Origin of the sequence: Mesorhizobium sp. M1163 (genome assembly GCF_040318415.1) — a bacterium.
GTDB lineage: Bacteria > Pseudomonadota > Alphaproteobacteria > Rhizobiales > Rhizobiaceae > Mesorhizobium.
The window spans coordinates 109,219-298,232 of the sequence record NZ_JAMYMF010000004.1 but is presented as its reverse complement, the minus strand read 5'-3'; the positions used below and the strand labels follow the sequence as shown (position 1 = coordinate 298,232).

The 189,014-nt window shown below is 62.7% G+C and carries 168 protein-coding genes and 2 tRNA genes; 85 read left to right on the top strand and 85 right to left on the bottom strand.

Features of this window, described 5'->3' with window-relative positions; genetic code table 11:
- Positions 1-745, bottom strand: a 745-nt coding sequence (locus NKH43_RS06525; protein WP_352857103.1) for an ROK family transcriptional regulator, incomplete at its 3' end; no start/stop codon positions are given.
- A gap of 233 nt (positions 746-978) precedes the next feature.
- Here NKH43_RS06525 and NKH43_RS06520 point away from each other — a divergent pair.
- From NKH43_RS06520 to NKH43_RS06480, 9 genes are all read left to right on the top strand, one after another.
- Positions 979-2,244 (top strand): ABC transporter substrate-binding protein, encoded by a 1,266-nt coding sequence (locus NKH43_RS06520; protein WP_352857101.1) that lies wholly within the window; start codon positions 979-981, stop codon positions 2,242-2,244.
- Between the two features lie 57 nt (positions 2,245-2,301).
- The gene (locus tag NKH43_RS06515; RefSeq protein ID WP_352857099.1) at positions 2,302-3,240 is read left to right on the top strand and encodes a carbohydrate ABC transporter permease; all 939 of its coding nucleotides are present in this window, start codon (positions 2,302-2,304) and stop codon (positions 3,238-3,240) included.
- On the top strand, positions 3,233-4,165 hold the full coding sequence (locus tag NKH43_RS06510) for a carbohydrate ABC transporter permease (RefSeq protein WP_023720289.1): 933 nt from the start codon (positions 3,233-3,235) through the stop codon (positions 4,163-4,165). Before NKH43_RS06515 ends, NKH43_RS06510 begins: the two co-directional genes overlap by 8 nt.
- Before the next feature lie 10 nt (positions 4,166-4,175).
- Positions 4,176-5,273, top strand: coding sequence for an ABC transporter ATP-binding protein (locus NKH43_RS06505; RefSeq protein WP_023720288.1), 1,098 nt, complete (start codon positions 4,176-4,178; stop codon positions 5,271-5,273).
- Positions 5,274-5,277: 4 nt separating this feature from the next.
- Positions 5,278-6,051 (top strand): SDR family NAD(P)-dependent oxidoreductase, encoded by a 774-nt coding sequence (locus NKH43_RS06500; RefSeq protein ID WP_023720287.1) that lies wholly within the window; start codon positions 5,278-5,280, stop codon positions 6,049-6,051.
- Between the two features lie 37 nt (positions 6,052-6,088).
- Complete coding sequence (locus tag NKH43_RS06495; protein WP_023720286.1) at positions 6,089-7,090, top strand: sugar phosphate isomerase/epimerase family protein; 1,002 nt, start codon at positions 6,089-6,091, stop codon at positions 7,088-7,090.
- Entirely contained in the window at positions 7,087-7,899 is an 813-nt protein-coding gene (locus NKH43_RS06490) for an SDR family NAD(P)-dependent oxidoreductase (protein WP_352857097.1), read from the top strand. Before NKH43_RS06495 ends, NKH43_RS06490 begins: the two co-directional genes overlap by 4 nt.
- A gap of 223 nt (positions 7,900-8,122) precedes the next feature.
- Positions 8,123-9,367 (top strand): flavin-containing monooxygenase, encoded by a 1,245-nt coding sequence (locus NKH43_RS06485; RefSeq protein ID WP_352857095.1) that lies wholly within the window; start codon positions 8,123-8,125, stop codon positions 9,365-9,367.
- Positions 9,339-9,830, top strand: coding sequence for a substrate-binding domain-containing protein (locus NKH43_RS06480; RefSeq protein WP_198030514.1), 492 nt, complete (start codon positions 9,339-9,341; stop codon positions 9,828-9,830). Before NKH43_RS06485 ends, NKH43_RS06480 begins: the two co-directional genes overlap by 29 nt.
- Before the next feature lie 12 nt (positions 9,831-9,842).
- Here the strand turns inward: NKH43_RS06480 and NKH43_RS06475 are convergent, their stop codons facing one another.
- Positions 9,843-10,283, bottom strand: a complete 441-nt coding sequence (locus NKH43_RS06475) for a DUF2267 domain-containing protein (RefSeq protein WP_023720283.1) — start codon at positions 10,281-10,283, stop codon at positions 9,843-9,845.
- 513 nt (positions 10,284-10,796) lie between these two features.
- Here NKH43_RS06475 and NKH43_RS06470 point away from each other — a divergent pair.
- Positions 10,797-11,168 carry a VOC family protein gene (locus NKH43_RS06470; protein ID WP_352494756.1) on the top strand — a complete coding sequence of 124 codons (372 nt, stop codon included), beginning with the start codon at positions 10,797-10,799 and terminating at the stop codon, positions 11,166-11,168.
- A 76-nt stretch (positions 11,169-11,244) separates the two neighbouring features.
- Here NKH43_RS06470 and NKH43_RS06465 read toward each other — a convergent pair whose 3' ends face one another.
- From NKH43_RS06465 to NKH43_RS06445, 5 genes are all read right to left on the bottom strand, one after another.
- On the bottom strand, positions 11,245-12,441 hold the full coding sequence (locus tag NKH43_RS06465; RefSeq protein ID WP_023720279.1) for a glycoside hydrolase family 172 protein: 1,197 nt from the start codon (positions 12,439-12,441) through the stop codon (positions 11,245-11,247).
- 24 nt (positions 12,442-12,465) lie between these two features.
- A complete protein-coding gene (locus NKH43_RS06460) occupies positions 12,466-13,308 on the bottom strand; it encodes a carbohydrate ABC transporter permease (protein ID WP_023720278.1) in 843 nt (280 codons plus the stop codon).
- Entirely contained in the window at positions 13,301-14,227 is a 927-nt protein-coding gene (locus NKH43_RS06455; RefSeq protein ID WP_352494755.1) for a carbohydrate ABC transporter permease, read from the bottom strand. Before NKH43_RS06455 ends, NKH43_RS06460 begins: the two co-directional genes overlap by 8 nt.
- A 28-nt stretch (positions 14,228-14,255) precedes the next feature.
- The gene (locus tag NKH43_RS06450; protein ID WP_352494754.1) at positions 14,256-15,590 is read right to left on the bottom strand and encodes an ABC transporter substrate-binding protein; all 1,335 of its coding nucleotides are present in this window, start codon (positions 15,588-15,590) and stop codon (positions 14,256-14,258) included.
- A gap of 71 nt (positions 15,591-15,661) precedes the next feature.
- Complete coding sequence (locus NKH43_RS06445) at positions 15,662-16,666, bottom strand: LacI family DNA-binding transcriptional regulator (RefSeq protein ID WP_352494753.1); 1,005 nt, start codon at positions 16,664-16,666, stop codon at positions 15,662-15,664.
- Between the two features lie 781 nt (positions 16,667-17,447).
- Between NKH43_RS06445 and NKH43_RS06440 the strand changes: the two genes are divergently transcribed.
- The gene (locus tag NKH43_RS06440) at positions 17,448-17,906 is read left to right on the top strand and encodes a hypothetical protein (RefSeq protein ID WP_352494752.1); all 459 of its coding nucleotides are present in this window, start codon (positions 17,448-17,450) and stop codon (positions 17,904-17,906) included.
- Positions 17,907-17,945: 39 nt separating this feature from the next.
- On the opposite strand, the gene NKH43_RS06435 is transcribed toward NKH43_RS06440, so the two are convergent.
- From NKH43_RS06435 to NKH43_RS06425, 3 genes are all read right to left on the bottom strand, one after another.
- A complete protein-coding gene (locus tag NKH43_RS06435; protein WP_352482007.1) occupies positions 17,946-18,620 on the bottom strand; it encodes a LuxR C-terminal-related transcriptional regulator in 675 nt (224 codons plus the stop codon).
- Positions 18,617-20,059 (bottom strand): sensor histidine kinase, encoded by a 1,443-nt coding sequence (locus NKH43_RS06430; protein WP_051409700.1) that lies wholly within the window; start codon positions 20,057-20,059, stop codon positions 18,617-18,619. Before NKH43_RS06430 ends, NKH43_RS06435 begins: the two co-directional genes overlap by 4 nt.
- A 147-nt stretch (positions 20,060-20,206) precedes the next feature.
- Positions 20,207-21,724, bottom strand: a complete 1,518-nt coding sequence (locus NKH43_RS06425) for a S10 family peptidase (protein WP_023720271.1) — start codon at positions 21,722-21,724, stop codon at positions 20,207-20,209.
- 273 nt (positions 21,725-21,997) lie between these two features.
- Between NKH43_RS06425 and NKH43_RS06420 the strand changes: the two genes are divergently transcribed.
- Positions 21,998-22,501, top strand: coding sequence for a hypothetical protein (locus tag NKH43_RS06420; protein WP_023720270.1), 504 nt, complete (start codon positions 21,998-22,000; stop codon positions 22,499-22,501).
- A gap of 92 nt (positions 22,502-22,593) precedes the next feature.
- On the opposite strand, the gene NKH43_RS06415 is transcribed toward NKH43_RS06420, so the two are convergent.
- Positions 22,594-23,928: a four-carbon acid sugar kinase family protein gene (locus tag NKH43_RS06415; protein ID WP_352857091.1), complete on the bottom strand. Its 1,335-nt coding sequence runs from the start codon at positions 23,926-23,928 to the stop codon at positions 22,594-22,596.
- A gap of 4 nt (positions 23,929-23,932) precedes the next feature.
- The gene (gene oiaX / locus NKH43_RS06410) at positions 23,933-25,207 is read right to left on the bottom strand and encodes a 3-oxo-isoapionate-4-phosphate decarboxylase OiaX (RefSeq protein WP_352857089.1); all 1,275 of its coding nucleotides are present in this window, start codon (positions 25,205-25,207) and stop codon (positions 23,933-23,935) included.
- Between the two features lie 183 nt (positions 25,208-25,390).
- On the opposite strand from oiaX, the gene NKH43_RS06405 reads away from it, so the two are divergent.
- Together NKH43_RS06405 and NKH43_RS06400 are read left to right on the top strand one after the other, a co-directional pair.
- Positions 25,391-26,104: a transcriptional regulator NanR gene (locus NKH43_RS06405; protein WP_352857087.1), complete on the top strand. Its 714-nt coding sequence runs from the start codon at positions 25,391-25,393 to the stop codon at positions 26,102-26,104.
- Positions 26,105-26,416: 312 nt separating this feature from the next.
- Positions 26,417-27,385, top strand: a complete 969-nt coding sequence (locus tag NKH43_RS06400) for a GlxA family transcriptional regulator (protein ID WP_352857085.1) — start codon at positions 26,417-26,419, stop codon at positions 27,383-27,385.
- A 78-nt stretch (positions 27,386-27,463) separates the two neighbouring features.
- Here NKH43_RS06400 and apnL read toward each other — a convergent pair whose 3' ends face one another.
- The 7 genes from apnL to NKH43_RS06365 form a co-directional block, all read right to left on the bottom strand.
- Positions 27,464-29,371: a D-apionate lactonase gene (apnL, locus tag NKH43_RS06395; protein WP_352857083.1), complete on the bottom strand. Its 1,908-nt coding sequence runs from the start codon at positions 29,369-29,371 to the stop codon at positions 27,464-27,466.
- On the bottom strand, positions 29,368-30,402 hold the full coding sequence (locus NKH43_RS06390; protein WP_352857081.1) for a Gfo/Idh/MocA family protein: 1,035 nt from the start codon (positions 30,400-30,402) through the stop codon (positions 29,368-29,370). The genes apnL and NKH43_RS06390 overlap by 4 nt, the downstream gene beginning before the upstream one ends.
- A gap of 1 nt (position 30,403) precedes the next feature.
- Positions 30,404-31,468, bottom strand: coding sequence for an ABC transporter permease (locus NKH43_RS06385; protein ID WP_023720264.1), 1,065 nt, complete (start codon positions 31,466-31,468; stop codon positions 30,404-30,406).
- A complete protein-coding gene (locus NKH43_RS06380) occupies positions 31,465-33,009 on the bottom strand; it encodes a sugar ABC transporter ATP-binding protein (RefSeq protein ID WP_023720263.1) in 1,545 nt (514 codons plus the stop codon). Before NKH43_RS06380 ends, NKH43_RS06385 begins: the two co-directional genes overlap by 4 nt.
- Positions 33,006-33,659: a DUF2291 family protein gene (locus NKH43_RS06375; protein WP_023720262.1), complete on the bottom strand. Its 654-nt coding sequence runs from the start codon at positions 33,657-33,659 to the stop codon at positions 33,006-33,008. The genes NKH43_RS06380 and NKH43_RS06375 overlap by 4 nt, the downstream gene beginning before the upstream one ends.
- A 113-nt stretch (positions 33,660-33,772) precedes the next feature.
- Positions 33,773-34,714 (bottom strand): D-ribose ABC transporter substrate-binding protein, encoded by a 942-nt coding sequence (locus NKH43_RS06370; protein ID WP_023675475.1) that lies wholly within the window; start codon positions 34,712-34,714, stop codon positions 33,773-33,775.
- Between the two features lie 266 nt (positions 34,715-34,980).
- Positions 34,981-35,808: a phosphogluconate dehydrogenase C-terminal domain-containing protein gene (locus NKH43_RS06365; RefSeq protein ID WP_023720261.1), complete on the bottom strand. Its 828-nt coding sequence runs from the start codon at positions 35,806-35,808 to the stop codon at positions 34,981-34,983.
- Between the two features lie 363 nt (positions 35,809-36,171).
- Between NKH43_RS06365 and NKH43_RS06360 the strand changes: the two genes are divergently transcribed.
- The 3 genes from NKH43_RS06360 (at position 36,172) to NKH43_RS06350 (ending at position 38,674) form a co-directional block, all read left to right on the top strand.
- Positions 36,172-36,846: a DUF2161 domain-containing phosphodiesterase gene (locus NKH43_RS06360; protein ID WP_023720260.1), complete on the top strand. Its 675-nt coding sequence runs from the start codon at positions 36,172-36,174 to the stop codon at positions 36,844-36,846.
- 145 nt (positions 36,847-36,991) lie between these two features.
- A complete protein-coding gene (locus NKH43_RS06355) occupies positions 36,992-37,417 on the top strand; it encodes a hypothetical protein (protein WP_352857079.1) in 426 nt (141 codons plus the stop codon).
- Between the two features lie 66 nt (positions 37,418-37,483).
- Positions 37,484-38,674, top strand: a complete 1,191-nt coding sequence (locus NKH43_RS06350) for an NADH-quinone oxidoreductase subunit D (RefSeq protein WP_023720257.1) — start codon at positions 37,484-37,486, stop codon at positions 38,672-38,674.
- A 351-nt stretch (positions 38,675-39,025) separates the two neighbouring features.
- Here the strand turns inward: NKH43_RS06350 and NKH43_RS06345 are convergent, their stop codons facing one another.
- Positions 39,026-39,457, bottom strand: coding sequence for a hypothetical protein (locus tag NKH43_RS06345; protein WP_023720256.1), 432 nt, complete (start codon positions 39,455-39,457; stop codon positions 39,026-39,028).
- 272 nt (positions 39,458-39,729) lie between these two features.
- On the opposite strand from NKH43_RS06345, the gene NKH43_RS06340 reads away from it, so the two are divergent.
- From NKH43_RS06340 to NKH43_RS06330, 3 genes are all read left to right on the top strand, one after another.
- A complete protein-coding gene (locus tag NKH43_RS06340; protein ID WP_352857077.1) occupies positions 39,730-40,905 on the top strand; it encodes an HlyD family secretion protein in 1,176 nt (391 codons plus the stop codon).
- The gene (locus NKH43_RS06335; RefSeq protein WP_352857075.1) at positions 40,902-42,515 is read left to right on the top strand and encodes a DHA2 family efflux MFS transporter permease subunit; all 1,614 of its coding nucleotides are present in this window, start codon (positions 40,902-40,904) and stop codon (positions 42,513-42,515) included. The genes NKH43_RS06340 and NKH43_RS06335 overlap by 4 nt, the downstream gene beginning before the upstream one ends.
- A gap of 91 nt (positions 42,516-42,606) precedes the next feature.
- Positions 42,607-42,786, top strand: a complete 180-nt coding sequence (locus NKH43_RS06330; RefSeq protein ID WP_084642803.1) for a hypothetical protein — start codon at positions 42,607-42,609, stop codon at positions 42,784-42,786.
- A gap of 48 nt (positions 42,787-42,834) precedes the next feature.
- Here the strand turns inward: NKH43_RS06330 and NKH43_RS06325 are convergent, their stop codons facing one another.
- Both NKH43_RS06325 and NKH43_RS06320 read right to left on the bottom strand, forming a co-directional pair.
- Positions 42,835-43,587: a metallophosphoesterase family protein gene (locus tag NKH43_RS06325; protein WP_352857073.1), complete on the bottom strand. Its 753-nt coding sequence runs from the start codon at positions 43,585-43,587 to the stop codon at positions 42,835-42,837.
- The gene (locus NKH43_RS06320) at positions 43,580-44,392 is read right to left on the bottom strand and encodes a nucleotidyltransferase family protein (RefSeq protein ID WP_023720252.1); all 813 of its coding nucleotides are present in this window, start codon (positions 44,390-44,392) and stop codon (positions 43,580-43,582) included. The genes NKH43_RS06325 and NKH43_RS06320 overlap by 8 nt, the downstream gene beginning before the upstream one ends.
- Positions 44,393-45,101: 709 nt before the next feature.
- Between NKH43_RS06320 and NKH43_RS06315 the strand changes: the two genes are divergently transcribed.
- Positions 45,102-45,965 (top strand): hypothetical protein, encoded by an 864-nt coding sequence (locus NKH43_RS06315; protein ID WP_352857071.1) that lies wholly within the window; start codon positions 45,102-45,104, stop codon positions 45,963-45,965.
- Between the two features lie 59 nt (positions 45,966-46,024).
- On the opposite strand, the gene amaB is transcribed toward NKH43_RS06315, so the two are convergent.
- The 15 genes from amaB to NKH43_RS06240 form a co-directional block, all read right to left on the bottom strand.
- The gene (gene amaB / locus NKH43_RS06310) at positions 46,025-47,536 is read right to left on the bottom strand and encodes an L-piperidine-6-carboxylate dehydrogenase (RefSeq protein WP_023720251.1); all 1,512 of its coding nucleotides are present in this window, start codon (positions 47,534-47,536) and stop codon (positions 46,025-46,027) included.
- A 183-nt stretch (positions 47,537-47,719) separates the two neighbouring features.
- Positions 47,720-48,982, bottom strand: coding sequence for an RNA polymerase sigma factor (locus tag NKH43_RS06305; protein WP_352481990.1), 1,263 nt, complete (start codon positions 48,980-48,982; stop codon positions 47,720-47,722).
- On the bottom strand, positions 48,979-49,353 hold the full coding sequence (locus NKH43_RS06300; RefSeq protein WP_023720249.1) for a YciI family protein: 375 nt from the start codon (positions 49,351-49,353) through the stop codon (positions 48,979-48,981). Before NKH43_RS06300 ends, NKH43_RS06305 begins: the two co-directional genes overlap by 4 nt.
- An 86-nt stretch (positions 49,354-49,439) precedes the next feature.
- Positions 49,440-50,558 (bottom strand): DNA topoisomerase IB, encoded by a 1,119-nt coding sequence (locus tag NKH43_RS06295; RefSeq protein ID WP_023720248.1) that lies wholly within the window; start codon positions 50,556-50,558, stop codon positions 49,440-49,442.
- 109 nt (positions 50,559-50,667) lie between these two features.
- Positions 50,668-51,552 (bottom strand): transglutaminase family protein, encoded by an 885-nt coding sequence (locus NKH43_RS06290; RefSeq protein ID WP_352857069.1) that lies wholly within the window; start codon positions 51,550-51,552, stop codon positions 50,668-50,670.
- A gap of 7 nt (positions 51,553-51,559) precedes the next feature.
- Entirely contained in the window at positions 51,560-53,971 is a 2,412-nt protein-coding gene (locus NKH43_RS06285; RefSeq protein WP_352857067.1) for a circularly permuted type 2 ATP-grasp protein, read from the bottom strand.
- A gap of 6 nt (positions 53,972-53,977) precedes the next feature.
- A complete protein-coding gene (locus NKH43_RS06280; RefSeq protein WP_352857065.1) occupies positions 53,978-57,349 on the bottom strand; it encodes a transglutaminase family protein in 3,372 nt (1,123 codons plus the stop codon).
- A 448-nt stretch (positions 57,350-57,797) separates the two neighbouring features.
- Positions 57,798-58,988 carry an acyl-CoA dehydrogenase gene (locus NKH43_RS06275; protein ID WP_352454106.1) on the bottom strand — a complete coding sequence of 397 codons (1,191 nt, stop codon included), beginning with the start codon at positions 58,986-58,988 and terminating at the stop codon, positions 57,798-57,800.
- 241 nt (positions 58,989-59,229) lie between these two features.
- The gene (locus NKH43_RS06270) at positions 59,230-61,542 is read right to left on the bottom strand and encodes a Tex family protein (RefSeq protein WP_352857063.1); all 2,313 of its coding nucleotides are present in this window, start codon (positions 61,540-61,542) and stop codon (positions 59,230-59,232) included.
- 120 nt (positions 61,543-61,662) lie between these two features.
- Positions 61,663-62,844 carry a serine hydrolase domain-containing protein gene (locus NKH43_RS06265; protein ID WP_352857061.1) on the bottom strand — a complete coding sequence of 394 codons (1,182 nt, stop codon included), beginning with the start codon at positions 62,842-62,844 and terminating at the stop codon, positions 61,663-61,665.
- A gap of 107 nt (positions 62,845-62,951) precedes the next feature.
- Positions 62,952-63,986, bottom strand: coding sequence for an ABC transporter substrate-binding protein (locus NKH43_RS06260; protein WP_352857059.1), 1,035 nt, complete (start codon positions 63,984-63,986; stop codon positions 62,952-62,954).
- A 22-nt stretch (positions 63,987-64,008) separates the two neighbouring features.
- A complete protein-coding gene (locus NKH43_RS06255; protein WP_352857057.1) occupies positions 64,009-64,809 on the bottom strand; it encodes an ABC transporter permease in 801 nt (266 codons plus the stop codon).
- Positions 64,802-65,722: an ABC transporter permease gene (locus tag NKH43_RS06250; protein ID WP_352857055.1), complete on the bottom strand. Its 921-nt coding sequence runs from the start codon at positions 65,720-65,722 to the stop codon at positions 64,802-64,804. Before NKH43_RS06250 ends, NKH43_RS06255 begins: the two co-directional genes overlap by 8 nt.
- A complete protein-coding gene (locus tag NKH43_RS06245; RefSeq protein ID WP_352857053.1) occupies positions 65,722-66,816 on the bottom strand; it encodes an ABC transporter ATP-binding protein in 1,095 nt (364 codons plus the stop codon). Before NKH43_RS06245 ends, NKH43_RS06250 begins: the two co-directional genes overlap by 1 nt.
- 140 nt (positions 66,817-66,956) lie before the next feature.
- Positions 66,957-68,624, bottom strand: coding sequence for an amidohydrolase (locus NKH43_RS06240; RefSeq protein ID WP_352857051.1), 1,668 nt, complete (start codon positions 68,622-68,624; stop codon positions 66,957-66,959).
- Between the two features lie 141 nt (positions 68,625-68,765).
- Here NKH43_RS06240 and NKH43_RS06235 point away from each other — a divergent pair, with 141 nt between their 5' ends.
- Positions 68,766-69,797 carry a histone deacetylase family protein gene (locus tag NKH43_RS06235; protein ID WP_352857049.1) on the top strand — a complete coding sequence of 344 codons (1,032 nt, stop codon included), beginning with the start codon at positions 68,766-68,768 and terminating at the stop codon, positions 69,795-69,797.
- Positions 69,798-69,818: 21 nt separating this feature from the next.
- Here the strand turns inward: NKH43_RS06235 and NKH43_RS06230 are convergent, their stop codons facing one another.
- Positions 69,819-71,006: a TMEM43 family protein gene (locus NKH43_RS06230; protein WP_352857047.1), complete on the bottom strand. Its 1,188-nt coding sequence runs from the start codon at positions 71,004-71,006 to the stop codon at positions 69,819-69,821.
- Between the two features lie 526 nt (positions 71,007-71,532).
- Here NKH43_RS06230 and flaF point away from each other — a divergent pair.
- The 4 genes from flaF (at position 71,533) to NKH43_RS06210 (ending at position 75,405) form a co-directional block, all read left to right on the top strand.
- The gene (flaF, locus tag NKH43_RS06225; RefSeq protein WP_352857045.1) at positions 71,533-71,868 is read left to right on the top strand and encodes a flagellar biosynthesis regulator FlaF; all 336 of its coding nucleotides are present in this window, start codon (positions 71,533-71,535) and stop codon (positions 71,866-71,868) included.
- Positions 71,869-72,040: 172 nt separating this feature from the next.
- The gene (locus NKH43_RS06220) at positions 72,041-73,684 is read left to right on the top strand and encodes an MFS transporter (RefSeq protein ID WP_023720230.1); all 1,644 of its coding nucleotides are present in this window, start codon (positions 72,041-72,043) and stop codon (positions 73,682-73,684) included.
- A 309-nt stretch (positions 73,685-73,993) separates the two neighbouring features.
- Positions 73,994-74,827, top strand: a complete 834-nt coding sequence (locus NKH43_RS06215) for a bis-aminopropyl spermidine synthase family protein (RefSeq protein WP_352857043.1) — start codon at positions 73,994-73,996, stop codon at positions 74,825-74,827.
- A complete protein-coding gene (locus tag NKH43_RS06210; RefSeq protein ID WP_352857041.1) occupies positions 74,824-75,405 on the top strand; it encodes a hypothetical protein in 582 nt (193 codons plus the stop codon). The genes NKH43_RS06215 and NKH43_RS06210 overlap by 4 nt, the downstream gene beginning before the upstream one ends.
- On the opposite strand, the gene NKH43_RS06205 is transcribed toward NKH43_RS06210, so the two are convergent.
- From NKH43_RS06205 to NKH43_RS06195, 3 genes are read right to left on the bottom strand one after another with little or no spacing between them, the layout of a single operon-like run.
- A complete protein-coding gene (locus NKH43_RS06205; RefSeq protein ID WP_352857039.1) occupies positions 75,388-76,053 on the bottom strand; it encodes a hypothetical protein in 666 nt (221 codons plus the stop codon). The two genes, NKH43_RS06210 and NKH43_RS06205, sit on opposite strands and share 18 nt — an antisense overlap.
- The gene (locus NKH43_RS06200; protein ID WP_352857037.1) at positions 76,046-77,038 is read right to left on the bottom strand and encodes a M48 family metalloprotease; all 993 of its coding nucleotides are present in this window, start codon (positions 77,036-77,038) and stop codon (positions 76,046-76,048) included. The genes NKH43_RS06205 and NKH43_RS06200 overlap by 8 nt, the downstream gene beginning before the upstream one ends.
- Before the next feature lie 49 nt (positions 77,039-77,087).
- Positions 77,088-77,882 carry a hypothetical protein gene (locus tag NKH43_RS06195; protein ID WP_352857035.1) on the bottom strand — a complete coding sequence of 265 codons (795 nt, stop codon included), beginning with the start codon at positions 77,880-77,882 and terminating at the stop codon, positions 77,088-77,090.
- 32 nt (positions 77,883-77,914) lie between these two features.
- Here NKH43_RS06195 and NKH43_RS06190 point away from each other — a divergent pair, with 32 nt between their 5' ends.
- From NKH43_RS06190 to NKH43_RS06170, 5 genes are all read left to right on the top strand, one after another.
- Positions 77,915-78,505, top strand: coding sequence for a division/cell wall cluster transcriptional repressor MraZ (locus NKH43_RS06190; RefSeq protein WP_352857034.1), 591 nt, complete (start codon positions 77,915-77,917; stop codon positions 78,503-78,505).
- Positions 78,506-78,938: 433 nt separating this feature from the next.
- Positions 78,939-79,799 (top strand): FAD binding domain-containing protein, encoded by an 861-nt coding sequence (locus NKH43_RS06185; RefSeq protein ID WP_352857032.1) that lies wholly within the window; start codon positions 78,939-78,941, stop codon positions 79,797-79,799.
- A complete protein-coding gene (locus NKH43_RS06180; RefSeq protein WP_023720228.1) occupies positions 79,799-80,275 on the top strand; it encodes a (2Fe-2S)-binding protein in 477 nt (158 codons plus the stop codon). The genes NKH43_RS06185 and NKH43_RS06180 overlap by 1 nt, the downstream gene beginning before the upstream one ends.
- Before the next feature lie 2 nt (positions 80,276-80,277).
- Entirely contained in the window at positions 80,278-82,542 is a 2,265-nt protein-coding gene (locus NKH43_RS06175) for a xanthine dehydrogenase family protein molybdopterin-binding subunit (RefSeq protein WP_352857030.1), read from the top strand.
- Positions 82,542-82,787 (top strand): MoaD/ThiS family protein, encoded by a 246-nt coding sequence (locus NKH43_RS06170; protein ID WP_023675441.1) that lies wholly within the window; start codon positions 82,542-82,544, stop codon positions 82,785-82,787. The genes NKH43_RS06175 and NKH43_RS06170 overlap by 1 nt, the downstream gene beginning before the upstream one ends.
- Positions 82,788-83,061: 274 nt before the next feature.
- On the opposite strand, the gene NKH43_RS06165 is transcribed toward NKH43_RS06170, so the two are convergent.
- A complete protein-coding gene (locus NKH43_RS06165) occupies positions 83,062-83,955 on the bottom strand; it encodes a LysR family transcriptional regulator (protein ID WP_023720226.1) in 894 nt (297 codons plus the stop codon).
- Positions 83,956-84,104: 149 nt separating this feature from the next.
- On the opposite strand from NKH43_RS06165, the gene NKH43_RS06160 reads away from it, so the two are divergent.
- From NKH43_RS06160 to NKH43_RS06125, 8 genes are all read left to right on the top strand, one after another.
- A complete protein-coding gene (locus NKH43_RS06160) occupies positions 84,105-85,295 on the top strand; it encodes an MFS transporter (RefSeq protein ID WP_352481976.1) in 1,191 nt (396 codons plus the stop codon).
- Complete coding sequence (locus NKH43_RS06155; protein WP_352857028.1) at positions 85,292-85,762, top strand: cyclophilin-like fold protein; 471 nt, start codon at positions 85,292-85,294, stop codon at positions 85,760-85,762. Before NKH43_RS06160 ends, NKH43_RS06155 begins: the two co-directional genes overlap by 4 nt.
- A 19-nt stretch (positions 85,763-85,781) precedes the next feature.
- Positions 85,782-86,177 carry a (R)-mandelonitrile lyase gene (locus tag NKH43_RS06150; RefSeq protein WP_352857026.1) on the top strand — a complete coding sequence of 132 codons (396 nt, stop codon included), beginning with the start codon at positions 85,782-85,784 and terminating at the stop codon, positions 86,175-86,177.
- A 25-nt stretch (positions 86,178-86,202) separates the two neighbouring features.
- Positions 86,203-87,219: a zinc-dependent alcohol dehydrogenase family protein gene (locus NKH43_RS06145; RefSeq protein ID WP_352494728.1), complete on the top strand. Its 1,017-nt coding sequence runs from the start codon at positions 86,203-86,205 to the stop codon at positions 87,217-87,219.
- A 55-nt stretch (positions 87,220-87,274) separates the two neighbouring features.
- The gene (locus NKH43_RS06140; protein WP_352857024.1) at positions 87,275-87,703 is read left to right on the top strand and encodes a lipocalin-like domain-containing protein; all 429 of its coding nucleotides are present in this window, start codon (positions 87,275-87,277) and stop codon (positions 87,701-87,703) included.
- A gap of 40 nt (positions 87,704-87,743) precedes the next feature.
- Positions 87,744-88,925: an arabinose transporter gene (locus NKH43_RS06135; protein ID WP_352857022.1), complete on the top strand. Its 1,182-nt coding sequence runs from the start codon at positions 87,744-87,746 to the stop codon at positions 88,923-88,925.
- Positions 88,926-88,931: 6 nt separating this feature from the next.
- Positions 88,932-89,291 (top strand): GNAT family N-acetyltransferase, encoded by a 360-nt coding sequence (locus NKH43_RS06130; RefSeq protein WP_352857109.1) that lies wholly within the window; start codon positions 88,932-88,934, stop codon positions 89,289-89,291.
- 200 nt (positions 89,292-89,491) lie between these two features.
- Positions 89,492-90,055, top strand: coding sequence for a GNAT family N-acetyltransferase (locus tag NKH43_RS06125; RefSeq protein WP_352857020.1), 564 nt, complete (start codon positions 89,492-89,494; stop codon positions 90,053-90,055).
- An 88-nt stretch (positions 90,056-90,143) separates the two neighbouring features.
- Here the strand turns inward: NKH43_RS06125 and NKH43_RS06120 are convergent, their stop codons facing one another.
- Both NKH43_RS06120 and NKH43_RS06115 read right to left on the bottom strand, forming a co-directional pair.
- Positions 90,144-90,542: a GFA family protein gene (locus NKH43_RS06120; RefSeq protein WP_352857018.1), complete on the bottom strand. Its 399-nt coding sequence runs from the start codon at positions 90,540-90,542 to the stop codon at positions 90,144-90,146.
- Between the two features lie 225 nt (positions 90,543-90,767).
- Positions 90,768-91,220, bottom strand: a complete 453-nt coding sequence (locus NKH43_RS06115) for an Lrp/AsnC family transcriptional regulator (protein WP_023720217.1) — start codon at positions 91,218-91,220, stop codon at positions 90,768-90,770.
- 118 nt (positions 91,221-91,338) lie between these two features.
- Here NKH43_RS06115 and NKH43_RS06110 point away from each other — a divergent pair, with 118 nt between their 5' ends.
- Positions 91,339-92,349, top strand: a complete 1,011-nt coding sequence (locus NKH43_RS06110; protein ID WP_352857107.1) for a nucleoside recognition domain-containing protein — start codon at positions 91,339-91,341, stop codon at positions 92,347-92,349.
- Between the two features lie 38 nt (positions 92,350-92,387).
- On the opposite strand, the gene NKH43_RS06105 is transcribed toward NKH43_RS06110, so the two are convergent.
- Both NKH43_RS06105 and NKH43_RS06100 read right to left on the bottom strand, forming a co-directional pair.
- Positions 92,388-93,500 (bottom strand): TauD/TfdA family dioxygenase, encoded by a 1,113-nt coding sequence (locus NKH43_RS06105; RefSeq protein WP_023720215.1) that lies wholly within the window; start codon positions 93,498-93,500, stop codon positions 92,388-92,390.
- 256 nt (positions 93,501-93,756) lie between these two features.
- Positions 93,757-95,538 (bottom strand): chloride channel protein, encoded by a 1,782-nt coding sequence (locus tag NKH43_RS06100; protein WP_352494726.1) that lies wholly within the window; start codon positions 95,536-95,538, stop codon positions 93,757-93,759.
- A gap of 260 nt (positions 95,539-95,798) precedes the next feature.
- Between NKH43_RS06100 and NKH43_RS06095 the strand changes: the two genes are divergently transcribed.
- Positions 95,799-96,083 carry an SCP2 sterol-binding domain-containing protein gene (locus NKH43_RS06095; protein WP_023720213.1) on the top strand — a complete coding sequence of 95 codons (285 nt, stop codon included), beginning with the start codon at positions 95,799-95,801 and terminating at the stop codon, positions 96,081-96,083.
- Positions 96,084-96,134: 51 nt separating this feature from the next.
- Here NKH43_RS06095 and NKH43_RS06090 read toward each other — a convergent pair whose 3' ends face one another.
- Both NKH43_RS06090 and odc2 read right to left on the bottom strand, forming a co-directional pair.
- A complete protein-coding gene (locus NKH43_RS06090; RefSeq protein WP_352857016.1) occupies positions 96,135-96,737 on the bottom strand; it encodes a GNAT family N-acetyltransferase in 603 nt (200 codons plus the stop codon).
- Positions 96,738-96,831: 94 nt separating this feature from the next.
- Positions 96,832-97,965, bottom strand: a complete 1,134-nt coding sequence (odc2, locus tag NKH43_RS06085) for an ornithine/lysine decarboxylase (protein ID WP_352857014.1) — start codon at positions 97,963-97,965, stop codon at positions 96,832-96,834.
- A gap of 564 nt (positions 97,966-98,529) precedes the next feature.
- On the opposite strand from odc2, the gene NKH43_RS06080 reads away from it, so the two are divergent.
- The 4 genes from NKH43_RS06080 (at position 98,530) to NKH43_RS06065 (ending at position 102,536) form a co-directional block, all read left to right on the top strand.
- Positions 98,530-99,729: an amidase gene (locus tag NKH43_RS06080; protein WP_352857012.1), complete on the top strand. Its 1,200-nt coding sequence runs from the start codon at positions 98,530-98,532 to the stop codon at positions 99,727-99,729.
- Position 99,730: 1 nt separating this feature from the next.
- Positions 99,731-100,630 carry a LysR family transcriptional regulator gene (locus NKH43_RS06075; RefSeq protein WP_023720210.1) on the top strand — a complete coding sequence of 300 codons (900 nt, stop codon included), beginning with the start codon at positions 99,731-99,733 and terminating at the stop codon, positions 100,628-100,630.
- Between the two features lie 86 nt (positions 100,631-100,716).
- Positions 100,717-101,385 carry a DUF1007 family protein gene (locus NKH43_RS06070; protein WP_352494723.1) on the top strand — a complete coding sequence of 223 codons (669 nt, stop codon included), beginning with the start codon at positions 100,717-100,719 and terminating at the stop codon, positions 101,383-101,385.
- A complete protein-coding gene (locus NKH43_RS06065; RefSeq protein WP_352482093.1) occupies positions 101,382-102,536 on the top strand; it encodes a nickel/cobalt transporter in 1,155 nt (384 codons plus the stop codon). The genes NKH43_RS06070 and NKH43_RS06065 overlap by 4 nt, the downstream gene beginning before the upstream one ends.
- A 25-nt stretch (positions 102,537-102,561) precedes the next feature.
- On the opposite strand, the gene denD is transcribed toward NKH43_RS06065, so the two are convergent.
- From denD to NKH43_RS06045, 4 genes are all read right to left on the bottom strand, one after another.
- Entirely contained in the window at positions 102,562-103,539 is a 978-nt protein-coding gene (denD, locus tag NKH43_RS06060; RefSeq protein ID WP_352590598.1) for a D-erythronate dehydrogenase, read from the bottom strand.
- Position 103,540: 1 nt separating this feature from the next.
- A complete protein-coding gene (locus NKH43_RS06055) occupies positions 103,541-103,747 on the bottom strand; it encodes a hypothetical protein (protein WP_031194351.1) in 207 nt (68 codons plus the stop codon).
- A gap of 62 nt (positions 103,748-103,809) precedes the next feature.
- Entirely contained in the window at positions 103,810-104,793 is a 984-nt protein-coding gene (locus NKH43_RS06050; protein WP_352857010.1) for a cation diffusion facilitator family transporter, read from the bottom strand.
- 13 nt (positions 104,794-104,806) lie between these two features.
- The gene (locus tag NKH43_RS06045; RefSeq protein WP_023720204.1) at positions 104,807-105,493 is read right to left on the bottom strand and encodes a GNAT family N-acetyltransferase; all 687 of its coding nucleotides are present in this window, start codon (positions 105,491-105,493) and stop codon (positions 104,807-104,809) included.
- An 83-nt stretch (positions 105,494-105,576) separates the two neighbouring features.
- On the opposite strand from NKH43_RS06045, the gene NKH43_RS06040 reads away from it, so the two are divergent.
- Together NKH43_RS06040 and NKH43_RS06035 are read left to right on the top strand one after the other, a co-directional pair.
- Positions 105,577-106,761, top strand: a complete 1,185-nt coding sequence (locus tag NKH43_RS06040; RefSeq protein ID WP_023720203.1) for a pyridoxal phosphate-dependent aminotransferase — start codon at positions 105,577-105,579, stop codon at positions 106,759-106,761.
- A gap of 28 nt (positions 106,762-106,789) precedes the next feature.
- On the top strand, positions 106,790-107,170 hold the full coding sequence (locus NKH43_RS06035; protein WP_352857008.1) for a YciI family protein: 381 nt from the start codon (positions 106,790-106,792) through the stop codon (positions 107,168-107,170).
- 102 nt (positions 107,171-107,272) lie between these two features.
- On the opposite strand, the gene NKH43_RS06030 is transcribed toward NKH43_RS06035, so the two are convergent.
- Both NKH43_RS06030 and NKH43_RS06025 read right to left on the bottom strand, forming a co-directional pair.
- Positions 107,273-108,028 carry an SDR family oxidoreductase gene (locus tag NKH43_RS06030; RefSeq protein ID WP_352857006.1) on the bottom strand — a complete coding sequence of 252 codons (756 nt, stop codon included), beginning with the start codon at positions 108,026-108,028 and terminating at the stop codon, positions 107,273-107,275.
- A gap of 224 nt (positions 108,029-108,252) precedes the next feature.
- A complete protein-coding gene (locus NKH43_RS06025; protein WP_352857004.1) occupies positions 108,253-108,999 on the bottom strand; it encodes a tellurite resistance TerB family protein in 747 nt (248 codons plus the stop codon).
- A gap of 277 nt (positions 109,000-109,276) precedes the next feature.
- Here NKH43_RS06025 and NKH43_RS06020 point away from each other — a divergent pair, with 277 nt between their 5' ends.
- On the top strand, positions 109,277-109,636 hold the full coding sequence (locus NKH43_RS06020; protein WP_023720199.1) for a YybH family protein: 360 nt from the start codon (positions 109,277-109,279) through the stop codon (positions 109,634-109,636).
- Between the two features lie 22 nt (positions 109,637-109,658).
- Here NKH43_RS06020 and trhO read toward each other — a convergent pair whose 3' ends face one another.
- On the bottom strand, positions 109,659-110,579 hold the full coding sequence (gene trhO, locus NKH43_RS06015; RefSeq protein ID WP_352857002.1) for an oxygen-dependent tRNA uridine(34) hydroxylase TrhO: 921 nt from the start codon (positions 110,577-110,579) through the stop codon (positions 109,659-109,661).
- A gap of 169 nt (positions 110,580-110,748) precedes the next feature.
- Between trhO and NKH43_RS06010 the strand changes: the two genes are divergently transcribed.
- Positions 110,749-111,387, top strand: coding sequence for a 2-dehydro-3-deoxy-phosphogluconate aldolase (locus tag NKH43_RS06010; protein WP_352857000.1), 639 nt, complete (start codon positions 110,749-110,751; stop codon positions 111,385-111,387).
- Between the two features lie 59 nt (positions 111,388-111,446).
- Here the strand turns inward: NKH43_RS06010 and NKH43_RS06005 are convergent.
- The 3 genes from NKH43_RS06005 to NKH43_RS05995 all read right to left on the bottom strand — a co-directional run bounded on the left by NKH43_RS06005 (position 111,447) and on the right by NKH43_RS05995 (position 115,414).
- A tRNA-Gln gene (locus NKH43_RS06005) sits at positions 111,447-111,520 on the bottom strand.
- Between the two features lie 106 nt (positions 111,521-111,626).
- Positions 111,627-113,492, bottom strand: a complete 1,866-nt coding sequence (gene mepK / locus NKH43_RS06000) for a peptidoglycan L,D-endopeptidase MepK (RefSeq protein ID WP_352856999.1) — start codon at positions 113,490-113,492, stop codon at positions 111,627-111,629.
- Positions 113,493-113,851: 359 nt separating this feature from the next.
- Positions 113,852-115,414: a sigma-54-dependent transcriptional regulator gene (locus tag NKH43_RS05995; RefSeq protein ID WP_352856997.1), complete on the bottom strand. Its 1,563-nt coding sequence runs from the start codon at positions 115,412-115,414 to the stop codon at positions 113,852-113,854.
- A 152-nt stretch (positions 115,415-115,566) separates the two neighbouring features.
- Here NKH43_RS05995 and NKH43_RS05990 point away from each other — a divergent pair, with 152 nt between their 5' ends.
- The 6 genes from NKH43_RS05990 to NKH43_RS05965 all read left to right on the top strand — a co-directional run bounded on the left by NKH43_RS05990 (position 115,567) and on the right by NKH43_RS05965 (position 121,764).
- Positions 115,567-117,402, top strand: coding sequence for a M3 family oligoendopeptidase (locus tag NKH43_RS05990; protein ID WP_352481949.1), 1,836 nt, complete (start codon positions 115,567-115,569; stop codon positions 117,400-117,402).
- A gap of 391 nt (positions 117,403-117,793) precedes the next feature.
- On the top strand, positions 117,794-118,603 hold the full coding sequence (locus tag NKH43_RS05985; RefSeq protein ID WP_352481948.1) for a helix-hairpin-helix domain-containing protein: 810 nt from the start codon (positions 117,794-117,796) through the stop codon (positions 118,601-118,603).
- A gap of 158 nt (positions 118,604-118,761) precedes the next feature.
- Positions 118,762-119,913 carry an aminodeoxychorismate synthase component I gene (locus NKH43_RS05980; protein WP_031194349.1) on the top strand — a complete coding sequence of 384 codons (1,152 nt, stop codon included), beginning with the start codon at positions 118,762-118,764 and terminating at the stop codon, positions 119,911-119,913.
- Positions 119,862-120,524, top strand: coding sequence for an aminotransferase class IV family protein (locus NKH43_RS05975; protein ID WP_352494712.1), 663 nt, complete (start codon positions 119,862-119,864; stop codon positions 120,522-120,524). Before NKH43_RS05980 ends, NKH43_RS05975 begins: the two co-directional genes overlap by 52 nt.
- A 17-nt stretch (positions 120,525-120,541) precedes the next feature.
- Positions 120,542-120,829 carry a YciI family protein gene (locus tag NKH43_RS05970; RefSeq protein WP_023720190.1) on the top strand — a complete coding sequence of 96 codons (288 nt, stop codon included), beginning with the start codon at positions 120,542-120,544 and terminating at the stop codon, positions 120,827-120,829.
- The gene (locus tag NKH43_RS05965; RefSeq protein ID WP_352481946.1) at positions 120,826-121,764 is read left to right on the top strand and encodes a heme-dependent oxidative N-demethylase family protein; all 939 of its coding nucleotides are present in this window, start codon (positions 120,826-120,828) and stop codon (positions 121,762-121,764) included. Before NKH43_RS05970 ends, NKH43_RS05965 begins: the two co-directional genes overlap by 4 nt.
- A gap of 98 nt (positions 121,765-121,862) precedes the next feature.
- On the opposite strand, the gene NKH43_RS05960 is transcribed toward NKH43_RS05965, so the two are convergent.
- Positions 121,863-122,306 (bottom strand): DUF6640 family protein, encoded by a 444-nt coding sequence (locus NKH43_RS05960; RefSeq protein ID WP_352481944.1) that lies wholly within the window; start codon positions 122,304-122,306, stop codon positions 121,863-121,865.
- Between the two features lie 15 nt (positions 122,307-122,321).
- The gene (locus NKH43_RS05955) at positions 122,322-122,648 is read right to left on the bottom strand and encodes a MoaF-related domain-containing protein (RefSeq protein ID WP_156948115.1); all 327 of its coding nucleotides are present in this window, start codon (positions 122,646-122,648) and stop codon (positions 122,322-122,324) included.
- A 195-nt stretch (positions 122,649-122,843) separates the two neighbouring features.
- On the opposite strand from NKH43_RS05955, the gene NKH43_RS05950 reads away from it, so the two are divergent.
- From NKH43_RS05950 to NKH43_RS05915, 8 genes are all read left to right on the top strand, one after another.
- On the top strand, positions 122,844-123,893 hold the full coding sequence (locus tag NKH43_RS05950; protein ID WP_352494711.1) for a LacI family DNA-binding transcriptional regulator: 1,050 nt from the start codon (positions 122,844-122,846) through the stop codon (positions 123,891-123,893).
- Between the two features lie 158 nt (positions 123,894-124,051).
- A complete protein-coding gene (locus tag NKH43_RS05945; protein WP_352481941.1) occupies positions 124,052-125,290 on the top strand; it encodes a hypothetical protein in 1,239 nt (412 codons plus the stop codon).
- Between the two features lie 122 nt (positions 125,291-125,412).
- Positions 125,413-126,858 (top strand): homospermidine synthase, encoded by a 1,446-nt coding sequence (locus tag NKH43_RS05940; protein ID WP_352856993.1) that lies wholly within the window; start codon positions 125,413-125,415, stop codon positions 126,856-126,858.
- A gap of 186 nt (positions 126,859-127,044) precedes the next feature.
- Positions 127,045-127,419: an outer membrane lipoprotein Omp10 gene (omp10, locus tag NKH43_RS05935; protein ID WP_023675394.1), complete on the top strand. Its 375-nt coding sequence runs from the start codon at positions 127,045-127,047 to the stop codon at positions 127,417-127,419.
- Between the two features lie 303 nt (positions 127,420-127,722).
- On the top strand, positions 127,723-129,858 hold the full coding sequence (locus NKH43_RS05930) for a 5'-nucleotidase C-terminal domain-containing protein (RefSeq protein WP_352856991.1): 2,136 nt from the start codon (positions 127,723-127,725) through the stop codon (positions 129,856-129,858).
- A 151-nt stretch (positions 129,859-130,009) separates the two neighbouring features.
- A complete protein-coding gene (hemH, locus tag NKH43_RS05925; RefSeq protein WP_352856990.1) occupies positions 130,010-131,074 on the top strand; it encodes a ferrochelatase in 1,065 nt (354 codons plus the stop codon).
- 129 nt (positions 131,075-131,203) lie between these two features.
- The gene (locus NKH43_RS05920) at positions 131,204-132,151 is read left to right on the top strand and encodes an SPFH domain-containing protein (protein WP_023719098.1); all 948 of its coding nucleotides are present in this window, start codon (positions 131,204-131,206) and stop codon (positions 132,149-132,151) included.
- A gap of 4 nt (positions 132,152-132,155) precedes the next feature.
- Positions 132,156-132,620: an NfeD family protein gene (locus NKH43_RS05915; RefSeq protein ID WP_352856988.1), complete on the top strand. Its 465-nt coding sequence runs from the start codon at positions 132,156-132,158 to the stop codon at positions 132,618-132,620.
- A 7-nt stretch (positions 132,621-132,627) separates the two neighbouring features.
- Here NKH43_RS05915 and NKH43_RS05910 read toward each other — a convergent pair whose 3' ends face one another.
- Positions 132,628-133,629 carry a KpsF/GutQ family sugar-phosphate isomerase gene (locus tag NKH43_RS05910; RefSeq protein ID WP_352857105.1) on the bottom strand — a complete coding sequence of 334 codons (1,002 nt, stop codon included), beginning with the start codon at positions 133,627-133,629 and terminating at the stop codon, positions 132,628-132,630.
- Between the two features lie 149 nt (positions 133,630-133,778).
- Here NKH43_RS05910 and NKH43_RS05905 point away from each other — a divergent pair, with 149 nt between their 5' ends.
- Positions 133,779-135,530 (top strand): outer membrane beta-barrel protein, encoded by a 1,752-nt coding sequence (locus NKH43_RS05905; RefSeq protein WP_352856986.1) that lies wholly within the window; start codon positions 133,779-133,781, stop codon positions 135,528-135,530.
- A 129-nt stretch (positions 135,531-135,659) separates the two neighbouring features.
- On the opposite strand, the gene galU is transcribed toward NKH43_RS05905, so the two are convergent.
- Positions 135,660-136,565 (bottom strand): UTP--glucose-1-phosphate uridylyltransferase GalU, encoded by a 906-nt coding sequence (galU, locus tag NKH43_RS05900; RefSeq protein WP_023719094.1) that lies wholly within the window; start codon positions 136,563-136,565, stop codon positions 135,660-135,662.
- Positions 136,566-136,772: 207 nt separating this feature from the next.
- On the opposite strand from galU, the gene NKH43_RS05895 reads away from it, so the two are divergent.
- Together NKH43_RS05895 and NKH43_RS05890 are read left to right on the top strand one after the other, a co-directional pair.
- Entirely contained in the window at positions 136,773-137,999 is a 1,227-nt protein-coding gene (locus NKH43_RS05895; protein ID WP_023719093.1) for a lytic murein transglycosylase, read from the top strand.
- A gap of 26 nt (positions 138,000-138,025) precedes the next feature.
- Positions 138,026-139,276, top strand: coding sequence for an SGNH/GDSL hydrolase family protein (locus NKH43_RS05890; RefSeq protein WP_352494705.1), 1,251 nt, complete (start codon positions 138,026-138,028; stop codon positions 139,274-139,276).
- A gap of 36 nt (positions 139,277-139,312) precedes the next feature.
- Here NKH43_RS05890 and NKH43_RS05885 read toward each other — a convergent pair whose 3' ends face one another.
- Positions 139,313-140,767, bottom strand: coding sequence for a glutamate synthase subunit beta (locus tag NKH43_RS05885; protein WP_352465855.1), 1,455 nt, complete (start codon positions 140,765-140,767; stop codon positions 139,313-139,315).
- Positions 140,768-140,910: 143 nt separating this feature from the next.
- On the bottom strand, positions 140,911-145,641 hold the full coding sequence (gene gltB / locus NKH43_RS05880; protein ID WP_352494704.1) for a glutamate synthase large subunit: 4,731 nt from the start codon (positions 145,639-145,641) through the stop codon (positions 140,911-140,913).
- Positions 145,642-146,117: 476 nt separating this feature from the next.
- Between gltB and NKH43_RS05875 the strand changes: the two genes are divergently transcribed.
- Positions 146,118-147,170 carry a threonine aldolase family protein gene (locus NKH43_RS05875; RefSeq protein ID WP_352790804.1) on the top strand — a complete coding sequence of 351 codons (1,053 nt, stop codon included), beginning with the start codon at positions 146,118-146,120 and terminating at the stop codon, positions 147,168-147,170.
- 93 nt (positions 147,171-147,263) lie between these two features.
- On the opposite strand, the gene NKH43_RS05870 is transcribed toward NKH43_RS05875, so the two are convergent.
- Entirely contained in the window at positions 147,264-147,728 is a 465-nt protein-coding gene (locus NKH43_RS05870) for an Hsp20 family protein (protein WP_352494702.1), read from the bottom strand.
- Between the two features lie 476 nt (positions 147,729-148,204).
- Here NKH43_RS05870 and NKH43_RS05865 point away from each other — a divergent pair, with 476 nt between their 5' ends.
- Positions 148,205-149,179: an alpha/beta fold hydrolase gene (locus NKH43_RS05865; RefSeq protein ID WP_352856983.1), complete on the top strand. Its 975-nt coding sequence runs from the start codon at positions 148,205-148,207 to the stop codon at positions 149,177-149,179.
- 144 nt (positions 149,180-149,323) lie between these two features.
- Complete coding sequence (locus tag NKH43_RS05860) at positions 149,324-149,782, top strand: styrene oxide isomerase (protein WP_352815566.1); 459 nt, start codon at positions 149,324-149,326, stop codon at positions 149,780-149,782.
- 151 nt (positions 149,783-149,933) lie between these two features.
- On the opposite strand, the gene hisN is transcribed toward NKH43_RS05860, so the two are convergent.
- Both hisN and NKH43_RS05850 read right to left on the bottom strand, forming a co-directional pair.
- Positions 149,934-150,707 carry a histidinol-phosphatase gene (gene hisN, locus NKH43_RS05855; RefSeq protein ID WP_352856981.1) on the bottom strand — a complete coding sequence of 258 codons (774 nt, stop codon included), beginning with the start codon at positions 150,705-150,707 and terminating at the stop codon, positions 149,934-149,936.
- Positions 150,708-151,064: 357 nt separating this feature from the next.
- Positions 151,065-152,006 (bottom strand): N-formylglutamate amidohydrolase, encoded by a 942-nt coding sequence (locus NKH43_RS05850; RefSeq protein WP_352481931.1) that lies wholly within the window; start codon positions 152,004-152,006, stop codon positions 151,065-151,067.
- A 153-nt stretch (positions 152,007-152,159) separates the two neighbouring features.
- Here NKH43_RS05850 and cpdR point away from each other — a divergent pair, with 153 nt between their 5' ends.
- On the top strand, positions 152,160-152,522 hold the full coding sequence (gene cpdR, locus NKH43_RS05845) for a cell cycle two-component system response regulator CpdR (RefSeq protein ID WP_006199474.1): 363 nt from the start codon (positions 152,160-152,162) through the stop codon (positions 152,520-152,522).
- A gap of 104 nt (positions 152,523-152,626) precedes the next feature.
- Positions 152,627-152,701: transfer RNA gene (locus NKH43_RS05840), tRNA-Val, on the top strand.
- Between the two features lie 92 nt (positions 152,702-152,793).
- Here the strand turns inward: NKH43_RS05840 and fcl are convergent.
- Both fcl and NKH43_RS05830 read right to left on the bottom strand, forming a co-directional pair.
- A complete protein-coding gene (fcl, locus tag NKH43_RS05835; RefSeq protein WP_352481930.1) occupies positions 152,794-153,756 on the bottom strand; it encodes a GDP-L-fucose synthase in 963 nt (320 codons plus the stop codon).
- A gap of 162 nt (positions 153,757-153,918) precedes the next feature.
- Positions 153,919-155,073, bottom strand: coding sequence for a dihydrodipicolinate synthase family protein (locus NKH43_RS05830; RefSeq protein ID WP_023719064.1), 1,155 nt, complete (start codon positions 155,071-155,073; stop codon positions 153,919-153,921).
- Positions 155,074-155,316: 243 nt separating this feature from the next.
- Here NKH43_RS05830 and NKH43_RS05825 point away from each other — a divergent pair, with 243 nt between their 5' ends.
- The 13 genes from NKH43_RS05825 (at position 155,317) to NKH43_RS05765 (ending at position 170,014) form a co-directional block, all read left to right on the top strand.
- Entirely contained in the window at positions 155,317-156,372 is a 1,056-nt protein-coding gene (locus NKH43_RS05825; protein ID WP_352481928.1) for a LacI family DNA-binding transcriptional regulator, read from the top strand.
- A complete protein-coding gene (locus tag NKH43_RS05820; protein WP_352856979.1) occupies positions 156,369-157,385 on the top strand; it encodes a Gfo/Idh/MocA family protein in 1,017 nt (338 codons plus the stop codon). Before NKH43_RS05825 ends, NKH43_RS05820 begins: the two co-directional genes overlap by 4 nt.
- A complete protein-coding gene (locus NKH43_RS05815) occupies positions 157,382-158,983 on the top strand; it encodes an acyl CoA:acetate/3-ketoacid CoA transferase (protein WP_352856977.1) in 1,602 nt (533 codons plus the stop codon). The genes NKH43_RS05820 and NKH43_RS05815 overlap by 4 nt, the downstream gene beginning before the upstream one ends.
- Positions 158,976-159,752 carry an enoyl-CoA hydratase/isomerase family protein gene (locus NKH43_RS05810; protein ID WP_352856975.1) on the top strand — a complete coding sequence of 259 codons (777 nt, stop codon included), beginning with the start codon at positions 158,976-158,978 and terminating at the stop codon, positions 159,750-159,752. Before NKH43_RS05815 ends, NKH43_RS05810 begins: the two co-directional genes overlap by 8 nt.
- A 15-nt stretch (positions 159,753-159,767) precedes the next feature.
- Positions 159,768-161,279, top strand: coding sequence for an aldehyde dehydrogenase family protein (locus NKH43_RS05805; protein WP_352856974.1), 1,512 nt, complete (start codon positions 159,768-159,770; stop codon positions 161,277-161,279).
- A gap of 59 nt (positions 161,280-161,338) precedes the next feature.
- Positions 161,339-162,592, top strand: coding sequence for an ABC transporter substrate-binding protein (locus NKH43_RS05800; RefSeq protein WP_031194023.1), 1,254 nt, complete (start codon positions 161,339-161,341; stop codon positions 162,590-162,592).
- A gap of 143 nt (positions 162,593-162,735) precedes the next feature.
- On the top strand, positions 162,736-163,695 hold the full coding sequence (locus tag NKH43_RS05795; RefSeq protein ID WP_023675368.1) for a carbohydrate ABC transporter permease: 960 nt from the start codon (positions 162,736-162,738) through the stop codon (positions 163,693-163,695).
- Positions 163,692-164,636, top strand: coding sequence for a carbohydrate ABC transporter permease (locus tag NKH43_RS05790; RefSeq protein ID WP_023675367.1), 945 nt, complete (start codon positions 163,692-163,694; stop codon positions 164,634-164,636). The genes NKH43_RS05795 and NKH43_RS05790 overlap by 4 nt, the downstream gene beginning before the upstream one ends.
- 4 nt (positions 164,637-164,640) lie before the next feature.
- Positions 164,641-165,756 carry an ABC transporter ATP-binding protein gene (locus NKH43_RS05785; RefSeq protein ID WP_352856972.1) on the top strand — a complete coding sequence of 372 codons (1,116 nt, stop codon included), beginning with the start codon at positions 164,641-164,643 and terminating at the stop codon, positions 165,754-165,756.
- Positions 165,757-165,761: 5 nt separating this feature from the next.
- The gene (locus NKH43_RS05780) at positions 165,762-167,276 is read left to right on the top strand and encodes a GMC oxidoreductase (RefSeq protein ID WP_352856970.1); all 1,515 of its coding nucleotides are present in this window, start codon (positions 165,762-165,764) and stop codon (positions 167,274-167,276) included.
- Complete coding sequence (locus NKH43_RS05775) at positions 167,273-168,034, top strand: 3-ketoacyl-ACP reductase (protein ID WP_352856968.1); 762 nt, start codon at positions 167,273-167,275, stop codon at positions 168,032-168,034. Before NKH43_RS05780 ends, NKH43_RS05775 begins: the two co-directional genes overlap by 4 nt.
- A 29-nt stretch (positions 168,035-168,063) precedes the next feature.
- Positions 168,064-169,692, top strand: a complete 1,629-nt coding sequence (locus NKH43_RS05770) for a GMC family oxidoreductase (RefSeq protein ID WP_352856966.1) — start codon at positions 168,064-168,066, stop codon at positions 169,690-169,692.
- A gap of 10 nt (positions 169,693-169,702) precedes the next feature.
- The gene (locus NKH43_RS05765) at positions 169,703-170,014 is read left to right on the top strand and encodes a Dabb family protein (protein ID WP_352856964.1); all 312 of its coding nucleotides are present in this window, start codon (positions 169,703-169,705) and stop codon (positions 170,012-170,014) included.
- On the opposite strand, the gene NKH43_RS05760 is transcribed toward NKH43_RS05765, so the two are convergent.
- From NKH43_RS05760 to NKH43_RS05685, 16 genes are all read right to left on the bottom strand, one after another.
- Positions 170,015-170,860 carry an EamA family transporter gene (locus NKH43_RS05760; protein WP_352856962.1) on the bottom strand — a complete coding sequence of 282 codons (846 nt, stop codon included), beginning with the start codon at positions 170,858-170,860 and terminating at the stop codon, positions 170,015-170,017. It abuts the gene before it with no gap.
- 7 nt (positions 170,861-170,867) lie between these two features.
- Positions 170,868-171,782, bottom strand: a complete 915-nt coding sequence (locus NKH43_RS05755) for an endonuclease/exonuclease/phosphatase family protein (protein WP_352856960.1) — start codon at positions 171,780-171,782, stop codon at positions 170,868-170,870.
- An 89-nt stretch (positions 171,783-171,871) separates the two neighbouring features.
- Complete coding sequence (locus NKH43_RS05750; RefSeq protein WP_352845555.1) at positions 171,872-173,422, bottom strand: cation:proton antiporter; 1,551 nt, start codon at positions 173,420-173,422, stop codon at positions 171,872-171,874.
- A gap of 68 nt (positions 173,423-173,490) precedes the next feature.
- Positions 173,491-174,663 (bottom strand): glycosyltransferase family 4 protein, encoded by a 1,173-nt coding sequence (locus NKH43_RS05745; protein WP_352856958.1) that lies wholly within the window; start codon positions 174,661-174,663, stop codon positions 173,491-173,493.
- Positions 174,664-174,680: 17 nt separating this feature from the next.
- Positions 174,681-175,961: an NAD-dependent epimerase/dehydratase family protein gene (locus NKH43_RS05740; protein WP_352856956.1), complete on the bottom strand. Its 1,281-nt coding sequence runs from the start codon at positions 175,959-175,961 to the stop codon at positions 174,681-174,683.
- Complete coding sequence (locus NKH43_RS05735; RefSeq protein WP_352856954.1) at positions 175,951-176,337, bottom strand: class I SAM-dependent methyltransferase; 387 nt, start codon at positions 176,335-176,337, stop codon at positions 175,951-175,953. The genes NKH43_RS05740 and NKH43_RS05735 overlap by 11 nt, the downstream gene beginning before the upstream one ends.
- A gap of 342 nt (positions 176,338-176,679) precedes the next feature.
- Positions 176,680-177,744 carry an ABC transporter ATP-binding protein gene (locus tag NKH43_RS05730; protein ID WP_352856952.1) on the bottom strand — a complete coding sequence of 355 codons (1,065 nt, stop codon included), beginning with the start codon at positions 177,742-177,744 and terminating at the stop codon, positions 176,680-176,682.
- 22 nt (positions 177,745-177,766) lie between these two features.
- Positions 177,767-178,558 (bottom strand): ABC transporter permease, encoded by a 792-nt coding sequence (locus NKH43_RS05725; RefSeq protein ID WP_352845548.1) that lies wholly within the window; start codon positions 178,556-178,558, stop codon positions 177,767-177,769.
- On the bottom strand, positions 178,555-179,469 hold the full coding sequence (locus NKH43_RS05720; RefSeq protein ID WP_352845547.1) for an ABC transporter permease: 915 nt from the start codon (positions 179,467-179,469) through the stop codon (positions 178,555-178,557). The genes NKH43_RS05725 and NKH43_RS05720 overlap by 4 nt, the downstream gene beginning before the upstream one ends.
- Before the next feature lie 64 nt (positions 179,470-179,533).
- Positions 179,534-180,640, bottom strand: coding sequence for an ABC transporter substrate-binding protein (locus NKH43_RS05715; RefSeq protein WP_352856950.1), 1,107 nt, complete (start codon positions 180,638-180,640; stop codon positions 179,534-179,536).
- A 240-nt stretch (positions 180,641-180,880) separates the two neighbouring features.
- Entirely contained in the window at positions 180,881-182,053 is a 1,173-nt protein-coding gene (locus tag NKH43_RS05710; protein WP_352856948.1) for an iron-containing alcohol dehydrogenase, read from the bottom strand.
- A gap of 38 nt (positions 182,054-182,091) precedes the next feature.
- Entirely contained in the window at positions 182,092-182,583 is a 492-nt protein-coding gene (locus NKH43_RS05705) for a DUF2569 domain-containing protein (RefSeq protein WP_352856946.1), read from the bottom strand.
- A 42-nt stretch (positions 182,584-182,625) separates the two neighbouring features.
- A complete protein-coding gene (locus tag NKH43_RS05700) occupies positions 182,626-184,014 on the bottom strand; it encodes an aldehyde dehydrogenase family protein (RefSeq protein ID WP_352856945.1) in 1,389 nt (462 codons plus the stop codon).
- A gap of 137 nt (positions 184,015-184,151) precedes the next feature.
- Positions 184,152-185,522 carry a glutamine synthetase family protein gene (locus tag NKH43_RS05695; RefSeq protein WP_352815552.1) on the bottom strand — a complete coding sequence of 457 codons (1,371 nt, stop codon included), beginning with the start codon at positions 185,520-185,522 and terminating at the stop codon, positions 184,152-184,154.
- An 84-nt stretch (positions 185,523-185,606) separates the two neighbouring features.
- Positions 185,607-187,175, bottom strand: a complete 1,569-nt coding sequence (locus NKH43_RS05690; protein WP_352484627.1) for an amino acid permease — start codon at positions 187,173-187,175, stop codon at positions 185,607-185,609.
- A 22-nt stretch (positions 187,176-187,197) separates the two neighbouring features.
- The gene (locus NKH43_RS05685) at positions 187,198-188,022 is read right to left on the bottom strand and encodes an N-formylglutamate amidohydrolase (RefSeq protein WP_352484629.1); all 825 of its coding nucleotides are present in this window, start codon (positions 188,020-188,022) and stop codon (positions 187,198-187,200) included.
- A gap of 145 nt (positions 188,023-188,167) precedes the next feature.
- Here NKH43_RS05685 and NKH43_RS05680 point away from each other — a divergent pair, with 145 nt between their 5' ends.
- Positions 188,168-188,995: a MurR/RpiR family transcriptional regulator gene (locus tag NKH43_RS05680; RefSeq protein WP_023719035.1), complete on the top strand. Its 828-nt coding sequence runs from the start codon at positions 188,168-188,170 to the stop codon at positions 188,993-188,995.
- Positions 188,996-189,014 lie beyond the last annotated feature (19 nt).

Below are 189,014 nucleotides of genomic sequence, written 5' to 3'. Positions count from 1 at the left end.
CGAGCGGCCGGGCAAAGCTGGCATAGAGCTCCAGGCATCCGCGATTGCCGCACCGGCAAAGGTCACCGCCGGGATCGATGCTGATATGCCCGAATTCGCCGGCGCCGCCGGCGATGCCGCTTACCAGCCGGCCATGCTGGACAATGGCCCCGCCGACCCCCAGATCGACCTTGAACAGCACGAAATCGTCCTGGCCTACGGCAGCCCCCCACATCAGCTCCGCAATGGCCGAGCAGTTGCTCTCATTGTCGGCGAAGATCGGCTGTTCGAGGACCGGCCCGAACACATCGCGGATGTTGACCCCGGCCCAGGTCGGAACGATACTCGCGCGCAGCACCACTCCTTCGCGGCTGACTGGGCCCGAGACGGAGACCCCAACCCCCAGGAGCCCCGCCATCGGCAGACCGTTCTCTTCATAGCATCGGGCAATTACTGACTTGGCGAGCTGGGCCGCCTGCTGCGGCTGGTAGTCCAGTCCCATGGGGATAGTTTGTTCGACAATGAAAGAATGCGAGACGTCGGCGACGACGCATCGCATTTCGTCGAGGCCCAGATGGATGCCGACGCAGGTGCCCGCAGCGGGATTGAGCGTCAATGCCGTGGCAGGCCTGCCAATACCCCTGGCCGCGTCATGATGGGCCGAGGATTCGATCACCATCCCCGATTTTCTCAAGCCATTGAGCGCGGTTGAAACCGTCGACCGCGCCAAACCGGTAATGCGGGTAATTTGCGATGCAGAAAGCACGCCGCGCTCACGCAGGCATCGGACGATCAGGCTCTCCGGCGACGCGGACGGCCTGTCGATCAGCCAATTTCTAAGCGAAGGTTTGTTCATGATGAGCACAAAGGACGTTGACTGATAGCCCAAATATGTCATCTTGGAAAGAACGGAGATTACTGCATCTCACCGGCCACGATCTCAAATCGCGGACCACAAGCGGTCGATACGAACCGTGCATCACATATGGGAGTGAAACGATGAAATATCTGAGGACGGCCTTTGCGGCCGCTACCGCCTTCACCTTGCTTACCGGAACAGCACTCGCGGAGCCCAAGACCAACCTCTTGCACCAATGGGCGACCGGATCGGACGCCCAGGCTATCGCCAAGCTCGGCGAGATGTTTACCGCCAAGGGCGGCGCCTGGCAGCAGACCTCGATCGCAGGCCATACAGCCAACACATTGGCCAAACTGCGTGCCGATGTGATCGCCGGCAACGCACCTCCCGCTGTGCAGCTCAAAGGCCCCGAGATCGCCGAATGGAACGAGACGGGCATGACAGCCAATCTCGACGACCTGGCGAAGGCGGAAAATTGGGAGAAGGTCGTCGCTCCCGAATTGCTGCCGGTGATGAAGCCGACCGGGAATTGGGTGGCGGCGCCGATGAACATCCACCGCATCAACTGGCTGTGGGCATCGCCGAAGGTCATGAAGGACGCGGGCGTCACCGAGATGCCGAAGACATGGGCGGAATTCAACGCCGCCTGCGACAAGATCGTGGCCAGCGGCAAGATCTGCATTTCGCACTCGACCGCCGACTGGACCGACTCGACGGTTTTCGAAGTTGTCGTGTACGGTCAGGACCTCGATCTCTACAAGAAAGCTTTCGTCGAGGGCGACGTCGATGCCATGCGCAGCGACGGCATGGTCAAGGCCTTCGAGCAGTTCCGCACCATGACCTCGAAGTACATGGACCCCGGCATGAATGGGCGTGACTGGGATACCATGTCGCACCTGGTCGGCCGCGGCGAGGCCGCCTTCCATATCATGGGCGACTGGACGATCGGCCTGCTGACGGCTGGCGGCTTCAAGGAGGGCACTGACTATGTCTGCGCCCAGGCACCGACCGATTGGGGCAAGCCTGGCTTCATCCTGAATTCAGACTCAGTCGTGTTCTTCAAGCAGAAGGACCCGGACTATATCGAGGGGCAGAAGCTGCTTGCCAGCATCATCCTGTCGCCCGAGTTCCAGACCATTTTCAATCAGACAAAAGGATCCATCCCGGCCCGCCTCGACGTCGATCTTTCGAACGGCTTCAATCCCTGCCAGCAACTCTCGCAAAAGGATCTGCAAGCCTCGATCTCCGCCGGCACGCTCGTGCGTTCGATGGCGCACAACATGACTGTGCCGCAAAAGGTCCGCGGCGCGATCATGGACAGCATCACCGAGTTTGTAGCAACGCCGGACATGAGTGCGCAGGACGCGGCCAATGCGATGGCGGATGCGGCCGAAGCGCAGAAGTGACGCTGCCGATGATGGCCGGGGGCGAAGCGCCCGGCCAGACCTCGCCGGAGCAGCCCGATGTCCACCCATGACCTGATTGTACCGGCCGCAGCCGCCACGACCCGTCCGTGGCGCGAGCGCCTTGGCACGATGGCGCCCATTCTGGTGCTGGCGCCGTCGATAGCGGCGAGCTTCGTCTATGTTTTCGTCTTCACGCTCTGGACGCTCTACATCTCGCTGTCCAATTCGTCGCTGTTGCCGACCTATGGGTTCGTCGGCCTCGACAATTACGCTTCGCTCTGGGCAAACCGGCGCTGGAACATCGCCTATACGAATCTCTTCCTGTTCAGCGGCTTCTATATCGTTGGCTCGATGGCGGTTGGCCTGCTGCTCGCGATCGCGATCGACCAGCGCGTCCGCGGCGAGGCGGTTTGGCGCACTATCTTCCTCTATCCGTTGGCGGTGTCCTTCATCGTCACCGGTACGGTGTGGAGCTGGCTCTATAACCCTGTCGACGGTATCCAGGCCTTCGTTCGCGGGCTTGGCTGGACCGACTTCAGCTTCGCCCTGACGGCCAACCGCAACACGGCGATCTATGCGGTGATCATCACCGGTATCTGGCAGTCGTCCGGCTTCGCGATGGCACTTTTCCTGGCCGGTCTGCGGTCGGTCGATCCGGATCTCGTCAAAGCCGCGCAAATCGACGGCGCGTCGGTTTTCCGGACCTATCGCAGGGTCATCCTGCCCACCATCGCCCCGATATTCCTGGCGGTGGCGGTCATTCAGATACAATTCGCCATCAAGACCTTCGACCTGGTGGCGGCGTTGACGCGGGGTGGGCCAGGCGTGTCCACCACCTTCCCCGCCATCTATGTCTACGACCTGATGTTCCAGCGCGGGCAAATCGGCGAGGGTGCCGCCGCGGCGATGATGATGCTCGCGGCAGTCGCGGTGGTGCTGGTGCCGTACTCGTTGTGGATCGTCTGGCGCCGGCGGGCGGAGGGCCGCAATGGCTGAAATTGCCCCCAATGCCAGCTTTGACCCGGCCCGCCCCAATCCGACCGGCTTTGATCCGGAAGCTGCCGCAGCCACGCGCCGGCATTTCTGGAGCCGCTTCCTTGTTTATGCCGTGCTGGCGCTTTTCGCGATGGTCTATCTCGTGCCGTTGCTGGTGGTGATCTTCAACTCATTGCGCGAGCAGTCGGAGATTGCCCGCAACGGCCTCATCTCCGTACCTCGCAGCTTCCGGTTCGATGCGTGGGCGCAGGCCTGGGGATCCTACTGTGTCAGCGGTACCTGCGAGGGCATGAAGCGCAATTTCTTCAACTCGCTGGCGATGACGATCCCCGCCACAATCATCTCAACCATTCTCGGCGCCATGAACGGCTACATCCTCTCCAAATGGCGCTTCAGGGGTTCCGAACTGATCTTCAATCTGATGCTGCTCGGCGTATTCATGCCCGGCCAGATTTCGCTGATGCCGTGGGCGTTCCTGCTCGGCAAGCTCGGCCTGACCAATTCCACATATGGGCTGGTGTTGATCCACGTCGTCCAGGGCATCTCGTTCACCACCCTGTTCTGCCGCAATTTCTACGTCAGCATACCGGACGACCTTATCAAGGCGGCGCGCATTGACGGCGCCGGCTTCTGGCGAATCTTCCGCAAGATCATCCTGCCCCTGTCGCCGCCCATTCTGATTGTCACCGTCATCTGGCAGTTCACCGGCATCTGGAACGAGTATCTGTTCGGCGTCGTCTTCACGTCGGGCCAGCAGCAGCCGATTACGGCGGCGTTGGTCGCGCTCACGGCCGGCGGCACGACTGCACGTGCTTACGATGTGATGAGCGCAGCCGTGCTGATCGGCGCGTTGCCACCGCTGCTGATCTATCTGTTCGGTGGCAAATACTTCGTGCGCGGCCTCACGCAGGGCGCCATCAAATGAGGCGTCGCCCATGTCCGCGTTGATGATCCGCAACCTTCACAAGAGCTACGGCTCGCTCGAGATTCTTTCCGGCATCAATCTCGAGGCTAAGACCGGAGAATTCGTCGCGCTTGTCGGTCCGTCGGGTTGCGGCAAGTCAACCTTGCTCGCCATGATTGCCGGCCTGGAAACCGTCACGTCGGGAGAGATTTGGATCGGCGACCGGCTGGTGAACTCGGTGCAACCCAAGGACCGCGACATTGCGATGGTGTTCCAGTCATACGCCCTCTATCCCACGATGACGGTGCGCCAGAACATCACCTTCGGCATGGAAAGCCGCGGCGTGCCCAAAGCGGTGCAAGCGGAAGCTGTCCAGCGCGTTGCCGCACTCCTGCAGATCGAACAGCTGCTTAAACGCAAGCCTGGCCAGCTCTCGGGCGGCCAGCGGCAGCGCGTTGCGATGGGGCGTGCCCTCGTCCGCGACCCGAAGCTGTTTTTGTTCGACGAGCCCCTGTCCAATCTCGACGCCAAGCTGCGCGTCGACATGCGTACCGAAATCAAGAAGCTCCACCATCGCGTCGGCAAGACCACGGTGTATGTCACCCACGATCAGGTCGAGGCGATGACGCTTGCATCCCGCATTGCGGTGATGAACCAGGGCTCGGTACAGCAGTTCGACACGCCGAAGCGGATCTACGACCGGCCGACAAACATGTTCGTTGCCGGTTTCATGGGATCGCCGGCGATGAATTTCATCCCGGCGCGGCTTACCGGCTCGACCAGCATCTCGGTACGCGCCGCTGACGGCAGCGACGCCAGCCTTGCCCTTGCTGCGCCGATGCCCGCCGGTGCGCCAAAGGACGTCGTGCTCGGTATCCGGCCGGAACACATCTACCGTTTCACGACCGACCTGAAGTCGCGCAAACCTGCTGTGGCGTCCATGCAGGCGCCGGTCGAGCTGGTCGAGCCGACCGGGGCCGAGACGCTTGCCGTGCTCAGGCTGGGTGACCTGGAGATCACCGGCCGCTTCGAGCCGGACGACGCTCCCGTCATGGGCGAGACGATAACGCTGGGCATCGATATGTCGCGCGCCTGCCTGTTCGATCCAACAACCAAGGCGCTTCTGTAATTTGATGTCCGTACAATTCGCAACCTATCCGAGCTTGGCCGATCGGGTCGTGCTGATCTCCGGCGGCGCCTCCGGCATCGGCGCCGATATGGTCCGCGCCTTCGCCTCGAATGGCGCCCGGGTAGCCTTTCTCGATGTGCAGGACGAACCAGCGGAGGCGTTGCTGCGCGAGCTCGGCGGTGCCGCCGGGCGGGCTCCCTTATATCTCCATTGCGACGTGACCGACGTCGATGCGTTAAAGGCGTCGGTAGAAGGCGTGCGCGCGCGGCTTGGTCCGGTCGCCGTCCTGGTGAATAACGCTGCCAATGATCAGCGCCATCCCATCGACGCAGTGACGGCCGAATATTGGGACCGCAGCTTCGACATCAATCTCCGGCATCACTTCTTCGCCGCTCAAGCTGTGCATCCGCATATGCAGGAACTCGGCTTCGGCTCGATCATAAACTTCTCCTCCATTGCCTGGCGTTTCGGAGCGGACCAGATGGTGGCCTACGCCACCGCCAAAGGGGCTGTGGTGGCGCTGACGCGTGCGTTGGCGCGGTCGTTCGGACCCGACAACATCCGCGTCAATGCAGTCGAACCCGGCGCCGTCATGACCGAGCGGCAGCGCGAGCTGTGGTTCAAGACGCAGGAGGCAGTCGACCAGACGGTGCAGCGGCAATTGATCCGTCGCGTCCTCCTGGGCGAGGAGATTGCACGGACCGTGCTCTTCCTGGCAGCGGATGACAGCCGCATGATCACGAAGCAGTCCATCACCGTCGATGCCGGCCTGCGCTAGTGACCCCTCTCCGCCCTCCATTGGAACCGCCAAGCTGATGCTTCGTCTCGGCCTCAACCCCTACGGACTGACCTACTATCTCGGACTGCAGGGCCGTGGCACGCCGCGGCACAATCCGGACGGCGTGGGACTGGAAGGCTTCATCGCGCTGGCGCAGGAACTGGGCGCACGCACGCTCGAGATCTACGAACCCTGGTTGACCGACTTGCCGGATGCCGAAATCGTCGCGCTGCGCAAGCGTATGAGTGCGCTCGATATTGTCCCCGTGGTGAGCGGCGGGCTGCTGGTGGCAGGTCCGCTGGACAACGCATTTCGGGCTGCGCGCCTGCTCGAGGCGACGACGATCCGTATCGCACTGACGCCTGTCCTGTGCGGCGACCGCAACGCCTGGGGCCGGAAATGGAGTGAGTTCAATACGACGATCCGCGCTGCGTTGACAGATTGGGGACCGCGTGCGGCGGCCGAGGGCCGGGTACTCGGCATCGAGAACCATCAGGACTTCGGCAGCGACGAACTGGTCGCGTTCTGCGAGCTCGGCGGACCGGGCGTCGGCATCACCTACGACACCGGCAACACTTTTCCTGTCGGCGAGGCGCCGCTTGCCTTCACGCAGCGGATCGCACCCTATGTCCGCCACGTTCACCTCAAGGACTATCGCGTGCAGTTCACGGATGAGGGCTACCGTCTGGTCCGCTGCGCGATCGGCGACGGCGCCGTGCCTTTTGGCGAACTGGCAGCCATCCTTGGCGAGCACCACGACACGCTGACGGCGGTGCTCGAACCGGGCGCGCTGGAGGCCCGTCACGTTCGCTGTCTCACGGACGACTGGTGGAACGGATATGCGCCGAAGACCGCACGCGAGTTCGCGGCCTGCCTGAGTGCTGCGCGCGCGAACCGTCTTGCGGACGACGCCGACTACCGCACGCCATGGGAGCGCGACAATGACGGCGCGCTCGTTTCGTATGAGCTCGACATGATCCGCCGCAGCGCCGCCAATATGAAGAAGTTCGGTTTCATTGCAATGGAGAGATCAGCATGACCACCCGAGACCTCAGCGGCCTGACCGTCTTCGTCACCGGCTCGGGACGCGGCCTCGGCCGCGTGATGGCCGACCGCTTGGCCGAACTTGGCGCAAACGTCGCGGTCCACGACCTCGATTGGGCCCGGCCATCTCAATATGGTGAATTCGCGGACCTCGGCGACTCTGCCCGGGGCTTGGAGAAGCATGGGACACGGGTGACCGCGGTCACCGGCAATATAGGCGACAAGCAAGCTGTCGCCGAAATGAAGAGGAAGATCGAGGCGGACCTCGGCGACGTGCACATTCTGGTCAACTGCGCCGGCGGCGACATCGGCGCCAAGGGCGTAAAGCCCAGTCCCAACAACGCACTCGACATCGACTACGACGACATCAAGGTTCTAACCGAGAACAATCTCATCGGCACGATGTTGGTTTGCCAGGCGTTCGTTCCGCCGATGGTCAAGCGGGGCTCGGGCTCGGTGATCAACATCGCCTCGGCGGCAGCGCATATCGGCTGCTCACCCGAGGTGGTCTACTCAACGCTTAAGGCGGCCGTCGTCCATTATACGCGCTGCCTCGCCAAGGAATTGATCGACGATGGCGTACGCGTCAATGCGGTAAGCCCTGGCGCCACCAAGACGGCACGGTTCCAGGCGAGTCGCGTGGTCGATCCGCAGCGCATGGATTCGAGCAAGAAATCGCTGAACCGGTATGCGGAGCCTGAAGAGATCGCCGAAGCGGTGGCCTTCCTCGCCGGTCCGCGCGCGCGCTTCATCAACGGGCAGGTAATCCGTGTCGATGGCGGTTTCACAATCTTTCCAGGTTAAGCCGCAACCATTGCCGGTTTCGGATGAGTATTTGATCGTGCCGTGACCCGATAAAACTGTTATCGTGCCCTCGCGTCGGGGGCGAAACCATGCAGATCGAGGGAATGGGTTCGGGCAGCATCGGCCGCTGTTTGGCGGTTGTCCGTTGGCAGAGGCGTTACGCTGATGGCGCCAGTGCCGCCTCACAGCGCTGCAACGGCGCTAGCCTCCGGATCCGCGGCAAATGACGGATAATGCCAACGTCCTTGATGCAGTAGTAGTCGGGGCCGGCTGGGCCGGTCTGGGCGTCAGCTATTCGCTGGCTCGGCAAGGCTTGCGCCATGCCGTATTGGAGCGCGGCCGCATCGGAGAGACCTGGCGCACCCAGCGGTGGGATTCCTTCCGGATGAATACGCCCAACGTGCAGACCGTCATGCCCGGCGACTGCTATGACGGTTCGGATCCGTTCGGTGCCCTGACGCGCAACCAGTTCGTCGCCCTGCTTGAGGATTTCGCCAGGCGAAACGAATTGCCGGTCGAACCGGACACTGTGGTGACCGAGCTCGCCGGCGGGCACGAGAATGGCGGCTATCGGCTGATCACCTCGCGCGGAACACTTTTGGCACGCAACGTGGTGATCGCCAGCGGCAACTTGAATTGTCCGGTGCGCCCAGTTTGGGCCGCTGCGTTGCCGCCGGGCCTGCGCCAGATCGATGCTTCTGATTATCGCAGCGCCGCTGATCTCCCGGCTGGAGCGGTGCTGGTGGTCGGAAGCGGCCAGTCCGGTGCCCAGATCGCGGAAGAACTGGCGGAAGCAGGCCGAACAGTCTTCCTTGCCACCAGCCGGGTCGGGCGGCTCTCGCGGCACTACAGAGGTCGCGACATCATGCTCTGGCTCGTCGAAAGCGGATTTCTCGACGTGCGTCGAGACGAGATCATTCGACTTGCGCGGCGCATTCCACCTCGTGGTCTGCTTGGGGTAGAACACACGATAAGCCTGCAAGGGCTCGGCGCCCAAGGTGTCGTGCTGCTGGGGCGGTTCGCAGGCGTCGAAGATGACGGCCGTCTGTCATTCGCCGACGATCTCGAAGAGCATGTTCGTTTTGCGGATGAGGCCTCCGCCAACGTCAAACGCTATATCGACGAATACATCAGCCGCTCCGGAATCGATGCCCCCGTTTCGGAACCCGACCCAGCGGAGACTGTCGCAGCGCAGCTGCCGAATCCGGCTGTCCGTTCTCTTGATGCTGCCGAGTCCGGCATCACGACCGTGGTGTGGTGCACCGGATTCAAGGGCGATTTCAGTTGGGTGAGGCTTTCCGGTCTGCTCGACCCGGAAGGACAGCCTGTTCACGAGGATGGCGTGGCCGCCCTGCCAGGCATCTACTTCGCCGGGTTGGATTTCGCCTCCACGCGCAAATCAGGCATAATATTGGCGATTGCCGAGGAGGCCCATCGCCTTGCGGAACACATCGTGCGGCGTTCGTGACGACCTGGACACCGTCGGCAGGTTTCTAAACCCCCAAGCGGTGAACGGAAGCCGTCACGCCGCCTATCACAGCTTCCTGCAAGCACGCGGCCTTCCGCTGCGAGATGACCTTGTGATCGGCGGTGCAGAGGCGCGCAAGGCTGCGTTTGCCAATGTCACGGCGCTGGCCGCCCGCATGGACCGGCCGACCGCGCTTTTCGTCGAATCCGATCTTGCCGCCGTGACCGCCCTGCACGCATTCGAGGAGGCCGGGCTCTCCGTGCCGGGCGACATAGCGGTCATCGGGTGTGGCAATATCGACGAGGGCGAATTCAGTCATACGGCATTGACGACGATCGGTCCTGAAACGGCCCACTACGACCATTTTGCCGATCATCTGATCTCATTGATTTCGGCAACACCGGGCGCAATACCTACCCTTTTCAGCGTTTCGTGGCAGTTGGTCCGTCGCACGTCCGCATGAGCAGGATCGCCGCTATTTGACGCCTACGCTTTCAGGCCAGAGCGCCTGGATTTCCTTTGGCAGCGCATCTCGCACCTTTGCCGACTGGCCAAGGTCGATATGCCGTGCAAGCACGCGAAATACCGAGCGTACTGCATCCTCGGGATCGACAGGACGGGTCGATTTCAATTCATCGGCGATGTGTTGCAGGAACTCCTCGAGCGAGCGTGTCTTGTCGGGCATGTCGGCGGGCCGATAGCGATCATAGTAGGCGCCGCGCACGAGCAGCGGCAGTTCGGCTCCCAATTTGGCCGCCAGTCCGATCTGTAGCCTGTCCCGCAGGGTTCGCAGAACGGCGCCCAATGTGTGCCAGGCGACGTGGCGATCTGGACCAAGATCCGCCATGATCTCGTCGAGCCAGATGTTTGTTAGTTGCAGCGTTTTGTCAAAAACGTCCAAGCCGGTTGTGCTCATCGTCGCCTCCTCGAAAGGTTCTGCGGGCGAAACGGCGACCGGAGACAATTGTTTCGTGGTCCTGTGAAAATAGCCTGGCAAAGCGATGGAAGCCGGTTTAGGTCGGAGAGCCTCTTTGCGTCAGGTCTGCTCTTGGCGCTTCGGCTTCGCTGCCGACGAGCTTCGCCAGCTTCGGTGAGCGCCGTCTCGAGGCGCGCAGCTCTTCGAACGTCAACGGCGCGCGCAACCTTCCCATGGTCGTATCCGGCCATCTGCGTTCCGATCATGAAAGCCGTCTCTGCTGATCCGAAATGCGTCTTTGTCCCCCTAACTGGGCTTGCGCTCATCGGTTCCGAACGCCTCGCCGTCTAGGCCGGCAATGAGACCAGTCCTCACGTTGCCCGAACCGGATATCTCTTGCCGGACATCTCTTGACTGAATGAGCGGCCCGCGCCGACAATGGCATTGGGAAGATGGCGGATGTCGTCCACGGTGTTCGGCACCACTTGCCGATCAAGCTGCGAAAGGCCTGTCATGGATTGGAAGCTGGAACTGGTCCCGGTCCCCGTATCGGATGTCGATAGAGCAATCGCCTTTTATGTCGGCAAGGTCGGCTTTCATCTCGATCACGACCACACCGTAAGCGACGAGATACGTTTCGTGCAATTGACGCCGCCCGGTTCGGCCTGTTCGATTGCCATGGGCAAGGGCCTCGTCGACAGCCCCCCGGGATCCATAAGAGGCCTGCAACTGGTCGTGCCCGATATTGATGAGGCACACCGGCACCTGGCAGCTCAAGGTATCGTGGTCAGCGATATCAAGGATTTTCCCTGGGGCAGATTTGTCTTCTTTGAGGATCCCGACGGCAACACCTGGTCTGTCCAGCAACTTCCACCTCGCAGCTGAGGCGGCGCGCTACGGCAGGGTCGCGCCCCGACGCAGATAGCGCGGGATGCACGCTTCAACTCGAACGCATCCCGGCCTAACGCCTCTTCTCGTCGAAGGCGGCGTTCCAATTGTGATAAGGCGCGCGAAAGGTGGGGATGCGGTTCTCGACATCGGCAAGCTCTTCGAACGGCTTGTGCGGTTCCGCCTGATACCAGAAAGCGACCGACGAGATGTCGTCAGAGCGGCGATTGGCGTGACCGTGCTCGATGGTCACCCGGATGCGTTTGTGAAAGATGACCGGGTCTTCTATGTGCCAGCGATAGAGCGTAACCGGCTCGGTCCAGTTCGGCCCGCCGGCGGCGATGATGCCGTGATAGGACGCACTGTAGTCCTGTGTCGGGCACCATGCCGTATTGAAATAATCTTCCGTGCCGGTGCCGTGCAGCGTCGGCGGCCATGCGTCGTTGGCGCCGGGGCTGGTCTCGCCACGATCGCCGACCAGTTCGGCCTTCGGGCCGATACGCGGATCGGGCTTGCGCACCGCATCCGGCACGGAAATGCCCGGCTCGCCATCGACGAAGATCATGTCGTCGCCCTCGCCATACCAGTCCCATAGAGGGGAACGGCGCCGCGAATAGACCGAATAGAGCAGGCCGACATAGTGGCCGTGACCCTCCGCCTCCAGGATGGTGTAGTTGCCGTTCCCGTCGGTATTTTCCCCGCCAAACAGGACCTGCTCGTTGGCCAGCCCCGTCTCGTCGATGCCATCGGGTCGCTGCTGCCTGTATTGGGCGTGGAAGCGGCCCAGGCCTTCCTCGAGTTCCTCATGCAGTTCGAGATCGACATAGTAATAGAAAAGCAGGTCGTCCTCAGCTTCATTGGTGACGGTGAAGCGCATATGGCTGGCAAACGGCATCGGAAAATAGCAGTTGAAGGCCTTGCCATCCTCTGGACTTGCCTGCACCGGCAGGCTGGCAAAATTGCGGGTGCGGGCATGGCCCATGCCGAAGAAATCGCCGATCGGTGTTTCGATGCTCGGATGTTCTTCACCATCCCAATAGGCGCGCAATACGATCTTGCGCAGGAAGTCCTCGCTCTTGCAGGCGAGCGTCGCCCAGATATGCGTGATGATGCCGGCACCATAATGCTCGGCAATCACCAGCGTCTGGCCAGGTTCAATATGCAGCCGGTCGTCATTGCCGCCGGTGCGGTCGTAGCTTGAGAACCGGCGGGTTTTGGCATCGCGCAATTTGGCGAGCCCGCGAAGCGGCGACAGGCCGGCATTATCCATGTGTTTCTCCTCTTGCTTCAGCGGTTATTTCAGGCCGCTTGTCTTGATGGATTCCATGATCTGGCGCTGGAAGATCACGAAGAGGACCAGCATCGGCACGGCGACGATGGTCGAGGCGGCCATGACATAATTCCAGGCGGCGGCGTACTGGCTCTTGAAGTTTGCGATGGCAACCTGCACCACCCAGAGGTTGAGGTCCGATGTGATCGTCAACGGCCACAGGAAAGCGTTCCAGTTGGCGAGAAAGAACAGGATCGCCAACGCCGACAGGATCGGCCGGCTGAGCGGCAGGATGATGCTCCAATAGATGCGCCAATAGCTGGCGCCATCCATGATCGCCGCTTCTTCCAGCTCCCTCGGCAGCGACAGGTAGTATTGCCTGAGCAGGAAGATGCCGAATGCGTTGAAGATCGCCGGAATGATCAGCCCGGCATAGCTGTCCAGCATGTGCAGCGTCCGCGTCAAAATGAACAGCGGCACGATGATCACCGGTAGCGACACCAGGAACGTCGAGAACATGGCGAGGAACAGGATGTCGCGGCCCGGAAAACGCAGCCGTGCGAGCGAATAGCCGGCCATCGAATGGAAGAACAGCGCAGCGACGGTCACCGTCGCCGACACGAAGAACGAGTTGAAAAGGTAGCGCAGGAACGGCACCTCGGTCAGCACATAGAGGAAATTGCCGAGCGTCGGCTGTTCCGGAATGAGGCTCGGCGTGAAGACGTCGCTCGCCGGCTTGAGCGAGATGACCAGCATCCAGACAAGCGGGAACACCGTCATCAGGCCAAGCGCCGCGGTCGCCAGCATCCAGGCAAGCCTCGCCGCTCGTATCTGCGAACGCGTGGAAGGAGTTCGGCTGTCAGTCATGCTCGAAACGTCCGCCGCGCGTCAGCAGGAAGAAGAACACCGTGACCAGCATCAGCGCCAGCACCAGCAGCGATGCCATTGCCGATGCATAGCCGAAGGCGCCGAACTGGAACGCCTGCTTGTAGATGTAGATGATCAGCACCGAGGTCGAATTGACGGGCCCGCCCTTGGTCATCACATAGATCAGGTCGAAGACCTGGCCGCCGGCGACAGCCGCGACCAGCGAGACCAGGAGGACGAAGAAGCTGGTCGGTTTGAGCAAGGGCAAGGTAATGTACCAGAAGCTTGTCACCGGCCCGGCGCCGTCGATCTTTGCGGCCTCGTAATACTCTGCCGGGATGTCCTGGAGCCCGCCGAGGAAGATCAGCATGTAAAAGCCCATCAGGAACCAGACGCTGACCAGCACCAGCGTGAACAGCGCCAGATTTGGATCGCCGAGCAGCGAAATTCCGCTGAGGCCGACGAGCGGCGCCAGCCGGCTGACGATGCCGACCTTCTCGACCAGCATGAGTTGCCAGACGAGCGCCACGACGACCAGGCTGACCATCTGCGGCGCAAAGAACATCGAGCGCATGACCGCGTTGAAGCGGTTGGTCTTCTGCACCAGAAGCGCCAGCCCCAGCCCGGCGGCGTAGAGCGCCGGCACCAGCATGACGGCATAGGCCACGGTCACCTTCACCGACGACCAGAACAGCGGATCGCTCCACATGCGCCGATAATTGCCGAGCCCGACGAATCTATAGCCGCCGAAGCCGTTGACCTCGAAAAACCCGACGGCGAGCGACAGCAGCATCGGCACGCCGACGAACACCAGCAGTCCGAGCGCATCGGGCAGGACGAACAGCCATGCGGCGTAGCGTTCCCTTTGCTTGGCGGTAAGGCAGCGAGCGGATTTGGCGCCCGCGGCCGGCGATTTCATCTCGTCTGCGTGCATGCTGGAAGGGGACCTAAAGGATCGGCGCGCCGGAATAGGAAGCGAGGAACGCGTCGAGTTGCTGACTGGCTGCCGTCGCGGCCTGCTGGGCATCGACCCCGCCAAGCTGTGCCGACTGGATGGCATCCGAGATGATCTTGTAGGCTTCAGGCGGAACCCGCGGTTCGGCACGCGTTCCCGGGTGGATTTCCTTGGCGAAGGTGCCGAACTTACCCGTGCTGAAGACATCGGCGCCGGCCTTCAGTGCGCTGTTGCGCGGCGGCATGTCGCTTTTGGCGACCGTGCACCAGTTGACGACCCGGTCGATCGATCCCTGATCCATCGAGGCCAGCGCCCAGGCGCAGAACTGGGCGGAAGCATCCGGGTTCTTGCCCCCGGCATTGGCGACGAAGGCCCAGCCACCGCCGACGGTGACATATTTGCCATTGGCAGGTGTCGGCAATTTGAAGATGCCGTAGGGCACGTCCTTGGCGTTGTTGTCCATCGCCGAAATGCCCCAGATGCCGCAGTTCTGCATGGCGCACAGCCCTGCCCCGAGATTGGCGACGATGTCGAAGCCGCCGCCGACCACCTGACGCGGCGCCACACCGGTATTGATAGCATCCTGCCAGAGTTTAAGCGCCTGGACCGTGGCCGCCGAATCGAAGGCGCTCTTGCCGTCCTTACCCTGGAATTCGCCGCCGCCCTGCCACAGAAACGGATACCAGGTGAAGTTCTGGTAATAGCCAGGCGTCGTTTCGAACAGCACGCCATAACGGTTGGGCGTCGTCAGCTTCTTGGCAACCGCCAACAACTCGTCCCAGGTCTTCGGCACGTCGTTTTCGTTGAGCTTTGCTTCCTCGAACGCTTTGACCGAATAATAGAAGGCCATCGGCTCGACCTCCATCGGCACGCCGTAGATCTTGCCGTCGACCATGCGGTTGGCGATGACGCTTTCCGGGAAATCGGCTTTGGCGGCATCCTCGATATGCGGCGTCAGGTCGGCCAGTACGCCGCCATTGTAATAACGCAGGAAATCGCCGGGGCTGATGAGGAAGATGTCGGGGCCCTCGCCCGACGCGAAGGCCGTCGCCAGCTTGGAGCCGGAGATGTATTCGCTGTTGACGACATATTCGAGCTCGACCTTCTGGTCGTGGCCGTCGTTCCAGTCGGCCACCAGCTTTTCGAACCACTGGACCTGTGGCTTCACGTCTCCGCCCGGCGCATAGAACTGCCAGAATTTCAGCGGCGCTTCCTGAGCGCGCAAGGCCATCCTATTGATGAACGGGAAGCCTGTAAGGCCGGCGGCGGCGAAAGTGGCGCCGCCCTGGATCAGCCGACGGCGGTTGAGGGTCGTTTTGTCAGTCATCATTTCCTCCCTGGGTGTTGTTCGGTCGAACGTTGGCGAAGGACCTCCGTTCCCTCTGCCGGCATTTGGCGTCATGCGCTGTCGGATGGGCTCAACGCGCATGGGATCACTTCGGTGCGCGGCGCGCCCTCGACTTTGCCGCCCAGGCGCTCGAGCAGCATTTCCGTGGCGCGCTTGGCGAGCATTGTCGGGCTGTTGCCGACACGGGTCAGCTTCGGCCTGACATATTCCAGTTGAGGCAGGTCATCGAAGACCGCGATGGCGATATCCTGAGGGATATTAATCGCATGGTCGTAGAATTCAGTCAGCGCACCGGAGGCCATCAGATAATTGGCGAAGAACATCGCCGACGGCAGGTTTCCGCCGTGCTTGTCCAGGAGCCAAGCGACCGCCTCCCGTCCTGACGGGGCAAGATAGCTTCCCTCGAACCGAAGATCGGCGGCGATTGGCACGCCATTGTCGGCAAGCCCTTTCTCGAAGCCCGCGGCACGCGCCATCGCCTCCTTGAAAAAGGATGGCCCGGTGACATGGGCGACGCGGCGATGGCCCCTCTTCGCCAGATACTCGCCCATCAGATAGCCGCCGCCGAAATCGTCCAGCTGGACGCTGTCGACGGCTTGATTGGGGAGATTGCCGATGAAGACGGCGGGCAGATCGAGGTTGAGCAGCTCGCTGTGCATGCCGTGCAGCGCGAAGTCGGCAACGATGACGCCGTCGACCCGCTTGCGCCCGATCTGGCGCAAATACTCGCGGCCGTGATCCTGTGAATGTCCGCCCGGTACGTCGGTGTTGAAGATCAGCATGTCGAGGCCGACCACTTCGAGCGTCGACTGCGCCGTCTTCACCAGCTCCGGGTAGAACGGGTTGCGGATGTCGGGGATCAGCATCGCGATGATGTTGGTGCGGCCGGTGCGCAGACTTTGCGCCTGCGGGTTCGGCGTGTAGCCGAGTTCGTCGATCGCCGCTTGCACGCGTTCACGCAGCGATTTCGACACCCGGTCGGCATGGTTGATGACATGCGACACGGTCGTGCGCGACACGCCCGCTCGCGTGGCAACCTTGGAAATCGTGCTCATGGTGACAGGTTATGAGCACATGAATGCATTTGCAAATCGATTTTACCGACGCCTCGCAGATTCGAGTTGTCCGGCGGATTGCTGCACAAATGACCAAAAGAAAAAGGCCGGACTGTTAAGTCCGGCCAAGCGTGAAGGTCTATAACCTCCAGAGGGGAAAGGGAGCGGTGGATCGCAGCTGCCAGTCGGATACAAAGGTTGCCGAATGCAAGGCGGGGTCCATTGCTCCTGGCATAGGGACTTCAGTCTGTAAGACTGTCGACCAAGGACCTGCACGGCCAAACTTTGGTCCGAGGCTGCTATCGCAAAAGCCCGAAATGCGAGAGTTTCAGGAACTGAGTTCCAAAGAACCCCGTTGCGATGCCGACTGGTACAGGAGGCCGCTATGGACCCGAGCATTCATCAGGCACGTTGGCTGCTTTTTCCGTTGTTTGGCCTGTGTTTCGGGATCGCGGCCATTGGATTTATTGTTGGCTGACGGTGGGAAGTCGGCGCTATCACCGAGAGACGCAACCAACGGAAGGCAAAAGACTTGCGCAGTAAATAGTCCCTTCCTGCGCCAGCGAGACCCACCAGTTACCATCGTGGGACTGGTGGGTCTTGACGTCCCGGATACAAACCATTGTTTTAAGCATGACACGAAGTCGAACAGGAGGCAGCACGACAGGTCCGTATGATTAAGGGGATTTGCGACATGCGACTGGCAAGTTCATTGATGACGACCCGGAGACGAAGGACCAGATCTTCACGAGGACGTCGTGTCCGTATTTCCGTAATCGTGTTGACCTTCATTCTCGTCGTAGGCCCGTATCGCGTCATGTTCGACGGACCGTCGCCGACGCTCGGCCTGCAGGCCGCCTGTGCCAAAGACGGTGGGAACGGCAACGGCAATGGCGGAAACGGGAACGGGAACGGGAATTCAGGCAATTCGGGTGGAAACTCCGGCAATTCAAACTCGAACGCTGGAGCCGGCAAGGGCAAAGCAAAGTCGCAGGACGACAATCCCCCTGATCCCGCCCCTTTGGTAAACCCCGACAGCAAGCCAAAACTCTTTGTCAACGCGACCACAGGAGACCGGGTCGAGGTGCGTGGGCCGAGCATTGGCGTGGTGCATTCGAACGGCCTCAGCGAACGCATCGACAGCGGCCAATATGAAATGCGGGATGCCAAGGGCCGCACCATCATTCGGCGCCTGGCGACGCGTTCCGATCGGGACAGATTGCTTGAAATGATCAACTGAGGGCCAGTTCACATAGCTGCGCTGTGCGGCAATTTTGGCTCAAGCATGATCGCGAACAGGCGGATGCTGGCGCTCAGTCGCGTCGCGCAACGTCATTGCGGCTTCGGTCCTGTTGCTGACGTTGAGCTTGGCCAGGATTCGCGTCATGTGGTGCTTTATCGTTTTCTCATGCAGGTTCAGCCGAAGCCCGATCCGCTTGTTGCTCAGTCCCGCGGCAACCAGCGTCAGGATCTCCCTTTCGCGGCTGGTGAGTTCGGCAAGTCCGTCAGCTTTCGCCGGCTCTTTTGATTGAGCCGACAGATCGGCCAACAGGCGCGCCGATAATTGTGGACAGACATATCGTTCGCCCGACGCTACCGTGCGCAGGATCGCAGCCAACGTCCTCGACCCGACCCCCTTCAAAACATAGCCCCTTGCCCCGCTCTGCAACGCGGTCATCACGTGCTGGTTTTCTTCCGAAACGGTCAGCATCACGATTTTCAATGCCGGCTGCCGCTCCAGGGCCGGTCCGATCACACCAAGGCCACCTCCGGGAACCGAGATGTCCATCAGCAGAATGTCGGGCCGCTGGTCTTCGATTATCCGCAGGGCGTCATCTCTGCTGCTTCCTTCACCGACTATCTCGAATCCGCCGATCTGATCGAGCGTGCGCACAACGCCTTCCCTGAACAGAGGGTGGTCGTCGACGATGGCAAGCTTGATGGCTGCGGTCATGTCTGCCCCATTTCAACGATGTTGAGAGCCATTTTCACGATCGTGCCACTTTGTGAGGAAGTCACGGTAAACTGGCCCCCGAGGCTTTCCACCCGCTCGCGCAGCCCAACGAGCCCCAGCCTCTCGGGACGCACGATTTGTGGGTCAAAGCCAGGGCCGGCGTCGGACACTTCGATACAAACGCGCTCGCCGTCGAAATGTTTCTCGACCGACTGACCTTCACCTCCGGCATGGCGAAATCCATTGTTCAGCGCCTCCTGGACGAAGCGGAAGATGCAGATCTTGGCCGCCGGCGACAACGTCGCATGGCCGCCGGTCATCGATAGCGCCACTTTGGCGCCGGTTCGTTCTTCGTGCGCTTGCACGGCAAGCTCGAGAATTTCGGCCAACTCGGCATGCTCGATATGCGGCAGGACAAGGCCCTTGCTGATGCTCCTGATCTCGCGCATGGCATCGTCCAGATGTGCTTTCACAGCCAGCAATTCCTGTGCACGCTTCGGTTGCGGCGTAGCGGGATCGGCAATGAGGGGGCTGTCGATCCCCAGCGCCGCGAGAGCAACCAGTTGGGCCGGCCCATCGTGCAAGTCCGCACCGATGCGCCTGAGATAGCGTTCGTTGAGTGCGGTGGCGCGCTGCGAGGCACGCTGCACCTTCAGCCTCAACAGTCTGTTTTGAGCAAGCAGGTCGGAGAGTTCAGCAATGCGCTGCTTCAACGAGCGGCTCTGCGAACTGATCGTGCGGCTGCCACGGAACACGATTGCCGACAGCCCGAGAAAGAAGGCCGCTGTGACGGCGGCAACGTCCAGCCAGGTTCGAATAAGTGCCTGATGCAGGTTTCTTTCGAAATCAGTGGCGACCTCGTAGAATTCCGAAACGGCCACCACTTCCCCCGACCATGGCTGCAGCACCGGGTTGTAGATCTCGAGGAGATGCAAGCCGCTGGCTCTTTCGGCCTCGCTGTCCGGATCGTCGAGCTTGTCGAACTCCGAAACCATTTGGCCTGCAAACGCCGCGCGGAGATTGCCGCTGGGTTCAAAGCGCTTGCCGATCAATGTCTTGTCGGTCGAATACAGGATGGTTCCGTCGCGACGCCAGAGCTTGAAGGATTCGAGCCTTGTGCCGAGTGCCCCTTGTCCCAGCGTTTCATCGAGCGCGTGGGCGACGCTCTCGTCGAGGACTTCGCTCTTGCGCATATCCGGAAGCAGCGGCGCGATAACGCTGTCCACGTAAAGAGCCGTAGCGGATGCCGAATTCTGCGTGACCACGGCTTCTATGTGGCTCGTGACTGAAATCCCCACCACCACCATGGCCGACAGGGAGAATAGACCACCCGCGAGCAGGAACTGCGTGGCCAGCGACAACGCGTTCCAGCGGCCGACAAGGCTTGTCACCCAGTGTGGCCTAGTGTTCCGAGTGGCCCGCTCGGCAACACGCCGCATCAGTGGCGCGATTCTGGAGAACCGGCTAATTTGCTGTCGAACGTCGCTAAAAGACGCCATCCTTGGTGTGTAACCGATCAATTGCGATGGAACTAGGGCCTGATGAGAGGGCGAACAGCGCATCCGGCGCTTTTTTGCGCAACTGTCTCATTGCGTCGTTCGGTAAAGCTCGGACGCGGCCTGCTTCAGTGCCGCCCGTCCATCCGGCCTCAGATACATCATGTGCCCGCCTTCCAGCACCTCGGCGCGAATGGGCTTTGCGCCGGCAAGCGAAGGAATTTGACCAAGCAGGTAGCGCGAGCCCATGTACGGCGTCACCAGGTCGCTGTAGCCGTTGACGATCAGCACGCCGAGATTGGGGTTCAGCGTGCGTGCCTGCTGAAGGTCGTCCATGACACCCGCATAGCCCTGACGCGTCGGGCTCGTTCCATAGTCCCAATTGCCGCTAACTTCGCGGTTGAGAAGCCGATAGCTGATATCCGTACGGAAGTTCAATTCATCACGCACGTAGCCGACGAAAGCAGAGGTGAGCGCCGGCACGCTTCGGTCGAGCACCGGATCGGGACCCTCGACTCCCAGGCTCTCTGGCGCCACGTCCGCCGTCGCGATGTTGCCGTCATAGGCGCTGAGAACATTGCCCTTTGCCCGTGCAAACTCCTTGGCAAAGAGCCCTATGGGAATGCGTGCAAAGTGCCGCTGGACAAGGTTGAGCGGCAGACCGGTGATTTCGGCGACACGCTGGCTCGCCAGCCGTCCACCTTGCTCCAGTCCACCGGCTAGCGCGGCCAGATAATCGCCGAGCGCATAGTGTTCGACTTCTGCCAGCCGCTCCTGCAGAGCCGGGCCGGAAACGCCTTCGCTGTGCAGGCGCACTGCCGCCAGCGACGGCAGTTCCAGCGCCCAGTGGAGCGGCTGGAACTCGTCCGGGCGCACCAGCGTGAATTCGAGCGCCGGCGAAATCAGCACGACGCCGCTCGGGCTGATGCCGATGTCTTCCTGAAGCTTCCTGGCGAGCAATGCCGCCCGAAACCCGCCATAGCTTTCGCCGGCAAGAAACACCGGCGATGCCGTGCGGTTGGTCTGCGCCAGATAGAGCCGGATGAACGCGCCTATCGACGCGGCGTCCTGACTGACGCCCCAGAAGCTGTGTGCCTCCGTGCCGGGCGCTTCACGGCTGTAACCGGTTCCGACAGGGTCCACAAAGACCAAGTCGGTCATGTCGAGCCAAGTGTCGGGGTTATCGAACAGCCTCTGTGGCGGCGGCAGGAAACTTCCATCGGCCGCCGTCGCCAGGACCCGCGGACCGAGCGCGCCGAGGTGCAGATAGGCGGAAGCTGCTCCCGGACCGCCATTAAACACGAAGGTGATCGGACGCCGCGGATCCGGTCCCGTTTCTTTTCCGGGATGCAGTGCATAGGCGACATAGAAAATCTCGGCGGTGATATCGCCTTTGCCGGACGGCAATGACAGCGTGCCGGCCTTGGCCTCGTAATCGAGCGTGCGTCCGGCGATGACGATCGAATGATCGGAAGTCTGCGGCGGCGGCAGGAGCGAGAGAACCCCGCCTGTGGGCGGCGGCCGCTGGGCCGCCTCCGCATGACTGGCCCCAGCGCCGGCGACCAACAGCAGAAGAGCGAGGGCGATTTCTTGCAGCTTGATAAGCATGACGTCTCCGGAGCAATTGGCTGGAAACTAGCACACCGTCGGCCGAACCAAAGTCACAGCACCGTGCGCCAGTACATCTCAAGAAGGGGTCGGGTTGAGAAATCCGATGCCCAGGCGGAAGATAGGGCGCGAGGGACACGGCAGCAGCCTCAACCCCTTGCAGCAGATGCGTGGCGGTGGCGTACCAAACGACTTCGTGAATTTCTGCCGGTTGACTCGATTGGCTCACTTCCTAGGTTGGCATTCGGGGCTCCCATGCAATCCGAAGTTGGTATGACATCTTTCCACACACGAAAGCTTGCCCTTCTCGTTCTGTCCGTAAGCGCCGCCATCCTGTCCTCCTGCGTCATGCCCGACGACACGTCGAGCACTGCGAAGGAGGACGCCACGGCGGCAGCAGCCCGCAAGGAGATGGTCGGCCTTAGCGAAGCGGATGTTCGAATGTGTGCCGGCTTTCCGACAGCCACCGCCGATGTTGGCAGATCCGGCCAGATCTGGACCTATCAGCGCGTCGTTCAACGCGGCAATCTCAACATTGTGGTTCCGACCGTGGCCATTGGCCCCGTCCCGGCGCTCGGAGGTTCCGTCAACGTCGCCCCCGGCGGCTATTGCAATACGCAAATTCGAATGGTTGACGGCCATGTTGCCGAGGTCGCCTACGCCGGCGACAACAACCTGCCGAACAACCGCGACGGACTCTGTGTCAGCACGGTGGACGCCTGTGTCGCCTATGCCCGTCAGCGCCATCCAGTCAAGGCGATGGGTCGCACGCGGTAACCGGGATCAGACGCGCCTCTGATTGATTTGCCGGCTAATGGATGCTGCCGGATTTCGATTTGAGCACCAACGACTTACCTAAATTTCTGCTCTCAACCGCCGATCCCATCACGAATGGCGCAGAAATAGCGGTCGGTTCCGACCTGTCCGCCCTTGAGGGCAATTTCCAGCCCGTCAATCGCCTCGATGCGCGAATGCGCGAGACAAAGCGGCGAGCCCGGCGATGCCGGCAGCGGCATTCGCACCGTCAGCGCATCGACGCCTATCTGGCCAAGTGCGTGGCTCGACGTATCGCCGCCGGCGATGACCACGCGCAGTAGCTTCTCTTGAAGCGTCAATTCGCGGAGAAGCTCGCCAAGGCCGCGGCCAAGCTTATGGCGGGCGCCTTCCCGGAGATCGATTTCAGCACCGCGGTCGGCCGCCGGTCCGAGCGCGGTGTAGAGGATGACGCTGCGCCCGGCCTTCAAGCTGGAGCGGCCGGTTGCAACCGCGCGCGCAATAGCGTCGTCGGACGCCTCGGAAACCAGTTCGACCGGGTCGATCTCGATCCCGTCGAAGCCATCGGCTAGAGCATGCCGGATCTGCCGTTCCGTCGTCGGCGAGCAGCTCCCCGAGACCACGGCGATCCTGTCGGCAGCGCCCGGCGGCGAAAACGCGAGTTTGGCATCCACGATCCGGTTCGATGCCCATTCGGCCAGCAAGGCATATTCGATGCCTGAAGAGCCGACGACGAAATAACCGCCCGGCCTGCGAGCGCGCCATATCTCCTTGCCGGCAAGCGCCTGGGTTTCCAGGCTGTCGGCATCGAAGAGCACGATGTCTGTGCCATTCTCCACAAGCCGGTCGAATGCTTCCGACCGCGACGCCGATTGCAGCGTCGCCAGGTCGACCAGCCCCGAGCTGAGGTCTGTCTGGCGCGACAGATGGATCAGCAGGTCGGATTCGTCCATTGGCGTGGTCGGATGGCGGCTCATCACGGGATGGCGATCGATACGGAAATATTTGTCGCGGTAGGCCGCGAAGAGATGACCGAAGGCGGTGTAGCGCTTCAGCTGCGGCGCGCCGACCACCAGCGGCACGCCGCCTTGCCGGAAAACCGAGCGGCCGATCTCGATCGCCCGGCCGATGCTGCCGATTGCCGGGCTGGAATCGAAGGTCGAGCAGACCTTGTAGTGGCAGATCTCGGCGTTGACAGTCTTCAGCCAGGCGAAGGCATCTCGCAGATGCGTGTCCATCCACTGCGGCGTCTCGCTGCGGCTGGTGCCGGCCAGCCCAAGGGCGCGGCAATGCGCAAATTGCGAAAGCAGCGCCTCGTCCGGCTGGCGCATGAACAGCACGGTCGGCACGCCGCCGAGCTCGAGCGCCTCCATAACGTCGGTCGAGCCGGTCAGGTCGTCGCCATAGTAACTCAGAAGCAGGTTTTGCATGGCGTCAGGCCGCCTCGCCGCCGCCGAACTTCTCGATCGACCGCGCCAGCTCGACATGGCTCAAGGCATAATCCGCCAACGGAATGTCCTGGGCCGCCGCCTGCCAGGCCTGCTGCACGGCGCGCACGCCGGCGCCCGGCCCGTCCGGGTGGCTGACGATGCCGCCACCGCAGAGATAGAGAAGATCGACTGTCCGGCCGGTTCGCTGGAACGTTTCAGGCGCCTGCCCGCCCCACTGGCCCGAGCCGGCGACCGGCAATGCGCAATCGGCCGGCGAAAAGATCGGCGTGGTCACCGCCTTGAAGGATTCGACGAAGGACCAGTCGGGTTCCCAGTATTTCGAGGCGATGCCATTGATCTGGAATTGGTCGACGCCGAGCAGCCGCCAGAACTGCTGCCAGACCTTGAAGTCCATGCCGAGGCCAGGATGACGGGTGAGAATGTCCCAGCCATTGCGGTGGGCATGGAGCACCAGGCTGGAGCGCTTTCGGAGGTAAGCCATGCCGCCAAAACCGATCGAATTGATGTTGACCACAGCACAATTGCCGCCGGCCTTTGCCACCAGGTCGTGGTTTCGCATCATCTCGTCGGGATCGGCATGTGAGATGCCAAAGGCATACATGACCTTCTTGCCGGTCTTCTGCTCGTGGTCGAGGATCAGCGGCATAATTGCCCTCACCCGCTCCGACAGTGGTGAATAGGCCGGGCTCATCAGCTTCTCGTCGTCCTTGATGAAATCGACGCCGGCGGCAATCAGCTCTTGCACCATCGCGGCCGTCTCGTGCGGGCGGAGTCCCAGCGCCGGCTTGACGATGGTCCCGATGATCGGACGATCCGCGACACCGGTCAGCCTGCGGCTGCCCGTGACGCCGAATTGCGGGCCGGGATGCGCGCCCCGGTACTCCTCGGGTAGCTTCATGTCGACCACCCGGATGCCGGATAGGCCCTTGATCGAAAAGGTGCCGCCGATGGCGATGGTCATCAGCGCCGACAGGTCGGTGCCGATGGCGTCCAGCGGAAAGGCGATGTCGACGTCGGCGCGCTTGACCGGGCCGTTGCGTGCTTCGGGGCTGGCTCCGGGACCGGTTTCGGGAAGAGACGGCCGATCCGCCTCCGGCAGATGCCGTATCGCCAGGACCCGCGCCGCGACCCTGGCCTTGAGCTCTTCGGTCTCGCCGGCCAGCGCGACGAAGGTTCCGGTCGACTGGTCGCTTGCGATCTTGGCCGCCAGCGCCTCGATATTGCCGCGTGTTTCGATGCGATAGGTGAGAACAATCATATCCGCGCGGCCTGCCGGGGTGGTTCGAAAAAGGTTCCTTGGCCCTCGAAATCTGGTATAATGAGTACATAAGCATTGCAAGCCTTATCCGGCTTGGCAGGTAAAGGCGGGCGGGCTACAGGCGTTCCGGAATTCGTGGCGGAAATGCTAGATAGAGGCCGGTCATAGGAGTGATTCGCGACGATGAACCGTTCGGAGCCGATCGTCCGGCGCAAGCTTTCCGACGAAGTATTCTTGAGACTGAAGCGCCTGATCACCAGCGGCGAATTGCAGCCGGGCGACGACATGCCGTCGGAGCGCGAACTGATGGAGCGCTTCGAGGTCGGCAGGCCGGCGATCCGCGAGGCGATGCAGGCGCTGAGCAATATGGGGCTGGTAGCGATCTCGCATGGTGAGCGGGCCAAGGTGCTGCAGCTGACCGCCAAGTCGATCATCAAGCAGGTCGATGGCGCGGCGAAGATCATCCTGTCATCGTCGAAGGATACGCTCGAGCACCTCAAGAACGCGCGCATCTTCTTCGAGCGCGGCATGGTAAAGGAAGCTGCTGAAAAGGCCACCGCCGAGGACGTGCAGCGGCTGCGCGCAACGGTCATCGAGCAGCGCAGCTTTCGCGGCGACTCGGAAGCCTTCATATCCGCCGACATGAAATTCCACACCCAGATCGCGGTAATATCCGGCAACCCGATCTACGTCGCCGTCAGCGAGGCAATGCTTGGCTGGCTAAAGGAATACCACACCGAAATGCTGATCTGGACCGGCAAGGAAAAGTTCACGCTGACCGAGCACGAAGAGATCATCGAGCGCATCGAAGCCAAGGATGCGGATGGCGCCGAGAAGGCGATGATCAAGCACCTCGAACGCTCGCGTGCGCTCTACGTGATGAATTCCGGCAACTGAAAATCAAGCGCAGGTCTCTACCGGCGTCGCGGTCGGGACTGTGTTCTCGGCCTACTGACTGACCACAGGTCAGCCTGAGTCGGGACCGGCGCAGTTTGCTGTAGCCGTTTGAATCCGATGTATGTGCCGCATTGTTTTCATTCAGCGATTTCAGCATTTGCATCTTTCCAGCCATGGATTTCCGCGGCCGCTTTCGTCAGCGAGCCCGTATACGGCCATCCTGGAGGCGCCGCTCTTTTTCTAGAATTGGCAATTTTGACAAAGACTATGCTAGACTTGCCATCCGACGAGAACGACACCGGGAGTACCGCAATGGCTGTCAGGAGCCTCCACGTTGTGATCTGGCTGCCGTCGAATTTCTATTCGGCCGTTGTCTCGACTCTGGTCGAAATGTTTCAGCTTGTGAATGACGTCTGCCGTTCACAGGTTCTTTCATGTGAGTTCGTTTCAAGGGGCTCGCCGTCGACATCAAGCACCGGAATTTCCTTCCCGACAAAGGTTCGACCATCGCGAAAAATGGATGTCCTGATTCTCATTGCGATGCCGGGTGTCGAGATTCCGGAGCTTCTGCGCTCGCTCGACGAGGAGAGTGAGCATTCAAAACCGCTGATCGCGCTCGCGCAGCAGCAGGAGGCAATCATCGCAGCACATTGCGGCGCATGTTATCTGCTCGCCAATTCAGGATTGTTGGACGGCAAGCGCGCAACGATATCCTGGTGGCTGAAGAACGAGGCAAGCCGCCGGTTTCCGCAAGTGCGATGGGACGCTTCCCGCCTGCTCATTCGTCAGGACCGCCTTTACACATGTGGAGGCGGGTTTTCCGGACTGGAACTCGCCAGGGCTTTGCTGATCGATCTGGGCTTCTCGAAGGAAGAGCGGATCATTCGAAAACTTCTGGTTCTTCCTCCGCCGCGCACATTTCAGAGTCCCTACGAATTTCCTCTCGACGAAATATCGAACGAGGCCAGCCCATTCGAGAACAAGCTGCGCGAACTCTCGAAAGACAAGATGTCGGAAATCGATTTGAACTTTCTCGCAACCGAATTTGCGATGTCTTCGCGAACCCTCTCTCGCAGGTTTTTCGACGAGTTCCAGACAACGCCGGGAAAATGGATCCAGGAAAGGCGGCTGGAGTTGGCAAAATCCATGCTTGAGGAAACGAAACTGAGCGTTTCAGAAATTTGCTATCGGGTGGGATATCAGGACGTCGCCTCGTTCAGCCGTCTTTTTTCCAGGACGACTGGAATGGCACCAGGCGAGTTTCGAAAGCAAATCGGGTGACAAGCCGGCAGCGGACATGCTGCGGCTAGGGGCAACCGTTGCGGAATTGCGGCGATTCATGAACCCCGGCATATGACTTCAGCCGATCCGGACAATTGCGTAAGGCGTCATCACAAGACGGTCTCGGCCCGACGCGTCGCGCTGAATCTGGCGTGACGTTCGTCCATCCCAGATCTTCAGAAAACCCTGATCGGAGCCGAGCCCGGAAACATCGACTGGAACGTCGACCGGGGTAAGGTTCGCCAGCCAGACGATGATCTTACCTGTCTGGGCGCGGCCGGCCAGTCCGAGCACCCGCGTCTCATCGGTCGTTGTTGCCGCCATATGCGCATGGCCGGCCAGTTCGCAAAGTCCTTTCACCGCGTGGAAAATCGGCCGGCGCGTACCTTCTTCGACCGGTTCATCCGACAAGGCCAGCACGCCGAATGGCCCGGTGAAGCTGCAGAGCGTGAGCATTTCGAGCCCGGCAGGGGCGAGGCGTGCGGCATAGCCGATCGTCCATGCGGCCCCGAACAGTCCGGCATGGCGCGGGTCGCGGTCGGCCATGGCAATGCGCTGACTGTCGGGATTGGCCTTGGTCGCGCCGCCATAAGGGTTCTGGCGCATGGCAATGGTCGACGGCCCGATCCGATAAGGTTTTGTTCCGAAGATCGCCCGTGCAGACGCGGTGATGAAAGGCAGCACCTCCAGCGATTGCATGACGCTGAGATCGTCAGCGGCATGCACGATCGGGCAAGTGCAATGCGTGACGAAATCGAGCGGGTCGGCCGGCACACGCTTGCGGTTGAGTTCGGTGAAATAGCTGAACATGCCGCCGCCGAGGCGGGTGTCGGGAAAGGCACGCCGCGCCGCGGCATAGACATCTTCGAGCGGCGGGCACTGCGGCCATGCGCTGCCCGGCGGCGTCGACTGCCGGTCGACCGAGGGCGAAACGGCAATGGCCGAGAGCTTGAGCCCGGCCTTGCGCACCCTGTCGGCGACACCTGAAAGCTCGACGTCGAGATCGCCGTCGCCGGCAATGACACATTCGAGCGTTGTCCGAGCCGGATAGGCGGCGGCCAGCCTGGCGTAGGACCGCAAGGCGTCGAGCCCGTGGCCGCGCGTCGGGTCAAAGTGGAACATCAATTGCTGCGGGCCAAGCTCGGACAGCACCGACAGCTTGCTCAGCGCGGCCTCGACCTCATCCGGGTAGATGATAATGCCGACATCCGGCAGCACCGGTCCGGCTTGGCCGAGCGTGACACGAATCGGTTCGGCGGTTGCCGCGGCGGGCGGCACTTTCCCGCCACCCTCCACCCGCAAGCTGATGGTCTGGCGGAAGGGCTTGCCGGCAGACAGCACGTAGGGCCATGGCAGCGCGAGCGGGCGGACATAGGTCTTGTAGGAGGCATCCGACCAGTTGCGCTGGTCTTCCATCTCGAAGGCATCGCCTTCCATACGGCATTCGGCGGTGACGCCCGCCCGGACCTCATGGGTGATCGCCCGCAGATCCTTGAACGGCTGCCAGGGATCGATTAGTTCTGGGAGCCGCGTTGCGACCACGCTGCCGTCGGTATGCTCGACCGTGACCAGGCTGCCGGCCAGGCCGGCAATCGGATGCAGGATGCAGAAGCCACAGCGATTGGTTTCGAAATCGCTGTCGGGACGAGCGCTCACGTCGAAGACCAACTGGCCATCGGCGGAGCTCTTGATGGTCGCGCGGAAGCCGAGTCGACTGCCGTCCGGTGCCTGGCAACTTGCCGAATAGCTGACGGAAAATGCCTCGGCATCTTGCTCGATGGCAAGGTTGGTGAGCGCCGGCTCGTAGGTGCCCCAGTCGCGATCTCTGACGATATAGGCGATGGCGCGCAGAACTTCGGTGCCGCCCTGCCGAATGTTGCGCAGATTGCCGTTGACGAAGTCCGCCGTCAGCGCACCGGCGCGCAGCCTGACCGGTTCGACTTCAACCGCATGCGTGCCGTAAAGGAGGAAGGCGTCGGCTGTCATTTCAGCAAGGCGTCGAGTTGCACCGGTTCGCGGCTTGCGGCGCCGGCATAGGCCGCCTCGACCAGCGCCAATGTCTTGAGGTTGTCCGCGCCCGAGGTCGCGGGCTCGGTTCCGTTGGTCAAGCAATCGACCCAATGCTTTTGAATGGCGACGACGCTTTCCTGGATGTTGTGCCACGGCCGCGATGCCCAGGGCAGCAGCGGCGGCGAGACGTCGCTGACAGCCGTTCCGCTCCTGCCGGTGACGGTGAGCCGGTAGCCCTGCGCCAGCCGGATCGTGCCGTCGCTGCCGTCGATTTCGATCAGCGTCTGCGGAAACGGCTCAGTCGCGAGCTTGCTCGCGTAGCTGCAGTCGACCACCGAAGTGGCGCCGCTCGTGTGGTCCATGAGCATCGTCGCAACATCCTCGCCGGCAATGGCAGGGTTGACGCGCGCCGTTCGTGCAGTGACCGTCGAGACGTCGCCCAGCAGAAAGCGGGCGATGTCGAGGATGTGGATGCCGAGGTCTTCGATAATGAAGTGCTTTCCCGTCGCCAAATAGGGCTGGCCGGAAAACACGTCGTAAGCCGATCGAAACGAGATCCGTCCGAAGAAGGGTGTGCCGATGTCGCCGCTGTCGAGCACGGCACACACCGCCTGGATCGGCGACTGCCAACGAAAATTTTCGTGCACCATCAGCGGCACACCGGCGACGGCGCATGCCTTCACTATCGCCTTGGCGTCGGCAAGCGTCGGCGCGAACGGTTTTTGGCAGATTACCGGCACGCCGTGCTGCGCCGCCATCTCGACGAGGGGACGGTGGCTCGGCGCGGTGGTGGCGATGTCGACGAAATCCAACCTTTCGCCGGCAAACAGTGCTGCCGCGTCGGTATAGCGCCGCGCGACCCCGAACTGGTCGCCGACGATCCTCAACCGGTCCGGATCGCGGTCGCAGATGGCAGCGATCGAGGCACCCTCTATGTCGCGCCAGGCATGCATCTGGTTGACGGCGAAGAAGCCGCAGCCGATCAGCGCTCCCCGCAGTTCCGTCATGTCAGCCGGCCTTTGCCATCTGCATCAGCGTCACCCGGCTCTGCAGCCGGCGCTGTGCCTGGTCGACGACGACGGCGACGATGATGACGAGGCCCTTGATCACCATCTGCCAGAACGAGCTCACCCCCATCATCACCAGCCCGTCCGAAAGAATGCCGATGACGAAGGCGCCGACAATGGTGCCGCCAATGGTGCCGCGTCCGCCCGACATCGAGGTGCCGCCGAGCACTGCCGCGGCAATGGCGTTGAGTTCGAAGCTCTCTCCGGTCGCCGGATGCGAGGCCATCAGTTCGGACGAGATGATCAGCCCGACGATCGCCGCGCAGAAACCGGAGAACATGTAGACGAACATCTTCACCATGTTGACGCGGACGCCCGAAATCCGCGCCGCCCGCTCGTTGCCGCCAACGGCGAAAATGTGGCGGCCGAGCGGGGTGTACTTGGCGAGATAGGCGGCCCCTAATGCAACAACGAGCAAAATCCACAGCGCGACGGGCAGGCCGAGCAACCGGCCGGCGCCGAGAAAGCCGAATCCGGTGGTGCCAAGCTCCGGCTTGCCGACGAGATTGGGGAAGGTGCGCCCGTCGGACGACAGCAGCGCCAGGCCGCGCGCGACATAGAGCACGCCGAGCGTGGCGATGAACGGCGCAACGTTAAGCCTGGTGATCAGCAAGCCGTTGACGGCGCCGATCAATATGCCGACGGCAAGTGTGATCAGCGCGATCTCGAAGACGTTGAAATAGATGGTATAGCCGACCTGCAGGTCGATGCCGTTGAGCACGAGATAGCCGGCCACCATGCCGCACAGGCCGACGATCGAGCCGACCGACAGGTCGATGCCGCCGGTGATGATGACAAAGGTCATGCCCATTGCGAGGAATGCGTTCAGCGCCACGTGCTTCGACATCAGGATAAGATTGGCGGCCGAGAGGAAATTGGGGGCAGCTATCGAGAAGAACAACAGCACGGCGATCAGCGCGATGAACGTCCTCGCCTTCATCAGCGTCAGCAGGACCGAGCCGCTCGAAAGGGAGGTGACCGCCGCCTTGGCTGGAATGTCAGTCATGCGCCTTGCTCTCCGTGCGGGACCGGTCCGTGGCCGAGCGCCGAGGCAGCGACGATTGCGGCCTCTGTCGCCTCGGCGCGGTCGAACATACCAGTCAATTTTCCATTGCTCATCACCGCGATGCGGTCTGACAACGCCATCACCTCATCGAGATCCGAGGTGGCAAACAGGATCCCCAGGCCGTCGCGCGACAGCTTGCGCATGGTGCGGAACACGTCGGCCTTGGCGCCGACGTCGATGCCGCGGCTCGGCTCGTCCATCAGCAGCACCTTCGGTCCGGTGAGCAGCGCCTTGCCGATCACCACCTTCTGCTGGTTGCCGCCCGATAGCGACGAGACTTCCTGCGCCGGATCGGCGACCTTGATCGCCAATTCGCGCACGGTCTGGGCCACCGCCTGTCGTTCGGCGGCACCACGAATGTGGAACAGGCGCACGAAACGCGACAGGCTGGCCAGCGTCAGATTGCTGGCGACGGAGAGGGTCGACACCAGCCCTTCGCGCTGGCGGTCTTCGGGGATCAGCGCCAGGCCGCGGCGGATGCGTCGCGTCGTGTCCCGCTCGTGCACTTTTTTGCCGGCAATGAATATCGTTCCGGTCGAATGGCCGTGACGGCCCATGATGCAGTCGAACAGCTCGCTGCGTCCGGCTCCCATCAGCCCGTAGATGCCGAGGATTTCACCGGCGCGCAGCGACAGCGAGACGTGGTCGACCGCGAGCCCGCCGGTGACACGCGGCAGGCAAATGTCCTCGGCACGGAATATCTCTTCGCCCGGAACATGGCCGTCGGCCTTGGCGAAGTCCTTGGCGTCGGAGCCGATCATCTGCCGCACGATCCACTGGGTATCGACGTCTTTCATCTCCGCCTGGCCGGTGATGCGCCCATCGCGCAGCACGGTGATGGTGTCGCCGATGCGGATCAGTTCCTCGAGCCGATGCGAGATGTAGACGATTGCCACGCCGCGCGCCTTGAGGTCGGCAATCACCTTGAACAGGATCTCGACTTCCGCCGCGCTGAGCGCCGAGGTTGGTTCGTCCATAATCAGGATGCGCGCATCGAGCGAAACCGCCTTGGCGATCTCGACCAGTTGTTGCTGGCCGATGCGCAGATCCTCGACCAGCATGTCGGGCCGGATGCCGGCTTCCAGGCGTTCAAGGAACTCCGCCGCGCGGCGCTCCTGCTCTTTGCGGTCGATCTTGCGGAAGCGGTTGGTGATCTCGCGGGTGGCGAAAATATTTTCGGCGACAGTCAGATTGCCGAACAGGTTCAGCTCCTGGAACACCATGCCGATGCCGCGATTCACCGCATCCCCGGATGACGAGAAGGAAACCTCCTCGCCGTCCAGCAGAATGCGCCCGAGTGTCGGCTGCTCGACGCCCGCGATGATCTTCATCAGCGTCGATTTGCCGGCTCCGTTTTCGCCGACCAGCACGTTGACCGCGCCCTTGCGCACCTCGAAATTCGCGCGCTTGACCGCGACGGTGCCGGAATAGACCTTCGAGACATCCTCCAGCTTCAGGATGACATCTTGATCGCCGCTCATGGCTTCGGCCCGATCTCTGCCTCCGCCGGCGTCACCAGCGGCAGGTCCTGGCCACTGCCCGGCGTATAGGCGCCGAGGATCTTGACGCTGCGGCCCTCGAGTGCCTCGCGCGGCAGCTTGGAAAGTACGGTCTTGTCGGCATAGGCGTTGAACGACTTGCCGAACTGGGCGAAGTCGATCTGATTGGTGAAATCGTTGAACTGGATGAAGTCGAGGCTGTCGCGCAGGGCGGTCCCACGCATGGCGGGGCCGATCTGCACCCGCGCATCGGCCTTGCCGTCGCCGTCGGCATCGACATCCATCGTCGCCGCACGTGACTGTGTGTTGGCTGCAACGACCTTGCCCTCGAGCCGAACGGCGAAGGTCCACGGCGAATTCGCCTGCTTTTTCGGGTTGCCGTATTTGGCGCCGGCAGCGGCGGGATCGGCCTTGGCCAAGGCATGCACCTCGGGAAACGGCCCGGCCTTCTGCTGCAGATAGGGTATCACTTTCGCCGCCCAGATGTCCTCGACCATCTTGTCGGGATTGAACGCGGAGCCAGTGCCGCCGTTTTCCGCCGACGGCGTCGGCAAGATCTTGCAGGCGGTCAGGCTGACTATTGCTGCGAGGAACAACGCGACAAAGATCGGCCGGGTCAGCGTGTTGAACATGTCGGCTCGTTCGGCATGGCGGTGAGGAGCACCCAGAGAAATGGAAGCAAGGGCGAAATGGAAGCAAGGGACGAACCGGAGGCTCGTCCCTTGCTGCCTGATGTTACGCCGGCTCAGTTGGTGAGCGCGAACGTCTCGAGCTTGGCGGCATTGTCGCCATTGACCAGGACGCAGTCCATCAGCTGCTTTTCTTCGGCGGGAGACTTCTTGTTCTTGATGAAGTCGTTGGCCTGCTCGACCGCCATCTGCGCCTGCGCGAAGGCCGGCTGCAGGACCGTCGCCTTGATGCCGCCGGAGGTGATCGAGTCGCGCACGTCGTTCGACCCGTCGAAGCCGACGACGATGACGTCCTTGCGGCCGGCAGCCGCGAGTGCCGCATAGGCGCCCATCGCCATCGTGTCGTTGCCGGAGATCACGCCCTTGATATCGGGATTGGCCTGGAGGATCGATTCCATCTTTGAATAGGCCTCGGTCTGGCTCCAATTGGCCGACTGCTGCGCCACCATCTTCAGGTCCGGATAGTCGTCGATGACGTCGTGGTAACCCTTGGAGCGGATGCCGGCATTGGTGTCGGATTCCTTGCCGACGAGCTCGACGAAATTACCCTTCTCGCCCATCAGCTTGACGAATTCCTGCGCGCCGAGCTGGGCGCCCTGATAGTTGTTGGAGACGATCTGCGCGACGGCAACGCCGGTGGCATTGATCTCGCGATCGATCAGGAATGAAGGAACACCTGCGTCCTTGGCCTTCTGCACGGCGGCAACGGTGGCGTCGGCGCCGGCATTATCGAGGATGATTGCCTTGGCGCCGCGGCCGATCGCCGTGTCGATAAGTTCGGACTGCTTGTTGGCATCGTCGTCATGGACGAGCACCAGCGCCTCGTAGCCGAGTTCCTTGGCCTTGGCCTCTGCGCCGACAGCTTCCGCCTTGAAGAACGGATTGTCATGCGAGGGCGTGATGATGGCGATCAGATCCGCCGCATAGGCGGGTGCGGCCGTGCCAAGCGCCAGCATGCCGGCGAAAGCCGCAAGCGTCATTCTGCGTGTCAGTTTCATGTATTCCTCCCGTTGAAAACCCGTGCCTTGATCCCAAGGCTATATGCATTCAATTCGTTAGCCAGCGCGGATCGCGGCTCGCGTCAGGTTCACAAGCCCTTTGCCGGCTTCACCTCGATCGATCGTCTCCCCGCCATCCTCCACTCGTCCAGGCCCTGAGCTTGCTGCGAAGCTTGACGGTCCGAGCCATCGAACAGCTAAGCTAACTGGTATGATGAGTCAATGACAATTTCAGGTGATATGTTCCCGGACGACGCGTTGCGCCCTCAGGTAATGCGCTGAATGCTCGCGGCAATCTCCTCCGGCTCGAACACCCGCTTCCAGTCATCGCGCATCAGCACCGGCTTGCCGAACTCTATCGCCTTGTTGCAGGCGTCGGAGAACACGCCTTTGGTCTCGCCGAAGATGACGGCGCCAAGCACGTTCATATGGCCAAGCAGGAAGTCGAGCGCCGCCTGTTTGTCGACCCCGCGCGCCACCACCTCGTCAACGGCCTCCTTCATGACGACGAGCAGCGAAGCGCATACCGTTTCCGAAAGGCCGGGCTCGAGCAGCGCCATCTGATCGACGGTGACTCGATGCGAGCGCATAACCGGGGCCCAGATGATCTTGGCGATCGCCTCACCCTTGGCGAAATCTTCCTCCGGCCCCTGCATCAAGGCGCTGACCATGTGCTGCTTGGCCTTGACGCCGCCGAAATAGTCCTTCTTGGCCGCCATGTCGGTCTCGTCGTTGAAGATCGGCGGATGGCACGGGTGGGTGACGAAATAGGTCAGGTCAGGTCGCTGCGGCAAATGCCCGGCGAAAGGTGCCGCGGCGTCGAGCACGACGACCATCGTGCCTGATGGAAGCTTGCTCTCGATGCTCGCCGCGACCTTGCCGATATGCGTGTCCGGCACCGCCAGGATCACCACATCAGCGCCATCAAGCGCCTCATCGGCGCTGACGGCATCGATGCCGAGGCCCGATTTAAGCCGCTCGCGGCCGGCGTCGCCGACCTCGACATGGCGTACCGTATAGGGAGACCCGCGAAAATTGGTCGACAGGCGGTAACCCATTTTGCCGCCAGCACCAAACAGCGCAATCGTTGTCATTGTCCGTTACTCCTGATTTCCAACGACGGCCCTGCCGATCGTCATCCCATTGACTTGTATGCACATTGCCGCCGGCTGGCGGATTAGAAAAGGCGGGGAGCCGCCGCTCAAATGACGATGCCCTGGACGATGTCTCGGGCGCTCGGATGTCCAGCACAGCGCAGCTATGCGGGGCATGCTACCTCAGGTACATATTATACCAGCATACCAAATTGGCAAGCGGCCGTGGCACGGCTCTGCGCCACCGGCGAGCCGCAGCAATCGCTTGGGTTTGGCCGTCGTTTACCTCCTGTTCAATGGCAATGAGCGATCATCGCGCTGAACTGCCAATCGGGCGGGATGATTCGCAGCGAACAAAGGCCCATGCTCGAGACTTCACTCTACAGCCCGGTCAAGACCTTCCTCGAAGGCCTGGGATTCATGGTCAAGGGCGAGATCGGCGGCTGCGATCTGCTGGCGCTGAGTGCCGACTCTCCACCGATCGTCGTCATCTGCGAGCTAAAGCTGAAGTTCAATCTCGAGTTGGTCCTTCAGGGCGTCGACCGTATGGCGGTGAGCGACGAGGTCTGGCTCGCAGCATGCATGTCGGGCCGTGGCAAAGGCCGTGAGAGCGATGTGAGGTATCGCAATCTCTGCCGTCGCCTCGGCTTTGGCCTGCTTGGCGTGCGGACGAACGGCGAGGTTCAGGTGCTGCTCAGCCCGACGGCATTGGCTCCGCGTAGGGATTCCCGGCGCCGCTCGAAACTAATCGACGAACATCGGCGTCGGCAGGGCGATCCTGTCGCCGGCGGCGGCTCGCGTGCGCCGATCATGACCGCCTATCGCCAGCAGGCCCTGGCATGCGCCGCAGCACTCGCGGACGGCCCAAAGCGGCCGCGTGACTTGAAGCCCAACCTGCCGAACGCGCCCAAAATCCTGCTGCACAACGTGTATCGCTGGTTCGCGCGCACCGATCGCGGGATCTACGAACTGACCACTCAGGGCCGTGAAGCATTGCAGCGCTGGCCGCAGCCCCATCGCAGCCACACCGCTGCCTGAGACAGGCAACGCCGGATTTCGCGCTCGCTTCCGCGACAATCACGGCTTCGGCAAGACTGCAACCTCCGTGACGGAACCATATTTCGACACGAGGGTTGTGTCGTCACCGAATTGATCGTCCCTGAGCAAAACGGAAGGAAAGGCCATGCGGCTATCGACGACAATTGCCACACTCTCGGCACTGGCTCTTGCCTCGCCGGTCTATGCGCAATCCGTGAGACCAGAGCTTGCCCCTGTCCCGCCGACGGCCCCGCAAACCCTGCCAGAGCAAGCCACGCCCGAAGGGGCCACTCCCGACCAGGCTACACCTGACCAAGCCTTCTCCGCCCAGAATTTCACCGCAGTGACAATCGTGGCGATGGAGGATCTGCCTCCTGACATCAAGGCACAGGCGGAGGCCGTCGTCACCCAGACCAGCGCCGAGGATTTGCGTATCCTGCAAAGTTCGATCGACGCATCGCCGCAGGCGGCATCGGCACTGGCGGCGAACGGGCTTAATTCCACGCAAGTCGTGGCCGCCAATATCGACGGCGACGGCACGCTGACGCTGATCATCCAGACGACGACGTGAGCGGCTGAAGGCGGACAAGCCGGCTCCGGCACGGAACCGAAACCCGCCTGATCGCGGAGGACTGTCATGGCCGAGGCTGCAGTTCGCAACTTCACCATCAATTTCGGGCCACAACATCCCTCCGCTCACGGCGTCCTGCGGCTGGTGCTCGAACTCGACGGCGAGATCGTGGAACGCGCCGATCCCCACATCGGCCTGCTGCATCGCGGCACCGAAAAGCTCATCGAGTACAAGAACTACCTGCAGGCCCTGCCCTATTTCGACCGGCTCGACTACGTCGCGCCGATGAACCAGGAGCACGCATTCTGTCTCGCCGCCGAGAAGCTCCTTGAAATATCGGTTCCGAAGCGTGGGCAACTCATTCGCGTGCTTTTCTGCGAAATAGGCCGGCTCCTGTCGCACCTCCTCAACGTCACCACGCAAGCCATGGACATCGGCGCGCTGACGCCGCCGCTCTGGGGTTTCGCCGAGCGCGAGAAGCTGATGGTCTTTTACGAGCGCGCGTCCGGCGCCCGCATGCACGCAAATTATTTCAGGGTCGGCGGCGTGCATCAGGATCTGCCGCCGGAGCTCCTCGACGACATCTGGAATTTCTGCGATCCGTTCCTCAAGGTCTGCGACAATCTCGAAGGGCTGTTGACCGAGAACCGCATTTTCAAGCAGCGCAATGTCGATGTCGGCGTGATCGGCCTTGACGATGCCTGGGCCTGGGCCTTCTCCGGCGTGATGGTGCGCGGATCGGGCGCCTCCTGGGATCTGCGCAAGGCGCAGCCATACGAATGCTATCCGGAGATGGATTTCGATATCCCGGTCGGCAAGCATGGCGACTGCTACGACCGCTATCTCGTACGCATGGAGGAAATGCGCCAGTCGGTCCGGATCATGCGGCAATGTCTGGAAAAGTTGCGCTCACCCGAAGGCCAGGGGCCGGTCGCGATCCCGAACCGCAAGATCACGCCGCCGCCGCGTGCCACGATGAAGCGCTCGATGGAAGCGACGATCCACCACTTCAAACTTTATACAGAAGGCATTCGCGTGCCGCGCGGTGAAGTCTATGCCGCCGTCGAGGCGCCGAAGGGCGAGTTCGGCGTCTACCTCGTATCGGACGGAGGCAACATTCCCTACCGATGCAAGATCCGCGCACCTTCCTTCGCCCACCTGCAGGCGATGGATTTCCTGTCCCGAGGCCATATGATCGCCGATGTTGCCGCGATCATCGGCTCGCTCGACATCGTATTTGGAGAGATCGACCGCTAAAGTGGGTCGAAGGGTATTTGGAGAGATCGACCGCTAGAGCGGATCGAAGGGTGTTTGGAGAGATCGGCCGCTCACCAGGTCGAAGGATCTTCCACGATCGCGGGATTGTTGTCCCTAGCCAGATCGCACATGCCTGGACGGCGCTCGAACGCCCGTCGGACGAAGGCTCTCAATTGCGGCGGGCCAACTCAAATTCTCGCATCAAAGACGGACGCATGGCCGCGACAAGGCGCAGCCAAGCGTCAAGGAGTTTCACAATCTGCGCGGCCTGACGGGCACGAGTCCTTCCAAGTTCGGAAGCGCTCCCCGCAGCGCGGAAAGAACGCGTGTTCCGCCGTTCCTCGTATCGCGTCAATGCACGATCAAGCCCTTCATCCAGGCAACAAATCTGTTGCCGCGAACTATCCCGCGCACCCTGGCAGCGGCCCATCGCGCTTGCATCGTGGCGCCAACGTGGCAATGGCAAACGATTTGGTGCAACTGCCGGTCGCTCAGTTCGAAGAAGCGCTTTGCCTCACCATAGGTATCGTCGTTCAAGCCCATGGCACGCAGAACCGGATCCTCGAAAGCGACAGTGAGCGGCGTCCCAGCGCCACGCGATCTGTCGCGCGCTTCCCTGTTCATATATTCGGTGCCTGGAAGCGCCCCAAGGCATCGCGTCGGGTTTTGCTCGAGAAGTTCTGCCCAACGTTCAATCCGCTGGTTTCGGCTCATCGCCGGATACGCCGCGAAGGACTCAACTTCCGCGACGGCATGCAGTTGGTCGAGTGTTTGATGTTTCATGGTCGGCTCCTGTCGACAGGTGAATTCGCCCACGCCTATATGAGCAATTATCGCGCCGTGGAGCGCTGACAAGGCCGGATCACCGCAACATGAGGCGTACGGATCACCTGCCCGGTGAAGCGGCGCTCGGTTCCAACGCGCCGGCGCCGCTCAGTGGGTTCGACGTCGCCCCGGTAACCGAACCCATTCCGGGCAGGAACTTTTGCGGAAGCTCGCGGTTTGGCTTTGCGTCCGCCCCGGCTGCTGCAATATCAGTCTTGAAAGCCATTCCGTTGGACACGAAGCCTCAAAGCGTCGAACAAGACGTCGAGCCTGTAAATGAAACTCGGGAGCAACCGGCCCGGGTTCGAGAATCTCGTGAGCGATCGGCAGAGCCGCGGCAGGAAAAGCCCGACGGGGATGCCTCGCAACGAAAGGCCGGTCTGCTCGGCTTTCCCAAGCGCCATCCCTATGCGACGGCGGCGGTTGCGCTTGCGCTGTTGCTCGTCGCGGCAGGCGTCGTGATCTGGTGGCTGAACGCTCGCCAGTACGAATCGACCGACGACGCCTTCATCGACGCCCGCACGGTGACGATCGGCGCCCAAATCGCCGGCCGCATTACCGAGCTGGCGGTTAGCGACAATCAGCACGTGCAGGCAGGTGATGTCCTCCTGCGCATCGACGACAGCGACTATCAGGCAAATCTGAAGCAGGCCGATGCCGGCGTCGCCGCGGCCGAAGCCGAAATCGTCAATGTCACCGCTCAGATCGAGGCTCAAAACGCAAAGGTGAACGCTGCCCAGAGGCAGATTGCACAGGCCAAGGCAGCGCTGGATTTCGCCAAGGCAGAGGATCAACGCAATCGCGAACTCCTGGCCAAGGGCACGGCAACGCAGCAGCAGGCGCAGCAAGCGGCATCGACGCTGCGTCAGGATCAGGCCGCGCTGGACAGTGCCGAGGCCAATGTCGCCTCAGCAAAAAGCCAGGTTTCGGTCTTGCAGGCACAAGCCAGGAGCGCCGAGGCGCAGCTCGAACAGGCCAAAGCCAGCCAGGAGCAAGCACGCACGACGCTGTCGCGCACGACCATCACAGCACCCGCAGCCGGGCGGGCAACGAGCATTTCGGCCGCTGACGGCACCTACGCCCAACCCGGCCAGGTATTGATGATGTTCGTTCCCGACGAGGTCTGGGTGAGGGCCAATTTCAAGGAGACGCAGCTCGACCTGATGCGGCAGGGACAACCGGTCGACATCGATATCGACGCGTACCCGAACAAGTCCTTCCATGGCCGCGTCGACAGCATCCAGGCCGGCAGCGGCACCGCCTTCAGCCTCCTGCCGGCTGAAAATGCCACCGGCAACTACGTCAAGGTGGTGCAGCGCGTGCCGGTCAAGATCGTCTTCGACAAGCCGCCCGATGTGCTTCTCGGCCCAGGGCTGTCGGTGGTGCCGACGGTCAAGGTGCAATGAGCGGCGAAGCAGCCAGAAATCAGGGCGAAAGCCGATCCGCCGCCGGGACACACAATCCCTGGCTCATCGCCATTGTCGTTTCCATCGCCACTTTCATGCTGGTGCTGGACACCTCGATCGCCAATGTCGCCCTGCGCAACATCGCCGGCAGCCTGGCGGCCGGAATGGACGAAAGCACCTGGGTCATTACCACCTATCTTGTGGCCAACTCGGTGATCATCCCGGTCAGCGGCTGGCTGGCAAGCGTCATCGGCCGCAAGCGCTACTACATGCTTTGCGTGGCGACCTTCACCGTCGCGTCGCTGCTGTGCGGACTGGCGCCCAACCTGGAACTGCTCATCCTGTTCAGGATCCTTCAGGGCCTCGGCGGCGGCGGCATGGCGCCAAGCGAGCAATCGATCCTTGCCGATACCTTTCCGCCGGAAAAGCGCTCGCAAGCCTTCGCGCTTTACGGCATTGCCGTCATCGTCGCACCAACGGTCGGGCCGACGATCGGCGGCTGGCTGACGGACCATTTCTCCTGGCACTGGATCTTCTTCATCAACGTGCCGTTCGGCATCCTGTCGCTGGCACTGGTGCAATGGCTGTTGGTCGAACCGGACGTACTCGAACGCGAACGCAAGGAACGGCTGAAAGGTGGCCTGAAGATCGACGGGGTCGGGTTCGTCCTGGTGGCCACCGCATTGGGGTGCCTGGAGATCTTCCTCGACCGGGGCCAGCGCTACGATTGGTTCGCCTCGAATTTCATTACGACTTTCGCAGTGATTTCCGCGATCGCGTTCCTGCTGCTTATCCCATGGGAAATCAGTCGCAGCGATCCGGTCGTCGACATGCGCCTATTGTTCACGCGCCAGTTCGGCACGGCCTTCCTGGTTATGATGGCGGTCGGTGCTATCCTGTTCAGCACCACCCAGATCGTGCCGCAGCTGCAGCAGACGACATTTGCCTACACCGCGACGCTGTCGGGCCTTTCGATGATGCCGGGCGGCATCGCCATGCTGATCTTGATGCCGGTGTCCGGATTTGTAGGCAGCATCGTGCAGCCCAAATACCTGATCATGGTGGGCATGTCGGTGGTCGCAGTCGCGCTTTGGCACATGACCTCGCTTACCCTGGACGCCAGCTTCCGCTTCTTTGCCTTTGCCCGTGTCTTCCTGATGGTCGGGCTGCCGTTCCTGTTCATTCCCATCTCGACCGCGGCCTATGTCGGCCTGCCCCCGCAACAGACCAACCAGGCATCGGCGCTGATCAACGTTGCACGCAATAGCGGCGGCAGCATCGGCGTCTCGCTGTCCAACACCGTCATTGCGCAAAGCTCCCAGATCCATCAATCGAATCTGGTTGGCCACACCGTGCAATCGTCGCCCGCCTATCAGCAGGTGCTTCGGCAGGCGACCGAGCATTTCGTCGCCCAGGGTTCGCCGCTGGTCCAGGCGAAGCAGCAGGCGATCGGCTGGCTCGGCCAGTTGATCGCCCGCCAGGCCACGCTGCTCGCCTACGTCGATGTCTTCCGCTATTGCGCGGTGGCAACCGCCCTGCTCGTTCCGCTTGCCCTGCTGCTGCGGTCAGGCAAGTCGGGCAGCAGACACGAGAATCCGGAGATGGGCTGACCCGCAGGCGCGACGGTGTGGTTCCAAAAACGAGGAAGCCGGGAACCAGCTGACCCATTGCGTTGTTCTGCGCCAAGAGGAGATGATCACGATGGCCACTATTCCCACACCCGAGCCAACACCGACCCCGGTACCACCGCCTCCCATCCCCGATCCCAAGCCCGTGCGTGAGCCGGACCCCGACAGGCTCCCCGACGAGGACCCCATTCCCAATCCGGATGAAAACGATATTCCGCCGAAGCGGATGTCTTTCAGCCGGCAGTTGCCGTGATCGTTCTGCAGCCTGTCTGGCGATTGCTTGCGCCAGCGGCGCCGCCTGTCAGATTTCGAGCATGGCGTAGGGGCGGCCGGTCGGCTTGGCGACATGCATGGCAACGTTATAGACCGACGCTCCGCCCGGCGTACGGCCCTCATAGACGCCACGATGCGCATGGCCATGCACCACTGCGCTGACCTGGAACCGGTCTATTGTCTCGGCCAGGCGTGACGAACCGAGAAACGGGAAAATCTCCAGCGGCTCGCCTTCGACCGTCTCGACGACAGGCGCGTAGTGCAGAACGACAAGCGTGCGTTTGGCGCGGACCTGCCGCATCGCGTTTTCGAGCCGCATCGCTTCGTTCACGCTTTCCGCCACCATCAACTTGATCGCCGGTTCGCCAAAGGAGCCGAGCATGCGCGATCCAAAACCGCCAACGAAACCCTTGACCCCAACGAACCCGACCTCGTGAATCTCCGTCGCCTCGCCGTCGAGGAGATGAACGCCCGCCTTACGCAAAATGTCGGTGACCTGCTCGACGGCGCCTGACTCATAGTCGTGGTTGCCAAGTACGGCGACGACCGGGATCGTGCAGGCACGCAGTTCCTCGGCAAGGATTTCGGCCTCCCGAGGCTTGCCGAGATTGGTAAGGTCGCCGGTCAGCACGAGAACCTGGGCTTCGCGCGACATCTCGCCGAAAAGATCGCGGTACGACGCCTGGTCCTCCTTGCCGACATGCAGATCGCCGATGGCGGCGACCTTGAGTGTGCCGCCGTTTTCGGCCTTTGCCGAAGCAGATTCGAGCTCGTCAGCCATCGCTATATTCTCCTTCACCGCCGACGTCGGCAAAGCCCCATTGCTTGACGTCGATCTCATAGTCGGTTCGTGAAAGCATGCGCCCGCGGCAGATCCGCATCCGGGAAGGCGGCAATTCGCGCTGCTTGGCCAGCCGGTCGAGCAACTCGTCGAGCAGCCACGCGGGCACACGGTCTCGCTCCGTCGGATAGATCCATCTGAAGTTCAAGAGATGCATCAGCAAGACTTCCCAATGAACTTCCATGTAGGAAAGCAGCCTTTGCCAGTCGATCTGGTCGTGCGCCTTGAGGATGGTGTGCGCGACGTCGGCGCCATCATGCCGGCCGCGGTCCTGGATGAAGCATTTGGACCAGATAAGCTCGGTTGGGCCGATGATCCGCACGTGGCTGCCCAGCAATTCGGCCTGGCGAGCATGCTCCAGCCACTGGTCGTCGACAGGCATTGTGCCGTTCATCGAGGTGAAGATGACGTCGAAAAAATGCGTGCCCCTGAACACCTTGCCGAGCCACCGGTCGTCCTCGACCACGACCGCATAGCCGATCTGCTTGAAATGGGCGAGGATGCGCGGGCAGTCGCCGGCCTTGCAGAAAATGTCGAGATCCTTGGTCGGGCGGATGATCCCGGTATAGGCGCTTACGGCATAGGTGCCGGCGACGAGAAAGGGGATGCCCGTCGCGACAAGCTCGCGGATCGCTTCGATATAAAAGACCTCCGCTTCGGCATTGCGAGGCGTCGGGGCGGCTTTTGGATCGACCGACGGAACGGATGCCGGGATGGCGCTTTCCGGTGGGGGATTGATGATCATAGCAAATGGCTCCTGGCCCGGCAGACCAGCAGCCGCCTGTATCTAATAGCCAAGCATGCCCGATGGTTCCCGCCGCTGCGTGCCACCGCCGCTCTCGCCTGCTGCATCAGGCGAACACGCCGCGGTGGCGGGCCTTCAAAGCGGTCATGGCTCTCGGCCGCGGCGGCAGCCATAAAGAGACATGTGAGCGGTTATTTTTGGCGTCAAGATCGCAGCGCGCTTCGGCCTCAAGCGCGTCGAGGCGTAGTGGGCCCGCTATCATTCTCGGGTCCGGAAAGGATTGGTTTCAACATGGTTCCCGAGCTGTCGGAGGCGCTGCGCACCCGGCGTAACAGCCACTTGAGCGCCCGTAGCCAAACCGACTCTGTTTTCCGGAACGCTGCAGGCGGCGTGGCGAAAAGGCCATTCTCCATTTTGTAGTTCCTCACTGTCTCAGTCCAATCAGCGTTCTTCAACGAGCAAAACTTGTGTTGGTTCCGTGTCGCCATCGGCGGGAGCACGTGCTGGACAGGCGAAGCCATCATTGGTGGGTTCAAGCAGGCTAGCCTTCTGCCGCGAGATCAGGGGCCTCGGCGATCAAGTCGCGGAATTCAGCCACTAGCCGGCAGGATTCAGCTCTTATCCTGATCCGCCGGCGCTGGACACGACCCGCGAAGGCTGAAATTGTGATCGGTATTTCCAGTTGCAAACTTGGTTGGGCTCGGCGGGGATGGCGCTGGTTTCTGAAGACATTGCCCGCCATCCGGCACTGCGTCGCCACGTCCAGGCTCAGTCGCGGACGCTTCTCCAAACCTATGAAGCGAACCCGCGGCTGGCCTCCGTATTCGCCGCGCAACAGCGTTGGCTGATGGCCCATATCGGCCTTGGCTTGTATTTCAATCGAGAGCCGGACGATCATCGCAAGGGACTTACGTCTGCACGGTTCATGGACGACATCTGCCGGCATTCGGTGGCCAGCCGCAACACAGCCGACGTCTTCCTGAAGGAGATGCTGCATTACGGTTTCATTCGGCATCTGCCGATCAAATACGGGCGCATCCGCCCCTTTGAGCCCACCGCGGGCACTCTGGAGACGGTTGCCGGCTGGGTCATGGCGCATCTGAAAACGCTGGACAGCCTGGACAATGGATTTCGACTGGCTGCATTCGTCGCACAACCGGACCTGCTCGCCAAACTGCAGCCGCTGGTGGCCGACGGCCTGCTTTCGTCGCATGCCGTGCGGGAGCCGAGACAGACCTTTTCCTTGTTCACCTGGCTCGACAATGGCGGCATCGTCATGGATTGGCTGATGTCTGGCGTCGATCCCGATCATGCCGACCTGGACCGAATTCCGACCGGTGTCGTCTCAATCGGAGATTTCGCGAACTGGCTCAAGCTTTCCCGGACCCACCTGTCACGCAAATTGCGCGATGCCGAGGAACTCGGCAGCATTGGCTGGTTGGGCCAGCGGGGTCACTCGGTCATGTGGGTTTCGAGCGAGTTCTATCAGGAATACATGACTGCCCAGGCGGTCAAGCTCGCCATCATCGATGCAGCCTTCGACAATTGTGTTGTAACTTCCGAAGCCAGCTGAACGGCGAGCCAAACGCCGTCGTGGCGGCTTTGGCGCCGCCACCACGACGGTCTGGCATTTCAATCGATGTCGAACGACACGCCCTGCGCAAGCGGCAGCGCCTTGGAGTAGTTCACCGTATTGGTAGCGCGGCGCATATAGGCCTTCCAGGCATCCGAGCCCGACTCGCGGCCGCCGCCGGTTTCCTTCTCGCCACCGAAGGCGCCGCCGATCTCGGCCCCCGAAGTGCCGATATTGACGTTGGCAATGCCGCAGTCCGAACCGTCGACGCCGAGGAAACGCTCGGATTCCTGCAGGTCGCGGGTGAAGATGGACGAGGAAAGCCCCGCGCCGACCGCATTGTGCTCATAGAGCACGGCGTCGAAATCCGAATATTTCATCACATAGAGGATCGGCGCGAAGGTCTCCTCCGTCACCGGCGAAACTTGGCGCGGCATTTCGACCAGCGCCGGACGCACATAGTAGGCCTCCGCATGGCCGTTCTCGACCCGCATTCCGCCGGTTATCTTACCGCCATGCGAAGCCGCGTCCTCCAACGCCTTCTGCATGTTCTCGTAGGCAGCCTTGTCGATCAGCGGGCCGACGAGAGCGCTTGTCTCCAGCGGATTGCCGACCGAGACGCTTTCATAGGCCTTCTTCAGGCGCGGAACGAGGTGATCATAGACGCTTTCATGCACGAACAGGCGCCTGAGCGTCGTGCAGCGCTGGCCGGCCGTGCCCATGGCGCCGAAGGCGATGGCGCGCAGCGCCATGTCGAGATCGGCCGTCGGGCAGACGATGCCGGCGTTGTTGCCGCCGAGCTCAAGCACGGCACGGGCAAAGCGCTTGGCCAGCCGTGGGCCGACATCCCTGCCCATGCGCGTCGAACCGGTGGCGGAGACCAACGGCACCTTCGGATGGTCGACCAGGATCTCGCCGACGGCGCGATCGCCGATCAGCACGGGCGCCAGCCCTTCCGGCGCATCGCCGAAACGGTTTGCCGCGCGCTTGAAGATCGCTTCGCAGGCGAGCGCCGTCAGCGGTGTCTTCTCGGACGGCTTCCACACCACCGCGTCGCCGCAGACCAGCGCCAGCGCTGCATTCCACGACCAGACCGCCACCGGGAAATTGAAGGCCGAAATGACGCCGACGACGCCGAGCGGATGCCAGGTCTCCATCATGCGGTGGCCGGGGCGCTCGGTGGCGATGGTCAGGCCGTACAATTGCCGGGAGAGACCGACGGCGAAATCGCAGATGTCGATCATCTCCTGCACTTCGCCAAGACCCTCGGATGGAATCTTGCCGACTTCGATCGAGACCAACCGGCCAAGCTCGGCCTTGTGTGTGCGCAATTCCTCGCCGAGCAGCCGCACCAGTTCGCCGCGCTTGGGAGCTGGTACCTGCCGCCACGCCAGGAAAGCTTTATGGGCATTGTCGATGGTCGTTGCCGCGTCGGCCGGCGAGATGGTTTTCAGCGCGGCGATCTGCTCGCCGGTCACCGGGCTACGCACGATGAGATCGCCGCCTGTAAGCGCGCCCTCGGCAACACCCAGTTTCGCCAGAAGCCCGGCCGTTTCCTTCGCAATCGTCATTTTCATCCCTTTCAGATCCCGCCGCTCATATGGCGTCGGTCAAAGCCTTGTGCCACGCCGTCTCTGTGCTGGTCGGCACATCAGGCACTGTCATGGCGTGGCATTACTCGTTTCAGGGAAAAATCGCCACCCCGGCATGGTCTAAGCAAAGGTCAGACCGTTGAACCAGGCGGAGGCGTCGGATCAATGCGCCCTTTGCTTGGCGCCTTCTTTCATCAGCCGGTCGATATGCATGCGGATATGCGCCGCCTCGGCTGCCGTGTTGGCAAGCGCGATGGCGCGGTCGAAAGCGACACGCGCCTCGTCGCCGCGGCCAAGCTGCATCAGCAGGCCGCCCTTGAGGCCGAAGAAGTGGAAATAACCGGAAAGCCTTTGCTCCAGCGGCTCGATCATGGCGAGTGCGGCTTCCGGTCCACGCACCTTGGAGACGGCGACGGCGCGGTTGAGCGTCACCACCGGCGACGGCTGCATCTGCTCGAGCAGCCCGTAGAGCAGGTCGATCTCGTTCCAGTCCGTATCCTCGGGCTTTTCCGCCCGTGCATGCAGCGCGGCGATCGCCGCTTGCACCTGGTAGGGACCGGGCTTGCGATGGCGCAACGCCTTATCGACCAGCGCCAGGCCTTCATCGATCATTTTGCGGCTCCACAGGCTGCGGTCCTGGTCTTCGAGCAGCACGATCTCGCCGTTCTCGTCGAAGCGGGCCGGCGCGCGTGCATGCTGCAGCAGCAACAGCGCCGTCAGCCCCATGATCTCCGGCTCGGTCTGGAATAGTCTGAGCAGCAGCCGGGCCAGCCGGATCGCCTCTTCGCAAAGCGGCGCACGCGCCGACGCCTCGCCGCTGTTGCTGGAATAGCCTTCGTTGAAGATCAGGTAGACCATGGCGGCGACGGCGGCGAGCCGTTCGGAGCGCTCGACCGCTCCCGGCGTCTCGAACGGCACCCCGGCATCGGCGATACGCGCCTTGGCGCGCGTGATACGCTGCTCCATGGCGCTTTCCCCGACGAGGAAGGCGCGGGCGATCTGCTTGACCGTCAGGCCGGAGACGATGCGCAACGCCACCGCGATCTGCTGGGTGGCCGGCAGGTCGGGATGGCAGCAGATGAACAGCAGCCGCAAAATATCGTCGCGGTAATGCGCACCGTCCAGCCGCTCGGCGATGTCGCTCTCGGCATCGTCGAGATCGGAGATCTGGTCCTCCTCCGGCAGCGGCGCCTGCTTGGCGCGCTTGCGCACCGCATCGATGCCGCTGTTGCGGCCGACGAAGATCAGCCAGGCTGCCGGATCGCGCGGCGGGCCATTTTTCGGCCAGTTGTTCAGGGCCCTCAGGCAGGCGTCCTGGAATGCTTCCTCCGCCGCGTCGAGGTCGCGGAAGTAGCGCAGCAATGCTCCCATCGCCTGCGGGCGAGCGGTGCTGATTGCCGTGCTGATCCAGGCAAGTTCGGTCATGCGGAAACCTTGGCGGGATTGAAGAGCGAGACCGGCCGGATCTCGTAGGAGCCGCCGCTCGGGTTGACCTCGGAAAGCTCGCGCGCGAAGTCGACGGCCTCGTCGAGGTCGGCGCATTCGAGCGTGTAGAAGCCGAGGAACTGTTCCTTGGTTTCGGCAAACGGGCCGTCGATGACGATCGATTCGCCCTTGACCTTTCGCAGCGTTGTCGCCGCCGTCGTCGGCAAAAGCCGCGCCACGGGGCCAAGCCGCCCGGCGTTGGCATATTTCTCTTGTACGCCGATAAGTTTTTCCATGACGGCATCGTCCTGCTCCTTGCTCCAGGAGCAGACGACGTCTTCAGAGGCATAGCAGAGGATCGCGTAGAGCATGGGTCGTCCTTTTCTCTGTCAAAGGACGAAACACTAGGACCGATCCCGACATGGCGTCGACAAAAAAATACGCCCCCGGTCCTGCGTCATTCCCTCGCCTTCAGCCATCTCAAGACCAGGGCCTCCTCGTCGTCGAGCCCGGCGATCGAGCGCTTGCCTCTGTTGGCGTCCGCCATTTCGCCAAGCAGCCCTCCTTCGGACCAGGCGCGGAAGACTTCCGGATGGATGTAGCAGCGGCGGCAGACGGCGCGCGTATTGCCGAGCCGCTCGGCAACCTTGTCGATGACGCCGTTCATCGCCCGCTTTTGTTGTGCCTGGCCTTCCGGGCGTTCGGTTTGCGCAAACAGCGACGCCGCGTGGATGGTTCCGCCCCAGGTTCTGAAATGCTTGGAGCTGAACTCGACGCCGGCATTCTCCCTGATATAGCGGTTGACGTCGTCGGAGCGCACCGGATGCCTGTTTCCTTCCTCGTCGAGATACTGGAACAGTTTCTGGCCCGGCAGGTCCTGCGCTCCACGCACGATCTTGGCGATCCGGCGATCGACAAGCTTCAATCTCCATTCCTTGCCGGATTTGCCGATGAAGGCAAAACGCAGGCTCGAGCCCTTGATGTCGACATGGCGGTCGCGCAGCGTGGTCAGCCCAAAACTCTTGTTATCGCGGGCGTAGGCGGCGTTGCCGACGCGGATCATCGTGTTGTCGAGCAGCCAGACGATGGCCGCAACGACGCGTTCCAGCGGCAGGCCGTGACGGCGCAGATCGGCATCGATCTGCCGTCGCAATTCGGGCAGGCTTTCGGCGAAGGCGATGAGGCTCGAGTATTTGACCCCGTCACGCTCCTCCGCCCAGTGCTGATGATAGCGGTATTGCTTGCGCCCGCGCTGGTCCCGACCGGTTGCCTGAATGTGACCGTCGGCATCCGCCGAGATCCACACATCCGTCCAGGCCGGTGGAATGGCGAGCGCCTTGATGCGTGCCAGCGCGTCCTGGTCGACGGCACGTCCGTCGGGCCCTTTGTACGAGAACCCGTTGCCTGAACGCAGCCGGCGAATACCGGGTTCGGTGTCGGCGACATAGTTGAGCGAGGCCCGAACGGCCGAGGCGTGCGCGCCGTTCTCCAGCGCTCCGTTCCGCGGCACCCCGTTCTTTGGTGCAGCTTTCCTAACAGCCGATCGGCCAGACGACGACCCGGATTTGTCCAGCATGTCCTCTCCACGGAATTTCCGTAGATAAGCCGCCTGCTGGCTGCGGGTTCCACCGCCTTTTGATTGCCAGGACAGATTAACGACGACGCCGTGCAACGAGGAGGTGCCGTCACGCCTTTTCGAGCACGACCGGTATGACGTCGACTGCCTGCTCGCCAACCTGCCCGCCCGTGGTTTTCAGCACGCCGACGATCGGCGCCACATCGGAGTAGTCGCGGCCATAGCCGACCGTGATATGATCGTTGCTAGCGCGCATGCCGTTGGTCGGATCGAATTCCTGCCAGCCGGCATCGCGCCCGCACCACACCTTGACCCAGGCATGCATGGCGTCGGCGCCTTCGAGCCGCGGCTTCCCACGCGGCGGGATGGTGCGTAGGAATCCGCTGACATAGCCTGCAGGAACGCCGAGGCCACGCAGGCCGGCGATCATGATATGGGAAAAATCCTGGCAGACGCCGCGCTTCAGGCCGAAGGCGTCGCTGGCCCGCGTCTGCACCGTGGTCGCCTCGCCGTCATAGGTGAAATCGCGGTGAATGCGGTTGCACAGAGCCATGGCCGTGCCGACCGTCGAACTGCTGGCACTGCCTTTCGCATAGGCAGTGATTGCCGGGTCGATGCCGGCATGATCGCTGGCGGCCAGAAAGTGATGCGGCGAAGCCGGCGCCAGCGAGTGCACCGCGCCGAGTTCTTCCCTCAGCCGGCGTAGGTCGGGCGATACGTCGAGCCCGGGCTCCGGCCGCGACACTGAAACACGCGCGCTCATCCTGATGTCGAGCGCATCATGTGCGTCACGAAAGGCGATCGAGGTGACACTGTTGCCGAAAAAGTCGGAAAAGTCGGAGCGTTCGCTGGGCGCCGGCACAAAAGACAGTGAAGCGGCGATGACGCGCTGCACGCCAGGGATGGTCGGCGGCAGCACACGCACCTGATGGCGGCCGCCGCCGGCCGCCGCATCATAGTCGTAACGCAGGTGAAGCCTGATGTCGTAGAGCATGCCGTCTCTACCCGAAATAGGCTTTGGAGAGGCTGTTGTAGAGGCCGCCGATTTCATTGGCGAGATCGCTGAGGGCCTTGGCCGTCATGTCCGAGGGCTCCCTGATGGCGATCGACGTGTTGAGCTGCAGGATTTCCTTGGCCGCCGGCGACATATGGCCTTCACCGCCGACAGCGGGCAGCAGCGCGATTTCGGCCTTCAGCCGTTCGAGCTGGAACAGGATTGAGCGCGGGTTGAGCGGATCGAGCGCCAGAAGGTCGACCACGGTACGCCGTCCCGCCTGCACCGGATATTGCCGGCGGTGGGTCATGACGCTGTCGCCGATCTCCAGCATCATGTCGAGCGCGCCTTCCGGCGCCTCGGCCCTGGTCAGTCGGGCGAGTGTGCGGGCGATCTGGATGCCGCGTTCGAGCCTGCGGCCGATTTCCAGGAAACGCCAGCCGGCAAAGCGGTACATGTTCTCGTGCAGCAGGCCGGAAAACCCGGCCAGCTTGCGCAGGATGACCGTCATTGCCCTTGTCGCGTCGTCGCCCGGCGCCACTGTCACGGCAAATTGATGGATGGTCTTCGACAGATCCTTCAACGCCAGCCAGCCATCGGGCGAGAAGCGGTCGCGGATCTGTCCGGCACTGTAGACGGCGCTGTCCAGCGTGCCGATGAGCCCCAACGGGATTGCCGTCTCGACATCGATGCCGAACGGCGCGAGATAGTCCCTGATGTCGGCGAGCAGCGGCATCTCGGGATCGGATGTCTCGGCCAGCCGCACGTGGTAGGCGCGCAGGATGCGCACCGTGTCTTCCGATCGCTCGATATAGCGGCCGAGCCATGTCAGGTTCTCAGCCGCGCGGCTGGGCAGGCTGCCCGGCAACGTTCGGGTGAAGCTGTCGTGCTCCTGCGGCAGCAACGTCTCACGCTCCACCGGCCTGTCGCTGACCACCCAGACATCCGCCGCCTGGCCGCCGCGCTGCATGGCGATGGCCGTCGGGTCGAGCGAGAAGCCGACACGGGCAAAACCGCCCGGCATCACGGTCCAGCCTTCCGGCGTCCGCGCCAGATAGACGCGCAGGCTTGCCGGCCGCGGCTCCAGCCAGCCGCTGACATAGACAGGAGTGGTCGACAGCGTCACCGCTTCCTGGCCGACAAAGTCGCCGCCGTCTTGTTCGATCCGGGCGACGAGCTCGGCCCGTTCCTCGGCCGACAGCGCTGACCCGAGCTTGGTCGAGCCGTCGTCCTCGAAGGCAAGCCGCGTCGACAGTGCCGGGCCGATCACCATGCTATCGATATTGGCGAGCACATGTTCGCGCTCCGTATCCTGCCCGCACCACCATGTCGCGACGGTCGGCAGCAGCAGTTCCTCATTGCGCAGGGCGCGCGAAATCTTCGGCAGGAAGGCGAGCAGAGCGCGCGTCTCCATCAGGCCGGAACCCAGTGCATTGACGGCCGAAACCGCCCTTTGCCGGACCGCTTCGACCAGCCCCGGCGTGCCGATCTGCGAGTCCGACCGCAACTCGAGCGGATCGGCGAAGGCGGCGTCGAGCCGTCGCCACAAGACGCTGACCGGCATAAGTCCCGAAACCGTGCGCACCATCAGCCTGCCACCCGAGACGGTCAGGTCCTCGCCCTCGAGCAGCATGATGCCGAGATAGCGGGCGATATAGGCATGTTCATAATAGGTCTCGTTCAGCGGTCCCGGCGTCAGGATGGCGACACGGCCGCCGGCTTGCTTGGCCATGCCGATCAGCGCATCGCGAAAACGGCGGAAGAAACCGGCCAGGCGGTGCACATGCATCTCGCCGTAAATGTCGGACAGCGCCCTTGTGGTGGCGACGCGGTTTTCCAGCGCAAAGCCGGCGCCCGACGGCGCTTGGGTGCGGTCGCCAAGCACCCACCAGCGGCCGTCCGGGCCACGACCGAGCTCGAAGGCGCAGAAATGCAGGAAATGGCCGCTGGCAGGCCTGGTGCCGACGACCGGCCGCAAATATTCCGGGCTGGCCGCGATCAATCCAGCCGGCAGAATGCCTTTCTCGACCAGCCGGTTCGGCCCATAAATGTCGGCGATGGTCTCCTCGAACAGATCGGCGCGCTGGACCAGGCCGGCGCTGATGTCAGCCCATTCCTCCTCCTCGATCAGCAGCGGCACATGCGCCAGCGGCCATTCCCGCTCATTGGCGCCGGCCTTGTCGTAGACGCGGTAGTAGACGCCGGCATCGCGCAGGTACTGGTCGGCGCGGGCAAAACGCTGGGCAAGCTTTTCCGGCCCCAGGTCCTCCAGCGCCTCGATGAAGTGCCGCCAGGCCGGCCGCGGATTGCCCGACGCATCGACCATCTCGTCGACGACGCCGTCGATCGGCTGGTAGTGCTCCAGCAGACTGTGGGTTTGCGGCTTGCTGCGTAGCTTTTTGTGATTCCCCTTCGCCATGGCTGATCAGAGTCTTTGCGGCCGCCGAAGGTCAAGGGTCATCGGGAAATCTTCAGAGGCTTCTTCGTTGCGCAGCACATAGCCGGACGGAGTATGGCCACGCGGCTCGAAGCGGGCGAGCCGCCGCGCCTCCGCTTCATTGCCGTTGACCGGGAACGTGTCGTAGCTGCGCCCGCCGGGATGTGCCACATGGTAGACGCAACCGCCAACCGCGCGGCCCGACCAGCGGTCATAGATATCGAAGACCAGCGGCGTGTTGACCGGCAGCGCCGGATGCAGGCCCGACGCCGGCTGCCAGGCCTTGAAGCGAACGCCGGCCACCGCGATCTCGCGGTTGTCGGTCACCTTCATCGGCACCCGGCGGCCGTTGCAGACGACGGCGTGACGTTCCGGGTTGAGCCCCTCGGTCTTCACCTGCAGCCGTTCGACGGAGGAATCGACAAAGCGCACCGTGCCGCCGATCGCGCCTTGCTCGCCCATCACATGCCAAGGCTCCAGTGCTTGCCTGAGCTCCAGCTTGATGCCGGCATGCTGGACCTCGCCGCAGAACGGAAAGCGGAATTCGAGCTGGGCGTCGAACCATTCCGGACGGAACGCAAAGCCGTTCAGCTTGAGGTCGTCCAGCACATCGAGAAAATCCGCCCAGACATAATGCGGCAGCATGAAACGGTCGTGCAGCGAGTTGCCCCAGCGTACGAAGCGGCCGTCGAGCGGGTTCTTCCAGGCCCGGGCGATGATGGCGCGCACCAGCAATTGCTGCGCCAGGCTCATGCGCGCGTTGGGCGGCATCTCGAAGCCGCGGAATTCGACCAGCCCCAGCCGGCCGGTCGGCCCGTCCGGCGAAAACAGCTTGTCGATACAGATTTCGGAGCGATGCGTATTGCCCGTCACGTCGGTCAGGAGGTTGCGGAACAGCCGGTCGACCAGCCACGGCAGGGGTGCCGCGCCCTTGTCCGGATGTGGCACCTGCGCCATCGCGATCTCGAGTTCGTAGAGCGAATCGTGTCGTGCCTCGTCGAAGCGCGGCGCCTGGCTGGTCGGGCCGATGAACAGGCCGGAGAACAGATAGGATAGCGACGGATGCCGCTGCCATTGCAGCACCAGGCTCTTCAACAGGTCGGGGCGGCGCAGGAACGGACTGTCATTGGGCGTGGCACCGCCGACGACGACGTGGTTGCCGCCGCCGGTGCCGGTGTGACGGCCGTCGATCATGAATTTGTCGGCGCCAAGCCGCGTCTGCCGCGCCTCTTCGTAGATCGCCGTGGTCGTCGCCACGCAATCCTGCCAATTCGCGGCGGGGTGGATATTGACCTCGATGACGCCGGGATCGGGTGCGACACGGATGACATTGAGGCGCGGATCGTGCGGCGGGCCGTAGCCCTCGATATGCACCGGCAGGCCGATAGCCCTTGCCGCGTTCTCCGCCGCCGCGACCAGTTCGAGATAATCCTCCAGCGCCTCGACCGGCGGCATGAACACACAAAGCCGTCCGTCGCGCGGCTCGACCGAAAGCGCTGTGCGCACGGCGCCGCCGATCTCGGTAATCTCCTGTTCGACGCGGTCTTGCTGGCCGGTAACGGCCGTGAAGGAGACCGCCTGCTGGCGTCGCGCCATTTCGTCGGCGCCTTCCAGTTCGGCCGGAGCGGGCGAAGAAGCAGCACCGGGCAAGATCGCCTCACGCGCCGGCAATGGTCCGCGCGGCAGCGATGGATCCACCGGTACGATATAGGGGAACTGCGCCGGCGGCACATAAGGCAGCGTGCCGAGCGGCAGGCGGTAGCCGACCGGCGAATCGCCGGGCACCAGGAACAGCCTGCCGCGCCGCGTCTTCCACTTCTCCGAGCGCCAGCGCGGTCCGGAAGCCTGGCTGTTCCAGCGCTGGACGGGCAGCACGTAGCCCGACGGCTTGGTCAGCCCGCGTTCGAACACCCGCGCCATGCGGCTGCGCTCCTCCGGGTCCTCCAGCTTCGAATTGGAGGGATCGACATTGTCCGGCAGCTTGCCTTCCTTGAGCAGCCATTCGGCCGGATCCTCATAGGCTTCGCTGACCATCGTCTTGTCGATGCCGAGTTCGTCGGCAATCGCGGTCAGCAGGCTCTCGGCCTGCTTCGGTCCGACATCCGCCTCGCTCTTTTCACGTGCGATCAGTGACGGATCGCTCCACACCGGCTCGCCGTCGGTGCGCCAGTAAAGCGAGAACGTCCAGCGCGGCAGGCTTTCGCCGGGGTACCATTTGCCCTGTCCGTAATGCAGGAAGCCGCCCGGCGCGAAGCGTTCGCGCAGCCGGCGGATCAGCGCATCGGCCTTTTCGCGTTTTGTCGGCCCGACGGCGGCGGTGTTCCACTCGGCCGCCTCGAAATCGTCGATTGAGACGAAGGTCGGCTCGCCGCCCATGGTCAGCCGCACGTCGCCGGCCTGGAGTGCTGCATCGACCTCGACGCCCAGCGCGTCGAGCGCCTGCCAGCTCTCGTCGGAGAACGGCTTGGTGATGCGCGGATGTTCGGCGATGCGGTCGACCCGCATGTCGAAGCCGAATTCGACATTGGCGAAGCTCGCCATGCCGGAGATCGGCGCGGCATTGCGGAAATGCGGCGTTGCCGCGAGCGGCACATGGCTTTCGCCGGTAAGCAGGCCGGAGGTCGGGTCGAAGCCGATCCAGCCGGCGCCCGGCAGATACACCTCGCACCAGGCATGGAGGTCAGTGAAATCGGTCGCCGTACCGGGCGGTCCGTCGAGCGCGACGAGGTCGGGTTTGAGCTGGATCAGATAGCCGGAGACGAAACGCGCGGCGATGCCGAGGTTCCTCAGTATCTGCACCAGGAGCCAGCTCGAATCGCGGCAGGATCCCTTGCCGGCGGCCAGCGTTTCCTCGGGCGAGAAGACGCCGGTTTCCATGCGCACGATATAGGCGATCTCGCGCTGCAGCCGCGCATTGAGGTCGACGACAAAATTGACGGTATTGGTCGCACTGCGGTCGATGGTTTTGAGGAACGCCTGCAACAGTGGCCCTGCCGGTTCCGGCGTCCGGTAGATGGTCAGATCGTCCCTGATCTCTTCCGGGTATTCGAACGGAAACGTCTCGGCCGACGGTTCGACGAAGAAATCGAACGGATTGTAGACCGTCATGTCGGCAACGAGATCGACCTCGATCTTCAATTCCGTTACCGGCTCGGGGAAGACGAAGCGGGCAAGGAAATTGCCGTAGGGGTCCTGCTGCAGATTGACGAAGTGGTTTGCCGGCCCGACCTTCAGCGAATGGCTGAGCACTTTGGTGCGGGAATGCGGCGCAGGCTGCAACCTTATGACTTGCGGGCCCAATACGACCGGCCGGTCGTATTTGTAGTGGGTCAGGTGATAGACGGCTGCCAGAATTGCCATGGTGCCCCTGAAGTCGGCGTTTCAAAAGGAGTTCGCTGAACCCTGACACGAATGCTGACCATTCTCCAAGCAGAGATGTTGCGCTGCACCTAAATTAAGCAGCCTTCACAGCCTCACAAACGGAGCGCCGACCCTGGGATTCCGCAGCGTGGCGGCAGACGTTGCAACGCTGCAGAGCCGAAGGCCGGTGGGTCAGCACCGGGCACTGTCCCGCCGATATCGATGATCGGCAACCCGCGCAACGCTTGGTCGAAAAGAGCTGAAAAGAAAACCCGCCTCGGTGGGCGGGTCGTCGGTGCCAATTAGCACCATAGCCAAATTAGTAGCATAGCTGCCGGCACAAAGCAAGAACAAAATGTGGCACCGTCGGCGAAAATTACCGATCTGCCGCTTTGCGAGGGAAGATGCGAAGCAGTGGCGTCCTGGAAGCGGAGGACATCTGCCAATGCTAAAAGAACGCCTGCAACCCGGTCTGCGCCCGTCCGAGGATCAGCGCATGCACATCATGCGTGCCCTCATAGGTGTTGACCGTTTCCAGGTTCTGGGCGTGGCGCATGACGTGGTAGCCGATCTGGATGCCATTGCCGCCATGCATGTCGCGGGCCTGGCGGGCGATGTCGAGCGCCTTGCCGCAATTGTTGCGCTTGACGAGTGAGATCATCTCCGGCGCCATCTTGCCTTCATCCATCAGCCGCCCGACGCGCAGGCTGCCCTGCAGGCCGAGCGCGATCTCGGTCTGCATGTCGGCGAGCTTCTTCTGGAAAAGCTGCGTGCCGGCCAGCGGCTTGCCGAACTGCTTGCGGTCGAGGCCATACTGGCGGGCGCGGTGCCAGCAATCCTCCGCCGCGCCCATGGCGCCCCAGGAGATGCCGTAGCGCGCGCGGTTGAGGCAGCCGAACGGCCCCTTCAAGCCCGAGACATTGGGCAGCAGCGCGTCCTCGCCGACTTCGACGCCTTCCATCACCACTTCGCCGGTGATCGACGCTCGCAGCGACAGCTTGCCGCCGATCTTCGGCGCCGACAGCCCGTTCATGCCCTTTTCCAGGACAAAGCCGCGAATCTCGTTGTCATGCGCGGCCGATTTTGCCCAGACGACGAACACGTCGGCGATCGGCGCGTTGGAAATCCACATTTTCGAGCCGGAGATCCTGTAGCCGCTCGCAGTCTTTTCGGCCCGCGTCTTCATGCCGCCCGGGTCGGAACCGGCATCAGGTTCGGTCAGGCCGAAACAGCCGATCCATTCGCCTGACGCCAGCTTCGGCAGGTATTTCTTGCGCTGCTCTTCCGAGCCATAGGCGTGGATCGGATACATCACCAGCGACGACTGCACGCTCATCATCGAGCGATAGCCCGAGTCGATCCGCTCCACTTCCCGCGCGACCAGCCCATAGGTGACGTAGTTGGCGCCGAGCCCGCCATATTCCTCGGGAATGGTGATGCCGAGCAGACCGGCCTCGCCCATTTCGCGAAAGATGCCGGCGTCGGTCTTCTCCTCGAGATAGGCTTCCTCGATCTTCGGAGCGAGTTTGTCGGCGGCAAACGCCGCAGCGCCATCACGCACCATGCGCTCGTCTTCCGAAAGCTGGTCCTCGATCAGGAAAGGATCGTCCCAGACGAATGCATTCTTATCGGCGGCCATGGCTCTCGGTCTCCCAAACTCATGCATGTCGCCCAAAGCTTGCCCACGGGCCTGACCCGAGGGTGTTCGGCAGCTTGGGGATAACGACATGCATCAAACAGAAATCTTGAAACGCGCGGCTTATCGGCTTCCGTCCCCAAAAAATCAAACGAAATAGCTTCGCCGATCCATGAGCATTGGTGATGGATCATCAATGTCGAGCGCCGCCTTCTGACCTGGCGGCGCAGCCCGGCTCGCGAAATTACTTGCGCTTCAACGCATCGGCCAAAGCGGCGCCGAACGCGCCCTGCTGCGCCGGCCGCTCCGGCTGGCGTTGGGGCGTGGGCGCGCGCGGCACCGGCCTGTTGCCATTGTCGCGCGGCTTCGGTGCGCCACCGTCGCCGTCCTTGCGCATCGACAGACCGATGCGCTTGCGCTTGATATCGACGTCGACGACGCGCACCTTGACCACGTCGCCGGCCCTGACCACCTCGTGCGCGTCCTTGACGAACCGATCCGCCAGTTGCGAGACGTGCACCAATCCGTCCTGGTGCACGCCGATATCGACGAAGGCACCGAAGGCCGCGACATTGGTGACGGTGCCTTCAAGCTGCATGCCGGGCTTCAGATCCTTGATGTCGTCGATGCCGTCGGCAAAGGTCGCGGTCTTGAAGCCGGGGCGCGGATCGCGGCCGGGCTTTTCCAGCTCCGACAGGATGTCGCGCACCGTCGGCAGGCCGAAGCGTTCATCGACGAAGACGCGCGGATCGAGTGCCTTGAGTGCGGCGCTGTCGCCCATCAGCGAGCGGAGGTCGCGCCCGCAGGCGGCGACGATCTTTTTCGCCACGCCATAGGCCTCCGGATGCACGGCTGAGGCATCGAGCGGTTCGCTACCGTTGGGAATGCGCAGGAAGCCGGCGCATTGCTCGAACGCGCGGGGTCCGAGCCGCGCCACCTTCAACAGTTCGCGGCGGCTGGCGAACGGGCCGGAGGCATCGCGATGCGCAACGATCGCTTCGGCCAGCGATGTGCCGAGACCCGAAACCCGCGCCAGAAGCGGCGCCGACGCCGTGTTGAGATCGACCCCGACGGCGTTGACCGCATCCTCGACCACCGCTTCCAGCGAGCGGCCGAGCCGGTACTGGTCGACATCGTGCTGATACTGGCCGACGCCTATCGACTTCGGCTCGATCTTGACCAGTTCGGCGAGCGGATCCTGCAGGCGCCGCGCGATCGACACCGCCCCGCGCAGCGACACGTCGAGGCCGGGAAATTCCGCCGCCGCCGTTGCCGACGCCGAATAGACCGAGGCGCCGGCCTCGCTGACGATCACCTTGAGCGGCTTCGGCCCGGACCCGGCCGGCATATCAGCCAGCATGTCGGCCACCAGCCTTTCGGTCTCGCGGCTGCCAGTGCCGTTGCCGATCGAAATCAGCTCGACCTTGTGCAGCCGGATGAGCTTGGCCAGTTCGGCCTGCGTGCCGCGGACATCGTTCTTCGGCGGGAACGGATAGACCGTTGTCGTCGCCAGCAGCTTGCCGGTGCCGTCCACCACCGCCACCTTGACGCCGGTGCGAATGCCCGGGTCGAGGCCCATCGTGGCGCGCGAACCGGCGGGGGCTGCGAGAAGCAAATCCTTCAGATTGCGGGCGAACACATGGATCGCCTCCTCCTCGGCTCGCTCGCGCAAGTCCCGCATCAGATCGAGCGTCAGGTGCAGCGACAGCTTTATGCGCCAGGTCCAGCCGGCGACCTCCATCAGCCAGCGATCGCCTGGCAACTGGCGGCCGATGGCGTAGGCGTCGGCGATCATCCGCTCGACCGGTTTCACCGGCGAGGCATCGTCGGCACCGACCTCGATATCGAGCGACAGAACCTCCTCGTTGCGGCCGCGCAGCATGGCCAGCGCGCGATGGCTGGGCACGTTGGCCCAGCGCTCGACATGGTCGAAATAGTCGGAGAATTTCGCGCCGGCCTCCTGCTTGCCGTCGACGACGCGCGAGCGCAGGAAGGCGCGTTCCTTCATGTAGGCACGGAGCTTGCCGACCAGGTCGGCATTCTCGGCGAACTGTTCGGACAGGATATCGCGTGCACCTTCGAGCGCTGCCTTGGTATCGACCACGTCTTCGCTGATGTAGGCCAGCGCCAGCTCGGCCGGCACGGCCGCACGATCGGCCAGGATAGTTTCCGCCAGCGGTCCCAGTCCGCGCTCGCGTGCGATCTCGGCCTTGGTCCGGCGCTTCGGCTTGTAAGGCAGGTAGATGTCTTCGAGCTCGGCCTTTGTGACGGCCGCAGCGATCTTTGCCTCAAGCTCTTCCGTTAGCTTGCCCTGCTCGCGGATCGAACCAACGATGGTGTCGCGGCGCGCGTCGAGCTCGCGCAGATAGGCGAGCCGCTCGGCGAGGTCGCGCAACTGCGTGTCGTCGAGGCCGCCGGTGACCTCCTTGCGGTAGCGGGCAACGAACGGCACGGTCGCACCGTCGTCGAGCAAGCCGATCGCCGCCGCGGCCTGTTCGGGCCGGGCGCCGATCTCGGCGGCTATGATGGTTGGGATGCGCTTGATGTCGGATGCCATGTCGATCCTGCTCTTCGTCGAAAAGAGACGCGACCATAGGCGCAGAGCACCGATGCGCCAACTGCGCCATTTTCAACCCGGCGAGAGGTCCACAGGAAAGGCGCGGCTGTCTGGATCGGATCAGACCATCCGGCTCAGCGCCTCGAAGAAAGAAATCATATCCAAATCGAGCGGATCGTCGACCGGTACCGGCTGCGACGACATCTTTGCGATTACCATTTCGGCCTTCGGATTGACGTAAAGCCACTGGCCGTGGATGCCGATGCCGCAGAAGGCGCCGCTTGCCGCGCCCGTCTGGTACCATTTGTTGCGATAGCGGCCACGCGGAAACAGGAACGCCATCGTGCCGCGTTGCCAAGCCTCGGCGTCACCGCCAGTTTCGGTCGTGTCGCGCACCCAGCTCTCCGGCACGATACGGCAGCCATTGGCCATGCCGCCTTGCCGCATCATCTCGCCGACCCGGGCGAGGTCGCGCGGCGTCACCGAAATGCCGCCGGCCGTACGCGCCGTGCCTTCCATGTCCACGGTTACCGAAGCTTCGCTGACAGCGCCGAGCGGCGCCCATAATTTCTCGCGCATCAGATCGGCGAAGCGCCGGCCCGACGCACGTTCGAGCAGGATGCCGAGCAGGTCGGAATTGGGCGAACGGTAGCGGAACGTCCGGCCATGCGGCTCGGCCAGGCCCTGCAGCGTCATGAGGAAAGTGGCCAGGCTCTCGGTGCCCCCGCCTGGATTCCACAGCATGGCGCGGCGATAGCGGGCGAAGGCGCTTTCCGGATCGAGATAGGCCTCTTCGAAGTCGAGGCTGACACTCATGTCGAGCACGTGCCGCACACTCGCATCGCCATAGGCCGAGCCGGCAGCTTCGGGCAGATAGCGGCTTACCGGAGCCTGCGGATCGAAAATCCCCTCGCCTGCCAATATCCCGGCAACAATCGCGGTCAGCGACTTGCTGATCGAAAAGACGATGTGGCGCGCCCCGAATTCCATATGCGGTGCGAACCAGTCGCCAACGAATTTGCCGCTTTTCATGATCGTCAGCGCGTCGGTATCGGAGCGCTTGAGAAAAGCTGCGACAGTCTCCGCGCCGCCTGCAAGAGCGACCTTTTCACCAAGTAGCTCGCCGAAATCCCGCGCCGGCGCCTCGCTGCTGCCCGGCTTTGCCGCCACGGCAGCGCTCGGCACCAGCTCGCCGGCATTCTGGAACGACCACCGGCTGAACGGGCTTTCCCGCCAATTGCCGAGCAGCACCTGGTTTCGGGCAAAGCCATATCTGGTTTCGAACGCGGTCTTGCCGGCCATGGCGCTTCCTTCCGGATTATTGTTGTGCCCTAAGCGAGCACCGCGTCGATGCCGTGCACGGCCGATCGCCGGAAAAACCCGGCGGCAATGCCGCCGGGTGGGCCGGGTTACTTCTGCAATTCGGTCCAGATTTTGCTGTAGATGTCCTGCACCTCCGGGGAACACAGTCTCTGCAGCTCGCCACGCGCTTTGACGGCTTCCGGGATAATGACCTCCGGCGCGTCCTTCATGTCGGCCGGCATGTACTTGTCCGAACCGACAATGCCGTTGGCATAGCGGTGGAAAGCCGACAGGCCGGCGGCGTTCTCCGGATCCATGATGAAGTTCTGGAACAGCTTGGCGTTCTCGATGTTCTTGGCATCCTTCAGGACCATGACATTGTCGCTCCAGAGACCAAAACCTTCCTTGGGATAGAAATAGTGGATCTTGGGGTTCGCCAGCCGCTGGCGCAGAGCCGAGCCGTTCCAGTCGCTTGTCGCCTTGAAATCGCCTGCGCCCATCTTCTCGATTGTGTTGTATTCCATCGCGATCCAGTTCGGCTTGGCCGCGACCAGCGTGTCGCGCACTTTCTTCAGCGTTTCCTTGTCGCTGGCGCATTGCGTGCCGCCGACATATTTGGTCGCCGCGAACATGACGTCGTTCATTTCCGGCACGACGTTGACCTTACCCTTCAGCTCGTCGGGCGTGTTGAAGATGATGCCCCAACTGTCCGACGGCCCGTTGTAGACATCGGTGTTCACCACTATGCCCACCGTGCCCCAGGCCCAGGGCACGGAATATTTGCGGCCGGGATCGAAATCGGGATTGGCCCATTCCGGCGCCACGTTCTTGAAGTTCTCCATCTTGCCCGGATCGGTTTCCTGAACGAGGCCTTCCTTGATCCAGATCGGCACGAAGGTTTGTGAGGGTACCGCGATGTCGAAGCCGGTGCCGCCCTGGCGAACCTTGGCCAGTGCCGTGTCGTTGGAATCGTAGTCGGTGATGGTCACCTTGACGTTGTATTTTTGCTCGAACTTCTTGATCACGTCGGGGCTGGTGTAGTTGCCCCAATTGTAGATGTTCAATTCGCCGTCGGCGCGAGCCAGGCTCGTCGAGGCGAGCAATGCCAACCCGATGGCGGTCGCTGTTGTCTTCCAGTTCATGTTCTAACTCCCATTTTCATGCTCAGTCCCGTTTCCTGCTGATGAAGAAAAACAACGTCACGATGGCGACCGACAAGAGCAGGAACACGGTCGAAATCGCGTTGATTTCAGGCGTTATGCCTCGGCGTATCTGGCCGAGCATGTAGGTTGGCAACGTGTCCTGGCCGCCGGATTTCACGAACTCGGTGATGACGACATCGTCGAGCGAGATGACGAAGGCCAGCATCAGTCCGGCGAGGATGCCGGGCCACAGCAGCGGCAACGTGATGCGACGGAACGTCCGCCACGGCGTCGCATAGAGATCGGCGGCAGCGCGCTCCAGCGTCAGGTCCATGTTCTCCAGCCGCGCCCGGATCGGCAGATAGGCAAAGGGAATGCAAAAGGCCGTATGCGCGGCGATTAGATAGCCGAGACCCGAATAGCCGGTGAACATCTTTATGCGCGAAAAAAAGATCAGCAGCGCCACGCCGGTGACGATCTCCGGCACCATCAGCGGTTGGTTGATCGCCGCATATTTGAAAGTCAGGCCCGGATAGGCTGCCGTGCGCGTTGTCGCGAGCGCCGCCATGGTCGCCGCGATGGTCGCAAGGGTTGCCGCGATGGCGCCGATCTGGAAGGAACGCAGCGTGGCGTCGATCACCTGCGTATTCTGCCAAGCCGACTGGAACCATTTGAGCGAGAAACCGCCCCATTCGGAGGTCGAAGTCGCGGCATTGAAGGCATAGACGACGAGTATGACGATGGGCAGATAGAGCACGACGAAACAGGTCGCGGCGATCGCGGTGAATCCTGGCTGATGCTTGATTGCGAAGCTTCTAGCCATGGCGCATCTCTGAGCGGCCGGCGTTACGCACATAGGCAAGCAGCGCCACCATGACGATGATCATGACGGCGATCGACAGGGCCGAGCCAAGCGGCCAGTTGCGGCCTTGCCCGAACTGCATCTCGATCAGGTTGGAGAGCATCATGGTCTTGCCGCCGCCGAGCAAGATGGGCGTGACATAGGCGCCGAGCGCTGGAATGAAGACGAGGATCGAGCCAGCGATCACGCCGGGCTTGACCAGCGGGAAAATGATGCGTCTGAGCACCTGAAAGCGTGTCGCATAAAGATCGTAGCCGGCCTCGACCAGCCGGAAATCGAGCTTCTCCATGCTGGCATAGATCGGCAGCACCATTAGCGGGAGATAGACATAGGCCATCCCGATAAGGATCGCTGTGTCGGTGAAGAGTATCTGGATCGGCGCGGAAATGATGCCGAGCTTGAGCAGCACTGTATTGATCAGACCTTCATTGCGGATGATCTGCAGCACGGCGAAAGTTCGGATCAGCAAGTTGGTCCAGAACGGTATGGTGATCAGGAACAGCCAGAGATCGCGCGTCTTCTCGCTGCGCGTTGCCATGAAATAGGCGGTCGGAAAACCGAGCGCCAAGGTGGCGAGCGTGGTCGCGATGGCAAGCTTGATCGAGCGCCAGAAAATGGTGACGTGGGCGGCGGCGAGCGACAGCGTGTCGTCAAAGATGTCGCGTTCCATGAACACCGAAATCCAGGCCTCCGGCGAAAATTGCCACTTCACGTCGCCATAAGGACCCGGCGTCAGGAGCGAATAGACCAGCACGATCAGCAATGGGCCGGTCGCTGCCAGGAAGATGATCAGCAGGGCCGGCGCCGACAGCAGCCAGCGGTCGCGGATGTCGCGCCGTTCGGCCGCCTTGGCGACTTCTTCCGCGCTCGCCATCAATCCCTCAGCACTTGCGCGGCGTCGTTGCCGATCGAGACGCCGACCTTGTCGCCCCGCTCGAAACCGCAGCCTGCGCTGCGCGTGTTCTGCTGGCGCACGGTGAAGGCTTCGCCGCTGTCCAGTTGGACATGAATATGCGTGTCGGTGCCGAAATAGACGATGTTTTCGACGGTTCCGGAAAGATCGCCTTTGCCGCCGGTCAGCTTTGCGTGTTCCGGCCTGACCACCAGGGTGGCATTCGCCTTCGGCTGGAAGCCCTCAGCCACGGTCGCGTCGATCGTCGCGCCGGACTTGAGTGTCGCACGCGCCTTGCCGTTGTCGATGCCGGTGATGGCAGCGGTCAGGAAATTGGTTTCGCCGATGAAGTCGGCGACGAAGCGCTCGGCCGGCTTGTCATAGATGTCCCAGGGCGTGCCGACCTGCAGGATCTTGCCGGCCGACATCACGGCGATGCGGTCCGACATGGTCAGCGCTTCTTCCTGGTCGTGGGTGACGAAGATGAAGGTGATGCCGGTCTGGTGCTGCAGCCGTTTCAGTTCGATCTGCATTTCCTTGCGCAGCTTGTAGTCGAGCGCCGACAGTGGCTCGTCGAGCAACAGCACTTTCGGCTGCGGCGCCAGAGCGCGCGCCAGTGCCACGCGCTGTTGCTGGCCGCCGGAGATCTGGCTGGTGCGGCGGGCGCTCAGCGCCTCCATCTTGACCAGCTTCAGCATCTCGGCGACGCGTGCCTTGATTTCGGCCTTCGGCTTGCCCAGCATCTCCAGCCCGAAGCCGATATTCTCCGCCACCATCATGTGCGGGAACAGCGCATAGGACTGGAACACGGTGTTGACCGGCCGCTTGAACGGCGGCAGCGGCGCGATGTCCTGGCCGTGCAGCAGGATTTCGCCTTCGCTGGGGAAATCGAACCCGGCGATCAGCCGCAGCAGCGTCGTCTTTCCGCAACCCGACGGCCCCAGCAGCGTGAAGAACTCGTTCTCGCGGATCGACACCGAAACCGTGTCGAGAGCGGCGACTTGTGCGTCCCCGGTACCGAACACCTTGCGGACGCCGCGGACCTCGATTGCACTCTTACCCGGCTGATCCGGCACGCATTACCCCATTTGTCATGTCCGCTCTTGATGGCGGATCCAGTTCCCATTCGATTGTCAGCATATGCCGGTCGGCTTGGCAACCATGCATCTGAATCTCGGTTCAGAACGCAAGCTCCGTGCCATCGTCAGCGCCACCATCAAACCTGATAAGTGATCTTGCCGCCGCAGATGGTGCTGACCGGATGCACCTCGTGTAACGAAGCCGGTTCAGTTGTCTCGATATCGGCCGACAGCACCACCAGATCGGCCAGATAGCCTGGTTTCAGCCGGCCTTTGCGGTGTTCCATGAATTCGGCATAGGCACCTTCGACCGTATAACCGGCAAGCGCCTCGATCAGCGAGAAGCTCTGGTCTGGATCGCCCTCTGCCCAAGGCTTGCGCAGCACCGCCGCCTGAATGCCCAGGATCGGGTCGACCCGCGACACCGGCCAGTCGGAAGCGAAGACGACATGCGCGCCCGCCTGTTTCAGTGTCCGCCAGGCATAGCTCAGCCGCCATCTTTCGCGGCCGATGCGCGAAAGCGTCGGCTCCAGCGGGAAGTCCATGGCGCCGGGCGGGTGCGGCGGCTGCATCGAGGCGATGACGCCGAGTTCGGCGAAGCGCGGCACGTCGGCGGCAGTGGTGACCTCGATGTGCTCGACCCGGTGCCGGCTGTCGCGCCTGCCGTTCTTCCGCTGCGCCGCCTCGTAACCGTCGAGAACCGCGCGCACCGCGCCGTCGCCGATCGAATGCACGGCGATCTGCAGGCCGCGCCGGTCGGCCTCCAGCGCCACCTCGGCGAAATGCTCGGGCGTAAACAGCGGCTCACCGCGCCAGCCCGGCCGGTCGGCATAGTCGTCGACCATGACCGCGGTCCAGCCTTCCAGCACGCCGTCGTAAAACATCTTGACCATGCCGGACGACAGCCATTCCGATTGGTAGGAGTTGGCCATGCTCGATGCCTTTTCCAGCACGTCGAGCGTCATGAAATTCTTGAAATGAAAAGGTATCTTGGTGCGGCAGAGCAGCCGCCCTTCCTGTTCCAGCCCGGCTAGCAGCTGGAGCTGGTAAAAATTGCCGTCCATGTTCTGGATCGAGGTGATGCCGTGGCGGGCGCACCATTCCAACCCGCGATGCATCAGGTCGCGATCGGCAGCGACTTCGGCGGCGGAAGGGTACGGCTCGGGCTCGCCGCCTGTCGCAAGGCCGAGCCGCACGCGGTTCTGCCCGGAAAGCTCGAGGATCGGCCCGAACGCCTCGCCCTCGCGCAATTCGCCCGCCGCCAGGCCATCCGCTCCCATGACGATCTCGTTGCCGGGACCGAGTTGCTTGCCGTGCAGGATGCCAGCCAGTTCCAGCGCCTTTGTGTTGGCCCACATCGTGTGGTGATCGGAAGCCGACATCGCGAACGGCCTGTCGGCGATGATGCGATCGAGATGATGGCGGGTGACCGGCTCTTCCTTGGAAAGGATAGTGTAGTCGACGCCGGCCCCCAGCAGCAATTTGGCGTTCGGCCGTGCCGCCGCGTAGGCGCGGATCGCGTCGCTCAGCGCATCGAAGCCATGCACGCCCTGAAGGTGCAGATTGTCGAGTTCGGCCGCGCCGCCGAAAAGATGCATATGCGCTTCGATAAAGCCCGGCACCACCGACCCGCCTTGCGCATCGATGACCTTCGTGGCCGGCCCTTTCAGCGCCTCGATCGTCCGGCGATCGCCAACCGCCAGGATGTTGCCGTCCTTTATCGCCACCGCTTCGGCCGTCGGATTGCCTTCATCCATGGTCAGCACGCGGGCATTGGTGACGATCAGGTCGGCATTTGAACTCATGATTTCCCACGGTTTGGTTGCGCTGCCGGCAGGCTAGACGACCGGCTGCCGTGCCAGCAAGCCATGGCTGGTTGGCCCAGCGCCTTGTGAAGGGCCATGCAGGACGGTTAGGGTCGCCGCGTCTCACCACGGAAAGATTTCATGAAGACTGTTTTTTCGCCTCTCCATGCCGGCCATTCCGGCAATGTCGAACTGATCGCCGGCGCCATCGTGCCGGCTTTTGAAAAGCCCTCGCGCGCCGAGTTCATCAGGGCGCGGGTGGAGAGCGAAAAGCTCGGTCCGATCCTGTCACCGGAAAGTCACGACCTCGCCGCCGCCAAGAAGGTTCATGCCAGCGACTACATCGATTTCCTGCCGACCGTGTGGCCGCTCTGGGAAGCGTCGGGCCGCACCGGTTCGGCCATTCCCTTCACCTGGCCGACGCGCGGCCTGCGCGGCGACGTGCGCCCGAAAGGCATCGATGCGCTGCTCGGCTTCTACTCCTTCGACGGCGGCGCGACTTTTGTCAAAGGCACATGGGACGCGATCAAGTCGTCCTATGATGTCGCGCTGACAGCCGCCGCGCTGGTCAAGGCCGGTGAGCCTTCCGCCTTCGCGCTGTGCCGCCCGCCGGGGCACCATGCAGGGGCGGCCTTCATGGGCGGCTATTGCTTCATCAATAACGCCGCCGTCGCCGCGCAATGGTTTCGCGACCATGGCGCCGGGCGCGTTTCGATCCTCGACATCGACTATCACCACGGCAACGGCACCCAGGAGATATTCTATCGCCGCGGCGACGTGCAGGTGCTGAACCTGCATGGCGATCCGATGACCGAATATCCGTTCTTTCTCGGCCATGCCGACGAACGCGGCGAGGGCGACGGCGAAGGCTTCAACGACAATTATCCGATGCCCTTCGGCACCGGCTGGGACGTGTGGAACGCCTCACTCGAGGAGGGCTGCACGAGGCTTTCGGCTTATGCTCCTGACGTCGTCGTGGTTTCACTCGGCGTCGACACTTTCGAGAAGGACCCGATCAGCCAGTTCAAGCTGAAAACGGAAAACTATCCCCGAATCGGCCGCCGCATCGCCAGGCTCGGCCTGCCGACGCTGTTCGTCATGGAAGGCGGCTACGCCGTCGAGGAGATCGGCGTCAACGCCGTCGGCGTGCTGACCGGCTTCGAGGACCGCTAGAAGTGCCGCCGGTGCCGGCAATCATGTAGCGGCGCTCGGCGTGGCAAGCGGTGCGGCCTGCCTGCGCGAGCGGCCAAGATAATAGACCGCCGCCGCCGCGATGACGCCGGCGGCCAGGATGCCTGCCGCCAGCACCGGCCGGTACCAGAACCAGGCGATCGCCATCGTCGTCGTGCCGACCAGGATCGCCAGGAAAAAGGCAATGATGCCGGTGCCCATCCGCGCCACGCTGCCGAGCAAAGGAATAACGTCGAGGACGACGCCAATCGGGCTGAGCAGCAGGGCAAAGCCGATGGCCAACAGCAGCAGGCCGGCGGCGCGCAGCAGCCAGGTGATAAGCGTGTTCTGGCTGACCGCGTCGGCGAACATCTTTTCCGCCGGCACATTGCCGATGTCGACCATCAGCAACTGGTCGCCGGCCTTTGTCTGGTAGGGTTCGAACCCGCCCGCTGCCTGGCGCGCGACGACGCTGACCAGGCCGAGCGGCGCCAACTCGTAGCCAATGCGATAATCGCCCAGCGCCGGCGACGTGGTGTTGAAGCCGAGATAGATCTTTCCGTCGACGATGTTGACCCGCTTGGTGCCGGTATAGGCGGCATCGATGGTAGCCGACTGGTCCGGTGACAGTGAAAATTCCTTGTCGCCGCCGATCAGGTCCAGCACCGGCCGGTCGAGCGTGAAGGCACCGAGCTTGCCGTCCGGGATCTGGAACCTCTTGCTGTGTATCTCCATCGGCGGATTCTCATGGCCGTCCGGCTTCTTGAACTCCGACGAGTTGATCTGGCTGTCGTCCCACACTTTCGAATAGCTGTAGGTTGTCACCGTCTCCTCGCCGCCACCAAGCTTCTTCGTCGTCTCGGATTTCTCTTCTTCTTTCCACTGGTACATCTCGGTGCTGCGCGACAGCCGCAATCCTTGCGCCGAAATGCCAAAGTCCGGATCGGCAAGGCCGCTGCTCGCCGTCACCGCCCCGGTGACATGGACAAGCTTGCCGTCATTGCCAGCATCGATGCTATCGGCGCCAACCGAGATCACCGCGCCCGATCCCTCGGCCAGCGAACGCGCCGTCTGCACGGCGCGACCCTCGTTCCAGAACAGGCCGATCACCATCAGCACGATCAAGAGCAAGCCGAAAACGATCCCGCCGACCGCGCGCTTGATCCGCCCGAACCACGAGACGGACGTTATTTCCTGAATTGAATCGCTCATTGTTTCCCCCAATTCCCCAAAGCCAGTTTCACGAATCCGCGCTCTGTCGCGCAGTGGCATGCAACCGGCGTTACCCCAAACCGAGACAGACGCCCCATCCGTCCCGACAGCAGGAGCCTATCGCAATCGACGAACTGCCGATACGGCACACTTGCAGTTGGATCCGGCCGCCGCAAAGCACACGGGCGCTTCGAAAATGTACCCTCGGAGCGCCTCGACCGATGGAATTCGTTTCAGTCAAATCGCGTTTGATGTCGGATTCGTCTACGGTTAGATTGTAGCCGAATCAGCCGTTCCTCGGGGGGCGCGGCGACCACCAAAACCTCATGTTCCGGAACCATTCCGGAGCCGGATTCGCGCTCCCTGCAACAGGTGCGATTTTGTGCGCGGCGTCGCGTGGTGGTGTCCCTTCGTGAAGTGGTGCGTATTCGGCAGCTGGCGATGCCAGCATCTGGATCAAATCTCGCAACTCGATCTGTTGAGTTTCCTGACCTGACAACGCCGACGGAGCGGTAGAGCAGCAACGATGTATCAATTCCCCCGAGCCGAAATGCAGACCGCTGCCGGGGCCAGGCATCGGCAGCTTCTTAGCCGTTCGATCGACATGCTGTTGGCGGCGGTGATGATTGGCCGTGATTCGCTGGAAGCGGCCGAGGCCCTGCATTTCACCAGTCGCGTCTGGACCGCCTTCGTCGAAGATCTCCGCTCTGGCGACAGCGCCCTGCCCACGGAACTGCGCGCCAATCTCATCTCGATCGGTTTGTGGCTGCTGCGCGAAACCGAAGACATCCGCCAGGGCCGCACCGACAATTTCGAAGGCTTGATCGAAGTGGCGGCGATCGTCAGGGACGGCATGCAGTGAGCCCGCTATGGCGCGCGCGGACGGGCTCCGCGCTCGCTATCTTGTTGTTGGACCATGATCTTTCTCGAGAATGCGTTCGCCCTTTGCGCTGTGATGTTCTATTTTTTGAATCCATGGCTTGAGGGGCCGATTCATCGCAAGAACAAACGCATTTGAGCCCGGGAAAGCATCGATGAACGACGACACACCGGAAAGCGAAAGCGCCTCGGCGCTGGCGCCGTTCCGGCACGGCATCTTCCGGGCGGTGTGGTCCGCCAGCCTCGTCTCCAATTTCGGCGGCCTCATCCAGGGCGTCGGTGCCGCCTGGATGATGACTACGATCGCTACCTCGTCCTACCAGGTCGCATTGGTCCAGGCCTCGACCACTTTGCCGATCATGCTCTTCGCGCTGCTGGCCGGCGCCATCGCCGACAGTTTCAACCGGCGCAAAATCATGCTGATCGCGCAGATCTTCATGCTCGCCGTCTCGGCTCTTCTCACCGTCTTCACCTATCTCGACCTGATGACGCCGTGGACGCTGCTCGCCTTCACCTTCCTGATCGACAGTGGCACCGCGCTCAACAGCCCGTCCTGGCAGGCTTCGGTCGGCGACATGGTGCCTCGTCCCAAGGTGCCGGCGGCGATCGCGCTCAACTCGATGGGCTTCAACCTGACGCGCAGCGTCGGCCCGGCGATCGGCGGCATCATCGTTGCCGCCGCAGGCGCCGCCGCGGCCTTTGCCGTCAACACGCTGAGCTATGTCGGCCTCATCGTCGTGCTGGCCCGCTGGAGGCCGGAACTGCCGGCATCGACCTTGCCGCGCGAGACGCTGGGCGCCGCAATGGGCGCCGGCCTGCGCTACGTCGCCATGTCGCCCAATATCGGCAAGGTGCTGGTCAGGAGCTCGGCCTTCGGCTTCAGCGCCGGCGCGGTCCTGGCACTGCTTCCCCTGGTCGCGCGCGACGTCGTCAAGGGCGACGCCTTGAGCTACGGCATCATGCTCGGCGCCTTCGGCATCGGCGCCGTCGGCGGCGCGCTGACCAGCGTCAGGCTGCGGCAGCTGCTGTCCAGCGAAACCATGGTGCGCATGGCATTCGCCGGTTTCGCGCTCTGCGCCTTCAATGCCGCCGTCAGCGAGAATGCCTGGCAGACCTCACTCGGCTTGCTGGTCGGCGGCGCCTGCTGGGTGACAGCGCTTTCGCACTTCAACGTCACCGTGCAGATGTCGACGCCGCGCTGGGTGGTCGGCCGCGTGCTTTCGGTCTACCAGACCGCAACCTTCGGCGGCATCGCGCTCGGCAGCTGGGTCTGGGGCGTCGTTGCCGACGCCCATGGCGCCGAAGTCGCCCTGATGGCGGCCAGCGTCGCGATGCTGGCGGGAGGCGCCATCGGCCTGCTGCTGCCGCTGCCGCAGCAGGCCGTGCTCAACCTCGATCCGCTTAACCGCTTCCAGGAGCCGCATCTGGCGCTTGATCTCAAGCCGCGCAGTGGTCCCATCGCCATCATGATCGAATACGTGATCCGCAACGAGGACGTGCCGGAATTCCTCGCCACCATGGCCGAGCGCGGCCGCATCCGCCGGCGTGACGGCGCCCGCAACTGGACATTGGCGCGCGATCTCGAAAATCCCTCGATATGGATCGAGCACTACCACACGCCAACCTGGGTCGAATATATCCGCCACAACAGGCGCGCCACCTACGCCGACGCGGTCATCGGCGAGCGCATAAGGGCCCTGCACAGCGGCAACGAGCCACCCCGCGTCCGCCGCATGATCGAGCGCCCGACGACTGCAGGGACGGCGCTCGTCATGCCGAAGGGACCGATCGAGCATTAGTGGGTTGGGTGTGTGACGCTCAAGCGCAGCGTTGGTGGCGAAAGTAGATTTTCGAAACACCGTTCAAAATCAGCCAAATCGGTTCTTCCAACGTTTGTTGAGGCCTTTGCCGGTTTACTCGGGGGGAAAGATCAGGACTTTTGACGGTTAGTAAACAATATTTCCTTTGTCTTTTTGTGGTCTATGCTACATAGCAAAAACTAGGAATGGCGGATTGCCAATCTGGTTGGCCATTGACAATGAGCATCCGCGAGCCAAGAAGTCGGAATAACGGGGCTAGCCTCGGCAAATTCGCGGGGATTAGAAATCATGCGCGAGCAAGTTGATTTACGCCAAGCTGTGAATGCGGTGTCGGACGTCGTGCAAAACCGACCGCGTCCACTTAGGGAATTCGACCAAATTCATATGAAGACCGGCGACATGGTGCTCCAAAGCGAGATGGTCGCAGACTGGGCCGATGGCAAACGCCTCGCGTTCATCGGCGACGGGGACGCTATCAGTGTCTGCGTCGCCTATCTCAACGTGAGAAAAGTCCTCGATTACGGGCCGTCGAAGATCACCGTGTTCGACTTTGACGAGCGAACCGTCCAAGCCGTAAAGAGGTTCGCCGATCGGGAAAGGATCGAGCATCTTGACGCGGTGCTTTACAACTGCCTCGACGCGTTCCCGGATACTACGAAATACGATCGGTTTTACACCAACCCTCCTTGGGGTGCCTCGAACAGTGGCGCGAGCGTCAACCTATTTGTCCAGCGGGGCATTGAGGCAATCGGATACGAAGGTGAGGGAATGATTGTCATAGCGGACGACGACGAACTGCCATGGCCGAAGGAGGTCCTTTCCCGTGTCCAGTCATTCTCTCGGGACCACGGTTTCTATGTCTCAAGAATGCAGAGAAAACTACACAACTATCATCTGGACGATGCGCCAGACCTGAAGTCGTGCAACCTTTACGTTAGTTCTCTCCCCGACAACTGCAGCAAGGCCGCTGCAAGCGAGGCGGCGTCTCCAGATCGATTGATAAACTTTTACGGGAGATCGAAAGAGCTCCGGATAAAATACGTGAAGGAACGCAAGAGACTAGATTATGGGATGGCCCATGAAGACGAATATGAACTGATTCCTTTGGAGGAAAGTAAGTGAACGCGATCATCAAGCCCGGTTCCGGGGTCCTATTCATGAAGGTGGGGACCCATGCACAAGAGGATTTGGCAACAATCATCGCCCGCAAAGCCAAGGAAATAGAGGATGAGGGCTTCGCGATGTGGGGGTACGGCGGAAGTACCTGCCACCCCCGATCGATGGTCCAGCCCTTCGTGGAAATGTTCAGCGAACGGGGTAAGCCCATCCACCTCGTCATGCAGGAGATGAATTCGAAGCACTTTGCGGAACCGATCCGAGCAGATCAATATTCCGTCGACACGATAACCTGGATCGATATCCCAAAAAACATTCATGTTAGGGGGTCGCGATATGCGTTGGTGATCAAAAACCTTCAACAGCAGGAATTTAAACTCCCGCTCGATCAGACCCGTGTGCCGATCGGAAAGAGCACGGGCCGGTCCGGTAGCCGTTACCTTCGCGGTCAGGTCGACAAGGCCTGTCTAGAGATGCTTGACCACCGAGAAATCACAAACGACGAGGACCCCAAAGAGATCGACATCAGCCTGGTTGCCGAGTTGCGAGAACCGTTCGCGGTTTTCCTACGCAATAACACCTGACAGGTCGTTCGCCGGCAACAATACCCGCGGCGCCTGAGCGCGGACAAGTTTGATATAGCTTCTGAGCCCCTCCACAATGGACGAGACAGAAGAGACTTGGGAGGCGCATGAAAAACATATGGAGATCGCACGGTCTGCTGCCGGTTCACGGCATATCCGGGCACGTATATCTGCGAAATCTGTCTGTTGAACGATGGTGGCGATGGCTTGCTCCAGGCAGGCAACCCTCGGTCGTTCGAGATCGGCGCCCGCAATCCGCTCAACGGCATGGATCGCCCGTTTGTCGCCGGTGAGCATCAACTCCAAGCCGCGAACCATGAGTATGGCAAGCAACTGACTCTCGCCCGAGTCCAATTCAAGGTTGAGCTCCTGCGCTTTCGCTTCGTAGGTCGCGGCGAGATCTACTTCCGCCGTCGTCGGCTCCACAGTCATCAATCGAGGCAGGAGTGCCTCTAAATGACGCCCGGCCACCTCCCGATTCACGAGAGATCTCGATTTTTTGATGCGCCCGCGGACCACGAACGATGCGACCTTCAGGATTGCAGGTGGAGTTTCCTTGATTGACAAGCAGTCAACCAACTCGTCGCCGAGCGTGTAGCAAGACATTTTAATGATGACGTCGTTGTCGACGAGGACCGGGCTAGTCATCAGTGTCCATCATCACCGTACGCAAATAATCCGCCGATTCGTCGTTCAGTTGGTCCCACCGAAGCTGCCTTTCTGCGACGCGGTTTACTTCGCGCCAGACCTCGATTGGACCACCATAGATGTGTCGGAGTGAAGCGGTTGCTACGCCCCAGTTCTGCTGAATGTAGCCGACGCAAAGCGCAAGTGTGCCGGGGTCGATATGGCGAGGCGGCCCCGCTTCCATCACCGCACGTGCCAGACTGCGAGCGCTATAGTTAGTGGTGTTCGTCGTTATCGCTGGGCGCGTTGACGCCGTCAGAACTGTGAGCCCGTATTCGTCAGCTTCCCGCTCCTGCGGATCAACGTCATCGTGCATCGGTTCTCCGATGTCGACAATTGCTTTCGCCCCGGAGAGATGTCCGAGGGCGGCGTGACCAATCTCGTGCGCGAGTGTGAACGCGACCGGCGCGGGATATGATGCGTCACGACCCAACAATATCGCGTGACGGCCTTCAGCCTCAACGACCATTGCTCTCATGGACTTGGCGGGGAGCGGGAAAACGCGAAGATGAATAACCGGGACACCCAAGGCCCAACACGCCGATATTAGCCCCTGCAGGTCGACAACAGGCCGTCCACCAAGGATTGCCGCCCGCAAATCCATCGCGCCGACACCGACGATCGGCCTTACCTCGGGCGCCGCCCTTAACATCAGTCGTCCGATCGCGACCCCGAAGGACGCAAGTGCCGCCTGTTGAGTGGCGTTCTCGGCCGTCAGATTCTTGAACTTGGCGTCGTCTTTCCAAATGAATTCCACCCGTTCTCCCAGCAGCGATCTGGGTGAAAGACCCAACTTGCGTGCGAGCGCAAATCGAAGTTCGGCCCTTCCTGAGTCGGTCGATGCCGCGTCGTCGCTCCACCAAGATGGCCAAGCAGCCTTGATCGCCTGATCACTTAGACCAGCGCCACGCAATTCCTTGACCAACTTTTTGGTGCTGGTATCCACGAATCTTAGCGTCCCTGAAATCCTGGAGATCCCCTTCCTCCCATCTTAGCTAGATAAGATAACCATTCGGAACGACCTCTCGGCGAGCCTCCCCCGCTGACTGTCGCAGCCTTCCGACGAAGTCGATCCATCCCTCGCCGGGAGAAGGACCATCCGAGATTAATCTCGTAGCTTGCGGGGTTAGCTCGATCGGATCAGTGAGGCGAACCCAATAGCCGCCGACCAGCCATGCACATAGGTTGGCTTCATACGAAGTCTCGCTCGACGGCGTGGAGGTCCGCTTAAGTAAAGCCGTCACCTGCGAAGCACCAACTGGGGCGCCGGTCCCTCCGGCGTTCCTGTAGGCCGACGGGTCGAATGGAATTCCTGTCTGAATCTCCAATGGCTTACCGCTCCAGCACATGAGGGCGAAGTGCTTTTCCTTAGGTCCCTTCGGGCTGTCACCGCGACTTGTAACGAGCACGTGAGGCGGCAAGATTCGCACGGTGCCGTCCGCATCGAAATAACGCCGCCACGCGACCGTGCGCCCCGGATTGACGTCGACGGCCTTGGGCTTGCCCTTCATTATGGAAAAGACCGCTGCGACGGGGCGCCCAAGCCTAGCGAGCGCGTTCGCTACCGCAGCCGGGGCATTTCCGACGCCCCAGAAAAACATGCCGCCACCGGCACGCCGTTCCAACTCCTTGCGCTCGATGATCGCTTCTAGAGGCTGCCCCGCCTCCGCCTGCATTCGGGACCAACAGACGAATTCCTCGGCTTTGGTCATTGGGCCGTTTAGCGTCGCATCAAGGTGGCCAAGCGGCATTGAAGTCATCTTACTTTTTCCCATTGTCTGGTTCAGCATGCACGCTGGGCAGCCCCGAGACAAACACTCATGTGAAACAGCCCGGCAAATCAGTGCCCAATGACTGTTTACAACCACTGGGTAACCTGTGCAAAACTGATTCAATCTTTTTCCCATTTTGTCCCATGAAAACTGGCCGGCCTATTTTTTGGAATCCTGTCGCTTCGTTGAATCCAGACACCTGGACCGACGTTGTAGCGCTTACGTCCAAGGACCGCGTCGGTTTCCCGGTCGTCGTCAGGAACAGGCTTGAATGGCTCTCTGACGACAAGGGATTTCTCGGGATCGTGGAGGTCGAGAGATTTGTCGAGTTGCGGGCCTGGGAACCTCATGGGGTCGACACAATCGAACGGCTCAAGAAAACGTTAGACAAGACTGCTGAGCCGCGACGGGGACAACTCGCGATTGCTGCGATGGACCGCTTTGTGAGGCTGACCGTGGATGGCACGGGACGCGCCGTGCTTCCACCCCCTCTAGTCGCGCACCTTGAGGCGAGCCAGGCGCAAAGTGTCCGGATTGTGATGCGCAACGGCCGCCTCTGGCTTTGGTCCGAACAATATTGGCAGGCCCAACGAGCAGCGCGTTTGGCTTTGCTCTCCGAGCCGGTCCATGACGCAGAATAGGATATATCTAATTATGGAACAAATAAAGAACATTTAATCAAAAAGGCGAGGCCGACCGTGCCAGGTGCTCCCGCCTACAGGGACGGTCTCTTTAGTAACCTACCAGGGAACCGCCTAGCTGAAATCCAATTTGCCGGGGAGCTGTTCCAAAATTGGGATTCCATAGGCTTCCGGCTCCGATTGTCAGCCGAAGTCTCCGGTGCCGGATCGAGAGCCGGTGGCGACGCTCATAAGTTGGACACGGCATAGCCTCTATGCGAGGACAACGATTGGAGGACCGGCAGAGTGCGCCAGCAGCCGCGCCCGTCATTCCTGGTTCACTTCGGATTGAAATTGCGGCGCCTGGCCCAATCCGCGAATGTACGAATGGGATGGCCATTGTGGAGAGACGGTTTATATCAGTTGATGTGATTATGACCACTAAGGGGAGACGATGCGTTACATACGTCCGCTTTCAATTGAAGACGCCGCCGGCCTGTTGGCCGGCTCAGCCGGCACGGCCGCCATCCTTGCCGGAGGCAGCGACCTCTTGGTGAGAATGAAAGGCGGCTTTATCGAACCCGACCTGATCGTCGACATCAAGGCGATCGATGGGCTTGGCAAGATCAGGGAAACAGCCGAGGGCTTCAGCATCGGCGCGGCGGTCCCGTGCGCCATGCTGGGCGAGAGCAAGGCCCTGAAGAACGCATGGCCCGGCGTCGTCGAAGCGGCCAAGCTGATCGGCTCGAAGCAGGTGCAGGGACGCTGCACCATCGTCGGCAATCTGTGCAACGCCTCGCCGGCCGCCGACAGCGTGCCGGCGCTGGTGGCCGCTGGCGCCAAGGCGGTGGTCGTCGGCCCGGGAACCAGGCGCACGATTGCAGTGGAAGCGGTACCGACTGGGCCGGGCAAGACGTCGCTGACCAAGGGCGAGATCATCGAGGCAATCCTGCTCGACAAACGTCTGCCGCGTTCGGGCGATGCCTATCTGCGTTTCATTCCGCGCACGGAGATGGACATCGCCGTGGTAAGCGCCGGCGTGAACCTGATGCTCGATGAGCAAGGTCGCGTCAAATTCGCCCGCCTGGCGCTGGGCGCCGTGGCGCCGACGGTGATTCTGGTCGAGGAGGCCGCCGAGGTTCTCATCGGCTCCAAGCTGGACGAAGCCACGCTGGAAAGGCTCGCCAAGGTCTGCTCGGGCGCCTGTCGTCCGATCGACGACAAGCGAGGCACTATCGAATTCAGACGGAAAGTTGCGGGTGTGCTGGCCAAGCGGGCCGCCACGACCGCCTATGCACGTGCAGGAGGCAAATGATGGCTGGTGTGGCAGTATCAACGACAATCAACGGCGACAATGTCGAGTACCTTTGCCAGCCGGACGAGACGCTGCTCGATGTCCTGCGCGATCGCCTGGGGCTGACGGGCGCCAAGGAAGGCTGCGGCACCGGCGACTGCGGCGCCTGCAGCATCATCCTCGACGACCGGCTGGTGTGCTCGTGCCTGGTGCTCGGCGCGGAGGCTGAAGGGCGGCGCATCGAAACCATCGAGGGCATGGCGCATGGCGACAAGCTGCATCCGCTACAGCAGAAATTCCTGGAACACGCCGCACTTCAATGCGGCATCTGCACGCCGGGCTTCCTCATGGCGGCCAAGGACCTGTTGGCCAAGAACCCCGATCCGACCGAGGAGGAGATCCGCTTCGGCCTCGCCGGGAACCTCTGCCGCTGCACCGGCTATGACAAGATCGTGCGTGCCGTTCAGGACGCCGCGAGCGTGATGAAGGGAGCATGACGATGAATTTCGATCCACGTTACTCCGGACGCAATTTCACCTCTGTCGGCACGCGTCCCATCCGTCCCGACGGCGTCGACAAGGTGACGGGCCGCGCACGCTATGGCGCCGACTTCAACATGGCCGGGCAACTGGTCGGGCGCGTTCTCAGAAGCCCCCATGCGCATGCCACGATCAGGAAGATCGACACGTCGAAGGCGGAGAAGCTCGCCGGCGTCAAGGCGGTGATCACCGCGGCCGACCTGCCCGACCTCACCGACGGCGATGCCGCCATGTACGACATCCTCGACAACTGCATGGCGCGCAAGAAAGCGCTCTACGACGGCCATGCTGTGGCCGCGGTCGCTGCGGTCGATGCCCGCACGGCGAGGCAGGCACTGAAGCTGATCGAGGTCGACTACGAGGTGCTGCCGCATGTCACCGACGTCGACGAGGCGATGAAGCACTCCTCACCCGTGCTCAACGACGCCATCTTCACCGAGGGCCTTGAGCAAAAGCCCGTCAAGCCTTCCAACGTCACCAAGCGCACCCAGTACGGCCATGGCGACATCCATGAAGGTTTCGGCCAGGCCGATTTCGTCGTCGAACGCTCCTTCAAGACCGAGCAGACGCACCAGGGTTATATCGAGCCGCATGCCTGCGTGGCCAATGTCAGCTCCGACGGCACCGCCGATCTTTGGGTCTGCACGCAAGGGCATTTCGTCTATCGCCAGCACTGCGCCCAGCTGCTTGGCATGGAGGCCTCGAAACTGCGCGTCACCTCGTCGGAGATCGGCGGCGGTTTCGGCGGCAAGACCCATGTCTGGGCCGAGCCGGTGGCGCTGGCGCTGTCGCGCAAAGCCGGCCGGCCGGTCAAGCTGGTCATGACGCGCGACGAGGTGTTCCGCGCCTCCGGCCCGACTAGCGCCACCTCGATCGACGTCAGGATCGGCGCCCGCAAGGACGGCACGATCACGGCGGCCGAGGCGACGCTGCGCTATTCCTGCGGCCCCTTCGCCGGCATGTGGGCTGAGATCGGCGCCATGACCGCCTTTGCCTGCTACAAGCTCGAGAACGTCAGGACGGTCGGCTACGAAGTGCTGGTCAACCGGCCCAAGACTGCGGCCTATCGCGCGCCGTCCGCGCCGATGGCGGCGTTTGCGGTGGAAAGCGCGGTCGACGAGCTGGCCAAGGAGATCGGCATGGACCCGGTTGAGTTCCGGATCAGGAACGCGGCGCAGGAAGGCACCAGATCGTCCTACGGCCCGGTATACGGCCCGATCGGCATCGGCCCGACGCTGGAAGCGGCGAAGAGCCATCCGCACATGAAGGCGCCGCTCGGCAAGAACCAGGGCCGCGGCATGGCCTGCGGCTTCTGGTTCAACTTCGGTGGCCAGACCTGCACCGACCTCAACATCGGCATGGACGGTTCGGTCTCGCTTGCCGTCGGAACCGTTGACGTGGGTGGCTCGCGCGCCTCGCTTTCGCTGGTGGCGGCAGAGGAGCTCGGTATCCCCTATGAGCAGGTCAAGGCGGTGGTCGCCGATACCTCCAGCCTCGGCTACAACGATATGACGGACGGCAGCCGCGGCACCTTCTCGTCTTCGATGGCGACGATCTCCGCCGCCCGCAACGCCATCAAGATCCTGCGGGATCGCGCCGCGCAGACGTGGGACATCCCGGTCGACGACGTGGTCTGGGAAAAGGGCCACGCGATCGCGAAGGGCGAGAAGTACGGCAACCTTGCTGCGCTGTCGCTGAGGGAGATCGCGGCCGCTTCCGGAAAGACGGGCGGACCGATCGCCGGCCACAGCGAGCTCGTCGCCGACGGCGCCGGCGTCTCCTTCGCCACCCATATCTGCGATATCGAGGTGGATCCGGAGACCGGCTTCACCAGGGTGCTGCGCTACACCGTCGTTCAGGACGCCGGCAAGGCGGTGCATCCGACCTATGTCGAGGGGCAGTACCAGGGGGGTGCCGCGCAAGGCATCGGCTGGGCGCTCAACGAGGAGTATATCTACGGCAAGGACGGGCGGCTGCAGAACCCTGGCTTCCTGGACTACCGCATCCCGGTCTGCTCGGACCTGCCGATGATCGACACACAGATCCTCGAGATCCCCAACCCTAACCATCCCTACGGGGTGCGCGGCGTCGGCGAGACCTCGATCGTGCCGCCGCTGGCGGCGATCGCCAATGCAGTCTCGAACGCGGTCGGCGTGCGCATGGCGCATATACCGATGTCGCCGCCGCGCATCCTGGCGGCGATCGAGGCGGAACGGGAAGGCTGATGGTTGAAGTAACGCTCTGGGGATCGCTCGGCGCGATCGCCGGAGGCAAGAGCAAGGTCGAGATCGAGGCGAAGGATATTCGGGAGCTGTTCAGGAAGCTGGCTGAGCAGTATCCCGGCCTCGAGCCCTACATCGATCGCGGCATCGCCGTCGCTATCGACGGTACGATCTATCGCGACACCTGGTCGAAGGAGCTGCCGGAAGGGGCGGAGATATTCCTGCTGCCGCGTCTTGCCGGGGGATAACTGGACAACCGTGTCCCTACCATCGACGACCAAGACTTGGCCTAGGCTCGAGAAAAACCTTGGCTATCCACGAGAATTCTTGGCCAGTTCAGCCGGCGAGTTTGGCTCCTTTTCGATGACTGCTTCTGTGTCAATCACAGACATAGAGGCGAGCGAGCTACACGTCTGCTTTGAGGCGAAAGCAGCCGCCCGCAGCGTAGAAGTCAAATGGCTTGGATCAGAACCTACCATTTACCAATGTCAGCTTCATGATTCATAGGCACAGTCTTGGGAGTCAGATGCGATGGCGGAGCGCCTCAATGATCACCGCCATCGCAGGCGAGAGCTGTCGCCTGCTCGGGTAGTAGAGGTGATAGCCCGCAAATGGCGGACTCCAGTCGTCAAGCACGAGCCTAAGGCATCCCTTGGCGATGTGGTGGCTGACGAGGTTTTCCGGGACATAGGCGATCCCGAAACCGCTTATCGCAGCCTCGATCATGGGAATGGACGAATTGAAGGTGAGCTGGCCTTCCACCCGCACACGAAGGTCGCGGCCATCCCTGGCGAATTCCCAGGCATATAATCCGCCGAACGTCGCCTGCCGCATATTAATGCAGTCATGATCGACCAGATCCTGCGGTGCGGTCGGAACCGGATGGCGGGAAAAGTACTCCGGCGAAGCCACGGCCACGAGCCTCCAATCCGGCCCGATGCGCACTGCGATCATATCCCTGTCGATGCTCTCACCAAGCCGCACGCCTGCGTCGAAGCGCTCCTCCACAATGTTCTTCATGCCGTTGTCGCTGTAGAGTTCGACGCACACGTCAGGATAGTCGCTGAGCAAGGGCTGCAGCTTCGGCCAGACGGTCGTCTGGAGCGCATGGTCGGAAAGCGTGATACGGACCGTTCCGGAGGGCTTGTCGCGAAAGGCCACCAGGCTTGCGAGGTCCGCTTCGATTTCCTCGAAGCGGGGAACAAGAGATTGGAAAAGTCGCTCGCCGGCCTCGGTCGGTGCGACGCTCCGCGTCGTACGTGTCAGCAGGCGGACGCCGAGACGAGCTTCAAGCTCCTTGATTGTCGAACTCAGGGTCGACTGCGAGGTTCCGAGCTTGGCCGCCGCCTTGGTGAAGCTCCGTTCCCGCGCGACCGCCACGAACCATAGCAGATCCTTCATGCCATCGCGCTGCATAGGGTACCTCCCGTCGGATATTTATATCATGAGCAGATAAGTCCATGCGAATTACTTAGTCTAATAGAATGGGTTCCTCTGCAATATCTTCTGGCATCGCGACGGCGTTGGCGGCTGATCCGCCCGGTCGCCCTGCAAGGATGCCAATTATGGAAACGACGTACGACACAAGGCTTGTCGGTGACCGCGCCGCATGGGGCGCGGTTTTGGCGATGGCGCTGTGTGTTTTCGTGCTCATCGCGTCGGAATTCATGCCGGTCAGTCTGCTGTCGCCGCTAGCGGCCGATCTCGGCATCACCGAGGGCCGCGCGGGACAGGCGATCTCGATTTCGGGCGTTTTCGCCGTCGTGACCAGCCTGCTGGTCGCCGGCCTCACGCGCCATATCGACCGCCGACTGGTCGTGACCGGCTTCACCCTCCTCCTCATCGTGTCCGGTTTGGCTGTCACCTTCGCGCCGAACTACGCGTTCCTCATGGTCGGCCGGGCGCTGCTCGGCATCGCGATCGGCGGGTTCTGGTCGATGTCGACCGCGATCGTCATGCGCCTCGTGCCGCAAGACATGGTTCCGAAGGGTCTCGCCATGCTGAACGCCGGCAATGCCATTGCGGCCACCATCGCCGCGCCGCTGGGCAGTTTTCTTGGCGCCTATGTCGGCTGGCGCGGCGCTTTCTTCCTCGTCGTGCCGTTTGGGCTTCTGGCGCTGGCCTGGCAGTGGACAAGCCTGCCGGCGCTGCCCCCGCGCCGGGGGAAGCGTTCAGGCAATCCACTGGCGCTCCTCGGCCGTCTTCCCGTCGCCATCGGCATGGCGTCGATCATGATGCTGTTCATGGGCCAGTTCGCGCTCTTCACCTATCTGCGGCCCTTCCTCGAGGGCGTCACCCGGCTCGACATCGCTGCTCTCTCGGCGATCCTGCTGGCGATGGGGCTGGCGGGGGTGCTCGGCACATGGTGCGTCGGCCGGCTTTTGTCCACGCGTCTGTTCAGCATCCTCATCGTCATCCCGCTGGTCATGGCGGCCTTGGCCGCTGCGCTCATCGCCCTTGGTGCCCTCCCCGTTCCCACAGCGCTGCTGCTCGTTGCCTGGGGCTTCTTCGGCACGGCCGCGCCCGTTGGCTGGGGCACGTGGCTCAGCCGGACGTTGCCGAACGACGCAGAGGCCGGCGGCGGGCTGCAGGTGGCAGTCATCCAGCTCGCCATCACCGGCGGCGCCGCGATCGGCGGCACGCTCTTCGATACGGTCGGCTGGTGGGGAGCGTTCACTCTAGGTGCAGTGCTGCTCTGCGGATCGGCGCTCGCCGCCCTTGCCGCATCGCATATGGCCCGGAGATCTTTGCCATGATCATCGAGCGTGCGCCGCTTAACCGCCGGACATTGCTCGGCGCCGCGCTCGCGGTGGCGGCCCTGCCTCGAGCAGCCGCCAGCCAAGAAGGCGAAGCCCCAGTCAGCCAGGAGTCAACCAACATGAAGATCAGGATGATTTTCAACGGCCGCATCATGACCGCCACGCTCTACGACAATCCGTCGGCGCGCGATTTCTTTTCCATGCTGCCGCTCGATCTCAAGATCGAGGACTACGCGCATAACGAGAAGATCGCCTATCTGCCGCGCAAGCTGACAGAGAAGGGAAGTGGTCCGTTCGCCAACGAGCAGCCCTACGACCTCTGCTATTTCACGTCCTGGGGTAACCTGGCCATGTTCTACGCCGACTATCGCCATCCCGGGCTGATCAGGCTCGGCCGCTTCGACGAGGGCGAGCAGGCCCTGCACATTCGCGGCGAGTTCCCGCTTCGCATCGAACGCACTTGAGGACACAAAGGAGATCACCATGGACATTGTTCGCGCTGGCACGAGGCCTTCCGGCAAGGGACCACCTGACTGGTTCACCGGAACGGTGCGGATCGATCCGCTCTTCAATCCCTTCGATGCCGGGCGGGTTCAAGGCGCACAGGTGACCTTCGAGCCCGGCGCCCGCACCGCTTGGCACACGCATCCGCTCGGCCAGACGCTGATCGTCGTCTCGGGCCTGGGCCGCGTGCAGCGCGAGGCTGGCCCGGTCGAGGAAATCCGTGCCGGCGACGTCGTCTGGTTCGCGCCCGGCGAAAAGCACTGGCACGGCGCGTCGGCTCAGATTGCCATGACCCACATTGCTCTCCAGGAGGTCAAGGACGGCAAGGTCGTGGACTGGCTGGAACATGTCAGCGACGCCGACTACCGCGCTTGATCTTCTCCACTCGAAAGGAACCAAAATGCTCGCAACCGTTCTTCACAAACCGGGCGACATCCGCTGCGAGGAGATCGCTGATCCGAAAATCATGCGGCCGACGGACGCCATCATCAAGCTCTCGGCAAGCTGCATCTGCGGCTCGGATCTGTGGCCCTATCGCGGGCTGCAGCGGGTCGACGGCCCGATGCATATGGGCCACGAATATTGTGGCATCGTCGTCGAGGTCGGCGCAGAGGTGCGCACGGTGCGCCCCGGCCAGTTCGTCGTCGGCTCGTTCTGCCTCTCCGACAATACCTGCCCGCATTGCCGCTTCGGCTTCCAGTCGTCCTGTGTGCAGCGCGAGTTCATGTCGGGCGCGCAGGCGCCTTACGCCCGCGTGCCGTTGGCGGATGGCACACTGGTCGCCACCGCCGAGGTGCCGCCGGCCGAACTCATCCCTGACCTGCTGGCTGTGTCCGATGTGCTCGGCACCGGCTGGTATGCGGCCGACGCAGCCGAGGTCCGAGAAGGATCGACGGTGGTGGTGGTCGGCGACGGTGCGGTCGGCCTGATGGGCGTGCTTGCGGCCAAGGAGATGGGCGCCGAGCGCATCATCGCCATGAGCCGGCACGCCAGCCGCCAAAAACTCGCCCGCGAGTTCGGCGCGACCGACATCGTCGCCGAGCGCGGCGAGGAAGGTGTGGCCCGGATCAAAGAGCTCACCAAGGACGTCGGCGCGGACTCGGTGCTGGAATGCGTCGGCACGGCGGAATCCTTCGACCAGGCGCTGGCCTGCTCTCGCCCCGGCGGCACCATCGGCTATGTCGGCGTGCCGCACGGCGTGAACTTCGACGGCCAAAAACTGTTCTTCGGCCAGAAGCGCATGCTGGGCGGCCCGGCGCCGGTGCGCCGCTTCCTGCCCGACCTTATGGGCCGTGTGCTGCAAGGTCGGATCAAGCCCGGCAAGGTCTTCGACCTCAAGCTGCCGTTGGCCGAGGTCGCTGAAGGCTACCGCGCCATGGACGAGCGGCGCGCCATCAAGGTCATGCTTTCGGTGTGAGCGAAGATTGGGCGGACGGCCTGTCCGCCACAAATCAGAAAAGGAACAACGACATATGACGATGAGATTGAAGATTGCCGCCCTTGCGCTTTCGGTCGCCACGCCGGCTTTCTCGCAAGAGTCGCCGATCATCGGCGCATGGCGCATGAGGTCGCTCGAGGCCGGTGCCGAGGGAAGCCTCAAGCCCGTGCCATATTCCGGCCAGGTCATCTTCACCGAGGCCGGCACCCTGTCGGTGCAGGCGCAGAACCCCGACGCCAAGGCACCGGACACGCCTTACACAGAGAATGGCTACGAAGCCTATTACGGGCCGGTCGCTATCGACGACCAGGACAAGACCTTCGTCATCACCGTCGAGTCTTCCCTGGTCCGTAACCTTGTCGGGCAAAGCATGAAACGCAAATTCGAAGTCTCGGACAACAAACTGGTCCTGACGCCGGACAATCCGGCCGAAGGCTGGCGCGTGACCTACGAACGTTACTGATCGGAACAGCCCGACTGTCAAAGTTTTATCGGTGGCCACAATGGCGCGGACTTCAGACCGAAATGGCGCGATGGCGGAACTGGTGCCAATCATGGCGGCTGTCTTCGCCGGCTTCCTTCTGATCGGCTTGGCGCTACCTGTCCTGCCGCTGCATCTTCACCAGCAGCTCGGCTTCGGCCCCTTCGCGGTCGGGCTGGTCACTGGCAGCCAGTTCGTCGCCTCGATGCTGTCGCGCATTGGGGCTGGAAACTATGCCGATGGGCGCGGCGGCAAGAGGGCCGTCGTCGTCGGCCTCATTGCCGCTGCCGTGGCGGGGCTATTTTACCTCGGCTCACTGACATTGCTCGACCGGCCGGTGGCGTCCGCATCGGCGCTGTTCGCCGGCCGGGCGGTACTGGGCGCGTCTGAGAGCTTCATCATCACCGGTGGCGTCGCCTGGGGCCTCTCCCTTGCGGGCGGACAGAACTCCGGAAAGGTCATAGCCTGGGTGGGCACGGCGATGTTCGCAGCACTCGCGCTAGGCGCGCCGATCGGATCTGCGCTTTATGCGGCGAGCGGCTTCACCGCGATCGCACTGGCGACGATCGTCCTGCCGCTTGCAACGCTGCTTGCCATCCTGCCGATGCGCGGCGCCAGCGCCGCCGCGAGCAGCGTGCCGCAGTCATGGAGGAGCGTGGCGCAAGCGGTCTGGCTTCCCGGAGTGGGAGCAGCTTTCAGCAGTCTCGGCTATGGTGCGATTCTGGCCTTCGGCGCGCTGCTCTTTGCCGAGCGGGGCTGGCAGCCGGTCTGGCTTCCCTTCACGGCCTATGCCGCGTCGCTGATCGTGGCAAGGCTATGCTTCGGCCACCTGCCTGACAGGTTAGGGGGCGCACGGGTCGCCATGATCTTCGTGGCTGTCGAGGCTGCAGGGCTGATGCTGATCTGGCTTGCGCCCGGGCCCGTTCTAGCCGCCATCGGAGCGGGCCTGACTGGCCTTGGCTACTCGCTGGTCTATCCCGGCCTCGGTGCCGAGGCCGTGAGCCGTCTTCCGCCACGCAGCCGCGGCCTGGCCATGGGACTCTACACCGTCTTCCTCGACGTGGCGCTCGGCTTCGGCAGTCCGGCGCTCGGCTTGGTCGCCGCATCGGCCGGGCTGCAATTCGTCTTCTTCGCCGTCGCGATGGCGACGCTTCCGGCGTTGGGCATCGCTCTGCTGCTGGGTCGCCGTAACGCTCCACTATAGAGCCGGATAGTCTGGGCTCGAGATGTCGCGCAACTACGATCGCTCCCGCTTCGCGGGAAGCTGAGGCATCAGCCGAACCTGCTTTTGGTGGCGATAGAGGCCGATCAGGTCGTCGGATCGATCATGGCCGGGTATGACGGCCGTCGAGGGTGGATATCGCGCATCGCTACCTTGCAGTCCCATCGCCAAAAAGGGATCGGCGAGGCCCTCATCCATGAGGCCGAAAGGCGGCTCGCCGGCCTTGGTTGCATAAAGATCAACCTCCAAATTGTCGCTTCCAATTCGACGGTTCTTGGGTTCTACCGAAAGTGCGGATACGAGGTCGAGGAGCGCATAAGCATGAGCAAACTGTTACCGAAAGTTTGAGGTGCTCCGCCGATTAACTCGTCGTCGCGGCTCGACGGCTCAGGTCCGTTGGAATCTTGCTGCCGGTCATTATTGTGGCAGGCGAACCTTTCCGGGTGAATCGCGCTGCGGGATACGGCCGACGGCCGAAGCCGGGCGAAGTCCAGCCAGCCGGAGGGAGCCCTACATACGGTCGGATTACTGGAGCAGTGAGGACATGCATGCAGATCGCATCCAAGCCACGCGTCCACCTGGCAAGCCGTCAGGAACTGGATGGAATTGGGTTGCTCGTCTCAGAGGCTTTCGCATCGTTACGGCCCGTTCTGGCACCGCACATCTTCGAGCCCTACGTCAAGGATGCGCGGGATATCGCGGGGCGATGGGCGAAGGCTAGCGTCGCGGTGCTCGAAGCCGAGGGACGGCTCGTCGGGACGGTCACCTACTACGCCGATGCCGCCTTTGACCGCATGGGCTGGCCGCCCGGGCTGGCAGGCCTCAGGACCCTCGCGGTTGCTCCCTCGGCACAGGGCCGCGGATATGGCCGCGTGCTTTGCGAATGGTGCGTCTTGCAAGCGCGTCTGCAGGGCTCGAGCGGCCTTGCGCTTCACACCGCCTCGTTCATGACGTCTGCATGCAAGCTGTATGAGAGCCTTGGCTTCGAGAGACGCCCCGCCCACGACCTTTTCGCATCCGACGTTATTGGCTTTGATCCAGCTCTCGGCGATCAGCAGATCATCGCCTACCTGCTGCCGCTCAAGCAGGTCGAGAGCAGCCACGATCGATAATGTTTGACCGTCTTGAACGGACGGGGGTATCATCTCGCTTCCGGACGCTGTCCTCAGCTTCCGCCGTTTGTCTCGATGCGAGCAGATCCTAGTCTTTCGTATAGTCAGGCCCAAAACGGGTCGGCAGGTTGTCGGCGAGTTTCAACCAAGGGAGCTTCTCCTCAAAGGCGACATGCAGCGTAGGTGCAAATTTTTCTGGCTCCTCCATCGCTGCCGCAAAAAAATGCATGACATCAGACATGTTCTTTGAGCGGAAGGACAGCGGCGTGCCACAGTGATCGCAAAATGTTCTTTCCACACCGGGAGAAGAGTTGAATACCTTCGGTAGCTTGCCCAGCCATCGCCATTGGCCGTTCAAGACGCCAATATAGGAGGTCATCGGCGCAGAACATTGCCGCCGACAACTTTCACAATGACAGACCACGCAGGCCCGTGCCGGGCCATCGACTTCAAAAGCAATAGCGCCACATAAGCAATGACCACGCATGCAAATTCTCCTTGAGTCAACAAGGACAGCTTCATGCCTGGGCGTGAGGGAGGCGCCATGAAATGCGTCGAGCTGGCGCCCAATTCCGACATTCGGCGCTAGCGATTTCCTAGCGTGCGCGACGCGTTCCTTCACTACCGCCTTTGCGGCATATTGAAATGTTCGTAGAGTTTCTTCGCCGGGCCGCTGAATTCACGGCCTAGCAGGTCTATCGCAACCCGAACACTACAGTGGAATTGCGGTCACTTCTTTGGCCGTTCGGATCACGAACATCGTTTGGTATCGCGCGACGTTGCTTCGGTCTCGGAACAGTCGCTCGCATAGCGCATCGAACTCTTCCATATCCGTCAGGCGGAGCATCAGGACGGCGTCGGTTTCGCCGCTCACGCTGTAGGCCTGAGTGACGGCCGGTTCCTGAGCGGCCAACTCGAGAAAGTCCCGCATATACTGCTCGCCATGACGCTCCAGTTCGACGGTGACGATCGCCTTCAAGCCCCGTCCAGCCTTTGCCGGTGCGAGAAGCGCGACAACGCGGCTAATGACGCCGCTTTTCTTCAGTCGTCGTATGCGGCGCAGGCAGCTCGAAGGGGAAAGCCCGACTAACCCGGCCAGTTTGGCGTTCGTTCGTGAGGCATCATCCTGGAGCAGGTTGAGAAGCCTTCTGTCGATCTTGTCCATCTCGGTCGCGCTCATCGTCGGTGTATTGCAATTTTATTGCACGAAATCGCAAACTTTGACCACAAATGCGAAGCGTCTCAGGTTACGCAGATGGCTCCAGGGATGATGGAGCAGCATGATGGCAATTTGCGCCGCCTTCTATCGCAAGACATTGGAGACGCTTGAAATCTATTGGGAACTGGTTCGCGTGATCGTTCCGGTTGCGATAGCCACGCGGCTCCTGCAGGATCTTGGCGTCATCCAGGCGATTTCTCCGTTCTTCTCACCGCTCATGTTGCAGGTGGGGTTGCCGCCTGAACTCGCCTTTGCCTGGCTGACGGGATTGCTGGTCGGGATCTGGGGCGCGCTTGTGATCGTATTCACCTTGGTTCCGGTTTCGGCGCTCAGCACTGCCGAGATGACGGTTCTTTCGGCTCTTTTGCTGTTTGCACATGCCATTCCGATCGAGCAACGGATCATTCAGAGGGCCGGGCCGAGCTTCCTGGTCACCGCGGCCCTTCGTATTGGCGGGGGTTTGGTCTTTGCCGTCCTTCTGCATCAGATATTCGCCGTGACCGGATGGCTGTCAGGACCGGTGACGCCGGCGTGGATGCCGGCGAATGAAAGCACCGACTGGGGCGGCTTTCTCCTGGGCACAGTCAAAACCCTGGGCATCATGCTCATCGTTCTGCTTGCGCTAAGCTGGGTGATCGAGCTTCTCAAGATGTCGGGCATTTTGGAGTGGATGAACAGAGGGCTTGCACCGCTCTTTCGGCTCGCCGGCATCGAAAGGCAGACGGTACCTTTCGCCGCTGTCGGCCTGTTTCTCGGGATTTCCTATGGCGCAGGACTGCTGATCCGCGACGCGCGCACGTCTAGCGCGGAGCCGCGTCAGATATTCCTCGCCTGCGTGTTCATGGGTTTTGCCCATAGCCTCATTGAGGATACGTTGGTCGTCGTCGCTCTTGGCACCGATGTCACGAGCGTGCTTCTCGGTCGCCTAGCGTTTGCCGTGCTCGCGACCGCCGTGATCGCAAAAATAATCAAGGCGGTTCCCGACGCTCTTTTCTTCAAGACACTCTTCCACAAGGAAGAAGGCAGTTCGCGCAATCGGATTTCGGAGCCGGCGATTAGCGGACCGTTGACGTGAGCCGTCCTTACGCAGCAGCCGACATGTGTGTCGCATCACTATCGCGAGAGGACGCGAATCCGGCTCTGGAACTCACCACGATCGACATAGCATCCGCGCAGATGTCGCCGCCCGGTGTTCGGGTTGAACGATTGGCGGCCATGCAACACCCGGCGATTGTCGAAGACCGCCATTTCGCCGGCCTTCAGGCGGTAGGCTATTTGGAAACGCGGCCCGCGGATCATCATCATCAGCTTGCGATAAGCCGCATAAAAGGGCGCGCATAGGTCGGAGGGAAGGTCGATGACATCGACAAGATGGGCGTTGAACCGCAACTCCGTCACTTCCCCGTCGCGTTGCGTTACAATCACAGGAAACCGACCGCGCAGATCGTAGTTTTCATCGTGAAAACGATAGGGGATCTCGATCTCGCACAATAGGCGGTAGGCTTCCGGATCTTCCGCCTGTAGCGCGGCGACGACCGCAAACCCGTCGGCAAAGATCGATCCACCGCCCTCAGCGTCGTTCGCGATACAGTGCAGGAACTGATAGCCGGGCGGCACCTCCTGGTTCGCGAGATCGGTGTGTAACGGCAGGGCGACCGGCGTATAGGCCAGATTGTTCGGGTTCGGCATCGACACGACTTCGAACATCGTGCCGAAATTTGTCTGGCGCAAGAAACCAATCCGCTCGGCCGAACGCCGCCCCGCATCGGGATCATCGTCAAGCCCATCGACGATGGAGAGCCCGTATGCAGCCGTTGCCTTCAGCCAGGCGAGCAGATCGGCATCGCTTTGCAAGATGTCCCCGGCGGCGTGACGCGGCATGGTTTCAAGATTGATTGAGGCGTCCCAGAGTTTCGGAGCGATGTCGGCCGGATCGTCCCGCTTTCTGCCGGGACGGTAGGACTCAAAGAACTGGCTCGGGAATTCCTCCTCAGCCTGGTCGTTCTGCCAGACAATGCCCACAGCGCTGCCCCTGTCCCGCACGCTGATGGGTCTGAGCGAGGGGTCTACGCTGGTCAGGTCGAAAGTTCGTTCTTCGGTCTGCGGGTGAAACGCCGATGGTGCATTGTCCTTTAGCCAAAGCCAGGGGTAGCAGACTGTTTCGCCCGACACGAAAGTCACGGCAAGCGCGGTCTCCCGGGCTTCCACGGAAAGCAGGGTATTCATGATGATGTCTCTCTGAACACAGAATTTGATTTTCAGCTTGGATCAGGCCCGCAGGCCGTCAACCCAACGGTGGTGGCCACCACAAGCTCGGCTTCCCATAGCGATGGGATCCGGGATTTCTGTTCGGTTCTTCGAGCACGCCATCTCCAGGCGGAATCTGGCTCCAGATGAAATCTGGTTCAAAGCCACCGCGATGGTAGCGGTCATTCGCCGGCGGTGTCCAGCTAAATGCAGCGGGATCGCCATCCCCTCTCGGCTACCCCTCGCCCGACAGATCGCGCCGCGCCTTGTCGAGTTCCTCGGCATAGCGGCGCATCAGGTGGCCTTCGGTCAGCAAACCGACCACCTTGCGGTCGGTGAAATCCTCGACCACTGCCAATTCCTCGGCGCCGGCGCGCTGGAAGGTCTCGGCCGCCGACTGCACGTTCATGCTCGGCACCAGCACCGCATCCCTAAATTTGGCGAAGGACAGCACCGGCATCTCGTCATCCGACAAATGGCTGTGCAATTCGGCGACGATCAGCACGCCGACATAGTGCAATTCGGCATCCACCGCGATGACGCGCTGCGAGGCACCGAGCGGCACCTGCTTGCGGAATGTTGCAAGCGTCGTTGAGGCGTCGATGGTGCGGACATCCTTGCGCATCATCGAGCCGACCGTCAGGCTGCGCATCCAGCCTACATCATGGGCGCTGCGGATGGTTTCGCCGCGCAGGTGAAAGCGCCATGTCGAGAAGGAATAGCCAAACGTTTCTCGCACCAGGATCGCCGCCATGAGCGAGGCGGCCAGCACCACGCCGGTCAGCGTCAGGTCGCGGGTCGATTCCAGCGCCAGGAAGGTCATCGTCAACGGGCCACCGACGACGCCGACGGCGAGCGAGGTCATGCCGACGACGGCGGCGACGGCGGGGTCGATGCCGGTCGCCGGCGAGACGAACGCCATCGCGCCGGCGAACATCTTGCCGAGCAGGGCACCGAGGAACAAAGAGGCAAAGAACAGCCCGCCGCGGAAGCCGGAGCCGAGCGAGATCGCCGACGCCGACAGCTTCAGCACGAAGACGCTGGCCACCACGGCCAGCCCGTAATTCATCGCGAATTCGCGGTGCAGCGCGCCATGGCCGCTGGACAGGACCTGCGGCGTGATCAGCCCCAGCAGCCCGACCATCACGCCGCCGATGGCTGGGCGCAACGAGGCGTCGATCGACAGCCGCGCAAAGATGCGCTCGATCAGGCTCACCAGATGCATGATGGCGATCGAAGCACCGCCACCCAAAAGCCCGAGCAGCATGAACGGCAAATACTGGCTGACGGTGAGCGCCGGCAGACCCGCGAGCTCCAGCGGAAACGGCACGCCGCCGAACATTTCGGCGGTCAGCGAGGCCGAGATCGCGGCGGCCATCACCGGCGCGACATTGGCGACCGAATAGATGCCGATGACCAGCTCGAAACCGTAGAAGGCGCCGGTCAGCGGCGCATCGAAGGCGGCGGCGATCGCGCCGGCCGCACCGCAGCCGACGAGGATGCGGACATCGTTGCGGCGCAGCCTGAACAAGCGCGCCAGCCGCGACGCCAGGCCGGAACCCACCTGCGTGTAGCCGGCCTCGAGCCCGACCGAAGCGCCGAAGCCGCTCGAGATCATCGTCTGCCCGGCGATGATGAAAGTGTCGGTCAGCGACATGCGGCCGCCGTAAAGGGCGTTGGCTTCGATCGGATCGACCGGCGTGCGGAACTTCCGCTTTCTCAGCCAGATCACCGTCAGCCCGAGCAGGATGCCGCCGATCGCCGGTATCAGCGCTTGCTCCGGCCTTTGCAGCGAAAACATCGCCGAAAGCCGACCACCGGGCTGAACGCCGAACATAAGCCCATGCAGGACCTGCACCAGTTCGCTCATGCCGGTGACCAGCGCACCCGCTATCACCCCGACCAAAGCCGCCAGAATGACGACGGCGATGCCGCGCGCCTCGAGCAGCGGGATCGATCGGATCAGCACCGCGCGCAGTCGGCGGGCATAGACTTGCGGTTCGTTTCTGGAAAGCACCGGGGCGGCTCGCCGATATCAAAAGGGGAGTGGTGCCTGATACGCCCGGCGGCTTTGCATGGCAACAATGCCGGCCGCCAAGGTGTCATGCCCGCGTGATGCTGCGGCGATAAAGCCCATCTTCAGCTCGGGGAACCGCGTTGACGTAAACGTCAACCCGAAGCTATATGCGCCGACCGTGGCTGTAAAACCAGGCAAGCGGCTTCGGCCGGGTCGAAGCGCCAAGGCGCGACAAACGCAACCAGACGAGGAGAACCGCCATGAGCGTTCAGGAGATTGCCGACAAGATCAGGTCGCGCGTGGCGAGCGCCGGGTTCGATCGCTCCGTGAAATTCGACACCGGCAGCGACGGCGTCATCGTCATCGACGGCGCCGATGTCTCGACCACCGATGCACCGGCAGATTGCACCATACAGCTGTCGCTCGACGATTTGGACTCGCTGATATCAGGCGATCTCAACCCGACCATGGCCTTCATGTCCGGCAAGATAAAGGTCGAAGGCGACATGAGCGTCGCCATGGCGCTCAGCCAGCTGATCGGCTGATCGCTTAAGGTGAGACAAGCCGCCGCGCGCGACGACGGCGGCTTCGAACCATCAGGCAGCGAGCGACAGCCGCTGCGCCTTCAGCTTGCGCCCGGCCGCCTTCAACGTGCCCTGCGCGCCGTCGAGCGCGCCGACCACCAGTTCCCGCGCCAGCAGGCGGTGCCGCTCGTAAGGCCCCGGCATGGCCAGCGAGCCGGTCTTTGCGGCCGAAAACCCGAAGCGCTCGTAATAGGGTGCGTCGCCGACCAGCAGGATCGCCGCATGGCCAAGCCGCTCGGCCTCAGTCACTGCATGGCGCATCAGCGCCGAGCCGATGCCGGCATTTTTCAGCGCCGGGTCGACCGCAAGCGGGCCGAGCAGCAGCGCTGCCTTGCCGCCCTCGCCCAGCACCACGTCCCACAACCGCACGGTGCCGGCAACAGCGCCCGACGCATCGCGCGCGACAAAGGCAAGGCCCTCCGAAGGCCGGCGGCCGCGCCGCAGCTTTTCCGACGACTTCTTCCGGCGCTTCGGCCCCATGGCGCGATCGAGCAAAGCCTCGCGCGCGCCAACGTCGGCGGCGGTTTCGGCAGTGATGACAAAAGCGCCGGCATTCTCCCCCCTCGAGGGGGAGATCCCCGCGGCGCCTTCAACAATGAAATCCAAAACGTCCATTTCCGCGATCCTTCACGAGCGGATTGTTCCACAGGCGAGCCCGGGCGGGCGACCGGCGCCCACCTCGGATGATCTGATCGGTTCTTTCGAACCGTCAGATCACGTAGGATCGGAGAGGCTCGAAGCCGTTGAAGGCCACCGACGCGTAGGTCGTCGTGTAGGCGCCGGTGCCCTCGATCAGCACCTCGTCGCCGATGGTCAGCGACAAGGGCAGCGGATACGGCGTCTTCTCGTACATCACGTCGGCCGAATCGCAGGTCGGGCCGGCGAGCACGCAAGGCGCGGTCTCGGTGCCGTCATGCGCGGTGACGATCGGGTAGCGAATCGCCTCGTCCATGGTCTCGGCCAGACCGCCGAACTTGCCGATGTCGAGGAACACCCAGCGCACATTGTCGTTGTCGGCCTTCTTCGAGATCAGCACGACCTCCGACTTGATGACGCCGGCATTGCCGACCATGCCGCGGCCCGGCTCGATGATCGTCTCGGGGATCGCGTTGCCGAAGTGCTTCCTGAGCGCCGAGAAGATCGCCTGGCCATAGGCCTGCGCCACCGGCACATCCCTGAGATAGCGGGTCGGGAAGCCGCCGCCCATATTGACCATCTTCAGCACGATGCCCTCGTCGGCGAGCGTCGCGAACACCTTCTTGGCGTCGCCCAGCGCGCGGTCCCAGGCGGTCAGGTCGGTCTGCTGCGAGCCGACATGGAACGACACGCCATGGGCGTCGAGACCGAGCGCCCTGGCATGGCGCAGCACGTCGACCGCCATCGCCGGCACACAGCCGAACTTGCGCGACAGCGGCCATTCGGCGCCCTCGCCGTCGGTCAGGACGCGGCAGAACACGCGGGCGCCGGGAGCGACACGGGCGATCTTCTCGACCTCCTCGACGCAGTCCACCGCAAACAGCTTGATGCCGAGCTGGTAGGCGCGCTGGATATCGCGCTCCTTCTTGATGGTGTTGCCGAAGGAAATGCGGTCCGCCGGCGCACCGGCGTCCATCGCCATCTCGACTTCGGCAACGGAAGCGGTGTCGAAGGACGAGCCCATCGCAGCAAGCAGGCGCAGGATTTCCGGCGCCGGGTTTGCTTTCACCGCATAGTAGATCTTGGAATCGGGAAGCGCCTTCTCGAAGGCGCGGAAATTGTCGCGCACGACATCGAGGTCGACGACGAGGCACGGGCCGTTCGGACGTCGGGTAGCGAGGAAATCAAGGATGCGCTGGGTAGCCATCGGGGTCTCTCCATCAGCGCCTTTCGGCGCGCACAAAGGCTTGCGGACGCGGGCTCTCGGCCTCGCGAACACGCGGTGGACAAAGGCGGGACGGAAATCCATGGAACCAGCCGGTGGAGACCCCGGAACCATGAAGCGCCGTCTCGCGGCGGTGAACCTTGGCCTTGCCCGGCCTCGGTTCGCTTTGTCTGCCTTGGCTTGGATGGGAGACCCCGTCCGCACTGCCGGCAATGAAGGTGTGCCTCTTCAGTAACCCCGGTCTTTGGACGACCGGCAGAACACCAGAAAGGCCCGCACCGTCGTTGCTTCAAGGTGTCCTCGGTTGGCGGTTGGCCGCTAAACCGACTGGAGGGGTTGGCTCCAGTTACCTTACCGATTGCCCTCACCATTCGAGGATCGGCGGACACCCACAGGCACGTGCGACTTTGGGCAAGCGCGATATAAGAGCGAAAGATTTCACAATCAATAAAAATCGTATGGCAGGTTGTAAAATTTGTGGCATCGAACAATGCTGCGGCAACCAGAAGAACAATGCTGCGGCAAGCACATCCGGATATCGAACGCATGACAGGCACTCGCGGCCCGCTGAACGCTTTTCTCGACCTTGATCAAACCCCTGTTACCAATGCGCAATCCGGCCCGCTTGTCGGCTTGCGGCTGGCCGTCAAGGATATCTTCGACGTCGCCGGCTACCGCACCGGCTGCGGCAATCCGCAGAAATACCGGGAAGCTTCACCGGCCACGGCGACCGCGCCGGCCGTCCAGGCGCTGCTTGATTCGGGCGCACGCTTCGTCGGCAAGACGCAGACCGACGAACTCGCCTTTTCCCTGCTGGGGCTGAACGCGCATTTCCCGTCGCCGGTCAATCCGGCGGCACCCGATCGCGTCACCGGCGGCTCGTCCTCCGGTTCTGCCGCGGCTGTCGCCGGCGGGCTTGCCGACATCGCCACCGGCTCCGACACCGGCGGCTCGATCCGTGCGCCGGCAAGCTTCTGCGGCCTGATCGGCCTCAGGACGACGCATGGCCGCATCCCGCTCGACGGCACCATGCCGCTGGCGCCTTCGCTGGACACGTTCGGCTGGTTCGCCAGGGATATCGTCACTTACGAAAAGGTCGGCACGGTGCTGCTCGGCGACGATCCGCATCGCCACGAACTGGTACGCCCTTTTGCCCTCGACGCGCTGGACAGCCTCGTGCTCGGCCCGCTGGAGGCGGATGAATATCGCGCCATGGTCCGCAGTGTCGCGTCGGTGCTGGGCGCGCTGCGCAGCGTCGGCCCGCTGTCGCATTCCACCGACGATCTCTATTGGTGCTTCCGTAAGCTGCAGGGCTATGAAGCCTGGCAAAGCCACGGCGCCTGGATCGCCGGCGGCGACCGCATGCTCGGCCCCGGCGTCAAGGAGCGCTTCGAGCATGGCGCGACCATCAGCGCGACAACCGCGCAGCACGAAACGGAACGTCGCGTTTCGTTTCGCCTCGAACTTGCCGGCCTGCTTGGCGACGACGGCGTTCTTGTGCTTCCGACCGCTCCGGGTGCCGCGCCGCTCAAGGCCGCGACATTCGACGATTTGCAGACCTATCGCGAGCGCGCGCTGAGACTGCTATGCCTTTCCGGCCTGTCCGGTTTTCCGCAAATCACGCTGCCGCTCGGCAGGGCCGAAGGCGCGCCGTTCGGACTTTCGCTGCTCGGTCCGAAGAACAGCGACCGGCAGCTGATTGCGCTGGCCGCCCGCATCCTTTCAGCCCGCCAAGGAGGCGCATGACATGGATACGCTGACCCGCATGCGTGCCTTCATCGACGTGGTCGAGGCCGAAGGCTTTTCGGCGGCGGCGCGCAAGATCGGCCGCTCCAAGGCGCTGTTGTCGAAATACGTGCGCGAGCTCGAGGACGAGCTCGGCGCGCTGCTGCTCAACCGGACCACCAGGCAGTTCTCCCTGACCGAGGCCGGCCACACCTATTACCGGCGCGCCTCGGAGATCGTGCGCGAGGTCGACAGCCTTGCCGATGCGGTGCGCGAATCCTCCGGCGACGTGCGCGGCAGGATCAAGCTGTCGGCGCCGCGTACTTTCGCCGACGCGCCGATCGGCCAATCGCTGATCGACTTCGCCAAGCAGCATCCCGACATCGTCCTCGACATTCATCTCGACGATCGCTTCGTCGATCTAGTCGAGGAGGGCTTCGATCTGGCGGTGCGCATTTCGCGGCTGGAGAATTCCTCGCTGATCGCCAGGCGCCTGGCGCCATTTTCGGTACGGCTTTGCGCGTCTCCCGAACTGATCGCCAAGCACGGCATGCCGGTCAGGGCGCAAGACCTTGCCCGCGTGCCTTGCATCATCGACACCAATGGCCGCTGGCTCACCAACTGGCCGTTCAAGGGCGACAGCGGCGATACCGTGAGCGTTTCGGTTTCCGGCCCGATCGAGGTCAACAGCCCGATGGCGGCAAGGGCCGCTGCCGTGGCTGGATTGGGATTTTCCATCCTGCCGGATTTCATCGCCGCGCCCGACATCGAAAGCGGCAAGCTGGTGACTGCTCTGGATGACCGCATCCTGCCCGGCGGCGGCATCTTCGCCGTCTATCCGCACCGGCGCTATCTGCCTGCAAAAGTTCGCGTATTCGTCGACTTCCTGGTGCAGTGGTTCAAGGCGCTGGACACCGCATGAGCTTTCAGCCGGCTTGCGGTCCCATTTTCGCCCCCTTTCTGGTAACTGTCGGCAATTCACCGAAGCCGATTGAATCGCGACCGAGAATGCACCTGAAACAGCAAGCCATCATGCTGGCTTCGGCCTTGACCGCGACTATTGCCGCCGTCGGACCGGCCGAGGTGCATCCCCACGTCTTCGCCGAGGCCCGGCTCGAAGTGGTCCTCGGCCCGGATCACCAAACTGTGAAGGCATTGCGCCATGTCTGGCGCTTCGACGACTTGTTTTCGAGCACGGTGATGATGGAGTTCGACAAGAATTCCGACCTGAAGCTCGACGACAAGGAGCTGAAGGATGTTGCCGACACCGTCCATGCCTCGCTTGCCGAATTCAACTACTTCCAGCTCGTCACCGTCGACGGCAAGGACGTGGCAATGACCCCGCCGCCGCAGCTGATGGCCAATTTCGACAACGACCAGTTGATCATCCTGTTCGAATCTGAACCGAAGGCGCCGATCAAGCTCAGCGGCAAGATCGACATCGGGGTGTACGACCCGACCTTCTACACCGCGATCGATTTCACCGAGGATGCCCATCTGCAGGTCGATGGCCTGCCGCCGACCTGCACCAGCAAGGTTGTCCGCCCGAATCCGGATGAGGCGATCGCCCAGAACCAGAAGACCCTGACCGACGCGTTCTTCAACGACCCGACGGGCACCGACATGAGCAAGATCTTTGCCACCAAGCTTGAACTGACCTGTCAGCCGGAAGGATAGATCCAGTGACGAAACCGTCCCTGCGTTTGGCAGTCGGTCTTCTGGCCGCCGCCTTTGTGATGACGCACTTTCTCGGCTCCGCCCACGCCCAGAGCTCGCTCGGCATCGGCACCAATGACGGCATGGCTCCAACCGCCACCGGCCCGTTCGCCCACATCCTGATGTGGATCAATCTGCGCCAGCAGGAATTCTATCATGCGCTTGCCGGCGCGATGAAGGCGATGCGCCAGGACGGCAGCAAGATGTGGCTGCTCATCGGCCTGTCCTTTGCCTATGGCATTTTCCACGCTGCCGGCCCCGGTCACGGCAAGGCGGTGATCTCATCCTACATGGTGGCCAATGAAGTGGCGCTCCGGCGCGGCATCATGCTGTCCTTCGTCTCGGCCCTGCTGCAGGCGCTGACCGCGATCGTGGTGATGCTGCTCGCCTATTTCGTGCTGCGCGGCACCGCGATATCGATGACCGACGCCGCATGGTTCCTCGAAATCATGAGCTATGTCTTCGTCACCCTGTTCGGCGCCTGGCTGCTGTGGCGCAAGGCTGGCCCGGCCATCCTGCGCCTGTTCGGCGCAAATCCCGGCTACAGCCTCTCGGCTGCCCATGCCGGCCATTCACATGCCGGCCATTCACATTCCGCGCATGCCCACGCGGCACATTCCCACGCGCTTCATGCGCATGACGATCACGACCATGCGCATGACCATCATGACCACGGCGCACACGACCACGCCCATGCTGCGCACGATCACCACAGCCATGCGGCGGGGGAGGTCTGCGAGACCTGCGGGCACTCGCATGCGCCCGACCCGGCGCTGCTTTCCGGCGATCGCTTCGACTGGCGCACGGCCTGGTCGGCGGTGGCTGCCGTCGGTATCCGCCCCTGTTCCGGCGCGCTGATCGTGCTGAGCTTCGCCTTGCTAAATGGGCTGTGGTTCGGCGGTATCCTGTCGGTGCTGGCCATGGCGTTAGGCACCGCAATCACGGTCTCGGCTCTGGCGACGCTTGCGGTCACCGCGAAGAACTGGGCGGTGTATTTCGCCGGCGACGGCCGCATGGGCAACCGCATCCATTCCTTCGTCGAAATCGGCGGTGCCGCCTTCGTCTTCCTGTTCGGTCTGCTGCTGCTATCGGCCAGCCTGACTGGCGCCTGACCTCGTTGCGCCCGATCGGGGTGCTTTAACTAGGGATCCTGCCGCCCAACTCGTCCTCGATATGGACGCGTATGATCTCGTCGAAGCTCGTTTCGGCAGCGAAGCCAAGCTCCCTCGAGCGCCGCGCCTCGAAGCGTGTCGGCCAACCCTTCACGATCGCCCAGATCGTCTCGTCGGGCTCCTCGCGGATCAGTTTGACCGCCTTGGCGCCGGCAACACGTTCCAGCGCTTCGATCTGTTCGCCGACACTGACGGCGACGCCCGGCATCGTCAGGTTGCGGCGCGGCCCGACTGCAGCGCCGTCAATTCCAGCCGCATGGATCAAAAAATTCACCGCCGAACGCGGGCTGGCGTGTGTGTGGACGACCGAGCGCGGCACCGGCAGGATGGCTTCATGGCCGCTCAGCGGCTCGCGGATGATGCCGGAGAAGAAACCTGAGGCCGCCTTGTTCGGCTTTCCCGGCCTGACGCAGATGGTCGGCAGCCTGATGCCGATGCCGTCGAAGAAGCCACGCCTGGTATAGTCGGCAAGCAGCGCCTCGCCCATCAGCTTCTGCGTGCCGTAAGAGGTCAGCGGCGTCGGGTGGAACTCGTCCGGAATGATTTCGGGAAACGGCGCGCCGAACACGGCGATCGATGAGGTGAAGACGAGGCGCGGCGCAAATGCCGCCAGCCGGACGGCATCGAATAGCGCCCTTGTGCCATCGAGATTGACGCGGTAGCCGAGATCGAAATTGGCCTCCGCTTCACCCGACACCACGCCGGCGAGATGGAAGATCACGTCGGGCCGCGGCGCGACCAGATTTGTCGTCGCGCCCGGCGCGGCAAGGTCGCCGGTGTGGACGCTGATGCTGACGCCTTCGAGGGCGGGCGCCTGCGGTGGCACGATGTCGTGAAGGTCGAGCGCGGCGATCTTGCGGCCGCCGAGTGTCCCGTCCTTGGCCAGCCGGGCAATGAGCTTGCGGCCGACCATGCCTGCCGCGCCGGTAATCAGAATGCGCATGTCACTTTCCCTTTTTGCGCTGGCTGCGGCTACGCAGCCAGAACACGACGAAGATTGCCACCATGAAGATCGCGGCGACGACGCCGGCAAGAACCGTCGAGACGTTGCCGACCGCCAGCATCACGGTTGGAAGATAATAGGCTGCGATGCCGAACAGCAGCAAAATCCAGGCGGCGCCGATTGCCGCATTGCGGGTGTCGCGGTCCATCACGCGGCCCCAGGGTAGCGGGCGTTCATGTCGATCGTTGCCAATACCAGGAACTCCCGAAATCAGTGATAGTGGCCACGGTGCGGTGTCGCATCATGCGCGTGATCGTGCTCGCCATCATGCTCATGGCTGTCGGCACATTGGCCGAATTCCGGTTCGACGGTGGCATGGGCTATGCCGTGCTCCTGCGCAAGCCGTTTCTTGATCGCGCTGACCGCCATATGCGCGTCGACGCCGTCATTGAGGCAGGCATGCAACGTCGCCATGTTGCTGGAACCGTCGATCGACCAGACATGCATGTGATGCACCTCGCGCACGCCCTTGATCGAGCCTTCGATGTCCCTCGCGATCAGGTCGCGGTCGAGGCTTGCAGGCACGCCTTCGAGCAGGACGTGGGCAGCCTCGCGCATCAGCGACCAGGCCGTGGACAAGATCAGCAGCGCGACAAGGACGGACAGGATCGGATCGATAGGCGTCCAGCCCGTCGCCAGGATTATCAGCGCCGCGATGATCGCCGCGGCCGAGCCAAGCAGGTCGCCGAGCACATGCAGGATGGCGCCGCGCATGTTCAGGCTATCGCGGTCGCCGCCATGCAGCACGAAGAAAGAGCCGATGTTGACCGCAAGGCCGGCAATCGCAACGACCAGCATCGGCCCACCGAGCACGGGCTCAGGCGTCAGCAAACGCCCCCAGGCCTCATAGACGATCCACAGCGCAATGGCGAAGATGGCGATGCCGTTGGTGTAGGCGACCAGTGTCTTGACCCGGCCGAAGCCGTAGGTGAGGCGCACGGTCCCCGGTCGGCTCGCAAGATGAAAGGCATACCAGGCAAGGCCGAGCGCAATGCAGTCGGCAAGCATGTGGCCGGCATCCGCCAGCAGCGCCAGCGATCCCGTCAGGAGACCGCCAAGCGCTTCGACGACCATGAAGCCGGCGGTCAGGCAAGCCGCGATCAGCACGCGCTTCTTGTCGGTCGAGCCATGCACATGCCCGGCACCGTGACTGTGGTCGTGGCCCTGCGCGGCATGGTCGTGGGTATGCGCCATCTATGAGCTCCTGCTACGCGCCAAACTCGGCGCGGAAATCCTCGAGCCGCCGCTTCTGCTGGCCATCGCTGTCGAAATTGGCCGGATCGAGCCACGCCTCATAGGCTCTGCGCAGATCAGGCCATTCCTTATCGATGATCGAATACCACGCGGTATCGCGGTTTTCGCCCTTGACCACAAGATGCTGACGGAAAACGCCCTCGAACTTGAAGCCGAAACGTTCCGCCGCGCGCTTCGACGGCTCGTTGCGATTGTTGCATTTCCATTCGTAGCGGCGGTAGCCAAGCTCGTCGAAGACGTACTTCATGAACAGGAACTGCGCTTCCGTCGCCGCCGGCTTGCGCGAGATCAGCGGTCCCCAATAGATGTTGCCGATCTCGATCACGCCATAGGCCGGATCGATGCGCATCAGCGTCTGGCGCCCGGCGACCTTGCCGCTGGCCTTGTCGATGACCGTGAAGAACAGCGGGTCATCGCTGGCTTCGGCCTTGTCCAGCCATGGCTGGAAGGCGGCGCGGGTCTGCGGCGGGTCGTCGAACAGCCAGGCGAAGCGGCCGCCGGCATCGACCACTGACGAGGCCTCGAACAGGCCGTCGCCGTGCTTTTCGGCGTTGAGCGGCTCCAGCCTGACAGTGCGCCCCTCCAGCAACTTGCGTTCGGGCCGCGGGCGCGGTTGCCAATTCTTGAGATTTTCCGACACCGAAAACTCCAATCCGTTTGACTTTTGCGGGCGGACGCTCACAAAAACGCACGCTCGCTGAAAGAACCACACGGACGGGAAAAATGCTCCACACGATTTCGGCCTTCGACCGCCTCGGCGAGGAAAATGCGTTCGCAGTGCTGGCGCGTGCCACTGCACTTGCCCACCAGGGCCGCGACATTGTCAATCTCGGCATCGGCCAGCCCGACTTCAAGACGCCGCAGCATATCGTCGAGGCCGCGATCAAGGCGCTACGCGATGGCCATCACGGCTATACGCCGGCCAACGGCCTGCTGGCGACGCGCGAAGCGGTGGTACGCCGCACGCTGGCCACCACTGGCGTCGAAGTCTCGCCGGAAGCGGTGATGATCCTGCCCGGCGGCAAGCCGACCATGTTCGCGGCGATCCTGATGTTTGGCGAGCCGGGTGCCGAAATTCTCTATCCCGATCCCGGCTTTCCGATCTACCGCTCGATGATCGAGTTCACCGGTGCTGCCCCCATCCCGGTGCCGATGCGCGAGGAGAACGGCTTTGCCTTTTCGGCCGCGGAGACCTTGGCGCTGATCACGCCGAAGACCAGGCTGCTGATCCTCAACTCGCCGGCCAATCCGACCGGCGGCGTCACACCGCGCGCCGAGATCGAGAAGCTGGTCAAGGGCCTGGAAGCGCACCCGGATGTCGCCATCCTTTCCGACGAGATCTACGACGTGATGACCTATGACGGCGAGACGCATTGTTCGCTGCTCGCTTTCCCCGAAATCCGCGACCGGCTGATCGTGCTCAACGGCTGGTCGAAGACCTGGGCAATGACCGGCTGGCGCATGGGCTGGTCGATCTGGCCGAACGGCGACAAGGGCGCGCATCTCTACGATAAGGTGCGCAAGCTGGCGGTCAATTGCTGGTCCTGCGTCAACGCGCCGAGCCAGTATGCCGGCATAGCCGCCATCGACGGCCCGCAGGACGATGTCGACACGATGATGCGCGCCTTCGACCGCCGCAGAAAGGTCGTGGTCGAGGGGTTGAATGCCTTGCCCGGTGTTTCCTGCATTACGCCGAAAGGCGCCTTCTATGCCTTCCCCAATGTTTCCAAGACCGGCTGGAAGGCCAAGAAGCTCGCCTCGGCGCTGCTCGAGGATGCCGGCGTGGCGCTGATCGGCGGCCCCGATTTCGGCATTCTCGGCGAAGGCTATGTCAGGCTATCCTACGCCAATTCCGAAGAGAACATCCTGCGCGCGCTGGAGCGGATCGAGACGTTTCTGACGAAGTGAGGCCACGATCGACGAAAGGAGACGCCAGATGTTCTATGCCATTCTAGCCTATCACGAGGAAGAAGCGATTACGGCGCTGACGCCGGAGCAGGATTCGGCGCTGATGACCGATCTTCTCCAGATCAACGATCGGCTTTACCGGCAAGGCACCCTCGGATCGGCGGCGCGGCTCGGCGCGACACAAGACGCCTGCACCTTGCGCGGGCCAGGCACCGGAATGGTTGTTGACGGCCCCTTCGCCGAGACCAAGGAACAATTGCTGGGACTCTATGTTGTCGACTGCGCCAACCGTGACGCCGCTGTCGACATTGCGCGCGACCTTCGCCGCGTCAATCCGACCGCCGTCTACGAAATCCGCCCGATTTCGCTGTATCTTCCCGGCGTGCCGCTTCCCGTCACGCGGCCCTAATGCATGTCGCGCAAAAGTGTGCAGCGGTTTGTGATAACGACATGCATAAACAAGAACCTAAAGCGCGTCGCATGAGGCCGGTCGAACGCGACCGGGCTGAGACTAGCCGCGGCCGACAAACGGCATCTTGGTCGCCATCACGGTCATGAACAGCACGTTGGCGTCGAGCGGCAGGCTGGCCATGTGAAGGACGGCATCGGCGACGCGCTCGACATCCATCACCGCTTCGGCGGCAATGGTGCCGTTGGCTTGCGGCACGCCGACCGTCATCGCTTGCGCCATGTCGGTCAGCGCGTTGCCGATGTCGATTTGACCGCAAGCAATGTCGAAGGGCCTGCCGTCCAGCGCCAGCGTCTTGGTCAGCCCGGTGATGGCGTGCTTGGTCGCCGTATAGGGCACCGAGCCCGGCCGTGGCGCATAGGCCGATACCGAGCCGTTGTTGATGATGCGGCCGCCCATCGGCTGCTGCCTGCGCATGGCGCCGAACGCGCCGCGAGCACACAGGAACGAGCCGGTGAGATTGACCCCGACAACGTCGTTCCACACTTCAACCGGGATATCGTCGATCAATGTCGATTTGTAGCTCGTGCCGGCATTGTTGAAGAGCAGGTCGACGCGCCCGAAGGCCGCTGCCACCGTCTCGAACAGATCGTCGACCTGAGCGGCCTTGCTGATGTCGCAGGCGACCGCCAATGCCTTGGCCTGTGTCGGCCCGGCCGCGGCAATCGCCTCCTCCAGCACCGGCTTGCGGCGACCGCAGAAGACCGTATTCCAGCCGGCCTTGAGCAGCGCCGTAGCGACGCTTTTGCCGATGCCCGTACCGGCCCCGGTGACGATGGCGGTTTTATAGTCGGTCATGGCTGTACTCCCTGAAAGGGATGAGGCATCGCAAATGACGGGAACCATGGCAAGCCGGCCCAAGGCCTGTGCTCGCAAAAAGGGCGGCCATTGGCGACCGCCCCTGATCCGAACCGGGCTTGGGAGGAGGAAAGCCGATCCGACTGCCTGAAATCATGCGCTCACCGGATTAACGAGAAGCTAACGCCAATGCCGCCGAGCGCTCCGAGGCTCTCCCCTTCAAGCTACCAGCGCGAACCGGTCACCGGCTTCGCCGTGCTGCCCGCTGCGGGCACCGTCGCCGCCGTCACCGTCGCCTCGACATGGTCGACCAGCGCGTCCGGCAGGCCGAGGCGGCCGGCAAGCAGGTCGAGATAGCCGCGTTCGGCCCGCGTGTCCGGATCGATGGCAAGACGCGAGGCGGTGTAGAGTTCCAGCTTTTGCGCATCGGTCCTGGCGCCGGCGATCAGCACATCCAGATCGAGCGGTGCGTCCAGTTCCGACATCAGGAATTTCTCCGCTTCGGCACCGACGCCGGCGAGGCTGAGCTTGCCGGCGATCTTCTGCCGCTCTTCGTCATCGACATGACCGTCGGCCTTCGCCGCCGAGATCATCGCCCTGACCAGCGTCAGCGTGAATTCGTCTTCGCCCTGCGGCGCTTGCGACGGATGGAAGGCGGTATCGGCCGGCGGCGGCAGCAATTCCGGTTCACCGGCGGCTTGCGTTTCGGCCGGCGCGTTGCCGCTCTTGTAGTTCTGGTAAGCCTTGTAGGCGAGGCCGCCGATCGCGGCCAGGCCGCCGAGCTTCACCGCCGCACCGGTGACCTGACGGCCTGGGCCAGTTCCGAGCAGCACCGCGGCCAGCGCACCGGCGGCAAGCGGATTGTCCTTGGCCATCTGCACCGCCTGCCCCGCCTTGTCACGGACGGTCGATCCGGTACCGGGAACTTGCGAGCCGAGCAGGTCGTCGAGGAGCTTCTTGGGATCGAACATCTATGCCTCCAGAATTGGCCCGGCCGAAGGTGCGCGGGCAGGTTTGCACGTCGAAGACCTAGGTCCCGCAGTTTGACATTACAATGACGCGGTGCATCCTTTTGCCCGCTGCCACGCGTGACCTCGCACCGACATCTGCTGGGATTTCACACGGAAATCAAACTGCTTCAGCCTCCTTCCGCACCCTAAAAACATGCAGTGCTGTGGACCTTGGAAGTGTCGAAACCAGCCCCGACTTCGAGTAATGTCGCGGCATGTCGCTTGCGAGGAGCCTGGCATGACCGATGAGACTGACCGCCAGCCGGCACGCGATCCCCAGGAACTGGAGCGCCTGCTGATTTCACGGCAATGGGTCGGAGACATTGACGGCATGGCCGCGCTTTTTGAGCCGCATGCAGTCATCGACAGCGGTGGCGGACAACTGACGTTCGGCCGCGAAGCCATCCAAACGCTGTTCGCGGAGATCACCGCAACCGGACGAAAATTTCAGTCCGGAGATCAGCGTCCGGCTGTCATCAATGGCGACCTCGCGCTCACCTCGACCCGGCTTCCCGACGGCACGATCACCACCGAGGTCGCACGCCGGCAGAACGACGGGACATGGCTGTGGGTCATCGATCGCTTCTCTGTTGCTTAACGTGAAGTTGCTTGACGTGAAGCTAACTTCCGATGTGACGACCGCCGCGCGCTTGCGCCAGCTCGACCTGGCGCTGGCGCTCGGCATAGCGGGCGCGATCCTCCTCCGAGCGGGCATCGAAGCAATGCGGGCATGAAACGCCGGTTGCATATTCCAGCGACAGCCGGTCTTCTGCGGCTAGCGGATGCCGGCAGGCGCGGCAGAGTTCGGCCTCGCCTTCGACCAACCCATGCGATACCGAAACGCGCTCGTCGAAAACGAAGCATTCGCCCTGCCAGAGGCTCTGTTCGGCGGGCACGTCTTCGAGATACTTCAGAATGCCGCCCTTGAGGTGGAAAACATCCTCGAAGCCAAGCGACTTCACATAGGCCGTCGCCTTCTCGCAGCGTATGCCGCCGGTGCAGAACATGGCGACCTTGCGCCCCTCGAGCTCATGCCGATGCTGCTCGACCCAGGCCGGGAATTCGCGGAAGCTGGTGGTGGCGGGATCGACAGCGCCCTTGAAGGTGCCGAGCGACACCTCGTAGGCGTTGCGCGTATCGATGACGATGGTGCCTGCATCCGAGATCAATGCGTTCCAGTCGGCCGGCGCAACATAGGTGCCCGCACCTGCCGCCGGGTCGATATTGTCCACGCCCATGGTGACGATCTCGCGCTTCAACCGCACCTTCATGCGGTGGAACGGCATCGCTGCGGCGCTGCTGTATTTGATCTCGAGGCCGGCGAGACCTTCGATGGATTCGAGATGACCGATGAGCGCCGCGATTGCCGCTTCACTGCCGGCGACCGTGCCGTTGACGCCCTCACGCGCCAAAAGCAGCGTGCCTTTGATGCCGCGTGCGCAGCAGAAGGCGGCGAGCGGCGCACGCAGCGCCTCGAAGGTGTCGAGCCGGGCGAAGCGGTAAAGCGCGGCAACACGGAAGGCTTGGCTGGACAGTGTCATCGCCAAGCCACTAAACGCTCACGACAGCCGGATCAAGGCAGAGCCGAGAGCGGTCTGCTCGCGACGGGTTGCGAACACCACGCGTGACATCGCGACACGCCGCGTTTCGTGGACAGAAAAACCGCCTTCTGCTAACCGGTCGACTTGATCAACAGAGGAGAGACGACGAATGCCCAGCACGACCGAAAAGCTCCTGTCGCTCCTCGACGGCCAGCCGGTCATACCGGTGCTGAAGATCGCCAATCCCGCGGACGCGGTGCCACTGGCCCGGGCGTTGGCCCGCGGCGGCCTGCCGGCGATCGAGATTACGCTGCGCACCGCCGACGCGCTGGAGGCGATCCGCCGGGTGGCGGGCGAGGTCGAAGACGCCGTCGTCGGCGCCGGCACCATCCTGGACGCCCGCCAGTTCGGCGAGGCGGCGGCCGCCGGTTCGAAGTTCATCGTCAGCCCCGGCATCACCCGCGAGCTTCTCGCGGCAGCCAAGGACAGCGAAGTGCCGTTGCTGCCCGGTGCCATCACGCCGGGAGAGGTCATGGCCGCGCGCGAAGCCGGCCTGCGCTTTCTGAAATTCTTCCCGGCCGAACAGTCGGGCGGCATCGCCTCGCTCAAGGCCTTCGCCTCGCCGCTCGCCGACGTGAAATTCTGCCCGACCGGCGGTATCACCGGCCAGAATGCCGCCGACTATCTCAGCCTGCCCAACGTCATCTGCGTCGGCGGTTCCTGGGTGGCGCCGGACGATCTGGTCAAGGCCGGCAAATGGGACGAGATCGAAGCCTTGGCGCGCGCCGCGAGCAAGCTCGGGCGTTAGCATCTTCTGCATGAAAAGCCGCTGCCGATCTGGCTCTGCTGCCGATCTGGTTCGCCGGCTGGTTCCCGCTCATGGGCTCGAACCACGATTCACGCCTTCAAAGGGCGCTGTCCTACCATTAGACGAAGCGGGAGAATGCTGGTAGTTGATTAGCATCCCGGCACGAAGGAAGCCAGTGCCGGCGGTGGCGGCAGCCGCGCGGGGTGCCCAGCGCGGCCTTTACGATATTTGCCCAGCTGTTATTCGGTCTGGAAGCGGGCCACCGACATGAACTTGACGGCCTTGCCGGTGAACCGGTTGGCGTCGGCCATCTCGTTGCCCGGCTGGAAGCCGACGGTATAGACCTCGCTCGGTGCCGTACGGACGAAGTCGTAAGCATAGCGCGGCGCCGTTGTCGCGTCTGAAACGGTCGCGACATACTCGCCGCTGTGCAGCGCCCAACGGGCAGCCTGCGGCGCGGCAGCGACCACCACCGGCTTGGGACCGGGTTTCAGGTCGCGGGCGGTGGCCCTGGGTTCCTTGCGTGTGGTCTTCACGCCCGCGCCGATGACGGCCGTCGGATCGGAGCCGGCCGGGCGGGCAACGATGGCCTTGCGCGGCGACGCCCCGTCGCTCGATGCGTCGTCGCTCGCCGGTTCCTCGAACACCGATGCTTGCTCGGAAAGCGAAGCGACCTTGTATTCGTCGGTCGCGCTGACCCGTTCCAGAACGGCCTTGACCTCGTCGGGCTGCGAACTGTCGGGCCGCGCCGACGGCAATACCGAGAATGCATCGGTGGCGGTGTTGCTCCGCTCGGCCGCACTCGCGAGCGCCAGCAACACTTGCTTGTCCTGCGGCGCAAGACCAGCCGACGAAAGATCGGCCGGCAGCGAATGATCGGGCCGCCAGCTCGGCACGGGAATGTTGTTTGTCGCGACCTGCACCGGGCCGGCCGTAGCCGACGCGTCTGCCATGCCGAACGGAACACTTGCCGACGCCACACTTGCCGGCGCCACACTTGCCGACGCTTGCGCGGTTGCCACCGCCTGTTCGGTGGATGCAGTCGCATCCGCCACGCCGAACGGAACGTTTTCCGGCGGCTGGGCACCGATGTCGGCCTTCGGGCGCGGAGCAAAATCGGGCAGCGGAATGCTGCGCGCCGGCAATGCCGCGATGATCGTCTCCGGCGTGTCGTTCTCCGGTTCAGGCGCAGGCGCCGGAGCATCGGCGACTTCCGGAATCTCGGCACGCTTGGCATCCCGAGGCGCCACGATGGCGATGCCAGGCAGATTGCTGCTCTTGGCCGACGGCGCTGGCTTCACGTTACGGGGCTTTGGCGCTGGCTCGGCCATCGCCACATCGGCGCTGTCGTCCGCCTCGTCGTCGCCGCCGCCGAAGAAGGCTGCCAGGAAGCTGCGGGATTTTTTTCCACCGCCGCTTGCGCTGGCCAGTTCGATGGCCGGCGCGCCGGCGCCCTTACGGGCCTTGTAGGAGGCGAGCGCCTGTTGATAACCGGGCAGCGGCTTGCCGTCGCTCGGCACATGCAGCGTCTTGCCGTTGGGGAACACGCGCGCCAGTTCCTGGCGGCTGATGCCGGGCCAGTGGCGCACATTGCCGACATCCATATGCACGAAGGGCGAGCCGGAGCTGGGATAATAGCCGACGCCGCCGCCCTGCATCCTGAGGCCGATGTCGCGCAGCTTCTTCAGCGGCACACCGGGAATGTAGAAATCCATCGCCCTGCCGAGCATGTGCTGGCTCTTCTCGGCGACGCCCCTACTGCGGCTGCGCAGCATCGAATTCGTCGACGGCGAACGATAACCGCAGACGACCTGGATATAGTCGGTGGCGCCGCTCTCCCGATAGGCTTCCCAGACCAGGTCCAGCAGGCGCGGATCCATCTTGGTCGGCTCGTTGCGACGCCAGTCGCGCAGGATGATGTTGATCTTTCGCAAGCCCGCTTGATCGTAGCGGCCGTTGCGCTTGTAGACGATCTCCGCCTTTTCATGCGTGTGGAGATGATAGAGCTTCAGCGAACGTGTCTCGGCGCTGGCGCCGGTTGCCGCCGCTGCAAGCAACCCGACGGCAACAATCACCGCTGCCAGCCATCTCGGCCAGACGCTCATGTGATAATGCCGCCCGTTTTTGTGTCGTTCGATTCTGTTCAAATCAAAAGGCCTTGCAGGCTGCCGTTTTGTCCCCGGATTTGACCAAACGGATGCGTTAGATGTGCATCCGAATATCGATCCTAATGGTTAATCATCGCTTATTGAAGCCGAAATGCGGTAACACCGTGGCGATATCCCGCCAAAAATATTGCGCAGGATATCTTGGTAAACCGCTGGTTTAGATCATGTTTTGGCGCCAGCTCGAAACACGATCTGTTACCGTCCGCCTTAATACGTGAACATTGCGGCGAACACGTCATTACGAGACTCAGTTGCCTGGAATGATGTCCGGATGAGAACCGGCTTGGCCCTGTGACTCAGGAAGCGAGCCTCTCGACACGGCCGGTCTCCGGGTCGATGCCGTATTCCTTGAGCTTGCGGTAGAGCGTCGACCGGCCGATGCCGAGGCGGCGGGCGACCTCGCTCATCTGGCCGTTGTAGTGGTCGATGGCGAGCTTGATCATTTCGAGCTCGACATCGGCCAGCGCACGCACATTGCCGCGCTCGTCGAGCGCCCGCAGCGTGCCGAAGCGGGGTCTGGCCGGCGCGTTGGGCTCGGCCGCGGCGGCGCCGACGGCGGCCGGGACGTTATCACGCGGCAGGCTGCCCGAAGCCAATCCGGAAGCTGGCCACCCTGAAGCTGGCCCTCCTGAAGCTGGCGAGGCGATATCCGCATCGAGATTGACCGTGCCCTCGACCTGCGCCCGGATCTGCGGGAACTCTTCTTCGGTCAGCATGTCGCCCTCGGCGAGCACCGAAGCCCGGAAGACGGCATTTTCGAGCTGCCTTATATTGCCCGGCCAGTCATAGGCCTGCAGCATGGCGAGCGCCGCAGCCGAGATGCCTCGCAGACGGTGGCGCGGATCGGCGGGCGCCACCTTCTCCATGAAGTGCTCGACCAGATGGGGAATGTCGTCGCGACGGTCGCGCAATGGCGGCACGAAGATCGGATAGACGTTCAGACGATAAAACAGATCCTCGCGGAACTTGCCGTCCTTGACCTGCTGCAGCAGGTTGCGATGGGTTGCCGAGATCAGCCTGATGTCGACCCTGACGGTCGAGCGCCCGCCAACCGGATCGACTTCGCCGTCCTGTACGGCGCGCAACAGCTTGACCTGCACGTCGAGCGGCAGGTCGCCGATTTCGTCGAGGAACAGCGTGCCCGAATGCGCTTCGACGAACTTGCCGGTGTGTTTTTCGGTGGCGCCGGTGAACGAGCCCTTTTCGTGACCGAACAGGATCGATTCGACCAGATTGTCGGGGATGGCGCCGCAATTGACGGTGACGAAGGGTTTCGAGCGGCGGTCGCCGCTGCCCTGGATGGCGCGCGCCACCAGTTCCTTGCCGACGCCGGATTCACCCTCGATCAGGATCGGAATGTTGGACGCCGCCGCCTTGCGGCCGAGCCGGATCACCCGATCCATCGCCGGACTGTGAGTGATCATGTCCTTGAACGTCAGATGGCCGCCGCGCTGCCGTGACGAGCGCTTCACTTCGCCTTCGAGCGCTTCGACCTTGAGGGCATTGCCGATCGACGCCTGCAGCCTGTCGGGAGAGGCCGGCTTGACGACGAAGTCGAAGGCGCCGTGACGCATTGCCGAAACGACGGTTTCGATGCCGCCCTGGGCGGTCTGCACGATGACGGGGATGTGGATGCCGCGCTCGCGCATTGCCTTCAGCACGCCGATGCCATCGAGGCCCGGCATCATCAGGTCGAGGATGACCACCGAGACGTCGCGCGCATTGGGCCCGTCGACAACATCGAGACCGGCCTCGCCGCCATCGGCGACGATCGCGGTGTGGCCGAATTTCGTCACCGCTGCCTCGAGCAGCCTGCGCTGCACCGGATCGTCATCGACTATGAGTATGGAAGCTGCCATGACTGATCCGACCGTGCCCGCCCGAGAATGCGCCCTATGGATCATCTTGGCACAGGGTTCTAAATAAGCTTTCAAAAAACCCGGTGAATGAATTCCTTAGGATTTGACCGGCTTCTCGTTTCCTCGAATTTTCGTGTTTGGAAGGATCGGCAATGCGCATGGTTTTTGCTCGAAAGCTGGCGGCGGCGTCCAGTCAGGGCGTGGCGGAGCTTGGCGACCTGCCGGAATGGAATCTGGCCGATCTCTATTCGGGCATGGAAGCGCCCGAGTTGAAGCGCGACATCGCCAAGGCCGCCGCCGATGCCATCGCCTTCGAGAGCCGTTGGAAAGGCACGCTCGCCGCCGAGGCCGGGCGTGGCAGCGCCGGCAGGCTGGGCGAGGCGCTCCAGGCCTATGAAGCGCTGGAGGAGCTGATCGGCCGGATCGTCTCCTATGCCGGGCTTGTCTATGCCGGCAACACGTCGGATCCGCAGCGCGCCAAGCTCTATGGCGACATCCAGGAAAAGATGACCGATGCCAGCGCGCACCTGCTGTTTTTCGCGCTCGAGCTGAACCTCATCGACGATGGCGCGATCGAAAACGCACTCGCCGCCGATCCGGCCTTCGCCCACTACCGGCCCTGGGTGCTCGATCTGCGCAAGGACAAGCCATATCAGCTCGAAGACCGCATCGAGCAACTCTTCCACGAAAAGTCGATCACCGGGCGCGGGGCCTGGAACCGCCTGTTCGACGAGACGATGACCGATTTGCGCTTCGGCCTCGACGGCGAGGAGTTGACGCTTGAGCCGGCGCTCAATCGCCTGCAGGACGCCGACGGCGAGGTGCGCCGCCGGGCGTCCGAAGCGCTGGCCGCAACTTTCCGCAAGAATTTGCGCGTCTTCACGCTGATTACCAACACGCTGGCCAAGGACAAGGAGATCTCCGACCGCTGGCGGGGCTTCGAGGACATTGCCGATTCCCGCCATCTCGCCAACCGCGTCGAACGCAGCGTGGTGGACGCACTCGCCGCGGCGGTTCGCGACGCCTATCCGCGCCTGTCGCATCGCTATTATGCGATGAAGGCGCGCTGGCTCGGCATGGACGTGATGAACCATTGGGACCGAAACGCGCCCCTGCCGGAGACCCCGCAGGCGGTCATCGGCTGGGACGAGGCCAAGAACACCGTGCTTTCCGCCTATCAGCGCTTTTCACCCGACATGGCGGAGATCGCCAGAACTTTCTTCGACCGCAACTGGATCGATGCACCGGTGAGACCCGGCAAGTCGCCTGGTGCCTTCGCCCATCCGACCGTGCCTTCGGCGCATCCTTATGTGTTGCTCAACTACATGGGCAAGCCGCGCGACGTGATGACGCTGGCGCACGAGCTCGGCCACGGCGTGCACCAGGTGCTGGCCGGCGGCCAGGGCGCCCTGATGGCGTCGACGCCGCTGACGCTGGCCGAAACCGCATCGGTGTTCGGCGAAATGCTGACCTTTCGCTCGTTGCTCGAGCAGACCACCGACAAGCGCGAACGCAAGGCCATGCTCGCCCAGAAGGTCGAGGACATGATCAACACGGTCGTGCGCCAGGTCGCCTTCTACGAGTTCGAGCGCAAGGTGCATGCCGAGCGCAAGAGCGGCGAATTGACCTCCGACAAGCTCGGCCAATTCTGGCTGGAAGTGCAGGCGGAAAGCCTCGGGCCGGCGATCAAGCTACGCGAGGGGTACGAGGTTTTCTGGACCTATATCCCGCACTTCATCCACTCGCCTTTCTACGTCTATGCCTATGCATTCGGCGATTGCCTGGTGAACTCGCTCTACGCGGTCTACCAGAACGCCGAGCGCGGCTTTCAGGAGAAATATTTTGCCATGCTGCGCGCCGGCGGCACCAAGCATCATTCCGAGCTTCTGGCGCCGTTCGGCCTTGACGCGGCGGACCCTGCCTTCTGGCAGATCGGGCTTGGTGTGATCAGCGGACTGATCGACGAGCTGGAAGCACTGGACAAGTGATGCGCAACACTGGGTGATGCGCAACACCGGGTGACCGGGTTTTCCAGAACAGTTTAGCTGCAATGCATATTGACGATGGTTCTATTCTTGTCTTGGATATTTGTTCTTAAATAACTTTCCATGGAAGTTTTCCGTTAGATTCCCGTAAGCTGTATGATAGCGTCCGCCCTCAAGCTCAGCCGGGCACGAATGGATCCGGTCGGAAAGTCCCGACCGGTCATGGCGCGTCGGCGGATGCGACAACGGTTGTTGGCCAGGGGCAAACCGGTCGCCGACAGCTCGATCGAAGCCGGCTGTTCTGCAAATTGCGGAACCACCATCGAATGGTCCTTCGCCGAGGTCATGGCTCCACAGGCCAGGGCGGACGGATCGGACTGGAGAGAGAAAGACAATGGGCACTTTTTTCTACATGCTCCTGGCGTTCCTGGTAGGTGTGTTGGTTGGCTGGTTCATTTGGGGACGCCTGCGTGGCGAACTCGACAGTTTGCGCGGCGATCTCGACCGCACGCGCAGCGAACGCGACAGATTGCGGGCCGATAGCGACCGTCTGACCGGTGAGTTGGATGCATGCGGCCGCGCCCGCGCCGACCTCGAGCGGCGGCTGGGCGAGGCGCCGGCCGCCAAGGCGCCAACCGCGAAGGCGGCAACAGCCAAGGCGCCAGCCGCCAAGGCCGGCGCGACCAAGGCGGCGATGCAGGCACCGTCAACCCTGATGTCGACATCCGCGCCGGCCAAACCGGCGCCGAAGAAATCTGCAACGGCCAAGGCTGCGACCGCGCCACGCACAAGTGCGGCGAAAACGGCAACGCCGAAGCCGGCTGCATCGAAAGCGAGCGCCGCACCCAAGACTGCGCCAGCGGCAAAAAAGCCTGCGCCAGCGGCAAGCAAGGCTGCGCCGGCGGCAAAGAAAGCCGCGACCGGCAACGCAACGACCGCAGCGGCGGGCAAAGCCAACGATCTGCGTCGCCTGATCGGCATCGGCCCGACCAACGAGCGGCTGCTCAAAGGGCTTGGGGTCACGACCTATGCCCAGATCGCCGCCTGGACGCCCGACGATGTCAGGCGGATCGAGGCGACGTTGAATTTCGACGGCCGCATCGAACGTGAACGCTGGATCGAGCAGGCGAAACTGCTTGCCGCCGGCGACGAAAAGGAATTTGCGCGCCGCTTCCCGACCGCGGGGGAAGCCAGCAACACCTGATCCATCGCAAGGCGGCATTTGGAACAAGGCGGCGCTCTCGGGCGCCGCTTTTGTTTTTGCCCCGCCGCGCCTTTGCGTCTTGAGACGCCGTTCCCTCGATTGCGCACGGTCGAGCCCCCATATAGATCGATCGCTGGTGACCGCAGCATCCGAGCCTTATGTCCCTGCCCCTGCCCTTTGCAATTTTCCGGAACGACGAGACCGCGCGTCAGCTCGTTTTCGACCGGCCGGCCGAGATCATCTCGGCGCATGGCGAGGCGGACTTCCTGCCGGCGCTTGAAGCCGCGCAGGCTGCACATGATGGGGGCAAATGGCTGGCCGGCTATTTCTCCTACGAGGCCGGCTACCTGCTCGAGCCCAAGCTCGTTCCGCTGCTGCCAGCCGGCCGCCGCGCCCCGCTTTTCTGCCTCGGCGTGTTCGACCCGCCGGTCGAAGAGACGGTCGCGCCAGGCGATCTGCCGGCTAGCAACGGCCCAATCTTCGACCCCAAGGCAGCCTGGTCCTCGGACGACTACGCCAAACGCTTTGCCAGGCTGCATGACCACATCCGCAAGGGCGACTGCTACCAGGGCAATCTGACCTTTCCGGTCCACGCGCAATGGTCGGGCGATCCGCTGGACGCCTTCAACGCGCTGACCGAACGCCAGCCGGTGAAGTATGGGGCGCTGGTCGCGCTTGGCGATCCGATCGTCTTGTCGCGTTCGCCGGAACTGTTCTTCGAGGTCGACGCGGAAGGCATGATCGAGACGCATCCGATGAAAGGCACTGCGCCGCGCGGCGCCACCAAGGCGGAGGACGATCGCCTGAAAGCGTTCTTGCGCAACGACGAGAAGAACCAGGCCGAGAACCGGATGATCGTCGATCTCCTGCGCAACGACATCTCACTGATCAGCGAGGTTGGCACGCTCGATGTGCCGGAGCTTTTCCGCATCGAGAGCTACCCGACGGTCCACCAGATGGTGAGCCGCGTGCGGGCGAAACTTTTGCCCGGCCTCGCCATCCGCCAGATTTTCGCCGCGCTGTTCCCCTGCGGTTCGATCACCGGCGCGCCGAAGATCCGTGCCATGGAGATCCTGCGCGAGCTGGAAGGTGGCCCGCGCGATGTCTATTGCGGCGCCATAGGCTGGATCGCCCCCGGCGGCCGGATGCGCTTTTCGGTGGCGATCCGCACCATCTCGCTCTTTGCCAATGGCGAGGCAGTCTACAATGTCGGCGGTGGCGTCGTCTTCGATTCGACAGCCGAAGAGGAGTACCAGGAGTGTCTGCTGAAAGCCCGTTTCGCGACGGGAACACTGCCGATCTCGAACTGATCGAAACAATGCGCTGGGAACCCGGCTCGGGTTTCCTCCGTTTCGACCGCCATCTCGCGCGGCTTTACGGCTCGGCAGACGAACTCGGCTTCGGCTGCGACCCGCAACGGGTCGGTGAAGCGCTGATGAATGCGGTCGGCCGCCAGCACATTGCGTTGCGCACTCGCCTCGTCCTGTCGCGCAAGGGCGATGTAGCGGTTTCGGTGCAGCCCTACGCGCCGCTCGCCGCAGACAAGGTCTGGACCGTGCAGCTGGCGCGCGTGCGGCTTGATTCGAGCGATATGCTGCTGCGCCACAAGACCAGCCGCCGACAAATCTATACGCGCGCCCGCGCCGAATATCTCGCCGGCCGGGCCGACGAGGTGCTGCTCGCCAATGAGCGCGGCGAAATCTGCGAGGGCACGATCACCAATGTCTTTGCCGAATTCGGCGACGGCGTGCTGGCCACGCCGCGGCTCGATTGCGGCCTGCTGCCTGGCGTCCTGCGCGGCGAACTGCTGGATCAAGGCCGCGCCCGCGAAGCAATCTACACATGGAGCGAACTGAAATCGGCCAAGGCGCTGTTCGTCGGCAACTCGCTGCGCGGATTGATCCCGGCGCGGCTGGGCTGAAGCATCGGGAGACAACAATGTTCGTGGTTTCGCTGAAGTATACGGTGCCGCTGACCGAGATCGACAGCCTGCAGCAAGCGCATGTCGAGTGGCTGAAGGCCTGTTATGCGGAAGGCATTTTTGTCGCCTCCGGGCCGAAGCGGCCGAGGACCGGCGGCATCATCATCGCGCGCGGTCCACGCGACGTGCTCGATGCCAGACTGGCGGACGATCCCTTCGCCAAGGCAGGCGCCGCCGATTACGAAATCACCGAATTCACGGCGAGAATGGCCGCTGCCGCACTGGAAGCCTACAAAGAAGCATGAGTTTCCGCCCACCGACCCACACACCCTATGACGGCTCGTCGAAACTGTTCACCATCGGGCTGAAGCCGCTCAATCTAGATAGATGGATCGAGATCGACGAATATCTGCTGCCCTATCTTGCCGAGAAACGCCGGCTTTATGCCGAAATTCCAGACAAGGTTTTTGTCGAGGAGCAAGCCACACGCGACGCCCAACGCGAAGTGCTCGATCTGCTCGGTGCGCATCTGGCGGCGAACTTTCCTGGGACCCACAGGCGTACCGACAACGGGATCGTGGTGATCGGCGGCACCGACAGTCTTGTAGGCTCAGGCACCGCAGCTTCTTTCAGCGATGCGCCGCTTGTCGCGGCCTCGTTGCTCGTGCAGGAGGATTTGATCCTGATGCGCCGCGACGAGAGCGGCTGGCGTCTGGCGGCCGGCTCGCTCTGCTTCCCCTCGTCATGGTCGCTGACCGAAAAATTCGGCAAGCCGCTGCAGCAGATCCACGCGCCGGTACCGGGTTTCGGTCCAGGCACACGCCCGGCCGATCTCATCAACCGCATGTTCGACGGCCTCCAGGGCCAAGCCGTCGAGCGCTACAACTGGTCGATCCAGGCGGGCGACGCGCTCTACCATCCGCTCTCCAATGTCGAACGCATCGACCGCGCCAGCAGTCGCCCGTCGAGATTCCCGGACGGTGACATCGACGCCCATGCCTTTATCCGCGTCGAGCGGCAGACGCTGAGAAAACTCCCCGTTTCGGGCGACGTACTCTTCACCATCCGCATCCATCTCGACCCGCTCGCCGTGCTGGAGCGCCACCGCGACCGTGCGGCGCTCGCAGCGTCCTTGGCCGAACAACTTCTGGCGCTGGACGAGGCCCAGCTCGACTACAAGGGGATGACCGCCGATCGTGACCGGCTGGTCGCGTGGCTTAGGGCGCTGGCGCTGTCCTAGAGCAGTTCATCGTTTCACGGAAACGCCGAACCGCTCCACCTCTTTGTTCTTGCGCAATTCCGGACGGAAAACCGTCTCACACTTTTCCCGGAATTGCCCTAAATCGCAGCCAGGCCCAGCAGCAGGATCGCCGACATCGCGGTAAAGACGGTGACGTTGACATCCCACCGCCAGCCCGCCGGTCCAAACGGCGGCCGGAACGGCGGGTAGCCGTTCTCGTCATACAGCACGCCACCATAGATCGACCGCGAGAGCATGGCCGCGAAGAATGCCCCATACATGGCCGCGGCCAATCCGCCGGCGAGATAGAGCCGCTCGGCTTCGAGTTGCCCCTTGATCCAGATGAGACCGAGGGCAATCAGCGCCACCCCGGTATAGCTCAGCACCTGCCAGACGACGTGAAACCGGGCATGGGGAGTCCACAGTGGATTGGTGGCGTGGGTGGCGTTCAAGTCGGCTTTGATCGTCGCTACACCGTAACCCACGGTCGCGACGCTCAGCAGAATTCGAGCAAGCAGATGACTGTCATAAGCGAGTTCCATCGCATTTTCCTCCCCTCACGCCGGAACGGCTTGAATGGCGCCCTGAGCACAGAAGAGCTGCCCATCGGCCAGCCGCGCATAATTATGGACGATCCGGTTCTCGTGATCCTGCAACTGCACAATGAAGTTGCCGCTCTGCTCCGTCCAACTCGCGAGCACGAGATTCGGACGCACGCTGGTCAGGCCGACCTTGACCACCTCGTCGATTTCAGTGGTCCCGATCGACGCCTGGATATGCAATTCCTGCGGCGAAAGAAACGTCAGCCGCGGTACGAAGGGGCCGAAAACGCAGTCGAAAGTCTTGCCTACGAGCGAGGCTGGAAAAGCATCGGTTTCTGCCATCATCCTCTCCTTGGGCATTGGCCGCTGCGACCATGCCATGTGACGATTCTCGGTGTCTCAGTCGCAGAAACACCCTCAGTATATGCTCTTGGAGCGCTCCAAGGAGCACGATCCCCCTATTTTGGTTTTGAGTCAATAAAATTCTTGGAGCGCTCCAAAAAATGGTCTACCTCAGGGAAAACGAGTGAATCGCCAATGCCCACCCTAGCCGATGTCGGCAAGGCTGCCGGAGTTTCCCGGGGGACTGTCTCCAACGTCTTCAACCGGCCGGAGCTGGTCAGGCCCGAATTGCGCGAGCGCGTCGAAGCGGCCGCGCGAGCGCTCGGGTTTGGCGGCCCCGATCCGAAAGGACGATTGCTGCGGGACGGCAAGTTCAATGCCATCGGGTTCATGCCGCCTGGCGCCTACGCCATCTCCGAAGTGATGAGAAGCCCATACGGCCGCGAGCTGGTGCTCGGCGTTTCGCTCGCCTGCGACGAGGCTGGAACGACGCTCAGCCTTGTAAACGGCACCGACAACACGCGCTTCGCCAGCATCCGCGATGCCCTGGTTGACGGCTTTATCCTTGGTCACAGCGCCGACATTGGTCTCATAATTTCGGTCCAGAGACGCCGTCTGCCCTTCGTCATTCTCGAAAGCGACGCAGGTCCCGACATCAATTCGATAAAGATCGACGGCAGGAGTGGCGCGGTTGCTGCCGTCCGGCACTTGACCGGGCTGGGGCACCGGCATTTTGCCATCCTTTCGGTGCGCCGGTCTCCCGGCCCGCCGATTGTCCACATGCCCGGAAAGGCAACGCGCCCGCTTCTGGCCGGCTTCCCGCTCGACGATGAAAGGCTCGACGGTTTCAAACAGGGTTTGGCGGAGGCGAATTTGTCGATCGACGATGTCCCGATCATCGAGACGATCCCGGGCGAGCCATCTGCCGGAGCAGTGGTGTTCGACAGGGCGCCTGAAGCAACCGCGATCCTGACCATGTCGGACTGGCAGGCGATCACGATCCTGGACGAGGCGGTTCGCCGCGGCATAGACGTGCCGGGCCACGTGTCGGTCGTCGGCTTCGATGGCACCGCTGAATCCGCACGCACCACGCCTCCGATGACCACTGTCGCACAAGACGTGATCGGAAAAGGCCGGCTTGCCGCCCGAATGGTCCTTGACAATGAAGCCCCCCGCCAAGTCGTTCTGCCGGTAGAACTGGTGGTTCGAGCCTCCACAGCCGCGCCGAGGACAAAAACCCGCTGAAACGGGCGGATGCGCCATCCGCACCAGGGGTGGCGCTCGCCGCGTCTTTTCGCTGAGCAGCCTCAGGTGCGGGACGAGGCACAACTTGACTATAAGGGCCTGACAGCCGACCGTGACTGCTGGCGCAAGACAGCTGTAACTTGCGGCTTGGGGGAAAAATGATCCAGCATCTTAGCAGGCCGGTCACGTTAATGGCCGCGATCCTGGTACTGTCGACAGCAGCCGAGGCGGAGCCGGTGACTTATGCCGGCAAGCTTGGAAAGAGCGATATCGTCGTCGAATTCACCGGCGACCCCGCCGCGCCCGGCGGCCCGCTGGCCGGCCGCTATTTCTACCGCTCGAAGGGCGTCGACATCCCGCTGCAGGCCCGGTCTCAAAAGGGCAGCAAGTTCGAACTGGCCGAGGAGGAGGCATGCGGCGCCGACAATTGCGATGACGGAAAGGCTGCGCCGATTGCCGCCGTCTGGCGCCTGGCCTCATCCAGTAACGGCAAAACCCTTGAAGGCAGCTGGAACGGAAAGAGCGCGCTGCCGCTCAGATTGGAACGGGTCGCAAGTCGGCAGGTGACCGAGAACGAGCCCAGCAGCCCGCTCGATCTCTACGATTTCAGCTTCATGAAGTTCTTCGGCAATGACACGCCGCTCACCATGGAAACGTCCCCTTATGACTATCTGCGGGTGGACACTCAGCTCGATAACGGCAAGACGACTGGTTGGCCGGACGCAACCTACCGCTATGTCGTCGACCCCCGCACCAAATTTGCCACGCCGCGCATTGTCGAACTGTCCGGCGACGTTCCAATCGAGGCCGCGAACGCTCTGCTGCAAGACAGGCACTGGCGCGCCAACATCGGCGCACTGGGCTGCGTGGCGGCGCAGTATGCCGGTTTCAACGAAGGCGGGCCGATTGACGGTGTGAACGGCGGCACACTCGGCGGCTATGAGGACAGCACATTCGAAGTGACCTCGCTGACTCCGCGGCTGATGAGCTGGCGGGAGTCCGGCAGCATCTTCTGCGGCGGAGCGCATCCGACCAACTATTCGGACGCCTACATCATGGATGTGCGGCGCGGCGTCCTGCTCGGCCTTCAGGACATTTTCTTGGATACGATAGATGGCAAGCCCGGTCCTTCCCTCGCCTCCTTCGTCAAGCAGCGGCGCAAGAAACCGAGCGATCAGACCGATATTGATCACGAAGCCGAATGCGGCATCGACGATCTGATCGACGAAAATTTGGCTGCCAGCCTCTGGCGCGAGGGCGACAAGCAGGTTCTGGTGTTCGGGCTCCAGACCCTGCCGCATGCCATCCAGGCCTGCGCCGACGATCTGCTGGAACTGCCGGTCTCCGAGGCACGTGCCCTCTTCAAGCCGGAGTTTGCAAGTCTGGTCGAGCCGTAGCCGGGATGGCGCGGCGTAACGCCGGCCGTCCGATTTTCGCTTTATTGTGACAATGATCTATGGTTTGTCGCGCCGCGGCCAAGCCGCTGTTCCGAAGCGTTTTTTGAGGGAGTAATCGATAAATGGTGAATGAAAACTGGCCCGTTTACGGTGAGATCACCGGCCCTGTGGTGATGATCGGCTTCGGCTCGATCGGACGGGGAACGCTGCCGCTGATCGAGCGCCATTTCAAATTCGACAAGTCGCGCATGACGGTCATCGACCCGCGCGACACCGACCGCAAATTGCTCGACGAGCGCGGCATCACCTTCATGCAGGACGCGGTGACCAAGAAGAACTACAAGAAGCTGCTGACACCGCTTTTGACCAATGGCGGCGGCCAGGGCTTTTGCGTCAACCTGTCGGTCGACACTTCCTCGCTCGAACTCATGAAGCTCTGCCGCAAGCTTGGCGTCCTCTATATCGACACGGTGGTCGAGCCCTGGCTCGGCTTTTATTTCGACGAAAAGGCCGACAATGCCTCACGCACCAACTATGCGCTGCGCGAGACGGTGCGTACTGAAATCGCGAAGAACCCAGGCGGCACCACGGCGATCTCGTGCTGCGGCGCCAATCCGGGCATGGTCTCGTGGTTCGTCAAGCAGGCGCTGGTCAACCTCGCCACAGATCTTGGCCTCGATTTCTCGGAGCCCGCGCAGCACGATCGCGAAGGCTGGGCCAGGCTGATGAAGAAAGCCGGCGTCAAGGGCATCCATATCGCCGAGCGCGACACCCAGCGCACCAAGAAACCCAAGCCGATGAACGTGTTCTGGAACACCTGGTCGGTCGAAGGCTTCATTTCGGAAGGCCTGCAGCCGGCCGAGCTCGGTTGGGGCACGCATGAGACGTGGATGCCGAAGAACGCAAAAAAGCACAAGAACGGCTCGAAGGCCGCGATCTTTCTGGAGCAGCCCGGCGCCAACACGCGCGTGCGCACATGGTGCCCGACGCCCGGTTCGCAGTACGGCTTCCTGGTGACGCATAACGAGGCGATTTCGATTGCCGATTTCTTCACCTTGCACGGCAAGAAGGGCAAGGTGCAGTATCGCCCGACCTGCCATTACGCCTATCATCCCTGCAACGACGCCGTGCTGTCACTGCACGAGATGTTCGGTGCCGCCGGCGAGGCTCAGCCCGTGCATCACGTGCTCGACGAAAACGAACTGGTCGATGGCATCGACGAACTCGGCGTGCTGCTCTACGGTCACGCCAAGAACGCCTACTGGTACGGCTCGCAGTTGTCGCTGGCCGAGGCGCGCAAGCTGGCGCCCTACCAGAACGCCACCGGCATGCAGGTCACGTCGGCGGTGCTGGCCGGCATGGTTTGGGCGCTGGAAAATCCCGAGGCCGGCATCGTCGAAGCCGACGAGATGGATTACAAGCGCTGCCTCGACGTGCAGAACCCATATCTCGGGCCGGTCAGGAGCTATTATACCGACTGGACACCGCTCGACAATCGGCCTGGTCTGTTTTCCGAGGACCTCGATACCAAAGACCCGTGGCAATTCCGCAACATCCTCGTTCGATAGCAGCGTTGCCTCCACACTCCGCCAGCTTGCAATCGCCCGGAAATCGGGCAATTGAAGAGGGGCGGCCTAGAGCGACGTGCGTCCATTTGGACGCACAAAGTACGCTCTAGCACTTTGAATGTGCGCATCATGCGTTCCGAAAATCGGATCGATTTTCGGGCCGATGCGAGAGGAGAGGATTTGAAGATGACGATTGCGCAAAGACTGCTTTCGGCTGGCATTGCCGCGGCCGCTACGGTCGCGTTGGCGGCCTGCACAACAACCGGCTCAGGCGAGCCGCCGGTGATCACGGCCAAAGGGGTTGAAGGCTCCTGGATCGACGCGCAGGGCACGGGCCTGTCCACCTTCAAGGGCGGCAGCTTCGCGACCGTCGCAACCGACACCGGCCAGAAGCTTGCCGATGGCAGCTACACCATGACCGGCGGCACCTCGGTCGAGATCCATGGCACTTCGTTGATCCGCCAGACGCCGATCAGCTTCAACTGCCTGATGGTCTCCACAAGCCAGCTCAATTGCACCAGCGCGAGCGGGCAGAATTTTGTGCTGACCAGGCGCACCTGAAATCCGATTCCGAATTGACTTTGCAAAAGGGCGGCGGCTTCAAGCCGCCGCTTTTTACGCCGGCAAAGCCTTTTTACGCCGGCAAAGCTGATGCCGATTTCCGCTTGCATCGACTGAAACGCGATGTGAACATGGCCCGAGAGGGCTGTTACATCCCAGTCAAACAAGAGCTTTAAACGCGTCTGCGCATGACCCCGAAAATCGGAGTCGATTTTCGGAAAGGATCATGCGCAAAATAAAATTGGTACTTTGCGCGTCCCAAATGACGCGCGGCGCTGTACTCAAGTTATCCGGGAGACGAGAATGAAGAAGATCGCTGCCATCGCCGCGCTGTCGGCATCGGCGCTTGGCCTGTCGGCAGGCGTATCCTTTGCCGACTACACGCTGAACATCCTGCACATCAACGACTGGCACAGCCGCATCGAGAGCAACAACAAGTATGAATCGACCTGCTCGGCCGAGGAGGAGACCAAGGGCGAATGCGTCGGCGGCGCCGGCCGCCTGGTCACCGCGATCGCGCAGGAGCGCAAGAAGCTGCAAGGCCAGAACGTGCTGCTGCTCAGCGCCGGCGACAATTTCCAGGGCTCGCTCTTCTACACGACCTACAAGGGCAAGACCGAAGGCGAATTCCTCAACCAGATGAAATTCGATGCCGAGGTGGTCGGCAACCATGAGTTCGACGATGGCGAGTCGGCGCTGGCGCCGTTCCTCGACATGATCCAGTTTCCGGTGCTCGGCGCCAATGTGAAGGCCAATGCGCAATCCAAGCTCGGCGACCGCGTCAAGCCGTCGATCGTGGTCGAGGTCGGCGGCCAGAAGATCGGCATCGTCGGCGCGGTCACCAACGACACGCCGGAGCTTGCCACGCCTGGCCCGAACATCGCCATCGAGGACGACGTCAAGTCGATCACCGCCGAGGTCGAGAAACTGAAGCGAGAGGGCGTCAACAAGATCATCGCGGTCACCCATATCGGCTACAAGCGAGAACGCGACGTGATCGCCAAGATCCCGGGCGTCGACGTGGTGGTCGGCGGCCACAGCCACTCGCTGCTGTCCAACACCGACCCCAAGGCGGAAGGCCCTTATCCGACGATGGTCGACAATCCGGACGGCTACAAAGTGCCGGTCGTGCAGGCGGCGTCCTATTCGAAATATCTCGGCGAGTTCAAGGTCGTCTTCGACGACAATGGCGTCGTCAAAGAGGCAAGCGGCGATCCCATTCATCTCGACAAATCGATCACGCCCGACCCCGCCGTGCTTGCCCGCATCAAGGAACTCGGCGCCCCGATCGAGGCTTTGAAGAACAAGGAAGTCGCCGAGAGCACCAAGGCGATCGACGGCAGCCGCGAAAACTGCCGCGCCCGCGAATGCGAGATGGGCAATCTGGTCTCCGACGCCGTCCTCGACCGGGTCAAGGGCCAAGGTGTCGAGATCGTCATCTCGAATGGCGGCGGCTTGCGCGCCTCGATCGACCAAGGCACCGTCACCATGGGCGAGGTTCTCACTGTGCTGCCGTTTCAGAACACGCTGGCGACCTTCCAGATCACCGGCAAGGATCTGGTTGCCGGCCTCGAAAGCGGCCTCAGCCAGGTCGAGGACGGCGCCGGGCGCTTCCCGCAGGTTGCCGGCCTGAAATATGCGTTCGACAAATCGGCGCCGCCTAATGGACGCGTCAAATCGGTCGAGGTCATGGAAGGCGGCGCCTGGACGCCGATCAAACCGGACAAGGACTATCTGGTCGCCACCAACAACTATGTCCGCCAGGGCGGTGACGGCTACAAGGTATTCGCCGAGAAGGCCAAGAACGCCTATGATTACGGCCCGGGGCTGGAACAGGTCGTCGCCGATTACCTCGGCGCGCACCGGCCCTATACGCCGAAGCTCGACGGCCGCATCACCGAGATCGCCGCGACCGGAGCCCCGGCCGCGGAACCAGCCAACCCGGCCGAACCGCCAAAACCTGCTGAGGCAGCGCCGATAAAGCCTGCTGAGCCGGCAATGCCCGAAATGCCGGCCGGCTCCGGCGACATTTCCAAAACACCACCGGCCGTCCCGGCTGAAACCGCGCCGGCGGCCCCCGCACCCGCCGAGCCGGCCCAGCCGGCGGCACCTGCGGCTCCGGCCACCCCTGCTCCGGCTGTACCGGCCAAACCGGCCGAGACGGCGCCTGCCCCGAGTCAGCCGGCCCCCAGTCAGCCGGCCCCGAGTGAACCGGCCCCAAGTGAGCCGGCAAAACCTGCCGAGCCCGCCAAGCCGGCTGAGCCGGCACCGGCCGAAAGCAGCCATGTAATCGTCGCCGGCGATACCTATTGGGATCTCGCGGTGAAGGCCTATGGCGACGGCACCAAATGGAAAATGATCTTCGATGCCAACAAAGCCTACGAGCCACGCCGGCTGCCGGTCGGCGCAACCTTGACTATCCCGGCGGCCTCGAAGTAATCCGGCCGCAGGAACGCAATGCACCCGCCCGGCAAACCGGGCGGGTGCTGCATTTCTGGGATAAGGTGCGGCCAGACGCTGCATTTGAAAACCGGCGCGGCATCGCTACCTTCGCCGCGGCACCGCTGGTTTCGCGGTGTTGGAGAACCCCATGACGCTTGCCAACCCTGCTGAAAGCAAAGCCGAAACGACCGCCGGCGCGCTCCCGGCAGGACACCCTCCGGTCGGGACAGGCAAGGTCGGTGTCATGCTGATCAATCTCGGCACGCCGGACGGCACCGACTTCAAGCCGATGTGGCGCTATCTCAGGGAATTCCTGTCCGATCCGCGCGTCATCGAACTCAACAAGGCGGTCTGGTATCCGATCCTCTACGGCCTGGTCCTCACCACCCGGCCGAAGAAGTCGGGCGCCAACTATGCCAGGATATGGAACCGGGAGCGCAACGAGTCGCCGCTGCGCACCTGTACCCGTGCCCAGTCCGAGAAACTCGGGCTTGCGCTCGGCGATTTATCCCATGTGATCGTCGATTGGGCGATGCGCTACGGCAACCCTTCGACCGAGAGCGTGGCCAACAGACTGGTCGAGCAAGGCTGCGACCGCATCCTGTCTTTCCCGCTCTATCCGCAATATTCGGCGACGACGACTGCGACCGCCAACGACCAGTTGTTTCGCGCGCTGATGAAGATGCGCCGCGCCCCGGCCATTCGCAGCGTGCCCCCCTATTACAACGAGCCGGCCTATATCGAGGGGCTCGCCCGTTCGATCGAAGGGCATCTGGCGAGCCTCGACTTCGATCCGGAAATCGTCATCGCTTCCTATCACGGTATTCCGAAATCCTACTCCGACAAGGGCGATCCCTACCAGGCGCATTGCCTGGAGACGACGCGGCTGCTGCGCGAAAAGCTCGGCTGGGATGAGAACAAGCTGATCACCACCTTCCAGTCGCGCTTCGGCGCGCAGGAATGGCTGCAACCCTACACCGACAAGACAGTCGAAAGACTGGGGCGCGAAGGCGTGAAATCGGTCGCCATCGTCAATCCGGGCTTTTCCGTCGATTGCATCGAGACGCTGGACGAGATCGGCAGGGAAGCGGCCGAGACCTTCCACCATGCCGGCGGCGAAAAGTTCGCGCACATCCCTTGCCTCAACGACAGTGCAGAGGGCATGGCGGTGATCGAGGCAATGGTGCGGCGCGAGCTGTCCGGCTGGGCTTGAATGGATCCCGCCGTCCATGCACCCGCAATCCGTGATCACCTGATTGTAACATTGCTGAAACACACTTAAGTGTTTGGTGGAATCGGCCGCGTGGCAATGTCCAACATGGCCTTTGAGGGGAGAGCCAAAATGGGTTTCAGTGGTTTCGATATTGCGCTTCTTGTTCTTGTCGCCCTTGTCGTGCTGGTGCTTTTCAAGGGCATCCGGACAATTCCGCAAGGCTACAATTATACCGTCGAACGCTTTGGCCGTTACACCAAGACATTGAGCCCGGGCCTCAACCTCATCGTGCCCTTCGTCGACCGTATCGGCGCCAAGATGAACATGATGGAGCAGGTGCTCGACGTTCCGACCCAGGAGATCATCACCCGCGACAACGCCACCGTGGCCGTCGACGGCGTTGCCTTCTATCAGGTGCTCAACGCGGCGCAGGCCGCCTACCAGGTCGCCGGCCTGCAGAACGCTATCCTCAATTTGACGATGACCAACATCCGCACCGTGATGGGCTCGATGGACCTCGACGAGCTGTTGTCGAACCGCGACGCCATCAACGAGCGCCTGCTGCGCGTCGTTGATGAGGCCGCGCACCCCTGGGGTATCAAGATCACCCGCGTCGAGATCAAGGACATCAACCCGCCGGCCAATCTCGTCGAATCGATGGGCCGCCAGATGATGGCCGAGCGCAACAAGCGCGCCCAGATCCTCGCCGCCGAAGGCCTCAAACAATCGCAGATCCTGGAGGCCGAGGGCCGCAAGGAAGCCGCCTTCCGCGATGCCGAGGCGCGCGAGCGCTCGGCCGAGGCTGAAGCACGCGCCACGCAGGTAGTGTCGGAGGCGATTTCCAAGGGTGACGTGCAGGCGCTCAACTACTTTGTCGCGCTGAAATACACCGAAGCGCTGACCAGGATCGGTGCAGCGACAAACAGCAAACTCGTGCTGATGCCGATAGAGGCTTCCTCACTGATCGGCACGCTCGGCGGCATTGGTGAAATCGCCAGGGAAGTTTTCAAGGGCGAAGGCACCGCCAGTCCAGCACGACAGGCCCGCCCGCCCGTGGTTCGTCCCAGCGAGACCTGAGGCCATGTTCGATCGCATCATTTCCGAACTCGGTCCGTGGAGCTGGATGATCCTCGGCTTCGTCCTGCTGGTGATGGAGCTCGTCGCGCCGGGCATTTTCATGCTGTGGATCGGCATTGCCGCGCTGTTGATCGGCGTCGTCTCGCTGCTCATCTGGGACGCCGGTTTCTGGAGCTGGCAGGTCCAGGTCCTCGCCTTCCTCGCACTGTCGCTGGTCTCGGCCTATGTCGGCAAGCGGCTGGTGGGCGGGCGGCATGAGGAAACCGACCAGCCGCTGCTCAACCGGCGCGGCGCGCAGATGGTCGGCCGGACGGCGACCCTTGCCGAGCCGATCAAGGATGGGCGCGGCCGCATCAAGCTCGGCGACACGTTGTGGCGCGTCTCCGGCCCTGACCTGCCGGCCGGCACGCAGGTGCGCGTGACCGGTGCCGCCGACACCGACCTGGAACTGACGGTCGAGGCAGTCTAGAAGCCCGCTAGGCAGCACCGATGCGCAGCAGGTCGTGCAGATGGACGAGCCCGATCGGCCGTCTGCCTTCGACCACCATCAGGCTGGTAATGGCAGAATCGTTGATCGTCTGCAGCGCCGTCGCAACCAGTGTGTCGGGCGCCGCCATTTTTGGCTCTCTGGTCATCACCTGATCCACGCTCATGGCCAGAAGATCGCTGCCGATATGGCGCCTGATGTCGCCATCGGTGATGATGCCGATCAGCTTGCCGTCCGCCGAAGTGACCGCCACGCAGCCAAACCCCTTGCGCGACAATTCGAGGATCGCCTCGCGCATGCCGGTGCCGGACGACACCAGAGGCAGCCTGTCGCCGACATGCATGATCTCGCGGATCTGCGTCAGGTTGGCTCCGAGCTGGCCGCCGGGATGGAACGTGCGGAAATGGTCCGGGGTGAAGCCGCGCGCCTCGAGCAACGCGATGGCCAGCGCATCGCCCATCACCATTTGCAGCAGCGTCGAGGTCGTCGGCGCAAGGCCGTGCGGACAGGCTTCCGGGGCTCGCGGCAGCAGAAGCACCACGTCGGCCGCACGCGCCAGATCCGATTTTTCGCCGGCGGTGACCGCGACCAGCGGGATCGAGAAGCGCCTGGAATAGGCGATGATGCCCTTGAGCTCGAGGCTTTCCCCCGACCACGACAGGGCGATGATGGCGTCGTTCCGAGCGATCATGCCGAGGTCGCCGTGATTGGCTTCGGCAGGGTGGACGAAGAAGGCCGGCGTGCCGGTCGAAGCGAGCGTTGCGGCGATCTTCGAGCCGATATGGCCGCTTTTGCCGACCCCGGTGACGATAACGCGGCCATCGATCTGCGACACCATGTCGACTGCCCGTGCGAACGGCTCGGCCAGCCCGTTTTCGAGCGCGTCTGCCAGTGCCGCGACGCCGGCCTGCTCTGTCGCCACCGTTCTCAGCGCCGAGGCAATCGCGGCCTGCTCGTCGAGCGGCTTCCTGTCTGGGGATTTCACGTCCATGGACGATGCGATTAGCGCTTCGGCGCGCGCCTGTCCAACGGAATTGCCGCCCAGAACACCTTGCGGGCGATCCCTCAACGCTCCGTTAACCATCCCCATTTACGGTTTCGTAAGTATGGCGCGCGTGCGCCGCGCAAGCAGTGGTGCCGATGTCCGGGTTTCAGCCTCAAAACAAAATAGGACGAAAGGGCAAGGCGGTTTGCGCTTTGCTGCTGGCAACCAGTGTCCTTGCGTTGTCGCGTCCGGCACTGCTTTGCGCACAGGAAACCGAGCTGCGCGGTGAGGTTTCGGAATCGACAATCCTGGACGACCAGCAGTACAGGATCAGGCAGTTGGGCATGGCTGCTGCAACCGCCAACGACGATACGCCGCTGCCTACCTATCGTCCGGCCAGCCCGGGGGCCTTGCCTGACGACGGCACGGGCGAGGCGGCGGCCACAACCGGCGGCACTTTCGATCCACCAGCGGCCAGCGACGACCCGTTTGCCGACCCTGCTCCGCCGCCACGACGGCGGCCGAGCGCAACGCAACGCGCCGTCGAAGAAGGCAAGGCCAAAGATGAGGCCGTGGACAACAAGAAGAGCAAGAGAGGCGCCACTGCGACTGCAGCGACGCCGACGACCGACGACACCGACACCGCCGCCATAGACGAGCAGGATACGGCCAACCGCCGTGCGGTGACCATCGATTCCGCCGAAAGGCTCAAGCTCGACCCCGGCGCCGAGCGCACCGAAGCCATCGAAGGCCATGACAAGAAGAACGAGGACGACCCATTCGCCGCCACCGGCATCACCCTCGGCTCCTTCGTGATCCGGCCGACGCTCGAGCAAGGCCTGACGTATTCAACAAACGCCGATTCGAGCAGCCTCGGCAAGCCGGCATTGCTGTCGGAAACGACGCTGCGCTTCAACGCCGTCTCCGACTGGCGGGAGAATTCGGCGACGGTTGAGGGCTATGGCATCTTCCGCGAGACGTTGTCCGGCTATGACGTTCACGAGGCGCAAGGCCGCGTCGACGGCACGCTCAACATCGATCTCGACAATGATCTGCGCGCCATCGCCAAACTTGGCTACGAGGCCGTGCCCGAATCGGCCTCGGCGCCGGACGCCATCGTCGGCGCCGTTGGGCAGCCGGTGCGCCAGACCGTGAGCGGCAGCCTCGCCGTCGAGAAGGATGCGGGAAAGATGCGCTTCGCGCTGACCGGCGCGGTCGAGCACGACATCTTTGGTGACGTCAAGCTTTCGTCGGGGGGATCGCTGTCGCAGAAGGGCCGCGACTCGACGCTCTATACGGCCATTTTGCGCACCGGCTACGAGATCTCGCCTGCCATCACTCCGTTCACCGAAATCGAGGTCGGCCGGCGCGCTTATGATTTGCGCGTCGATCCAAACGGCTTCCAGCGCTCCTCGACGCGGCTTGGCGCACGGGCCGGCGTCGAGCTCGATCTCCGCGAGAAGCTTACCGGCGAGTTCTCGGTCGGCTGGCTGCGCGAAGCTATCGACGACGACGCCCTGCCGGCGATTTCGGGCGCGACAGTTAATGCCGATCTCAAATGGTCGCCGGAACGCGGCACCACGATCGGCCTCACCGCACAGACGACCGCCGAGAACACGACGAACGCGGGCGAAAGCGGCGATATGCTCTATTCCGGCAGCCTCACCGGAGAGCGGCAAATCCGCGCCAACCTGACCGGAAATGCCGCTCTCGGCGTTGAATGGCGCGACTATACCGGCTCCGACGATCATGATTTGACGCTGAGCGCCGAGGCTGGGCTGACATGGTGGCTGAACCGCTATGCCGGGCTCACCACCCGCGTCAGGACTGAAAAACTGACCAGCAACCTGGTTGGACGCGACTACACGGCCAACAGTATCTTCGTCGGCTTGAAGTTGCAGCGCTAATGCATGTCGCGCAAAAGTGTGCAGCGGTTTTGCGATAACGACATGCATAAAACAAGAACCTAAAGCGCATCGCATAAGGCTGGTCGAATGCGGCGCACTTTAGCCAGTCAGCGCGAACCGGTGTTGAAGCTAGAAGGCTACGCCGCGGCGTTCTGACGGCGCGAGTTCGTCGAGAAGCGTGCGAATGACACCGGCCATGCTTGCATTCATGTCGCTGCGCCACAGTGCGAAGGCAACGTTGGCCTCGACGAAGCCTTCGGGCGAGCCGCAGTCGAACGTCCGCCCGCGGTAGTGGTAGCCGTAGAAGGGCTGTTGCTTCTGCAGCTTCAGCATTGCATCGGTGAGCTGGATCTCGTTGCCGGCGCCTTTTTCCTGGCCTTCGAGTATCTTGAATATCTCCGGCTGCAGGATATAGCGCCCGTTGATGAAGAGGTTCGACGGCGCGGTGCCGGTCTTCGGCTTTTCCACCATGCCGGTGATGCTGAAACCGTGATGGGCGTCCTCGCCGCGGCCGACAATGCCGTATTTGTGCGCCTCGGCGGGATCGCATTCCTGCACGGCGACGATGTTGTTGCCGGTCTCGGCGTAAAGCTCGACCATGTCCTTCATGCAGCTTTTTTCCGACTGCATGATCATGTCGGGCAACAGCAGCGCAAAGGGCTCGTCGCCGACAAGCTCGCGCGCGCACCAGACGGCGTGGCCAAGGCCGAGCGGCACCTGCTGGCGGGTGAAGCTGGTCTGCCCCGGCGCCGGCTGCAGCCGCTGCAAGCGGGCGAGCTGATCATCCTTGCCGCGCTGCGCAAGCGTGTCGTAGAGCTCGAACTGGACATCGAAGTGATCCTCGATAACCGCCTTGTTGCGGCCGGTCACGAAGATGAAATGCTCGATCCCGGCTTCGCGCGCCTCATCGACCACATACTGGATGACCGGCCTGTCGACGACCGTCAGCATTTCCTTGGGAATGGCCTTGGTGGCGGGGAGAAAGCGCGTGCCGAGACCGGCAACCGGGAATACTGCCTTGCGAACTCTCTTCATGTGCCAATTATCCATTTGCATGCCGGTTCGGCAATCCCGATTCGAGACATTTTCATGCCGAAATCGAGCATTACTGAACGACGGGACAGAAATCTCAGCTGGTAAAGCGTCGACGCATCTTTTCATCCCGGACGGCACCTATGGTAAACCAAATGCTAACCGGGTTCGGCGATGAATAGTCTTCCTGAGATAAAGAAGGAGGAAAAGATGTCCGTTCGCAACGTCGCAAGGCGCTTCACCAGCGTCCTGACGGCCGCCAGCCTCTCGCTTGCCTTGCTTATGCCCAGCGGGCCGGCTTTTGCCGATGCCGGCTTCCGCCAATGGGTCGCCAGCTTCCGTGCTACCGCCGTGGCGAGCGGCGTTTCCGGCTCCGTCTACGACCAGGCATTCAAGGGCATCAGCGATGCTGATCCGATGGTGCTGGAAAAGGCCCGTACTCAACCCGAATTCACCGCACCCGCCTGGGATTATTTCGACAACCGCGTCCATGACCAGTCGGTCGCCGTCGGCCAGCAGATGGCAAGGAAATGGAAGCCGTGGCTGGACAGGATCGAGGCAAGATACGGCGTCGACCGCTACATCCTGCTGGCCATCTGGTCGATGGAGTCGAACTACGGCGAAACCCTCAAGCGCGATGACATCATGCGCAATGTCGTGCGCTCGCTGGCGACGCTTGGTTATGCCGACCCGAAGCGCGCGAAATTTGCCCGCACCCAGCTGATCGCGGCGCTGAAGATCCTGCAGACCGGCGACATCGACGAAAGCCATCTCAGCGGCTCTTGGGCCGGCGCGATGGGTCATACCCAGTTCATCCCCACCAGCTACCTGTCCTATGCGGTCGATATGGACGGCAACGGCAAGCGCGACATCTGGAATTCGATTCCCGACGCACTGGCGACAGCCGCCAATTTGCTGAGGAAGAACGGCTGGCAGGCAGGCAAGACCTGGGGTTATGAGGTCAGCCTTCCGGACGGCAAGAAGCTGCCCGGGGGCTCGAAGTCGCTGTCGCAATGGCAGGCGCTTGGCGTCACCCGTGCCAACGGCAAGCCGTTCAAGAACGGTGGGGACAAGGCGACGTTGAAGCTGCCCGGTGGCCGGGGCGGGCCGGCTTTCCTGATGATCAAGAATTTCTCGGTCATCAAGCGCTACAACAATGCCGACAAATATGCGCTCGCCGTGGGCCTTCTTGCCGACGAAATCGCCGGCTATGGCGGGCTTGTGCAGGACTGGAAGCGACCGTTTACCAAGCTCTCCTTCGAGGAAAGGCAGGAGCTTCAGAAGCGACTTTCCGAGCACGGCTATTACGACGGCAAGTTCGATGGGAAGATCGGTGACGGATCGAAAACCGCCATCATGGCCTTCCAGGCAAAGGCCGGCTTGACCCAGGACGGGTATCCGAGCAAGGAAGTGCTCAAATGGCTCAGGCAAAACTAGAGCCGGTTACGGGATGGAGAGGGTGATTGGTTTCGGCTGCGCGCATCCGGTTGATCGTTCGTCGCGTGCCGATCCTCGTTCTGGCGATCGTCGTTCTGGCAGTCGGCGCGGCCAGCGCCTTTCATACCTCGGCCATGGCGCAGGAGCCGGAAAGTCGTGGCTGGTCGCTGCGCGACCTGTTGTTTCCGCGCAGAAGCGAGCGGTTTGAGCAGCCGCCGCCCGAATTCCCGAGAGAATTCCAGAGAACAAAGCCCAGACCCAAGCTGAGGAAGCCCCGCTCCGTTCGCCGGCCGGCGCCGGCCGAGCCGACAACCCCGGTGGCCGAGAAGGCGCCCGATGCGCGCGTCGTTCTGGTGGTCGGCGATTTCATGGCGTCTGGACTGGCTGAGGGGCTCGACGCCGCCTTTGCCGAAAACACCGGCGTCAGGATTGTCGTCCGCGCCAACGGCTCGTCCGGCTTCGTGCGCGACGATGTCTACAACTGGCCCGAACAGGTCAAGTCGCTGATCGCTGCCGAAAAACCGGCAGCCGTCGTCGTCATGCTCGGATCGAACGACCGTCAGCAGATGCGCGTCGGCGATGTGCGTGAGCAGCCGCGATCCGAAAACTGGACCAAGGAGTACGAGCGCCGGACCGAAGCGCTCGGCAAAGCCATCGCTTCAGCCAAGGTGCCGTATCTGTGGGTTGGCATGCCGGCCTTCCGGGTCTCGAAAATGACCTCCGACATGCTGGCCTTCAACGACATCTACCGCTCGTCCGCCGAAAGCCACGGCGGCGAATTCGTCGATGTCTGGGACGGGTTCGTCGACGAGAACGGCGCCTTTATCACCAGCGGACCGGACATAAACGGCCAATCGGTGCGCCTGCGCTCCGACGACGGCATCAACATGTCGAAGGCCGGCAAGCGCAAGCTCGCCTTCTACACCGAAAAGCCGCTGATGAAGATCCTTGGGCTGGCCGCTCCGGGAAGCGTGGTCACAGCTTCTGCCCCGGCCGGCGCTCCCGTCGAGGCGCCGGCACCTGCTGCCGCACCGATAGCCGCCGATCGCACTGTGCCGATGCTGCTCAGCGATCCGGCGCTGGACGGCGGCTCGGAACTTCTCGGCGCCGCCCCGCCGGCAAAGGCGGACAAGAATTTGCCCGGCGAAAAGCTGATCGTCGAGGGCAAGGCGACCGACGCCTCGCCCGGCCGCGCCGACGATTTCTCGTGGCCGCCCAAGATACAACCTGCGACTGCGGCTGCTGCATCCGACACGACGACGGCGATCCGGCAGTAAAACCGGCGACTCTTTCTGTAGAGTTTCGGAACGGACTCAGCGCGGCAGCACGCTCGATCCCATCAGAGCCTCATCGATGGCGCGCGCCGCCTGGCGGCCCTCGCGGATTGCCCAGACGACCAGCGACTGGCCGCGCCGCACGTCGCCAGCCGCATAGAGCCTTTCGACGCTGGTTCTGTAATCGCGGTCATTGGCCTCGACGTTCTTCGAACGGCGGCTGTCGGTGACGATCGTCATCTGCCCGTCGAGTTCCGACACCGGCCCTCGAGCGGCCGGCCCGGCAAAGCCGATGGCGATGAACGCGAGATCGGCGCGGATGACGAATTCGGTGCCGGCGATCGGCTTGCGCTTTTCGTCGACCTCGCAGCATTTGACCCCGGTCAGCTGGCCGTCTTCGCCGATGAATTCAAGCGTCGCCACCTGGAATTCGCGCTCGGCGCCTTCGGCCTGCGAGGATGAGGTGCGCATCTTGGTCGCCCAGTAGGGCCAGACCGACAGCTTGTCTTCCTTTTCCGGCGGCTGCGGCCGGATGTCGAGCTGGGTGACGCGCACCGCGCCCTGGCGGAAGGCGGTACCGACGCAGTCGGAGGCAGTGTCGCCGCCGCCGACGACGACGACATGCTGGCCGCCGGCGACGATCGGGCGCGACGGCCATGCCACCGACTGGATCGGCTCGCCGCCGATGCGCTTGTTCTGCTGCACCAGATAGGGCATCGCGTCGTGCACGCCGTCGAGATCGTCGCCCGGGATGTTGGCCGGGCGCGGCGTTTCGGAACCGCCGCAATAGAGCACCGCGTCGTATTCGGCGAGCAGTTCGGCGACCGGCTTGTCGACGCCGACATTGACGCCGCAATGGAAGCTGACACCCTCGCCCTGCATCTGCTCGATGCGCCGGTCGATATAATGCTTCTCGATCTTGAAGTCGGGGATGCCGTAGCGCATCAGCCCGCCCGGCCGGCTCTCGCGCTCATAGACGTGAACGTCATGGCCGGCGCGGCCGAGTTGCTGGGCGGCCGCCATGCCGGCCGGCCCCGAGCCGATGATCGCGACGCGCTTGCCGGTCTTCCGTTCCGGCGGATAGGGCCGGATATGGCCGGTTTCATAGGCCTTGTCGGCAATCGCCTGCTCGATCGTCTTGATGGCGACCGGAATGTCCTCGAGGTTCAGCGTGCAGGCTTCCTCGCAAGGTGCCGGACAGATGCGGCCGGTGAATTCCGGAAAATTGTTGGTCGAATGCAGGTTGCGGATCGCGTTGTCCCAGTCGCCATTGTAGACGAGGTCGTTCCAGTCCGGGATCTGGTTGTGGATCGGGCAGCCGGTCGGTCCATGGCAATACGGAATGCCGCAATCCATGCAGCGCGCCGCCTGTTTCTCGACCTCCTTATCCGACATCGGCAGCGTGAACTCGCGGAAATGCCGGATGCGGTCGGAAGCCGGCTGGTACTTGTGCACCTGCCGATCGATCTCGAGAAACCCTGTTACCTTGCCCATAGTCCAGTCCCTGCTGTCCGGAAGGCACGCCTGGCGACGCGCCCGTTAACCTCATAAGGCAGCCGTGGCAACCTTCAGTCCGAGGTCAGGATTGTTGATGAAGATGGTTGCCGGGACGCATGGCTTCCCGGCAATTTCCAAATCTATTCCGCCGCCACGTTCATGCGCATACGTTCCATCTCGATCAGCGCGCGGCGGTATTCGACCGGCATGATCTTCCGGAATTTCGGCCGGAAAATCGCCCAATCGTCGAGGATCTCGCGACCTCGTACCGAGCCCGTGTAGTGGACGTGGTTGGAGATCAGCTGGTAGAGCCGCTCCTCGTCATGGCTGGTCATATCGCCGGATACGTCGACACGGCCCTTGTGGTCGAGATCGCCGCCATGGTGGAGCAGCTTTTCCATCAGGTCGTCCTCTTCCGGAACCGGCTCCAGCTCGACCATCGCCATGTTGCAGCGTTCGGCGAAATCGCCCGCCTCGTCGAGCACATAGGCGACGCCGCCCGACATGCCGGCGGCGAAGTTGCGACCGGTCTGGCCGATGACGACGACGATACCGCCGGTCATGTATTCGCAGCCATGGTCGCCGACGCCTTCGACGACGGCGGCGACGCCCGAATTGCGCACGGCAAAACGCTCGCCGGCGACGCCGCAGAAATAGGCCTCGCCCTCGGTCGCGCCGTAGAGCACGGTATTGCCGACAATAATGGACTCGGCAGCAACGATTTTCGTGTTCTCCGGCGGACGGATGACGATGCGGCCGCCCGACAGGCCCTTGCCGACATAGTCGTTGGCCGCGCCTACCAGTTCGAACGAGACGCCGCGCGCCAGGAAGGCGGCGAAGGACTGGCCGGCCGTGCCGGTGAGCTTGACCGAGATCGTGTCCTCGCGCAGGCCCTTGTGCTTGAAGCGCTTTGCCACTTCACCCGACAGCATGGCGCCGGTCGAACGGTCGACGTTGCGGATCGGCAGTTCGATGCTGACTGGCTGCCTGGCTTCGAGCGCCGGCTTTGCCAGTTCGATCAGCTTGCGGTCGAGCACGTCGTCGATCGGATGCTTCTGCCGCTCGGTCCAGTGCACCGCCTCGTGCGGCGCATCCGGCTTGTAGAACATCTTGCTGAAGTCGAGCCCGCGCGCCTTCCAGTGCTGGATCAGCTCGCGCTTTTCCAGAAGGTCGGTGTCGCCGATGATCTGGTCGAGATGGGTGTAGCCCATCTCGGCGAGCAGCGCCCGCACCTCTTCCGCCACATAGAAGAAGAAGTTGATGACGTGCTCGGGCGTGCCCTTGAAGCGCTTGCGCAGTACCGGGTCCTGCGTCGCGACGCCGACCGGGCAGGTGTTGAGATGGCACTTGCGCATCATGATGCAGCCGGCCGCGATCAACGGCGCGGTCGAGAAACCGAACTCGTCGGCGCCGAGCAGCGCGCCGATGACAACGTCCCGCCCGGTGCGCAGGCCGCCATCGACCTGCAGCGCGACGCGCGACCTGAGGCCGTTGAGCACCAGCGTCTGGTGCGTCTCGGCAAGGCCCATTTCCCACGGACTGCCGGCATGCTTGAGCGAGGTCAGCGGTGAAGCGCCAGTGCCGCCGTCATAGCCTGATATGGTGATGTGATCGGCACGCGCCTTGGCGACGCCGGCCGCAACCGTGCCGACACCGACTTCCGAGACCAGCTTGACCGATACGTCCGCCGCCGGATTGACGTTCTTTAGGTCGTAGATGAGCTGCGCCAGATCCTCGATCGAATAGATATCGTGATGCGGCGGCGGCGAGATCAGGCCGACGCCCGGCGTCGAATGCCTGACTTTGGCGATGGTCGCGTCGACCTTGTGGCCCGGCAACTGGCCGCCCTCGCCGGGCTTTGCCCCTTGCGCGACCTTGATCTGCATCATGTCGGAATTGACAAGATACTCCGCCGTGACGCCAAAGCGTCCCGAGGCGACCTGCTTGATCGCCGAGCGTTCGGGGTTCTTGCCGCCGCCCGGCAGTGGCAGATAGCGGTCGGCCTCTTCGCCGCCCTCGCCGGTGTTCGACTTGCCGCCGATGGCGTTCATGGCGCGCGCCAGCGTCGTGTGCGCTTCCCTGGAGATCGAGCCGAAGGACATCGCCCCGGTCGAGAACCGCTTGACGATGTCGGCCGCCGGCATGACCTCGTCGAGCGAAACCTTCTTGCGCCCAGTTTCTTCCGCGAGCCTGATCTTGAACAGGCCGCGAATGGTCTGGGCACGGGCCGTCTCGCTGTCGATCTGGGCGGAATAGTCCTTGAACGTTTCCCACGAGCCCTGGCGCACGGCGTGCTGCAAGGTGGCCACCGCATCCGGCGACCAGATGTGTGCTTCACCGCGCATGCGGAACACGTATTCGCCGCCCACCTCGAGGCTGTTGCGCAGCACCGGGTCGTTGCCGAAACCATCGGTATGGCGGCTGAGCGTCTCGGCCGCGATCTCGTCCAGTCCGACGCCCTCGATCAGTGTCGCGGTGCCGGTGAAGTATTGCTGCACGAAATCGGTCTTCAGCCCGATGGCGTCGAAGATCTGCGCGCCGCAATAGGACTGGTAGGTCGAGATGCCCATCTTGGACATCACCTTGAGGATGCCCTTGCCGATCGACTTGATGTAGCGGGAGACCACTTCGTAGGCGTCCACCTCTTTCGGCAGTTCGCCACGCTTGTGCATATCGAGCAGCGTGTCGAAGGCAAGATAAGGGTTGATCGCCTCGGCGCCATAGCCGGCAAGGCAGCAGAAATGATGCACTTCGCGCGGCTCGCCGGATTCCACGACCAGCCCGACCGAAGTGCGCAATCCCTTGCGGATCAGGTGGTGGTGCACCGCGGCTGTCGCCAGAAGCGCCGGGATGGCGATCCGGTCCGGCCCGACCTGGCGGTCGGACAGGATGATGATGTTGTAGCCGCCGGCGACCGCCGCCTCCGCCCGCTCACACAAGCGGTCGATGGCACCCTGCATGCCCGCTGCGCCCTCGTTCGAGCCATAGGTAATGTCGATCGTCTTGGTGTCGAACCGGTCCTCGGTGTGGCCGATGGAGCGGATCTTTTCGAGATCGCCATTGGTCAGGATCGGCTGGCGCACCTCGAGCCGCTTGCGGCGCGAATTGCCAACCAGGTCGAAGATGTTGGGCCGCGGCCCGATGAAGGACACCAGGCTCATCACCAACTCCTCGCGGATTGGGTCGATCGGCGGGTTGGTGACCTGAGCAAAGTTCTGCTTGAAATAGGTGTAGAGCAGCTTCGACTTGTCCGACATCGCCGAGATCGGCGTGTCGGTGCCCATCGATCCCACGGCTTCCTGGCCAGTGGTCGCCATCGGCGACATCAACAGCTTGGTGTCTTCCTGGCTGTAGCCGAACGCCTGCTGGCGATCGAGCAGGCTGACATCCCTGCGCAATTCGCGCGGCTCGACCGGCTTCAGGTCTTCGAGGATGAGCTGCGTGTTGGCGAGCCAGCTCTTGTACGGATGCCTGGTCGCAATCTCCGACTTGAGCTCCTCGTCAGAGACGATGCGGCCCTTCTCGAGGTCGATCAGAAGCATACGGCCGGGCTGCAGCCGCCACTTCTTGACAATCCTCTCCTCCGGCACCGGCAGCACGCCGGCTTCCGAGGCCATGATGACGCGGTCATCGTCGGTGACGATGTAGCGTGCCGGGCGCAGACCGTTGCGGTCGAGCGTGGCGCCGATCTGGCGGCCATCGGTAAAGACCACCGCCGCCGGTCCGTCCCACGGCTCCATCAGCGCGGCATGGTATTCATAGAAAGCCTTGCGGTCGGCATCCATGAGCTTGTTGCCGGCCCAGGCTTCCGGGATCAGCATCATCATGGCGTGGCTGAGGCTGTACCCGCCCTGGAACAGGAACTCGAGCGCATTGTCGAAGCAGGCGGTGTCTGACTGGCCGTCGTAGGAGATTGGCCAAAGCTTCGAGATGTTGTTGCCGAACAGTTCGGAATCGACGGACGCCTGTCGCGCCGCCATCCAGTTGTTGTTGCCGCGCACGGTGTTGATCTCGCCATTGTGCGCGACCATGCGGTAGGGATGCGCCAGCTTCCACGACGGGAACGTGTTGGTCGAGAAGCGCTGGTGGACCAGGATCAGCGCGGTTTCGAAGCGCGGATCGGTGAGGTCCTTGTAATAGGCGCCGACCTGGTAGGCCAGGAACATGCCCTTGTAGACGATGGTGCGCGCCGACAGCGACACGCAGTAGGAACCGATGTCCTTGTTGTCGTTCTCGGCGTAGATGCGGCCCGATATCACCTTGCGCAACAGATAGAGCCTGGCCTCGTACTCCTCGTCGTCAAGAATGTCGGCTGTACGGCCGATGAATATCTGACGATGGAACGGCTCGGACGCCACGATATCAGGCGCCGTCGACAAGGACGAATTGTCGACGGGCACATCACGGAAACCGATGAGCGGAAGCCCCTCGGACTGCGCCGATTCGGCAATGATGTCCTCGATGTGAGCACGAAGTGCTGCATCCTGCGGCATGAACCAGTGTCCGACACCGTACTGACCGGCCGGCGGCAGTTCGATGCCCTGGGCTGCCATCTCTTCGCGGAAGAAACGGTCTGGAAGCTGCACCAGCACGCCGGCGCCATCGCCGGCCAGCGGATCGGCGCCGACGGCCCCGCGATGCGTCAGGTTTTCGAGCACGGCAAGGCCGTCCTCGACGATCTGATGCGACTTCACGCCCTTCATGTTGACGATGAAGCCGACGCCGCAGGCATCATGCTCGTTGCGCGGATCGTAGAGGCCGTGCGCGGCATAGCCGGTGCTGGTTCGCCCAATATTGGTCAGGGACGGATTTTTGACGACTGCCGCTTTCGTCTGCGCGGCCTTCGTCGCAGATGGCGTCATGTCCGTCATTCGTCCTGTCCTCCGTTCCGTCCCTTTCGGGCGCTGGTTTCCGTCGGGAAGCGCGTGGCTCCCCTTTCAATCTTGCGGCACGTCTGGCGAAATTCTTGCCGACCGTGCGGCTTTCCGCATGGTTCGCATATGGTATTCGTACAGGCCAGAGCCAGGCTGTCTAGCTGTCGCTCGCGGCAATGGCCGTAGAGGCGCAATCATATGCCAATGCGGCCAGTTTTGTGCGACAAAATAAGACAGCACTACTGTCCTAAATTTTTATGACAGAAATCTTAAGCGCATACAAGACCGATTCACAAAATTATTGGAGCGTTGGCGACAGAAAATTGCGCGGAACGCGGCGACAGCGTAACCTTCAGTCGCTGCATCTACGGTCTGGCTTTCGCTGGCTTTAGCGGATTTTCGGCATCTGCCACTTGCGGCCGGCATGCGAAAGCGGCCAAGCTCGCACCAATTTTCCCAGCATAGGCAGACGCATGATTTTCGCTTCCGACAATTGGGCAGGCGCCCATCCCCGTATCGCTGCCGGCCTGTCGGCCCATACCGACGGCTTCTCCACCGCCTATGGCGACGGCGTCCTCGACAAGGCCGTTTACCAGCGCTTCAGTGAAATCTTCGAATGCGAGGTCGCGGTGTTTTTCGTGGCCACCGGCACCGCTGCCAATTCGCTGTCGCTGACTACCTACAACAAGCCAGGCGGCATTTCCTTCTGCCATCGCGAATCGCATGTCATCGAGGACGAATGCGGTGCACCGGAATATTTCACCGGCGGTTCGCGGCTTTATACAATCGACGGCGCACTCGGCAAGATCGATGCCGGCGATCTGGAACGGGCAGTGGACCGTTTCGCACCCGAAAACGTCCATTCCGGGCGGCCGATGGCGGTTTCGATCACCCAATCGACCGAGGTCGGCACCGTGTACACGCTGAACGAAATCGCCAGGATTTCGGCGATTGCAAAGCAGCACGGATTGCCGCTGCACATGGACGGGGCCCGCTTTGCCAATGCGCTCGTCGCGCTGGGAACGACGCCGGCGGAAATGACCTGGAAGCACGGCGTCGACATCCTTTCCTTCGGCGGCACCAAGAATGGCTGCTGGTGCGCCGAGGCGATCGTGCTGTTCGACCTCGAGCGAGCCAAGGAATTGGCGTTTTTGCGCAAGCGCGCCGCCCAACTGTTCTCGAAATCGCGCTTCATCGCCGCGCAATTCGATGCTTATTTCAGGGGTGGGCTATGGCTCGACACGGCACGGCACGCCAATGCGATGGCGGCACGCCTAGCCGCGGCGATCGAAGATTCCCCTTCAGCCCGGCTGGCCTGGCTACCGCAGGCGAACGAGGTCTTCGCGGTCATGAAAAAGGCCGAGGCCGAAAGAGTGCAAGCAGCAGGCGCCGTGTTCCACGACTGGCATAGGCCGCTCGGCTACGACAACCATGTCGGCGAGGACGAAGCTCTCTATCGCTTCGTCACCAGCTTCGCGACCACGGCCGACGAGGTCGACCGTTTCGGCTACCTGCTCGCCGGATAGCAAGTCTTACCACCAGCAAAAAGGGGCGGCGCATTTGCTGCACCGCCCCTTTTTCCCGGGGAGTTGGCGTCCCGGGGAGTTTAGCTGCCCGATTTAGGCGGCGGTCTTGGCCTCGATCTGCTTGGCCTTGGCCGGAGCCGAGGTGATCGCGATCTTGCGCGGCTTCAGCTCTTCGGGGATGTTGCGCTTGAGGTCGACAAAAAGCAGGCCGTTCTTCAGCGCGGCGCCGACAACCTCGACGTGATCGGCAAGCTGGAAGCGGCGCTCGAAGGCTCGGCTGGCGATACCGCGATAGAGCAGTTCGGAGCCTTCGCCATTGGCTTCCTCCTTGCGCTCACCCTTGACGGTCAGCACATTGCGGTGAGCTTCGATCGAAATCTCATCTTCCGAGAAGCCGGCCACAGCCATCGAGATGCGATAGGCGTCCTCGCCGGTGCGCTCGATGTTGTAAGGCGGATAGGTTTGGCCTTCCGGCTGCGCAAGCGAATCGAGCATGGTGAACAGCCGGTCAAAACCGACGGTCGAACGGTAGAGCGGGGAAAAATCAACGTGACGCATGGTGTGTTCTCCTGTTGAGCAACAAGGTTTGCGTATGGCCAGTGCGAAACCCGTGACGGCGTTCCGGATGGGCCAGCGGCCCCGACATTGGCGGCCGCATAACAAATTTGGGAAGCGGGCGACGGCATTTCAAGATTTGCCCGCGTCCGAACCGCATCGGCCCCTGATCACGTCCCGATGCCGATGAACGGCAGATGAACCGTGGCTTCGGCGAGCGTTCAGCCAGACGGCATTAAAACTGTTCTCGAGATCAGAAACAGGTCGCCTGAGAAGGCGACACGACGAGGCCGAACCGGGTGTAACGTCCCTTCCTCCCGGGTCGACAGAGGCCGGAAGCACGCCCTAGGTTGCTTCCGGCCTTACTTGTTCGCTGCCTGGGTCAACGTCCCCGGCGTCCCGAATTCCTTTGCTTTTGGCGCATGGGCGTTTATGCCTGACTTGCGCCCACGCCGTCACCGACGCCAAGCAAACACCGTATGACCGATCTGTTCCCCCAGCCCTCCCTGTTCTACGAAACTCCAGGCAATCCGCTGCCGGAAAACGCGGCCGGCGGCTTCTTCACCACGCGCGACGGCAAGAAGATCCGCTATGGGCTGTTTGCCGCGGTTGCCCGCCCGATGAAGGGCACCGTCGTCGTCCTGACCGGCCGCAACGAGTGCATCGAGAAGTATTTCGAGACCATTCGCAACCTTGCCGACCGGGGTTTTGGCGTGGCGACCCTCGACTGGCGCGGCCAAGGCGCTTCCGACCGGATGATCGGCGATCGCCAGCGCGGCTACGTCCGAAGCTTTTTCGACTATACCGGCGATCTCGAGCAGTTCTTCGAAGAGATCGTGCTGCCCGATTGCCGGGGACCCTACTACATACTGGCCCATTCGGCCGGGGCGGTGATTGCGCTGCTCGCCGCACCCTCAATGGCGAACCGCGTACGTCGCATGGTGCTGATCGCACCATTCTTCACCGTGCCTGACCTCCCGGTTTCGGTAAAAACCGTTCGCGGCATCTGTTCGCTGTTCTGCCTTCTCGGCCTTGGCCGGCTCTATGCCGCATGGGGGCCGCGGCCGAAGGAACCGGTGCCCTTCGCCATAAACAAGCTGACCAGCGACCCGGAACGCTATCGGCGCAACACGCTGATCTACGAAACCTATCCGCAGCTGGCGCTCGGCGGACCGACGATCTGCTGGCTGAAGGCGGCCACGGAGGCGTCCTTGATCGTCAGCGACCCGGATTTCATGGCCAAGATCCAGGTGCCCTTGCTGATGATCGCCGCCGGCGCCGACCAGGTCGTCTCGACCAGGGCAGTCGAAGCCTATGCAAGACGTCTGCGCGTCGGCTCGCTAGTGATGATCGACGGCGCTCGCCACGAGATCCTGCAGGAGGCCGACCTCTATCGCGAGCAACTGCTTGCGGCATTCGATGCTTTCATCCCAGGAACCGGCGACGCTGTTTAACCGCTTCGCCAGCGCCCGGCAACAAAGCCTGCGCGGGTTGCTTGCCCGGCGCAGCTTGCCCCTTATTCCCGTTCAGGCATCGAGCGCTAGGTAGCGGCCAAAGAGATTGGCGGCAATTCGGCAGAGACCGGGAGAAAAACGACCATGAACGCATCGAACACGCTGTCACGTCAGGGGCATCGGCTACTGCAGATTGGCGTCGCGCTGCTGCTGTTTTCGTCATTCGAAGGGTTTGCAATACCGTACCTCGCCGCACCGCGGCTCGGACTGTCCGCGCACACGCTCAGCGCCCTGGAGGGCGTTCTGTTGCTGGCGCTAGGCCTCGCATGGTCTAGGCTCAATCTCGGCGCGGCGATGTCGCGGATTGCGTTCTGGCTGCTGATCTATTCGGCTTTGGCGATCCTGGCCGCCTACGTGATCGCCAGCGCCTGGGGGGCCGGCAACGAGACAATGCCGTTGGCGGCCGGAGCCTTCCACGGAAGTGCCTTTCAGGAAACAGTCATCAAAGGCGTGGCGTATTCATCTGCGCCGACCGGCCTCATCTCTTTCGTGCTCATTTTGTGGGGCCTGCGTCTCTCGGACGCTTGGCCTGCCGATAGCTAATGCATGCCCCGCAAAAGTGCGCAGCGGTTTTGCGATAACGACATCCAAACGAGCGCGTCTCCCATGAGTCGATTCAAACCCGACGCGCTTTAGAACCGTACCACGGTTTCCGTCGGATTTGCGCAAAACAGACGCTTGGGTATACGGATCCTCAGCCGCGCAGCGCCGCCATCGCTGCTGCGTGCAGCTCCGGCGTCGCCGCCGCCAGGATGTCGCCGCCCTTTTCCGCCGGTCCGCCCTCGAAAGTGGTGACGACGCCGCCTGCCTTCTCGATGATCGGGATAAGCGCAACGATGTCGTAGGGCTTCAATCCCGGATCGGCGACGATATCGACGCTGCCTGCCGCCACCATGGCGAAGGCATAGCAGTCGGTGCCGTAGCGGGCGAGCTGGACCTGTTGCTCGAACAAGTCGTAGCGCAAGCGCGCGTCTCCCTTGAACAGCGCCGGCGTGGTGGTGAACAGCGTCGCCTCGGCGAGGTTCGTGGTCTTGCGCGTCGTGAGTCTTCGCGGGCCGCCCGGGCCCTCATAATGCGAGCCGGAGGCATTGGCGTAGAACAGCTCGCCGGTGAAGGGCTGCGACATCATGCCGGCGACGGCATCGCCGTCGACCGTCAGCCCGACCAGCGTGCCCCATACCGGCAGGCCGGAAATAAAGGCGCGTGTGCCATCGATCGGATCGATCACCCAGACATGCCGGCTGGAGATGTTTTCGCTGCCATGTTCCTCGCCGAGAATTCCGTGATCGGGGTATTGCTCGTTGATCAGCGCCCGGATGGCGCGCTCGGCCTCACGGTCGGCCTCGGTGACCGGGTCGAAGCTGCCGTGCTCCTTGTTGGCGACCGCGCCCTGATTGCGGAAGCGCGGCAAGGTCTCGGCTGCGGCGGCACGCGCAATGCGCCGCATGAACTCGATGCTGATGTCCAACTGATTCTCCCGCTCCAGCATGTTTGAGATGCCGGTTTGCCTACGGATTTGTGCCGAAACAAGGGCGTTTTGTACCGAAACAAGGGCATTCGGAGCCTTTCGCACGAGGCCAACTGTTGCTCGAATGCAACGCAGTCATCATGGAAATGCAATTTCCACTTCACAGTGAATTAAAAAGCCGGAACGTGCCTTGACATTTGTGCAGCGCACAATACGTTTGTTCTCGGACAGGGGTTCCTGTCCATGCCCTCCTTGGGCGTTTCCTCCCTAGACTTCGACCGTGTCGTGCAAACGATGCGGTCTTTTTTTACGCTTTTTACGCTGCCACATGAGCGGCGAATGCCGCGATTCCGGCCGCTATTCGGCGGCCAGCGGCAGATCGACGAAATGATGATCCGGCATTGCCATCAGTTCGGCCGAAAACCGCGCCAGGTCGTCGGCCAACGCGTCGAAACCAGCTGATCTCTGGAACGTCCGCTCATTCATGTAGAGCCCGCGATTGACCTCGATCTGCAGAGCATGCAGATGGCGCACGGGCCGGCCATAGTGCTCGGTAATGAAGCCTCCGGCATAGGGCTTGTTGTGGGCAACGCTGTAGCCCATGCCGGTGAGCAGGCCGATCGCCGTCTCGGTCAACGCCGCCGCGGCCGAGATGCCGAAACGGTCGCCGACGATGAAATCCGGCCGCAATCCGCTGTCGCCAACTCTTATGCTTGCCGGCATCGAGTGGCAGTCTATCAGCACGGCGTAGCCGAAGCGCGCATGCGTTCTGGTCAAGAGCCGCTTCAGCGTCTCGTGATAGGGCTTGTAGACCGCTTCGATGCGCGCCACGGCTTCTGCCAGCGGCAAGCGGCCGGAATAGATGTCGAGCCCCTCGCCGACCAGCTTGGGCACGGTGCCGAGCCCGCCGGCCACCCGCGCCGAGCGGATGTTGCAGAAGGACGGCACCGGTTCGGCGAACATGCGCGGGTCGAGTTCCCACGGCTCCCGGTTGACGTCGAGATAGGCGCGCGGGAAGTTTGCCGCCAGCATCGGCGCCCCGAGCGCGACGGCACCGCCGAACAATTCCTCGACATAGCAGTCCTCGGAGCGGCGGATGGCGTTGCGGTCCAGCTTGGCCATCGCCATGAACCGGTCCGGATAGTAGCGGCCGCTATGCGGCGAGTTGAAGAGGAAGGGAACGCGCTGTTCGGCGCCCGATCGGATTTCGAAGGGTGGAACGACCGAAAAATCCTCGGCTGCCGTTTTCAATTTGAACGAACCCGGAAATACCAATGCATCATGATAGGAAAGTGCCACCTCGCCGCCCGCATGTCCAGCCGCCGAAGCGCTAGCCAAATCAGGATTGTGCGCCCAACGTTCACTTGATGTTTACCGTCACCTCCTCATATACAGCATGGTTAACGGGCTTGCCGCACGGCATTGTCGGTTGGGTGATTCGGACGGGACAAGATGGCACGCATTCTGCTGGCGGAAGACGACGACGACATGCGCCGGTTCCTCGTCAAGGCGCTGGAGCGCGCCGGCTATCAGGTCAGCGATTTCGACAATGGTGCCAGCGCCTATGAGCGGTTGCGCGAGGAACCTTTTTCGCTGCTTTTGACCGACATAGTCATGCCGGAGATGGATGGCATCGAACTCGCCCGCCGCGCCACCGAGATCGACCCCGACCTCAAGGTGATGTTCATAACCGGCTTTGCCGCCGTCGCGCTGAACCCCGATTCGAAGGCGCCGAAAGACGCCAAGGTGCTGTCGAAGCCGTTCCACCTGCGCGACCTCGTCAACGAAGTCGAAAAGATGCTGCAGGCCGCCTGACGCGCTTTTTGTCCCGTCCTGACCGGCCCGGCAAGCCAGCCATTCTTTCCCTTTTCCCGCTATTGACGTGCAGAACCAAAAATGGTGTATGCGCGGCTTCGGATGGGCGTGTAGCTCAGCGGGAGAGCACTGCATTGACATTGCAGGGGTCACAGGTTCAATCCCTGTCACGCCCACCATCCAGACAATCCCTCAATCGGCCGTCGGTGTTTTCATCGGCTGACGTTCTCGGCCTGATCCGATCCTGACGCCGAGCTCGCCAATACCGACCTCAGGCCGCGCCGAGGCGAAGATCGCCAGTCTCGACGTGCTCCAGAAACCACGCATAGGTCTGTTCCAATCCGCTGCGCAGCGAGTAGCGCGGGCGCCAGCCGGTGGCGAACAGGCGCGATACGTCCATCAGCTTGCGCGGCGTGCCGTCCGGCTTTGTCGGATCGAATGTGATCGTGGCATCGGCGCCGGCGACCGACACGATGGTGCGGGCAAGGTCGGCAATGGTGATGTCTTCCCCAGAGCCGACATTGATGTGGCTGTCGCCGGCATAATTCTTCAACAGCCAGACCAGGGCGTCGGCGGCGTCGTCGACATGCAGGAATTCGCGCATCGGCGTGCCCGATCCCCACACCTCCAGGCTCTTGCGGCCGGCGCGCCTGGCCTCGTGCGCCTTGCGCATCAGAGCGGGCACGACATGGCTGGAATTGAGGTCGAAATTGTCGCCCGGGCCGTAGAGATTGGTCGGCATCGCCGAGATGTAGTCGACACCGTATTGGCGCCGGTAGGCCTGGCACAGTTTCAGTCCGGCGATCTTGGCGATCGCATACCATTCGTTGGTGGGTTCGAGCGGGCCGCTCAGCAAGGCGTCCTCGGAGATCGGCTGCGCCGCGAATTTGGGATAGATGCAGGATGAACCGAGAAACAGCAGCTTCTGCACCTCGTTACGGAAGGCGCTGTCGATGACATTGTTCTGCATGACGAGGTTGTCCTGCAGAAAATCGACCGGAAGCCTGTCGTTGGCCAGGATACCGCCGACCTTGGCCGCTGCCATCACCACTGCATCCGGCTTGCGGTCGGCCATCCAGCGCCGCACCCCGGCCTGATCGAGAAGATCGAGCTCGGCGCGCGAGGCGGTCAGGACCTCGCAATCTTCGTCGGCCAATCTGCGCAGGATGGCCGAGCCGACCATGCCGCGATGTCCGGCCACGAAAACGCGCTTGCCCTGAAGGTCGAAGGTCATCAGCTCACCCCAATGCAGAACGGCAGCTATGCCAGTTGGCCGGCGGAGCGCCGGATCGGCTTCTCTGTTGCCGGACGCATACCGCATACAGATTTGCCCAGACAAGGCAAATCGCAAAGCCACCCGAAGCAACCTTTGGATCGGACGCTGTAGCACTCGCGATCAGACACCCGCTACTGCGCAGAGGCTTGTCATTCTGGCGATGGCGAGTTCCGGCTCGGCCAGCAACCCCGCCTGATCGGCAAGGCGAAAGACATCGGCATAGTGACGGATGCCGCGCGCCGATTGCATGCCGCCGATCATCGAAAAGTGCTCCTGATGGCCGTTAAGCCATGCCATGAAAACGATGCCGGCCTTGTAATATTCGGTCGGCGCCTCGAAGATCTTGCGCGACAGCGGCACTGTCGGGACCATCAGCGCGTCATAGCCGGCGCGGTCGCCGTCGGCCAGCTTTGCCAGCGCCGCATTGGCGACGGGCGCGATGGCATCGAAAATGCCGAGCAGCGCGTGCGAATGCCTGTCGCCGTCGCCGGCGATCAGCTCGGGGTAGTTGAAGTCGTCGCCAGTGAACATCACCACGCCCTCGGGCAGCCGGTCCCTGAGCGCGATCTCCTTGCCGGCATCGAGCAGCGATATCTTTATGCCTTCGACCTTGCCGGCATGGCGTTCGATGATCGCGATCACCGTCTCGAGCGCAGTTTCGAAATCGCTGCTGCCCCAGTAGCCTTTCAGCGCCGGGTCGAACATATCGCCCAGCCAGTGCAGGATGACCTTGCCGGAGGACTGGGACAGGATGCGGTCGTAGACACTGACATAATCGTCGGGCCCTTTGGCGACCGCCGCCAGTGCACGGCTGGCCATCATGATCGCCTTGCCGCCAAGTCCTTCGATGAAGCCGAGCTGCTCTTCATAGGCCGCGATGACATCGGCGAGCGTGCTCGCGGCGCCCGGCGCCAGATGGTCGGTGCCGGCGCCCGACGCGAGATCGGCGCCGTCGACGCTGCGCGCCTCGGCGATCGAGCGGCGGATTAATTCCCTGGCATTTGCCCAGTCGAAACCCATGCCGCGCTGCGAGGTGTCCATCGCTTCGGCGACGCGGAAGCCGAGCCGCCAAAGGTGACGGCGAAACGCCATCGTCTTGTCCCAGTCGACTGCCGGCCGGGACCACGGATCGGTCATCGCCACAGGATCGGCGACCACATGGGCGGCGGCATAGGCGATGCGCGAGAACCGCGCGCCGGCCGCAGGCTGCACCGGCTGGCCGACAAGCCGGTAGCGGATGCGGCCGCCGCCTTCCCCTGGCAAGGTGATGTCCATGGCTCTCTCCCTTCCCAGCGCCTATTAAATGGAACGTTCCAGTAAATCAAGATGCTTTGCCGCTCCGCCGTGCGCCGGTCGAATTGCGGCAGCGCAACAGCAGAAAGCCATACACTCCTTCGCAATTGGGCGCCATGAGCCGCATTTTCACGGATTCGCAAAAACGCGATTGACTCAAATCCATAGGAGGGATTAGATCGTTCCAATAAATCGCATAAGAAACCATCGGGAGGATAGATCTGGATGGCCAGCCGGGCCAAGGCAACGATACTCGACATAGCCCGTGAGGCGGGCGTGTCCAAATCGACGGTTTCGCTGGTGCTGCAAGGCAGCGGGCTGATCCGGCCTGAAACTGCGCTCAAGGTGCGCAAGGCGATCGAGGATGTCGGCTATGTCTACAACCGCGGCGCCGCCAATCTGCGCAAGGCCCATTCCAACGTCATCGGCATGGTCATCAACGATCTTACCAATCCGTTTTTCGCCGAGATGGCGGTCGGCATGGAGCGCGTCTTCCAGTCGGCTGGCATCGTGCCTTTCATCGCCAACACGGCGGAGAGCCCGGTGCGCCAGGAAGAGGTGCTGAAATCGCTGATGGAGCAAGGGGTCGCCGGGCTCGTCGTGTCGCCGGCGCGCGGCACCGCGCCTGGCGCCTTCCGCCGGCTTGAGACCGCGGGCGTTCCGGTCGTCTTCGTCATGCGCCGGCTTCCTGAAAGCCGCATTCCGGTGATCGCGCCCGACAACCATCGCGGCGCCTATCTTGCCACCGCCCATCTGATCGGCAAGGGGCATCGCCGGCTGGCCTTCTTCGGCGGCTCGCCCGATCTTGTCGTCTATCACGAGCGGCTGGGCGGCTTTCGCGAGGCCTGTGAAGCGCTCGGCATCGCACCGGCCGACAGGCTGGTCTTCGAGGGCGAAACCAGCCGCAAGGGCGGCATTGCCTGCCTGGAAACCGCGCTCGCCATGGCCGCGCCGCCGACCGCGGCGCTTTGCTTCAACGATGCGGTCGCCTTCGGCGTCTTGCTGGCCCTGCGCAAGCGCGGCCTGGAACCCGGCGCGGATTTTGCCGTCGTCGGTTTCGACGACGTGGCCGAGGCCGAACACTACATGCCGGCGCTGACCAGCGTCGCGGTGAACACCGCCGGTCTCGGCGAGCGCGCCGCCCATGTCGTGCTGAAGATGATCCAATCGCGCACCACGCGCGCCGAGGATCATATCGGCGCCGTCAACCTCGTGGTCAGGGAAAGCTGCGGCCCCGATCGCAAGGGACATAGCTGCGCAGGAATGGGAGACGCGGCATGACCGTCAGTTGGGGGCTGATCGGCGCCAGCACGATCGCAAGACAGTTCATGATCGGCGCCATCCGCGCGCAGCCGGACGGCGACATCGCCGCAGTGATGAGCTCCAGCCCGGGGCGCGCCGCCACCTATGCCAGCGAAAACCGCATTCCGGCGGCGGTCTCGGCGCTTGATGAATTGCTCAGCTCCGACATCGACGCCGTTTACATCTCGACGACCAACGAATTGCATCTCGAACAGGCATTCGCCGCTATCGAGGCGGGAAAGCATGTGCTTTGCGAAAAACCACTGGCGCTGACCAGCGCCGACGCCCGCAAGATGGTCGCCGCCGCCAGGGCTGCCGGCGTCGTGCTCGGCACCAATCACCATTTGCGCAATGCCGGCTCGCATCGGGCGATGCGCGCAGCGATCGCTGCCGGCCGCATCGGCAGGCCGATCGCCGCGCGCGTCTTCCACTCTGTCTATCTGCCGGAAAACCTGCAGGGCTGGCGCATCACCAGGCCGGACGCCGGCGGCGGCGTGGTGCTCGACATCACCGTCCATGATGCCGACACGCTGCGCTTCGTGCTCGGCGACGATCCAGTCGGGATCTCGGCCTTCACACAATCGGCCGGCATGGCCGCCGGCGGGCTGGAAGACGGCGCCATGTGCCTCTGGCGCTTCGCATCGGGCGTCATCGCCCAGTCGCATGAGGGCTTCACCACCAAGTTCGCCGGGACCGGCTTCGAGGTGCATGGCACCGAAGGCTCGCTGATCGGCAGGGACGTGATGACGCAGAAGCCAGTCGGCTCTGTGTTGCTGCGAACGGCACAGGGCGAGGAGGAATTGAGCTTCGATCGCGAAGACCTCTATGCCCGTTCGCTGCGCCAATTCCACGCGGCGATCCGCGGCGAGGGCCAGCCTTCCGCCACCGGCGAGGACGGCGTCTGGTCGCTGACCGCGGCCGAAGCGGCATTGCAGTCGGCCAGGTCCGGCAAGGCCGTTGCCATCGACCCGAAGCTCGGGAGTGCTGGGTGAGCAAGCTCGTCTCCGCGACTGAGGCTGCCGGCCTGATCAAGGATGGTATGGTCGTTTCCGTGTCATCGTCGAGCGGCCTCGGCTGTCCGGACGCGGTGCTGGCCGCCATCGGCGAGCGCTTCGACGCGGATGGGCATCCCAAGGATATCACGACGCTGCACCCGATCGCCGCCGGCGACATGTACGGCATCAAGGGCATTGATCATCTCGCCAAGCCCGGCTTGTTGAAGCGCACTTTGTGCGGCTCCTATCCATCCGGGCCGTCCTCGTCCGAACCGCCGCAGATCTGGAAGATGATCGGCGACAATTCGGTCGCCGCCTATAACGTGCCGTCCGGCATCCTGTTCGACATGCATCGCGAGGCCGCCGCCAAGCGCCCCGGGGTGCTGACCAAGGTCGGGCTCGACACCTTCGCCGACCCGCGCCACCAAGGCTGCGCCATGAATGCCGCCGCCAGCGAGCCGATCGTTTCCGTGCAGCAGTTCGATGGCGAGGAGTGGCTCTATTTCCGCTCGATCGTGCCGCAGGTCGCGATCATCCGCGCCACCACCGCCGACGAGCGCGGCAACCTCACCTATGAGCATGAAGGCGCCTATCTCGGCGGCCTCGAACAGGCGCTGGCCGCTCGCAACAATGGCGGCATCGTCATCGCGCAGGTCAAGCGCGTTGTCGAGAACGGCACGCTGAAGCCGCACGATGTGCGTGTGCCCGGCGTGCTGGTCGATCATATCGTGGTGGCGCCCGACCAGTTGCAGACGACGCTGACGCCCTACGATCCGGCCATCTCCGGCGAGATCTTCCGGCCACTGTCGAGCTTTCGCAACGCTGAAATGAACGTCCAGAAGGTCATTGCCCGCCGCGTCGCCATGGAGCTTGCCGACGGCATGGCCGTCAATATCGGCTTCGGCATCTCGGCCAATGTGCCGCGCATCCTGGTCGAGGAAGGCCAGCACGGCAAGGTCACCTGGGTCATCGAACAGGGCGCGGTTGGCGGCGTGCCGCTGCTCGACTTCAAGTTCGGCTGCTCGTCGAACGCCGACGCTTTCATGCCCTCGCCGCACCAGTTCATCTATTTTCAGGCTGGCGGCTTCGACGCCTCGCTGCTGTCCTTCCTGCAGATCGACCGCCACGGCTCTGTCAACGTCTCGAAGCTTTCGGCGCGGCCCCACGTCACCGCCGGCGCCGGCGGCTTCGTCGACATCACCGCGCGGGCGAAGAAGATCGTCTTTTCCGGTTTCTTCAACGCCGGCGCCAAGCTGTCGCTTGCCGGTGGCGGCATCCGCATCGACCAGGAGGGCAAGGTCAAGAAAGTCGTCGGCGAGGTCGAGCACATCTCCTTCTCGGGCAAGCGTGCCGTCGCCCAAGGGCAGGACATCACCTACATCACCGAGCGCTGCGTGATGAAGCTGACGCCGGCAGGGCTGATGGTCACCGAGCTGGCGCCGGGCATCGACCTTGAACGCGATGTGCTGGCGCAGGCCGAGATCCCGCTTGCTGTCGCCAACGACCTCAAAGTGACGCCGGACGCGCTCTACCACGACCGACCGATCGGCCTGTTGCTTAATAGCGGCGCCTCGCTTGGGGGCGCACATGGCTGAGCGTCTGGTAACCTTTGAAACCGACGGCCCCATCGGCATTGTCACGCTGCGCCGGCCGGAGAAATTCAACGCGCTCGATATTCCGATGCTGCGGGCGCTGGAAGCGGCACTCGACGAGGCCGAGACAGCAACCGGCGTCCGCGTCGTGCTGGTCTGCGGCGAAGGCAAGGGCTTTTGCGCCGGCGGCGACGTCGAGGCTTGGGCAGAAATGAGCGCTGCCGATTTCCAGGTGCAATGGGTGCGCTACGGCCACCGCGTCTTCGACCGGCTGGCGCGGCTGCGGCAGCCCACGATCGCCGTTCTTGCCGGCCATGCGCTGGGCGGCGGGCTGGAACTGGCGGCGGCTTGCGACTTTCGCGTGGCGGAAACGCAGGTGAAGTTGGGGTTCCCCGAAACCTCGATCGGCGTCGTTCCCGGCTGGTCCGGCACCCAGCGCGCCGTGCGCCGCTTCGGTGCGCAGGCAGTGCGGCGGATGGCGCTCGGCGGCGAAGTGTTTCTGGCTACCGAGGCTCTTGCTCTGGGGATTGTCGACCGGGTGGTCGAGACCGGTAAGGCGTTCGCCGAAGCCAAGGCCTGGGCCGGCAAGATCGCCGAGCGCGGCCCGCTCTCGACCGAAGCCGCCAAGCTGATGATTACAATCGCCGAGGGCGAAGAGAGTGCTGCCGCGACCGAAGCGCTGGCCAGCGGCTTCATCGCGCTGACAAGCGATCTCAGAGCCGGCGTCGAGGCTTTCAAGGCCAAGCAGAAGCCGGGGTTCTCAAGATCTTAGGAACCTGGAAATCACATGAACGCACCCCTCAACATCGCCATGCCCGCCGAGGCAGCCGCAGCGCCGAAAAGCTACCGGCTGCTGATCGGCGGCAAGTTCATCGACGCCCAGGACGGCCGCACGCTGGAGCGCAGCAGCCCCGGCCACGGCTTCACCGTCTCGCGCTATGCACAGGCCGGCGCGGCGGACGTAGAGGCGGCAGTTCAGGCCGCGCACAAGGCCTTCGAGACCGGCCCGTGGCCGCGCATGAAGGCCGCCGAACGCGCCACGATCCTGCTCAAGGCTGCTGACCTGATCGAGGCGCGGCTGGACGAGATTGCCCGGCTCGACGCGCTGGAATCCGGCAAGCCGATTGCGCAGGCGCGCGGCGAGATCGGCGGCGCCGTCGACATCTGGCGCTATGCCGCGGCACTTGCGCGGACGCTTCACGGCGAAAGCTACGCCAATCTCGGCGATGCCATGCTCGGCGTCGTGTTGCGCGAACCGATCGGCGTCGTCTCCATCATCACGCCGTGGAATTTCCCGTTCCTTATCGTCAGCCAGAAACTACCCTTCGCGCTCGCCGCCGGCTGCACGGCGATGGTCAAGCCGAGCGAGATGACCTCGGCCTCGACCTTTGTGCTCGGCGAGATCCTGATGCAGGCCGGCTTGCCGGACGGCGTCGTCAACATCCTTGCCGGGTTGGGCGCCGATGTCGGCGCACCGATGGTCAGCCATCCGCTGGTCGAGATGGTGTCGTTCACCGGCTCCACCCGCGTCGGCAAGATGACCATGGCGTCTGCCGCCAACTCGCTGAAGAAAGTCGCGATGGAGCTCGGCGGCAAGAACGGCCAGATCGTCTTTTCCGATGCCGACCTCGAGGCCGCCGCCGACGCGACGGTGTTCGGCGGCTTCTTCAATGCCGGCGAATGCTGCAATGCCGGCAGCCGGCTGATCGTCCATGAGGCGATCGCCGACGAGTTCCTCGGCGCCGTCAAAGCCCTCACCGCCAAGGTGGTTGTCGGCGACCCGCTCGACCACCGCACCAAGGTCGGCGCGATGATCTCCGCCGACCATATGGCCAAGGTCACCGGCTACGTGACGGCAGCGGAAAACGGCGGCGGCCGGATCTGTAGCGGCGGCAATCAGCTTGCTTCGAGCGCCGGCCAGTATCTTGATCCGACCATCGTTCGCGACGTCACCGAAGACATGGCCATTGCACGCGAGGAAGTGTTCGGTCCGGTGCTCTCGGTGCTGACTTTTGAATCGATTGAAAGGGCGTTGCACATCGCCAACAACACGCCCTATGGTCTATCGGCGGGCGTGTGGAGCGCCAGCATCGATACCTGCATGTCGGTGGCGCGGAATGTGCGTTCGGGAACCGTTTGGGTGAACACGTTCATGGAGGGTTACCCCGAACTGCCTTTCGGCGGCTACAAGCAGTCCGGTCTCGGACGCGAACTCGGCAAGCGCGCCGTCGAGGATTATACCGAGGAAAAGACAATCCAGTTTCATCGCGGCCAGCGCACCGGATGGTGGGTCGGCTGAGTTGGGAAGAACCCGGTGGGCATCCGCCGGTCGTGTAAGTTCAACAAGGGAGGAAGTACATGTTGCGCAAACTGCTTATCGGGACGGCTCTCGCATCGGGCGTTGCGTTCGCGGCCCATGCCGAGGACGTCAAGGAAGTCCAGATGCTGCATTGGTGGACGTCGGGCGGCGAAGCTGCCGCTCTGAACGTACTCAAGCAGGATCTGGCCAAGGAAGGCTTTGCCTGGAAGGACGTGCCGGTGGCCGGCGGCGGCGGCGACGCCGCCATGACCGCGCTGAAGGCGATGGTGGCAGCGGGCAACTACCCGACCGCCTCGCAGATGCTTGGCTATACCGTGCTCGATTACGCCGCAGCCGGCGTCATGGGCGACTTGACCGAGACGGCGATAAAGGAAGGCTGGGACAAGTCCGTTCCCGCGGCCCTGCAGAAATTCTCCGTCTATGACGGCAAGTGGGTCGCGGCTCCGGTCAACGTCCACTCGGTCAACTGGCTATGGATCAACAAGGCGGTGATGGACAAGATCGGCGGCACCGAGCCCAAGACCTTCGACGACTTCATTGCGTTGCTGGACAAAGCCAAGGCGGCGGGCGTCATCCCGCTCGCGCTGGGCGGCCAGAACTGGCAGGAAGCGACAATGTTCGACTCAGTCGTGCTGTCGACCGGCGGGCCTGAGTTCTACAAGAAGGCCTTCAACGACCTCGACGAGGAGTCGCTGAAGTCCGACACGATGAAGAAGTCGTTCGACAATCTCGCCAAGCTCGTCACCTATGTCGACCCGAACTTCTCGGGCCGGGACTGGAACCTCGCCACCGCCATGGTCATCAAGGGCGATGCGCTGGTGCAGGTGATGGGTGACTGGGCCAAGGGCGAATTCAACGCCGCCAAGAAGGTCCCGGGCACCGACTTCCTGTGCTACCGCTTCCCGGGCACCGACGGCAGCGTCGTCTACAACTCCGACATGTTCGGCATGTTCAACGTTCCGGAGGACCGCAAGGCCGCCCAGATCGCCCTGGCCACCGCCACGCTGTCGAAGAGCTTCCAGTCGGCCTTCAACGTCGTCAAGGGCTCTGTTCCGGCCCGCACCGACGTGCCGGACACCGATTTTGACGCTTGCGGCAAGAAGGGCATGGCCGACCTGAAGGCCGCCAATGAAGGCGGCACGCTGTTCGGTTCGCTGGCGCAGGGCTATGGCGCGCCTCCCGCGGTTGCCAACGCCTACAAGGATGTCGTCTCGAAATTCGTGCACGGCCAGATCAAGACCTCGGACGAGGCCGTGACCCAACTGGTCAGCGCGATCGAAGACGCCAAGTAAGGCACCCGCCCATGTGAATGATCTCCCCGGCGCAAGCCGGGGAGATCCCCTGCGGCGAGGTTTTGCGGTTGCGCCGACCGGCACGCTTTCGTGCCGCAGAGCCCGAGACAGCAGAATTCCGGACCCGCCATACGGATGGACAGATGAGCACAGTTGCTGAAACCAGTATCACGCTGACGCCGGAGCACGATGCCCGTCCGGGCGCCACGGTGCGCTCGCGCCTTCAGGACGCGCTGCCGAAGCTCGTGCTGGCGCCGAGCTTCGCCGCCACTATCGTCTTCGTCTACGGCTTCATCCTGTGGACGATCTATCTGTCCTTCACCAATTCCAAGACCTTCCCGTCCTATGCGATCACCGGGCCACGCGCCTATCAGCGGCTATGGCGCTGGACTTTCGAAAGCGATCCGCCGTCCTCCTGGTACACGTCGATCACCAATATGGGGATTTTCGGCTTCCTCTATATTTCCATCTGCCTGGCGCTCGGCCTGTTCCTGGCGATCCTGCTCGACCAGAAGATCCGCGGCGAAGGTGTGCTGCGGCCGATCTACCTCTACCCGATGGCACTGTCGTTCATCGTCACCGGCGTTGCCTGGAAATGGTTTCTGGACCCCGGCCTCGGCCTCGAGCAGACGCTGCACCAATGGGGCTGGACGAGCTTCCATTTCGACTGGATCAAGAACAAGGATTTCGTCATCTACACGGTGGTCATCGCCGGCGTCTGGCAGGCGTCGGGCTTCATCATGGCGATGTTCCTGGCCGGCCTGCGCGGCATCGACGGCGAGATCCTGAAGGCGGCGCAGATCGACGGCGCCACCACCTTCCAGCTCTACCGTCGCATCGTCATCCCGCTGCTGCGGCCGATCTTCCTGTCCGCCTTGATCGTCCTCGCGCATCTCGCCATCAAATCCTACGATCTGGTGGTCGCGCTGACCAGCGGCGGGCCGGGCGGTTCGGCCTGGCTGCCGTCCAACTTCATGTATGAGTACACCTTCAAGCGCAACGAGATGGCCGTCGGCTCGGCCAGCGCCGTGATCATGCTGATGACCATCACCGCGATCATCGTTCCCTATCTCTATTCCGAGCTTCGGGAGAAGCCGCGATGAGCGCCGTGGCCACTCCTGCTCGCCAGAGCACTGGCGGTATCAGCGCCAGGACGGTCAACCGTATTGTCATCTACGGGCTGCTGGCGCTGTTCGCGCTGTTCTATCTGATGCCGCTGTTCGTCATGCTTGTGACCTCGTTCAAGACCATGGACGAAATCCAGAACGGCAACATGCTGGCGCTGCCGCAGGAGCCGACCTTCGCACCTTGGATAAGGGCGTGGAGCGAGGTTTGCTCGGGTCTCACCTGCGTCGGCATGAAGGGTTATTTCTGGAACTCGATCAAGATGGTGGTTCCGGCCGTCATCATCTCGACCCTGCTCGGCGCGCTCAACGGCTATGTGCTGACGAAGTGGCGCTTTCGCGGGGCGACGCTGGTGTTCGGGCTGATGCTGTTTGCCTGCTTCATTCCGTTCCAGTCCGTCCTCTTGCCGATGGCAACGATCCTCGGCAGCCTCGGCCGGTTCGGCGTCAAGCTGCAGAACGCGACCGGCCTCACCTTCGGCTTCGGCAATCCGACCGTGAACCTGGTGTTCGTTCACGTCGTCTACGGCATCGGCTTCACCACCCTGTTCTTCCGCAATTATTACGAAGCGTTTCCGAACGAGCTGGTGAAGGCGGCGCAGATCGACGGCGCCAGCTTCTTCCAGATCTTCCGGCGCATCATGCTGCCCAACTCGCTGCCGATCATCGTGGTGACGGTGATCTACCAGTTCACCAACATCTGGAACGACTTCCTCTTCGCTTCCGCCTATGCCGGCTCAGGCGACGTGATGCCGATGACGGTGGCGCTGAACAATGTCGTCAACACCTCGACCGGCGTCGTCGAATACAACGTCAACATGGCGGCGGCGATGATCGCCGCGCTGCCGACGCTCCTCGTCTACGTGCTCGCCGGCCGCTATTTCGTGCGCGGCCTGATGGCCGGCGCCGTCAAAGGATAATCGCATGGCTTTTCTGGAAATTGACGGCCTGAAGAAGCGTTTCGGAGCGGTCGAGATCCTGAAAGGCATCGACCTCGACCTGGAAAAGGGCGGCTTCCTCGTGCTGGTCGGGCCTTCCGGTTGCGGCAAGTCCACGCTGCTCAACACTATTGCCGGCCTGGAAACCATCACCGAAGGGGAAATCCGCGTCGACGGACGCACGATCAACGATCTCCACCCCTCCAAGCGCGACATCGCCATGGTCTTCCAGAGTTACGCGCTCTATCCGAACATGACGGTTGCCGGCAATATCGCCTTCGGCATGGAGATGCGCGGCGTGCCGGCCGGCGAGCGCCAGAAGGCGATCGACAAGGTGGCGAAGGTCCTGCAGATCGGCCATTTGCTGAAGCGCAAGCCAAGCCAGCTCTCCGGCGGCCAGCGCCAGCGCGTCGCCATGGGCCGGGCGCTGGTGCGCGATCCAAAGCTCTTCCTGTTCGACGAGCCTTTGTCCAATCTCGATGCCAAACTGCGTGTCGACATGCGCATCGAGATCAAGCGCCTGCACGCCACCACCGGCACCACCATCGTCTACGTCACCCACGACCAGATCGAGGCGATGACGCTGGCCACCAAGATCGCTGTGATGCGCGACGGCGAGGTGCAGCAGTTCGGTACGCCGGCCGAAATCTATAACAATCCGGTCAACCTGTTTGTTGCTGACTTCATGGGCTCGCCGGCGATGAACCTGATCCCGGCGACGATCGGCAGCAACGGCAGCGGCTTCTCCGTCGTCATGGAGCGCGAGGCGCGCCAGCCGATCTCGCTGCCGCTGGCCAATGCGCCGGCCGGCCTGTCGGCGTTCCAGGGAAAACCGATCATCTTCGGCGTCCGCCCGGAAGCACTGACCGATCCCGAAGGGGCCGAACGCAACGCCTCGAACATCGCCCGCGCCGACTGTCACATCGAGGTCATCGAGCCGGCCGGCTCGGATACGTTCGCGGTCACCAATCTCGGCGGCAAGGCGGTGGTGGCGCGGCTGCGCGCCGACGCCAACATCCAGCCCGGCACGGTCACGCCGCTCGCCTTCAACCTGACCAAGGCGGTGTTCTTCGATCCGGCGACCGAGAGACGCATCGTCTGACGGCCATGACAAATCCAGATATCGTCATCATCGGCTCCGGCATAGGCGGCGCCACGATCGCTTCCGGCCTTGCCGGCGGTGGCGCCTCGATCCTGATGCTGGAGCGCGGCGAACCGCTGCCGGCGACGCCGCATACACGCGACACCCGCGCCATCTTCGTCGATGGCCACTACCGGCCGAAGGAGATGTGGCTCGAGGCCGGGGGTGCCGCGTTCAACCCCGGCAATTACTACTATGTCGGCGGCAATTCGAAATTCTACGGCGCGGTGCTGATCCGCTACCGCAGGCAAGACTTTTCGGAGATGGAGCACTATGGCGGCATCTCGCCGGCCTGGCCGTTTTCCTATGAGGAATTCGAACCCTGGTATTCCAGGGCCGAGCAGCTTTTTCGCGTGCGTGGTGCGCTCGGCGAAGACCCGACCGAGCCGTTCCACTCGACGCCCTACCCTTTCGGCCCGGTACCCGACGAGCCGCCTATCGCGCGTGCGCGCGCCGAGTTGAAGAGCCTGGGCCTGCATCCGGCATCGCTGCCGCTCGGCGTCGACATCGAAGCCTGGCTGAAAGACGGCAGCACGCCGTGGGATGCGTTTCCCAACACCGGCGCCGGCAAGGTCGACGCGCAAACGGGGCCGCTGGCGTCGGCCCTTGCCGACCAGAACATCAAGCTCGAGACCGGCGCGCATGTCGAACATCTCGAAGCATCGCCGGACGCCAGGACGATCGCCGCCGTCCATTATCGACAGGACGGTACGCTGAAGAGCGTCGCGCCGAAGCTGGTCATCCTGTCGGCCGGCGCGGTCAATTCCGCCGCCATCCTGCTGCGTTCGCCTTCCCCCAACGGCAAAGGCGGCGGCAAAGGCCTGGCCAACCGCTCCGACCAGGTCGGCCGCAACTTCATGAACCACAATTCGAGCGCCATGCTGGCGATCGATCCGCGCCGCCGGAACAAATCCGTCTACCAGAAGACGCTGATGCTGAACGACTATTATCTGTCCGACGGCAAGGGCGGCAAGCCGCTCGGCAATGTCCAACTCCTCGGCAAGATCGACGGCAACATCCTCAAGGCCAATGTCAGGCGCGCGCCCAAATTCGCGCTCGATTTCATGGCTGGCCGCGCCGTCGACTGGTATCTGATGTGCGAGGACCTGCCCGATCCCGAGAGCCGCATCATGGTCGACGGCAAGGACATCGTCATGCAGTGGCGGCGCTCCAACATGCAGTCGCTCGACGGGCTGACTAAGGTGATGCGCGAGAATTTCCGCGCCTGCGGCTATCCGATCGTTCTGTCGCGGCCGTTCGACAAGCGCACGCCCTCGCACCAGTGCGGCACGGTGAAGATGGGCAATGACCCGGCGACCTCGCCGCTCGACCCATTCTGCCGCTCCTTCGACCACAGCAATTTGTTCGTCGTCGATGCCGGCTTCCTGCCGAATTCGGCCGCCGTCAATCCGGCGCTGTCGATCGCCGCACAGGCGCTGCGCGTCGCCGACCACATCCGCAAGACGGAGCTCGCAACATGAGCCGCCCGGCAGCGATCGTCACCGGCGGTGCGCGCGGCATCGGCCTTGCCTGCGCCGAGGCGCTGGCCAGCGCCGGCTTCGATATTCTGGTCGCCGACCTTGCCAACGAAGCCGCCGACGGGCTCGCCGCCGACATCACCGGGCGCGGCGCGAAGTTCGCCTATGTCAGCGGCGACATCGCCGACCTCGACGGCCATGCAGCGCTGATCGATGCCGCGACAAGCGCCTTCGGCCGCATCGACTGCCTGGTCAACAATGCTGGCATCGGCACCGTCCTGCGCGGCGACCTGCTTGAACTCAAGCCGGAAAATTTCGACCGGGTGCTCAGCATCAATCTGCGCGGCACCGTATTCCTCAGCCAGGCCGTTGCCAAAGCGATGCTCGACCTGCCGAGCGATGGTGCGAGGTCGATCATCACCATCACTTCGGTCAGTGCCGCCATGGCCTCGCCGGAACGCTCCGATTACTGCATTTCCAAGGCCGGGCTTTCGATGTGGGTGAAGAACCTGGCGCTGCGGCTTGCCGCCGAAAACATCGCCGTGTTCGAAGTGCGGCCGGGCATCATCCGCACCGACATGACCGCGGGTGTCACCGCCAAATATGACGGATTGATCGACGGCGGCCTGGTGCCGGCAATGCGCTGGGGCGAGAGCAAGGATATCGGTGCCGCCGTGGCGGCGCTCGCCGGGGGCAAGCTCGGCTTTTCGACCGGCTCGGTCATCAATGTCGACGGCGCGCTGTCCGTGCCGAGGCTATGAACAGGTGACGCCATGATCGACTACATCCCATGACCGACTACATAATTGTCGGCGCCGGCCCGGCCGGCTGCGTACTCGCCAATCGGCTGAGCGAAGATCCGTCGCATCAGGTGCTGCTGCTCGAAGCCGGCGGCAAGGACTGGCATCCGCTGATCCACATGCCCGCCGGTTTTGCCAAGATGACCAAGGGCATCGCCGCCTGGGGCTGGTCGACGGTGCCGCAAAAGCACATGAACGACCGCATCTTCCGGTACACGCAAGCCAAGGTGATCGGGGGTGGCTCGTCGATCAACGCCCAGATCTACACACGCGGCAACGCCCGCGACTACGACGCCTGGGAGAAGGAAGAAGGCCTTGCCGGCTGGGGCTATCGCGACGTGCTGCCCTATTTCAAGTGCGCCGAGAACAACCAGCGCTATGCCAACGATTTTCACGGCGACCAGGGCCCGCTCGGCGTGTCGAACCCGATCGCGCCGCTGCCGATCTGCGAGGCCTATTTCCGTGCCGGACAAGAGATGGGCATTCCCTTTAATCCCGACTTCAACGGCGCCAGCCAGGAGGGCGTCGGCTACTACCAATTGACGCAGAAGGACGCAAAACGCTCCTCCGCCTCGGTCGCCTATCTCAGGCCGATCCGCGAGCGCAAGAATCTCACCGTCAGGACCGGCGTTCTGGTGACACGCATCGTCGTCGACAAGGGCCGCGCCGTCGGCGTCGAGATCGTCGACGGGCCGGGCGGCCAGCCAACGACCCTGCACGCCGAACGCGAGGTGATCGTCTCGTCCGGCGCCATCGGCTCGCCGAAGCTTCTGATGCAGTCGGGCATCGGCCCGGCCGACCATCTGAAGGCGGTCGGCGTGACGCCGGTGCACGATTTGCCCGGCGTCGGCTCCAATCTGCAGGATCATCTCGACCTGTTCGTCATCGCCGAATGCACCGGCAACCACACCTATGACAACTACGCCAAGCTGCACTGGACGGCGTGGGCCGGCCTGCAGTATCTTCTCCTGAAGAAGGGCCCCGTGGCCTCCAGCCTGTTCGAGACCGGCGGCTTCTGGTACGCCGATCCGACCGCCGCCTCTCCCGATATCCAGCTGCATCTCGGCCTCGGCTCCGGCATCGAGGCCGGCGTCGAGAAGCTGAACAATCCGGGCGTGACACTGAACTCGGCCTTCCTGCGCCCGCGCTCGCGCGGCACGGTGCGGCTGAACAGTGCCGACCCGGCCGACCGCCCGCTGATCGATCCGAACTATTGGTCCGATCCCTGTGACCGCGACATGTCGATCAAGGGGCTGAGGCTGGCGCGCGAGATCATGCGGCAGAAGGCGCTGCAGCCCTACGTGCTGCGCGAGGTACTACCGGGACCCGACCTGCAGACCGGCGACGAACTGTTCGACTACGCCTGCCGCAGTTCCAAGACCGACCACCACCCGGTCGGCACCTGCCGCATGGGCCACGATGCGATGAGCGTGGTAACGCCCGATCTCAAGCTGCGCGGCATCGAGGGCCTGCGCGTCTGCGACGCCTCGGTGATGCCGCGCATCCCCTCCTCCAACACCAACGCGCCGACGATCATGGTAGGCGAAAAGGGCGCCGATCTGATCCTTGGCCGGGAGCCGCTGCCGCCGGCGGTGTTTTCCACCAACCGAGCGGCATGAGGGACAAAGAATGATCAGGCACTGTGTTTTCGTCAGATTCCGCAACGATGTCGCCAACGCCGAGCGCGCGGCAATCCATGGCGATCTCGAAGCGTTGCGGCCGGTGACCGACGGCATGGGCAAGGTCGAGTTCAGCGCCAACACCAGCCCAGAACCCTTCGCCCGCGGCTTCACGCACGGCTTCACCATCGACTTTCGCGATGCCGCGGCACGCGACGCCCATCTGGAGCATGAAGCACATCAGCGAGCCGGCGCAAGACTGGTCGCGGCGCTCGAAGGTGGCACGGACGGGCTGATGGTATTCGACCTGGAGATCGCGTGACTATCCCAGTCTCAGCGCAACGACGCCGGCGACGATGCTAAGCACCGCAGCACCTCGCCATGCCGTCATCTTCTCGCCGAGCGCGAACACCGAGATCATCATGGCGAACAGGATCGATGTTTCGCGCAGCGACGCCACCGAGGCGATCGGCGCCTTGGTCATCGCCCACATCACGATCCAGTAGGCGCCGCCGCTGAGCACGCCGGTATAGATTCCCGCCTTCCAGTCGCGCGCCAGCACCGGCAGCGCCCGTAGGCCGCGAAAGACGACGCACAGCACCAGCGCCCACAGCGCGTCGCAGACGAACAGCCAGGCCGCATAACTCGACGCGGTGGCGGCGAGCCGCGCGCCGCTGCCGTCCGACAGCGTATAGCTGGCGATGAAGATCGATGTGCCCAGCGCGAAGCCGACGGCGCGCAGGTTCAACTTCTCCAGATGCGCGCCGCCGCGAAACGACAGCACCAGCGTGCCCGCCGACAACAAGACGATGCCGACGATAGCGAGCGGCGCCGGCATCTCGGCCACAACCACAATGCCCCCCAAAGCAGCCAATAGCGGCGCGGTGCCGCGCGCCAGCGGATAGGTCTGGGCGAAATCGCCGGCCTTGTAGGCACCGATCAGGAACGTCCTGTAGCCCATGTGGAAGACAACCGAGGCGAGGATGTATGGCCACACTTCCGGCTTCGGCACCTCGACGAAAGGCAACGTCACCAGCGCGGCGGCACCCATGCCGGCCGTCATCAGCGTAATCGACAGGAAACGGTCGAGATGGACCTTGACCAGCGCGTTCCAGACCGCATGCATGGCCGCAGCGGCAAGCACCGCGAAAAAGACAAACAGGCTCATCGGCGGCTCATCCGCCGCCGATCCCGGTGGCTACCGGCGTTTCCATGTCGATATCGACCCAGAGCGGAAAATGGTCGGAGGCGATTTGGCCGATATCGGCGTTGACCGAGCGCACGCGCCCGGCAAACATCCCGCCGACGAAGCAGTGATCGAGCCGGCGCTTTGCTACTCTGCCGTCGATGGTCTTCACATGAGTGTGGAAATCCGTTGTCGGTTCCATGGCGATTGCGGCGGCATCGACAAAACCGTCGAGATAGGCGGCACCGCGATGATAGGGCGCGCTGCCGACGATGCGCCGGTACTCGGCGCTGCCCGGCTCCATGTTGAAGTCGCCCATCCAGATCGCCGCCACGGGGTTTTCCGGCTCCTGTTCGCCATTGCTCCAGTTGCGCGCCGGCTCGTCATCGGCGCCGCTCCATGGCCCGCCCTCGGACGGCGCCCGGCGATGCTCGGCGAGTAAATAGTCGATCTGCTCCAGCCGCTCCTCGGCCGCGATATGCGCCAGATGCAGCGACAGCACCCGCACCGGGCCGGCAGGGGTGCGGATCATGCACTCGAGTGCGGCATTGCGGGTGTTGAGCGGACGCAGCGTGCGCCTGAGCGGCAGCGTGTGCAGCCGCGACCAGGCGATCGGCAGCTTCGACAGAAGCATGGTGCCGAATTGCCGCCGCCGGTTGACGATGCGGCCTTCACGCCGTCGGCTGGCATCCATGTCGAAGGCCGGGCCATAGACCCAATGGTAGTCGGGCAGCAATTGCGAAAGAAGTTCCGGCTGGTCGTCCTCGTTGCTGCGCAACCAGTGCCGCTCCACTTCCTGCAAGGCGATGATGTCGGCGCCGGCAACGACCTTGGCGCAGCGCGCCAGATCGTAGCGGCCATCGCTGCCGAAGCCGTACTGGATGTTGTAGCTGACCAGCTTCATTGCTTATCCGGCTCAGTTTCCTGCTGGCAGTAGCCGTTCGCTGACAGCCTTGCAATGTGCAGCCGGGCGGAGGGAGCTTGGGCCAGATGCTAAGTGGTCAGCGGCTGGAACCGACCGGGCGGGGATGCTGCCAGTTCCGACCAGTCGATTTCTTCCTCAAGGCGGTGGTAGGCTTCGTCGCCGATCGTTCCGTCGATGCGCAAACGCTCCAGCGCATCGCGCTGGCTCTTGATGGCATAAAGACGCAATCTGTCATACTCGGTCGCGGCCTGGGCATCCTCCGGGTTTTCGGCGATGGCGCGCTGCGCCGCATATTGCTCTCGCACCGCCCCTGCCGCACTCGATGTCTTGCCGCTCAGCACGTCCAGCGCCGCCTGCATGATGGCGACGCGCGCCTGCGCGACCTCCCGGTCGACGGTCTGGTCGGGGTCGAAATTGAGCAGAAGCAGCAACGGCTTCAGGCTGACGCCTTGCAGCACCAGCGTGCCGAGCACGACAGTGAAAGCGGCGAGCACGATCGGGTCGCGGCCGGGAAAATCGGCCGGCAAGGCGAAGGCTGCCGCAAGCGTCACCAGGCCGCGCATGCCGCACCAGCCGATGAGCACGCCGCCGCGAAATGTCGGAGCGTCTCTCCGCCTGTCCTCATCGCCCAGACGTGCCAGCCTTCTGAGGATCGCGCCACAGCCCAGCACCCAGACCAGCCGCGAGACGATGACGACAGCCAGCACGGCTGCGGCGAAGATGAATGCTTCGACCTGCCCCTGCTCAGCAAGGCGGCCGACGATCAACCGTGCCTGAAGTCCCATCAGAACGAAGGCCAAGACATTGAGCACGAACACCGCCGTCTCCCAGACCGAGTAGGAACTGACACGATTCCTTGCCGGCATGCGGCGCGGCGACGTACGTGCGATCGTCATGGCATAGACGACGATCGTGATGATGGCGGAAAGCCCTATCCTGTCGGCCAGGATCCAGACGCCGAACGTTGAGGCGAATTGCACCACGGTGCCGCTCGCCGGGTCGTCGATGCGGCCGAGTATCGCGAGAGACAACCGGCCGAGCACATAGCCTGCGGCAAGGCTGCCGACCGTCGACAGCAGGATCATTGGTACGGCACTGCTCAACAGGATGGAGCCGGCGGCTGCGGAAACCGACATCCTGTAGATCAACAGCGCCGTGGCGTCGTTGAGCAGGCTCTCGCCTTCCAGGATGGCGGTGATGCGGTGCGGCACCTTGAACTGTCCGAGCACGGCCGCGGCTGCGACGGCATCGGGCGGCGCCACGATCGCCCCAAGTGCTATGGCCGCGGCAATGGGCAGGCCTGCCATCGTCCAACCGACAAATGCCACGGTCACGGTGGTAAAGATGACGGCGCCGAGCGCCAGCAGGATGAGCGAAACCTTGTAGCGGTTGAGATCGCGCAGCGACGTGTCATAGGCCGCGTCGAGCAGCACCGGCGCGATGAACAGAGCGAGCGCCAGCTCCGGGTCGATCTCGATGGTCGGTGCAAACGGCAGGAAGGCTATGCCGGCGCCGGCCAGCGCCAGCAACGAAGGATAGGGAATCTGCAGACGCCGTGACAACGCCGTCAGGGCGACCGCGGCCAGGAGAAGAACAAGGGTCAGTTCAAAAAGCGCCATGCCCAGTTATAACCGTGAAAAGCGACCGACGGCAGGGGCCTGGACGGTTCGATCATGACTGAGGGCGGTCAGCGAACTGCGGCGGCGCGCTGGAATGCTCCAAGAAGCGCGTCCGCATACATCTGGCGACGCGCGGCATGATCGGCACGCAGCTTTTCGGCCTTTTCATGCGTTCGCGCCGGTCCCTGAGACATGGTGACCATGGCGGACGCTAACGCCACGGCATCGTCGACCGGAAAGAACGTCGCGTTTGGCGCCTGCTCCCGATGAAGGCTGATATCCGAGAGGAGCATCCGTGTGCCGAGCGCCTTGGCTTCCTCGACCGTGGTTGACCAGCCCTCGAACAGCGAAGGATTGATGAGAGCATCGGAAGCAGCGTTGAGGCCGAACACATCCTCGTAAGGCACAAGGCCCAGATGACGGAAATGACCCGACACGCCGGCCTCCCTGGCGCTAGCCAGCAACTGGTCGAAATGTCGGGGATTGCGCGGGTCTTCGGTTCGCCCGGTCAAGATCACGGGGGCAACCTTATCAAGCCCGCCATTTGCCGATATGTGCGCCAATGCTTTGATCACAAGCCCATGGTTCTTGTGCGACCAGAACTGGTTCGGTAGGTAGAAATAACGCTGCGGCAGTTCATACCGTGCGATCACCTCCGCCTGCCTTGCTATATGCGGGGCCGGATCAAGATCGATTGCAAACCGAACGACCGCCGTCTTGCCGCGTGCTGCGGGATAATACGTCTCGCAGTCCCGCCTGGCGTCATCGCTCGACAACAGGATGATGCGTTTGCCGGACGTCTGCAGACGGTATCCCAAATCGCGACGCCACCACATGGAGCGCGAGAACAGGTGTGGCAAGTGTCGGTGCTGGAAGTCAGGAATCCACGATACGACAGAAATCGGAAAACGGTTGCCGTAGAACTGCGCCGGCTCGAACACCACGTCGACGCCTTCGCGGCTTAGTATCCGTGCCGCATCGGCGTCGCTGCCGCTGGCCAGCGCCCGGATGGCGTTGCGACCGCGGCCAAAATCAGCAACCTTCGCATCGACGATCGGCGGCGCGGCCAGGAAAGCATCCATCGATGTGCCGATCTTTTCTGCCTGCGCCGGAGTTAAGAACAGCTTGGCCTGCAACTTCCCGGCCAATTCGCTGGAAATAACGCCGAGCATGTTGCGCAGGTAGGTCTCCCCACCTGACCAGTTGCCTCGGCCGATGAGCGTGAAGCCCGCGGTAATCATCTTCGCCCCTCGATGCCTCAGCCTGCCTTTTTGAAAGGAAACCCGCGCACGATATCGGCCACGGCGGCTGGAAGTTCGATCTTGGCGGACCAGCCAACTCGATTTCCGATCTTGTCCACCTTGGCCAGTTGCGTTGCGCGGTCGACCCTGCGTAAGCGCGCCTTGTCCTCGACGATCTCGATATCGACCTTCATCGCCGCTCCGATCAGGCGAACAAGCTCCTCCACCGATGCGTCCCTGCCGGAACCGATATTCATGACATCGAAACTCGCCTCACCAGTGTCGCCGGCCAAAGCCGCCACCCCGGCAGCGGTATCCTCCGCATGGATGTAGTCGCGCCGCGGTTTCAGATTGCCCAATGCGATCCTGGCCTGGCCCTTGGCATTGTAGAGCTGGTTGAGAATATCGGGAATGAGATGCGCATTGGGGTCGTCATGGCCGATGGTGTTGAAGATGCGCGCCACACGCCCCCTCCCGCCGGTCCTGTCGGCCCAGAAACGAAGCTGGCTTTCATTGGTCAGCTTGGACAGAGCATAGTTGTCGCAAGGCCAGGTCCTGGTCGCATCCTCGTCGAGCGGGGCATCGACCCAGTCGTACACCGCGCCGCTGGACGCCAGCACGACCGTTCCGACACCAGCCTTTTCAGCAGCATCGAGGACGATTTCGGTGCCGACCACGTTGGCTTCGCCCGCCACGTCGGTAAAGTGCCAATCGACCACCGTGTAACCCGTGTCCTCAAGCGTCGCAAGCGCGGTCTCGCGCGTGAAATAATGGAGATGCCCCGCCTTCTGACGTGCGTGCATGTAAGCTCGCCGAACCAGTCCCTGGACGTGAAGGTCCAAAGGAATATGAAAAACGTGATAGCGGCCGTGCGGGCGCAGTGCCCGCAAAAAGCCCATATAGTCTTCGACATGTTCGAAGACGTCGATCAGCATGACAAGGTCATGCACTGACTTGGTCGCCAGAAAATCCTCGTGGTGGAAGATCGCGCCAGACGCCTTTTGCAGCGGCCAGAGTTTTGCTGCGTCTTCGGAAATATCGTATCCATGAATAGGTCTGCCCGGATATTGCGCGGCCAATTTGCCGACGATGCCGCGGCTGCCGCAGCCGACCTCGACGGCGTCGCGCCAGACAACATTGTTGCGCTCCAGGATGTTTGCGATCTCGCGCGCCTTCCAGGCTGTATCGGCCAGATGCCAGTCAGGATTGTTGGCAAGGTACTGACTGTCCGAGTAGATGTCAGCCGCGGTATCAGTGACTGTTATCGGCCGCGCTTCTTCGACCCCTTTAGCCGACATCACGATCTTCCTTTTCACAAATGAACGATACCAGGTGACCGGCTTCGACGACATCAATGCGCGTATCGGTGTTTCTGGCGGGCGCCCGAATCGCATCAGTTCCGGTCAACGCGCTAGGGTCCGGCTCAACCGCCGTGACCTGCCATCCATCGGCCGCCGACGCAAGAGACAGGGTTCCATTGCCCACCCCGAGATCAAAGGCTCGCCCAAGCTGCTTCGGCAAATTGCGGCGCAACTCGGCACTTCCATGATAGCGGCGCGCCGGCATCGATTTCAGTTGATGGAAATACGCTGCGCGCGCCAAGTCGGCCTGTTCCGGATGACCAGGCAACCTGCGCACAGCGTCTTCAGAGTCCAGGAAATTGCTGGAGCCCATCAGCCAAAATGTCCCAAACTGCAGGTCACAAAACCGGCTGCAGACAATTCCAATTCAAGGATCAATCTTCACTCCCCAGCGGGTTTCCCTTGGCGGTCTGCTTGTCTCTTTTGACGCATGAGATTGACCGCGATTGCAACATTCCCTGACTAAATCTGGAGCACAGGAAATCACACCGTCGCGACCTCCGTATATTCGTCCGATCGACAATTGTCACGCTACCAAGCTTGGGTCTGAGCAGATCCGGTTCTTTTGCTCGCGCCGAGGCAAATCCGCCTGTCTATTGGCGGATCGCCTGAAGGCGATCCCAGGAAAATGTGGAACAGTTTTTCCAGAACTGCCTCAATGCAGCACAAGCATGTCGCCGGACGAGAACGAAATCTCGGCCTTTTCGCCGACGGCAGGCGGCGGCGTTGCCGGGCTGTTGAATGTGTCTAGCGAGACCGTGCTGCCGCCGATGCCGACGCGCACCCGGATCACCGAACCGAGGAAATGCACCTCGGCGATTTCGCCCGAAAGGCTGGAGTCGCGGCCGGGGTGGCGGCCGAGCGAGATCGCTTCGGGCCGCAACGCCAGTGACAGCGTGTCCCCGGACTTCGAGCCGTTGAGCTTGCCCGTGAGCGAGACCTCTTGCGAGTTGACGCGCACCTTGCCCGAAGCCGCGTCGGTGACCGTGCCTTCCAGGACGTTCAGCGTGCCGACGAAATTGGCGACGAATTTGGTTGCCGGCCGGTTGTAGATCTCGAACGGCGTGCCGACTTGCTCGGCCTTGCCGCCATACATCACAGCGATGCGGTCGGAGATCGACAGCGCCTCTTCCTGGTCGTGGGTGACGAAGATGGTGGTGATGCCGAGCTTCTTCTGGATCGAGCGGATTTCCTCACGCAGCGACACGCGCACCTTGGCATCGAGCGCCGACAACGGCTCGTCGAGCAGCAGGAGCTTCGGCTTCGGCGCGATGGCCCTCGCCAGCGCGATGCGCTGCTGCTGGCCACCGGAGAGCTGATAGGGATAGCGATCGCCCATCTGCGGCAGCTTGATGATATCGAGCATTTCGGCCACGCGCCTGTCGGCATCGGCTTTTGGCATGCCGGCGACCTTCAGCCCGAAGCCGATATTCTGAGCCACGGTGAGGTTCGGAAACAGTGCATAGGCCTGGAACACCATGCCGACGTTGCGCTGATTGGGCTTCAGCCGGGTGATGTCCTTGCCGGCCACGACGATCTTGCCGGCGCTCGGTTCCTCGAAGCCGGCGACCATGCGCAGCACCGTCGTCTTGCCGCAGCCCGACGGGCCGAGGAAAGAGACGAATTCGCCCGGCTCGACGTCGAGGTTGAAATCCTGCACCACGGTGGTGGGGCCGAAGGATTTTCGCACATGCTGGATTGAGAGGAATGGCTCGGCCATGGCTTTTTCTTTCGGCTTTCGATCAGTTTGGGCGGTTCGCCGATCGCGGCGCGAAGCGCGACAGGATCTGGATCAGCGACATGCAGCCCCAGGTGATGGCGAAGGCGATGATGGCAAGCGCCGCCGGCTCGTAGGCGCGGTTGGCGCCGACGTTCTGCAGATAGGGTCCGAAGGCAGGCCGGTTGAGCAGGCTGGCCATGGTGAATTCACCGATGACGATGGCGAAGGTCAGGAAGGCGCCCGACAGCACCGCGATCAGCACGTTGGGCAGGATGACCCGGGTGATGATCGTGCCCCAGCCGGCGCCGAGGATCTGCGCCGCCTCGGTCAGTGTCCGCACGTCGATGGTGCGAAGGCCGGTGTCGACCGCGCGATACATATAGGGCAGCGCCAGTGTCGCATAACCGATGACCAGCAAGGCATTGGCTCCTGTGTCGCTGGCCAGGAACGGCAGCGGCGAGTTCGACCCGTACATTCTGATGTAGCCGAAGACGATAACGATGGCTGGGATGACCAGCGGCAACAGCGTGATGAACTCGACGATTGGCCTGAGTTGCGGCAGCCGCAGACGAATCCAGTACGCCGCCGGCACCACCACCAGCACGCCAAGGACGATGGTGAAGATGGCAGCGACCACCGAATAGATGAAGGTCGCTTGGAAGCGGGGATCGCCGAGCACGACCTGATAGGCATCGAAGGAATACGCACCGCGCCGCATGCGCATGGAGAATTCCACGGTCGCGATAAGCGGAATGAAGAAATAGGCCGCGCCCAGCGCGAAGACGATCCAGGCCCAGAATCTGCCGGACTTCATTTGAGCCACCTCTCAGAGCGCGTCCGGAACCAGATGTAGAAGACATTGGCCAGCCCGGTGATGACGATCATGCCGAAGGCGATGGCGTAGCCGAGATGGGCATTGTGCAGCACGTCACCGCGGATCTGCGCGTAGAGCAGGATAGGGACGATGTTAAGCGAGGAGCCGGTCAGAGCGTAAGCGGTGGCGATGGCACCGAAGGCGTTGGCGAACAAGAGGATGACGGTGCCGAGGAAGCTTGGCCAGATCACCGGAATGACGACCATGCGCCAGAACTGCGCCTGGGTCGCGCCAAGCGTTGCCGCCGCTTCGCCCCATTCCTTCTTCAGCCCATCGATCGCCGGCACGATGATCACCACCATCAGCGGGATCTGGAAATAGACATAGGTCAGCGTCAGGCCCCAGAACGACAGGATGTTGAAACCATGGGCATAAATGTTGAAGCCGACCAAGACGTTGAGCAGCACCGTGGCGAGCCCAAGCCGGCCGAGCGTCGCGAGAAAGGCGAAGGCCAGCGGCACGCCGGCGAAATTGGAGGCCACGCCGGAGAAGGTCAGTGTCGCCGAGCGTATCCACTCCGGTAGCCCGCCGCGCACGATGGCGATGGCAATGGCAAGCCCCGCGAAAGCACCGATCAGCGACGAGGCAAGGCTGACCTTGATTGAGATCCAATAGGCGGCAACGATCGACGGCTGCGCCAAGGCCGCAATGTTTTCGAAAGTGAATTCGCCGGCATCGTTCCGGAATGCGCCCAGCATCAGATAGAGCGTCGGCAGGATCAGGAACATGATGGCGAAGACGAAGAAAGGCGCAACGCCAAGCCATTGCGTCGGCAGCCTCATGCTGCGGGCGTCGGCAGGAGGCGCGGTCTTCCCGGCAACAGCGTGATCGGACAACGAGATATCGGTCATGCGCCGGCTACCGTCCTGGAGGTATGCCGGGCGGCGATCTAAGCCGCCCGGCTGGTCTCAAGTTTTACTTGACGTTGGCGCCGACGACGGCATCCCAGTTCTTGGTGATGGCTTCCTTGGCCTTGCCCTGCTCGTCGAGCGTCGGGAACACCGCGGCTGCATAGGACTCGGCCGGCGGCAGCTTGGCCATTACGTCAGCCGGGAGCTTGCCGTTCTTGGCGAGGTCGTTGAAGCGGATCGGGTGACAATAGCCCTTCAGCCAGCCGATCTGGCCTTCGTCGGAATAGAGATATTCCAGCCATAGCTTGGCAGCGTTCGGGTGCGGAGCGTAGGCACTGATCGCCTGAACATAGACGCCGGCGACGACGCCGGTCTTCGGCACGACGACGTCGACCGGCGGATTGCCCTTCAGCGTATCGCGGCCGGCAAGGGCGTTATAATCCCAGGTCACAAGGATTGGCGTCTGGCCTTGGGCAAGCGTCGCGGGTTTGCCGATGACCGGCACGAAATTGCCGGCAGCGTTGAGCTTCTTGAAGAAGTCGAGACCGGCCGTGCCGGCAGCTTCGCCAGCAGCCGCACCGCCGGAAAGGCCAGCGGCATAGACGGCCTGGATGGCCTGGTTCGAAGCGCGCGGGTCACCGGCGAGCGCCACGGTATTGGCGAATTCCGGCTTCAGCAAGTCGGCCCAGTCGGCCGGCGCTTCCTTGACCAGGTCCTTGTTCACCAGGAACGAAAGCACGCCATAATAGTCGCCGGTCCAGAAGCCGTCGGCATCCTTGGCGCTGTCCGGGATCGAGTCCCAGGTCGATACTTTATAAGCCTGGATCAGGCCATCCTTCTTGGCGGTCGGGCCGAAGCTCAGGCCGACGTCGATGACGTCGGGCGCCTGCGGGCCCTTGTTGTCCTTGTTGGCCTTGATCGCCTCGACCTCGTCACCGGAGCCGGCATCGGGGTTGAGTTCGTTGATGGTGATCCCCGGATATTTTGCCTTGAAGCCGTCGATGACCGCGCCGTAGCCGCACCAGTCATGCGGCAGTGCGATGGTGGTGAGCTGGCCTTCAGCCTTGGCTGCGGCGACCAGTTCATCCATGGACTGGGCCGACGAGATGGCAGAGGTCGCCATCAGGGCGACGGCCGAAAGGGAAAGCAGTTTTCCCGTGAATTTGAACATGTGTTCTCTCCGTTGAACTGACGCCGTTGGACGCCTGCGATGCGGTATCGTTTTCGTGTGACAGCCAGATGAAAGCTTTGTGAAAGCGATGCCCTGCAGTACGAAAAAGTAAACTCTTTTTAACCGGCTGTAGCAACCGCTATGCCGTTATTTTTCCGGCTAACTAGTTTCGGCCTTGCCTTTCATCTTTCCCCCTTTCTTCGCCTCTTTCCCACGTGGATTTGCAATACGGAAGTTGCCTCAGACGGCGCCGGCGATGGCGTTTTCCAGCAGCGTCAGCGCCGCCTTCTTGGTCAGCTTGACCGGGTTGCCGCCGGCGGTCGGATCGACCACCGCCATGTCGGCGATCAGGCCCTTGCGCTTCTTGTCCATGTCGAGCCCCTTGATCAGGCCGGGCAGCGCGTGCGGCACCTTGAGCTCCTTGCGCAGCTTGATGACCGCCTTGGCAAAGCCGTTGAAGCCGCCCTTGATGCCGCAATAGGCGGCGAGCCGGGCGATGCGCGGCTCGATCGCCTCGCGGTTGAAGGCCAGCACGTAGGGCATGAACACGGCGTTGGTCATGCCGTGGTGGGTGTCGTAAAGCGCGCCGATCGGATGCGACAGCGAATGAATTGCGCCAAGTCCTTTCTGGAAGGCGGCCGCGCCCATCGCAGCGGCGCTCATCATATTGGCGCGGGCGACCAGATCCTTGCCGTTGGCATAGGCTTTCGGCAGGTTTTCGAAGACCAGCCTGATGCCTTCCACGGCGATGCCGTCGGCCATCGGGTGATAGCCCGGCGCGCAATAGGCTTCGAGGCAGTGGGCGAGCGCATCCATACCGGTGCCGGCGGTGATGAAACCGGGCATGCCGACCGACAGTTCCGGATCGGCAATGACGATCGCAGGCAAAAGTTTCGGATGGAAGATGACCTTCTTTGTGTGGGTCGCTTCATTGGTGATGACGCCGGCGCGGCCGACCTCCGAGCCGGTGCCGGCCGTGGTCGGCACCGCGATGATCGGCGCGATCGCATCGGCATCGGCGCGCGTCCACCAGTCGCCGACATCCTCGAAATCCCAGACCGGCCGCGTCTGCCCGGCCTGGAAGGCGATCAGCTTGCCGAGGTCGAGTGCCGAGCCGCCGCCAAAGGCGATGACGCCGTCATGCTTGCCCTTCTTGAACACGGCGATGCCGGCGGTCAGGTTGGAATCGACCGGGTTCGGCTTGACCTCGGAAAACACGCCATACGGCACCTTGGCGTCGTCGAGGATCTTCAGCGTCGAGGCCACCACCGGCAGCTTGGCCAGTCCCGGGTCGGTGACGAACAGCGGCCGCTTGATGCCGGTCGCCGCCAGCACCTCCGGCAGTTCCTTGATGCGTCCGGCGCCGAAGCGGACGGTCGTCGGGTAATTCCATTTGGAAACGAGTTTTGTCATTTCGACCTTCTTGACTGCTTTCATGCTCTCGGCTGTTGTTAATTCACAAAGGTATTGGCCACACGGTCTGACCGCATCATGTACGGAATCCAGATGACTGCGGCCCAGACCGAACGGTAAATGTCGCGCATCGTTTCTTTATCGAACGCATCGTCCAGCGATGGAAAGCTGTCGGGAAAAGCCAGATACCCGGCCCATGAATCGACAACGGAATATATCGGCATCGCGAATGCCCAAATCATGTACCAGCCGGGGAATATCTGCCAGCGCTTGAACATGAAGAACAATAATAGGGCCGGGGCTGTAAGGTTTAGTATGCCGGATATCACCAATTCGGCAACAATCAGCACACCTTGGGACAAACTGAAGGCCTGCCAGTTCTGTAACATGCCGAGATAGTCGGTATTGTGCAATTGTACCAACCCTAGTATCGGGGTGAGCATCAACCCGAGCATCGGCAGGACAAGCCAGCCGCCGATACCCTCGGGACCTTCACGATCCGGCAGCGCCGATTGTTGCGTATCCGCCATTACTCCCTCTCAACAGCGATCGTTGGCTTGCCGATCGCCACCTTAGATCACCTCGCGCAGATGGTATGATTTCGGCCTGGTCAGATTGTCGTAGCCGATGGCCGACAGTGCCGCGCCCTTGCCGGTGTCCTTGACGCCGGTCCAGACCAGCGCCGGATCGAGATAGTCGCAGCGGTTCATGAACACGGTGCCGGTCTCGACGCGGTCGCCGATCGCCGCCGCATGGTCCGTGTCGCGCGTCCAGATCGAGGCCGTCAGCCCATAGGGGCTGTCGTTCATCAGCGCGATCGCCTCCTCATCGTTGCGCACCTTCATGATACCGACGATCGGGCCAAAGCTTTCCTCGCGCATCACGCTCATCTGGTGGTCGACCTGGGTAAGCACTTCCGGCGCCAGATAGGGCGAGCCTTGCCTGTCGTTAGCCACCTTCGTGTCGATGTGCGCCTTGGCGCCCTTGCGTAGCGCCTCCGCCTTTTGCTCGCGGATCAGGTCGGCGAAGCGCGCCTGCGCCATCGGCCCCATGGTGGTCGCCTGGTCGAGTGGATTGCCGACGACGTAGTTCCTGGTCTCGGCGATGAAGCCTTCGACGAATTCGTCGTAGACCTTCTCGTGGACATAGACGCGCTCGATGCCGCAGCAGCACTGGCCGGAATTGAAGAAGGCGCCGTCGACCAGATTGGCAACGGCATGGTCCATCTTGGCGTCCGGCAGCACATAGGCCGGATCCTTGCCGCCAAGCTCGAGGCCGAGCGTCATGAAGGTGCCCGCCGCCGCCTTTTCGATGGCGCGGCCGCCGGCGACCGAGCCGGTAAAGTTGACATGGTCGATCTTGCCGGAGCCGAGCAGCCTTTCGGTCTGCGCATGGTTCAGAACGAGGTTCTGGAACAGGCCCTTGGGCAGGCCGGCTCTGTCGAACGCCTGCTGAAACCGTTCGCCGACCAACAATGTCTGTGCCGCGTGCTTGAGGATGACGGCGCTGCCCGCCATCAGCGCCGGCACGATCGTGTTGACGGCAGTGAGATAGGGATAGTTCCACGGCGCGATCACCATGACCACGCCGAGCGGCACCTTCTTCACATAGCGGCGAAAGCCGTCCTTCGGGTTGGAGGCCATGACCGGCTTCAGTGCCGCCTCGGCGATCTCGACCATGTAGCTGACGCGTTCCCTGACGCCGCCGAACTCACCGCCATAGCGCACCGGCCGGCCCATCTGCCAGGCGATCTCCGGCACGATCTCGTCGCTCATGGCGACCAGCGCTTCCAGCATGGCAAGCATGTACTTGCCGCGCTCGACGACCGGCGTCTGCGCCCACTTCTCCTGCGCCGCCTTGGCGCGCTCGACCGCGGCACCGATCGCCTGGTCCGTGGCCAGAGGCCGTTCGGCATAGATCGAACCGTCGATGGGGGATTTTATCTTGACCGTTTCGGTCATGCCTTGGGTCCTCGCATTCTACAATAATTCTCGTTGGTCACGCCGCTCTGGAAGGGACGAAACACCGGCGTTGGCCCCGTTCTTCACAGCGAGCGGGTAAAGGTGAGGGACGGGCGGCGCCGACATTGCCAGGTCATTTAATACCGCTCGAACCCCCTGTGCAGTTCCCAGTCCGTAATCCGGCGGTCGTATTCGAACTGTTCCCAGTGTGCCGTGTGGACGTAGTGTTCCAGCACATCGTCGCCGAGTGCCTGCCTCAGCATCTTCGATTCCACCAGCGTCGCGGTAGCGTCGCGCAATGTCTTTGGAATTTCAGGCAACTGCGAGGCCTGGTAGGCGTCGCCGACGAAGGGCTTCTGCAGTTCAAGCTTTTCATCGATGCCGGCAAGCCCGGCCGCGATCAGCGCGGCGAAAGCCAGATAGGGGTTCAAATCGGCACCGCCGATGCGGCATTCCATGCGGATGCCCTTGGTGCCCTCGCCGCAAAGACGGAAACCGGCGGTGCGGTTGTCCTCGCTCCACATGATCTTGGTCGGCGCAAAGGTGCCGGCCTGGAAGCGCTTGTAGGAGTTGATGTAGGGCGCCAGGAACCAGGTGAATTCCTTGGCATATTTGAGCTGGCCGGCTGCCCATTGCTGGCCGAGCGTCGACAGCGTCCACTCGGCATTTTTGTCGTAGAACAACGGCGTCTTGCCGTCGGCGCTCCACAGCGAATTGTGGATGTGGCTGGAATTGCCGGCGAGCCCGTAATTGTACTTGGCCATGAACGAGATCGCCTTGCCTTCGGACTCGGCGATTTCCTTGGCGCCGTTCTTCAGGATGACGTGGCGGTCGGCCATGTCGAGCGCTTCAGCATAGCGAACATTGATCTCTTCCTGGCCGGGACCCCACTCGCCCTTGGAATTCTCGATCGGAATGCCGGCCGCCTCCATTTCGTTGCGCAGCCGGCGCATGACGCCTTCTTCCTTGGTGGTGATGCCGATCTGGTAGTCGCCGATATAGGGCGATGCCGTCTCGAGGCCCTGCCAGTGCTTCCTGCGGGCGGAATCGTAGGTCTCGCTGAACAGGTAGAATTCGAGCTCGGACGCGAAATAGCCGATATAGCCGCGCTCCTGCAGCCGCTTGACCTGCTTCTTCAGCATGGCGCGCGGCGAATGCGCCAGGTCGTCATGGGTGTGGTGGTCGAGCACGTCGCAGATCACCAGCGCCGTCTTCTCCAGCCACGGAATGCGCCGCAGCGTCGCAAGGTCCGGCTTCATGACGAAATCGCCATAACCCTTCGACCAGCTCGCCGCCTTGTAGCCGGGCACCGGTTCCATATCGATATCGGCGGCCAGCAGGTAGTTGCAACCATGCGTCTCGTCATGCGCGGAATCGACGAAGTACCGGGCCAGGAACCGCTTTCCCACAAGCCGCCCCTGCATGTCGACGATGCAGGCCAGCACGGTGTCGACCTCACCGCTGGAAACCGCTTGCTTCAACTGATCGAACGAGAAATTTCCGGCCATTCTTACGGCACTCCAGCGCTTGTCGTTTTGAAAAGGGAATGAAACCATGGCCGGCGCGATGCCGGCCATGGTCATGAGAGAGCGTCAGGCGCCGGCTTCGCCGACAGCTATCTCGGCTGCCTTGATCGCCGCCTGGCGCTTCGCGATCTGGTCGCCGATGGGCGGACCCTGGAAGCGGCGGTTCTCGAAACCGAACCAAAGCACCGCAGTCAGTACAATGAAGCCCAGGGTGATATAGAGCACTTTGTCGTTCGGCGGCTGGATGGCGATGTAGAAGATGATCGCCATGCCGATGACCGACAGGATGCAAAACAGCTTGAACAGGCCGGCACCGAGATTCCATGGGCCGGGATTCGGCCATTTCGCCGTTCCGAAAGCCATCATGCCGAGCGCGATCGGAATGGTGAAGGACAGGAACAGGAACACCAGCGTCGAATTGACGACGATGGTGTAGATGTTGGTGCCGCCGATCGAAATGAACTGGGCAAGAAAGACATAGATGATCTCGAGGATCGCAGCTGTCCAGATGGCATTGACCGGCGTGCGCCAGGTTGGGCTGACTTTGGCGAGCCCGGCCGAACCGACCGGCATGCCGCCGTCGCGAGAGAAGGCAAACAGCATGCGCGAGGCCGAGGTCACCGTAGCGAGGCCGCAGAGGAACTGCGAGATCAGGATGGCCAGATAGAGCAGTGTCTTTAACCATCCTGGCAAGATCGCGTTCATGGTTTCGAAGAACACGGCCCACCCTTGCTTGGCGCCTGCCGCCATATCCGGAATTGCCAGCACGATCGCGCACAGCATCACCCAGCCGATCAGCGACGACCAGAGCACGGATGAAACGATTGCCCGCGGAACCGAGTGCGCCGCCCTCAACGTTTCTTCCGAGGTATGCGCCGACGCATCATAGCCAGTAATGGTGTAAACCGGCAGCAGCAGGCAGAGCAGGAAGAGATACGTCATGGAATCGGACTGCGGGAAAACACCGCCGCCCGCATCGCCCGAATAGTTCGTGAACGTCCACAACCGGGTGATGTCGATCGCTGGAGCAAACACCAGGCAGGCGACGATCAGCACCGCCGTCGCTCCGAGAATCAGGAAGCCGGACGCATCCGTCAGCATGGCGGTCAGCTTGATGCCGAAATGGTTGAACAGCGCCTGAAGGACCGTGATAATGGCAACAAAACCAACGACTTGAGCCGGAGACGCAACACCGTCGGTGGTAAGCCCTGCGCCGAAGGTCCCGTAGAAAAACAAAGACGTTCCGATGTTGATCGCGCCGAGCACGGTGATCAGGCCGAGCAAATTGAGCCATGCGGTAAGCCAGCCAGTGAAACGGTTCCCCAGAATGGATGCCCAGTGATAGAGGCCGCCGGCGGTCGGAAATGCCGAGGCGATCTGGGCCATGGCGAGCGCGAAAAATCCCGAAACCATGCACCCGACGATCCAGCCGATACCAGCGCCGGCGCCACCGATGGACGATGTCGCCTGCGCGAAGGAATTGATGCCGCCTGAGAGGATGCAGATGATCGAGAACGAGATCGCGAAATTCGAGAAGCGGCTCATGCTTCGCGACAGTTCCTGAGCATAGCCCATTCCGTGGAGAACTTTCAGGTCCTCCTTCTTGTCACCTTCGCTGTAACCCGGTGCTACCATTTTGAAGTCCCCTTTTGGTTTCTTAGCTGGCCGATTGAACTGACTTTCCGACTGCGCTTGGTCTGGAGGCCTTGGCCGCTTCGGGCTCCAGATTGAGAAAAATACCCGTGAGCAGATCCGCCCATTTCCGCTGCCCGGCTGCGCCGGAGATCTCGTCGTTGCGGATTTCGATCATTGCGCAGGGCAGCCCGCGCGAGCGGGCATGGCGTTCCAGCGTGAAATAGACGCGGTCGGCCGGCGAATAGGGTTCGTTGACGCCGACGGTGACGCCGGCGACCCGCTGCAGCGCCGCGATCAGCGGCGCCGCCAGCCGGCGGTCCTCGTCGTGGATAACGCCGATATGCCAGGGCCGGCTGCTGCCCTTGTAGACCGGGGTGAAAGAATGGACCGAGACCAGCCGCGTCTCCCGTCCGGCCGCCAGGCGCTCGTCGATGATCGTCGCGATCCGGTCGTGGAACGGCCGCCAAGCGAGCGCGATGCGCGCCTCCCGCTGATCGGCCGAAAGCCCCTGATTGGCCGGGACCACGGTTTTTTCGCTGGCGCTGACCGTCACTATCAGGTCCGGTGCATCGAGCGGGCGGTTGCAGTCGATGACGAGCCGCGAAATGCAGGTCTCGACCAGCGTCGCATCGAGTGCCTCGGCCATGCGGCGCGCCACCGGCAAGGCGCCGGGATCCCAGGCGATGTGGCGGGAAAGCTCCTCGGCGGCAAGTCCGAGCGTTCCGAATTCCGGCGGCAGGAAATTGGAGGCGTGGTCGCAGGTTAGCACGAAAGGGCTCAATCCGCCGGGGTTCGTCACCCTTACGGTTTCAGGCGATGCAAGGCTGGCGGGCCGTGCTGTCTCCATTGTCTGCCGTCCCCGGGGAGCGCTGTACCGTATGTTACGTATTTTGCCTCATTGCGTCCCTACGGATGATTTCATACAGTTTGGCCGGCTTTGTCAAACGCGATTTCGATAATGCGGTAACGGCCCGGCCAGGGTGGGGAAAAACATGGTTTCCAGCATTGCCGAACTGATCTCCGACCGCATCGGCACCATGCCGGCCGGCGAGCGGCGCGCAGCGCAAACGCTGATCGCCAGCTATCCGCTGATCGGGCTGAAGACGGTCGCCGAATTCTCGGCTGCCGCCGGCGTATCGTCGCCGACGATCCTGCGTTTCGTCGCCCGGCTCGGCTTCCAGAACTATCCGGAATTCCAGTCGGCGCTGCAGGACGAACTGGCGGCGCAATTGCAGTCGCCGGCCTCGCGCACGCTCAATCCGCCATCGCCGGGCAGCAGCGCCGTGTCGCCGATGCTGGAAGCGACGCTCGACAATATGCGCGAGACCTTCCGGCACCTTTCGGATAAGCAGCTTGCCGACATCGTCGCCAAGCTGGCCGACCGGCGCGGCAAGACATTCCTGATCGGTGGCCGCTTCACCGACCCGCTGGCGCGCTACATGGCCGCCCACCTCGCCATCATCCAGCCCAACGTTTTTCACCTCGGCGGGCAGGAAAGCGTCTGGCGCGACCGGCTGATCGACATGGGTAAACGCGACGTGCTGGTGATCTTCGACATCAGGCGCTACCAGGACAGCCTTGTCCGCTTCGCCGAGACGGCCAACCAGCGTGGCGTGCAGATCGTGCTGTTTACCGACCAGTGGCTGTCGCCGATCGCCCGCTTCGCCCGCCACGTCATCGCCGGGCGCACCGCCGTGCCTTCGGCCTGGGACTCATCCGCCGCACTTTTCGTCGTCGTCGAAACGCTGATCGGCGCCGTCACAAGGCAGCTCGAGGCCGACGGCACCAAACGCATCCGCGAGTTGGAAAGCCTACGGTAGAGCGGCCCTTCGGGCGAAC

What these genes read in the sequence shown, in the direction of transcription:
- NKH43_RS05700 (WP_352856945.1), bottom strand. Translation starts at nt 184,014, where the DNA reads ATGACCGAAACGGTCAAGATAAAATCCCCCATCGACGGTTCGATCTAT.
- NKH43_RS06300 (WP_023720249.1), bottom strand. Translation starts at nt 49,353, where the DNA reads ATGCTCTACGCGATCCTCTGCTATGCCTCTGAAGACGTCGTCTGCTCC.
- NKH43_RS06230 (WP_352857047.1), bottom strand. Translation starts at nt 71,006, where the DNA reads ATGAGCGATTCAATTCAGGAAATAACGTCCGTCTCGTGGTTCGGGCGG.
- NKH43_RS06385 (WP_023720264.1), bottom strand. Translation starts at nt 31,468, where the DNA reads ATGACTGACATTCCAGCCAAGGCGGCGGTCACCTCCCTTTCGAGCGGC.
- NKH43_RS06415 (WP_352857091.1), bottom strand. Translation starts at nt 23,928, where the DNA reads ATGCAAAACCTGCTTCTGAGTTACTATGGCGACGACCTGACCGGCTCG.
- fcl (WP_352481930.1), bottom strand. Translation starts at nt 153,756, where the DNA reads ATGACCTTCGACCTTCAGGGCAAGCGCGTTTTCGTGGCCGGACATCGC.
- NKH43_RS05920 (WP_023719098.1), top strand. Translation starts at nt 131,204, where the DNA reads ATGGGTTTCAGTGGTTTCGATATTGCGCTTCTTGTTCTTGTCGCCCTT.
- NKH43_RS05895 (WP_023719093.1), top strand. Translation starts at nt 136,773, where the DNA reads ATGTCCGTTCGCAACGTCGCAAGGCGCTTCACCAGCGTCCTGACGGCC.
- NKH43_RS06380 (WP_023720263.1), bottom strand. Translation starts at nt 33,009, where the DNA reads ATGAGCGGCGATCAAGATGTCATCCTGAAGCTGGAGGATGTCTCGAAG.
- NKH43_RS06420 (WP_023720270.1), top strand. Translation starts at nt 21,998, where the DNA reads ATGACATCTTTCCACACACGAAAGCTTGCCCTTCTCGTTCTGTCCGTA.
- NKH43_RS06345 (WP_023720256.1), bottom strand. Translation starts at nt 39,457, where the DNA reads ATGAAACATCAAACACTCGACCAACTGCATGCCGTCGCGGAAGTTGAG.
- NKH43_RS06135 (WP_352857022.1), top strand. Translation starts at nt 87,744, where the DNA reads ATGGCGCGGACTTCAGACCGAAATGGCGCGATGGCGGAACTGGTGCCA.
- NKH43_RS06255 (WP_352857057.1), bottom strand. Translation starts at nt 64,809, where the DNA reads ATGGCTAGAAGCTTCGCAATCAAGCATCAGCCAGGATTCACCGCGATC.
- NKH43_RS06155 (WP_352857028.1), top strand. Translation starts at nt 85,292, where the DNA reads ATGATCATCGAGCGTGCGCCGCTTAACCGCCGGACATTGCTCGGCGCC.
- NKH43_RS05785 (WP_352856972.1), top strand. Translation starts at nt 164,641, where the DNA reads ATGGCTTTTCTGGAAATTGACGGCCTGAAGAAGCGTTTCGGAGCGGTC.
- amaB (WP_023720251.1), bottom strand. Translation starts at nt 47,536, where the DNA reads ATGACGATTGCGAAGGAAACGGCCGGGCTTCTGGCGAAACTGGGTGTT.
- NKH43_RS06040 (WP_023720203.1), top strand. Translation starts at nt 105,577, where the DNA reads ATGCTCCACACGATTTCGGCCTTCGACCGCCTCGGCGAGGAAAATGCG.
- NKH43_RS05740 (WP_352856956.1), bottom strand. Translation starts at nt 175,961, where the DNA reads ATGTCGGCTAAAGGGGTCGAAGAAGCGCGGCCGATAACAGTCACTGAT.
- NKH43_RS05945 (WP_352481941.1), top strand. Translation starts at nt 124,052, where the DNA reads ATGATCCAGCATCTTAGCAGGCCGGTCACGTTAATGGCCGCGATCCTG.
- NKH43_RS06070 (WP_352494723.1), top strand. Translation starts at nt 100,717, where the DNA reads ATGCACCTGAAACAGCAAGCCATCATGCTGGCTTCGGCCTTGACCGCG.
- NKH43_RS05875 (WP_352790804.1), top strand. Translation starts at nt 146,118, where the DNA reads ATGATTTTCGCTTCCGACAATTGGGCAGGCGCCCATCCCCGTATCGCT.
- NKH43_RS05720 (WP_352845547.1), bottom strand. Translation starts at nt 179,469, where the DNA reads ATGACCGATATCTCGTTGTCCGATCACGCTGTTGCCGGGAAGACCGCG.
- NKH43_RS06050 (WP_352857010.1), bottom strand. Translation starts at nt 104,793, where the DNA reads ATGGCGCATACCCACGACCATGCCGCGCAGGGCCACGACCACAGTCAC.
- NKH43_RS06495 (WP_023720286.1), top strand. Translation starts at nt 6,089, where the DNA reads ATGCTTCGTCTCGGCCTCAACCCCTACGGACTGACCTACTATCTCGGA.
- NKH43_RS05980 (WP_031194349.1), top strand. Translation starts at nt 118,762, where the DNA reads ATGTCCCTGCCCCTGCCCTTTGCAATTTTCCGGAACGACGAGACCGCG.
- NKH43_RS05745 (WP_352856958.1), bottom strand. Translation starts at nt 174,663, where the DNA reads ATGATTACCGCGGGCTTCACGCTCATCGGCCGAGGCAACTGGTCAGGT.
- NKH43_RS05765 (WP_352856964.1), top strand. Translation starts at nt 169,703, where the DNA reads ATGATCAGGCACTGTGTTTTCGTCAGATTCCGCAACGATGTCGCCAAC.
- NKH43_RS05965 (WP_352481946.1), top strand. Translation starts at nt 120,826, where the DNA reads ATGAGTTTCCGCCCACCGACCCACACACCCTATGACGGCTCGTCGAAA.
- NKH43_RS06505 (WP_023720288.1), top strand. Translation starts at nt 4,176, where the DNA reads ATGTCCGCGTTGATGATCCGCAACCTTCACAAGAGCTACGGCTCGCTC.
- NKH43_RS06520 (WP_352857101.1), top strand. Translation starts at nt 979, where the DNA reads ATGAAATATCTGAGGACGGCCTTTGCGGCCGCTACCGCCTTCACCTTG.
- NKH43_RS05685 (WP_352484629.1), bottom strand. Translation starts at nt 188,022, where the DNA reads ATGGAGACAGCACGGCCCGCCAGCCTTGCATCGCCTGAAACCGTAAGG.
- NKH43_RS06460 (WP_023720278.1), bottom strand. Translation starts at nt 13,308, where the DNA reads ATGACTGACAGCCGAACTCCTTCCACGCGTTCGCAGATACGAGCGGCG.
- NKH43_RS06355 (WP_352857079.1), top strand. Translation starts at nt 36,992, where the DNA reads ATGCGGCTATCGACGACAATTGCCACACTCTCGGCACTGGCTCTTGCC.
- NKH43_RS05970 (WP_023720190.1), top strand. Translation starts at nt 120,542, where the DNA reads ATGTTCGTGGTTTCGCTGAAGTATACGGTGCCGCTGACCGAGATCGAC.
- NKH43_RS05905 (WP_352856986.1), top strand. Translation starts at nt 133,779, where the DNA reads ATGTCCGGGTTTCAGCCTCAAAACAAAATAGGACGAAAGGGCAAGGCG.
- NKH43_RS05830 (WP_023719064.1), bottom strand. Translation starts at nt 155,073, where the DNA reads ATGGACATCACCTTGCCAGGGGAAGGCGGCGGCCGCATCCGCTACCGG.
- NKH43_RS06030 (WP_352857006.1), bottom strand. Translation starts at nt 108,028, where the DNA reads ATGACCGACTATAAAACCGCCATCGTCACCGGGGCCGGTACGGGCATC.
- NKH43_RS05715 (WP_352856950.1), bottom strand. Translation starts at nt 180,640, where the DNA reads ATGTTCAAATTCACGGGAAAACTGCTTTCCCTTTCGGCCGTCGCCCTG.
- NKH43_RS06115 (WP_023720217.1), bottom strand. Translation starts at nt 91,220, where the DNA reads ATGGACAAGATCGACAGAAGGCTTCTCAACCTGCTCCAGGATGATGCC.
- NKH43_RS06290 (WP_352857069.1), bottom strand. Translation starts at nt 51,552, where the DNA reads ATGCTCTACGACATCAGGCTTCACCTGCGTTACGACTATGATGCGGCG.
- NKH43_RS05775 (WP_352856968.1), top strand. Translation starts at nt 167,273, where the DNA reads ATGAGCCGCCCGGCAGCGATCGTCACCGGCGGTGCGCGCGGCATCGGC.
- NKH43_RS06400 (WP_352857085.1), top strand. Translation starts at nt 26,417, where the DNA reads ATGGCTGTCAGGAGCCTCCACGTTGTGATCTGGCTGCCGTCGAATTTC.
- NKH43_RS06175 (WP_352857030.1), top strand. Translation starts at nt 80,278, where the DNA reads ATGAATTTCGATCCACGTTACTCCGGACGCAATTTCACCTCTGTCGGC.
- NKH43_RS06140 (WP_352857024.1), top strand. Translation starts at nt 87,275, where the DNA reads ATGACGATGAGATTGAAGATTGCCGCCCTTGCGCTTTCGGTCGCCACG.
- NKH43_RS06250 (WP_352857055.1), bottom strand. Translation starts at nt 65,722, where the DNA reads ATGGCGAGCGCGGAAGAAGTCGCCAAGGCGGCCGAACGGCGCGACATC.
- galU (WP_023719094.1), bottom strand. Translation starts at nt 136,565, where the DNA reads ATGAAGAGAGTTCGCAAGGCAGTATTCCCGGTTGCCGGTCTCGGCACG.
- NKH43_RS06370 (WP_023675475.1), bottom strand. Translation starts at nt 34,714, where the DNA reads ATGAAACTGACACGCAGAATGACGCTTGCGGCTTTCGCCGGCATGCTG.
- NKH43_RS06195 (WP_352857035.1), bottom strand. Translation starts at nt 77,882, where the DNA reads ATGCTGAACCAGACAATGGGAAAAAGTAAGATGACTTCAATGCCGCTT.
- cpdR (WP_006199474.1), top strand. Translation starts at nt 152,160, where the DNA reads ATGGCACGCATTCTGCTGGCGGAAGACGACGACGACATGCGCCGGTTC.
- omp10 (WP_023675394.1), top strand. Translation starts at nt 127,045, where the DNA reads ATGACGATTGCGCAAAGACTGCTTTCGGCTGGCATTGCCGCGGCCGCT.
- NKH43_RS05800 (WP_031194023.1), top strand. Translation starts at nt 161,339, where the DNA reads ATGTTGCGCAAACTGCTTATCGGGACGGCTCTCGCATCGGGCGTTGCG.
- NKH43_RS06350 (WP_023720257.1), top strand. Translation starts at nt 37,484, where the DNA reads ATGGCCGAGGCTGCAGTTCGCAACTTCACCATCAATTTCGGGCCACAA.
- NKH43_RS06180 (WP_023720228.1), top strand. Translation starts at nt 79,799, where the DNA reads ATGGCTGGTGTGGCAGTATCAACGACAATCAACGGCGACAATGTCGAG.
- NKH43_RS05680 (WP_023719035.1), top strand. Translation starts at nt 188,168, where the DNA reads ATGGTTTCCAGCATTGCCGAACTGATCTCCGACCGCATCGGCACCATG.
- NKH43_RS05910 (WP_352857105.1), bottom strand. Translation starts at nt 133,629, where the DNA reads ATGGACGTGAAATCCCCAGACAGGAAGCCGCTCGACGAGCAGGCCGCG.
- NKH43_RS05725 (WP_352845548.1), bottom strand. Translation starts at nt 178,558, where the DNA reads ATGAAGTCCGGCAGATTCTGGGCCTGGATCGTCTTCGCGCTGGGCGCG.
- NKH43_RS06235 (WP_352857049.1), top strand. Translation starts at nt 68,766, where the DNA reads ATGAAGACTGTTTTTTCGCCTCTCCATGCCGGCCATTCCGGCAATGTC.
- NKH43_RS05810 (WP_352856975.1), top strand. Translation starts at nt 158,976, where the DNA reads ATGGCTGAGCGTCTGGTAACCTTTGAAACCGACGGCCCCATCGGCATT.
- NKH43_RS05710 (WP_352856948.1), bottom strand. Translation starts at nt 182,053, where the DNA reads ATGACAAAACTCGTTTCCAAATGGAATTACCCGACGACCGTCCGCTTC.
- NKH43_RS05770 (WP_352856966.1), top strand. Translation starts at nt 168,064, where the DNA reads ATGACCGACTACATAATTGTCGGCGCCGGCCCGGCCGGCTGCGTACTC.
- NKH43_RS06315 (WP_352857071.1), top strand. Translation starts at nt 45,102, where the DNA reads ATGGCGCTGGTTTCTGAAGACATTGCCCGCCATCCGGCACTGCGTCGC.
- NKH43_RS06360 (WP_023720260.1), top strand. Translation starts at nt 36,172, where the DNA reads ATGCTCGAGACTTCACTCTACAGCCCGGTCAAGACCTTCCTCGAAGGC.
- NKH43_RS06475 (WP_023720283.1), bottom strand. Translation starts at nt 10,283, where the DNA reads ATGAGCACAACCGGCTTGGACGTTTTTGACAAAACGCTGCAACTAACA.
- mepK (WP_352856999.1), bottom strand. Translation starts at nt 113,492, where the DNA reads ATGAGCGTCTGGCCGAGATGGCTGGCAGCGGTGATTGTTGCCGTCGGG.
- NKH43_RS05885 (WP_352465855.1), bottom strand. Translation starts at nt 140,767, where the DNA reads ATGGGCAAGGTAACAGGGTTTCTCGAGATCGATCGGCAGGTGCACAAG.
- NKH43_RS05870 (WP_352494702.1), bottom strand. Translation starts at nt 147,728, where the DNA reads ATGCGTCACGTTGATTTTTCCCCGCTCTACCGTTCGACCGTCGGTTTT.
- NKH43_RS06465 (WP_023720279.1), bottom strand. Translation starts at nt 12,441, where the DNA reads ATGGATAATGCCGGCCTGTCGCCGCTTCGCGGGCTCGCCAAATTGCGC.
- NKH43_RS05735 (WP_352856954.1), bottom strand. Translation starts at nt 176,337, where the DNA reads ATGGGCTCCAGCAATTTCCTGGACTCTGAAGACGCTGTGCGCAGGTTG.
- NKH43_RS06405 (WP_352857087.1), top strand. Translation starts at nt 25,391, where the DNA reads ATGAACCGTTCGGAGCCGATCGTCCGGCGCAAGCTTTCCGACGAAGTA.
- NKH43_RS05760 (WP_352856962.1), bottom strand. Translation starts at nt 170,860, where the DNA reads ATGAGCCTGTTTGTCTTTTTCGCGGTGCTTGCCGCTGCGGCCATGCAT.
- NKH43_RS06020 (WP_023720199.1), top strand. Translation starts at nt 109,277, where the DNA reads ATGACCGATGAGACTGACCGCCAGCCGGCACGCGATCCCCAGGAACTG.
- NKH43_RS06515 (WP_352857099.1), top strand. Translation starts at nt 2,302, where the DNA reads ATGTCCACCCATGACCTGATTGTACCGGCCGCAGCCGCCACGACCCGT.
- NKH43_RS06490 (WP_352857097.1), top strand. Translation starts at nt 7,087, where the DNA reads ATGACCACCCGAGACCTCAGCGGCCTGACCGTCTTCGTCACCGGCTCG.
- NKH43_RS06305 (WP_352481990.1), bottom strand. Translation starts at nt 48,982, where the DNA reads ATGACCGAACTTGCCTGGATCAGCACGGCAATCAGCACCGCTCGCCCG.
- NKH43_RS06285 (WP_352857067.1), bottom strand. Translation starts at nt 53,971, where the DNA reads ATGGCGAAGGGGAATCACAAAAAGCTACGCAGCAAGCCGCAAACCCAC.
- NKH43_RS05820 (WP_352856979.1), top strand. Translation starts at nt 156,369, where the DNA reads ATGACCGTCAGTTGGGGGCTGATCGGCGCCAGCACGATCGCAAGACAG.
- NKH43_RS05930 (WP_352856991.1), top strand. Translation starts at nt 127,723, where the DNA reads ATGAAGAAGATCGCTGCCATCGCCGCGCTGTCGGCATCGGCGCTTGGC.
- NKH43_RS06270 (WP_352857063.1), bottom strand. Translation starts at nt 61,542, where the DNA reads ATGGCATCCGACATCAAGCGCATCCCAACCATCATAGCCGCCGAGATC.
- denD (WP_352590598.1), bottom strand. Translation starts at nt 103,539, where the DNA reads ATGCGCATTCTGATTACCGGCGCGGCAGGCATGGTCGGCCGCAAGCTC.
- NKH43_RS06160 (WP_352481976.1), top strand. Translation starts at nt 84,105, where the DNA reads ATGGAAACGACGTACGACACAAGGCTTGTCGGTGACCGCGCCGCATGG.
- gltB (WP_352494704.1), bottom strand. Translation starts at nt 145,641, where the DNA reads ATGACGGACATGACGCCATCTGCGACGAAGGCCGCGCAGACGAAAGCG.
- NKH43_RS06220 (WP_023720230.1), top strand. Translation starts at nt 72,041, where the DNA reads ATGAACGACGACACACCGGAAAGCGAAAGCGCCTCGGCGCTGGCGCCG.
- NKH43_RS05780 (WP_352856970.1), top strand. Translation starts at nt 165,762, where the DNA reads ATGACAAATCCAGATATCGTCATCATCGGCTCCGGCATAGGCGGCGCC.
- NKH43_RS06470 (WP_352494756.1), top strand. Translation starts at nt 10,797, where the DNA reads ATGGATTGGAAGCTGGAACTGGTCCCGGTCCCCGTATCGGATGTCGAT.
- NKH43_RS05860 (WP_352815566.1), top strand. Translation starts at nt 149,324, where the DNA reads ATGAACGCATCGAACACGCTGTCACGTCAGGGGCATCGGCTACTGCAG.
- NKH43_RS05825 (WP_352481928.1), top strand. Translation starts at nt 155,317, where the DNA reads ATGGCCAGCCGGGCCAAGGCAACGATACTCGACATAGCCCGTGAGGCG.
- NKH43_RS06450 (WP_352494754.1), bottom strand. Translation starts at nt 15,590, where the DNA reads ATGACTGACAAAACGACCCTCAACCGCCGTCGGCTGATCCAGGGCGGC.
- NKH43_RS05955 (WP_156948115.1), bottom strand. Translation starts at nt 122,648, where the DNA reads ATGGCAGAAACCGATGCTTTTCCAGCCTCGCTCGTAGGCAAGACTTTC.
- NKH43_RS06150 (WP_352857026.1), top strand. Translation starts at nt 85,782, where the DNA reads ATGGACATTGTTCGCGCTGGCACGAGGCCTTCCGGCAAGGGACCACCT.
- NKH43_RS06430 (WP_051409700.1), bottom strand. Translation starts at nt 20,059, where the DNA reads ATGCGGCGTGTTGCCGAGCGGGCCACTCGGAACACTAGGCCACACTGG.
- NKH43_RS06390 (WP_352857081.1), bottom strand. Translation starts at nt 30,402, where the DNA reads ATGACGGAACTGCGGGGAGCGCTGATCGGCTGCGGCTTCTTCGCCGTC.
- NKH43_RS06165 (WP_023720226.1), bottom strand. Translation starts at nt 83,955, where the DNA reads ATGCAGCGCGATGGCATGAAGGATCTGCTATGGTTCGTGGCGGTCGCG.
- NKH43_RS05805 (WP_352856974.1), top strand. Translation starts at nt 159,768, where the DNA reads ATGAACGCACCCCTCAACATCGCCATGCCCGCCGAGGCAGCCGCAGCG.
- NKH43_RS06335 (WP_352857075.1), top strand. Translation starts at nt 40,902, where the DNA reads ATGAGCGGCGAAGCAGCCAGAAATCAGGGCGAAAGCCGATCCGCCGCC.
- NKH43_RS05990 (WP_352481949.1), top strand. Translation starts at nt 115,567, where the DNA reads ATGCGCATGGTTTTTGCTCGAAAGCTGGCGGCGGCGTCCAGTCAGGGC.
- NKH43_RS05950 (WP_352494711.1), top strand. Translation starts at nt 122,844, where the DNA reads ATGCCCACCCTAGCCGATGTCGGCAAGGCTGCCGGAGTTTCCCGGGGG.
- NKH43_RS05790 (WP_023675367.1), top strand. Translation starts at nt 163,692, where the DNA reads ATGAGCGCCGTGGCCACTCCTGCTCGCCAGAGCACTGGCGGTATCAGC.
- NKH43_RS05940 (WP_352856993.1), top strand. Translation starts at nt 125,413, where the DNA reads ATGGTGAATGAAAACTGGCCCGTTTACGGTGAGATCACCGGCCCTGTG.
- NKH43_RS06035 (WP_352857008.1), top strand. Translation starts at nt 106,790, where the DNA reads ATGTTCTATGCCATTCTAGCCTATCACGAGGAAGAAGCGATTACGGCG.
- NKH43_RS05690 (WP_352484627.1), bottom strand. Translation starts at nt 187,175, where the DNA reads ATGGTAGCACCGGGTTACAGCGAAGGTGACAAGAAGGAGGACCTGAAA.
- flaF (WP_352857045.1), top strand. Translation starts at nt 71,533, where the DNA reads ATGTATCAATTCCCCCGAGCCGAAATGCAGACCGCTGCCGGGGCCAGG.
- NKH43_RS06455 (WP_352494755.1), bottom strand. Translation starts at nt 14,227, where the DNA reads ATGAAATCGCCGGCCGCGGGCGCCAAATCCGCTCGCTGCCTTACCGCC.
- NKH43_RS05730 (WP_352856952.1), bottom strand. Translation starts at nt 177,744, where the DNA reads ATGGCCGAGCCATTCCTCTCAATCCAGCATGTGCGAAAATCCTTCGGC.
- NKH43_RS06080 (WP_352857012.1), top strand. Translation starts at nt 98,530, where the DNA reads ATGACAGGCACTCGCGGCCCGCTGAACGCTTTTCTCGACCTTGATCAA.
- NKH43_RS05915 (WP_352856988.1), top strand. Translation starts at nt 132,156, where the DNA reads ATGTTCGATCGCATCATTTCCGAACTCGGTCCGTGGAGCTGGATGATC.
- NKH43_RS05755 (WP_352856960.1), bottom strand. Translation starts at nt 171,782, where the DNA reads ATGAAGCTGGTCAGCTACAACATCCAGTACGGCTTCGGCAGCGATGGC.
- NKH43_RS06170 (WP_023675441.1), top strand. Translation starts at nt 82,542, where the DNA reads ATGGTTGAAGTAACGCTCTGGGGATCGCTCGGCGCGATCGCCGGAGGC.
- NKH43_RS06075 (WP_023720210.1), top strand. Translation starts at nt 99,731, where the DNA reads ATGGATACGCTGACCCGCATGCGTGCCTTCATCGACGTGGTCGAGGCC.
- NKH43_RS06365 (WP_023720261.1), bottom strand. Translation starts at nt 35,808, where the DNA reads ATGACAACGATTGCGCTGTTTGGTGCTGGCGGCAAAATGGGTTACCGC.
- NKH43_RS05795 (WP_023675368.1), top strand. Translation starts at nt 162,736, where the DNA reads ATGAGCACAGTTGCTGAAACCAGTATCACGCTGACGCCGGAGCACGAT.
- NKH43_RS06265 (WP_352857061.1), bottom strand. Translation starts at nt 62,844, where the DNA reads ATGGCCGGCAAGACCGCGTTCGAAACCAGATATGGCTTTGCCCGAAAC.
- NKH43_RS06185 (WP_352857032.1), top strand. Translation starts at nt 78,939, where the DNA reads ATGCGTTACATACGTCCGCTTTCAATTGAAGACGCCGCCGGCCTGTTG.
- NKH43_RS06320 (WP_023720252.1), bottom strand. Translation starts at nt 44,392, where the DNA reads ATGATCATCAATCCCCCACCGGAAAGCGCCATCCCGGCATCCGTTCCG.
- NKH43_RS06425 (WP_023720271.1), bottom strand. Translation starts at nt 21,724, where the DNA reads ATGCTTATCAAGCTGCAAGAAATCGCCCTCGCTCTTCTGCTGTTGGTC.
- NKH43_RS05865 (WP_352856983.1), top strand. Translation starts at nt 148,205, where the DNA reads ATGACCGATCTGTTCCCCCAGCCCTCCCTGTTCTACGAAACTCCAGGC.
- NKH43_RS06090 (WP_352857016.1), bottom strand. Translation starts at nt 96,737, where the DNA reads ATGGACGTTTTGGATTTCATTGTTGAAGGCGCCGCGGGGATCTCCCCC.
- NKH43_RS05705 (WP_352856946.1), bottom strand. Translation starts at nt 182,583, where the DNA reads ATGGCGGATACGCAACAATCGGCGCTGCCGGATCGTGAAGGTCCCGAG.
- NKH43_RS06510 (WP_023720289.1), top strand. Translation starts at nt 3,233, where the DNA reads ATGGCTGAAATTGCCCCCAATGCCAGCTTTGACCCGGCCCGCCCCAAT.
- NKH43_RS05960 (WP_352481944.1), bottom strand. Translation starts at nt 122,306, where the DNA reads ATGGAACTCGCTTATGACAGTCATCTGCTTGCTCGAATTCTGCTGAGC.
- NKH43_RS06145 (WP_352494728.1), top strand. Translation starts at nt 86,203, where the DNA reads ATGCTCGCAACCGTTCTTCACAAACCGGGCGACATCCGCTGCGAGGAG.
- NKH43_RS06280 (WP_352857065.1), bottom strand. Translation starts at nt 57,349, where the DNA reads ATGGCAATTCTGGCAGCCGTCTATCACCTGACCCACTACAAATACGAC.
- NKH43_RS05695 (WP_352815552.1), bottom strand. Translation starts at nt 185,522, where the DNA reads ATGGCCGGAAATTTCTCGTTCGATCAGTTGAAGCAAGCGGTTTCCAGC.
- NKH43_RS06260 (WP_352857059.1), bottom strand. Translation starts at nt 63,986, where the DNA reads ATGAACTGGAAGACAACAGCGACCGCCATCGGGTTGGCATTGCTCGCC.
- NKH43_RS06435 (WP_352482007.1), bottom strand. Translation starts at nt 18,620, where the DNA reads ATGACCGCAGCCATCAAGCTTGCCATCGTCGACGACCACCCTCTGTTC.
- NKH43_RS06485 (WP_352857095.1), top strand. Translation starts at nt 8,123, where the DNA reads ATGACGGATAATGCCAACGTCCTTGATGCAGTAGTAGTCGGGGCCGGC.
- NKH43_RS06375 (WP_023720262.1), bottom strand. Translation starts at nt 33,659, where the DNA reads ATGTTCAACACGCTGACCCGGCCGATCTTTGTCGCGTTGTTCCTCGCA.
- NKH43_RS05985 (WP_352481948.1), top strand. Translation starts at nt 117,794, where the DNA reads ATGGGCACTTTTTTCTACATGCTCCTGGCGTTCCTGGTAGGTGTGTTG.
- NKH43_RS06205 (WP_352857039.1), bottom strand. Translation starts at nt 76,053, where the DNA reads ATGACTAGCCCGGTCCTCGTCGACAACGACGTCATCATTAAAATGTCT.
- NKH43_RS06325 (WP_352857073.1), bottom strand. Translation starts at nt 43,587, where the DNA reads ATGGCTGACGAGCTCGAATCTGCTTCGGCAAAGGCCGAAAACGGCGGC.
- NKH43_RS06275 (WP_352454106.1), bottom strand. Translation starts at nt 58,988, where the DNA reads ATGGCCGCCGATAAGAATGCATTCGTCTGGGACGATCCTTTCCTGATC.
- NKH43_RS06445 (WP_352494753.1), bottom strand. Translation starts at nt 16,666, where the DNA reads ATGAGCACGATTTCCAAGGTTGCCACGCGAGCGGGCGTGTCGCGCACG.
- NKH43_RS06105 (WP_023720215.1), bottom strand. Translation starts at nt 93,500, where the DNA reads ATGAATACCCTGCTTTCCGTGGAAGCCCGGGAGACCGCGCTTGCCGTG.
- NKH43_RS06125 (WP_352857020.1), top strand. Translation starts at nt 89,492, where the DNA reads ATGCAGATCGCATCCAAGCCACGCGTCCACCTGGCAAGCCGTCAGGAA.
- NKH43_RS06330 (WP_084642803.1), top strand. Translation starts at nt 42,607, where the DNA reads ATGGCCACTATTCCCACACCCGAGCCAACACCGACCCCGGTACCACCG.
- NKH43_RS05750 (WP_352845555.1), bottom strand. Translation starts at nt 173,422, where the DNA reads ATGGCGCTTTTTGAACTGACCCTTGTTCTTCTCCTGGCCGCGGTCGCC.
- NKH43_RS06500 (WP_023720287.1), top strand. Translation starts at nt 5,278, where the DNA reads ATGTCCGTACAATTCGCAACCTATCCGAGCTTGGCCGATCGGGTCGTG.
- NKH43_RS05995 (WP_352856997.1), bottom strand. Translation starts at nt 115,414, where the DNA reads ATGGCAGCTTCCATACTCATAGTCGATGACGATCCGGTGCAGCGCAGG.
- NKH43_RS06240 (WP_352857051.1), bottom strand. Translation starts at nt 68,624, where the DNA reads ATGAGTTCAAATGCCGACCTGATCGTCACCAATGCCCGCGTGCTGACC.
- hemH (WP_352856990.1), top strand. Translation starts at nt 130,010, where the DNA reads ATGACGCTTGCCAACCCTGCTGAAAGCAAAGCCGAAACGACCGCCGGC.
- NKH43_RS06295 (WP_023720248.1), bottom strand. Translation starts at nt 50,558, where the DNA reads ATGCTGGACAAATCCGGGTCGTCGTCTGGCCGATCGGCTGTTAGGAAA.
- NKH43_RS06120 (WP_352857018.1), bottom strand. Translation starts at nt 90,542, where the DNA reads ATGCGTGGTCATTGCTTATGTGGCGCTATTGCTTTTGAAGTCGATGGC.
- NKH43_RS06110 (WP_352857107.1), top strand. Translation starts at nt 91,339, where the DNA reads ATGGCAATTTGCGCCGCCTTCTATCGCAAGACATTGGAGACGCTTGAA.
- NKH43_RS06025 (WP_352857004.1), bottom strand. Translation starts at nt 108,999, where the DNA reads ATGTTCGATCCCAAGAAGCTCCTCGACGACCTGCTCGGCTCGCAAGTT.
- apnL (WP_352857083.1), bottom strand. Translation starts at nt 29,371, where the DNA reads ATGACAGCCGACGCCTTCCTCCTTTACGGCACGCATGCGGTTGAAGTC.
- trhO (WP_352857002.1), bottom strand. Translation starts at nt 110,579, where the DNA reads ATGACACTGTCCAGCCAAGCCTTCCGTGTTGCCGCGCTTTACCGCTTC.
- NKH43_RS06095 (WP_023720213.1), top strand. Translation starts at nt 95,799, where the DNA reads ATGAGCGTTCAGGAGATTGCCGACAAGATCAGGTCGCGCGTGGCGAGC.
- NKH43_RS06215 (WP_352857043.1), top strand. Translation starts at nt 73,994, where the DNA reads ATGCGCGAGCAAGTTGATTTACGCCAAGCTGTGAATGCGGTGTCGGAC.
- NKH43_RS06010 (WP_352857000.1), top strand. Translation starts at nt 110,749, where the DNA reads ATGCCCAGCACGACCGAAAAGCTCCTGTCGCTCCTCGACGGCCAGCCG.
- NKH43_RS06055 (WP_031194351.1), bottom strand. Translation starts at nt 103,747, where the DNA reads ATGGACCGCGACACCCGCAATGCGGCAATCGGCGCCGCCTGGATTTTG.
- oiaX (WP_352857089.1), bottom strand. Translation starts at nt 25,207, where the DNA reads ATGATTGTTCTCACCTATCGCATCGAAACACGCGGCAATATCGAGGCG.
- odc2 (WP_352857014.1), bottom strand. Translation starts at nt 97,965, where the DNA reads ATGGCTACCCAGCGCATCCTTGATTTCCTCGCTACCCGACGTCCGAAC.